This window comes from Prauserella endophytica (assembly GCF_005146945.1).
Taxonomy (GTDB): Bacteria; Actinomycetota; Actinomycetes; order Mycobacteriales; family Pseudonocardiaceae; genus Prauserella_A; species Prauserella_A endophytica.
Genome location: NZ_SWMS01000013.1, coordinates 1 through 191956, shown reverse-complemented (window position 1 = coordinate 191956; position 191956 = coordinate 1). Strand labels below are relative to the sequence as shown.

Annotated in this window: 193 protein-coding genes and 4 tRNA genes; 70 read left to right on the top strand and 127 right to left on the bottom strand. The window is 69.7% G+C overall.

Annotated elements, in window-relative coordinates; all coding sequences use genetic code 11:
- From FCN18_RS23370 to FCN18_RS23360, 3 genes are all read right to left on the bottom strand, one after another.
- A partial coding sequence (locus FCN18_RS23370) for an ATP-grasp domain-containing protein (protein ID WP_206077971.1) occupies positions 1-328 on the bottom strand: 328 nt, incomplete at its 3' end.
- A 115-nt stretch (positions 329-443) separates the two neighbouring features.
- Positions 444-785 carry a cobalamin B12-binding domain-containing protein gene (locus FCN18_RS23365; protein WP_137096090.1) on the bottom strand — a complete coding sequence of 114 codons (342 nt, stop codon included), beginning with the start codon at positions 783-785 and terminating at the stop codon, positions 444-446.
- Positions 782-2506 carry a class-II aminoacyl-tRNA synthetase family protein gene (locus tag FCN18_RS23360; protein ID WP_228714095.1) on the bottom strand — a complete coding sequence of 575 codons (1725 nt, stop codon included), beginning with the start codon at positions 2504-2506 and terminating at the stop codon, positions 782-784. The genes FCN18_RS23365 and FCN18_RS23360 overlap by 4 nt, the downstream gene beginning before the upstream one ends.
- Before the next feature lie 621 nt (positions 2507-3127).
- Between FCN18_RS23360 and FCN18_RS23355 the strand changes: the two genes are divergently transcribed.
- Positions 3128-3817: a M23 family metallopeptidase gene (locus FCN18_RS23355; RefSeq protein ID WP_228714094.1), complete on the top strand. Its 690-nt coding sequence runs from the start codon at positions 3128-3130 to the stop codon at positions 3815-3817.
- A gap of 408 nt (positions 3818-4225) precedes the next feature.
- Here the strand turns inward: FCN18_RS23355 and pcrA are convergent, their stop codons facing one another.
- Complete coding sequence (gene pcrA, locus FCN18_RS23350) at positions 4226-6646, bottom strand: DNA helicase PcrA (protein ID WP_112276986.1); 2421 nt, start codon at positions 6644-6646, stop codon at positions 4226-4228.
- 217 nt (positions 6647-6863) lie between these two features.
- Here pcrA and FCN18_RS23345 point away from each other — a divergent pair, with 217 nt between their 5' ends.
- The 6 genes from FCN18_RS23345 (at position 6864) to FCN18_RS23320 (ending at position 12889) form a co-directional block, all read left to right on the top strand.
- A complete protein-coding gene (locus FCN18_RS23345) occupies positions 6864-7142 on the top strand; it encodes a chorismate mutase (RefSeq protein ID WP_110335042.1) in 279 nt (92 codons plus the stop codon).
- Positions 7143-7206: 64 nt separating this feature from the next.
- The gene (locus tag FCN18_RS23340) at positions 7207-7521 is read left to right on the top strand and encodes a hypothetical protein (protein ID WP_112276984.1); all 315 of its coding nucleotides are present in this window, start codon (positions 7207-7209) and stop codon (positions 7519-7521) included.
- Positions 7522-7783: 262 nt separating this feature from the next.
- Positions 7784-9016, top strand: coding sequence for a hypothetical protein (locus FCN18_RS23335; RefSeq protein ID WP_112276982.1), 1233 nt, complete (start codon positions 7784-7786; stop codon positions 9014-9016).
- A 260-nt stretch (positions 9017-9276) separates the two neighbouring features.
- Positions 9277-10107, top strand: coding sequence for a hypothetical protein (locus FCN18_RS23330; protein ID WP_137096088.1), 831 nt, complete (start codon positions 9277-9279; stop codon positions 10105-10107).
- Between the two features lie 173 nt (positions 10108-10280).
- The gene (locus FCN18_RS23325) at positions 10281-11873 is read left to right on the top strand and encodes a serine/threonine-protein kinase (RefSeq protein WP_137096087.1); all 1593 of its coding nucleotides are present in this window, start codon (positions 10281-10283) and stop codon (positions 11871-11873) included.
- 53 nt (positions 11874-11926) lie between these two features.
- Positions 11927-12889, top strand: coding sequence for a serine/threonine-protein kinase (locus tag FCN18_RS23320; RefSeq protein WP_112276976.1), 963 nt, complete (start codon positions 11927-11929; stop codon positions 12887-12889).
- Between the two features lie 32 nt (positions 12890-12921).
- On the opposite strand, the gene FCN18_RS23315 is transcribed toward FCN18_RS23320, so the two are convergent.
- Entirely contained in the window at positions 12922-13806 is an 885-nt protein-coding gene (locus FCN18_RS23315; RefSeq protein ID WP_112276973.1) for a LysR family transcriptional regulator, read from the bottom strand.
- Positions 13807-13887: 81 nt separating this feature from the next.
- Between FCN18_RS23315 and FCN18_RS23310 the strand changes: the two genes are divergently transcribed.
- Entirely contained in the window at positions 13888-14799 is a 912-nt protein-coding gene (locus tag FCN18_RS23310) for a DMT family transporter (RefSeq protein WP_113644481.1), read from the top strand.
- Between the two features lies 1 nt (position 14800).
- Here FCN18_RS23310 and FCN18_RS23305 read toward each other — a convergent pair whose 3' ends face one another.
- Entirely contained in the window at positions 14801-15475 is a 675-nt protein-coding gene (locus FCN18_RS23305) for a response regulator (protein WP_112276970.1), read from the bottom strand.
- Positions 15472-16839 (bottom strand): ATP-binding protein, encoded by a 1368-nt coding sequence (locus tag FCN18_RS23300; protein ID WP_137096086.1) that lies wholly within the window; start codon positions 16837-16839, stop codon positions 15472-15474. The genes FCN18_RS23305 and FCN18_RS23300 overlap by 4 nt, the downstream gene beginning before the upstream one ends.
- 130 nt (positions 16840-16969) lie before the next feature.
- On the opposite strand from FCN18_RS23300, the gene FCN18_RS23295 reads away from it, so the two are divergent.
- A complete protein-coding gene (locus FCN18_RS23295) occupies positions 16970-18253 on the top strand; it encodes a PspC domain-containing protein (RefSeq protein WP_137096085.1) in 1284 nt (427 codons plus the stop codon).
- A complete protein-coding gene (locus FCN18_RS23290; RefSeq protein WP_112276964.1) occupies positions 18246-18470 on the top strand; it encodes a hypothetical protein in 225 nt (74 codons plus the stop codon). Before FCN18_RS23295 ends, FCN18_RS23290 begins: the two co-directional genes overlap by 8 nt.
- Positions 18471-18534: 64 nt before the next feature.
- Here FCN18_RS23290 and FCN18_RS23285 read toward each other — a convergent pair whose 3' ends face one another.
- Positions 18535-19320 (bottom strand): E3 ubiquitin ligase family protein, encoded by a 786-nt coding sequence (locus FCN18_RS23285; RefSeq protein WP_112276962.1) that lies wholly within the window; start codon positions 19318-19320, stop codon positions 18535-18537.
- A gap of 30 nt (positions 19321-19350) precedes the next feature.
- A complete protein-coding gene (guaA, locus tag FCN18_RS23280; RefSeq protein WP_112276960.1) occupies positions 19351-20895 on the bottom strand; it encodes a glutamine-hydrolyzing GMP synthase in 1545 nt (514 codons plus the stop codon).
- A gap of 92 nt (positions 20896-20987) precedes the next feature.
- Between guaA and FCN18_RS23275 the strand changes: the two genes are divergently transcribed.
- The gene (locus tag FCN18_RS23275; RefSeq protein WP_137096084.1) at positions 20988-22286 is read left to right on the top strand and encodes an aldehyde dehydrogenase family protein; all 1299 of its coding nucleotides are present in this window, start codon (positions 20988-20990) and stop codon (positions 22284-22286) included.
- Here the strand turns inward: FCN18_RS23275 and FCN18_RS23270 are convergent.
- The 3 genes from FCN18_RS23270 to guaB all read right to left on the bottom strand — a co-directional run bounded on the left by FCN18_RS23270 (position 22267) and on the right by guaB (position 26913).
- Entirely contained in the window at positions 22267-24000 is a 1734-nt protein-coding gene (locus tag FCN18_RS23270) for an FAD-dependent oxidoreductase (RefSeq protein WP_137096083.1), read from the bottom strand. The two genes, FCN18_RS23275 and FCN18_RS23270, sit on opposite strands and share 20 nt — an antisense overlap.
- A 56-nt stretch (positions 24001-24056) precedes the next feature.
- Positions 24057-25199, bottom strand: a complete 1143-nt coding sequence (locus FCN18_RS23265; protein WP_112276954.1) for a GuaB3 family IMP dehydrogenase-related protein — start codon at positions 25197-25199, stop codon at positions 24057-24059.
- A 169-nt stretch (positions 25200-25368) separates the two neighbouring features.
- A complete protein-coding gene (gene guaB / locus FCN18_RS23260; RefSeq protein ID WP_112276952.1) occupies positions 25369-26913 on the bottom strand; it encodes an IMP dehydrogenase in 1545 nt (514 codons plus the stop codon).
- A gap of 95 nt (positions 26914-27008) precedes the next feature.
- On the opposite strand from guaB, the gene FCN18_RS23255 reads away from it, so the two are divergent.
- Entirely contained in the window at positions 27009-27404 is a 396-nt protein-coding gene (locus FCN18_RS23255; RefSeq protein WP_170200586.1) for a DUF5319 domain-containing protein, read from the top strand.
- A gap of 64 nt (positions 27405-27468) precedes the next feature.
- On the opposite strand, the gene FCN18_RS23250 is transcribed toward FCN18_RS23255, so the two are convergent.
- The 5 genes from FCN18_RS23250 to FCN18_RS23230 all read right to left on the bottom strand — a co-directional run bounded on the left by FCN18_RS23250 (position 27469) and on the right by FCN18_RS23230 (position 31879).
- Positions 27469-28407: an anti-sigma-D factor RsdA gene (locus tag FCN18_RS23250; RefSeq protein WP_112276948.1), complete on the bottom strand. Its 939-nt coding sequence runs from the start codon at positions 28405-28407 to the stop codon at positions 27469-27471.
- The gene (locus tag FCN18_RS23245) at positions 28408-28980 is read right to left on the bottom strand and encodes a sigma-70 family RNA polymerase sigma factor (RefSeq protein ID WP_110334886.1); all 573 of its coding nucleotides are present in this window, start codon (positions 28978-28980) and stop codon (positions 28408-28410) included. It lies immediately after the preceding gene.
- A 319-nt stretch (positions 28981-29299) separates the two neighbouring features.
- Positions 29300-29896 (bottom strand): response regulator transcription factor, encoded by a 597-nt coding sequence (locus FCN18_RS23240; protein WP_003073605.1) that lies wholly within the window; start codon positions 29894-29896, stop codon positions 29300-29302.
- Between the two features lie 140 nt (positions 29897-30036).
- Entirely contained in the window at positions 30037-30888 is an 852-nt protein-coding gene (locus FCN18_RS23235) for a hypothetical protein (RefSeq protein WP_112276946.1), read from the bottom strand.
- 4 nt (positions 30889-30892) lie between these two features.
- On the bottom strand, positions 30893-31879 hold the full coding sequence (locus FCN18_RS23230) for a MerR family transcriptional regulator (protein ID WP_228714093.1): 987 nt from the start codon (positions 31877-31879) through the stop codon (positions 30893-30895).
- 273 nt (positions 31880-32152) lie between these two features.
- Between FCN18_RS23230 and FCN18_RS23225 the strand changes: the two genes are divergently transcribed.
- Complete coding sequence (locus FCN18_RS23225) at positions 32153-32455, top strand: WhiB family transcriptional regulator (protein WP_110334884.1); 303 nt, start codon at positions 32153-32155, stop codon at positions 32453-32455.
- 77 nt (positions 32456-32532) lie between these two features.
- Here the strand turns inward: FCN18_RS23225 and groL are convergent, their stop codons facing one another.
- Both groL and groES read right to left on the bottom strand, forming a co-directional pair.
- Positions 32533-34152 (bottom strand): chaperonin GroEL, encoded by a 1620-nt coding sequence (gene groL / locus FCN18_RS23220; RefSeq protein WP_112276944.1) that lies wholly within the window; start codon positions 34150-34152, stop codon positions 32533-32535.
- Positions 34153-34237: 85 nt separating this feature from the next.
- Positions 34238-34531, bottom strand: coding sequence for a co-chaperone GroES (groES, locus tag FCN18_RS23215; RefSeq protein ID WP_110335040.1), 294 nt, complete (start codon positions 34529-34531; stop codon positions 34238-34240).
- Between the two features lie 302 nt (positions 34532-34833).
- Between groES and FCN18_RS23210 the strand changes: the two genes are divergently transcribed.
- A complete protein-coding gene (locus tag FCN18_RS23210) occupies positions 34834-36435 on the top strand; it encodes an alkaline phosphatase D family protein (RefSeq protein WP_228714092.1) in 1602 nt (533 codons plus the stop codon).
- A 309-nt stretch (positions 36436-36744) separates the two neighbouring features.
- Here the strand turns inward: FCN18_RS23210 and gdhA are convergent, their stop codons facing one another.
- From gdhA to tsaB, 4 genes are all read right to left on the bottom strand, one after another.
- Positions 36745-38085, bottom strand: coding sequence for an NADP-specific glutamate dehydrogenase (gene gdhA, locus FCN18_RS23205; RefSeq protein WP_456107167.1), 1341 nt, complete (start codon positions 38083-38085; stop codon positions 36745-36747).
- Between the two features lie 348 nt (positions 38086-38433).
- A complete protein-coding gene (gene tsaD / locus FCN18_RS23200) occupies positions 38434-39480 on the bottom strand; it encodes a tRNA (adenosine(37)-N6)-threonylcarbamoyltransferase complex transferase subunit TsaD (protein WP_113640973.1) in 1047 nt (348 codons plus the stop codon).
- Positions 39480-39953 carry a ribosomal protein S18-alanine N-acetyltransferase gene (rimI, locus tag FCN18_RS23195; protein ID WP_113640972.1) on the bottom strand — a complete coding sequence of 158 codons (474 nt, stop codon included), beginning with the start codon at positions 39951-39953 and terminating at the stop codon, positions 39480-39482. The genes tsaD and rimI overlap by 1 nt, the downstream gene beginning before the upstream one ends.
- Positions 39950-40567: a tRNA (adenosine(37)-N6)-threonylcarbamoyltransferase complex dimerization subunit type 1 TsaB gene (tsaB, locus tag FCN18_RS23190; RefSeq protein WP_113640971.1), complete on the bottom strand. Its 618-nt coding sequence runs from the start codon at positions 40565-40567 to the stop codon at positions 39950-39952. Before tsaB ends, rimI begins: the two co-directional genes overlap by 4 nt.
- A gap of 71 nt (positions 40568-40638) precedes the next feature.
- Here tsaB and FCN18_RS23185 point away from each other — a divergent pair, with 71 nt between their 5' ends.
- Positions 40639-41013: a hypothetical protein gene (locus tag FCN18_RS23185; protein ID WP_137096080.1), complete on the top strand. Its 375-nt coding sequence runs from the start codon at positions 40639-40641 to the stop codon at positions 41011-41013.
- 134 nt (positions 41014-41147) lie between these two features.
- Here the strand turns inward: FCN18_RS23185 and FCN18_RS23180 are convergent, their stop codons facing one another.
- Positions 41148-41858, bottom strand: coding sequence for a FadR/GntR family transcriptional regulator (locus tag FCN18_RS23180; protein ID WP_137096079.1), 711 nt, complete (start codon positions 41856-41858; stop codon positions 41148-41150).
- Between the two features lie 401 nt (positions 41859-42259).
- Here FCN18_RS23180 and FCN18_RS23175 point away from each other — a divergent pair, with 401 nt between their 5' ends.
- Together FCN18_RS23175 and FCN18_RS23170 are read left to right on the top strand one after the other, a co-directional pair.
- Positions 42260-43690 carry an acyl-CoA synthetase gene (locus tag FCN18_RS23175; RefSeq protein ID WP_112277117.1) on the top strand — a complete coding sequence of 477 codons (1431 nt, stop codon included), beginning with the start codon at positions 42260-42262 and terminating at the stop codon, positions 43688-43690.
- Positions 43683-45008, top strand: coding sequence for a carboxyl transferase domain-containing protein (locus tag FCN18_RS23170; protein WP_137096078.1), 1326 nt, complete (start codon positions 43683-43685; stop codon positions 45006-45008). The genes FCN18_RS23175 and FCN18_RS23170 overlap by 8 nt, the downstream gene beginning before the upstream one ends.
- Positions 45009-45344: 336 nt before the next feature.
- Here FCN18_RS23170 and tsaE read toward each other — a convergent pair whose 3' ends face one another.
- The 8 genes from tsaE to glmS all read right to left on the bottom strand — a co-directional run bounded on the left by tsaE (position 45345) and on the right by glmS (position 54605).
- Positions 45345-45809 carry a tRNA (adenosine(37)-N6)-threonylcarbamoyltransferase complex ATPase subunit type 1 TsaE gene (tsaE, locus tag FCN18_RS23165; protein WP_170200585.1) on the bottom strand — a complete coding sequence of 155 codons (465 nt, stop codon included), beginning with the start codon at positions 45807-45809 and terminating at the stop codon, positions 45345-45347.
- A complete protein-coding gene (locus FCN18_RS23160) occupies positions 45806-46825 on the bottom strand; it encodes an alpha/beta fold hydrolase (protein ID WP_137096077.1) in 1020 nt (339 codons plus the stop codon). Before FCN18_RS23160 ends, tsaE begins: the two co-directional genes overlap by 4 nt.
- A complete protein-coding gene (alr, locus tag FCN18_RS23155) occupies positions 46825-47955 on the bottom strand; it encodes an alanine racemase (protein ID WP_112276923.1) in 1131 nt (376 codons plus the stop codon). Before alr ends, FCN18_RS23160 begins: the two co-directional genes overlap by 1 nt.
- A 25-nt stretch (positions 47956-47980) precedes the next feature.
- Positions 47981-49396 carry a xylulokinase gene (gene xylB / locus FCN18_RS23150; protein WP_113642969.1) on the bottom strand — a complete coding sequence of 472 codons (1416 nt, stop codon included), beginning with the start codon at positions 49394-49396 and terminating at the stop codon, positions 47981-47983.
- Positions 49397-49401: 5 nt separating this feature from the next.
- Positions 49402-50205 (bottom strand): DeoR/GlpR family DNA-binding transcription regulator, encoded by an 804-nt coding sequence (locus tag FCN18_RS23145; protein WP_137096076.1) that lies wholly within the window; start codon positions 50203-50205, stop codon positions 49402-49404.
- Entirely contained in the window at positions 50198-51211 is a 1014-nt protein-coding gene (locus tag FCN18_RS23140) for an NAD(P)-dependent alcohol dehydrogenase (protein ID WP_137096095.1), read from the bottom strand. The genes FCN18_RS23145 and FCN18_RS23140 overlap by 8 nt, the downstream gene beginning before the upstream one ends.
- A 75-nt stretch (positions 51212-51286) precedes the next feature.
- Positions 51287-52732, bottom strand: coding sequence for an NAD(P)H-hydrate dehydratase (locus tag FCN18_RS23135; protein ID WP_113642970.1), 1446 nt, complete (start codon positions 52730-52732; stop codon positions 51287-51289).
- Positions 52733-52742: 10 nt separating this feature from the next.
- A complete protein-coding gene (gene glmS, locus FCN18_RS23130; RefSeq protein ID WP_137096075.1) occupies positions 52743-54605 on the bottom strand; it encodes a glutamine--fructose-6-phosphate transaminase (isomerizing) in 1863 nt (620 codons plus the stop codon).
- A 108-nt stretch (positions 54606-54713) separates the two neighbouring features.
- On the opposite strand from glmS, the gene FCN18_RS23125 reads away from it, so the two are divergent.
- Positions 54714-55529: a dienelactone hydrolase family protein gene (locus FCN18_RS23125; protein ID WP_112276913.1), complete on the top strand. Its 816-nt coding sequence runs from the start codon at positions 54714-54716 to the stop codon at positions 55527-55529.
- On the opposite strand, the gene FCN18_RS23120 is transcribed toward FCN18_RS23125, so the two are convergent.
- From FCN18_RS23120 to rplM, 9 genes are all read right to left on the bottom strand, one after another.
- Positions 55522-56508, bottom strand: coding sequence for a beta-ketoacyl synthase N-terminal-like domain-containing protein (locus tag FCN18_RS23120; RefSeq protein WP_137096074.1), 987 nt, complete (start codon positions 56506-56508; stop codon positions 55522-55524). The genes FCN18_RS23125 and FCN18_RS23120 overlap by 8 nt on opposite strands.
- A 5-nt stretch (positions 56509-56513) precedes the next feature.
- Positions 56514-57716 (bottom strand): beta-ketoacyl-[acyl-carrier-protein] synthase family protein, encoded by a 1203-nt coding sequence (locus FCN18_RS23115; RefSeq protein ID WP_112276909.1) that lies wholly within the window; start codon positions 57714-57716, stop codon positions 56514-56516.
- A gap of 3 nt (positions 57717-57719) precedes the next feature.
- Entirely contained in the window at positions 57720-57971 is a 252-nt protein-coding gene (locus tag FCN18_RS23110; RefSeq protein ID WP_112276907.1) for an acyl carrier protein, read from the bottom strand.
- Entirely contained in the window at positions 57968-58555 is a 588-nt protein-coding gene (locus tag FCN18_RS23105; RefSeq protein WP_112276905.1) for a hypothetical protein, read from the bottom strand. The genes FCN18_RS23110 and FCN18_RS23105 overlap by 4 nt, the downstream gene beginning before the upstream one ends.
- 34 nt (positions 58556-58589) lie before the next feature.
- Positions 58590-61094 (bottom strand): WXG100 family type VII secretion target, encoded by a 2505-nt coding sequence (locus FCN18_RS23100; RefSeq protein WP_137096073.1) that lies wholly within the window; start codon positions 61092-61094, stop codon positions 58590-58592.
- Positions 61091-61420, bottom strand: a complete 330-nt coding sequence (locus FCN18_RS23095) for a hypothetical protein (RefSeq protein WP_110334858.1) — start codon at positions 61418-61420, stop codon at positions 61091-61093. The genes FCN18_RS23100 and FCN18_RS23095 overlap by 4 nt, the downstream gene beginning before the upstream one ends.
- A 150-nt stretch (positions 61421-61570) precedes the next feature.
- A complete protein-coding gene (gene glmM / locus FCN18_RS23090; RefSeq protein WP_137096072.1) occupies positions 61571-62905 on the bottom strand; it encodes a phosphoglucosamine mutase in 1335 nt (444 codons plus the stop codon).
- Positions 62906-63098: 193 nt separating this feature from the next.
- Positions 63099-63569, bottom strand: a complete 471-nt coding sequence (gene rpsI, locus FCN18_RS23085) for a 30S ribosomal protein S9 (protein ID WP_112276899.1) — start codon at positions 63567-63569, stop codon at positions 63099-63101.
- A 14-nt stretch (positions 63570-63583) separates the two neighbouring features.
- Entirely contained in the window at positions 63584-64036 is a 453-nt protein-coding gene (gene rplM, locus FCN18_RS23080) for a 50S ribosomal protein L13 (protein WP_112276897.1), read from the bottom strand.
- Positions 64037-64220: 184 nt separating this feature from the next.
- Between rplM and FCN18_RS23075 the strand changes: the two genes are divergently transcribed.
- Positions 64221-65144, top strand: coding sequence for a hypothetical protein (locus FCN18_RS23075; protein ID WP_228714091.1), 924 nt, complete (start codon positions 64221-64223; stop codon positions 65142-65144).
- Positions 65145-65186: 42 nt separating this feature from the next.
- Positions 65187-65741 (top strand): DUF4333 domain-containing protein, encoded by a 555-nt coding sequence (locus tag FCN18_RS23070; RefSeq protein WP_137096071.1) that lies wholly within the window; start codon positions 65187-65189, stop codon positions 65739-65741.
- Positions 65742-65807: 66 nt separating this feature from the next.
- Here the strand turns inward: FCN18_RS23070 and FCN18_RS23065 are convergent, their stop codons facing one another.
- The 4 genes from FCN18_RS23065 to eccCa all read right to left on the bottom strand — a co-directional run bounded on the left by FCN18_RS23065 (position 65808) and on the right by eccCa (position 72941).
- Entirely contained in the window at positions 65808-66095 is a 288-nt protein-coding gene (locus tag FCN18_RS23065; RefSeq protein WP_112276891.1) for a WXG100 family type VII secretion target, read from the bottom strand.
- 54 nt (positions 66096-66149) lie between these two features.
- On the bottom strand, positions 66150-66467 hold the full coding sequence (locus FCN18_RS23060) for a WXG100 family type VII secretion target (RefSeq protein WP_110334851.1): 318 nt from the start codon (positions 66465-66467) through the stop codon (positions 66150-66152).
- 317 nt (positions 66468-66784) lie between these two features.
- The gene (locus FCN18_RS23055; protein WP_137096070.1) at positions 66785-68674 is read right to left on the bottom strand and encodes a type VII secretion-associated protein; all 1890 of its coding nucleotides are present in this window, start codon (positions 68672-68674) and stop codon (positions 66785-66787) included.
- A gap of 253 nt (positions 68675-68927) precedes the next feature.
- Positions 68928-72941, bottom strand: coding sequence for a type VII secretion protein EccCa (gene eccCa, locus FCN18_RS23050; RefSeq protein ID WP_112276887.1), 4014 nt, complete (start codon positions 72939-72941; stop codon positions 68928-68930).
- Between the two features lie 273 nt (positions 72942-73214).
- Here eccCa and eccD point away from each other — a divergent pair, with 273 nt between their 5' ends.
- Positions 73215-74609 (top strand): type VII secretion integral membrane protein EccD, encoded by a 1395-nt coding sequence (gene eccD, locus FCN18_RS23045; RefSeq protein WP_112276885.1) that lies wholly within the window; start codon positions 73215-73217, stop codon positions 74607-74609.
- Between the two features lie 41 nt (positions 74610-74650).
- Positions 74651-76219, top strand: coding sequence for a type VII secretion-associated serine protease mycosin (gene mycP, locus FCN18_RS23040; protein WP_228714090.1), 1569 nt, complete (start codon positions 74651-74653; stop codon positions 76217-76219).
- A 243-nt stretch (positions 76220-76462) separates the two neighbouring features.
- Here the strand turns inward: mycP and eccB are convergent, their stop codons facing one another.
- Positions 76463-78061 carry a type VII secretion protein EccB gene (gene eccB / locus FCN18_RS23035; RefSeq protein ID WP_137096068.1) on the bottom strand — a complete coding sequence of 533 codons (1599 nt, stop codon included), beginning with the start codon at positions 78059-78061 and terminating at the stop codon, positions 76463-76465.
- A gap of 462 nt (positions 78062-78523) precedes the next feature.
- On the opposite strand from eccB, the gene eccE reads away from it, so the two are divergent.
- Positions 78524-79765 (top strand): type VII secretion protein EccE, encoded by a 1242-nt coding sequence (eccE, locus tag FCN18_RS23030; RefSeq protein ID WP_112277113.1) that lies wholly within the window; start codon positions 78524-78526, stop codon positions 79763-79765.
- Positions 79762-80484, top strand: a complete 723-nt coding sequence (locus FCN18_RS23025; protein WP_112276879.1) for a hypothetical protein — start codon at positions 79762-79764, stop codon at positions 80482-80484. Before eccE ends, FCN18_RS23025 begins: the two co-directional genes overlap by 4 nt.
- 72 nt (positions 80485-80556) lie before the next feature.
- On the opposite strand, the gene truA is transcribed toward FCN18_RS23025, so the two are convergent.
- The 38 genes from truA to rpsL form a co-directional block, all read right to left on the bottom strand.
- Positions 80557-81456, bottom strand: a complete 900-nt coding sequence (gene truA, locus FCN18_RS23020) for a tRNA pseudouridine(38-40) synthase TruA (protein WP_112276877.1) — start codon at positions 81454-81456, stop codon at positions 80557-80559.
- Positions 81453-82052: a 50S ribosomal protein L17 gene (gene rplQ, locus FCN18_RS23015; RefSeq protein WP_112276868.1), complete on the bottom strand. Its 600-nt coding sequence runs from the start codon at positions 82050-82052 to the stop codon at positions 81453-81455. The genes truA and rplQ overlap by 4 nt, the downstream gene beginning before the upstream one ends.
- A gap of 79 nt (positions 82053-82131) precedes the next feature.
- Entirely contained in the window at positions 82132-83196 is a 1065-nt protein-coding gene (locus FCN18_RS23010; RefSeq protein WP_110334842.1) for a DNA-directed RNA polymerase subunit alpha, read from the bottom strand.
- Positions 83197-83314: 118 nt separating this feature from the next.
- Positions 83315-83920, bottom strand: a complete 606-nt coding sequence (gene rpsD, locus FCN18_RS23005) for a 30S ribosomal protein S4 (RefSeq protein WP_112276866.1) — start codon at positions 83918-83920, stop codon at positions 83315-83317.
- 23 nt (positions 83921-83943) lie between these two features.
- Positions 83944-84345 carry a 30S ribosomal protein S11 gene (gene rpsK / locus FCN18_RS23000; RefSeq protein WP_110334840.1) on the bottom strand — a complete coding sequence of 134 codons (402 nt, stop codon included), beginning with the start codon at positions 84343-84345 and terminating at the stop codon, positions 83944-83946.
- Between the two features lie 17 nt (positions 84346-84362).
- Positions 84363-84551 carry a hypothetical protein gene (locus tag FCN18_RS22995; RefSeq protein WP_110334839.1) on the bottom strand — a complete coding sequence of 63 codons (189 nt, stop codon included), beginning with the start codon at positions 84549-84551 and terminating at the stop codon, positions 84363-84365.
- Positions 84548-84928, bottom strand: a complete 381-nt coding sequence (gene rpsM, locus FCN18_RS22990; RefSeq protein ID WP_110334838.1) for a 30S ribosomal protein S13 — start codon at positions 84926-84928, stop codon at positions 84548-84550. The genes FCN18_RS22995 and rpsM overlap by 4 nt, the downstream gene beginning before the upstream one ends.
- A 202-nt stretch (positions 84929-85130) precedes the next feature.
- The gene (rpmJ, locus tag FCN18_RS22985) at positions 85131-85244 is read right to left on the bottom strand and encodes a 50S ribosomal protein L36 (RefSeq protein WP_005443306.1); all 114 of its coding nucleotides are present in this window, start codon (positions 85242-85244) and stop codon (positions 85131-85133) included.
- Between the two features lie 79 nt (positions 85245-85323).
- Positions 85324-85545, bottom strand: coding sequence for a translation initiation factor IF-1 (infA, locus tag FCN18_RS22980; protein WP_005443304.1), 222 nt, complete (start codon positions 85543-85545; stop codon positions 85324-85326).
- Between the two features lie 334 nt (positions 85546-85879).
- On the bottom strand, positions 85880-86683 hold the full coding sequence (map, locus tag FCN18_RS22975; RefSeq protein WP_137096067.1) for a type I methionyl aminopeptidase: 804 nt from the start codon (positions 86681-86683) through the stop codon (positions 85880-85882).
- Between the two features lie 17 nt (positions 86684-86700).
- The gene (locus FCN18_RS22970; RefSeq protein WP_113641393.1) at positions 86701-87255 is read right to left on the bottom strand and encodes an adenylate kinase; all 555 of its coding nucleotides are present in this window, start codon (positions 87253-87255) and stop codon (positions 86701-86703) included.
- On the bottom strand, positions 87252-88559 hold the full coding sequence (gene secY, locus FCN18_RS22965; RefSeq protein WP_112277109.1) for a preprotein translocase subunit SecY: 1308 nt from the start codon (positions 88557-88559) through the stop codon (positions 87252-87254). The genes FCN18_RS22970 and secY overlap by 4 nt, the downstream gene beginning before the upstream one ends.
- A 183-nt stretch (positions 88560-88742) precedes the next feature.
- Complete coding sequence (locus tag FCN18_RS22960) at positions 88743-89375, bottom strand: LysE family translocator (protein ID WP_206077969.1); 633 nt, start codon at positions 89373-89375, stop codon at positions 88743-88745.
- Positions 89376-89459: 84 nt separating this feature from the next.
- Positions 89460-89903, bottom strand: a complete 444-nt coding sequence (gene rplO / locus FCN18_RS22955) for a 50S ribosomal protein L15 (RefSeq protein ID WP_112276862.1) — start codon at positions 89901-89903, stop codon at positions 89460-89462.
- On the bottom strand, positions 89900-90085 hold the full coding sequence (gene rpmD, locus FCN18_RS22950) for a 50S ribosomal protein L30 (protein WP_110334834.1): 186 nt from the start codon (positions 90083-90085) through the stop codon (positions 89900-89902). Before rpmD ends, rplO begins: the two co-directional genes overlap by 4 nt.
- Position 90086: 1 nt before the next feature.
- Positions 90087-90722, bottom strand: coding sequence for a 30S ribosomal protein S5 (gene rpsE / locus FCN18_RS22945; RefSeq protein ID WP_091802171.1), 636 nt, complete (start codon positions 90720-90722; stop codon positions 90087-90089).
- 35 nt (positions 90723-90757) lie between these two features.
- On the bottom strand, positions 90758-91156 hold the full coding sequence (gene rplR / locus FCN18_RS22940; RefSeq protein WP_112277105.1) for a 50S ribosomal protein L18: 399 nt from the start codon (positions 91154-91156) through the stop codon (positions 90758-90760).
- A gap of 2 nt (positions 91157-91158) precedes the next feature.
- Positions 91159-91698 carry a 50S ribosomal protein L6 gene (gene rplF / locus FCN18_RS22935; protein ID WP_112276860.1) on the bottom strand — a complete coding sequence of 180 codons (540 nt, stop codon included), beginning with the start codon at positions 91696-91698 and terminating at the stop codon, positions 91159-91161.
- 15 nt (positions 91699-91713) lie between these two features.
- Positions 91714-92112, bottom strand: coding sequence for a 30S ribosomal protein S8 (gene rpsH, locus FCN18_RS22930; protein WP_110334831.1), 399 nt, complete (start codon positions 92110-92112; stop codon positions 91714-91716).
- 74 nt (positions 92113-92186) lie between these two features.
- A complete protein-coding gene (locus FCN18_RS22925) occupies positions 92187-92372 on the bottom strand; it encodes a type Z 30S ribosomal protein S14 (RefSeq protein WP_091802162.1) in 186 nt (61 codons plus the stop codon).
- 4 nt (positions 92373-92376) lie between these two features.
- Entirely contained in the window at positions 92377-92946 is a 570-nt protein-coding gene (gene rplE, locus FCN18_RS22920) for a 50S ribosomal protein L5 (RefSeq protein WP_110334830.1), read from the bottom strand.
- Positions 92946-93260 (bottom strand): 50S ribosomal protein L24, encoded by a 315-nt coding sequence (rplX, locus tag FCN18_RS22915; protein WP_110334829.1) that lies wholly within the window; start codon positions 93258-93260, stop codon positions 92946-92948. Before rplX ends, rplE begins: the two co-directional genes overlap by 1 nt.
- A complete protein-coding gene (gene rplN, locus FCN18_RS22910) occupies positions 93261-93629 on the bottom strand; it encodes a 50S ribosomal protein L14 (RefSeq protein WP_024876329.1) in 369 nt (122 codons plus the stop codon). It lies immediately after the preceding gene.
- A gap of 75 nt (positions 93630-93704) precedes the next feature.
- Positions 93705-93986: a 30S ribosomal protein S17 gene (rpsQ, locus tag FCN18_RS22905; protein WP_110334828.1), complete on the bottom strand. Its 282-nt coding sequence runs from the start codon at positions 93984-93986 to the stop codon at positions 93705-93707.
- Complete coding sequence (gene rpmC, locus FCN18_RS22900) at positions 93983-94237, bottom strand: 50S ribosomal protein L29 (protein ID WP_112276858.1); 255 nt, start codon at positions 94235-94237, stop codon at positions 93983-93985. Before rpmC ends, rpsQ begins: the two co-directional genes overlap by 4 nt.
- Positions 94237-94656: a 50S ribosomal protein L16 gene (rplP, locus tag FCN18_RS22895; RefSeq protein WP_009152383.1), complete on the bottom strand. Its 420-nt coding sequence runs from the start codon at positions 94654-94656 to the stop codon at positions 94237-94239. Before rplP ends, rpmC begins: the two co-directional genes overlap by 1 nt.
- A 3-nt stretch (positions 94657-94659) precedes the next feature.
- Complete coding sequence (gene rpsC, locus FCN18_RS22890) at positions 94660-95502, bottom strand: 30S ribosomal protein S3 (RefSeq protein ID WP_112276856.1); 843 nt, start codon at positions 95500-95502, stop codon at positions 94660-94662.
- Positions 95502-95921 carry a 50S ribosomal protein L22 gene (gene rplV, locus FCN18_RS22885; RefSeq protein WP_112276854.1) on the bottom strand — a complete coding sequence of 140 codons (420 nt, stop codon included), beginning with the start codon at positions 95919-95921 and terminating at the stop codon, positions 95502-95504. The genes rpsC and rplV overlap by 1 nt, the downstream gene beginning before the upstream one ends.
- A 27-nt stretch (positions 95922-95948) precedes the next feature.
- Positions 95949-96230 carry a 30S ribosomal protein S19 gene (gene rpsS, locus FCN18_RS22880; protein WP_009152380.1) on the bottom strand — a complete coding sequence of 94 codons (282 nt, stop codon included), beginning with the start codon at positions 96228-96230 and terminating at the stop codon, positions 95949-95951.
- Between the two features lie 18 nt (positions 96231-96248).
- Entirely contained in the window at positions 96249-97082 is an 834-nt protein-coding gene (rplB, locus tag FCN18_RS22875; RefSeq protein ID WP_112276852.1) for a 50S ribosomal protein L2, read from the bottom strand.
- Positions 97083-97096: 14 nt separating this feature from the next.
- Positions 97097-97408, bottom strand: coding sequence for a 50S ribosomal protein L23 (gene rplW / locus FCN18_RS22870; RefSeq protein WP_112276850.1), 312 nt, complete (start codon positions 97406-97408; stop codon positions 97097-97099).
- On the bottom strand, positions 97405-98094 hold the full coding sequence (gene rplD, locus FCN18_RS22865; protein WP_112276848.1) for a 50S ribosomal protein L4: 690 nt from the start codon (positions 98092-98094) through the stop codon (positions 97405-97407). The genes rplW and rplD overlap by 4 nt, the downstream gene beginning before the upstream one ends.
- Positions 98091-98747 carry a 50S ribosomal protein L3 gene (gene rplC, locus FCN18_RS22860; protein ID WP_112276846.1) on the bottom strand — a complete coding sequence of 219 codons (657 nt, stop codon included), beginning with the start codon at positions 98745-98747 and terminating at the stop codon, positions 98091-98093. Before rplC ends, rplD begins: the two co-directional genes overlap by 4 nt.
- Positions 98748-98815: 68 nt before the next feature.
- Positions 98816-99121 carry a 30S ribosomal protein S10 gene (gene rpsJ / locus FCN18_RS22855; protein ID WP_003883485.1) on the bottom strand — a complete coding sequence of 102 codons (306 nt, stop codon included), beginning with the start codon at positions 99119-99121 and terminating at the stop codon, positions 98816-98818.
- 337 nt (positions 99122-99458) lie between these two features.
- On the bottom strand, positions 99459-100652 hold the full coding sequence (tuf, locus tag FCN18_RS22850) for an elongation factor Tu (RefSeq protein WP_110334820.1): 1194 nt from the start codon (positions 100650-100652) through the stop codon (positions 99459-99461).
- A 207-nt stretch (positions 100653-100859) separates the two neighbouring features.
- Positions 100860-102959, bottom strand: coding sequence for an elongation factor G (gene fusA, locus FCN18_RS22845; RefSeq protein ID WP_112276844.1), 2100 nt, complete (start codon positions 102957-102959; stop codon positions 100860-100862).
- 75 nt (positions 102960-103034) lie between these two features.
- Positions 103035-103505, bottom strand: coding sequence for a 30S ribosomal protein S7 (gene rpsG, locus FCN18_RS22840; RefSeq protein ID WP_110334818.1), 471 nt, complete (start codon positions 103503-103505; stop codon positions 103035-103037).
- Positions 103505-103879, bottom strand: coding sequence for a 30S ribosomal protein S12 (rpsL, locus tag FCN18_RS22835; protein WP_003102113.1), 375 nt, complete (start codon positions 103877-103879; stop codon positions 103505-103507). The genes rpsG and rpsL overlap by 1 nt, the downstream gene beginning before the upstream one ends.
- A gap of 401 nt (positions 103880-104280) precedes the next feature.
- On the opposite strand from rpsL, the gene FCN18_RS22830 reads away from it, so the two are divergent.
- From FCN18_RS22830 to FCN18_RS22815, 4 genes are read left to right on the top strand one after another with little or no spacing between them, the layout of a single operon-like run.
- Entirely contained in the window at positions 104281-104856 is a 576-nt protein-coding gene (locus FCN18_RS22830) for a YbaB/EbfC family nucleoid-associated protein (protein ID WP_112276842.1), read from the top strand.
- Entirely contained in the window at positions 104853-105194 is a 342-nt protein-coding gene (locus FCN18_RS22825) for a type VII secretion target (RefSeq protein WP_137096066.1), read from the top strand. Before FCN18_RS22830 ends, FCN18_RS22825 begins: the two co-directional genes overlap by 4 nt.
- Positions 105187-106329: a hypothetical protein gene (locus FCN18_RS22820; RefSeq protein WP_137096065.1), complete on the top strand. Its 1143-nt coding sequence runs from the start codon at positions 105187-105189 to the stop codon at positions 106327-106329. Before FCN18_RS22825 ends, FCN18_RS22820 begins: the two co-directional genes overlap by 8 nt.
- A 20-nt stretch (positions 106330-106349) precedes the next feature.
- Positions 106350-107084: a hypothetical protein gene (locus FCN18_RS22815; RefSeq protein ID WP_113641391.1), complete on the top strand. Its 735-nt coding sequence runs from the start codon at positions 106350-106352 to the stop codon at positions 107082-107084.
- A gap of 198 nt (positions 107085-107282) precedes the next feature.
- Here the strand turns inward: FCN18_RS22815 and FCN18_RS22810 are convergent, their stop codons facing one another.
- The 15 genes from FCN18_RS22810 to rplJ form a co-directional block, all read right to left on the bottom strand.
- On the bottom strand, positions 107283-111194 hold the full coding sequence (locus FCN18_RS22810; RefSeq protein WP_112276834.1) for a DNA-directed RNA polymerase subunit beta': 3912 nt from the start codon (positions 111192-111194) through the stop codon (positions 107283-107285).
- 92 nt (positions 111195-111286) lie between these two features.
- Entirely contained in the window at positions 111287-114778 is a 3492-nt protein-coding gene (gene rpoB, locus FCN18_RS22805; RefSeq protein ID WP_112276832.1) for a DNA-directed RNA polymerase subunit beta, read from the bottom strand.
- Between the two features lie 549 nt (positions 114779-115327).
- The gene (locus FCN18_RS22800) at positions 115328-116275 is read right to left on the bottom strand and encodes a hypothetical protein (protein WP_137096064.1); all 948 of its coding nucleotides are present in this window, start codon (positions 116273-116275) and stop codon (positions 115328-115330) included.
- 32 nt (positions 116276-116307) lie between these two features.
- The gene (locus FCN18_RS22795) at positions 116308-116919 is read right to left on the bottom strand and encodes a hypothetical protein (RefSeq protein ID WP_112276828.1); all 612 of its coding nucleotides are present in this window, start codon (positions 116917-116919) and stop codon (positions 116308-116310) included.
- Positions 116920-116955: 36 nt separating this feature from the next.
- Positions 116956-118215, bottom strand: coding sequence for an MCE family protein (locus tag FCN18_RS22790; RefSeq protein ID WP_112276826.1), 1260 nt, complete (start codon positions 118213-118215; stop codon positions 116956-116958).
- Positions 118215-119423, bottom strand: a complete 1209-nt coding sequence (locus tag FCN18_RS22785; RefSeq protein WP_112276824.1) for an MCE family protein — start codon at positions 119421-119423, stop codon at positions 118215-118217. Before FCN18_RS22785 ends, FCN18_RS22790 begins: the two co-directional genes overlap by 1 nt.
- Positions 119423-120607 (bottom strand): MCE family protein, encoded by a 1185-nt coding sequence (locus FCN18_RS22780; protein ID WP_137096063.1) that lies wholly within the window; start codon positions 120605-120607, stop codon positions 119423-119425. The genes FCN18_RS22785 and FCN18_RS22780 overlap by 1 nt, the downstream gene beginning before the upstream one ends.
- Positions 120604-121590 carry an MCE family protein gene (locus tag FCN18_RS22775; RefSeq protein WP_112276822.1) on the bottom strand — a complete coding sequence of 329 codons (987 nt, stop codon included), beginning with the start codon at positions 121588-121590 and terminating at the stop codon, positions 120604-120606. The genes FCN18_RS22780 and FCN18_RS22775 overlap by 4 nt, the downstream gene beginning before the upstream one ends.
- Entirely contained in the window at positions 121590-122621 is a 1032-nt protein-coding gene (locus FCN18_RS22770) for an MCE family protein (RefSeq protein WP_112276820.1), read from the bottom strand. Before FCN18_RS22770 ends, FCN18_RS22775 begins: the two co-directional genes overlap by 1 nt.
- Before the next feature lie 96 nt (positions 122622-122717).
- A complete protein-coding gene (locus FCN18_RS22765) occupies positions 122718-124070 on the bottom strand; it encodes an MCE family protein (RefSeq protein WP_112276818.1) in 1353 nt (450 codons plus the stop codon).
- Positions 124067-124906, bottom strand: coding sequence for an MlaE family ABC transporter permease (locus tag FCN18_RS22760; protein ID WP_110334801.1), 840 nt, complete (start codon positions 124904-124906; stop codon positions 124067-124069). The genes FCN18_RS22765 and FCN18_RS22760 overlap by 4 nt, the downstream gene beginning before the upstream one ends.
- 3 nt (positions 124907-124909) lie before the next feature.
- Complete coding sequence (locus FCN18_RS22755) at positions 124910-125704, bottom strand: MlaE family ABC transporter permease (protein ID WP_112277101.1); 795 nt, start codon at positions 125702-125704, stop codon at positions 124910-124912.
- Positions 125705-125804: 100 nt separating this feature from the next.
- Positions 125805-126950, bottom strand: coding sequence for an ABC transporter ATP-binding protein (locus tag FCN18_RS22750; protein WP_137096062.1), 1146 nt, complete (start codon positions 126948-126950; stop codon positions 125805-125807).
- A gap of 231 nt (positions 126951-127181) precedes the next feature.
- Complete coding sequence (gene rplL, locus FCN18_RS22745) at positions 127182-127574, bottom strand: 50S ribosomal protein L7/L12 (RefSeq protein WP_112276814.1); 393 nt, start codon at positions 127572-127574, stop codon at positions 127182-127184.
- A gap of 50 nt (positions 127575-127624) precedes the next feature.
- Positions 127625-128176, bottom strand: coding sequence for a 50S ribosomal protein L10 (gene rplJ / locus FCN18_RS22740; RefSeq protein ID WP_112276812.1), 552 nt, complete (start codon positions 128174-128176; stop codon positions 127625-127627).
- 361 nt (positions 128177-128537) lie between these two features.
- Here rplJ and FCN18_RS22735 point away from each other — a divergent pair, with 361 nt between their 5' ends.
- A complete protein-coding gene (locus FCN18_RS22735; protein ID WP_112276810.1) occupies positions 128538-129440 on the top strand; it encodes a hypothetical protein in 903 nt (300 codons plus the stop codon).
- Between the two features lie 66 nt (positions 129441-129506).
- Here FCN18_RS22735 and rplA read toward each other — a convergent pair whose 3' ends face one another.
- The 5 genes from rplA to FCN18_RS22710 form a co-directional block, all read right to left on the bottom strand.
- A complete protein-coding gene (gene rplA, locus FCN18_RS22730; RefSeq protein ID WP_112276808.1) occupies positions 129507-130226 on the bottom strand; it encodes a 50S ribosomal protein L1 in 720 nt (239 codons plus the stop codon).
- A 79-nt stretch (positions 130227-130305) separates the two neighbouring features.
- Positions 130306-130740 carry a 50S ribosomal protein L11 gene (rplK, locus tag FCN18_RS22725; protein WP_110334795.1) on the bottom strand — a complete coding sequence of 145 codons (435 nt, stop codon included), beginning with the start codon at positions 130738-130740 and terminating at the stop codon, positions 130306-130308.
- 79 nt (positions 130741-130819) lie between these two features.
- The gene (nusG, locus tag FCN18_RS22720; protein ID WP_113641385.1) at positions 130820-131695 is read right to left on the bottom strand and encodes a transcription termination/antitermination protein NusG; all 876 of its coding nucleotides are present in this window, start codon (positions 131693-131695) and stop codon (positions 130820-130822) included.
- A gap of 84 nt (positions 131696-131779) precedes the next feature.
- The gene (gene secE / locus FCN18_RS22715; RefSeq protein WP_112276804.1) at positions 131780-132214 is read right to left on the bottom strand and encodes a preprotein translocase subunit SecE; all 435 of its coding nucleotides are present in this window, start codon (positions 132212-132214) and stop codon (positions 131780-131782) included.
- Positions 132215-132248: 34 nt separating this feature from the next.
- Positions 132249-132321: transfer RNA gene (locus FCN18_RS22710), tRNA-Trp, on the bottom strand.
- A 182-nt stretch (positions 132322-132503) separates the two neighbouring features.
- Between FCN18_RS22710 and FCN18_RS22705 the strand changes: the two genes are divergently transcribed.
- A complete protein-coding gene (locus FCN18_RS22705) occupies positions 132504-133736 on the top strand; it encodes a pyridoxal phosphate-dependent aminotransferase (protein WP_112276802.1) in 1233 nt (410 codons plus the stop codon).
- 7 nt (positions 133737-133743) lie between these two features.
- Positions 133744-134592 (top strand): SGNH/GDSL hydrolase family protein, encoded by an 849-nt coding sequence (locus tag FCN18_RS22700; RefSeq protein WP_228714089.1) that lies wholly within the window; start codon positions 133744-133746, stop codon positions 134590-134592.
- Here the strand turns inward: FCN18_RS22700 and FCN18_RS22695 are convergent.
- From FCN18_RS22695 to FCN18_RS22665, 7 genes are all read right to left on the bottom strand, one after another.
- Entirely contained in the window at positions 134582-134986 is a 405-nt protein-coding gene (locus FCN18_RS22695) for a MaoC family dehydratase (protein WP_112276800.1), read from the bottom strand. The two genes, FCN18_RS22700 and FCN18_RS22695, sit on opposite strands and share 11 nt — an antisense overlap.
- A 2-nt stretch (positions 134987-134988) precedes the next feature.
- Positions 134989-135432, bottom strand: coding sequence for a MaoC family dehydratase N-terminal domain-containing protein (locus FCN18_RS22690; RefSeq protein ID WP_112276798.1), 444 nt, complete (start codon positions 135430-135432; stop codon positions 134989-134991).
- A 236-nt stretch (positions 135433-135668) separates the two neighbouring features.
- Positions 135669-136760, bottom strand: coding sequence for a S1 family peptidase (locus FCN18_RS22685; RefSeq protein WP_113641383.1), 1092 nt, complete (start codon positions 136758-136760; stop codon positions 135669-135671).
- A 148-nt stretch (positions 136761-136908) separates the two neighbouring features.
- Complete coding sequence (gene rpmG, locus FCN18_RS22680) at positions 136909-137073, bottom strand: 50S ribosomal protein L33 (RefSeq protein WP_110334787.1); 165 nt, start codon at positions 137071-137073, stop codon at positions 136909-136911.
- A 153-nt stretch (positions 137074-137226) separates the two neighbouring features.
- Positions 137227-137299, bottom strand: a tRNA-Met gene (locus FCN18_RS22675).
- Positions 137300-137353: 54 nt separating this feature from the next.
- Positions 137354-137426, bottom strand: a tRNA-Thr gene (locus FCN18_RS22670).
- 75 nt (positions 137427-137501) lie between these two features.
- Positions 137502-140144 (bottom strand): putative bifunctional diguanylate cyclase/phosphodiesterase, encoded by a 2643-nt coding sequence (locus FCN18_RS22665; protein WP_137096061.1) that lies wholly within the window; start codon positions 140142-140144, stop codon positions 137502-137504.
- 239 nt (positions 140145-140383) lie between these two features.
- On the opposite strand from FCN18_RS22665, the gene FCN18_RS22660 reads away from it, so the two are divergent.
- Both FCN18_RS22660 and lon read left to right on the top strand, forming a co-directional pair.
- Positions 140384-141313, top strand: coding sequence for a GNAT family N-acetyltransferase (locus tag FCN18_RS22660; protein WP_112276793.1), 930 nt, complete (start codon positions 140384-140386; stop codon positions 141311-141313).
- Positions 141314-141405: 92 nt separating this feature from the next.
- Positions 141406-143841, top strand: a complete 2436-nt coding sequence (gene lon / locus FCN18_RS22655; RefSeq protein ID WP_137096060.1) for an endopeptidase La — start codon at positions 141406-141408, stop codon at positions 143839-143841.
- A gap of 73 nt (positions 143842-143914) precedes the next feature.
- Here lon and FCN18_RS22650 read toward each other — a convergent pair whose 3' ends face one another.
- Entirely contained in the window at positions 143915-144565 is a 651-nt protein-coding gene (locus FCN18_RS22650; protein ID WP_113641381.1) for a DedA family protein, read from the bottom strand.
- A 170-nt stretch (positions 144566-144735) separates the two neighbouring features.
- On the opposite strand from FCN18_RS22650, the gene FCN18_RS22645 reads away from it, so the two are divergent.
- Complete coding sequence (locus tag FCN18_RS22645; protein WP_206077968.1) at positions 144736-145893, top strand: sensor histidine kinase; 1158 nt, start codon at positions 144736-144738, stop codon at positions 145891-145893.
- Positions 145884-146528, top strand: a complete 645-nt coding sequence (locus FCN18_RS22640) for a response regulator (RefSeq protein ID WP_112276788.1) — start codon at positions 145884-145886, stop codon at positions 146526-146528. The genes FCN18_RS22645 and FCN18_RS22640 overlap by 10 nt, the downstream gene beginning before the upstream one ends.
- Positions 146529-146657: 129 nt before the next feature.
- Here the strand turns inward: FCN18_RS22640 and FCN18_RS22635 are convergent, their stop codons facing one another.
- Positions 146658-148109: an MFS transporter gene (locus FCN18_RS22635; protein ID WP_112276786.1), complete on the bottom strand. Its 1452-nt coding sequence runs from the start codon at positions 148107-148109 to the stop codon at positions 146658-146660.
- Between the two features lie 171 nt (positions 148110-148280).
- Between FCN18_RS22635 and FCN18_RS22630 the strand changes: the two genes are divergently transcribed.
- The 8 genes from FCN18_RS22630 to FCN18_RS22595 all read left to right on the top strand — a co-directional run bounded on the left by FCN18_RS22630 (position 148281) and on the right by FCN18_RS22595 (position 154302).
- On the top strand, positions 148281-149342 hold the full coding sequence (locus FCN18_RS22630; RefSeq protein WP_112276784.1) for an aromatic ring-hydroxylating dioxygenase subunit alpha: 1062 nt from the start codon (positions 148281-148283) through the stop codon (positions 149340-149342).
- Positions 149339-149557 carry a hypothetical protein gene (locus FCN18_RS22625; protein WP_112276782.1) on the top strand — a complete coding sequence of 73 codons (219 nt, stop codon included), beginning with the start codon at positions 149339-149341 and terminating at the stop codon, positions 149555-149557. Before FCN18_RS22630 ends, FCN18_RS22625 begins: the two co-directional genes overlap by 4 nt.
- Positions 149558-149570: 13 nt before the next feature.
- The gene (locus FCN18_RS22620; protein ID WP_113641379.1) at positions 149571-150515 is read left to right on the top strand and encodes a PDR/VanB family oxidoreductase; all 945 of its coding nucleotides are present in this window, start codon (positions 149571-149573) and stop codon (positions 150513-150515) included.
- 32 nt (positions 150516-150547) lie between these two features.
- The gene (locus FCN18_RS22615; RefSeq protein WP_255565662.1) at positions 150548-151306 is read left to right on the top strand and encodes an IclR family transcriptional regulator; all 759 of its coding nucleotides are present in this window, start codon (positions 150548-150550) and stop codon (positions 151304-151306) included.
- Positions 151307-151323: 17 nt separating this feature from the next.
- On the top strand, positions 151324-151554 hold the full coding sequence (locus FCN18_RS22610; RefSeq protein ID WP_137096059.1) for a hypothetical protein: 231 nt from the start codon (positions 151324-151326) through the stop codon (positions 151552-151554).
- Between the two features lie 99 nt (positions 151555-151653).
- Positions 151654-151896: a DUF2630 family protein gene (locus FCN18_RS22605; protein ID WP_112276776.1), complete on the top strand. Its 243-nt coding sequence runs from the start codon at positions 151654-151656 to the stop codon at positions 151894-151896.
- Between the two features lie 128 nt (positions 151897-152024).
- Positions 152025-153788 (top strand): aa3-type cytochrome oxidase subunit I, encoded by a 1764-nt coding sequence (gene ctaD, locus FCN18_RS22600; RefSeq protein ID WP_137096058.1) that lies wholly within the window; start codon positions 152025-152027, stop codon positions 153786-153788.
- Positions 153789-153810: 22 nt separating this feature from the next.
- On the top strand, positions 153811-154302 hold the full coding sequence (locus FCN18_RS22595; RefSeq protein ID WP_113642040.1) for a DUF309 domain-containing protein: 492 nt from the start codon (positions 153811-153813) through the stop codon (positions 154300-154302).
- Positions 154303-154318: 16 nt separating this feature from the next.
- Here FCN18_RS22595 and fdhA read toward each other — a convergent pair whose 3' ends face one another.
- Together fdhA and FCN18_RS22585 are read right to left on the bottom strand one after the other, a co-directional pair.
- Positions 154319-155533, bottom strand: a complete 1215-nt coding sequence (gene fdhA, locus FCN18_RS22590) for a formaldehyde dehydrogenase, glutathione-independent (RefSeq protein ID WP_113642039.1) — start codon at positions 155531-155533, stop codon at positions 154319-154321.
- A 98-nt stretch (positions 155534-155631) separates the two neighbouring features.
- Positions 155632-156528 (bottom strand): isocitrate lyase/PEP mutase family protein, encoded by an 897-nt coding sequence (locus tag FCN18_RS22585; protein WP_137096057.1) that lies wholly within the window; start codon positions 156526-156528, stop codon positions 155632-155634.
- Between the two features lie 102 nt (positions 156529-156630).
- Between FCN18_RS22585 and FCN18_RS22580 the strand changes: the two genes are divergently transcribed.
- From FCN18_RS22580 to FCN18_RS22565, 4 genes are read left to right on the top strand one after another with little or no spacing between them, the layout of a single operon-like run.
- Positions 156631-157305, top strand: coding sequence for a GntR family transcriptional regulator (locus FCN18_RS22580; protein WP_137096056.1), 675 nt, complete (start codon positions 156631-156633; stop codon positions 157303-157305).
- On the top strand, positions 157302-159365 hold the full coding sequence (locus FCN18_RS22575) for a hydantoinase/oxoprolinase family protein (RefSeq protein WP_112276764.1): 2064 nt from the start codon (positions 157302-157304) through the stop codon (positions 159363-159365). Before FCN18_RS22580 ends, FCN18_RS22575 begins: the two co-directional genes overlap by 4 nt.
- Before the next feature lie 3 nt (positions 159366-159368).
- Complete coding sequence (locus FCN18_RS22570; protein ID WP_112276762.1) at positions 159369-161246, top strand: hydantoinase B/oxoprolinase family protein; 1878 nt, start codon at positions 159369-159371, stop codon at positions 161244-161246.
- A complete protein-coding gene (locus tag FCN18_RS22565; protein WP_112276760.1) occupies positions 161243-161863 on the top strand; it encodes an isochorismatase family protein in 621 nt (206 codons plus the stop codon). The genes FCN18_RS22570 and FCN18_RS22565 overlap by 4 nt, the downstream gene beginning before the upstream one ends.
- Here the strand turns inward: FCN18_RS22565 and FCN18_RS22560 are convergent.
- Both FCN18_RS22560 and FCN18_RS22555 read right to left on the bottom strand, forming a co-directional pair.
- Positions 161823-163034 (bottom strand): alpha/beta hydrolase family protein, encoded by a 1212-nt coding sequence (locus FCN18_RS22560; protein ID WP_146770626.1) that lies wholly within the window; start codon positions 163032-163034, stop codon positions 161823-161825. The two genes, FCN18_RS22565 and FCN18_RS22560, sit on opposite strands and share 41 nt — an antisense overlap.
- A 99-nt stretch (positions 163035-163133) precedes the next feature.
- Positions 163134-164306 (bottom strand): MFS transporter, encoded by a 1173-nt coding sequence (locus FCN18_RS22555; protein WP_112277093.1) that lies wholly within the window; start codon positions 164304-164306, stop codon positions 163134-163136.
- Between the two features lie 205 nt (positions 164307-164511).
- On the opposite strand from FCN18_RS22555, the gene FCN18_RS22550 reads away from it, so the two are divergent.
- The gene (locus FCN18_RS22550; protein WP_112276756.1) at positions 164512-164781 is read left to right on the top strand and encodes a hypothetical protein; all 270 of its coding nucleotides are present in this window, start codon (positions 164512-164514) and stop codon (positions 164779-164781) included.
- A gap of 72 nt (positions 164782-164853) precedes the next feature.
- Entirely contained in the window at positions 164854-165453 is a 600-nt protein-coding gene (locus tag FCN18_RS22545; protein WP_112276754.1) for an HNH endonuclease family protein, read from the top strand.
- Between the two features lie 29 nt (positions 165454-165482).
- Here the strand turns inward: FCN18_RS22545 and FCN18_RS22540 are convergent, their stop codons facing one another.
- The 7 genes from FCN18_RS22540 to FCN18_RS22510 are packed head-to-tail and all read right to left on the bottom strand — an operon-like array spanning position 165483 to position 173169.
- Positions 165483-167042 (bottom strand): AMP-binding protein, encoded by a 1560-nt coding sequence (locus tag FCN18_RS22540; RefSeq protein WP_137096054.1) that lies wholly within the window; start codon positions 167040-167042, stop codon positions 165483-165485.
- Positions 167043-167051: 9 nt separating this feature from the next.
- Entirely contained in the window at positions 167052-168665 is a 1614-nt protein-coding gene (locus FCN18_RS22535; protein ID WP_137096053.1) for an FAD-binding protein, read from the bottom strand.
- A gap of 2 nt (positions 168666-168667) precedes the next feature.
- On the bottom strand, positions 168668-169090 hold the full coding sequence (locus FCN18_RS22530) for an organic hydroperoxide resistance protein (RefSeq protein ID WP_113642051.1): 423 nt from the start codon (positions 169088-169090) through the stop codon (positions 168668-168670).
- A gap of 39 nt (positions 169091-169129) precedes the next feature.
- Positions 169130-170446, bottom strand: coding sequence for an MFS transporter (locus FCN18_RS22525; RefSeq protein WP_112276746.1), 1317 nt, complete (start codon positions 170444-170446; stop codon positions 169130-169132).
- A gap of 40 nt (positions 170447-170486) precedes the next feature.
- Positions 170487-171032: a LeuD/DmdB family oxidoreductase small subunit gene (locus FCN18_RS22520; RefSeq protein ID WP_137096052.1), complete on the bottom strand. Its 546-nt coding sequence runs from the start codon at positions 171030-171032 to the stop codon at positions 170487-170489.
- Positions 171029-172297 carry a 3-isopropylmalate dehydratase large subunit gene (locus tag FCN18_RS22515; RefSeq protein WP_199542717.1) on the bottom strand — a complete coding sequence of 423 codons (1269 nt, stop codon included), beginning with the start codon at positions 172295-172297 and terminating at the stop codon, positions 171029-171031. Before FCN18_RS22515 ends, FCN18_RS22520 begins: the two co-directional genes overlap by 4 nt.
- 8 nt (positions 172298-172305) lie before the next feature.
- On the bottom strand, positions 172306-173169 hold the full coding sequence (locus tag FCN18_RS22510) for an isocitrate lyase/PEP mutase family protein (protein WP_112276742.1): 864 nt from the start codon (positions 173167-173169) through the stop codon (positions 172306-172308).
- Between the two features lie 134 nt (positions 173170-173303).
- Here FCN18_RS22510 and FCN18_RS22505 point away from each other — a divergent pair, with 134 nt between their 5' ends.
- The 5 genes from FCN18_RS22505 (at position 173304) to FCN18_RS22485 (ending at position 178819) form a co-directional block, all read left to right on the top strand.
- Complete coding sequence (locus FCN18_RS22505) at positions 173304-174095, top strand: IclR family transcriptional regulator (protein ID WP_112276740.1); 792 nt, start codon at positions 173304-173306, stop codon at positions 174093-174095.
- 278 nt (positions 174096-174373) lie between these two features.
- The gene (locus tag FCN18_RS22500) at positions 174374-176050 is read left to right on the top strand and encodes a hypothetical protein (RefSeq protein WP_137096051.1); all 1677 of its coding nucleotides are present in this window, start codon (positions 174374-174376) and stop codon (positions 176048-176050) included.
- Between the two features lie 98 nt (positions 176051-176148).
- Positions 176149-177582: a helix-turn-helix domain-containing protein gene (locus FCN18_RS22495; protein ID WP_206077967.1), complete on the top strand. Its 1434-nt coding sequence runs from the start codon at positions 176149-176151 to the stop codon at positions 177580-177582.
- Positions 177583-177584: 2 nt separating this feature from the next.
- Complete coding sequence (locus FCN18_RS22490) at positions 177585-178490, top strand: NAD-dependent epimerase/dehydratase family protein (RefSeq protein ID WP_137096050.1); 906 nt, start codon at positions 177585-177587, stop codon at positions 178488-178490.
- Between the two features lie 125 nt (positions 178491-178615).
- A complete protein-coding gene (locus tag FCN18_RS22485) occupies positions 178616-178819 on the top strand; it encodes a hypothetical protein (RefSeq protein WP_137096049.1) in 204 nt (67 codons plus the stop codon).
- Here the strand turns inward: FCN18_RS22485 and FCN18_RS22480 are convergent.
- Positions 178816-179154 (bottom strand): GntR family transcriptional regulator, encoded by a 339-nt coding sequence (locus FCN18_RS22480; protein WP_137096048.1) that lies wholly within the window; start codon positions 179152-179154, stop codon positions 178816-178818. The two genes, FCN18_RS22485 and FCN18_RS22480, sit on opposite strands and share 4 nt — an antisense overlap.
- A gap of 116 nt (positions 179155-179270) precedes the next feature.
- Here FCN18_RS22480 and FCN18_RS22475 point away from each other — a divergent pair, with 116 nt between their 5' ends.
- The 15 genes from FCN18_RS22475 to FCN18_RS22405 all read left to right on the top strand — a co-directional run bounded on the left by FCN18_RS22475 (position 179271) and on the right by FCN18_RS22405 (position 190287).
- A complete protein-coding gene (locus FCN18_RS22475) occupies positions 179271-179594 on the top strand; it encodes a hypothetical protein (protein ID WP_137096047.1) in 324 nt (107 codons plus the stop codon).
- 110 nt (positions 179595-179704) lie between these two features.
- On the top strand, positions 179705-179998 hold the full coding sequence (locus tag FCN18_RS22470; protein ID WP_137096046.1) for a hypothetical protein: 294 nt from the start codon (positions 179705-179707) through the stop codon (positions 179996-179998).
- Entirely contained in the window at positions 179995-180420 is a 426-nt protein-coding gene (locus FCN18_RS22465; protein WP_137096045.1) for an RRQRL motif-containing zinc-binding protein, read from the top strand. The genes FCN18_RS22470 and FCN18_RS22465 overlap by 4 nt, the downstream gene beginning before the upstream one ends.
- On the top strand, positions 180417-180683 hold the full coding sequence (locus tag FCN18_RS22460; RefSeq protein WP_137096044.1) for a hypothetical protein: 267 nt from the start codon (positions 180417-180419) through the stop codon (positions 180681-180683). The genes FCN18_RS22465 and FCN18_RS22460 overlap by 4 nt, the downstream gene beginning before the upstream one ends.
- Positions 180683-180934 (top strand): hypothetical protein, encoded by a 252-nt coding sequence (locus FCN18_RS22455; protein WP_137096043.1) that lies wholly within the window; start codon positions 180683-180685, stop codon positions 180932-180934. Before FCN18_RS22460 ends, FCN18_RS22455 begins: the two co-directional genes overlap by 1 nt.
- Positions 180921-181196 carry a hypothetical protein gene (locus tag FCN18_RS22450; RefSeq protein WP_137096042.1) on the top strand — a complete coding sequence of 92 codons (276 nt, stop codon included), beginning with the start codon at positions 180921-180923 and terminating at the stop codon, positions 181194-181196. The genes FCN18_RS22455 and FCN18_RS22450 overlap by 14 nt, the downstream gene beginning before the upstream one ends.
- Positions 181189-181500: a hypothetical protein gene (locus FCN18_RS22445; RefSeq protein WP_137096041.1), complete on the top strand. Its 312-nt coding sequence runs from the start codon at positions 181189-181191 to the stop codon at positions 181498-181500. The genes FCN18_RS22450 and FCN18_RS22445 overlap by 8 nt, the downstream gene beginning before the upstream one ends.
- The gene (locus tag FCN18_RS22440; protein ID WP_137096040.1) at positions 181497-182696 is read left to right on the top strand and encodes a hypothetical protein; all 1200 of its coding nucleotides are present in this window, start codon (positions 181497-181499) and stop codon (positions 182694-182696) included. Before FCN18_RS22445 ends, FCN18_RS22440 begins: the two co-directional genes overlap by 4 nt.
- The gene (locus FCN18_RS22435; protein ID WP_228714088.1) at positions 182693-184909 is read left to right on the top strand and encodes an FtsK/SpoIIIE domain-containing protein; all 2217 of its coding nucleotides are present in this window, start codon (positions 182693-182695) and stop codon (positions 184907-184909) included. The genes FCN18_RS22440 and FCN18_RS22435 overlap by 4 nt, the downstream gene beginning before the upstream one ends.
- 235 nt (positions 184910-185144) lie before the next feature.
- The gene (locus tag FCN18_RS22430) at positions 185145-185774 is read left to right on the top strand and encodes an HNH endonuclease family protein (protein ID WP_228714087.1); all 630 of its coding nucleotides are present in this window, start codon (positions 185145-185147) and stop codon (positions 185772-185774) included.
- Entirely contained in the window at positions 185774-186199 is a 426-nt protein-coding gene (locus FCN18_RS22425; RefSeq protein ID WP_137096038.1) for a hypothetical protein, read from the top strand. The genes FCN18_RS22430 and FCN18_RS22425 overlap by 1 nt, the downstream gene beginning before the upstream one ends.
- 87 nt (positions 186200-186286) lie before the next feature.
- Complete coding sequence (locus FCN18_RS22420; RefSeq protein WP_137096037.1) at positions 186287-187174, top strand: bifunctional DNA primase/polymerase; 888 nt, start codon at positions 186287-186289, stop codon at positions 187172-187174.
- Positions 187174-188556 (top strand): DUF3631 domain-containing protein, encoded by a 1383-nt coding sequence (locus FCN18_RS22415; RefSeq protein WP_137096036.1) that lies wholly within the window; start codon positions 187174-187176, stop codon positions 188554-188556. The genes FCN18_RS22420 and FCN18_RS22415 overlap by 1 nt, the downstream gene beginning before the upstream one ends.
- A gap of 178 nt (positions 188557-188734) precedes the next feature.
- Entirely contained in the window at positions 188735-188923 is a 189-nt protein-coding gene (locus FCN18_RS22410; protein ID WP_137096035.1) for a helix-turn-helix transcriptional regulator, read from the top strand.
- Entirely contained in the window at positions 188923-190287 is a 1365-nt protein-coding gene (locus FCN18_RS22405) for a tyrosine-type recombinase/integrase (RefSeq protein ID WP_137096034.1), read from the top strand. Before FCN18_RS22410 ends, FCN18_RS22405 begins: the two co-directional genes overlap by 1 nt.
- A gap of 143 nt (positions 190288-190430) precedes the next feature.
- Here FCN18_RS22405 and FCN18_RS22400 read toward each other — a convergent pair.
- A tRNA-Tyr gene (locus FCN18_RS22400) sits at positions 190431-190512 on the bottom strand.
- A gap of 118 nt (positions 190513-190630) precedes the next feature.
- Between FCN18_RS22400 and FCN18_RS22395 the strand changes: the two genes are divergently transcribed.
- Positions 190631-191122, top strand: coding sequence for a YajQ family cyclic di-GMP-binding protein (locus FCN18_RS22395; RefSeq protein WP_158303152.1), 492 nt, complete (start codon positions 190631-190633; stop codon positions 191120-191122).
- Positions 191123-191147: 25 nt separating this feature from the next.
- On the opposite strand, the gene FCN18_RS22390 is transcribed toward FCN18_RS22395, so the two are convergent.
- Positions 191148-191402 carry a tyrosine-type recombinase/integrase gene (locus FCN18_RS22390; protein ID WP_228714086.1) on the bottom strand — a complete coding sequence of 85 codons (255 nt, stop codon included), beginning with the start codon at positions 191400-191402 and terminating at the stop codon, positions 191148-191150.
- Positions 191403-191956 lie beyond the last annotated feature (554 nt).

Below are 191956 nucleotides of genomic sequence, written 5' to 3'. Positions count from 1 at the left end.
TCGCCCGGTCCAGCAGGAACGAGAAGTAATACTCCTGCGCGATGTCCGACGCCTCGGTCACCAGCACGCGCCGCGTGACATGACCCTTGATGTCCAACCCGAGGATCGCCTCGGCCTTCTCCCGCGCCTCGGCCGGATCCTTGGCCAGCTTCACACCACCGGCCTTACCCCGGCCACCGGTCTTCACCTGCGCCTTGACCACAACCTGCCCACCGATCTCCTCGGCGGCGGCCCGCGCTTCTTCCGGATTACTCGCCACAGCGCCGGGCAACACCGGCACACCATGGGCGGCGAAGAGGTCCTTCGCCTGGTACTCGTAGAGGTCCACTCTTTCAGTCTCCTGACGACACACGCCACTGTGGTTTTTACAAACCGTGCTGCCGGACGCAGACGACCCTATCGACCCGGCCGCGCGCAAAGGCCGCCGCACCTGGTGAACTCGGTCACCGAAGGGCCTCTGAGCTGGGGTCTGTGGCGCACGTCGCGTTCTCCTCCACCCATCGGGTGACATCTGTATCGGTTGCGAAGGCGACCACGCGGAGCTCGGGCAGCGCCGTCGCCAGGCCGTCGGCCAGTTCCTGGTCGGCGGCTGACCCGGCGGAGACCGCGAGGACGTCCGGATCCTCCTGTTCCGCCGTGGCCACGATCTCCTCCCGGGTGCGGAGTACCCCGGCGTGCACGACCTCAGCGCCCTCGTCGCGCAGGGCGCGGGCGAGCGGCACGGCGGTTGAGCACGCCGAGCCCGCCTCGACCAGCACGATCCGCGTCACCCTCCGCCCGGTCATGCGGCTTCGCGCCGGCCTCCGGCCACCGCGATGCCGGCGGCGGTGATCAACGCCACGACGCCGGCGAGCGCCAGCCAGACGCCGATGCCCGCGGTCGCGCCCTCGATGTCGCCGCTGCTGAGCGGCAGTGTGGCCGCGTGCAGCCCGAGCAGGCAGGCCGCTCCGCCGAGCAGTGCCACGGCCGGAGCGGGACGGCTGCGCGGAGCGAGAACGATGGCCCCGAGCACGGTCAACGTCGCGGCGAGCAGCCCCCAGGACGGTGTGCCGAAGGCCGACCACAGCCCGGCCGCCCTGTAGTCCGGCGCCACGATCACGGGCGTGCCGAACGCGGCGACGGCGAGCACGCCCGCGGCCGCCAGGGGGGTGAGCATGTTGACCCCCGCCAGTGCGGTCTCGCCGCCCTCGCTGCCGAAGCCCTCGTCGTCCTCGCGATCGACGATCCCCGCGACCACGGAACAACACGCGGTGACCACCGCCGCGACCATGGCCAGCCACGTCCACAGCACCCCGGGACCGGTCTCGAGCGTCCCGGCGACCCCGGTAGCCGTGATCGCCGTGTCGAGCACCGCGGTGCCGGCGAGCAGCACACCCGCCCAGGCCACGGACAGCGCGGGCCGCAGCAGACGAGCCATCCCGGGAACGAACATCGCCAGCCCGAGCACACCGACCAGCAGCCCGGCGACCAGCAGCACCCAGCGAGCGGGGCTTTCCGGCGCGGGAAGCGCACCGCTCGCGGTGAGCTGCGCGGTGGTGGCTCCGAGCGCGGCCGCGACGGCCGTGACCACGGCGAGCACGCCGGTCGCCGCGAGCAGCCTGCTGCGCCCCGGCACGCTCGCCTCGCCCGCCTCGTCCGGTTCCGGGCCCGTGCCGGGTCCCTCGCCCGGTCGCGTGCCCGCGACAGCGAACAAGCCGGCCGCACCGGCGAGCGCGACGATCGGGCCCGCGCCGAGGCTGGCCGCGTCGACAGCGACCCCGGCCAGGAGGTTCGGCACCGCGAGCGCGACCACGCCGATGCCCAGCCCGAGCAGACCGCCCCTCGCGAAACCGCCGTTGCCCGACGTCACGGCGAGTGCCGCGAACAGCGGCAGGGCGCAGGCGATCAAGAGGCAGCCGGTGAGCGCGACCGCGGGCCCTTCGAACGCGTTGCGCGCGAGGAGGTAGACGTCGGTGGAGCCGAACGGCGCCATCAGCAACCCGATCGCGGCCACCACAGCGGCCACGACCACGACCAGCAGCCAGCGCTGCCGCCAGCCCGCCGTCTCGTCGGCGCCGTCCGGCTCCGCGGCCCGGGCTGCCCGGAAGGCGAGCAGTCCCGCCACAGCCATGGCGACGTGCCCGGCGAGCAGCAGCCAGAGGCCGGTCGCGGCCGTATGCAGCAGCAGGTCCTTCGCCAGGTACAGCTCGGGCCGGACCGCGACGGATGCATCGACCAGGAACTGCAGGTCCAAGACCGCACGCCCCGGTGCCAGCGCGGCCACGGCCACGAGCACACCGGCCGCGACAGCCGGCCTGCCCCGCGCCGCGAAGACGCCGGCCACGGCGACGGGCAGCAACGCCAGGACGATCAGCAGGGGAGCGCTGGCGAATCCTGGCTCCGCCCCGTCGACGACGGGCACCACCGCGCCAGCGGCCAGGAACACCGCCGCCAGTCCGGCCGCGCCGAGCGCGACCAGCAATACGGCCGGACGTCGTTCTGTGTCGATGAGAACTCGCGAACTCAACGGCCGGTACCCAGTAGCGCGGGACGTGGATGGCCGTGACTGGTCATCAACTCACCTCGGGTTCGTAACGACGTGCACCCGACCGGCAGGGGTCGGTGGGTCGGTCCGTGCCGACGCTAGCAATGGCCGGCCCGGCGGAAATAACTTGACTCCGTTCCCCAGAAGCACGTCGTTTAGTCCCACGGTTGCGCAACTGTAACGCAAGTCACACCAAATGGAGCAACCCCCTTTCTACCTTGTGTCATTCCGGTGCGCGCACCCCGAGAACGCTGACTCGATCGGCCCACGCGGGCCCCGGATCTTGCTCGGAGCCGTGCCCCTTCGTTACTGTCCCGCAGTCCCCATTACGGTCAGGTCACGAATGGACATGGTGGGCAGGCCTCCCCCCGAGGCAGGCACGCCATCGAGCGGTTACCCCCGAAGCCGCTCACCGGGATCCCCCGCCCGGCGTCTGACGATCTGACTCCCCGAGTAACGGAAGGCCCTGTCTTGGCTCGACACCGCTCCCCCGGCGGCCAAGCTCCTTCCCCGGCACTCGAAGACGCACTGGACGGTGCTGTCGTTCGTGTCCGGGGTTCACATAGGCTCCCCGCGCCCTCCTCGGCCCTGCGTGGCCGCGTAGTGGTCGCGGCTGTCGCCGCCGGCGCGTTCGCCGCCGCCGCGGCTGGACAGACTCTGCAAGCCGCCACCGACTCCACTGACACGAAGACCGACGTGACGCCCCTGGCGAACGCCCGCGACGCGAGCGCCTCGTTCGGAATGGGCGGCAACGCACCGACCGGCGCCCCCGAGCTGCTTCAGGTGACCCGCTCGACCGACGCGTCCGCAGAGGTCCAGCGCCTCACCGAGAGCGCCGAGGTGACCAACGCCCGGCTCGCCGCCGAGGCCGAGGCCGCCCGCAGGGCCGCCGAGGAGGCCGCCCGCCCCAAGACCGTTCTGCCCGCCGAGGGCACGTTCACCTCGGGCTTCGGCGCCAGGTGGGGCACGACTCACTACGGCATCGACATCGCGAACAGCATCGGCACGCCGATCGTCGCCGCTGCGGACGGCACCGTGATCGAGGCCGGCTCGGCCAGCGGCTTCGGCCTGTGGGTCCGGGTCCAGATGGACGACGGCACGGTGCACGTCTACGGCCACGTCAACGACTACTACGTCAGCGTGGGCCAGCGGGTGAAGGCCGGCGAGCAGATCGCCGAGATGGGCAACCGCGGCCAGTCGACCGGCCCGCACCTGCACTTCGAGGTCTGGACCTCCGACGGCCAGAAGGTCGACCCCCGCGAATGGCTCGCCGAGCGCGGCGTCGCGGTCTGAGTCGGCCTCAGCCCCGCCTCGACGGCTGATCCTCCGGTAACCGCCGCAGGAAGTACCCCACGGCGACCTGCCACACAGTGCACATGCGCTGTGCGTGCGGCCGTCCGCAAACCCGGCATCCCCCGCGCTCCGTGCGCCCGTGCAGACGCAACAGGAGCCGCCAGGCGGCGACGAGCCTGCCGACATCCGATGCCAGCGGCCCTCCCTCCGCCAGCGCGCGAGCGGCCAGCTCGTCGAGAGAGCGGACCACGCCTTCGCCAATCGCCTGAAACCAGCGCTCCACACCGGTGACCCCCAGTTCCGGAGTCGCACAGACGACCCCGTCGTTCGAACTTGTGTTCGAAGAGAAGGTTAGCGCGGGGGTGCGACAGTTTCGGGGCCGCCGAAGCGGCTCACCCGAAAGAAGTACTAGAGCTTCACCATCGGCACACTGCCGATGAGCATCAGCCGCACCTTGCCCGACGCACCGAAGTCGATGGTCGCCGTGGCGCGCGGACCGGCGCCGTCGGTGGAGACCACCGTGCCGAGGCCGTACTTGTCGTGGCTGACCCGGTCGCCAACGTCGAGCTTCAGCGCGACCGTGTCCTTCCAGCCGTCCTTCCAGCCCTTGAACGACGTGGTCCGCATGCCACGGGCCGCGACCCCCGCCTGGGCGGAGTCGTCCCCGAAGCCCGCCCTGCGGCCCCAGGTCGTCGCCGCACGCGGCGAACCACCACCCGCACCGGCTCCGTTGGACGGCGCGAGCCGCCGCCAGTCCACGAGCTCGGCCGGGATCTCGTCGAGGAACCGCGAACCGGGGTTGGCCATCGGCTGACCCCACGCCGAACGGACGAGCGCGCGCGAGACATACAACCGCTTCCGCGCCCGCGTGATGGCCACGTAGGCCAGCCGCCGCTCCTCCGCCAGCTCCGCGGGCTCTCCGAGCGCCCGCATGTGCGGGAAGATCCCGTCCTCCCAGCCGGTGCAGAACACGACGGGGTACTCGAGGCCCTTCGCGGTGTGCACGGTCATCAGCGTGACCACGCCGGAGTCCTCCTCGCCGCCCTCGCCGTCCGGCGACGGGATCGAGTCGGCGTCGGCCACCAGTGACACGCGCTCGAGGAAAGCCGGCAGCGAGCCGGGTTCGGGCACGCCCGCGGTGTCGTCTACCTCCTGCTCGGCCTCGGTCTGCTCCTCGAGCACCGTGTCCGCGAACTCCGTGAACTCCCGCGCGACGGTGACGAGCTCGTCGAGGTTCTCCAGCCGCGAGGCGTCCTGCGGGTCGTCGGACTCCTCCAGCTCGGTGCGGTAACCGGTGCGTTCCAGCACCGCCTCCAGCACGTCGGCGACCTCGGTGCCGGAGTCGACCAGCTCGTGCAGGCCGTCCATCAGCTCGACGAACCCAGCGATGCAGCGCTGCGAGCGGGGGTTCAGCAGCGGCACGTTGCCCGCGACGGCCTCCCGCAGCGCCGCGGCGAACGACATGCGCTCCCGCTCGGCGTGTGTGGCCACCACGGCTTCCGCGCGGTCTCCGATGCCCCGCTTCGGCACGTTGAGGATGCGCCGAAGGCTCACCGTGTCCTCGGGATTGGCCAGCACCCGCAGGTAGGCAAGCGCGTCGCGCACCTCGCGGCGCTCGTAGAACCGCACGCCGCCGACCACGCGGTACGGCAGGCCGAGGCGGATGAAGATCTCCTCGAACACGCGCGACTGGTTGTTGGTGCGATAGAAGACGGCGACGTCGGAATACTTCGCCTCGCCGCCGTCGGCCAGCGTGTCGATCTCCCCCGCCACGAACGCGGCCTCGTCGTGCTCGTTGTCGGCGACGTAGCCGACGATCTTCTCGCCGTCCCCTGACGACGTCCACAGCCGCTTGTCGCGCCGGTTCGGGTTGCGCGCGATGACCGCGTTGGCAGCGGAAAGGATCGTCTGCGTCGACCGGTAGTTCTGCTCCAGCAGGATCGTCCGCGCGTTCGGGAAGTCGCGCTCGAACTCCTCGATGTTGCGGATCGTCGCGCCGCGGAACGCGTAGATCGACTGGTCGGCGTCACCGACCACGCACAACTCGGACGGCTCGACGCCCGACTCGGTCGGCTTCGTGCCCACGAGCTCGCGCACCAGCGTGTACTGGGCGTGGTTGGTGTCCTGGTACTCGTCGACGAGCACGTGGCGGAACCGGCGGCGGTAGTGCTCCACCACGTCGGGGAACGCCTGGAACAGCTCGACCGTGCGCATGATGAGGTCGTCGAAGTCCATGGCGTTGGCCTGCGTGAGCCTGCGCTGGTACTCGCCGTAGACCTCCGCGGCCCTGCGCTCGAAGTCGTTGGCCGCCTTCGAGGCCGCCGTCTCCGCGTCGAGCAGCTCGTTCTTCAGGTTCGAGATGTGCGCGGCCAGTGTGCGCGCCGGGTAACGCTTCGGATCGAGGTCGAGATCACGGGCCACCAGTGTGATCAGGCGCCTGCTGTCGTCGGCGTCGTAGATGGAGAAGTTGGACGACATCTCCAGCGTCTTGGCCTCGCGGCGCAGCAGCCGCACACACATCGAGTGGAACGTCGACACCCACATCGCGTTGGCCCTGCGCCCCACCAGCTCGCCGACGCGCTCGCGCATCTCGGCGGCGGCCTTGTTGGTGAAGGTGATCGCCATGATCTGCCCCGGATGCACGTCGCGTGCCGCGAGCAGGTAGGCGATGCGCCTTGTCAGCACCCGCGTCTTGCCCGAACCCGCTCCGGCGACCACCAGCAGCGGCGGGCCGCTGTGCTCCACGGCGGCGCGCTGGGCCGGGTTCAGGTCGTCGAGCAGATCCGCGTACTTGCCCGGTTCCGAGGGGAGATCGAAGAGGGTGCTCATTGTGATTCAACGCTACCTGGGACCCCTGACGAAGTAGCCATGTGCCATACTCTCCGCGTGCAGCGCTACGCGGTTCGATTTTTCTACGGGACCCGGACTCCGGCTCCCGTGATCGCGTAGTGCCACACAGCCATCACAGCAAGCCCCGGAGTCCACGGACCCGGGGCTTTCGTCGGCTCTGGGCCCGATGTGGATCCGGACGCGACCGGAGGTGCAGATGAACGCGCAGACTCACGACGCCGACGAGACCACGGCAGCCGACATCGACGAGCTCCGCAAGGAGATCGACTGGCTCGACGCCGAAATCCTGCGGCTCGTCAAGCGGAGGGCCGAGGTGTCCAAGACCATCGGCGCCGCGAGGATGGCCGCGGGTGGGCCCCGCATCGTCTACAACCGCGAGATGGACGTGCTCGCCCGCTACCGCGAGCTGGGGCCGGAGGGCCGCCAGCTCGCCATGGCGCTGCTGAACCTCGGCCGCGGCAGGCTGGGCCGCTGACCGCCCGCGAATCTCAGGGTGTTCCCCGAGCCGGGGCACCGCCGGGTTCGGGCACACTGGACGCATGGACACGATCGTTCACCTGATCGCTTTCGTGATCGCACTGGCGAGTGTGCTCGCGGCGCTGGGCCACGCCGGCTACCTCGCCATGCTGAACAGCGCGGCGAACAAGCGGGCGGGCGGAGCGCCGATCGCCCAGTACGTGCGGTCCAGGTGGGGGGTCGCCGGTGCCACCTCGGCCGTCTCGCTGATCGCGTTGCTGTTCACGGGTGGTGGTCCCGCGCTCGACATCATCGCGATCATCCTGGCGGTGGGCAGCGGTGCGACGGCGGCCAAGGCGCTGCAGTCGACGCAGGCGAAGTACCGCAGCGGCGGCTGATACCACACGTGTACCTCGCCGGATGGGTGCGCCCAGAGGGGTGATATCCGGCGCTGGATCGCGCCCCGGTACGCCGGTGGGGCCGAAAGGCTCCTAATGTGGGGCGAGTGAGAGTTCTCGCGAGCGGTCTGCGCGCCTCAGGGCGTTTCGCACGTGCAGCGTGCCGTGCAGCTGCTCGTGCGCTGAGCGCTCCGGCTGCTCCGATCGGTCTAACCGGCGTGGAATCTCCGTCAGGCCGGGCTCCTCGGAGGGTCCAGTCGACATGAACGGCAGGGCCGATTCCACGAAGCGCGGCGTCCCGTACTCCGATCAGCCGACCGTACCCGAGGGCAGGCGCAGGCACGCGCCGGGAGCGGGGACCTGGACTCCCTCGGTTCCCGCGAAGCCCCGCCACCACCATCGGCGCGACGGCGCCGGCCGGGTCGCACCCGCCGACCCCGTCGCCGACACGCCGTTCACCGGCTCGCTCCCCGTTCCACCGGCAGGCCCCGCCCCCGAGTTCGCGGCGTCGCACGGCGAACTGCCGATTCCCGTGCAGGCTCCGGTCGAGCAGGAGGAGACGACCGACTCCATCGACGCCGTCGTGCACACGCCTGTCGGCGAGGGCACGACCGTCCGCAGGAAGAAGATCACGCTCACCACGTGCGAGCGGCCCGCGCGCCAGCCCGACGACGAGGCACGCGTGTACGTCGCGCCGCCTCCCGACGGGCTGGGCAAGTTCGACCTCGGCTCGGTGCCCGCGTCGGTCACCCCGCCGAAGAGCTGGCGCAAGGCCGCCTGGTTCGCGAGCATCTCCTCGGGGGGCGTGGTGGTGGCCATGCTCGTGGCCGGCACCGTGCTCGTCGGCCAGCCTCCCGCCGAACGGCAGGCGATCGAGGGCTGGCCCGACCGGCACGGCGGCGTCGCGCCGCTGCTGCCGCACGAGGGCTACGCGGAGGACGACCAGAGCGTCACCGACGATGCCGCGCCAACGTCCAGTGCCGACGACTCCTCATCGTCGTCCGGCTCGGAGGAGGACTCCGGCACCCCGGCCGGGCTGCGGTCGTCGTCCGACGTCGACGAGACGAGCACGCCAGAGCAGGGCTCCGGGCAGCCAACCCAGACCACGAGCGCGGGGCCGAGCACGTCCGAGCTGAGGAAACCGCCGGTCACGCCCGCCCCGATGTCGAAGGCGAAGACGCGCTACATCCCCGCGCCGCCCTACGACGCCGACCAGATGGGCCAGACCTCCCAGGACTTCTTCAACACGGTCACCGAGGACCCGGCCGCCGCGTACGGCATGACCACCGGCGAACTCGCCGCCGAGGGCGAGGAGGGGCTGCGGCAGAAGTACGCGAGCGTCGCCTACTTCCAGGTGAAGCACGTCTACATCGACCAGAACGAGGGGTACACCATCAACACGGTCGAGGTGACCCACGCCGACGGCACCACGACCGAGGAAACGCGCAAACTCGTCTTCGGCGACGACGAGAAGATCGCGGACGACGGTCAGTAGAGGAAACGATTCCCGACCGCTTTCCCGACCCCCGAACAGGCGCTTCACCTGCGGATGCACGGTGATTTCGCACATTCTGGTGCACGTGCAGTGCGGTGAACGGTCACATATTGCTCTACGTGGGTGACACGTTTCGCCGTTCGTCGTGCCGCCACGACTGTCCACCGATCGAGTCTGGTGGCGCGGCGCGCGGCAGGGTTACCTGAGACGCGAGGGGTCCGAACTCCGAGTCCACGAGACGAAACCGACGAGGGCCAGCAGTGCACGACCGGCGCCACGCATCCGAGCCGACCATCGCGGTCGAGGACGTCATCAGCGACGAGATCCTCGCCGACGAGCTGGTCGACGACGAATACCTGCGTGAGGTCTTCCGTGAGCCACGCAGGTACCTGCCGCCGCCCGGCACCCGCGCCGAGCGGCCAGAGGACGATCCGCCACCGGAGCCCGAGAAGCCGTTCGCCCGCCGCGCCAAGCTGGCGGCCCTGCTGGTCGCCGTGGCGCTGCTCGTCGCGTCGATCGTCATCGCCGCTTCGATGGCGGGCGAGAGCGAGTCGCAAGGCGAGGACGTGGCCGGGCCGCTCGAGATCACCGGAGCCGCCGCGCTCGGCGGTTTCGCGTTGTCGGGGCAGGACCGCGAGGGCGGGCCCGCCGCGGACGCCCCGGTGGTCGACGACGCCGCCCCGATGTCGGCCGGGAACGAGGCGATCGCCCCGGCCGATGAGGTCAGGACGGTCTCGCAGCGGGACGACACCGGCGCCGGCGGCGCCGCAGGCACGCCGGCGCACGGCAACGGCAAGGTCGGCACCGTGCGGGAGTTCTACGCGCTCGTGAACAGCTCCCCCGACCGGGCGGTCCGGCTGCTCGGCCCCGCGCTGGCGGCCGAGCGCGAAACGCTCGTGCGGGCCTGGCGGTCGATGGAGTCGGTCGAGGTCGAAGAGGTCCACGAACAGCGCGACGGCTCCGTTCGCGCCGTGGTCACCATGGTTCCCCAGCGGGGCGAGGCCGTGCGCGTCACCCAGCGGCTGGACGTCGGCGGCGGACGAGATGGCCGGATCCGCGAGGTAAAGCTCCTTTCGGCGCAACCCAACTGACCTCAACGGCGTCTACCACATAGGAGCACTGGCGCCGTGTCCGAGAGTGCCGCCTTCGTGTGCGCAGAGTAAGCGGCCTAGCCTGTCACGGGTCGGTCTCGGTAATCCGGCACACAGCCGGCCGGGTTGTGCCTACGCTCCACCCCTGCTGACGGAGCCCCGAAGGAGGTCGCGTGAGCGACGAGGGTCGCCTGGTCGCCGGCCGCTACCGCGTCATCAAGCGGATCGGTACCGGTGCCATGGGCGCGGTCTGGCAGGCGCAGGACGAAGTGCTGCACCGCACGGTCGCGATCAAGCAGCTCCTGCTGCAGCCGGGCCTCGAAGACCACGAGGCGGAGGACGCGCGTGCCCGCACGATGCGTGAGGGCCGGATCGCGGCCCGCCTCCACCATCCCAACGCGATCAGCGTGTTCGACGTCGTGACCGACGACAACGGGCAGCCCTGCCTGATCATGGAGTACCTGGCGTCGACCAGCCTCGCCCAGGAGCTCCAGCAGCGGAAGACGCTGCCCCCGATCGAGGTCGCCAAGATCGGCGCCCAGGTCGCCGCCGCGCTCAAGGAGGCGCACGCGGTGGGGATCGTCCACCGCGACATCAAGCCCGGCAACATCCTGCTCGCGGGCAGCGGGCTCGTGAAGATCACGGACTTCGGCATCTCCAGGGCCAAGGACGACGTCACCGTCACGAAGACCGGCATGATCGCCGGGACGCCCGCATACCTCGCGCCCGAGGTTGCCATCGGCGGCGACCCCGGCCCCGAGTCGGACGTCTTCTCGCTCGGCTCCACTCTCTACGCCGCCACCGAGGGGCAGCCGCCGTTCGGGCTCAGCGAGAACACCCTGAGCCTGTTGCACGCGGTCGCCGCCGGCCAGATCAACCCGCCGCGCCAGTCCGGCCCGCTGACCAGCGTGCTCGCGGTGATGCTGCACCCAGACACCCGGCACCGCCCGACCGCCGACGAATGCGAGGAGCTGCTTGCCGCCGTCGCCAGGGGCGAGACGCCGCTCGGCGGGGCCACGGACGACGCGGACGCCACCGCGGTGCACCCCGCCATCGGCGGCGGCACCGCCGTGCTCGGTGCCGCGGGCGCCGGAGCAGCGCTCGGCGCGGCCTCGGCGGACGACGACTACGTGCCCGCCGGTCACTCGGGCACGCTCGGCGAGGACGTCGCCGGGTACTACGACGACCAGCCGGACGACCGGTACGAGCCCGCGAGCGGCTACCCCGACGAGGACTACGACGGCTACGGCCGCGCGCAGGGCGGGCTCGAGGCCACCCGTGCCGTGCCCGCCGGCGGGTACGGCGACGGTTACGACGACGACTACGACCAGGCCCGGCCCTACGACGACGAGCCGCCCGCCGAGGACGAGCCCAAGAAGTCGAACTGGAAGCTGCCCGCGCTGGCCGGCAGCATCGTGGTGCTGGGCCTCGCGGCCTTCGCGTTCTGGATCTTCGGCGGCTCCGGCGGCAGCGACGCCGAGCAGAACCGGGACCAGCGTCCGGTCGCCACCACCTCGCGGGTCTCGCTGACCACCACCACGCCCCCGCCCACGACCACCACGACCGAGGAGTCGACCGAGGTGGTCGAGACGGAGACGTACGGGGAGGAGTCGGAGTACGTGCCGCCGCCGGTCGAGGAGACCGAGCCGTCGTACGAGCCGGAGCCGACCTCGCAGCCCGAGCCCACGAGCGAACCGGTGATCCCGTCCTCGACGCTCGAGCCGGAGCCGACGCCTACAGCGACGGTCACTCCGACCTCGGGATGACGGTACGACCCTGTTGATGCCGGTTTGACCGGCGTTGCGGTACAAGGGGCTGCGTGAACGACACAGAAGGTGCTCTCGTCGGTGATCGGTACCGACTGGACCAACCCATCGGTCGGGGGCGGGCCGGCATCGTCTGGCTCGCCTTCGACACGATGCTGCACCGGACCGTCGCCGCGAAACGTCTCTACATCGAGCCGGACCTGCCTCCCGACCGGGCCGAGGAGGCGCGGAAAGCCGCGCTGCACGAGGGACGGCAGGCGACGCGCATCCTGCACGCCAACGCCATCACCGTGTACGACGCCTTTCGCGACGGTAATGACGTCTGGCTGGTCATGGAGTACGTCCCGTCCCGCAACATGGCCGACTTCCTCGCCGAGCACGGGCAGCTGACCCCGGAGCAGGCAGCGTTCCTCGGCGTGCAGCTCGGATCGGCGCTGGCGGTGGCGCACGCGCTGGGCGTGCCACACCGCGTCGTGGAGCCGAGCAACGTGCTGCTGGCCGACGACGGGGGCGTCAAGATCACCGACATCGGCATCGCGGGTGGGCCGCCCGACCCGGCCTACCGCGCGCCCGAGGTCGCGAAGGGCGAGCCCGCCACCGCGGGTGCCGACACCTACTCGCTCGGCGCCACGCTGTTCGCCGCGGTCGAGGGGGTTCCGCCGTTCGGCCCCGAGGGCACGAGCGAACCCGCCGTGCCCAACCGCACCGGGGCGCTCACCGGCGCGCTGCTGAAGATGCTGCGCACCGACCCCGACCTGCGCCCGACGATGGCCGACTCCGTCGCCGCGTTCAAGGCGATCACGCGGGGCCAGGACCAGGGCTTCGTCCCGCCGACCGCGCCCGCCATGCCTACCGTGCCGCTGATGCCGAGGCCGCCGAGGGTTCAGCCGCAGGCCCCGGCACCCCCGCCGCCCAAGCAGCGGAGGCCAGGCCCGCGTGTGCGCCCGTGGCAGTGGTGGATCGTTGCGGTGGTCGTGGTGACGATCATCATCGTCGGGATCATCCTCGCGCTCTAGCCGCGTGCTGGTCCTCTGCCGTGCGACACGACCTAACGCTTCATCGCGTCGATGAGCAGCCGCACCGCCGGGTTGTCGCGCGCGTGCGCGGCGACGGCCGCGTAGATCACCCGCACCGGCGAGGGCCTGCGTACCTTCCGCACCACCACGGCCGGATGTGGTGCGCCCAGCGCGAGCTCAGGAATGAGCGAGACGCCGAGCCCCGCACCCACGAAGCCCTGCGCGGTGGCGTAGTCCTCCGACTCCACCACGAAGTTCGGCGCGAAGCCCGCCGCCCCGCACGCCTGCAGCATGATGTCGCGGCACGGTCCTGGCGGCCACTCGTTGCCGACCCAGGGCTCCTCGGCGAGGTCGGCGAGATCGAGCAGGCGTTTGCGCGCGAGCCGGTGGCCCTTCGGCAGCACCGCCCGGTACGGGTCGTCGAGCAGGTGCACCAGCTCGACACTTTCCGCCGGTGGTTTCGATCGGGGGAACACGACGATCGCGACGTCGGCGTGGCCGGCCTCCACCTCGGGTAGCGGGTCGTCGGGCTCGACGAGCTTGAGGTCCACCTGGATGTCGGGCAGCTCGCGGCGCAGCGCCGTGACGGCCGGCGGCACGAGCGCGGCGCCCGCCGTGGCGAAGTAGCGGATGGCGAGCCGTCCCGTGCGACCGTTCTTCAGGTCGGCCAGCGCGGCCTCGGCCTTCGCGAGCTGCGTGCCGAGCAGCTCGGCGTGTTCGGAGAGCAGCTCGCCCGCCGGCGTGGGCCGCACGCCCCGGCCGTTGCGCTCCAGCAGCGCCGTCCCCGCCTCGCGTTCGAGGGTGGACAGCTGCTGGCTGATCGCCGAGGGCGTGTAGCCGAGGTTGCGGGCGGCCTCGCTGATCGAGCCGCTGGTGATCACCGCGCGCAGTACCTGCATCCGCCGAACGTCCAGCATCCCACCACTTTACAGTTCTGCTTAAAGCGCTTGCAGCACAATTCGCTTGTTCTTATGCCTGAGCAGGACGAATCTGGCGTCGTGGGAGAAACGAAAACCCTGCTCCGCATGGGCGCGCTGGCCCTGATGTGGGGCTCCAGCTTCCTGTGGATCAAGCTCGCGCTCGCCGCGTTCACTCCCGTCCAGCTCGTGCTGGCCCGCCTGCTGCTCGGCGCCGCGGTGCTCGTGCTGCTCTGCTACGTCGCGAAGGACCGGCTGCCCCGGTCGCGGCGCATCTGGGGATACCTCGCGGTGGCGGCACTGTTCCACAACGCGCTGCCGTTCCTGCTGTTCGCCATCGGCGAGCAGACCGTCGACTCGGGTGTCACCGGCGTGCTGAACGCGACCACTCCCCTGTGGGCGCTCGCGGTGGCGCTGGTGTGGCGGGTGGAGCGGCGGCTCTCGGCGGCCAGGACCGCCGGGCTCGGGCTCGGCCTCGCCGGGACCATCCTGATCTTCGCGCCATGGGAGTCGTCCGGGCTGCTCAGCTTGGGTGCGGTGGTGATCCTCGCCGCGGCAGCGAGCTACGGCTTCGTGATGGTCTACGAGGGCAAGTACCTCGCCGACACCGGTGTCTCGCCGGTCGCCCTGGCCGCCGCACAGATGATCACGGCGAGCGGGTTCCTGCTGCTGGCGTTGCCCGCGGGCGGGCTGAGCCCGATCCATCTCGACGGGACGGCGCTGATCGCCATCGCCGTGCTCGGTGTCTTCTCCACCGGCGTCGCGTTCGCGCTGAACTACCGGCTGATCGCGACCGAGGGCGGCGTCGCGACGTCGACCGTCGGGTACCTGCTGCCGGTGGTGTCCGTGCTGCTCGGCACCGTCTTCCTGGATGAGCAGCTCAACGCGCGGGTGATCGTCGGCATGGTCGTGGTGCTGGTCGGCGTCGCGCTGACGCGCGTGCGCAGGCGGGTCGCCGTGGTGAAGCCCCCGCTGGTGGAGACGCCCCGGTGATTCAGACGAGCCTGCGGTCGGAGGCCCAGCGGGACAGCTCGTACCGGTTCGACAGCTGGGTCTTGCGCAGCACGCTCGACACGTGGGTCTCGACCGTCTTCACCGAGATGAACAGCTCCGACGCGATCTCCTTGTACGCGTAGCCCCGCGCGAGCAGGCGCAGCACGTCCCGCTCGCGCGGGGTGAGAAGGTCCAGCTCCGGGTCGCTGATGGGCTCGGAGCCGGGGCGGTCGGCGAACGCGTCCAGCACGAAGCCGGCGAGCCTCGGCGAGAACACGGCGTCGCCGTCGGCGACCCGGACGACCGCGCGCACCAGTTCCTTCGACGAGATCGTCTTCGTGACGTAGCCGCGGGCGCCTGCGCGGATGACCGCGATGACGTCCTCGGCGGCGTCCGACACCGACAGCGCAAGGAACACCACGTCGGGCAGCTCTGTGCGCAGCCTGCGCAGCACCTCGGCACCACCGCCGTCCGGCATGTGCACGTCGAGCAGCACCACCTGCGGGCGCACGCGCGTGATCCCGGCGACCGCCTCGGCCACCGAACCGGCCTCGCCGACGACGCGCACCTCGTCGGTGATCGACTCCAGCTCGGCGCGCACCCCGGCGCGGAACAGTGCGTGGTCGTCGACCAGGAAAACCGTCACCGGCTGCCTGGTCTGCTGGTCGTCTGTCACGTTGCCCCCTGCGACGTCTTGGCGGTGATCTTGCGCGGCATCTCCAGCTGCACCTCGGTGCCCTCACCGGGGGCGGTGCGCAGCCGAACGGTGCCGCCGTTGCGCTCCATCCTGCCCCTGATGGAGTCCGCGAGGCCATGCCGGTCGGCCGGAACGGTGTCCGGGTCGAAGCCCTTGCCCCGGTCGCGGACGAACACCGTGACCGAACCCGCCTCCACCTCGGCGTAGACGCTGACCTCCTCGACACCGGCGTGCTTGGCTGCGTTGACGATCGACTCGCGGGCCGCCTGCACGAGTGCGGCCAGGCGCTCGTCGAGCTCGGTGTCGCCGACGACGACCTGCTGCACCGAGATCGCGAAGGCGTCCTCCACCTCCCCGCACGCCGAGGCCACGGCTTGTGACAGCGTCCCCAGCGACTCCGCGGCGGGCTGCTCCTTCGGCTTGCCGTAGCCGTTCGGGCCGTAGAGCCAGCCGCGCAGCTCGCGCTCCTGACCGCGCGCCAGCCGGGCGACCTCCCTCGGCGAATCGGCCTGCTTCTGGATCAGGGCCAGGGTCTGCAGCACCGAGTCGTGCAGGTGGGCGGCGATCTCCGCGCGCTCCTCGGTGCGGATGCGGGCCCGGCGCTCCTCGCCGAGGTCGCGGACCATGCGCAGCCAGAAGGGCACCGTCAGCACGGCGACGCCGATCAGCGTGGCGATCACCGCGATCAGCGCGAACTGCATCTCCGCGAGGCTGCTGTCGCGCAGGATGAGCACGCCGATGGCGGTCATCACGAGCGCGACACCGGCGAAGATGCGGATGGCCGCCGACCAGCCCCCGCCGCCGAGCACGGCACCGGCGACCCCGGAGCGGGCGCCGGTGCGCCAACGGCGGCGCTGCGACTCGTCGGCCTCGCGCCACACCACGGCGGCGCCGACGAGCGCCACGGCGATCGGCAGACCGACCCAGCCCGCGAACACGCCGGTGATCGCGCCGCCCGCGACGGTGAGCCCGACACCGAGCGCGAGCAGCCCGAACGCCTGCTGCCGTTCCCTGGTGGACTCGGCCTTGGCCGGTTCGTCGCGCGACTGCTGCGGCGCGAAGACCCAGAGCAGGCCGTAGGCGACCAGCCCGAGTCCACCGAACCCCGCCAGCACCGCGAACGTCGCGCGTACCCAGAGGACCTTGACCCCGAGGTGGTCGGCGAGCCCGCCCGCGACGCCGGCCAGCACTCGGCCTCCGCGGCGGCGGTACATCTTTGGCGGGCCGCTGGGCTCCGCAACGGCCCGCGACGGTGTGGCGGCGGTGACCTCGGCGCGCTCGCCTACGGGCGGCGCCACGGTGACCGCGCGCTCCTCGGTGGGCTGTTCCTGCACGTCATCCATGTTCACAGAGATCGGAGGCGGTTTCATCAGGGAAACCCCTGACCTGATCCCCCACCCTGATCCCGGCGGCGGCAAAGTCAGGGGTCTTCCCCGATGCGGCGAGCGGTGCACTGGCCGCATTCTCGATGTCATGAGTGGCGCGACGAACGCCTCGAAGCACATCGAGGGCTTCGAGGACACGGTGAAGGACTTCTGGGAAAGCAGGCCGAGACGGCCGCACCAGGGCCGCAAGCTGGCCGGTGTGGCCGCCGGGATCGGCTACCGCTACGGCGTGGACCCCGTGGTGATCAGGGTGGCGCTGGTCGCCATGACCATCTTCGGCGGCGTCGGCATCAGCGTGTACCTGCTCGGCTGGCTGCTCCTGCCCGGCGAGGACGACGAGGTCTCGGCCTTCGAGCACCTCATCGGCAGGGGCCAGAGCTCCGTGTCGAAGGCGTTCGCGGTGGTGCTGTGCCTCGTGCTCCTCCCGTCCTTCGGGTGGACGTTCGCGGGCAACTGGTTCGACGGCGGCGGCTTCATCGGGGCGGCGCTGCTGATCACCGCGCTGTACCTGCTGCACCGCAGCAGGGGCCACCTGAACCGGCCTGCCTCTGTCGGGCGGATGACCGCCGCCACCGGCTACGACATCCATGGCGGGCAGACCACGCCGCACGGCTACGCGGCCGCGGCGGCAGGCACGGCACAGCCGGGCACGGCCGAGGCGGGCTCGTGGGACGCGCTGGGCGCGGCGCCGCTCGGCTGGGACCTGCCCGCGCCGCCGTCCGTGCCGGAGCCACCCGCACCCGCTCCGCCGGAACCCCGGCGCCCGAGGTCGAAGGTCGGGCTCGCCACGTTCGGCGTCGCACTCGCGGTTGGCAGTGTCGGTGCCGCCATCGCGGCCAACGACGGGGGCTGGTTCACAGCCGCGCACGTGCTGGGGCTCGTCCTCGGTGTGCTGGGCACCGGACTCGTCGTGGGATCGTTCCTCGGCGGCGGCCGCGGCCTCGTCTGGCTCGCCGCGCCGCTCGCGGCGGCCGCCCTGTTCCTCACGGCGGTGCCGTTCGACAACTTCCGCGGCGGCGTGGGCAACCTCGAGGACCGGCCGACGACGGCCGCCGAGGTGGAGCCGGTCTACGAACGCACGGCCGGGCAGATCGAGCTGGACCTGCGGCAGCTCGCCGAGTCGGAGGAACCGGTGCGGACGACCGTTCGCGTGGGCACCGGTGACGTCACCGTGCTCGTGCCGCGAACCGCTGACGTCAGCTACACCTGCGACGTGGGAATGGGCAATTACGACTGCTTCGGCCGCAACCGCTCCGGCATCGGCACCGAACCACTGCGGGGATTCGACCCCGGTCCCGACGGCCCCGGTGGCCAGCGCATCACTCTGAACGTCGAGGCGGGAGCAGGAAACCTGGAGGTGTCCCGTGGCTGAGCAGGAAAACCAGAGCGTGGAGCAGCGTAGGCCGGGGGTCGACCTGTTCACCCTCCTCGCCGGGATCGCGACCCTGCTGGTGTCGGCCTATGTGCTGTCCGACGGGCACAACTGGTTCCCCACCGTGGACCTGCGGTGGGTGCTGGCAGGCGGTGCCGTGCTGGTGGGGACGCTAATGCTGATCGCGTCGATGCGTGGCGGCCGCAAGCGCGGCTGACGCGCACACGGAAACCGGCCGGGTGGCAGCAGCCGCCCGGCCCGTTTCCGTGTCCGGTGTCAGCTCAGGTGAGGACGTCGGCGACGATCAGCACGATCCCGATGAGCGTGGCGGCGATGACGCCGATCGCGAGGAACTTGTGCCGCTTCACGCGGTCCTCGCGCAGCTCCTGCTCGGTGCGGGTCGAAACGAGGAAGTGGCCGCCGTTCTCGGGCTTGCCGATCACGAGCGGGCCGATCTTGTCGTGCACCTCGCCCAGGATGTAGAGCCTCCTGCCGGGGCGGATGACCCATTCCCGGTACTGGTAGCCGATGGTGGTGCTGTTGTTACCCAGCACGAACTGCGGCAGCTTGAAGCCGAACAGCTCCACCGAGCCGCCGCCACCCCGATACGGCTCGAAGCGGTTGACGGTCTGCTCGACGCCGTCGGGCTTGGTCCCGTTGGGGTCGACACCGATGGTGCGCCGCTGCTCGTCGATGAGCGCGTAGCCCTCCCACGACGTGTGGTTGGCGACCTGCTCGGTGCGCTTCGTGCGGTGCCGCTTGCCGTCGCGGTACTCCACGGTCTCGTACTGCCGCTCGATCTGGTAGCGGTACCAGACGCACTCGGTCTTGGACAGCTCCGAGGTGAGCAGCCCCTCCGGGCGCGGGTGGGCGGCGCCGACGACCTCGGCCACCTTGCGGAACGAGCCCTTGGCGCCGAGCTCGTCGGAGATGCCGCGAAGCCGCTCCAGCTCGGGGATCGACAGCGTCTCGGTGCCGATCATCGCGTGCAGCTCGCTCTTCGTGTGCCGCATGTAGAAAAAGCCCGCGACGGCGGCCACGACGAGCAGCGCCCCTGCGATCCACATCAGCCGGTTACCCCCAGTTCAGCAGCGACGTCACTCCCACTCGATGGTGCCCGGCGGCTTGCTCGTGACGTCGAGCACCACCCGGTTCACCTCCGGCACCTCGTTCGTGATCCGTGTCGAGATGCGTTCGAGCACGTCATAGGGTAGCCGCGTCCAGTCGGCCGTCATGGCGTCCTCGCTGGAAACGGGTCGCAGCACCACGGGATGCCCGTAGGTGCGCCCGTCGCCCTGCACGCCGACACTGCGGACGTCGGCGAGCAGCACCACGGGGCACTGCCAGATGTCGCTGTCCAGCCCGGCCGCGGTGAGCTCCTCGCGGGCGATCGCGTCGGCCGCCCGCAGCGTCTCGAGCCGCTCGGCCGTGACCTCTCCGATGATCCGGATGCCGAGGCCGGGGCCTGGGAACGGCTGGCGGTGCACGATCGTCTCCGGCAGGCCAAGCTCGAGGCCGACACGGCGGACCTCGTCCTTGAACAGCAGCCGCAGCGGCTCGACGAGCTGGAACTGCAGGTCGTCGGGCAGCCCGCCGACGTTGTGGTGGCTCTTGATGTTCGAGGCGCCCGTGCCGCCGCCGGACTCGACGACGTCCGGGTAGAGCGTGCCCTGCACGAGGAACTCGGCGTCGCCCGAAGCCTTCAGGTCGCGGGCGGACTGCTCGAAGACGCGGATGAACTCGCGGCCGATGATCTTTCGTTTCTGCTCGGGGTCGGTGACACCGGCGAGCGCGGAGAGGAACCGCTCCCTCGCGTCGACGGTGACGAGCTTGACGCCCGTCGCGGCCACGAAGTCGCGCTCCACCTGCGCGCGCTCCCCGGCGCGCAGCAGGCCGTGGTCGACGAAGACGCACGTGAGCCGCTCGCCGATCGCCTGCTGCACGAGCGCGGCGGCGACGGCGGAGTCAACGCCACCGGAGAGCGCGCAGATCGCGTGCCCTTCGCCGATCTGCGCTTTGATCCTGGCCACCTGGTCGTCCACAATGGACGCGGTGGTCCACTGCGGACGGATGCCGGCGATCTCGTGCAGGAAGCGGCGGAGCACCTCCTGGCCGTGCGGCGAGTGGGCGACCTCGGGGTGGTACTGCACGCCCGCGAAGCGGCGGCCGACGTCCTCGAAACCGGCCACCGGCGCGCCCTCGCTGGACGCGGTGACCGAGAAGCCTTCGGGCGCCTTCGTGACACAGTCGCCGTGGCTCATCCACACCGGGTGCCGCGCGGGCAGTTCCTCGTGCAGCGCACCGCCGGTGACACCGAGCTCGGTGCGGCCGAACTCCCGGGTACCGGTGTGCTCGACGTCGCCGCCGAGCGCCTGCGCCATGGCCTGGAAGCCGTAGCAGATGCCGAACACGGGCACGCCCGCGTCGAACAGCGCCGGGTCGACCCTTGGCGCGCCCTCGGCGTAGACGCTGGAGGGACCGCCGGAGAGGATGATCGCCGACGGCTTGCGTTCCAGCAGCTCGTCGACGGTGGAGGTGTGCGGCACGACCTCCGAGTACACCTGTGCCTCGCGGACCCGCCTCGCGATGAGCTGCGCGTACTGGGCTCCGTAGTCCACGACGAGCACTGGACCTTCTGCCACTGCCGGACCTCCTGGCATTCACGAACGTGCGCTTCCATCGTCGCAGGTGAGCTGCCCGGCGCTGAGCCCAGGTGGCGGTTACGGTCTGCACTATGGACGCCATCACACCGCAGCCGCGAGCCGCCTGGATCGCCGGGCGCGCCGAGCACGGTGCCAGCACGTTCGCCGTCACGCACCCGTGCGACGACACCGAGGTCGCCACCGTGGCGCTGCCGGACGACGACCAGGTCGAACGCGCCGTCGCCTCCGCGGCCGACGCCGCCCCCATCCTGCGCCGCGCTCCCGCACACGCCCGCGCGACGGCGCTGGAGGACGTCGCCAGGGGCCTCGCCACGCGAGCCGACGAGCTCGCGGAACTGATCACCGCGGAGAGCGGGAAACCGTTGCGCTGGGCCGAAGTGGAGGTCGCCCACGCCGTCGCGGCGCTGCGCTCGGCGGCCAGGGAGGCGACCCGCGCCGACGGAGAGCTGCACCGGCTCGACTCCGATGTCGCGGGCGAGCAGCGAATGGAGCTGGTGCGGAAGAGGCCGAGGGGACCCGTGCTCGGCGCGGTGCCCGTCCACTGCCCGCTCGGCGTCGCGGCACACACGGTGGCCGCCGCTCTGGCCGTCGGCGCGCCCGTGGTGCTCGCCCCCGACGTACGCGCTCCGCTCGCGGCGCTCGCGCTCGGCGAGGTGCTCGCCGAGACGGACCTGCCGGAGGGCGCGTACTCGGTGCTGCCCATCGAGGCCATGAAGGTCACGGCCCGACTGGCCACCGACTCGCGTTTCGCCGCGACCTACGCGGGCGCCACGGGCACCACCACGGCGGTGGTGCTCGCCGACTGGCCCGACCTCGACGGGGCCGCGCAACGCATCGCGGCCTCGGCGACGCAGGAGGCCGGGCAGGGCGCGCACGCGGTCCGCACGGTGGCGGTGGACGCGGCCGTCGCCGACGACTTCGTCGCCGCCCTCACCGACGCGGTGCGCGCTCAGCCGACCGGCGACCCGTTCGACCCTGCGGTGTCCGTGGGCCCGATGGCGACGGCGGAGGCCGCCGCGAGGCTCGCGGAGTGGCTCGAAGAGACCACGTCGAACGGGGCCAAGCTGCTCACGGGGTCCGCGACGGAACCCACGCTGCTGCAGGGGCCCGTCGCGGCCGAGCCGGTGCCCGGTCCGGTGCTCGTCGTGTCGGTCGCCGACTCGGCGGATGCCGCGTTCGGACTCGCCGCCGGCTCCCGCACGGGCGTGTTCACCCGCGACGTGACGCTGGCGCTGCGCGCCTCGGCGGAGCTGGCCGCCGACGCCGTGGTGGTCGGCGACGTGCCCACCTACCGCCCGGACTCGGTGCGCGCCACGATGCAGGAGTTCGGCGTCGAGCGCGTCACCGTGCTCACCGGCGTCCCGCTGTGAGCGCGCCCGGCGCGTGGGCCGGCACCGCCGGGTTCTTCGGGGCGACCGGCTCCACGCGGCGGTAGGGCTCGCCCTGCGCGGGTCGAGGGTCGGCCTCGCCCTTGTTCGGCCACAGCGAGAAGGCTCGCTCGGCCTGCGCGGTGATCGTCAGCGACGGGTTCACGCCGAGGTTAGCCGTGATCGCGGCGCCGTCCACGACGTGCAGGTTCGGGTAGTTGAAGACGCGCTGGTAAGGGTCGATCACGCCTTCGTCGGCGCTCGTGCCGATCGGCGCGCCGCCGATGAAGTGCGCCGTCAGCGGGATGTCGAAGATCTCGCCCCACGTGCCGCCCGCCATGCCGCCGATGTGCTCGGCGGTGCGCAGGTTCGCCTCGTGCCCTGCCTTGATGAACGTCGGGTTCGGCTCGCCGTGCCCCTGGCGGGAGGTGTAGCGCCTGCGCCCGAACAGGCCCCGCTTGGTGTAGGTGGTGATGGAGTTGTCGAGGCTCTGCATCACCAGCAGGATCACCGTCCGCTCGCTCCACCGGTAGCCGTTGAGCAGCTTGGCGGTCTGCACGGGGTGGCGGACGACGAACCGCAACGCCTGCCGCCAGCGCGGCACCTCGGAGCTGCCGTCGGTGGCGATGGTCTGCAACAGGCTCATCGCGTTGCTGCCCTTGCCGTACCGGACCGGCTCGATGTGAGTGGACTCGTCGGGGTGGATCGACGACGTGATGGCCACCCCCCGGCTGTAGTCGTTCTCGGGATCCACGGTGGTCCGGGCGGCGCCGACGATCGCCTCGGAGTTGGTCCTGGTGAGCTCGCCCAGCCGCGGTGAGAGGCGGGGCAACGTGCCGGTGTCGCGCATGTCGTGCAGCAGCCGCTGGGTGCCCCACGTGCCCGCGGCCAGCACGACGTGGCCTGCGGTCAGGGTGTGGGTGAACCGGCGCGAGGTGGTGCCGGTCTTGCGGACGTCGACCTCGAAGGAGCCTCCCCCGCTCCCGCGCGGGCGCACGGCGGTGACGGTGGTGAGTGGCACCACCTTCGCCCCACCGTGTTCCGCGAGGTACAGGTAGTTCTTGACCAGCGTGTTCTTGGCGCCCACGCGGCAGCCGGTCATGCACGACCCGCATTCGGTGCAGCCCGTGCGCTCGGGTCCGGCGCCGCCGAAGTACGGGTCGGCGACGCGCTCGCCGGGCTTGCCGAAGTAAACGCCGACCGGGGTCGGGTGGTAGCTGTCGGCCACGCCCAGGTCGGCGGCGACCTTGCGCATGACCTCGTCGGACGGCGTCACCGAGGCGTTGGTGACCACGCCGAGCATGCGGCTCGCCTGGTCGTAGTGCGGTTCGAGCTCGGCCCGCCAGTCGGTGATGTGTGCCCACTGGCGGTCGCGGTAGAAGGGCTCCAGCGGGCGGTACAGCGTGTTGGCGTAGACGAGCGACCCGCCGCCGACCCCGGCGCCCGCGAGCACCATGACGTCCTTGAGCAGGTGGATGCGCTGGATGCCGAAGCAACCGAGCGCGGGCGCCCACAGGTACCGGCGCAGGTCCCACGACGTCTTGGCGAACTCGTCGTCGGCGAAGCGGCGACCGGCCTCGATCACCGCGACCCGGTAGCCCTTCTCGGTCAGCCGCAGGGCCGCGACGCTGCCGCCGAAACCGGAGCCGACCACGATGACGTCGTAGTCGAGATCGGTGGACCTGCCATCGTCAGTGATGGTGTTACGCGCAGTCACACGTAAAACTGTAACTCCGGGCCGCTTTTCTGACCAGGGGTAAGTTACCGTCGAGTTCAGTTACGAACGGTGAGCCCGACGCGCTGGAACTCCTTGAGGTCGGAGTATCCGGTCTTGGCCAACGCGCGGCGCAGCGCGCCGAACAGGTTCACCACGCCCTCGGCGTCGGACGACGGCCCGTGCAGCAGCGTCTTCAGGTCCACCTCGCGGCCGGGCAGCGCTGCCACGCGCGAGCGCGGCAGCGAGGGGTGCGCGGCGGCGGCCGTCCAGTACAGGCCCTTGCCCGGCGCCTCGTGTGCGGAGGCCAGCGGCGCACCGAGCATCACGGCATCGGCACCGCACGCGATCGCCTTGGCGATGTCGCCGCTGCAGCTGATGCCGCCGTCGGCGAGGACGTGCACGTAGCGGCCACCGGTCTCGTCGAGGTAGTCCCTGCGCGCGGCGGCGGCGTCGATGATCGCGGTGGCCATCGGCACGCCGATGCCGAGCACGCGGTCGGTGCTCGTGATGCCCGGTGTGTAGCCGTGCCCGACGATCACGCCGGCCGCGCCGGTGCGCATGAGGTGCATCGCGGTGCGGTAGTCGCTCACACCGCCCGCGATCACCGGAACGTCGAGGTCGGCGATGAAGTCCTTGAGATTGAGCGGGTCGTCCTCGGACGTGTCCTTCGCGACGTGCTCGGCGGACACGATCGTGCCCTGGACGACGAGGATCTCGACGCCTGCCGACAGCAGGTGCGGGGTGAGCTCGGCCGCGTGCTGCGGGCTCACGCGCGCCGCGACGGTGACGCCCGAGTCGCGCACCGTCCGGATGGCCTCGGTGAGCAGATCGGTGCGGATGGACGCCGAGTGCAGCTCCTGCAGCAGCCGCACGACCTCGCCGGTCTCCGCGCCGTCCTTCGCGGCGGTGACCAGGCGGGCGAGCACGCTCTCCGCGTCGGCGTGCCGCGCCCACAGGCCCTCGGCGTTGAGCACGCCCAGGCCCCCGAGCTTGCCGATGGACACCGCCGTGTCCGGCGACACGACCGCGTCGGTCGGGTGCGTCACGAGCGGCAGGTCGAACCGGTAGGCGTCGATCTGCCAGCCGGTGGACACCACCTTCGACGAGCGCGTCCGCCGCGACGGCACGATGTCGATGTCGTCGAGGTCATACGACCGCCGCGCGGTGCGCCCCATGCCGATCTCGACCAGATCCCGCACGTCAAGTCCCTTCTACCCGCGAAAATGCAGCGGGTTCATTGTGGACGCTGTGGTCCACGGCGCTGTGCGCGCCCCCAGGTCCCGCTCCAGCGGCGCCGGAGCCGCTCGCGTGGGCCGTCAGCCGGTTCCGCCACCCGCACGGCCACACAAGCCACGCCGGACACACTCTTCAGCGCGTCGTGTAGTTGGGCGACTCGACGGTCATCGTCACGTCGTGGGGGTGACTCTCCTTGAGACCCGCCGCGGTGATGCGCACGAGCTGCGCGCGCTGCAGCTCGGGGATCGAGTTGGCGCCCGCGTAGCCCATCCCGGAGCGGAGACCGCCCACGAGCTGGTGCACGACGTTCGCCAGCGGGCCGCGGAACGGGATCCGCCCCTCGATGCCCTCCGGAACGAGCTTGTCCTCGGACAGCACGTCGTCCTGCGCGTAGCGGTCCTTCGAGTACGAGCGCTGCTCGCCCCGCGTGCGCATCGCGCCGAGCGAGCCCATGCCGCGGTAGGTCTTGTACTGCTTGCCGTTGACCAGGATCACCTCGCCCGGCGCCTCGGCGGTGCCCGCGAGCAGGCTGCCGAGCATCACCGCGGACGCGCCGGCCGCGATGGCCTTGGCGATGTCACCGGAGTACTGGATGCCACCGTCGCCGATCACGGGAACGCCCGCGGGACGGCACGCCTTGTCGGCCTCGTAGATCGCCGAGATCTGCGGCACACCCACACCGGCCACCACCCGCGTGGTGCAGATCGAGCCAGGGCCGACGCCCACCTTCACGCCGTCCGCGCCCGCCTCGACGAGCGCCTGCGCGCCCGCGCGCGTGGCGACGTTGCCGCCGACGACGTCGACGGTGTCGCCGAGCTCCTTCTTGAGCGTCGACACCGTGTCGAGCACCGCCCGCGAGTGGCCGTGCGCGGTGTCGACCATCAGCACGTCCACGCCCGCGTCGGCCAGTGCCATCGCGCGCTGGTGCCCGTCCACACCGACACCCACGGCGGCGCCGACCAGCAGCCTGCCGTCGGGGTCCTTGGTGGCGTTGGGGTACTGCTCGGTCTTGACGAAGTCCTTGACGGTGATCAGTCCGCGCAGCTTGCCCGCGCCGTCGACGATCGGCAGCTTCTCGATCTTGTGCCTGCGCAGCAGGCCGAGCGCCGCGTCGGCCGTGACCCCGACCTGAGCGGTCACCAACGGGGCCTTGGTCATGACCTCGCTCACGGGCCTGCTGTGGTCCACCTCGAACCGCATGTCGCGGTTGGTGATGATGCCGACGAGCGTGCCGGAAGCGTCGGTGACCGGGACCCCGGAGATGCGGAACCGCGCGCACAGGGCGTCGACCTCTGCGAGCGTGTCGTCCGGCGAGCACGTCACCGGGTCGGTGACCATGCCGGCCTCGGACCGCTTGACGATCTCCACCGCCTGCGCCTGCTCCTCGATCGGCAGGTTGCGCTGGAGCACGCCCATGCCTCCCTGGCGCGCCATCGCGATGGCCATCCTCGCCTCGGTGACCGTGTCCATCGCCGCCGACAGCAGCGGCACGCGCAGCGTGACGTTGCGGGTCAGGCGCGTGCTGGTGTCCACGGCGCTGGGCACGACGTCCGATTCGGCAGGCAGCAGCAGGACGTCGTCGAAAGTCAGCCCGAGCATCGCGAACTTGTCGGGGACGGCGCCATTCGTGGCCTCCGCGGAGGGGATGAGGTCAGCGGAGGTGAACTCGCTCGTCATGAGGGCGGGAAACCTTCCTCGGCGGGTAAGCCAACAGGGGTATACGGACCTGTTAACGATGGTATCTGGGCGTACCCCGGGGCCAGCCCGGTACCGTGCAGGCCGTGCCGCACGACGTGTTGCCCCCAGACCCGTTCGCCGACGACCCGAACGACCCGGCGAAGGAGATCGCCGCCCTGGACGAGCCGGCAGGTGAGCCGATCAGTCCGGACGAGCGCTCCGAACTGCTCGCCGACCTCTCGGATCTCGCCGTCTACCAGGCACTTCTCGAGCCTCGCGGGGTCAGGGGCATCGTGGTGGACTGCGGCGAGTGCGACCAGCCTCACTACCACGACTGGCACCTGCTGAGGGCGAGCCTCGAGCAGCTGCTCTCCGACGGGCACATGCGCCCGCACGAGCCGGCCTACGACCCGAACCCGGCCGACTATGTGAGCTGGGACTACTGCCGGGGCTTCGCCGACGGGATCACGGCCACCGAGAGCGCGTACTGAATGACCCGGAAAGGGGCGTGTGACCGCATCGGTCACACGCCCCTTCTGCTCGAGTGCTCGAGTGTCAGCCCGCGGTTCCGCCGGAGACGACGGCGGGCTCCTGGCCGAACGGCCGGTCGGTGCTGCCCGACTCGCCCCCGCTGGTGTCACCCGTCGACGTGCTCGGCGGTGGCGGTTCGGTGGACGACGTCGGAGGGTTCGTGGTCGGAGACGTGGTGGTGTCCGGAGCCTCCGACGGGTCCGTGGTGGGCCCCGGCAGCGGCAGCTCGTTGGTCGGTTTCGTGCCCGTCGACGTGGACGAGCTGCTGTCCGGCGTGCCGGTGGCGGACGGCGTGGTGCTGGGGGTGTGGCCCGGCTGCGGCTTGTTGAGCTGGGCCAGCAGTTCCATGTGGCGGGCCTTGAGCTGGGCGAGCTCGTCCTCGGCGGTCACCTGGCTCAGTGCCAGCTCCGCCTGCTGGAGTGCGCGGCGCGCGTCGTCGTAGCGCTGCTGCGCCAGCGCGAGATGGGCCTCTTCGAGCTCGGTCCGCACGGAGGCGGCGGCCTCGACCGAGCGGGCGTGGTCCGCGTACAGGACCTTGGAAAGGCCCCACAGCGTGTCGCCGGGCTGTGCGTCCCTGGCGGCGAGAGCGGTGCCGGTGAACCCGATGGCGAGCACGGCGGCGGCAGCGGCGACAGGGACGAGAAGTCTGCGTCTCCGGCCCCGGCCGGCGTGGCGCTTGGCGATGGCCGCGGTCTTGATCGTGGTGACCGCGGTCGGGGTGTCGACCAGTTCAGCGAGCGGCTCGCTGTCGATGTCCCTGCGCCACGCGAGCAGCAGGGCGTTCAGCTCCTGGTCGCCGAGCCCGTCGGCGACCTGCGGGTCGGGGCCGCCGAGCGCGTCGAGCAGCGCGTCGTCGGCCTGGATGGCCGACAGCTCGAGCGTGGTCGAGGACTCGTCCGGCTCTGCCTGCGAGTAGGGAAACACCTCGCCGTTCTCCTGGTTACCGCCGTCGCGTTCCGTCACTCAGACCACCTCCTCAGCGGCCAGCACCTTGCGCAGCCGCGCGAGGGCGCGATGCTGGGCGACCCTCACGGCACCGGGGGTGGACCCCACGGCCTCGGCGGTCTCCTCGGCGGACAGCCCTACGACCACCCGCAACACCACGATCTCGCGTTGTTTGTCCGGCAGGACCTGTAGCAGCTCGGACATCCTCGCGTTCAGCTCGCCCTGCAGGGCGTGCTGCTCAGGACCAACATCGCCCTCCACTTCGTCGGGCACCTCGGCGACCGGCTCGGCACGGTTGCGTGCCGCCGCGCGATGCGCGTCGGCCACCTTGTGCTGAGCAATGCCGTAGACGAAGGCCAGGAAAGGGCGGCCTTGATCACGATACGAAGGCAACGCCGTGAGCACCGCGAGACACACCTCCTGGGCTACGTCGTCAGCCGAAGCGAACGAACGCTCTTGCCTGCCAACTCGGGCGCGGCAGTACCGCACCACAAGGGGACGGATCGCGGCGAGTAGCCGCTCAACCGCCTGTGGGTCACCCTCGACAGCGGCGGCGACTGACTCGTCCAGTCCATCCCCCACATTGGCCATCGCAGACAACAGTCCCGGTGTTACGTGTAGGCGTGCAAGAAGAACGGCGTGCGGCTCTGACATCCCTCACGCCGGTGATACCTACCGTACCTTCCGACACCCCCGGTTTTCGCTCACGGTCGTCGAAACCGCGTCACGCAGGCTGCAACCTGCGGAAACGTCAGCGTACCGTAATTTTGCAACTTTCAACGACCGACACGCTCAGGCGATACGGCGAACATCACAGTACAACGCGGCGCGCCACGTGGGTACATGCCACGTGGCGCGCCGCGACTGTCTTTTTTCAACTACCGGCTGAGGGACCCGCTGGAGCAGAGACTCAGGACACGAGGCCGCGCCGGAAGCCGTGCGCGACGGCCTGGGCGCGGTCACGCACGCCGAGCTTGCGGAAAAGCCGGCGGGCGTGGGTCTTCACGGTGTCCTCGGACAGGTACAGCTCGCGGCCGATCTGCCCGTTGCTCTTGCCCTGGCTCATGCCCCGCAGCACCTGGAGCTCCCGCTCGGTGAGCTGGACACCCGGGTCGGAGGGCTGGCGCGGAGCGGGCACCGAGGTGCTCGCGAGGGTGTGGGCCAGCGCGGCGACGAGCTCGGGACGCGAGGCGTCCCAGCGCAGGTAGCCCCGCGCCCCGCCCGCGATCGCGGCGGCGATGCTGCCGGCGTCGTCCGGGGCGCCGAACACGATCACGTTGGCCTGCGGGTTGGCGGAGACCAGCCTGCGGGTCGCCTCGACTCCCGTCGGCACCGCGCGCTGCGTGCCGACGAGCACGACGTCCACCGGCTGCCGCGAGTAGCGGGCGAGCAACTCGTCACCGTGCGCTACACAGTCGATGCGACTGACGCCGGGGACGGCAGACATCACGCGGGTGAGGCCTTCGCGGACACTGCGTCGGTCGTCGCAGATCAAGACCGTCGTCACGGGGTTTCCTTCCTGCAGCCGGGTGACATTCCACTTCCCCTATCGGACGCTTTAGGTCCCACCTTGACACGATCTGGTGGCTTTTTTTGAAAAATGCCTCGCCCAGATGTCGGTATAGGCCTTGTGACCCAGGTAACAGGCTAGATCGGGACCCACGGAGAGGAGAGCGCGAGGCGCCGGCCCTCCGGGTCCGAGGCCGGTAACAGAGCGTATAACTCGCGAGTAACTCTTGATCTGTTCCAGTCAGCCCGCTCGGGGTCGAGTTCCGCAGCCAGCAACCCGGCGGGCCACGCCAGCGAGCCGAGCCGGTACTTGCCCGTTGCCTCCAGCGCGCCGCCGACCAGCTCGGTCGCCCGTCTCCGCGCGGCGGGCTCGCCGGTGGCGGCGAGCGCGGCGCCGAGGACGAGCGCCGACTTGATCTCGTGCCGCACGGCGCCGCGTTCCCTCGCCAGCGCCTCGGCCCGCTCCGCGTGCGGAACGGCCTCCGCCGCGTCGCCCGCCGCGAGCGCGACCTCGGCGCTCACCCAGCCGAGACGGACCCGCGTCCGCCAGGAGCCGGAGTGCGCGGTCGCCGTCGCGATCAGCCTGCGCGCGGCGGTGAGCCTGCCCCGGCCGAGGTTGTCGGCGGCGAGACCGAGCAGCGCGTCGGCCAGCGCACCGGCCGGGTCGAGCCCGTCCTCGTCGGCAGGCCCGGCGGCGAGCGCGGCGTGCCGCAGCGCGGCGCCGTCGAGCGGGACCGCGGCGGCGTGCCCACCGAGTTGACGGCGGTGGGAGGCCAGTGTGGCCCCGGCCAGCGCGGCGAGCAGCGGGTCCCGGCCCCTTCTCAAGGGGTCGAGCAGCGTCATGGCGGCCGCGTAGCCGCCCCTGGCTCCCAGCACCACCGCGGCGAGCCAGCGTTCCCTCGGACTCGCCGCGGCGGCAGGCTCGCCGTCGTGGATGTCCGGCGCGTCCCCGAACGCCGCGCGGCGCAGGACGCTTTCCCTCGTCAGCACCGGCTCATCCTCGCGGCGCGTCGCCCAGCAGCACGTACTCGACCCGCTCGGCGGCGTCGCGGATGTCGCCGAGCAGCTCGACCTTGGGCGGGAGGTCGCCCGCGTGCCAGGCCGGGCCGCACGCGAAGAGCCGCCCTCTCTGCCTGCCCCGGGCGATGCGCGTGAACAGCCTCGGATTGGCCGACGGCCCGCGCTGCGCCCACAGCACGACCGCGGCAGGCGAGCTGCGGCGCACCGCGACGGCCAGCACGTCGGCGGGCAGCGGCACCCCGAACAGCTGAGTGACGATGCGGCGCTCCGCGAGCGCGGCGGCGAGCACGTACAGGGGGAGTGTGTCGCGCTCGTCGGGAACGCTGCCGAGCAGGACGGGGCGCAGGTTGCGGGGCTCGGCCAGCACGGGTGTCGCCCTGACCAGCGCGCCGAACACGCATTCGGTGAGCAGGTAGCCCACCTCGGAGCCGCCGCGCCCGTCGCGCCAGCCCGCCCCGAGAGCCGCGACCACCGGCCGGATCACGCCCTCCCACGCGTCGAGCACGCCGAGGGTGCCGATGGCCTCGGCCAGCAGGTGCTGCACGGCCCGCACGTCCATCGCCAGTGACGCCGCGCTCAACTGGCGCGCGAAGCGGGGCGGGCCCGCCGGGTCCGTCAAGTCCCGGCCGGCGCCGAGCACGACCTCGCCGTCGGTGGTCTCCAAGCGCAGTTCCGTGACGGGCGGGGAGGGCTCGTTCGAGGCCTTGGGCATGTGCGCGAGCGCGTAGCGGGCGGCCTCGGCGGTGGAGGCGCCGCGCAGCAGCGCGCGCTGCATCAGTTCGAGGCGGACGACATCGGAGGGGCCGTACCGGCGATGCCTGCCGCCGGTGTGCCTGCTGGGACCGAGCCCGTACCGGCGGTCCCACGTCCGCAGCGTGGACGGGGCGACGCCGAGCCTGCGCGCGACCGCGGCGACTGGCAGCGTCGGCTCCGCCGAAGGGGAGGGAACCGGGTCGCGCACAGCCGGCGTGTCACCGGCTGCGCGATCTGAGCCGGACCCGGACCCCACCCGGTCAAATAACCACGGACCACCGAGTGAGAGCAACAGGAGGCTTCTATTCGGTGTGTTACCTGTCACACCCTCGGGGGAGACCTAACGGCTGAAAAGATCGCAACCCCTTGAACAAGTATTGGCGCGCTTCTAACGTTACGCCCGGTTGCACCAAATGGAGTAGTCGCACAAGTACAACTGCAGAATCCGGCCGCGTGGGGCCGGATACCGGAGGCGGTCACGATGGCAGACACGCGCAGGCTCCCTGGCCCGAACGCCGACGTTTGGGACTGGCAACTCGAGGGGTCATGCAGGGGGATGGACAGCGGTTCCTTCTTCCATCCGGACGGTGAACGGGGCCCGGCGAGGGCTCGGCGGGAGGCAAGGGCGAAGGCCATTTGCCATTCCTGCCCGGTGCTGCGGATGTGCCGCGAGCACGCGCTCGCGGTGCACGAGCCATACGGCATCTGGGGCGGACTGTCCGAATCGGAACGCGAGAACATCATCAAATCGCAGAAGCGCTCACTGGCGCTCACCGGCAACTGACCGAGGCAGGGGAAGAAACGAACGGGGCGGCATTCCGATTGGAGTGCCGCCCCGTTCTGTTTCTGTTCTACGCGTGACTAGTGCGCGTGGCCGTGACCGTGGCCGGCGTTGTCGTCGGCCGGTTCCGGCTTGTCCACCACGGAGCTCTCCGTGGTGAGCACCAGGCGTGCGATCGACGCCGCGTTGGCCACCGCGGAGCGGGTGACCTTCACCGGGTCGACGATGCCGCCCGCGAGCAGGTCGGTCAGCTCGCCGGTGGCCGCGTTGAGGCCGTGGCCCCACTCGAGATCCTGGACCTTGACCACGGTGACAGCGCCCTCGTGGCCCGCGTTGCTGGCGATCCAGTACAGCGGGGCGGTCAGCGCCTCCCGCACGATCTTCACGCCAATCGCCTCGTCGCCGGAGAGCTCGGCCTCCAGGGAGGTCAGCTCCTTGGCCACGTGGGCGAGCGCCGTGCCACCGCCGGGCACGATGCCCTCCTCGACGGCCGCCTTGGTCGACGCCACGGCGTCCTCGATGCGGTGCTTGCGCTCGTTCAGCTCGGTCTCGGTGGCCGCGCCGACCTTGATCACCGCGACACCGCCGCCGAGCTTCGCGAGCCGCTCCTGCAGCTTCTCGCGGTCCCAGTCGGAGTCGGTGGTCTCGATCTCCTTGCGGATCTGCGCGATCCGCGCCTGGACGTCGTCCTTGGTGCCCGCACCGTCGACGATCGTGGTGGTGTCCTTGGTGACCTCGATGCGCCGTGCCTTGCCCAGCACGTCGAGACCGGACTCGGACAGCTTCAGGCCCACCTCGGCGGAGATCACCTTGGCGCCCGTGACGACGGCGAGGTCGTCGAGGAACGCCTTGCGGCGGTCGCCGAAGAACGGAGCCTTCACGGCCACCGCGGTGATCGTCTTGCGCAGCGAGTTCACCACGAGGGTGGACAGCGCCTCACCCTCGACGTCCTCCGCGATGATCAGCAGCGGCTTCTTGGCCTCCGCGACCTTCTCCAGCAGCGGGAGCAGGTCGGCCAGCGCCGAGATCTTCTCCCGGTGCAGCAGCACGAAGGCGTCCTCGAGGATCGCCCGCTGCTCCTCCGGGTTGGTCGCGAAGTGCGCCGAGAGGTAGCCCTTGTCGAACTGCACGCCCTCGGTGATCTGGAGCTCGGTGGCCAGCGTGGAGGACTCCTCCACGGTGATCACGCCGTCCTCGCCGACCTTCTCGACGGCCTCACCGAGCAGGGCGCCGATGTTGGCGTCCCGGGAGGTGACGGTGCCGACCTGGGCGATGTTGTCGCGGCCCTTCACGGGGGTCGCCTTGGCCTTGAGTGCCTCGATGACCTTGTCCGCGGCCGCCTCGATGCCCCTGCCGAGCGCGGTCGGGTTGGCGCCGGCGGCCACGTTGCGCAGGCCGACCTTCACCAGCGCCTGCGCCAGCACGGTTGCAGTGGTGGTGCCGTCACCGGCGACGTCGTTGGTCTTGGTGGCGACGCTCTTGGCGAGCTGTGCGCCGAGGTTCTCGAACGGGTCCTCGAGCTCGATCTCGCGGGCGACGGTGACGCCGTCCAGCGTGATCGTGGGGCCGCCGAACTTCTTGTCGAGAACGACGTGCCTGCCGCGCGGGCCGAGGGTCACCTTCACCGCGTTGGCGAGCTTGTCCACCCCGCGCTCGAGGGCGCGGCGAGCGTCCTCGTCGAAGTTGATCTGCTTAGGCATTGATGATGTACCTCTCTCCAGGCACGCGAAACGCCCCGGCCCCCGGCTTGCGCGGGGCCCGGGGCGTTATCGCATACGCGGGTCGTCAGTTGATGACGGCCAGCACATCGCGGGCGGACAGGATCAAGTAGTCCTCGCCGTTGTACTTGACCTCGGTGCCGCCGTACTTGGAGTAGATGACGACGTCGCCTTCCTTGACATCCACAGGGATGCGGTTGCCCTTGTCGTCCACGCGGCCCGGGCCCACGGCCAGAACCTTGCCCTCCTGGGGCTTTTCCTTAGCGGTGTCGGGGATGACGAGACCGGAGGCAGTCGTCTCCTCGGCCTCGCTCGTCTGGACAACGATCTTGTCCTCGAGCGGCTTGATGTTCACGCTCACCGGGTTGACCTCCACGGGTCGTCGAAAGCGTTGGCAGGTACCTAGTTGGGTACGGCTCCTACCACCCCCGCCGTCGCGGGTGCCGGGGCGTGTTTGGTGCCGTGCGATTAGCACTCTAGCTAGCGGAGTGCTAGCCGCGCAACCAGGGTCCCAGGTGGTGGCGCACCCGGTCGGCCAGAACGGGTCACACCGCCGCGCACCGAACATTCACCGGATGATCACCCGATCGGTGAAATCCGGCCATACCCGGAATGCAGGCTGTGCTGGCTCTGACCGTCCGGCCACCACGTTGGGAGTGCCCCGTGCCTTTTTCCGGTGAGAACAGCCCGCTCACGCCGTCCCGCCGAACCGTGCTCGCCTCGGGTGCCGCGCTCGGCGCGGCCGCCGCGGTCGGAACGGCGCTGCCGCTGACCGCGTCGGCGGCGCAGGGAGCGGGCAACCCGAGCACCGGCGAGGTGTTCACCCTCGGCGTCGCCTCGGGCGACCCCGACCCGTACAGCGTGGTCCTGTGGACCCGGCTCGCCCCGAACCCGCTGGCCGAGGACGGCCTGGGCGGCATGCGCGGCACCGTCGAGGTCGAGTGGGAGATCGCGCGGGACGAGCGCTTCAGCCGGATCGTGCGGCGCGGCCGCGAGCGGACCGACGCCGACGCGGGGTACGCCGTACACGCGGAGGTCGCGGGGCTCGCGCCCGGCACGGAGTACTTCTACCGCTTCCGCACGGGCAGGCACCTCTCCCCCGCCGGACGCACCCGCACCGCCCCGGCGTTCGGCGTGGTCGGCTCCGGGCTCGCGATGAGCTTCGCGTCGTGCTCGCAGTACGAGCACGGCTACTTCACTGCCTATCACCACCTCGCCGCCGACGAGCCGGACCTCGTGCTGCACCTCGGCGACTACATCTACGAGTACAAGGCCGACAGCTACGTCTCCCCCACCGGCAACGTGCGGGACCACTCCGGCCCGGAGACCGAGACGCTCGCCAACTACCGGCAGCGGCACGCGCAGTACCGCACCGACGCCGACCTCCAGGCCGCGCACGCCGTCGCGCCGTGGCTCGTGGTGCCCGACGACCACGAGGTGGACAACAACTGGGCAGGCGACGTCTACGAGAAGCCGGAGATCCCCCAGCCGAACTTCATCGAGCGCCGCGCCAACGCGTTCCGCGCCCTCTACGAGAACATGCCGCTGCGCAGGCGGAGCAAGCCCAGCGGCTCGCACATGCGGCTCTACCGGACGGTCCGCTGGGGCGCGCTCGCGAACTTCCACATGCTCGACACCCGCCAGTACCGCGACGACCAGGCGTGCGACGACGGCTGGAAGGTGTGCGCGGACGCCGCCGACCCGGCCCGCACGCTGACGGGCGACGAGCAGGAGGCCTGGCTGATCGAGCAGTTCCGCCGCTCGCGGGCGCGCTGGGACGTGCTGGGCCAGCAGGTGTTCTTCGCCCGCCGCGTCAACGCGTCCGGCGCGACGAGCATGGACTCGTGGGACGGCTACCGGGGTTCACAGGAGCGGATCACCGAGGGCTGGCTCGACGCGGGAGTGCGCAACCCGGTGGTGCTCACGGGCGACGTGCACACCCACTGGGCGAACGAGCTCAAGGCGAACTACGCCGACCCGGACAGCGAGGTGGTGGGCACCGAACTGGTGACCACGTCGATCACCTCGGGCGGCAACGGGGCCGACTCGGACCCGAACGACGACAACAACCTCAAGCTCAACCCGCACATCAAGTTCCGCAACAACCAGCGCGGCTACGTGCGCACGAAGATCACCCGCGACGAGTTCAGGGCCGACTTCCGCGTGCTCGACAAGGTCACCGAGCCCGGGCATCCCGCGCGCACGCGGGCGTCGTTCGTGATCGCCGACCGCAACCCCGGACTGACCGAGGTCACGCCCCGTTAGGCCGCGTCTGACAATCCCGTTGCCGGCTGCGCGGGGCCAGCGCGGCGCTCGGTTCGTGCGGGACACCCGCGCCCGGGGCAGGCGTCGGCGGAAGGCGGTCCGCCTGCGAGGGCCTTCCTCCGCCTGGCGAGGCACCACGCTGGTCCCCGCTCGCACGGCAGCGGATCGTCAGACACGGCCTGGATCAGCTGGACGTTGGTTGCGGATGGGCATCGACGATGGTCGGGCCGGGTCGGGCACCGACTCGGCCTGACTCTCGCCCGGCGTCGAGGGAGGATGCGCCTGGCCCTCGGATGTCCTCAGCTGCCCTCAGATGATGCCGAGGGCGAGCATCGCGTCCGCTACCTGGGTGAAGCCGGCGATGTTGGCGCCGGTGACGTAGTTGCCAGGGGCGCCGTACTCCTCGGCGGTGGCGAGGCAGCGGTCGTGGATGCCGTGAATGATGTCCGCCAGGCGTTGTTCGGTGTGGTCGAAGGTCCAGGTGTCGCGGGAGGCGTTCTGCTGCATCTCCAGTGCGCTGGTCGCCACGCCACCGGCGTTGGCGGCCTTGCCGGGGGCGAAGATCACGCCCGCCTCGGTGAACAGCCGGACGGCCTCGGGCGTGCAGGGCATGTTCGCGCCCTCGGCGACGATGGTGCATCCGTTCGCGACGAGCGTGGCGGCGTCGGCACCGTTCAGCTCGTTCTGCGTGGCGCACGGGAGGGCGATGCCGCAGGGAACCTCCCAGACGGGGCGGCCGGCGACGTACCGGGCGACGCCGCCGCGTTCCTCCGGGTAGGTGTGGATCCGTGCGCGGCGCACCTGCTTGATCTCCTTGAGCAGGTCGAGGTCGATGCCCTTCTCGTCGACCACGTACCCCCCGGAGTCCGAGCAGGCGACGACGGTGCCACCGAGCTGCTGGACCTTCTCGATGGCGTAGATGGCCACGTTGCCCGATCCGGATACGACGACCTGCTTGCCCTCGAAGGAGTCGCCGCGGGCCTTGAGGATCTCATCGACGAAGAACACGGTGCCGTAGCCAGTGGCCTCGGTACGCACCTGTGAACCGCCCCAGGCCAGGCCCTTGCCGGTCAGTACGCCGGACTCGTACCGGTTGGTGATCCGTTTGTACTGGCCGAACAGGTAGCCGATCTCCCGGCCACCGACCCCGATGTCGCCCGCAGGCACGTCGGTGTATTCGCCGATGTGCCGGTACAGCTCGGTCATGAGTGCCTGACAGAACCGCATGATCTCACCGTCGGAGCGGCCCTTCGGATCGAAGTCCGAACCGCCCTTGCCGCCACCGATCGGCAGCCCGGTGAGCGCGTTCTTGAAGATCTGCTCGAAACCGAGGAACTTCACGATGCCCAGGTAGACACTCGGGTGGAAACGCAGGCCACCCTTGTACGGGCCGAGCGCGGAGTTGAACTCCACCCGGAACCCGCGGTTGATCTGCACGGCGCCGTTGTCGTCGACCCACGGCACACGGAAGATGACCTGCCGCTCCGGCTCACACAACCGCCGGATCACCGCGCTGTCCGCGTACTCCGGATGCTTGGCGACCACCGGTCCGAGGGAGTCGAGTACTTCGTGCACGGCCTGGTGGAACTCGGCCTCGCCCGGGTTGCGCCGCACGACCTCGGCGTAGATCTCACCCAGCTTCTCGTCCAGACCCGGCACGCGGTGCTCCTCTTCTCGCGAACAGCGACAACCTCCCAAAACGGTCTCATAAGGACCAGGATCGGAGGACGCGAAGACCGTGTGACAACTGCCACCGCGTGCGGATACCGGGCCGGCGATAGGAGCGCGCTGAACAACCGCTGCCCTGCTGCGCGACGTCCAGACGGCGCCTCGCCGCGTTGCCGGAAAGCCCGAGTACGACCCGGTACGAGGGCTTCCCTCCGCCTTGCCGAGCTCGGGTGGCGGGTGTCCCGCAAGGACCTCGGGTTTGCGGGTGTCCCGCAAGGACACCGCAGCCTGGATCGCCGCTCGCTGCGGGCGGGGTTGTTCAGCACACTCCTAGATCGAGACGGTGCTGACGGGCAGCGCCGGGTTGGCCGAGAAATCGAGCGAGCTCGGCGTGCACCCGGCGGCCACGACGTGGGCGCCGAGCGCCGCGATCATCGCACCGTTGTCGGTGCACAGCCGTGGCCTCGGCACTCGCAGCTCGATACCCGCCGCCTCGCACCGCTCGGCGGCCAGCGAGGACAGCCGGGAGTTGGCGGCCACCCCGCCGGAGATCACGAGCGTGCCGATGCCCGACTCGGTGGCCGCGCGCACGGCCTTGGCGGTCAGCACGTCGGCAACGGCCTCCTGGAACGACGCCGCGACATCGTCGACCGGGATGGGCTCGCCGCGCCGTTCGGCCGCCTCGACCCACCGCGCGACAGCGGTTTTGAGGCCGGAGAACGAGAAGTCGAACGGGGCGTCGCGCGGGCCCGTCATGCCGCGGGGGAACGCGATCGCCTGCGGGTTCCCGTTCTTGGCGGCCTTGTCGATCGGCGGCCCGCCGGGGTAGGGCAGGTCGAGCAGCCGGGCGACCTTGTCGTACGCCTCTCCCGCCGCATCGTCCACTGTGGAGCCGATCTCGGTGATCTTGCCCGCGATGTCGTCGACGCGCAGCAGCTGTGTGTGCCCGCCGGAGACGAGCAGCGCGAGGCACGGCGCTGGCAGCGGCCCGTGCTGGAGGGTGTCGACGGCGATGTGTCCCGCGAGGTGGTTGACGCCGTAGAGGGGCACGTCGAGCGCGGCGGCGTAGGCCTTGGCCGCCGAGACGCCGACGAGCAGGGCACCGGCAAGGCCCGGCCCCGCGGTGACGGCAATGGCGTCCACATCGGACAGCTCGAGGCCCGCGGTCTCGAACGCGCGCTTGGCGGTGGGCACCATGGCTTCCAGGTGCGCCCTGCTGGCGACCTCGGGCACGACTCCCCCGAAGCGCGCGTGCTGCTCGACGCTGGAGGCGACCTCGTCGGCGAGGAGCTCCACTGTGCCGTCGTCGTGCAGGCGAACCAGTCCGACGCCGGTCTCGTCGCACGAACTCTCGATGCCCATGACGATGCGGGACATCAGCGGGCCACCTCCTGTGCTCGCCGGGCCGGACGCGTCATCGTGTAGGCGTCGGCTCCGGATGGCTGGTAGTAGCGCTTGCGCAGGCCGACGCGGCTGAAGCCGTGCTTCTCGTAGAGCCTGATGGCGCTGTCGTTGTCGGTTCGGACCTCGAGGAAAACGGGCGCGGCCAGCTCGTCGGCGCGGGTGAGCAGCGCTTCGAGCAGGGCTGTGCCGATGCCCCTGCTCTGGTGGCTCGGCAGCACGCCGATGGTGTGCACGCTGGTCTCCCAGTCGCCCGGCCTGCCGAGGAGCGCCAGGCCGGCGTACCCGGCCACCTCGCCGTCGTCGTCGAGCGCGACGAGGTAGTAGCCGCCCGCGTCCAACTCGGCGTGGAAGGCTCCGGCACTCCACGGGCTGTCGCCGGAGAAGAGGATCTTCTCGATCTCGACGCAGCGGCGGATGTGCCTGCGGCGCATCGGTTCCAGTCTCACGACGTGGTCACCCGTTTCCGCGTGCCCGGCTCGGCGGCGTCCGGCCTGCGCAGGTAGAGCGGCGTGAGCGGGCCCGGGGTCTGCCCGCTCAGCAGGGCGGCCTTCGCGGCGCCGACGAGGCCGAGCGGAGTGGGCCGCGGGTGGTCGAGCACGCGCCCCGCGGGGTGGAGGTCGGCGGGCTTGTCGACGTGCGGGCCGTCGACCCGGTGACCCTCGGCGTCGTAGTCGGCCCAGTAGACCTCCTTGCGCCGCGCGTCGGTCAGCACGCGGAAGGGTTCGCCGCGCTCCGCGTCCTCGGCGATGGCGTCGAGGGTGCACACCGGGTAGGCCGGGATGCCGAGGCTGTGGGCGAGCGCGGCCGCGGTGACCATGCCGGCGCGCAGGCCCGTGTAGGGGCCGGGGCCGACTCCACAGGCGATGGCGTCGAGGTCACGCAGGGTGTGGCGGGCCTCGGCGACGGCGTCGCGGACGTGCGGGGTGAGCAGCTCGCCGTGGGCGCGGGCGTCGAGGGTGACGCGCTCGGCGAGCAGGCGGGTGGCCCCGCTCTCGCGGTCCACGGAGACGACACCGGCGGTGACGGCGGGCGTGGCGGTGTCGATGGCGAGTACTAGCACCCTTCGAGCGTACGACCAGCCGATCGGGTCACGAGCACAACCTGGGCCGTGGCCACGCGTCTGGGGTGGCGATGAAGATCCTCCGTCTCGCGCTGAGCGTGCCCGTGGCCGCGCTCGCCTGCACGCTGGTCACCGCGCCCGCTGCCGCCAGCTCCGTGTTGTTTGTCGACAAATCGACCGTATCCCCTGGTGAGGTCGTCCACGTGACCGCGAGATGCCCTCTCGCGGAGGGCATCAACCACGTCGGCTCCCCCGCCTTCACCGCGACCGGCCACGACGGCCCGTACACGGGCAATGGCGGGGTCGCCGTGCTCACGGAGCACGTGGGCGGCGTGGGCTCCGGTCACGCTCGGATCCGCACCGATGCCGCGCCGGGCACGTATCCCGTGGTGCTGCGCTGCGGCGGCGGTCACGCGGCCGATGTACAGCTGACGGTCACGGGCTGACGCCCGGACGCACCGCGGCGAAGGCCACCTTCACCGCGCCCACCCGTCGCCCCAACAGCCACACGGAGGCGTTCCGCGCCGCTGTGCCCCGATTCCACGCAGGCAGGCTGGCCTTCACCCGCACTGCGCTGACCTCACTCCGCGTCGTCGTCGGGGTTCCAGGCCAGCAGGCGAACCTTGGCGACGGTGCGCAGGTGCCTGCGCATGGCGGTCGCGGCCTTACTGGCGTCGCCCCTGCTGATGGCGTCGAAGATGGCCAGATGCTGGCTCAGCGAGCGGGACGGCCTGCCGGGCTGCCGGAGCGACTCGGTACGGCTCTCGGTGATCTGGTCGGCGATGGAGCGCATGAACTCGGCGAGCATCGAGCTGTGGGCGGCGGCTGTGACGGCGGCGTGGAACCGGCGGTCACCCTCCACGCCGTGCCCGCCCTCGGCGATCTCCCCGCGCATGTAGTCGAGCGCGGCCTCGAGCGCGTCGAGGTCGGCCTTGGTGCGCCGCTCGGCCGCGAGCTCGGCGAGCTTCGTCTCGAGTGCCTCCCTGGCCTCGAGCACATCCGGCAGGCGCTTGCGGCGCTCGACGAGCTGCTCGACCGGCTCCACGTCGAGTGTGTCCCTGACCAGGTACGTGCCTCCGCCGTGGCGAGCCTCGACGAGTCCCTGCACCTCCAGCACCACGATCGCCTGCTTGACCGACGCCCGGCTCACGCCCAGCCGCTGGGCCAGCTCGCGCTCGGCGGGCAGCTTGTCGCCCGCGCTGAGCCCGGCGCTCACCACGTACTCACGCAGCCGCTCCAGCACCTGCTCATACAGCCGGGTGCGGGCCATGGGCCGCAGGGCATCAGGCACGCGGGCCCCCTTCGATCGCGCTGACCAGCCGTGCTCGGGAGCGTAACAGCCCGGGAGCCGTTCGGAGTGGCTCAGCCACTATGCCACTCTGCCACTGATCCACTGAGCCACGATCACTTCGGGCCTTGACATCGACCGCCAGCCCGCCGCAAAGTGGTCTAGCCACTTGTCCACTAGGCCACTGAGCCATTAGACCACCGAGCCACTAGCCCACTGAGCGACCAGCGCACGAGCCACCAATGCCGGCGAAGCGAGCGAGGACCTGGACCAGGATGGATTCTCCCGGCAGCTCCTGGTGTACGGAGGCATCATTGTCGCGGTGGCACCGCTCGCCGGGTGGCTTGTGCTGATCGCGCCCGGCTCCGGGTGACCCAGTGATCGAAGAAGGAGATCGCGTGACTGTGCTCTTTCCCTCGCTGCACACGACACCGGACAAGGCGGCGCTTCGCTTCGGAGAGAAGTCGCTCACCTACGCCGAGCTGGCCGGCGTGGCCGGTTCGCTCGCGCAGCGGTTGCGTGGCCTTTCCAGGATCGCGGTGTGGGCCACGTCCAGCATGGAGACGAGCGTCGCCGTGGTCGCCGCGCTCGCCGCCGGTGTGCCCGCGGTGCCGCTCAATCCCAAGCTCGGGGAGCGAGAGCTCGCGCACATCGTGTCCGACAGCGAGCCCGCGCTCGTGCTCGCGGAGCCGGGCGTCGAGTTGCCCGAGGGGCTGCGCGACGTGCCCCGCGAGGATGTCACGCTCACCGGCTCCGCCGGCGAGCTGCCGCCGGAGCCGGACGACGAGGCTCCCGCGCTGATCGTCTACACCTCCGGCACCACCGGCCCACCGAAGGGCGTCGTGCTGCCGCGAAGGGCCATCGCCAGCACGCTCGACGCGCTGGAAGACGCCTGGCAGTGGAGTGCCGACGACGTGCTCGTGCACGCGTTGCCGCTGTTCCACGTGCACGGGCTCATCCTCGGCATTCTCGGGCCGCTGCGGCGCGGCGGCTCGGTGCGGCACCTCGGCAAGTTCTCAACCGACGGGATCGCGGCGGCACTGGCCGAGGACGGCACGATGATGTTCGGCGTTCCCACGATGTACCACCGGATCGCCACGGAGGTCGGCGGCAACCCGCGCCTCGCCGAGGCGCTGCGCGGCGCCCGCCTGCTGGTATCGGGGTCGGCCGCGTTACCGGTGCACGACCACCAGCAGATCACGGCGGCCACCGGCCAGCAGGTGGTTGAGCGCTACGGGATGTCCGAGACGCTCATGAACACCAGCGTCCGCGCGGACGGCGAACGCAAACCCGGCACGGTGGGCGTCCCGCTGCGGGGCGTCGAGCTGCGGCTGGTCGACGAGGCCGGTGCGCCGATCGAGACCAGCGACGGCGAGACGGTCGGCGAGATCCAGGTGCGTGGCCCGAACCTGTTCACCGAGTACCTGAACCGGCCGGATGCGACGGCGGAGGCGTTCACCGGCGGGGGAGGCTGGTTCCGCACGGGCGACATGGCGACACGCGACGCCGACGGCTACATCCGCATCGTCGGCCGCAAGGCCACTGACATCATCAAGAGCGGCGGCTACAAGATCGGCGCAGGGGAGATCGAGAATGCGCTGCTGGAGCACCCCGCCGTGTCCGAGGTGGCGGTGACAGGAGAGCCGGATGACGACCTCGGCGAGCGCATCGTGGCGTGGGTCGTGCCCAGCGGCGAGCCGCCGTCGGAGCAGCAGCTCGCCGATCATGTGGCGCGGTTGCTCACGCCCCACAAGCGCCCGCGCGCGGTGCGGTTCCTGACCGCGTTGCCGCGCAATGACATGGGCAAGGTGATGAAGCGGGCCCTCAATGCCTGACTCCGCGCGCGCGACGATCGACGCCGTGGCCTCGGCATTCACCGAGCTGCCCGCCGACGAGGTGACCGACACCGGTGTCGACGGCCCCATCGGCTGGCGCGGGTACGACGGCGCGCGGGCGAGCGCGGCGGAACGCACCGGCGAGCGCGAATCGGTGGTGTGCGGGGTCGGCAAGGTCGGCGACACCGAGGCGATGCTGATCGCGTTCGAGTTCGGCTACCTGGGAGGTTCGCTCGGCGGGCGCACGGGTCTGCGGCTGGAGCGCGCGTTCGGGCGGGCGCGGGAGCTTGGCGTTCCGGTGGTGTCGCTGATCGCGACCGGCGGCAGCCGGATGCAGGAGGGCATGCGGGCGCTTTCGCAGCTGCAGCGCATCGCGCGGGAATCGGCGTTGACGCGGGCGGCCGGGTTGCCGCAAGTCGCGGTGCTGCGCGATCCGACGACGGGTGGTGGCTGGGCGACGCTCGGCGCCGGCGCGGACGTGACGCTCGCGCTGCCGGGCGCGCAGGTCGGGTTCGCCGGGTCGCGGGTGCGCCCGCCCGGTGACCCGGCCGCGTACACGGCGGAGGGGCAGTTCGCGTCGGGCCACGTCGACCAGATCATCGACCCGGCGCGGCTGCGGACGAAGCTCGAACGGTGGCTGCGGCTGCTGACCACCCCGGCGACCGAGGCCGCGCCCCCAGGCGCCCTCGGTGACGCGGACCTGCCGGACACGGGCTGGGCCGCGGTGGAGCAGGCGCGTGCGGCGAGCCGCCCCCGCGCGGAGTCCTATGTGGACGACTACTTCGAGTGGCGGGAGGACATCAGCGGCGACCGCTGCGGCGGGGTGGACTCCGGGGTCCTGTGCGGGTTCGGGCACCGCGACGGCGCGACGATCGCGTACGCGGCGCAGTGCGGGACGGCGACGCGCCCGGCGGGCTTCCGCACCGCGGCCCGGCTCGTGCGGCTCGCGGACCGGCTGGGCATTCCGGTGCTGACCCTCGTGGACACGCCGGGCGCGGCGAACGATGCCGATGCCGAGCGGGCGGGGATCGGTCCGGCGATCGCGGAGATGTTCGAGGCTCTCGCGTCGGCCAGGGTGCCGGTGACCACACTGGTGATCGGCGAGGGTGGCTCGGGTGGAGCTCTCGCGTTCGCCGCGGAGGGCCGGACATGGGTCACGCCGGACAGCTACTTCTCGGTGACCTCGCCGGAGGCGGCCGCCAGGATCCTCAAGCGCGCGGAGCCGGAGGTGCCGACGACCGCCGACCAGCTCCGCCTGCGTCCCCAGGACCTCGTCGAGCTGGGCATCGCCCGCGGCATCGTCGGCCCCGCGCGGTAGCGAGGTTGACCGGGGACGCGAATGGAACCCGCGCATCAACGGCGGGACCAACGGCCGAGACCCCGCCGACACGAACGGAACCGTGGCGCCGCACGCGAGGCCGTTCAGCCCCGGACTGTCACCCCCACGCGGTAACGTGAAATCAGGGGCGCCCCTGTGCGTCGCCAACGGAGCCCTCACGTCGTGTAGGCGGCGTGGCACCGGGTCCGGCCGGTCGCCCATGCAGTGAAGGTGGCCTTCACTGCGTTCAACGCAGGCATGGTGGCCTTCACTGCGGGCAGGCCGCCGCCCCAACCGCACACCGGCGACACCGGCGCCGCGGCAGGCACGCCCGGGTTACGCCGCGAAGGCCAGCTCATCAGTGCGGTCCGCCCAGGCGCCGTGTGGTTCCAGCGTTACCGTCCGCACGTCGTCGGGGCGACGGTCGAGCCGCACCACAAGGTAGTCCTCCGAGAGCCGCTCCGCGAAGCCCTCACCCCATTCGACCACCACCGCGGCGTCCTCGAGGTCTGTGTCCAGGTCCAGGTCGTCCAGCTGCGAGAGGTCGCCGCCGAGCCGGTAGGCGTCGACGTGCACGAGCGGCACCCCGCCCGGACCCGCCGGATGCACCCTCGCCAGGACGAACGTCGGCGAGCTGACCCGCCCCGACACCCGCATGCCCTCCGCGATGCCCCTCGTCATGGTCGTCTTGCCCGCCCCGAGCGGGCCCGCGAGCAGCACGAGATCGCCCGCCCGCAACACGCGACCCAGAGAACGTCCGAAGTGGATCGTCTCGTCGGCCGTGGGGAGTTCCATGCTCATCTGCGCCACCATCGGATCCTACGCACGAGCCGCTGCCGGTCCGCACCGGAACAGACCCTCAGCAACTCGATGATGTGATCGTTCACCAGGTCCGGTTGCTCCAGGTGAACCATGTGCCCCGCGCCGCGGGCCCGCACCAGCCGCGCGTCCGGCAGTTCCGCCGCCATCCGTTCCGCGTGCGAGTACGGCGTCAGCCGGTCCGCGTCCCCGCCGACCACCAGCACGTGCACGTGCTTGAGTCCCGCCAGCGCGGCGTAACGGTTGTGACTGCCCAGCGTGTCGACGAAGTTCACCAGCTGGCGCACGGACGACACGCCGAGCATCTCCAGCATGAAGTCGACCAGCCGCGAGTCGACGTCACGCCTGCCGAACGCGAGCCTGCGCACCGCGTGCCGCGTGAGCTGACCACCGGCAGCCCGCACGAACTCCACGAGCCCCGGCTGCCAGCCCGCCAGCTCGCCGACACCCCGAGTCAGCGGGTTGTACTTCGACAGCAGCGAGCGCGGCAGACCACGGCTGCCCACCTCCCCCGCGGCGGTCGCGATCAGCACCACGCCCCGCACTCGCTCGGCGAACAGCTCCGGGGCCTGCTGGGCCAGCTCCATGATCACCATGCCGCCCATCGAGTGTCCCATCAGGACGGTCGGCTCGGCTGGCGCCACCGCACGCAGCACGGCGTGCAGGTCGGCGGCGAGCTGCTCGATGGTGCTGTGCTCGGCCTCGGCGGCGGCCGACTGCCCGTGGCCGCGGTGGTCGTAGTAGACCTGCCGCACCCTCGGCACGCGCAGGGCCGTGAACGCGCGCCGCTGGAAGTGCCAGCTCTGCCGCGAGAGCGCGAAGCCGTGTACGCCGACCACGGTCAGCTTCGGCCTGCCGCCGTCCTCCGGCTCGATCTCCTCCACCGAGATCGGTGAGCCGTCGTCCGCGGCCACCGTGGACACCCGTCCGGGCGCGAGGCGACCGAACGGTTCCTCGGCCTCCTCCTCGTTGTCCGCCCGCAACGGCCGCGACGACATCAGCCGTGGTCCTCACCGAGGTAGCGTCGCCGCACCCTCGGCCGGTACATGCCGGTGACGATCTCGTAGTCGATCGTGCCGATCGTGTCGGCCCACTCCGTGGCCGTCGGCTCGCCATGAGCGCCCGAACCGAACAGCACCACCTCGGCGCCGAGCGCGGGCTCGTGGTCGCCGCAGTCCACCACCAGCTGGTCCATGCACACCCGGCCAGCGACCGGATGCCGACGGCCGTCCAGCCACACGCTCATCCGGCCCGACAGCGTGCGCGGCACACCATCCGCGTAGCCGACGGGCACGAGCGCGAGCGTCGTGTCCCTCGACGCCGTCCACGTGTGTCCATAGGAGACGGACTCGCCGGCCTGGATCCGTTTGGTCAGCACGACACTCGACCGCAGCGTCATCGCGGGCGTGAGCTTCTCGCCCTGCGGCACCGGGTTCAGCCCGTACATCGCGATGCCGGGCCGCACCAGGTCGAAGTGCAGGTCCGGGCGAGTGAGCGTCGCGGCCGAGTTCGCCAGGTGCCGCAACGGGTCCAGGCCCACACCGCGGGTGATCGCGTGGGCGTCGGCGAACCGCTCGGCCTGCGCGTCGATCGAAGGGTGCCCCGGCTCGTCGGCACACGCCAGGTGTGACCACATCGCCACGACCTCGATACCGGGGTCGTCGGCCGCGGCCTTCACGAGGTCCGGCCACGCGTAGGGCGGGCACCCGTTGCGAGAGAGCCCCGTGTCGATCTTCAGGTGCACGCGTGCGGGCTTGCCGGCGCGTGCGGCGGCCGCCGCGACCCGTTCCAGCTCGGCGAGCGAGCTCACCGAGAGGTCGACGTCCCGCTCGACACCGGGCGTGAAGTCGACGTCCGGGGTGTCGAGCCAGCTGAACAGCCGCGTCGTGATCCCGGCGTCGCGCAGGTCCAGCGCCTCGGCCAGCGAGCACGTGCCGAGCCACGTCGCCCCCGCCCGCACGGCCGCCTTCGCCACCGGCAGCGCGCCGTGGCCGTAGCCGTCGGCCTTCACGATCGCCATCGTCTCAGCACCGGAGGCGGCGGCCCGCGCGGCGAGCAGTCCGAGGTTGTCGCGGATGGCGCCGAGGTCGATCACGACCTCGGCGCGGGGCGAATGGTCAACGTTCATGGCACGAGAATTTTCCCACAGGGCCTCAAAGATCGTGCACGCGAGCGCGCGCGGCCCGGTGCTCCTCGCGGATCCGCTGCCCCGCCTCGGCCTCGGCAGCGGACGGCTCGTCGAGCCGCAGTACCTGGTCAGCGCCCTCCCACGCGGGCGGTTCCGGCGTACCGGCCAGCGCCCACGCGGCCTGCCTCGCGGCGCCGAGAGCCACGTGCTCGGCCGGTTCGGGCACCACGACGGGCACTCCGAACACGATCGGCGCGACCGCGCGCACACTCGCCGACTGCGCGGCTCCACCGGTCAGCAGCACCCGGCGCACGGTGATTCCGTGCTCACGCACCGCTTCCAGCCCGGCGGCGAGCCCGCACAGCATGCCCTCGACGGCGGCGCGCGCCAGGTTCTCCGGCGTCATGTTGGCCCTGCGCAGGCCCAGGAGCGATCCGGCGGCCTCGGGCAGGTTCGGCGTGCGTTCACCGTCCAGGTAGGGCAGCAACGCGAGCCCGTCCGCGCCCGGTGCGGCGGCGAGCGCCAGCCGGTCCAGCTCCGCGAGGTCCACATCGAGCAGCCGGGCCGTCGCGGTCAGTACCCGCGCGGCGTTCAGTGTGCAGGCGAGCGGCAGGAACCGCCCGGTCGCGTCGGCGAAGCCGGCGACGGTTCCGCTCGCGTCGGCCGGGGGCGTCTCGCTCACCCCGAAGACCGTGCCGCTCGTCCCGAGCGACACCACGACGTCGCCCTCGCCGACCTCCAGGGCGAGCGCGGCGGCCATGTTGTCGCCCGTGCCCGCCGACACGAGCACACCATCCGGCGTGTGGCCCGCGGGCTGCGCGGGGCCGAGCACCGTCGGCAGCCCGGGCGTCCGGCCGCCGAACGCCTTCGCCAGCAGGTCGGTGCGGTAGGCGTTCTCGGCTGGCGAGAAGTAGCCCGTGCCCGACGCGTCCCCACGGTCGGTCACCGGGTCGCCGCCAACGAGCCGCCAGGTGAGCCAGTCGTGCGGCAGCAGCACGCGCGCGACGCGGTCGGCCAGCTCCGGCTCGTGCTCGGCCATCCAGCGCAGCTTCGTCACCGTGAAGCTCGCCACGGGCACCGAGCCGACAGCCTCCGCCCACGCCTGCGGGCCGCCGAGCTCGGTGGTGAGGTCGGCGGCGGCCTTGCCGGAGCGCGTGTCGTTCCACAGCAGCGCCGGCCGCACGACCTCGCCCGCGTCGTCGAGCGTCACCATGCCGTGCTGCTGGCCGGCCACACCGATCGCCGACACGCCGTCGAGCAGCCCGTCCGTGGCCGAGGTGAACGCGGACCACCACTCGGCGGGGTCGACCTCGGTGGTCTCCGGGTGCTCCGCCCTGCCCGAGCGCACGACCGCGCCGGTCCGCGCGTCGCAGACCATCACCTTGGTCGACTGCGTCGAGGAGTCGACCCCGGCGACCAGAACTTCCCTTTCGCTGTTCATGTCCGTCAGCTTCCCTGGTCGGTGCGCACGCGGGCGACCGCCACCCGGTTGCCGAACGCGCGCAGTGCCTCGATCTCGTCCGCCGGTGTCTCGTCGTCGACGAGCACCACGTCGTAGGCGCCGGCGTCGCCGTACGCGTACGTGGCCGTTCTGCCGAACTTCGAATGGTCGACCACCAGCACGTTGCGCTGGGCCACCTCGAGCGCCACCTCCTTCAGCTCGGCGTACTCCCGCACCGGGTGGTACAGCCGCCCGCAGGCCACCGCTGTCGCCGACACGAAGCCGACATCCGCGCGCAGGCGGCGCAGCGCCGCGAGCGTGTCAGGGCCGATGCACGAGTCGAACTCTGTGTAGCGCCCGCCGAGCAGTAGCACCTCGCCTCCCCCGGCCTCGCCGACGATGCGGGCCACCTCGAGCGAGTTGGTGACCACCACGAGCCGCTCCAGCCGCGCGAGCACGCGGGCGAGCGGGAACAGCGTGGTCGAGTCGTCGAGGAACACCGTCTGCCCTTCGGCCACCTCGGCGGCCGCGAGCGCACACAGCGCCTCCTTGTGCGCGACGTGCAGCCCCTCGCGAAAGCGTTTGGCGGTCTCCATCGTCAGCGCCGGGTATGCCGCGACCCGCCCGCGCAGCTTGCGCAGCAGCTTGCGCTCGGCGAGATCGTCGAGGTCGCGGTGCATGGTCATGAGGCTCACGTCGAAGCGGGCGGTGAGGTCGTCGATGCGCACCTCGCCGAGCTCGATCACCGTGCGCAGGATCGACTGCCTGCGCTGCTCCACGGCGGCGTCCGGCGGACGCGTCCTAGGCATGCGGCAGCACCACGGCCTTGATCACGCTGTCGTCCCTGGTCGCGACGGTCAGCGCCCGCTCAGCCTCGGCGAGGCCGAAACGGTGGGTGACGAGCCGGTCGAGGTCCACCTCGCCGCCCGCGGCGAGCGCGAGCGCCGTCGGCCACGTGTTGGCGTAGCGGAACGTGCCCGTCACCTCGATCTCGAAGCCCTGGACGTGCGCGAGCGGCAGCGGGATCTCGTCACCGCCCATGCCGACCAGCACGACCCGGCCGGCGCGCCCGACCAGCCGGATGGCCTGGCCGATCGCCGAGGGCACGCCCGAGCACTCCAGCAGCACGTCCGGCTCGTAGCCGGACTCGGCGAGCGAGGACGCCGAGACGTCCACGGTCGCGGTGGCGCCGAGTTCTCCGGCCAGGCGCAAGCGTTTGCCATTGACGTCGGTGACCACCACCTCCGTGGCTCCGAAGGCCCGCGCGGTCTGCGTCGCGACCAGGCCGACCGGACCCGCGCCCGTGATGAGCACCCGCGAGCCGGGGCCGACACGCGCCTTGCGGCAGGCCCACACGCCCACCGACAGCGGTTCGAGCAGCCCGGCGGCCTCGTCGCTCAGCGCGTCGGGCACCGGGTAGGCGAACTCCTCGCGCAGCACGACGTACTCGCGGAACGCGCCGTCGACGGGCGGTGTGCCGAAGAACCGCATGTGCGGGCACAGGTTGTAGCGGCCCAGGCGGCACTCGGCGCACCGCGAACACGGAACCCCCGGTTCGAGCGATACGCGCGTGCCCGGCTCGTGCAGCGTCGCGCCCGGCCCGTTCGCCACCACGACGCCGCTGGGCTCGTGACCGAGCACGAGTGGGCGTTCCACCACGAAGTCGCCGATCCGGCCGTGCTCGTAGTAGTGCACGTCGGAGCCGCACGTGCCCACCGCGAGTACCCGGACCAGGACCTCCCCTGTACCGGGAACGGGCACCGGGCGCCGCTCGGTGCTCACGTCGTGGACACCGTTCAGCACGGACACCGTCATGGTCTCGGGGAGATCGCTCACCGGCCCTTCCTACCAGAAGATCGGCGCGTTTTTAACACATAACTCGGTAATAACTCACGGCGCCAGGGAGCGAGCCTGCCGGATCGCGTCCGGGATCGCGGCGAGCACACCCGACGCCGACGCCGGTACCCCGCGGGCCGCCAGCTCGCCGGCCCGCGCGTGGACGTCGGCCGCGACCCCCGCCGCGAGCCACGGCTCGACGCCCGAGGCCAGCAACGCGCCCGTCAGCCCCGACAGCACGTCGCCCGAGCCCGCCGTCGCGAGCCACGACCCCCGCGCCTTGTTGACCAGCACCCGGCCCGCCGGGTCGGCGACCAGCGTGCTGTGCCCCTTGAGCAGCACGACGGCGTCGAACCGGCGCGCGGCCTCGCACACGGCCCCCACGCGGTCCGGGCCGGGCGCGTTTCCGGTCAACCGCTCGAACTCGCCGTCGTGCGGGGTCAGCAGCAGCGGTGTGTCCGGGTCACGGGCGTCGAGCACCTCGGGACGCTCGGCGATGATCGTGATGGCGTCGGCGTCAGCGCACACCGGCACGCCCTGGCCGAGCGCGTGCACCAGCACGTCCCGGCCCGCGCTCCCGGTTCCGATGCCGGGCCCGACCACCCACGCCTGCACTCGCCCCGCGTCGAAGATCGAGCCGGTGGCCACCACCTCGGGCCAGTGCCAGCGCACCACGTCCGCGGCGTGCCCGGCGTAGCGCACCATGCCCGACGTCGCCCGCACGGCGGCAGCCGCCGCGAGCACGGCCGCACCCGGGTAGGCCGACGAACCGGCCGCGACCCCCGTGACGCCCTGCGAGTACTTGTTGTCCGAAGGCCCCGGCATCGGCCACGCCGCCGCCACGTCGGCCGCGTCGAGCCCGCGCAGGTCCGGCTCCCCCAGCTCATCGCCGAGGCCGATGTCGACGAACACCACCTCGCCGCAGCGCTCAGGGTTGAGCACGTGCACCGGCTTGTACGCGCCGAACGTCACCGTCGCCGTCGCCCGCACGGCCGGTCCGTCGACGGCGCCGCTGTCGGGTTCCACCCCGCTCGGCAGGTCCACCGCGAGCACGGGCGCGGCGACGCGCTCCACGAGCGCGGCGGCGTCGGGGCGCAGCGGACCCTTCGCCGAGATGCCCACGATGCCGTCGACCACCAGGTCGGCGCTCTCGATCCACTGTGGACCGTCGGCGAGCGGGACCACCCGGCCGCCGGCCCTCCGCAGCGCCGCGAGCCCCTCCGGGTGCGCCTTCCCCGGCTGGAGCAACACCGCCGCGACGCCGGCCCCGCGCTTGCGCAGGAACGCGCCGGCCCACAGCGCGTCGCCGCCGTTGTTGCCCGCTCCGACCAGCAACACCACCCGCCTGCCGGAGACCGACCCGGTGTGCTCGGCCAGCATCCGGGCCGCGTGCACGGACACCCCGTGCGCGGCGCGCCGCATGAGCGCGCCCTCCGGCGTCACCGCGAGGAGCCGCTCCTCGGCCTGCCGGATGTGATCAGTGGTCCAGATTCCGCGCACAGGCCACTGTCTACTCCACCGTCACCGACTTCGCCAGGTTGCGCGGCTTGTCCACGTCGTAGCCCCGGGTGCGGGCGATCTCGGCGGCGAGCACCTGCAGCGGCACCGTGGAGACGAGCGGCTGCAACAGGGTCGGCACCGCGGGCACCTCCACCAGCTCGTCGGCGAACGGGCGCACCGTGTCGTCGCCCTCCTCGGCGATCACGATCGTGCGGGCGCCACGCGCCTGGATCTCACTGATGTTCGACACGAGCTTCGCGTGCAGCACCGCGCGCCCCTTCGGCGAGGGCATCACCACGACCACCGGCAGGCCCTCCTCGATCAGCGCGATCGGGCCGTGCTTCAGCTCGCCCGCCGCGAAGCCCTCGGCGTGCATGTAGGCGAGCTCCTTGAGTTTGAGCGCACCCTCCAGCGCCACCGGGAACCCGACGTGCCTGCCGAGGAACAGCACGGCCTTCGAGTCGGCCATCCTCCGGCCGAGGTCCCGCACCTGCTCTACTGTGGACAGTACCTTGTGGACAGCGGCGGGCATTGCCTCCAGCTCGCTGAACTCGCGCGCGACCTCGTCGGGGTACTTCGTGCCCCGCGCTTGGGCCAGCGCGAGGCCCACCAGGTAGTTGGCGGCGATCTGCGCGAGAAAAGCCTTGGTTGAGGCGACGCCGATCTCCGGCCCGGCGTGCGTGTAGAGCACGGCGTCGGACTCGCGCGGAATCTGCGCGCCGTTCGTGTTGCAGACGGCGAGCACGCGGGCCTTCTGCGTGCGGGCGTGCCGGACGGCCTCCAGCGTGTCGGCCGTCTCCCCCGACTGCGAAACCGCGACCACGAGCGTGTCGCGGTCGAGCACCGGGTCGCGGTAGCGGAACTCGCTGGCCAGCTCCACCTCCACGGGCAGGCGGCACCAGTGCTCGATGGCGTACTTGGCGACCAGCCCGGAGTGGTAGGCCGAACCGCAGGCGACGACGAAGACCTTGTCGACATCACGGAGGTCCTGGTCGGCGATCCGCTGCTCGTCGAGCACGATCCGGCCGGACTCGAAGTGCCCGCGCAGCGTGTTGGCGAGCGCGTCGGGCTGCTCCTCGATCTCCTTGAGCATGAAGTACTCGTGGCCGCCCTTCTCCGCGGCCGAGAGGTCCCAGTCGACGGTGAACGGCTTGCCCTGCGCGGGCTCGCCGTCGAAGTCGGTGACCACGTAGCCGTCGCGGTCGATCACCACGAGCTGGTCCTGGCCGAGTTCCACGGCCTCGCGCGTGTGCTCGATGAACGCGGCGACGTCGGACGCGACGAACGTCTCACCCTCGCCGACGCCGACCACCAGCGGTGACGAGCGCCGAGCCGCGACGATCAGGTCCGGCTGGTCGGCGTGGGTGACCACGAGCGTGAACGCGCCCTCAAGGCGGCGGCACACCGTGCGCACACTCGCGGCGAGGTCACCCTTCGTGTCGCCCTCGTCGAAGGCGCGGGCGATGAGGTGCGCCGTGGTCTCGGTGTCGGTGTCGCTGGTCAGCTCGACCCCGGCGGCTTCCAGCTCGGCGCGCAGGGCCGCGAAGTTCTCGATGATGCCGTTGTGGACCACGGCGACGCGGTCACTGGAGTCCCGGTGCGGGTGGGAGTTGCGGTCCACCGGCGCGCCGTGCGTCGCCCACCGGGTGTGACCCATGCCCGCGGTGCCGGTGAAGGCGTCCCTGCCGGTGGTGTCCAGCGCCGACTCCAGGTTGGCGAGACGACCCGCCTTCCGTTCCACGGTCAGGGATCCGGCCCCGTCGAGCACCGCGACACCCGCCGAGTCGTAACCCCGGTACTCCATCCGGCGCAAGCCGCCGAGCACGACGTCGAGCGCCTGCCGGTGTCCGACGTATCCCACGATTCCACACACGTGCCCCAGCGTAACGACACAGCGCGAGCACCCCGGCCGGGTAGGGCGGCAGCACCTTCCGCCCGTGGCACGCCTGCCGCCACCTGATCGTTCGGCTACCCTCCAGCCATGGCCAGCAAGCCGAAGCAGTTGCTCGAGGAGCTCTCCCACCCGGGTCCGCACGAGGTGCTGCGCGGCGACCTCGCGCTCGTCGGTCTCCCCGGCGTCGTGTTCACTCCGCGTGAGGGGCTGAACCTGCCCGCCGTCGCGTTCGGACACGGCTGGCTCCAGCCGCCGGGCCGCTACCGCGAGCTGCTGCGCCACCTCGCCAGCTGGGGCATCGTCGCCGCCGCGCCCGCGACGCACCGCGGTCCGCTGCCCTCGCACCGGCTCTTCGCCGCCGACCTGCGCTCCACGCTCGACGTCGTGCGCGGTGTGCGGCTCGGCCCCGACGGCATCAGCGTCGACCCGCGCAAACTCGGTCTCGCCGGGCACTCCATCGGCGGCGGCGCCGCCGTGCTCGCGGCCGCCGCCGGGGGCGAGCCCGAGATCAAGGCCGTCGCCACCGTCGCGGCGGCGCAGACCATGCCCACCGCCACCGCCGCGGCCGGGAGCGTCACCGTGCCCGGGCTGCACCTCGCCGCCGACAACGACCTGGTGGCGCCCGCGGGCGGCAACGCGGAGGCGATCGCGAGGGCGTGGGCGGGCCCCGTGCAGCTGCGCACGCTGCCGAAGTCGTCGCATCTCGGCGTCACCGAGGGCGCGCACTGGAGCCAGGCCCTGCTGCACGGCAAGCCCCACCGTGCCACGCAACGCACCGTCCGCGCGCTGTTCACCGCGTTCTTTCTGACCCACCTGACCGGCTCGAACGCCTACCGGTCGCTGCTGGAGGCCGAGCTCAAGGCGGCGCCGATCGCGTACGAGCCGGAACCGGCCGTCAGCTGAGCACGCGCAGCAGCACGCAGCCCACGGTGCCGTCGGGGTCGAGCGCAGTCGCCACAGCGAGGCCCGGCGAGCGCAGCAACGTCACGACCTGGAACGGGCCCGTCGCGGCGCCGACGTCGCCGATCACCTCCGCCGGGTCCACCACCGACGCCCGCAACCTCGCGAGGGCTGTGCGCTCCGCGTCGGCGAGCTCCCCCTCCTGGGCCGAGACGGCCACCGTTCGCACGTCCTCCGCCTCGGCGCCCGCCCGCTCCAGCACGCGGCACAGGCATGCCGCGAGCGCTCCGGCGGCGCCGCCGTCCACGGCGACCCGCGTCGCGACGCCGAGCACCTCGGCCAGCGGCGGCCTCGCCGTGCCCGCCGGTTCGAGGAACACCACCGCGGCGCCCTCGCCCAGCACGGTCGTAGCGCCCCGGTGGTGCTCCAGCCACGCCCGCGTGGGGCTGTACTCCTCAACGGCGCCGCACACGACCCCGCTCGAGCGACCGGTGGCGAGCAGGCGAGCGCCGTAGCGCAGCACACTGAGCCCGGACATCCGCCCGCCTGCGATCGTCGTGTTCGGACCCGTGAGCTTGTGCCAGATCGCCGCCTGGCCCGCGGCGCTGTTCATCAGCGCGAACGGCATCGAAGCCGGGTTGACGAAGTACGGCTTGCGGCGCGTCAGGGAGTCGCGCGTGAACTCCAGCTGCGTCTGGGAGCTGCCCGAGGTGGTGCCCAGCACCACGCCCGTGCGCGCGTCCACGTCGACGGCGGGCAGCAGCTCTCCGACCACGCCGACCGCGAGCGCGCTGGAGCGGTCCATCGAGCCGGTGCCCTTGGTGCCCAGCGCCTCCCGCACCACGAAATCCGAGGCGAGAAACGCCTTCGCTCCTGGGCTCTCGTCGTCGAGCGGGCTCGGCCGCACGAGGCCGGCCTCGAACGCCGCGCTCCCGACCCCGCACGACGAGATCGCCGACCACGCCGTGATCACCGGTCCCATGCGCCTCACCGCTTCCCGAGCACCACTACGGCGTTGTTGCCGCCGAAGGCGAGCGCGTTGTTCTGCACCACCCGCAGCTCGGCCTCGACCGCCGTGTTCGGCACGCAGTCGATGCCGCAGTCGGGGTCCTTTTCCGTGTGGTTGATGGTGGGCGGGATGAAGCCGTGCTCGATGCCGAGCGCGCACGCCGCGGCGCCGAGCGCGCTCGCCGCGCCCATCGTGTGCCCCAGCATCGACTTCACCGACACCGTGCGCGGAGGCCGGTCGCCGAACGCCCCACGGATCGCCCCGCACTCGGTGACGTCGTTCGCCTTCGTTCCCGTCCCATGCGCCGAGATCAGATCCACCTCGCCGGGCCCCACCCCGGCGTCGGCGAGCGCGAGCTCCATGCACCGGCGCACGCTGTCGCCGTCGGGTGCGACCTGGTGGTGGGCGTCGCAGTTGAGGCCGTAGCCGAGGATCTCCGCGTAGACCCTTGCCCCGCGCTCCAGCGCCGACTCCAGCGGCTCCAGCAGCAGCACCGCGCCGCCCTCACCGGTCAGGATGCCGCGCCGGTTCACGTCGAACGGCCTGCAGCCGTCCGGATCCACCGCGCCGAGCCGGTAGAACCCGGTGAAGGTCATGCGGCACATCGCGTCCGCGCCGCCGCACAGGGCGAAGTCGGCCTCGCCCGTGCGCACCGCGTCGAAACCGTTGCCGATCGCGTAGTTGCCCGCCGCGCACGCGGTCGCGATCGTCGAGACATCCACATCGGACAGCCCGAGCTCACGGGCGACCCCGGTGGCGAGCGTGCTCGCCGGAAGCCTGCGCGCCGCAACGGGATCCATCGACTCCGGTCCGGAGTGGACATACGAGGCGGCCAGCCGCTCACCGTCGTCCGAGCCGCCGTCGGTGGTGCCGATCGACACCAGACCGGGCCGGCGCCGCAGCTCCTCCTCGGTGAGCGCGGCGTCGTCCAGCGCCATCCTGGCCGACGCGATCGCGAACCGGGCGGCCCTGCCGACCTCGTCGAGCGGAACGTTGCGCACCCAGCGCTCCGGCTCGAACCCGACCACCTCACAGCCCGTGGCGTGCGCGAACCCCGTGGTGTCGAACGCCCCGATCGGCCGCGCCCCGCTGCGTCCCTCCCGCAGGGCCCGAGCGAAGGCGGCGGCGCCGGTGCCGATGCTGGACACGACACCGATGCCGGTGATCACCACTCTGCGCACGGCTCAGGCGTCCAGCGCCGCACTGAGCACGTCGTACACCCCACGCAGGTTGACGAGCCGCTCGATCTCGTCCTCGTCGATCTCCACGTCGAACTCGATCTCGAGGTTGGCGAGCAGCTCGATCAGCTTCATCGAGTCGGCGCCGAGATCCTCGGTGAACAGGTCGGTGTCGCTGACCTTCTCCGGCTCGATCTCCAGCACCCGGCAGACGAGCTCCTTGATCTCGTCGGCCCGTTCGGCCACCGCTGCGTTCATTTCAGCCAACTGTTGTTCGAGAAGTCGTCGTCGTCGAACCGCTCTTCCTCCCTGGCGTGCCGGGGAGCACGCCGAGGCGGTGGCGGCGGGGTCTCCGGCTCCGGCTCCTGGGCAGGCGCGACCGACCGCGAGTACTTGCGCTGCTCCGGTTGCTCCGCCTGCGCGGGCGGGGCGATCGCGCGCGAGTACTTGCGTTGCTGCTGCGGCGGTTCCGGCTGCGGCGCGGGGGCCCCCGCGGGTGCCGGGGACGCAGCGGCCGTCGGGCCGACCGGCGCACCGCCCGCGTAGCGCGAGTAGTCGTCGGCGGGCTGTTCCTCGTCCTCCACCTGGCCGAAACCCATGACCTTGTCGCGGTCGGCGAGCGCCTTCTCGGTGGCCCAGCCGCCGGCCTCCCGCTGCCTGCGGCCCAGCTCGCCCAGGTGCTTGGCGGTCTTGTCGGCCACCTGCCCCTGCCGCTGGAAGGTCTCCTTCGCCTGCTGCTTCGCCGCCGCGGACCGGCGCTCCCGCAACGCGCGGCGCTCGCTCATCTCGCGGTTGATCTGTCCCAACCGGGTGATGACCGCCGCGGCCTTTCCCTCAGCCATCAGGACTCCTCACCTCTGCCGTCGGCCATGCCGCTCACCGGTCGAACCGGATCGAGCGCTCGGCGCCGTCGTTCAGCGAACCACTGATCCGGCTGCCGCCGCCACTGCCGCCGCTCTCGAAGATGCCACCGTCGATGCGGTACGGGTTCGAGCTGCGCTCCTGGTCGCCGCCCTGGCCGCCACCGGCGCCGCCCATGGCACCCATGCCGCCCATCATGCCCATGCCTCCGGCCATGCCACCTGCGCCGCCCGACATGCCGTTGCCCTGCGCGGCCGCGGCCGGCATCGCCTCGCCCATGCCACCGGGAGCGACACCGAGGCCTGCCCCGGCCGGCGCGGACTGTGTGCTCGCGCCCGACTGGGCACCGGCGTCGAGCGCGTCGCCCTCGCCACCGCCACCGACGGCAGCCGGAGCACCGGCAGCGCCGCCGAAGTCGCCCCCGCCGCCACCGCCGCCGCTACCTCCGCCACCGGCGGACGGCTCGGTCTGCTGGCCACCACCGGCGCCGTCACCGCCACCCGGCACGCCCTCGCCGCCGACAGCCCCGCCGATACTCGCGCCGTCGCCACCGGCCACGCCGGCGGGCGCTCCAGCCGCTTCGCCCTCCACCGGCGTGCCACCGCCACCGGCGAACGACCCGCCTTCGGAACCACCCGAGGTGAACGGGTTCTCACCTGGCGCGGGCATCGTCCGGATGCCTTCCCGCGGCGTGCCGCCCTGGGCGCCCGCGCCACCGCCCTCCTGCTTGGCCTCACCGAGGGTGTAGGTGGTGGGCGGCGGGTTGCCGTCGTCGACGGTGACCTTGGTCGGCCCGTCCGGGCCCTCCGGCTGCTCGGCCGTGATCTTGAGGTTGCCGTCCTCGATGTGGATCTTGCCGTCGGGGCCGGGCCGGTACACCTGTTCACCGTCCGCGCCCTCGGACCCCTGCGGGCCGAAGCCCTCCTGCCGGCCCTCGGCGCCCCCGGCGCCCTCTTCGCCCGTACCGAAGTCGAGCTTGTAGTCCTTGAGCTCGCCGGAGCCGTCGTCGACGGAGATCTCCATCTTCCCGTCTTCGTCGGGCTCGGTCATCTCGAAGGTGTGGTCACCCTTCTCCACGGTCAGGGTGTCCTGGTCGCTGCCGGTGTCCTTGATGGCCTCACCGGTCTCGGGGTCGATCGGGTAGGGCTCGCCCGTCTCCGGGTTGACCTCCAGGTCCTCGCCGGTGACCGGGTTCTTGCCAGGGGCCTGCGCCCCCGGAGTCTCCATCTCGGGCGGGGTGGGCGCGCTGGGGACACCGCCGCCGCCACCGGTCCCACCACCGGTCCCGCCGCCACCGGTCCCGCCGCCGCCCGTGCCTCCGCCGCCACCGGTGTCGCCGGGGTTCGGCTGGGGCTGCGGTTGCGGCTGGGGCTGGGGCTGCGCGGACTCCTCCGGGAACTCGCTCTTGTACTCCTTGAGGTAGGAGTTCATCTCCTCGAAGGCCGTGTCCACGGCCTCCTTGGTGTCATCGCACAGCTGTGTGAAGCGCTGGTGCAGGTTGTCGTAGAGGTCCGGGTTCCACGAGTCCCGGACCCACTGCTTGCACTGGTCGATGACGTAGTTCTTGTTGCCCTCGTTGAGACCGCAGTCGTCGGACCGGATGCGGGACTCGATGTCGCTGCCGGTCTCCGCGTCGACCCACGCCGCCACCGGCAGGATCTCGTCCTGCGAGGAGAAGTCGCCGTTCGCCAGCTTCATGACGTCCCTGGCGGTCTGTTCGGTGGCCGCGCCGACCGTGGACTGGTACATGGCGATGACCTCGTCGGCCTTGTACTTCACCGCCTCGTAGACCGTCTGCACCGTGGCCTCGATGACGTCCGCGCCACCGCTCAGGTACTCCAGCAGCGTCTGCGTGTTGGGCGCGATGTCCTCGCTGTACTTCTGGTACGAGGCGTTGGCTCCGTCGCCGGTCCAGTCCTTGTAGAGGGAGTTGAGGCTCGACTCCGTGGTGCTGTGCAGATCGGACAGCACGGTGTGCGCGTCGCGCAGCCGCTTGGCCTCGTCGAGCAGCTTCTGGAAGTCGATGCCCTTCTGCTCGTCGAATCGCTTGACGATGTCCTCGTCGTAGTTCAACGGCGAATCGATGTGCTTCTGGTCGCCGGGGGCCTCCGCGTCGATCGGGATGAAGGTCTCGAAGACCCTGAGCCCGTCGCGCGCCAGGTCCAGCAGCTCGTCCGCCTTCGCGATGGCCGACGAGCCCGAGCCCGGCGCCTGCGCGTTGTCCAGCTCGCCCTGGTTCTCCTCGAGCCGGTCCCGCACCTGGCGGTCCTGGTAGCCGTTCTCCTCCGACTCCTGCTCGGCCTGCTCGTAGGCCGCGTCGTCGAGGTAGTCGACCAGGCCACCGCCGCTGCCGAACGTGTACCGGGGGACGTTGTACTGCTCGAAGTACGGTGCCGCGTCCTCGTTGAAGCCGCCGCCGTCGCGGGAGTACGCGCCCAGCACCGCCTGCTTGGTGTCCGCCGAGACGTAAGGATCGTCCAGGATCGCCTTCGTCTCTTCCCAGCTGCGTTGCTCGCTCACATCCCGCTCCCCGACTGGTTGGCGGCCGCGGCCTGCTCGGACTCGGCCGTGGCGTACTGCTTGCCCGCGCTGCCGATGCCCTGGGCCAGCGAGATCAGCGCGCCGCACATCGCGTCGGAGCCCGTGCCGAGCGCCTCGATCGCCGCCGTGAAGTCGGCGCCGTACTGCGTGTGGGCGGTGCCGAAGTCGGCTTCCGTGACCTTCGCGGGCTTGACGTCCTTGACGGCGTCCTTGGCTTCCTCGGCGGCATCGTTGATCGTCTGCGCCTGGCTCGCCATGGAGCCCGTGTCTGCGGTATAGCCGCTCGGTGCGTTGACCCCGGTCACGACCGCTCCCCCTCCCGGTTGACTGTGCGATCGCCTCTACGACGCACACGGTTCCGCCCCGGTGCCGTCGCTAATGCACAGAATGTACCGAGGCGCAGGTCAGCGCGCACCGAGATCGGAAATTTGCAAGCCGAAACGCCGAACGCCTGCTCAGGAGACCGAGGCGACGACCCCGGCCAGCCGGTCGGCCGCGGCCTGGGCGGTGTCCTCCGCCGGCGCCTCGACCATCACGCGCACGAGCTGCTCGGTGCCCGACGGGCGCAGCAGCACGCGGCCCTCGTCGCCCAGTTCCGCGCTCACCGCGTCCACGGCCTCCCGCACGGCGGGCGAGGCGGCCACGGCGGCCTTGTCGGCGACGCGCACGTTGACGAGCACCTGCGGCAGCCTGCGCATCACCCCGGCCAGCTCGGCGAGCGGCTTCCCGGTGGCAGCCATCCTGCCCATCAGCCGCATCGCCGTGAGCAGCCCGTCACCCGTTGTCGCGTGTCCGGGCAGCACGACGTGCCCCGACTGCTCGCCGCCGAGGGAGAAGCCGCCCGCCCGCAGCTCCTCCAGCACGTAGCGGTCGCCGACGGCCGTGGTCCGCAGCACGATCTCGTGCTCACGCATCGCGAGGTGCAGGCCGAGGTTGCTCATCACCGTGGCGACGAGCGTCGTCTCGGCCAGCTCACCGGCCTCCGCCATCGCGAGGGCGAGGACGGCCATGATCTGGTCGCCGTCCACGAGGTTGCCCCGAGCGTCGACGGCGAGGCAGCGGTCGGCGTCACCGTCGTGGGCGATGCCGAGGTCGGCGCCGTGCTCGACGACGGCGGCACACAGGTCCTCGGGGTGGGTGGAGCCACAGCCGTCGTTGATGTTGACGCCGTCCGGGTCCGCGTGCAGCGCGACCACCTCGGCGCCCGCCTTGCGGTACGCCTCCGGGGCGGCCTGCGAGGCGGCGCCGTTCGCGCAGTCGACCACCACGCGCAGGCCCGCGAGTGAGTGCGGCGTGGCCGCGAGCAGATGGGCGACGTAGCGGTCGAGTGCGTCGTCGACATCGGAGACGCGGCCGATCTGCGCGCCGGTCGGCCGGGCGCCGTGGGCCGTGAGCCCGGCCTCGATCTCGTCCTCGATACCGTCGGGCAGCTTGTGCCCACCCTCGCCGAAGAGCTTGATGCCGTTGTCGGGCATCGGGTTGTGCGACGCGGAGATCATCACGCCAAGATCCGCGGAGAGGTCGCCCACCAGGAACGCGACCGCCGGCGTCGGCAGCACGCCGACCCGCAGTACGTCCGCGCCCGCCGACGCGAGCCCGGCGACAACGGCCGCCTCCAGCATCTCCCCGCTGGCCCTCGGATCCCTGCCGACGATGGCGACGGGCCGGTGCGAGCGGTCGTGTGCGGCGAGCACGCGGGCGGCGCTTGCCGCGACCGACATCGCGAGCTCGGGCGTGAGTTCGGCGTTGGCGAGGCCGCGCACCCCGTCGGTGCCGAAAAGGCGAGCCATGTCCTCGACCTCCGTGTGAGGGTCCTGCTGTGAGCGTCCGCCCCGGGAGCGGCCCGATCAAACCTAGCGACCGCGGGGAAGCGGCCCCAGGCGGGTACGCACGCGGCGCGTTCCACCGCGGGACGCACCCCGAAACGCGAGAGAGCGCCCATCCAGGTATCGGATGGGCGCTCCCGTGCGTTGCTGTGGCGCGTCAGCGCTTGCTGTACTGCGGAGCCTTGCGGGCCTTCTTGAGGCCGTACTTCTTCCGCTCCGTGGAACGCGCGTCCCGGGTCAGGAAGCCGGCCTTCTTCAGCGCCGGGCGGTCGTCGGCGTCGATCTCGGCGAGCGCACGCGCGATGGCGAGACGCAGCGCCCCGGCCTGGCCGGAGATGCCGCCGCCGTCGAGGTTGGCGAACACGTCGAACGACTCGGGCTTCTCCACCGTCACCAGCGGCTCACGGATGAGCTGCTGGTGCACCTTGTTGGGGAAGTACGTCTCGAGCGTCTTGCCGTTGAGCTTGAACTGGCCGGAACCGGGCACGAGCCGCACCCGGACGACGGCCTCCTTGCGGCGGCCGACCGTCTGCGCGGTGCCACCGGCGGCGCGGGACGGCCTCGGCGCGGCCGGCGTCTCGCTGGTCACAGCCGCGTCGGTGGCGGCCTCGGTCTCGGTGCTGGTCACTACCTGTTCCTCACTCACTGGGTAACCTGAGCGATCTTGGAGATCTCGCGCGGCTGCGGCTGCTGCGCGGCGTGCGGGTGCTCGGGCCCTGCGTAGACCTTCAGCTTCTTGGCCTGGGCGCGGCCGAGCTTGTTCTTCGGCAGCATGCCCTTGACGACCTTCTCGACCAGCCGCTCAGGGCGGGTCTCGAGCAGCTCACCGAAGGAGCGCTTGCGCAGACCGCCGGGGTAGCCGCTGTGCCGGTAGGCGAACTTCTGCTCGCGCTTGTTACCGGTGAGGGCCACCTTGTCGGCGTTGACGATGATGACGAAGTCACCGGTGTCCACGTGCGGGGCATAGGTCGGCTTGTGCTTGCCGCGCAGCAGCGTGGCGACCTCGGTCGCGAGCCGGCCGAGCACGACATCCTCGGCGTCGATCACGTGCCAGGCACGGGTGACATCGCCGGGCTTGGGGCTGTACGTGGGCAAGGGTCTACCTCGTCGTCAACATTGCGTGTGGGTTCAGTGCGGGCTGAGCGCAGACGCTCGTACGCACAACAGCTTATGAAGATACCCGGTCGCCTCGAAGAGGGTGAAGGCGGGGTACGAGAGCACCCACATACTAATGTCTCCGGCAGCGCGCCGCGACGAGACATTCCCGGGGGTTCGGCAAATGACGGCAATGACACAGTGCCCGAAGCCGTCGAGACGGCGGCGGCTGAGGACACTCGCGGCGCTCGGCGTGGTGCTCGCGCTGACCACGTCCTGCGCGAGCGGTGGCCGGTCCGGCACCCCCATCCCCGACGGCGACGCCGCGGCCGAGTACGTCAGCGCCAAGTTCGCGGCCACGCTGGAACACCTCGACGACGACCTGGCGGGCAACGAGCCGAGGCAGAGCACCCACCGCTCCTACACGCGGATCGGCGACAAGAAGGCCGACGCGACGATCACGGCGATCCAGGTGGGCAGCCCGCCGTCGCGGTTCTACAAGAACCACTCCAACCGGGACTCCGCCGACTATCGCGACTATTACCGCCCCGCGGGCAGCGACGTGGAGTACGCGATCCTCGGCCCCGTCTACGAGAGCCTCGCCCCCACCGCGTGGGTCTCCCTGCCGTACGAGGACGTCGGCTACGACGTCTGCTTCTGGGGCGGCTACGCCATCGTGTGCCGCATGCTCAGCACCGTGCAGTCGTCGCTGGAGAACGGTCACGCGGCGAAGCAGGCGAAGAGCCTGCAGGACGGCAGCGTCGAGCTGACCGCCGAGGTGACCCTGCGCGACATCCTCGAGGAGCGGGTGGTGATCCTGCCAGAGTGGGCGCTGCAGCAGATCAGCGAGGAAGCGCGCGACGGGATCGTCGAGACACGGATCGCGCTCGACCCGCAGGGCGGGCTCAAGGAGATCGAGATGAACGGGCTCATCACCGCGGGCGGGACCGAGATCGAGATCAAGGAGCACTACCAGGTGCTCGAGCCGCCGACCGAGGAGTCGCTGCCCAAGATCCCGCCGCCCGACCAGATCACGGCGCTCAAGACCGACGCCGAGGTCGACGAGTTCTACGACCGGATGAGCCAGATCACCAGCTCGGGCGGCTGACCCGTCGGCGGTCAGCAGTCCACGAGCGCACGAGGGGAACCGATGACACAGCCGCCCGGCCAGCCGCAGGGCTGGTGGCAGCCGCAGACGCCGGGCCACGGCCACCCGGCCCCCGGTCAGTACCCGGGCTCGCCTCCTCAACCACACCAGCCACATCAGCGGCACCAGTCACAGCAACCACCACAGCCGCACCAGCAGCAGGCGCCGGGCAACTTCGGCGGGAACTTCCAGTCGCAGTACGGCGGACTCGGCGCCTTCGGCGACACCTCGCGGCCCAAGCCCAAGCGGTCGAAGAAGCCGCTCGTGATCGGGCTCGTGGCCGTGGTGGTGCTCGCGGGCGGCGGGGTCGCGGCGTGGCTGCTCGGCGTGTTCCGGGGCGACGTGCTCGACAAGCAGTCGCTGCAGGAGGGCGTGGCGACCACGCTGCGGGACAGCTACGGCGAGCACGACGTCTCCGGCGTGGAGTGCCCGGCGAACCAGCGGATCGAGACCGGCCACACCTTCGAGTGCTCGGCGGAGGTGGCCGGGCAGAAGCGGTCCGTCACGATCCGCGTGCTCAACGACAAGCCCGAGTACGAGGTCGGCGCTCCCAAGTAGACAGACGCGGACAGAAAAACCGGGCCCGGCCGAATCGGCCGGGCCCGGTTTCGTGGCGCTGGAGGATCAGAACATCCCCTGGATGCCCTTGTCCGTCGACTGGTAGCCGTCGGCGATCTGCGGCAGCGCGGTGGCGATCTGAGCGAGCACCTGCTTCATCTCGTCGAGCGAGGTGTTCCACTCGTTCTGCACGTTCTGCCACGCCTCCATGGCCTCACCGGACCAGCTGTCGACCAGCGGGGCGAGGCGGGCCTTGAGGTCCTCGAACAGAGCGTCGAGCTCGCCACCGGTCTTGTTGCAGTCGTCGGCAGCCTGGTGGATGGTCGCGTAATCAACAACGATGCCGTTCGGCATTTTTGCCTCCGTTGAGTGGTAGGTCTGGAAGTTCGAGTGGGCGCGCTACGCGGCTCAGAGGCCGCCGAGGGTGTTGCCGATGCTGCTGATGGCGGAGTTCTGCTCCTCTTCCGCCTGCTGGTACTTGACACCGGACTGCTGGAGCAGCTCACCGATGTTGCCGAGCGCCTCGTTCAGCTTCCGGGTCTTCTCGTCGAAGGCCGCCATCACGTTGTTGAAGGCCTTCGCGGCCTCGCCCTGCCAGCCGGCCTGCGTGGCCTCGATGTTGTTGCGGAGCGTGTTCAGGTTCTGGTCCATCGACGCCTTGATCTGGTCGACGTCCTGGTACGCCTGCTGGAACTGCTCCGGTGTCCCGGTGAAACCGCCTGCCATCGGAGGTGACCCCCTTCGTTCGTGGTTCGCCTGTACTCGTTTGTTCGTACTGGCTCTACGACGGAGACATTGCCATGTTCGGTTCCCCGTTGTCGCGGCAAGTCCCCAAGTAGTTGCTAGCGTGAACGCTCCACTTCGGAACCGGAGTGGAACCAGGAGGTGAACACCGGGTCCGACCTGCGCGAACGGTCCCGGAAATACCCTGTGCCCCAACGGTTTCGCCGAACGCCCGACAGCCGGGAATCGCGCCTCTCGCATTCGCTTGCGCTAATTCGGGGCGCCGTTAATCACTCGCCCGAGCTAACGGGAACGCGGCCTCAGTTGGTGATCTCGAGGGTGCGCACGATCTGCTCGCACGCGACGCGCACACGCTCCGGGTCGTCCGCCTCCTGGCAGCCGACACTGACCTGCGCGGTGCCCTGTGCCAGCACGTACCAGTTGACCTTGGCCGCGGGCTTGGTCTCCACGTAGTGGATGGTGTCGCGGCCGGCGAACTCGTGGTGGTCCTGGAAACCGCCGTAGCGGTCGGACTCGCTGTTCGCCGCGTCGCGCAGCACACCGGCCAGGCGGTCGCGTTCGGCTCCGCCGTCGTAGGACAGCACGAACTCCTGCACCACCACGAGGTCGTCGCGCTGCTGCGCGTCGCTTGGTTTCACGACCACCTGCCGGTCGGCGACGTTGTCGCCGGTCTGCGTCCAGCCCGGCGGCGCGGTGAACGTGTAGGAGTACTGCGCGAAGGTGCGCCCCTCGGGCTCGTCCTCGCCGCTGAGCGCGGTCAGCAGCACCGCGACCGTGGCGGCCACCAGCGCGAGGGCACCACCGAGCAGCCACGGCAGCCGTTTGCGGCCGCGGGGAGCCGCCTGCGCGGGCGTGGCCGGCGGCACGAGCCCCTGGTGTCCCCTCGGCGGAGACGGTCGTCCGGCCGGGTTCGCCGAAGGCGGCCGCGGCAGGCGGGGCACGCCGGCCACGGGCCGGGCCTGCCGCCCACCGAAGCCGGGTGTGGCCACGACCTTGGTGCGCTGCTCGTGCTCGGGAACCGGCGCGCCCTGCCGGGCCTGCGCCGACCCGGGCAGCGCGCCGGTGCGGTCGGGGATCACCTGCACGGCCCGCAGCGCGCCACGGGCGACGACTGTCTCCGGCTGGTCCAGGGTGGTCGGAACCACCCCGGTGCGCTCGTGCACGAGCCGCGACACCATCGGGATCCGGCTCGACCCCCCGACGAGGAAGATCGCGGTGAGCTGCTTGGGCCGCAGTCCCGCCGCCTCGATCGTCGCGCTGGTCAGCTCCACGGCCCTGCCGAGCGGCGCGGCCACGAGCCGTTCGAGGTCCTCGCGCGTCACGTGCGCGTCGGCGAACGGCGGCGGCATCGGCACGTCGGTGTAGGCGTGCCGGGACAGCGTCTCCTTCGCTCCCCGGATGTCCTGGCGGAGCACGCGACGGCGGCGGCGGTCGACGAGTTCGCGGCCCTGGACGAGCTGCTCCCACGCCTTCGGGTCGGCTCCCGACACCAATGAGCCGACGTGTTCGAGCAGCGACTGGTCGATGTCGGCGCCGCCGAAGCTCGGGTCACCGCGGGTGGCCAGCACCTCGAAGCCACCGCGCCTGCTGCCCTGCGGCGCCCTGCGCACCACGCTGGCGTCGATGGTGCCGCCGCCGAGGTCCAGCACCGCGAGCGCGTCGCCGGGCTTGCCGCTGAACTCGACGGTTCGTTCCTGGCTCGCGGTGGACGGCGTGAACGTGGCCGCGTGGAACACCGCCGCCGCGACCGGCTCCGGCACCAGCGCGACCTCGCGCGCGAGCTGACCCGCCGCCTGCCGCAGCAGCCGCGTGCGCACGGCGCCCCAGTCGGCGGGATGGGTGAGCACCAGCAGGTTCACCTCGGCGCCGCCCGCGAGCCTGCGGGCCTCGCCGACCGCGCGCGCGAGCACCGCGTGAACCACATCGGTGACGCGCAGCACCGAGTCGCCGAGCAGCAGCTCACCCTCGTCGATGCGGCGTTTGGGGTTGGGCTCGAAGCGGGAGGGGTCGACGGCGGCCTGCCGTTCGGCCTCCTGTCCCACGAACAGCGTGCCGTCCTGTGCGGCGTAGACGGCCGACGACATGAGCGGCTGCCCGTCCACCACGACGACCTGCGGCTCGCGACCGTTCACCGAGGCGACGACACAGGTGCTCGATGTCCCGAAGTCCACCGCCACCCGTAAGGTCACCAGCCGCTCCCGCCCGTCGCCGACACTACGGGCGCCACTCTGTCAGACCGGCGAGAACGGCGCCCGCGCAGTGTCACTCGTGTCAACGCCCGCAGCGTCAATCGCGACGGCAGCCACCGAGTGGCGCCGAGGTGGACGCTTCGCGTGGCGGCGGGCGGCGCGTACGGGGGCGCGGTTCTCGCTGGACGCGAGGCCGCACGCCCGTACGCGGGTGTCCCGCGCCGGCAGCGCGCGGCGACGCGCCGCCTCGGCGTCACTCCGGCTGGATCCATGACACGTGCATGAGCTGCTTGCCGACCTTGCGGCTGACGAACACACCGCGGCCCGGCGGCATCTGGCTCGGCTTGACGTTGCCGAGGAGCTGGCCCTCGTCCTTGGACCCGTTCATCACGATGCCCGGCATCGCCAGCTCCTTGAGCTTGCCGATGATCGGGTCCATACCGGTGCGCGCCGCGCCACCCGTGCGCCGGGCGACGACCATGTGCAGGCCGACGTCCTTGGCCTGTGCCAGGTACTCCGACAGCGGTCGAAGCGGGTTGTTGGTCGACGTGGCCACCAGGTCGTAGTCGTCGACGACGACGAACAGCTCCGGGCCGGTCCACCAGGAGCGGTCCTTCAGCTGCTGCGGGGTGACGTCCGGTCCGGGCAGGCGCTTGGCCATCGAACCGGCGACCTCCTTGACCATGCCCTCCAGCTGGTTGCCGGAGACCGCGTAGCCGAGCAGCTGGTCGCCCTCGACGAAACCGAGCATGGTGCGCCGGTAGTCGACGAGGATGATGACCGCTTCCTTCTTGGTGTAGCGATCTGTGATGCCGCGCACGATCTGCCGCAGCAGGTTCGTCTTGCCCGACTCGCCGTCCGCGTAGGCCAGGAAGTGCGGGTCGGCGTTGAAGTCCAGGTAGACCGGCGCGAGCTCGTCCTCGTTGACACCGATCGGGATGAGCTTGGAGTCGCGGTGCTTGTCCTGGAGCAGCAACTCGTCGTAGCCGATCATCTCGGGCAGCAGGCGGACCTGCGGCGCGAGCCTGCCCGTCCACGCCGACCGGATCTTGGCGACGGCATCGTTCACCCCGGCACCCATGTCCTGGTCGTCGCTGGAGCCGTCGATGCGCGGCAGGCCACCGAGGAAGTGCAGTTTGTCCCTCGTGAGACCACGGCCCGGCCGGCCCGCCGGGACGTTCACCGCGACGCGCCGGTCGATGTCCGACTCGCTCGGGTCACCGAGCCGCAGCTCGAAACGGGTGCCCAGCATGTCCTTGATGGCGGGCCGGATGTCCGCCCAGCGGTTGGACGAGATCACCACGTGGATGCCGTAGGTGAGGCCCTGCACGGCGAGCTTGGTGATCTGCGGCTCCAGCTCGTCGAAGTCGTCCCGCAGCGCGCGCCAGCCGTCGACGATCAGGAACGCGTCACCGAACGGGTCCTGCTCGGCCGTGATCTCCCCGCGCCGCTTGCGGTTGCGGAAGTCGTTCATCGAGTCGACGCCCAGCGCACCGAACCGCGCCTCGCGCTCGTTCGCCAGCGTGGTCAGCTCGGCGACGATACGACGGGCCTTGTCCGGCTCCCTGCGCGCGACCGCTACACCACCGACGTGGGGCAGGCCGGCGAGCCCGGCCAGGGTGCCACCACCGAGGTCGATGCAGTAGAACTGCGCCTCCTCCGGCGTGTGCGTGAGCGCCATCGACATGATCAGCGTGCGCAGCATCGTCGACTTGCCCGACTGCGGACCGCCCACGATCACACCATGTCCCGCGCCACCGGAGAAGTCCGCCCACAGCGGGTCACGCCGCTGTTCGTAGGGACGGTCCACAATGCCCAGTGGCACCTGGAGCCTGCCGTTGCCGAAGAACCCGACCGGGGAGAGCCCCCTGTCGTCGGTGGGGTTGAGGTTCGGCAGGAGCGTGTCGAGCGAGTTCGGCTCCTTCAGCGGCGGCAGCCACACCTCGTGCGCGGGCGGGCCCTGGCCCACCAGCCGCGAGATGATCACGTCGAGTTCGCTGGGCTCGACGGCCTCCTCCGACTCCGGCTGCTTCGGCTGCTCGACGACCTCGGGAACGGGTTCCGGCTCCTTCGGCAGCTCCACGAAGTCGGGCACGAACAGCTGCGGTCGCTTGTCGGCGCGCACGACCTTGGCGCCAGGCGCCGCGGCCTTGATGCCTGCCGGCCGGTACGGACCGGACACATAGGAGGCCTTGAAGCGCACGAGCGTTGACGTGTCGTACTTGAGGTAGCCACCACCGGGCACGGACGGCAGCTCGAACGCGTCGGGCACACCGATCGCGGCGCGGGATTCCGCGGCCGAGAAGGTCTTCAGACCGATCCGGTACGACAGGTGGGAGTCCAGACCGCGCAGCTTGCCCTCCTCCAGTCGCTGGGAGGCGAGCAGCATGTGCATCTGCAGCGAACGGCCGAGACGGCCGATCGCGACGAACAGGTCGATGAAGTCCGGCTTCGCCGACAGCAGCTCGGAGAACTCGTCGACGACGATGAACAGCGCGGGCAGCGGGTCGAGGTCGGCGCCGTTCTCGCGTGCCTTCTCGTACTCCCACACGTTCTTGAAGTTGCCGCCGTTCTTGAGCGCCTCCTGTCGCCGGTTCATCTCACCGGCGAGCGCGTCCTTCATGCGGTCGACCAGCGTGACCTCGTCGGCGAGGTTCGTGATCACCGCGGAGACGTGCGGCGCCTTGTCCAGACCGAGGAACGTCGCACCACCCTTGAAGTCGACGAGGACGAAGTTGAGCGTCGTCGACGAGTGGGTGGCGAGCATGCCGAGCACGAGCGTGCGCAGGAACTCCGACTTGCCGGAACCGGTCGCGCCGATGCACAGGCCGTGCGGGCCCATGCCCTCCATCGCCGCTTCCTTGATGTCCAGCTCGACCGGCTGGCCGTACTCGCCGACGCCGAACGGCACGCGGTAGCGGTCGCGCACGGGCCTCGGCCGCCACGCCTGCTGCACGTCGAACGTCATCGGGTCGCCGGGGATGCCGAGCAGTTCGAGCAGCGACGGGTTGGACAGCAGCGGCTGTTCCTCGCTGTCGTCGGCGGCGGCGGAGCCCATCCGGTACGGCGAGATCTTGCGGGCCAGCGCCTCGACCTCGACGAGGCTGAGCGTGTCGGGGCGGCCGAACCACTCGACACCGCCCGCGCTGCGCGCACCGAGGCGCTCCTCCTCCACCACCAGGCGCAGCCCGCGGCGGGCGGCGAGGTTGCCGATCGAGTCGGAGAGGTCGATGAGCGTGACGCCGACCAGACCCTCCTCGAGCAGGATCTGCTCCTCGCCGGTGACGTCGGCGTCGTCGATGATGATCACGACGTGCGGCTGGTCGGGCGGCGGCGTCGCGTTGCGGGAGAACCGCTGGCGCTCGCGCAGCTCCTCGTCGAGCCACTGTTCGATCTGCGCGAGCGAGCCCGCCATCATGCGCATCTGGCCGATGCCGTCGGACAGGGTGGGGTGCTGCACGTGGGGCAGCCACTTGGCCCACTCCCACTCTTCCTTCGCCCTGCCGGCGGTCGCGACGCCGATCAGCACGTCGTCGGGGCTGTGGAACGTGACCAGCTGGGCGAGCATCGCGCGGGTGAGACCACGCGTGAGCTCCTTGTCGCCCTGCATGCCGACGGCGGCGAAGCCGCGAAGGGTGATCTGGGTGGGCAGGTCGGGGACGATCGAGTGCGCACGCACGAACCGGCGCAGCGCCAGCGTCGCGATCGGCTCCAGCTCGTCGACGGGCCCGGTCTGCGGCGGCACCAGTCTCGTCGCAAGGCGGTGCGAGCTGCGGCCGACGCGCAGGTGCAGGAAGTCCTGGTCGCTCTGCCTGCGCTCCCACATGCGGCGGCTCGACGCCATCGACCACAGGCTCTGCGGGTCGGGGTGCACCCATTCCAGAGATGCGCGCTGGTCGATCATCGCCTCGCGGGCGCGGTCGCGCATCTGGCCGAGGTACCGCAGGTAGTCCTTGCGGTCCTCGTTCATCTCGGCCTTCTTCTGCTGACCGCCGCGGCCGCCACCGGCGAACATGCCGACCATCGACATCATCATCATGAGCGGCATCATCAGGAAGAACGGGCTGCGCGCGGCCGCGCCGCCCGCCGTGAACATGAAGACGACCATGCCGAGCATGGCCACGACCATCACCACCGGCAGGATCTTCATGATGATGTTGCCGGGGATGGTCCTCGGGACCTCGGGCGGCGGCTCCAGATGGACCTCGCCGCCCGGCGGGCGGGGAGCAGCAAGCCGTGGCGACCGCTTGAACTGCAGCGTGCTCACCGAAAGACCCCTCTTCAACTCGGCGACAGCGGCCCGTGAGGTGCCAGGCCGAATCCACACGGTAGCGAACAGCACGCCGCTCGCTGGTGCAGACCGCCTGACCCGGCGCATTCGCCCGAAGTGACCCCACGCTTGACCCAGGTGCGCTAATACTAGGGCGGCACGACGACGCCGTGGGGCCGGTTTGCCTGACGTTACGGCCCTCCGGCGGGTATTTTCCGCGGCGCGGTATAAGTACCGTGCAGCGATATCTCCAGGTAGGGGGCAAAAGACGTGGCAACGGGCACGACCGTATTCAGCCGGGTCACGGTGGTGGCACCGCGGACCCGCATCGACGTGGCGCTGCCCGCCGATGTGGCGGTGGCCGACCTCCTGCCCATGCTGCTGGAGATGGCCAAGGAGGTCACCCCGGACGGCGGTGCGCGGCACGGCGGCTGGGCACTGGCCAAGCTCGGCGACGCCCCGCTGGACCCGAGCCGCACGCTCGCCTCGCTCGGCATCATCGATGGCGAGCTCCTGCAGCTGCGCAAGCGCAACGAGAACCCGCCGCCTCCGCTCTACGACGACGTCGTCGACGCCATCGCCGAGGCCGAGCCCGACAGCTTCCGGCCGTGGACCAAGGAGACCGCACAGCGCATCGGTCACATCGCGGGCGGCATCGCGCTCGTGCTGGCGGCGCTGGCCCTCTTCTTCGGGGGCCCGCTCTACGGCGGCAACGGCATCGCCGTCGCCATCACCGCCGGCGTCACCGCCATCGCGTGCGTCGCGGTCGGCGCCACGCTGGCCAAGGCGTACCAGGCCGAGTCCACGGGCGTGCTGATCGCCGCGGCCGGTGGTCTGCCACTGGCGTTCGTCAGCGGCTTCTACATCGTCCCCGACGTGTCGGTGCGCGCGAACCTGTTGCTGGCGAGCGCGCTGGTCGTGGTGGTCGCCGCGGTCTGCATCCTCATCATGGGCACAGGCATCACCACGTTCATCGCCGCCGCCACCGCGGGTGTGTTCGGGCTGATCGCGTTCCTCGTCGGCACGCTGATCGCCCACCCGGCACCGGGCATCGCGGCAGGCACCGCGGCCGTCGCGCTGGCGGGCATCTCGATGCTGCCGAGGGCGACGATCTGGCTCGCGAAGCTCCCGCTGCCGCACGTGCCGGGCACCGCGGAGGAGCTCAAGGAGGACAGCGGCTACCCGGACTACTCCTCGATCGAGCGCCGCACCAGCGTCGCCCACAACTACATGACCGGCCTGCTGGTGGGCTGCGGGGCAGTCACCGCGATCTCGGCGATGATCACCGCGTCCGCTCCCGAGATCTGGGGAGTCATCACGGCGGTGGTGGCCACGCTCGTGCTGCTGCTGCGGGCCCGCACCTACGCCAACGGAAGCCAGGCGGTCGCGCTGCTCACCACCGGCCTGTTCTCGGCGGGCGGCATCCTCCTCGCCTGGATGTGGTCGGAGGACGCGACCGGCCGCCTGCTGTGGGTGTTCGGCACGCTGTTCCTGCTCGCCGCGGCGGCACTCGTGCTCGGCGTCGTGTTCCCGAACCAGCGCTTCTCGCCGCCGATGCGGCGCACGGTGGAGATCATCGAGGCCATCTGCATCGCCTCGGTGCTGCCGCTCGCGCTGGCCGTCATGGGCCTCTACTCGACGCTGCGTCACCTCGACATCGGATGAGACGGCCGGACCGGTCCGTCATGAGTTCTAGGGGGTCACGCGTGCGTTCGTCCGGGCTGGTCAAGCGGACGTCGGCGCTGCTGCTCACCGCGACGATCGGAGCGGTGGGACCGGGACTGGTGCCACTGCCCGCGTCGGCACAGGAGTCGCAGGACACCACGGGCTACGCCACGCCGCCCAACGTCGACCCGAGCCGGCGGCCTGCCGACACCGCGGCGCCGGACGAGAACTACGCGCAGGAGGTCGGCTGCGTCGAACGCGACGTCAGCAACAACGTCCCGCTCCGCAACGCGCCATGGGGTCAGCAGTACCTGCGCGTCGACGAAGTGCACCAGCTGATGCAGAACACGGTCGGCTCGGTCGGCCGGTTCCGCGACGGCAGGCCCGTGCAGGTCGCGGTGATCGACACGGGTGTCACGGCCCACCCCTTCTTCCAGGGCAGGGTGCAGCCGGGCGCCGACTACGTGGCCAACAAGGGCCAGCCCGGAATGGAGGACTGCGACGGGCACGGCACCGAGGTGGCCGGGATCATCGGTGCCAACACACCGCCCGAGATCGGGTTCAAGGGCATGGCGCCGGACGTGCAGATCGTCTCCATCCGGCAGTCGAGCCAGAACTACGCGCCGGACGACAGCCCCGAGCCACCACCACCGCCACCGGGGCAGGAAGAGCAGCCCGGCGGTGAGCAACAGCCCGGTGGCGAGGGAGAGAACGGTGGCGGCACCGGCGCCGGGCAGCCGTCGACGGGACCCTCACAGGACGGCGGCGGCCGCACCCAGGAGGACGAGGGAGCGGCGGGCACGCTGCACACCCTCGCGCAGGCCGTGGTGAACGCCACCGACAAGGGCGTCGACGTCATCAACATCTCGATCAACAACTGCCGGCCCGCCGACGGCAACATCACCACCGGCGAGCAGGAGTTGCAGGCCGCCGTGAACTACGCGGCGAACAACGACATCGTGGTGGTCTCGGCCGCGGGCAACCTCAGCGACAGGTGCGCGCAGAACACGGGCGACCCGAACCGGCCGAACACGATCGTGACGCCGCCGTGGTTCAGCGAGGACGTGCTGTCGGTGGCGGCGATCGACGAGACCGGCGGTGTCGCCGACTTCAGCATCCACGGGCCGTGGGTCAGCGTCGCGGCCCCGGGCACGGACATCATCTCGCTCGACCCGGCAGAGGGCTCGGACGGCCTGGCGAACCTGACCATCGAGAACGGGGAGACCAGGGCGATCCAGGGCACGAGCTTCGCGGCACCGTACGTGTCCGGGCTCGCCGCGCTCGTCAGGGCGAAGTACCCGCACCTCTCGGCCCGAGAGGTGATCAACCGCATCACCAGCACGGCACAGCACCCCGCGGCTCCGGGCGGCAGGGACAACTTCGTCGGCTACGGCGTGATCGACCCGATGGCCGCGCTGACGGCGATCGTTCCCGAGGAGGAGGGCATCCAGCCGGCGTCGCCGGTCGCGCTGCCGTCGGACATGCCGCCGCCGGACAACCGCAACTGGACGCCGGTGATCGTCGCCCTCGCCGGCTCCGGCGGTGCGCTCATGGCGCTGCTCATCACGCTCTTCGTGGTGCACACCATCCGCCGCAACCGCACCACGTAGCGCTCAGCCGTCACCGTCACTCCACAGCCGGGGCCCATTCCCAAGGGCCCCGGCTGTGTCACCTCAGCTCGGCAGGACTCCAGCTCTGCAGTGAAGGCCACCTTGCCTGCGTCGAATCAACACAGCGGCGCGTCAGCGCCTCCGCTTGGGTGGTGGGGGGAGACGTGCAGGCAAGGTGGCCTTCACTGCAGTCGGTGTGGCTCGAGGGCTTCCCGCGGGTTCAGCTCGGCTTGTGCGGACGGCTCAGTTGCCGCCGGCGGCCGCCGCGGTGTCGTCGGGGAACGAGCCCACGCTCGGGTCGAACCGCACCCCGTCGAACGTCCGCTTGGCGTCCTGGGTGTTCAGCGAGGCGCCGGTCGGCAGCAGCTTGATGATCGCCTCGGGAGCGGGCTGCAGGTCCTGCACCGACAGCCCGAGCCCCGTCGCAGTGGCGGCGTTCGGGATGGAGTACCGCACGCCTCGGTCGGAGATCAGCTGGATGCTGCCCTTGTCGAAGGTCTCCCTCGTGGTCGCCGAGCGCGCCGCCGCCGCGAAGCCCGGCCGCATGTAGAAGTGCTCGACCTTCCAGCCGTCCGGGCTCGGCTCCCCGATCCCGACGAGCTGCGCGTCCTTCGGCCCCGGCAGCTGGGGGTTCACGTAGACGGCGGTCCTCGCGTCGCGCTCGGCCCCCTCGCCCTGCACGCTCCACCCGAGGCAGCTCACCGGCCGTGTGTCGGCGGTGAGGACGGTCGGCACGACCTCGGGGTACTGGCTGACGTCCACGGCGCCCGGCTGACCCGGATGGAGGATCGTGACGTTGTTCAGATGCTTCGGGGCGATGGGCGGGAGCTCGTCCGTCGACGCCTCCGTGAAGCGGATCATCTGCGCGAGCGACTGCGGGATCCGCTGGACGCCGTTGTCGAGCACGACGTAGTAGCCCGTGTCCCCCGCGCCCTCCACCTGGAACACCGAGCCGACGGTCAGCTCGTTGAGGTTGTAGCTCGGTGACTCACCCAGGTTCGCGATGTCGGGCACGCTCAGCTCACCCACCGCGGGGATGGCGTTGAGCAGGCCCATGGAGATCTTGCGCACCTTCGTGTCCTGAAGGTCCAGCGCCGTCGTGACCGCGGAGTCGTTCATGTCCACCTGGGCGCGCACGGCGTTGCCCTGCCCGGCCTGCCGGTAGATCAGGTAGGTCTGGCCGTCGTCGGCGGTGACGAGCAGCGCCTCGTTCGCCGCGAGCTGCCTGCCGAGGTGGTCCACACCGGCGAACACCGTGGTCTCCCGAATCGACGCCGCCTGTTGCTGCGACTCCGGAAGGGTGCTGTCGATCTTGACCTCGTCACACACCGCCCAGCGCGGAGGGATCATCTGGTCCTTGGACGGGATGAGGTCGGGACCGTCCGGAATGCCCTGGAGCCGCCCGCGCGGGATGTCCTTGAGCTGGTCGTCCGGCACGACCGTGGTGGGCGGGACCTGTGCCTGCTGAGCCGCCTGCTGGCCGCCCTGTCCGCCCTCGGCGTTCTCCTGCTGTTGCGCCATGAGGATCAGGCGGGCCGAGGCCAGGTTGAAGGTGGGGATCAGCTTCCTCGGGTTGCCTGCGACGACGTAGATCGAACCGGACTGCTCCCCGATGACGATCCCCGAGTCGGGCGCCTTGGGAGCGGGCTTGAAGAACCCGAAGATGATGAAGCCGAGCATCGCGATCGCGCTGAGCACCACACCGACGATCGTCGCGCGGGAGTGCGTTCGCATCGGGTCGTGCAACATCACCGCGTCCTTGCGCACCAGCGCGGACTGCATGCGCCGCAGCACGAACTGATACGCCTGGACTTGTGACTTTGTTGTCGGTGTTGACGGCATTCTCGACCTACAGCTCTCCCAGTCGCGGTACGGTTCCGCAGGATAGCCGTGCGGGGACCGTCTGGTGTTGGTTTCTACCAACTCCGGCTAGTGTTCGGCTCCTCGGGACCGGCTGTCAGCTCAAGTGCACCAAAACGAGGGGAAGAGAACGCGCGGATGTCCGTCACCACTCCTCCACGTCCGCCGGGTCCGCCGCCTGGCTCCCAGCCGCCTTCCGGGCGGCCGCCGGGGCCACCCCAGCCTCCGAGAGGACCTGGCGGTGCGGGCGGTGGCCCAGGGGGGCCGAGGAACCCTCGCGGACCGGGTGGGCCGGGTGGACCCGGGGGTCCGGGAGGCCCAGGCGGACCTGGGGGACCAGGCGGACCTGGGGGACCAGGCGGACCTGGCGGTCCAGGGGGCCCGCCGGGACCTCCGCCCGGTCAGGGACCCCGGCCGGGCGGCGCCGCGCAGGCGCCGCCCCGCATCGCGCCGCCCGCGCGTAAGCGGACGTTCGGCGCGAGCCTCGGCCCGCTGCCGGTCGTCAACGTCGTCGTGCTGGAGATCGGACTCGCGATCGGCCTGATCCTGCTCGCGATCAACGACGGTCTGCTCTACGTCTCGATCGGCATCGTCGCGCTCGCGCTCGTGCTGGCGTTCCTGCGCTGGGGCGGTCAGTGGTTCACCCAGTGGGCTGGACTTACCGCTCGCTACACCCTCCGCTCCCACGACCGCGTCGCCACTCCCCTCGCCCCGACCACCATCGAGACGATCGCGGACGAGGACGACAACGGCGGCGTCGTCGGCCCCGAGGACGCCAGGGTCAACCTGCTGCGCCTCGCGCTGCCCGATCTGGTCGTGGCGCAGGGCAAGGACCACGAGCATCAGGAGGTCGGCCTCGCCTGGCACGACGGCACCTGGACCGCGGTGCTGCTGGTCGAACCCACTCCGGCGCTGATCACGCAGGCGGGCGGCGCGCCGAGCCTCCCGCTGTCGGCGCTGGCGCCGTGCCTCGAGGACCGCGGCGTGGTGCTCGACTCCATCCAGATCACCTGGCACTGCTACCCGGGCAGCGCGGCGCTGCCTGCGGACTCACCCGCGCTCAGCTCGTACCTGGAGGTGCTCGGCCCGCTCACCGCCGCGGCGCGGCGGACGACGTGGGTCTCGATCCGGCTCGACCCGAAACGCTGCCCCTCGGCGGTGCGGGAGCGCGGCGGCGGCGTCGTCGGCGCGCACCGGGCGCTCATGGGCGCACTCTCTCGGGTTCGCAACGCGCTGGAGTCGCGGGGAGTGCCCACCCGCCCCCTCGATCCGGACGAGCTGCTGCGCGCGGGCATCTCCGCCGCCGAGCTGACGGGGGTCGCGGGGTCGGGCAGCAAGGTCGCACTGCACGAGCGCTGGACCGGCGTCACGGCTGCGGGCATCGGGCACGCCAGCTACGCGATCACCGGCTGGCCGAAGGGCAAGATCACCAACAGCCTCAACGCGCTGACGAGCGTGCGCGCACTGTCGGCCACCGTGGCGATGTCGATCTCCCCCTCGCAGGAGGAGGGCAAGATCGGCCTGCGGGGTGTGGTGCGGGTCAGCGCCCGCAACCCGCGTGAACTCGACGCGGCGGACCAGCGGCTGAACAGCACGTCCGAGCGCCTCGGCGTCTCACTGACCCCGCTGCGGGGCAAGCAGGCCGCCGGATTCGCCTCGACCCTGCCGATGGGAGGCGCGGCATGAGCTCGCGTGTGCACGACGCGAACCAGGACCTCGGCGTCGCTCCGGAGTTCATCGTGGACCCCGAGCTGCTGGACGCGATCAGCCCGTCCGGCGACCGCGGCGGCATCGTGCTGGGCTCCGGTCTGCAGGGCGAGCCGCTGACGATCTCTGCACTGCGATCCGCCCCGACGAGAATCGTGCTCGTCGGCGGCCTCTACCTCGCACGGCAGGTGGCGCTGCGCGCGATGGCGGTCGGCGCGTGGGTCGTCGTGGCGACCGGCCGTCCGACGGCCTGGCACCTGCTGTCGCAGGCCGCGGGCACCCAGCCGAACGGCCAGCCCTCGCCGCTGGTGCAGATCCGGCGACTGTCCCCTGTGGAGCTGCCGAGGCCGTCGGAGGACGCGCCGCTGCTCGTCGTCCACGATGGCGGTCCGACGCCGCAGGACCTCTTCCCGCCGCGCTCGCCGTGGCAGACGACGGTCTACGTGCTGCCGTACCTGCACCCGCAGGCCGGCGCGATGGCCAACGCGGCGGACCTGGTGCTCATGCAGCGCCTGCCCGCCGGGCAGGCCGAGCTGGCCGCGCGCATCTGGCGCCTGCCGCCGCAGATGATGCGACAGCTGACGACGTTGAAGGACGATCAGGTGGTGGCGCTGGGCCGCAACCTCTGGCGCCCGCTCCGGCTCGTCACCACGGCCAAGGAAAAGCAGATCCTCGGCCCGGTCCGCCGAGGCGACTGAGCCTTTCCGACTGCAGTGAAGGCCACCTTCACTGCGTTGAACGCAGGCATGGTGGCCTTCACTGCAGTCGGGTCACACCGTGCGCAGGTTGCGGGTCTGCTGGGCACGGGCGGCGAGCTCCGCGTCCGGCGGGTAGTCGATGCCCACCAGGGTGAGGCCGTGGGCGGGCGCGACCGCGCTCGCCCGCTCCTGGCTCTCCAGCACCGTTCCCGGCCACGCGACCTCGCGGCGACCGTCGCCGACCAGCAACAGTGCGCCGACGAGGCTGCGCACCATGGAGTGGCAGAACGCGTCGGCCGACACGTCCACGTGCACGTCGTGCTCCGCGACCCGGCGCCAGACGAGACGCTGCAGCTCCCTGATCGTCGTGGCGCCCTCCCGCTGCTTGCAGTAGGCCGCGAAATCGTGCAGGCCCAGCAGGGCCTCGGAAGCCTCGTTCATCGCGTCCACATCGAGCGGACGGCCCCACGCGAGGGTGTCGTGGCGGCGCAGTGGGTCGACGCCGTACGGCGCGTCGGAGACCTGGTAGCGGTAGTGCCGCCGCGTCGCGGAGAACCGGGCGTCGAACCCCTCGGGGGCGACACGCACGCCGAGCACGCGTACGTCGGCCGGCAGGATCCGGTTCCAGCGGTGCCGCATGCGGTCGAGGTCAGGGACGCCACGCTCGTCGACGGTCAGGCGCCGCGACGTCGGTTCGCCCGAGAACGGCACCACGTCCGCGTGGACGACCTGACCGGTCGCGTGGACCCCGGCGTCCGTCCGGCCCGCGACGACCACGGAGCGGGCCAATGCGGCCCCGGGAGGCTGCTTGGCGAGTGCGTCCTCAAGCACGCCCTGCACGGTGCGCCGCTGCGGCTGACGCGCCCAGCCCGAGAAGTCGGTGCCGTCGTAGGAGACGTCGAGGCGCAGACGAACGAGCCCGCCCTCCCCAGCGGGAGTGGCGGGCTCGTTCGTGACGTTCTGTGCCGTCAGGACTCGTCCTTCTTGTCGGCCTTGTCGGCCGGCTCGTCGGTCTTGTCCTCGGCGCCCTCGGCGGGCGCGGCCGTCGCCTCGTCGGTCGCGGAGGCGGGAGCCTCGGCGTCCTGGTCGTCGGCCTTCGCGTCGGCAGCCTCGGTGGCCTCGGCCTCAGGGGCCTCGGTGGTCTCCTCGGCGGGCTTCTCGTCCTTGGCGAACTTGGTCTTGCGCGCCGCCTCGGCCTCCGCCGCGACCGTCTTCTCCGCCACCAGTTCGATGACCGCCATCGGGGCGTTGTCGCCCTTGCGCGGCAGCGTCTTGGTGATGCGGACGTAACCGCCGTTGCGGTCCACGAAGAACGGTCCGATCTCGGCGATCAGCTTGTGCACGACGTCCTTGTCGCGGATGATCCGCATGATCTGACGCCGGTTGTGCAGGTCACCGCGCTTTGCCTTGGTGATCAGCTTCTCGGCAAGCGGCCGGACGCGCTTGGCCTTGGCCTCGGTGGTGGTGATCTTGCCGTGCTCGAACAGCGACGTGGCCAGGTTCGCCAGCATCAGCCGTTCGTGCGACGGCGAGCCACCGAGACGGGGTCCCTTGGTGGGGGTGGGCATCGGTTCTCCTCGTTAACTTCTCAGCGGCAAGACCAGGCGGTCCACAGTGGATGGTCCACTGCGGACCGCCCCGCCGGTCTTACAGCTGCTCCGTCTCTGCGTAGTCCTGGCCATCGTCGTGGCCACTGTCGGAAAGGCCGTCGGCGACATCGCCACCCCAGCCCTCGCCGTCGTAGCTGGACGCGGCGGCCGTCGGGTCGAACCCGGGCGGGCTGTCCTTCAGCGTGAGGCCGAGACCGACGAGCTTCATCTTGACCTCGTCGATCGACTTCGCGCCGAAGTTGCGGATGTCGAGCAGGTCGGCCTCGCTGCGCGAGACCAGTTCGCCGACGGTGTGGATTCCCTCGCGCTTGAGGCAGTTGTAGGACCGCACCGTGAGGTCCAGGTCCTCGATCGGCATCGCGTAGGCGGCGATGGTGTCCGCCTCCTGCGGCGACGGGCCGATCTCGATGCCCTCGGCGTCGACGTTGAGCTCCCTGGCCAGACCGAAGAGCTCCACGAGCGTCTTACCGGCCGACGCGACCGCGTCCCGGGGCGTGATCGACGGCTTGGTCTCCACGTCCAGGATCAGCTTGTCGAAGTCGGTCCGCTGCTCGACACGGGTGGCCTCGACCTTGTAGGTCACCTTCAGCACCGGCGAGTAGATCGAGTCGACCGGGATCCGGCCGATCTCCGCGCCCGCCTGCTTGTTCTGCAGCGCAGGCACGTAGCCGCGGCCCCGCTCGACGACGAGCTCGATCTCGAGCTTGCCCTTGCCGTTCAGGGAGGCGATGTGCAGGTCCGGGTTGTGCACGGTGACACCGGCCGGGGGCACGATGTCGGCCGCGGTGACCTCACCGGGGCCCTGCTTGCGCAGGTACATGGTGACCGGCTCGTCCTCCTCGGAGGACACCACGAGCTCCTTGAGGTTCAGGATGATCTCGGTGACGTCTTCCTTCACCCCGGGAACGGTGGTGAACTCGTGCAGGACGCCGTCGATGCGGATGCTCGTGACCGCGGCACCCGGGATCGACGACAGCAGCGTGCGCCGCAGCGAGTTGCCGAGCGTGTAGCCGAAGCCCGGCTCGAGCGGCTCGATGGTGAACCGGGAGCGGGTCTCGTTGACCGTCTCTTCGCCGAGAGTCGGCCGCTGGGAAATCAGCACTTTCCTTCTTCCTTTCCTGCCGGCGCCCGCCATATGACGCCGAAAGGTGTGGCGTAGGCGGCGGCGCACTCCACGGCGCCGCCGCCGGATCCGCCCCCGGCCGGAGCCGGGTGGTGGATCACTTCGAGTAGAACTCGACGATCAGCTGTTCCTGCACCGGAACCTCGATCTGCGCGCGCTCAGGCAGCTGGTGCACGAGGATGCGCAGGGTCGAGGGCACCACCTGCAGCCAAGCCGGGATGGGGCGCTCGCCCATCGCCTCCTTGGCGGCCACGAACGGCAGCATCTGCAGCGACTTGGGCCGCACGTCGATGATGTCGAACTTGGACACGCGGAAGCTGGGGATGTTCACCTTCTGGCCGTTGACCAGGAAGTGACCGTGGCTGACCAGCTGACGGGCCTGCCGACGGGTGCGGGCGAGGCCGGCGCGGTAGACCACGTTGTCCAGCCGGGACTCCAGGATCTGCAGCAGGTTCTCACCGGTCTTGCCGGTGCGCCGCGCGGCCTCCTCGTAGTAGCGCTTGAACTGGCGCTCGAGGATGCCGTAGGTGTGGCGAGCCTTCTGCTTCTCCTGCAGCTGGAGCAGGTACTCGCTCTCCTTGATCCGGCCGCGGCCGTGCTGGCCGGGCGGGTAGGGGCGACGCTCGAAAGCCTGGTCACCGCCGATGAGGTCGACCTTGAGGCGACGCGAGATGCGCGTCGCGGGGCCGGTGTAACGAGCCATGTGTGCTTACTCCTCCCCGTTCCTCAGACCCGGCGCCGCTTCGGCGGGCGGCAGCCGTTGTGAGGCTGCGGGGTCACGTCCTGGATGGTGCCGACCTCGAGGCCGGCGGCCTGCAGCGAGCGGATCGCGGTCTCCCGGCCGGAGCCGGGTCCCTTCACGAACACGTCGACCTTCTTCATCCCGTGCTCGGCGGCCTTGCGCGCGGCGTTCTCGGCAGCCATCTGAGCGGCGAACGGGGTGGACTTCCGCGAGCCCTTGAACCCGACGTGGCCGGACGAGGCCCACGAGATCACCGCGCCGTTCGGGTCGGTGATCGAGATGATCGTGTTGTTGAACGTGCTCTTGATGTGGGCGTGCCCGTGAGCGACGTTTTTCTTTTCCTTGCGCCTGACCTTCTTGGCGCCGGTACGAGCCTTGGGGGGCATGTCTGGGTGCTTCTCCTCTACCGCGAGTTCTCTTGGTGGGCGGCCGCGGCCTCACGCTGCCCGCGCCGGATCACGGAACCGGCGTCGGTGTACAGCTGGCGCAGCGCCATCGGACGGGCGTAAAGGGCCTTCGGCGAGACGCACGAGGCCGATCCGCGGCGCTGGTTCGCGCCGACCTGCACGACCCTCCTGCCGCGGACGCTCACTTCTTGCCCGCCTTCTTCTTGCCTGCCACCGTCTTCTTCGGGCCCTTGCGGGTACGGGCGTTCGTCTTCGTGCGCTGCCCGCGGACGGGCAGACCACGGCGCCACCGCAGACCCTCGTAACACCCGATCTCGATCTTGCGACGGATGTCGGCATTCACCTCGCGGCGGAGGTCACCCTCGACCTTGAAGTTCTCTTCGATGTAGTCCCGCAGCTTCACCAGGTCGTCGTCGCTGAGGTCCTTCACGCGGGTGTCCGCGTTCAGCTCGGTAGCGGCGATCAGTTCCCTGGAGCGGGTACGGCCAACGCCGTAGATGTAGGTAAGCGCGATCTCCAACCGCTTTTCGCGGGGGAGGTCGACGCCAGCGAGTCGTGCCATTGGCGCTCGTGCTCCTTATGTTCGTCGTGTCTTCAGGTCTGCTCCCCGGCCATCCCGGGACGACTCGCTGTCGCCCACTCGCTCTCGCGGGTGGTGTCCCGGCCCCGGCCTGAAGCCCGGGGGTGAACCAGGTCGCCGTGGCGACCCGGCAGGTACGGGGAGGTATTGATGTGTCAAGCCACTCCGGAACGAGTGCTTGCGATCAGCCCTGCCGCTGCTTGTGCCGCAGGTTGTCGCAGATCACCATGATCCGGCCGTGCCGGCGGACGATCTGGCACTTGTCGCAGATCTTCTTGACGCTCGGTTTGACCTTCACGTCTCCTGCTTTCCTGCTCGTGCTGAGTTGCTGCGCGCCCCTTGGCCGAGGTCGTCGACCTCAGCCACGCTCTCCGTGATCACTTGTAGCGGTAGACGATGCGACCACGGGACAAGTCGTAGGGCGAAAGCTCGACGACAACCCTGTCCTCAGGCAGGATGCGGATGTAGTGCTGCCGCATCTTGCCGCTGATGTGGGCTAGGACCTTGTGGCCGTTCTCCAACTCGACGCGAAACATCGCGTTGGGAAGCGGCTCGATCACGCGGCCTTCGACCTCGATGGCCCCGTCTTTCTTCGCCATGTCCTCCGCGTTTCGTGATTGGTTGAGCGGTGAGTGCTTACTGTCAGTGGCACGCACGTCACACCGACTCCAATGCCCCAGGAACTCGAGTGCATTTCACAAGCGCGATGGAATCGACGTGATGGGCACGCCAGCTAGACAGTGTACGCACCCTGTGTCAAGCACCCCAAACGGGGGCCGCCTGTGCTAGAGGCACGACGACGTTCCGTCGCACCCACTCAATGATAACACCGTAACGGAATCACCACGACGGGCGAAGAGCCACGCTGAGCAGGCCGAACGCCGTCCGCTCACTCCACCGGCGATGGATCCGGTCCGGACCGCCGTCGCCCGGTCAGGTGGATTCCGGGGCCGTCAGCACCCAGGGGCCGTCCTCGGTCACCGCGACGGTGTGCTCCCAGTGCGACGAGCGGGAGCCGTCCGCGGTCACGACCGTCCAGCCGTCCTCCAGCTCCACCGTCTCACCCGAGCCGCCGGTCAGCATCGGCTCCACCGCGAGGGCCATCCCGGCCTCGAGCACCGGCCCCTTGCCGGGCTTGCCGACGTTCGGCAGGAACGGGTCCATGTGCATTTCGCGACCGATGCCGTGGCCGCCGTACTCCACCACCATGCCGTAGTCGAGGCCGTCAGCCTCGCCGGCCCGCAGCGCCGCCGACTCGACCGCGAAGGAGATGTCGGTGAGCCGGGCACCTGGCCTGACGGCGTCGACACCCGCCCACATCGCGGTCTCGGTAGCCGCCGAGAGCTTACGGTCCGCGTCCGTGACGTCACCGACGGCGATCGTCACGGCCGAGTCGCCGTGCCAGCCGTTCAGGATCGCACCACAGTCCACGGACAGCAGGTCCCCGTCGGCCAGCGTCCGCGCCGCCGACGGGATCCCGTGCACGATCTGCTCGTTCACCGACGCGCAGATCGAAGCCGGGAAGCCGTGGTAGCCCAGGAACGACGGCACGGCGCCCGCCTCGCGGATGGTCTGCTCGGCGAGCTCGTCCAGCTCGATCATGGTCACACCCGGCTTGGCGGCCTCGGTCACCAGGGCGAGGGTGCGCGCGACGACCAGGCCGGCCTCCCGCATCGCCTCGAGCTCGCCCCTGGTCTTGATCTCGATGGAGCTGCCGCGGCGCAACCACCTCGGCATGCGAAGACCGCGCAGGTTCACGACTTCTTGTCGAGCGCGTCCAGCACGCGCGAGGAGACCTCGTCGATGTCGCCGACGCCGTCAACGGTGACCAGGATGTCGGCGTAGAACTCGAGCAGCGGAGCCGTCTCCGAGCGGTACACCTGCTGGCGGCGGCGGATGACCTCTTCGGTGTCGTCCGCGCGACCGCGGCCGAGCAGCCGCTCGACCAGCACGTCCTCGGGCACCTGGAGCTCGATCACGGCGTCCAGCGCGGTGTCGGACTCGGCGAGCATCTCGCCGAGCACCTCGGCCTGCTTGGTGTTGCGGGGGAAGCCGTCGAGCAGGAAGCCCGCCTTCGTGTCCGGATCGGCCAGCCGCTCCCGCACCATCTCGTTCGTCACCGAGTCGGGCACGAGGTCACCCGAGTCGAGGTAGCGCTTCGCCTCCTGACCCAGCGGCGTCTGCTCCCCCACGTGAGCCCGGAACAGGTCACCCGTCGAGATGTGCGGCACCCGCAGCCGCTCGGAGAGAGCGACCGCCTGCGTGCCCTTACCCGCACCTGGCGGACCAACGAGAACCACACGCGTCATCGGAGGAACCCTTCGTAGTTGCGCTGCATGAGCTGGCTTTCGATCTGCTTCACGGTGTCGAGTCCGACACCGACCATGATCAGCACAGCCGTGCCGCCGAACGGGAAGTTCTGGTTCTGTCCCTGGCCGGTGATGGACAAGAAGAAGTTGGGCAGGATCGCCACGATGCCGAGGTAGATCGAGCCCGGCAGCGTGATGCGGCCGAGTACGAAGCTCAGGTACTCGGCGGTGGGCCTGCCGGGCCGGATGCCCGGGATGAACCCACCGAACTTCTTCATCTCCTCAGCACGTTCGTCAACGTTGAAGGTAATCGTGATGTAGAAGTACGTGAAGAAGATGATCAGCGCGAAGTACGAGAGGATGTGCAACCAGCTCGACTGGTCCACCAGGTAGGTCTGGAGGAACCGCTGCCAGCCGGAAGCCTGGTTCGGGTCGCCCACCAGCCTGCCGATGAGATCGGGCAGGTACAGCAGCGACGACGCGAAGATGACCGGGATGACACCGGCCTGGTTGACCTTGATCGGCAGGTACGTCGAGGTGCCGCCGTACATCCGGCGGCCGATCATGCGCTTGGCGTACTGCACCGGGATCCGGCGCTGGCCCTGCTCCACGAAGATGACGCTCGCGATGATCGCCAGCGCGAGGAGACAGACGAAGAAGAAGACCAGTCCGCCCTGGCTGCTCAGGATGTTGGCGCCCTCGGCGGGAATCTGCGCCGCGATGTTCAGGAAGATCAGCAGCGACATGCCGTTGCCGACGCCGCGCTCGGTGATGAGCTCGCCGAGCCACATCATCACGGCCGTGCCCGCGGTCATCGTGAGGACCGTGATCGCCAGCGTGGCGACGCTGTTGTCCGGGAGAACCGGCTGGTCGCAGTCGCCGAAGAGCTGACCGCGGTCCGCGAGAGCGATGACACCCGTCGCCTGCAGGATCGCCAGCGCGATCGTCAGGTAGCGCGTGTACTGCGTGAGCTTGCCCTGGCCGGACTGCCCCTCCTTCTTCAGCTCCTCGAAGCGCGGAATCACCACGGTGAGCAGCTGCACGATGATGCTCGCCGTGATGTAGGGCATGATGCCCGTCGCGAAGATCGACAGCTGCAGGAGCGCACCACCGCTGAACAGGTTCAGCAGGGAGAAGATGTTCTGGTTCTCGACTTGCGCCTGACAGGCCTGAACATTGGGGTACGAAACCCCGGGCGCTGGGATGACCGCACCGATCCGGTACACGGCCACGATCATCAGCGTGAACAGGATCTTCTTGCGCAGGTCCGGCGTCGCGAGAGCCGAGCGGAATGCGCTGAGCACGCGGGGGACCTCCTCGGCGTCGCCGGTGATCAACCGACGATCGGCTTGGCCGGTACGGGGTACCGGCAGGACACAGTCGCTGGCGGGCAAGCCAGGAGCGCTCCGGGGCACAAGTGTCCCGCAGCGTGTCGTCGACTCTAACAGCCCCTGTGGTAGTGCCCGCAGGTAGTACGGGCTAATGCGTCATCTGGCCGAGGTCGCCAGTGCGCCCGCCATCCCGAGCAGCACGATCCCGGTGCCGCGGTCGACATTGCGTCGCGCCCGCGCTGAGAGAGCGGCCACCCTCGCCACGGCGCCGACGCCAACGTAGACCGTGCCCGCGAGGAACTCCGCCAGCAGGTACACCGCGCCGAGCACCGCCACCTGCCAGCCCATCGGGCCGTGACCGGCGTCGACGAACTGCGGCACGAACGCCGTGAACACGAGCACCGCCTTGGGATTGGTGATCGCGACCAGGAACTCCTTGCGCACCACCGGCCACACCGGCAGCGGATCGGCCGTTTCCCCTTCGGGCAGCCGGGGACGCGTGCCGTGGCGGAAGGTGCTCACGAGCAGGCTGCCGCCGAGCCACGCGAGGTAGGCGACACCGACCCACTTGATGACGGTGAACGCCAGCTCCGACGCCGCCAGCACCTGCCCGAGGCCGGCCGCGACGGCGGCGATCATGAGCACGAACGCGGCGAGCCTGCCCGCGAGCCCGGCGAGCGCCTTGCCGAGGCCGTGGCGCATGCCGTGGTGCAGGCCGAGCAGGTTGTTCGCACCGGGTGTCAGCGCGATGAGCAGCGCGGCACCGAAGAACACCAGCAGCCAGGTCACGTCTCGAACATAACCGGCCAGGCAAACGGAAAACGGCCCACCCGGTCACGTGGACCGGGCGGGCCGTTTCAGCCTCTGGGTGGCTCAGAGCGTGGTGGCGCTGCCACCAGCGGCTTCGAGCTTCTCCTTGGCGCTGGCCGAGAAGGCGTCGGCGGTGACGTCGAGCTTGACGCCCTCGACGTCACCGTTGCCGAGAACCTTCACCAGCTGGTTCTTGCGGACGAGGCCGCGGGCCACGAGCTCCTCCTTGCCGACCTTGCCACCGTCGGCGAACACGCGGGCGATGTCGCCCACGTTCACCGGCTGGTACTCGGTGCGGAAGCGGTTCTTGAAGCCACGCAGCTTCGGCAGCCGCATGTGGATGGGCATCTGCCCACCCTCGAAACCGGCGGGCACGTTCTTCCGGGCCTTGGTGCCCTTCGTGCCGCGACCGGCGGTCTTGCCCTTCGAGCCCTCGCCGCGGCCGACGCGGATCTTGTCGCGCTTGGCCCCGGGGGCGGGCCGCAGGTGGTGGATCTTGATGGTCATGCCTTGACCTCCTCCACAGTCACCAGGTGCCGGACCGTGTGGATGAGCCCGCGGGTCTCAGGGGTGTCATCCCGCACGACAGACTGCCGGATCTTGCGCAGCCCGAGGGTGCGCAGCGACGCCCGGTGGTTCTGCTTCGTGCCGATCGTGCTCTTGATCTGGGTGACCTTCAGCTGCGCCATGTCAGACCCCCTGGCCCGCACGCTGCCGCAGCATCCTGGCCGGAGCCACGTCCTCGAGCGGCAGGCCACGGCGAGCCGCGACCTCCTCGGGACGCTGCAGGTCCTTTAGGGCCCGCACGGTCGCGTGCACGATGTTGATCGCGTTGTCGCTGCCGAGCGACTTCGACAGCACGTCGTGCACACCGGCGCACTCCAGCACCGCACGCACCGGGCCACCGGCGATGACACCGGTACCGGCGCTGGCCGGACGGAGGAGCACCACACCGGCGGCCTCCTCACCCTGCACGGGGTGCGGGATGGTGCCGGCGATCCGAGGCACGCGGAAGAAGTTCTTCTTCGCCTCCTCGACACCCTTGGCGATGGCCGCGGGAACTTCCTTGGCCTTGCCGTAGCCGACGCCGACCTGACCGTCGCCGTCACCGACGACGACCAGCGCGGTGAAGCTGAAGCGACGACCACCCTTGACCACCTTGGCCACGCGGTTGATCGCTACGACGCGCTCGAGGTGCGGGGTCTTGTCCTGGGCCGCCCCGCCACGGCCACCGTCACGACGGTCCCTGCGGTCCCGGCCGCCACCGCGCTCGCGGTCGCCGCCGGGTCCGCCCTGGCCGCCGGATTGCCGCGTACGTCCCGGCATCAGGCGTTCCTTCCGTTCTCGAACTTGTTCACTGTCTAAAACTCCAACCCCGCCTCGCGGGCGGCGTCGGCCAGTGCGGCGATCCGGCCGTGGTAGGCGTTGCCACCCCGGTCGAACACCGCCTTGGAGATCCCGGCCTCCTTGGCACGGGCCGCGACCAGCTCGCCGACCTTGGCGGCCTTGGCCTTCTTGTCGCCCTCCACCGCGCGCACGTCCGCCTCGAGGGTGGACGCCGACGCCAGGGTGTGGCCCGCGACGTCGTCGATCAGCTGAACGACGATGTGCCGCGAGGACCGCTTCACCGACATCCGCGGCCGGGCCGCCGTGCCGCTGATCTTCTTGCGCAGCCGGGCGTGCCGACGAACCTTGCCAGCGCGACGGCGGGTCGAGATGTCCTTGCCGACCGGCTTGCGCTTGGTCACCGTTTCGCTCATGATCACTTACCCGTCTTTCCGACCTTGCGACGGATGCGCTCGCCCTCGTAGCGCAGGCCCTTGCCCTTGTAGGGGTCGGGGCGACGCAGCTTACGGATGACCGCCGCGGTCTGGCCGACCTTCTGCTTGTCGATGCCGGAGACCGAGAACCGAGTGGGGGACTCCACCTTGAAGGTGATGCCCTCCGGGGCCTTGATCAGCACCGGGTGGCTGTAGCCGAGGGCGAACTCGAGGTCCGAGCCCTTGGCCTGCACACGGTAACCGACCCCGTGGATCTCCATCTTCTTCTCGTAACCGTCGGTGACACCCACGACGAGGTTGTTCACCAGCGTGCGGGTCAGGCCGTGCAGCGCCCGGCTCTCCCGCTCGTCGTCCGGCCGCTTCACCGAGAGCACGCCGTCCTCGTCGCGCTCGACCGTGATCGGCTCGGGAACCGTGTGCTCGAGGGTGCCCTTCGGACCCTTGACCTTGACGTGCTGCCCGTCGATGGTCACCTCGACCCCGGAGGGGACGGTGATCGGCAGCTTTCCGATGCGTGACATGCCAGTCCCCCTCCCTTACCAGACGTAGGCGAGGACTTCGCCGCCCACGCCGTTGCGCTTGCACTGCCGGTCGGTCTGCAGGCCGGACGACGTCGAGATGATCGCAACGCCGAGGCCGCCCAGAACGTTGGGCAGGTTGGTCGATTTCGCGTACACCCGCAGACCGGGCTTGGACACCCGCCGGAGACCGGCGATGCTGCGCTCCCGGTTCGGGCCGTACTTCAGCTCGACGATCAGGTTCTTGTGCTTCTCGCCGGGCTCGACCCGGTGGTCCGAGATGTAGCCCTCGCGCTTGAGGATCTCGGCGATGTTCGCCTTGATCTTCGAGTGAGGGAGCACGACCTCGTCGTGGTACGCCGAGTTCGCGTTACGCAGACGTGTCAGGAAGTCTGCGATCGGGTCGGTCATCGTCATGGTGACCTGTCAACCTTTCTCGCCCTGGTTCCCCGTGCGGGGCCTGTGGCGAAGTGGGAGTTGGTGGGAAGCCTTCACCAGCTGGACTTGCTGACGCCGGGGAGCTGGCCCGCGTGGGCCATCTCCCGCAGGCAGATGCGGCAGAGTCCGAACTTGCGGTAGACCGAGTGCGGCCTGCCGCAGCGCTGGCAGCGGGTGTAGGCACGCACCTTGAACTTCGGCTTGCGGGCGGCCTTGGCGATCAGAGCTTTCTTGGCCATCGGCTCAGTTCTCCTTGAACGGGAAGCCGAGCTTGCGCAGCAGCGCCCGGCCCTCGTCGTCGGTGGTGGCGGTGGTGACGACCGTGACGTCCATGCCGCGCGGGCGGTCGATGGAGTCCGGGTTGATCTCGTGGAACATCGACTGCTCGGACAGGCCGAACGTGTAGTTGCCGTTGCCGTCGAACTGCTTGCCCGAGAGGCCGCGGAAGTCGCGGATACGGGGCAGTGCGATGGTCAGCAGCCGGTCCAGGAACTCCCACATGCGGTCGCCGCGCAGCGTCACGCGCGCACCGATCGGCTGGCCTTCGCGCAGCTTGAACTGGGCGATGGACTTGCGGGCCCTGCGCACCTCGGGCTTCTGGCCGGTGATGGTGGCCAGGTCGCGGATGGCGCCCTCGATCAGCTTGCTGTCGCGAGCGGCGTCACCAACGCCCATGTTCACCACGACCTTGACCACGCCGGGGATCTGGTGCGGGTTCGCGTAGGAGAACTCCTCCTGCAGCTGGCCCTTGATCTCCTCGCGGTAGCGGGTCTTCAACCGCGGCGTCGGGTATGTCGTCTCTGCGGTGGTCATCAGATGTCCTTGCCCGTCCTGCGCGAGATACGCACCTTCTTGCCGTCCTCGCCAATCCGGTAGCCCACCCTGGTCGGCTTGCCGTCGGAGTCCACGACCATCACGTTCGAGACGTGGATGGGGGCCTCCTGGGTGATGATGCCGCCGGACTGGGCACCGCGCTGCGTCTGGGTGATCCGGGTGTGCTTCTTGATCCGGTTCACGCCCTCGACCAGCACCCGCTGCCGCTCGGGGTAGGCCTGGATGACCTTGCCCTTCGCGCCCTTGTCCTTGCCGGCGATGACGAGGACGGTGTCGCCCTTCTTCACCTTCATCTAGAGCACCTCCGGCGCCAGCGAGATGATCTTCATGAACTTGCGGTCGCGCAGCTCGCGGCCGACCGGCCCGAAGATGCGGGTGCCCCGCGGCTCGTTGTCGTTCTTGATGAGCACGGCCGCGTTCTCGTCGAAACGGATGTAGGAGCCGTCAGGGCGACGCTTCTCCTTCACCGTGCGGACGATGACGGCCTTGACCACGTCACCACGCTTCACGTTGGCGCCCGGGATGGCGTCCTTGACGGTGGCGACGATGATGTCGCCGATGCCCGCGTAGCGCCGCCCCGAGCCACCGAGCACGCGGATGGTCAGGATCTCCTTGGCACCCGTGTTGTCGGCGACTCGCAGTCGCGACTCCTGCTGGATCACGTCAACTCCTGTATGTCGCGCCGGTTCTCGGTAGGCCCGAGCCTGGCGGAACGAATGGGGCTGGCAGCCCCCTGATTACTTGGCCTTCTCGCGGATCTCGACCAGTCGCCACCGCTTGGTGGCCGACATCGGCCGGGTCTCCATCAGCAGCACGCGGTCACCCACGCCGGCGGTGTTCTGCTCGTCGTGCGCCTTCACCTTCTTGGTGGAGCGCATGACCTTGCCGTACAGCGGGTGCTTCTTGCGGTCCTCGAGCTCGACCACGATCGTCTTGTCCATCTTGTCGGACACGACGAGGCCCTCACGGACCTTCCGGTAGTTGCGGCCGGAGTCCTTCTTCTGCACCGGCTCGGTCATGCGGCACCTTCACTCTCGTCAGTCTCGTCAGGCGCGACGGAGAGGCCGAGCTCGCGCTCACGCATCACCGTGTAGATGCGCGCGATGTCCGCGCGGACCGTGCGCAGCCTGCGGTTGTTGTCGAGCTGTCCGGTCGCCATCTGGAACCGGAGGTTGAACAGCTCCTCCTTGGCTTCCTTCAGACGGAGCACGAGCTCTTCCGCAGTGAGCTCACGAAGTTCTGACGCCGCAACTCCTGCTGCACTCGCCATCAGAACTCACCACCTTCGCGGGTCACGATCCTGCACTTCATCGGCAGCTTGTGGATCGCGCGGCGCAGAGCCTCACGAGCCACCGCCTCGTTCGGGAAGCTCATCTCGAACATCACGCGGCCGGGCTTGACGTTGGCGACCCACCACTCGGGCGAGCCCTTACCGGAACCCATGCGGGTCTCCGCGGGCTTCTTGGTGAGCGGGCGGTCCGGGAAGATGTTGATCCAGATCTTCCCGCCACGCTTGATGTGACGAGTCATGGCGATACGAGCGGACTCGATCTGCCGGTTGGTCACGTAGCTGTGCTCAAGCGCCTGGATGCCGTACTCACCGAAGTTGACCTTCGTGCCGCCCTTGGCGGCGCCGGACCGCTTCGGCGAGTGCTGCTTGCGGTGCTTGACCTTGCGTGGGATGAGCACGCGTCAGCCCTCCGTCTTCTCTGCTGCGTCCGGCGAGGCCACTTCGGGGGCCTGGCTGGTCGCGACGTCTGTGTCGGCCTTCGCGGCAGCCGCGCGGCCAGCCTCGGTCGACGTCGGCGTGGTGCCCGACGAGCCCGAACGGCGACGCGAGGGACGCTCCCTGCGCGGGGCGCGCTCGGCCGCCGCGGCGGCGTCCCGCTCGGCCTTGCCCTTGAGGCCGCCGATGACGTCACCCTTGTAGATCCACACCTTCACGCCGATGCGGCCGAACGTCGTACGGGCCTCGAAGAAGCCGTAGTCGATGTCGGCGCGCAGCGTGTGCAGCGGAACCCGGCCGTCGCGGTAGTGCTCGGAGCGGGACATCTCGGCACCGCCGAGACGGCCGCTGCACTGCACGCGGATGCCCTTGACCTGCGGCGAGCGCATGGACGTCTGGAGCGCCTTGCGCATCGCGCGCCGGAAGGCGACGCGGTTGGACAGCTGCTCGGCGACACCCTGCGCGACGAGCTGGGCGTCGGCCTCGGTGTTCTTCACCTCGAGGATGTTCAGCTGCACCTGCTTGCCGGTGAGCTTCTCCAGCGCGCCACGGATCCGGTCGGCCTCCGCGCCGCGGCGGCCGATGACGATGCCCGGCCGGGCGGTGTGGATGTCGACGCGGACGCGGTCGCGGGTGCGCTCGATCTCGACCTTCGAGATGCCGGCCCGCTCCATGCCGGTGGACAGGAGCTTGCGGATCTTCACGTCCTCGGCGACGTACTCCGAGTACTGCTTGTCGGCGTACCAGCGCGACTTCCAGTCAGTGGTGATCCCGAGCCGGAAGCCGTGCGGGTTGATCTTCTGGCCCACTACCGGCCACCTGCCTTCTTCTTGCTCTTGGTCTTGGCTTCCGGCCGCGACTCGACCTCGACCGTGATGTGGCTGGTCCGCTTGCGGATCCGGTAGGCGCGGCCCTGGGCACGCGGCCGGATGCGCTTGAGCGTCGGGCCCTCGTCGGCGTAGGCGTTCTTGATCCAGAGCGTGTCCGGGTCAAGGTCGAGGTTGTTCTCGGCGTTGGCCATGGCGCTGGCGAGCACCTTCGCCACCGGCTCGCTGGCCGCCTGCGGGGCGAACCGGAGCACGGCCAGGGCCTCGTTGGCGTTGCGGCCCTTGATCAGCTCGATCACCCGGCGCACCTTGGTCGGCGAGTCCCGGACGAACCGAGCGCGAGCGAAAGCCGTCGGCAGTGCTTCCGCTGCCTCGGCCTCCGCACCATTACGCGCGTTCATCGTTACTTCCTTCTCTCAGGTGCGCGCTCAGCGGCGACGCGACTTGCGGTCATCCTTGACGTGGCCCTTGAAGGTCCGCGTCGGGGCGAACTCGCCCAGCTTGTGCCCCACCATGGCCTCGGTGACGAACACCGGGACGTGCTTGCGGCCGTCGTGGACCGCGATGGTGTGACCGAGCATGTCCGGGATGATCGTGGACCTGCGGGACCAGGTCTTGATCACGGTCTTCTTGCCCGACTCGTTGAGCGCGTCCACCTTCTTGAGCAGGTGGTCGTCCACGAACGGGCCCTTTTTCAGGCTACGCGGCATGTTCTTCTACCTCCCTGCTCAGCGCTTCTTGCCGGTACGCCGGCGGCGGACGATCAGCTTGTCGCTTTCCTTGCGACGGCGGGTGCGGCCCTCCGGCTTACCGTTCGGGTTCACCGGGTGACGACCACCGGACGTCTTGCCCTCACCACCACCGTGCGGGTGGTCCACCGGGTTCATGACGACACCGCGGACGGTGGGGCGCTTGCCCCGCCAGCGGTTGCGGCCCGCCTTGCCCCAGTTGATGTTCGAGTGGTCGGAGTTGCCGACCTCGCCCACGGTGGCCCGGTTGCGCACGTCCACGTTGCGGATCTCGCCCGAGGGCATCCGCAGCTGGGCGTACGGCCCGTCCTTGGCGACGAGCTGCACGCGGGCACCCGCCGACCGGGCGATCTTGGCGCCGCCGCCGGGGCGGAGCTCGATCGCGTGGATCACGGTGCCGACCGGGATGTTGCGCAGCGGCAGGTTGTTGCCGGGCTTGATGTCGGCGCGAGGGCCGCTCTCCACCCGGTCACCCTGCTTGAGCTTGTCCGGCGCGATGATGTAGCGCTTCTCGCCGTCGGCGAAGTGCAGCAGCGCGATGCGGGCCGAGCGGTTGGGGTCGTACTCGATGTGCGCGACCTTGGCGGGAACGCCGTCCTTGTCGTTGCGCCGGAAGTCGATGATCCGGTACGCACGCTTGTGGCCGCCGCCCTTGTGCCGGGTGGTGATCTTGCCCGACGAGTTGCGGCCACCGGACTTGCTCAGCGGGGCCAGGAGCGACTTCTCCGGCGTCGACCGGGTGATCTCGGCGAAGTCGGAGACGCTCGAGCCACGCCGTCCCGGCGTAGTCGGCTTGTACTTGCGGATGCCCATGTCTTCTCAGTCCCTTACGCGGCTGGTCCGCCGAAGATCTCGATCGGCTTGCTCTCGGCCGACAGCGTCACGATGGCGCGCTTGGTGTCCTTGCGCTTGCCGAAGCCGTACCGGGTGCGCTTGCGCTTGCCGGGGCGGTTGATCGTGTTCACGCTGATGACCTTCACGCCGAACACCTTCTCGACCGCGACCTTGATCTGGGTCTTGTTGGCGTCCGGGCGAACCAGGAACGTGTACTTGTGGTCCTCGAGCAGCCCGTAGGACTTCTCGGAGATCACCGGCGCGATGAGGATGTCGCGGGGGTCGGGGATCGCCACGGAACTCACTGCTCGTCACTCCCTTCGGCCTCGCTCGACGTCGCGGAAGCCTTGGCGCTCCTGCCCTTGGCCGGGCCCGCAAGGAAGGCGTCGAACGCCGCCTTGGTGAACACCACGTCGTCGTTGACCAGCACGTCGTAGGTGTTGAGCTGGTCCGGCGTGATCAGGTGGACGTGCGAGAGGTTGCGGGCCGAAAGCCAGCTCAGCTCGTCGTCACGGTGCAGCACCACGAGAACGCGCTTCGCCTGCGACAACGACGAGAGAACCTTCTTGGCGTCCTTCGTGGACGGCTTCTCGCCGGTGACCAGCTCGGTCACCACGTGCACCTGGCCGGCCCGCGCCCGGTCCGAGAGGGCGCCACGCAGTGCGGCGGCCTTCATCTTCTTCGGGGTGCGCTGCGTGTAGTCACGCGGCGTGGGGCCGTGCACCGTGCCACCGCCGGTGAACTGCGGCGCGCGAACCGAACCCTGACGAGCCCGGCCGGTGCCCTTCTGCCGGTACGGCTTGCGGCCACCGCCGCGGACCTCGCCGCGGGTCTTCGTGTCGTGCGTGCCCTGGCGAGCGGCGGCCAGCTGAGCCACCACGACCTGGTGCATCAGCGGGATGTTCGCCTGCACGTCGAAGATCTCGTCGGGGAGCTCGACCGTGCCGTCGGCCGTGCCCGCCGGGGTCTTCACCTCGACCGTCGCGGTCATGCCGTCACACCACCCTTCGCGGCGCTGCGGACGAAGATCAGGCCGCCCTTGGGGCCGGGAACGGCACCCTTGATCAGCAGCAGGCCGTCCTCAGCGCGCACCGAGTGCACGGTGAGGCCCTGCGTGGTGACCCTCGCGTTACCCATCCGGCCCGCCATGCGGAGGCCCTTGAACACGCGACCCGGCGTGGCGCAGCCGCCGATCGAACCGGGAGCGCGGTGCTTGGCCTGGTTACCGTGGCTGGCGCCCTGGCCCTTGAAGCCATGGCGCTTCATCACACCGGCGTAGCCCTTGCCCTTGCTGGTGCCGGTCACGTCGACCACCGCACCGGTCTCGAACACCTCGGCCGTGATCTCCTGGCCGACCTCGTACGAGTCCGCGTCGGTGGTGCGCAGCTCGGCAACGTAGCGCCGGGGCGTCACGCCCGCCTTCTCGAAGTGACCGGTCTTCGGCTTGCTGACCCGGCGCGGGTCGATCGCGCCGAAAGCCAGCTGCACGGCCGAGTAGCCGTCCTTCTCCTGGTTGCGCACCTGGGTCACCACGTTCGGCCCGGCCTGCACGACGGTCACCGGAATGATCCGGTTGTTCTCGTCGAAGACCTGCGTCATGCCGAGCTTGGTGCCCAGAATGCCCTTCACTTGCCTGTCAGACATAATCCGTCTCTTATCTCCGCCGCTGCGCGTGCCCGATGGTCGGACCCTGCAAGCAGGTCCTCCGACGCTTACTGGATGTTCACGTCGACACTCGCCGGCAGGTCGATGCGCATGAGCGCGTCGACCGTCTTCGGCGTCGGGTCGAGGATGTCGATCAGCCGCTTGTGCGTGCGCATCTCGAAGTGCTCGCGCGAGTCCTTGTACTTGTGCGGCGAGCGGATGACGCAGTAAACGTTCTTTTCGGTGGGCAGCGGCACCGGCCCAACCACGGAAGCGCCGGTGCGCGTGACCGTCTCGACGATCTTGCGTGCGCTGGCGTCGATCGCCTCGTGGTCGTAGGCCTTGAGCCGGATGCGGATCTTCTGTCCCGCCATGGTGGCAGCTCGTTCCTTCGTCTCGTGCCGCTATCTCAAACCAACGCTCGGCGCCGGTTCTCGCACGTCAACGACCTGGTCTCCGGTCCACGCGGTCGGGCGTGTCGCGCCCACTGCGCAGACCGATCCCTCAGGATCGTTGTTCGTGCCTAGGTCTTTACCTCGTGAAGCACCGGCCAAGCCGGATGCTCCTGACTCGCGGAAGCCGCAAGCCCAGGACACTCACGGCAGGGCGGCCGATTCATATTGGGTTTGATTCCTCAGAATCGGCCGCCCCGCGTCGAGCAACCTTAATAGGATGCCATATCGAAATCAGGCATCCGCACCCGGGGGTGCGTTACTTGATGATCTTGGTGACCTGGCCGGCGCCGACGGTACGGCCACCCTCGCGGATGGCGAACCGCAGACCCTCGTCCATGGCGATCGGCTGGATCAGCTTCACCGAGATGTTGGTGTTGTCGCCCGGCATGACCATCTCGGTGCCCTCCTCGAGGGTCACCACGCCGGTCACGTCCGTGGTACGGAAGTAGAACTGCGGGCGGTAGTTGTTGAAGAACGGCGTGTGACGGCCACCCTCGTCCTTGGAGAGGATGTAGACCGAACCCTCGAACTCCGTGTGCGGAGTCGTGGTGCCGGGCTTCACGACGACCTGGCCGCGCTCGACGTCCTCGCGCTTGATACCACGGAGCAGCAGGGCGGCGTTGTCACCGGCCTGGCCGTAGTCGAGCATCTTGTTGAACATCTCGATGCTCGTCACGGTGGTCTTGCGAGCCTCGGGGCGGATGCCGACGATCTCGACCTCTTCGTTCAGCTTGATCTCGCCGCGCTCGATACGGCCGGTGACGACCGTACCGCGACCGGTGATCGTGAAGACGTCCTCGACCGGCATGAGGAACGGCTTGTCGACCTCACGCTCCGGCTCCGGAACGTTGTCGTCCACGGCCTCCATCAGGTCGAGCACGCTCTGCGCCCACTGCTCGTCGCCCTCGAGGGCCTTGAGGCCGGAGACGCGGACCACCGGAGCGTCGTCGCCGGGGAACTCCTGCGAGCTGAGCAGCTCACGGACCTCCATCTCGACGAGCTCGAGGATCTCCTCGTCGTCGACCATGTCGGCCTTGTTCAGGGCCACCACGATGTAGGGCACACCGACCTGACGCGCGAGCAGCACGTGCTCACGGGTCTGCGGCATCGGGCCGTCGGTCGCCGCGACCACGAGGATCGCGCCGTCCATCTGGGCCGCACCGGTGATCATGTTCTTGATGTAGTCGGCGTGACCCGGGGCGTCGACGTGCGCGTAGTGACGCTTGTCGGTCTGGTACTCGACGTGCGAGATGTTGATCGTGATACCGCGCTGCTTCTCCTCAGGCGCGTTGTCGATCTGGTCGAACGCACGCGACTGGTTCAGCTCCGGGAACTTGTCGTGCAGAACCTTGGTGATCGCCGCGGTCAGGGTGGTCTTCCCGTGGTCGACGTGACCGATGGTTCCGATGTTGACGTGCGGCTTGCTCCGCTCGAACTTCGCCTTCGCCACTGGAATGTCCTCCTGGACTTACTTACTCGCTGGCCAGCGTGGCTGCCGGCCTGCGACTCGATCTGGTCGGTTGTGCGGACCTTAGGGGGAGGCCCCTTTCGCGCCCGCGTTGGGTGCTGGTGGAGAGTTACTCCCCCGTCGCCACTGGGTCTGATGGAAGGCTCCGGGCTCGCTCCGCTCCTCGCTCGCCGGGGCTCGCTACGATGCTCACTCCCCCGTCGCCTTCGCGATGATCTCCTTCGCCACGTTCGCCGGAACCTCGGCGTAGGAGTCGAACTGCATGGAGTAGTTCGCACGACCCTGGGTGCGCGACCGCAGGTCGCCCACGTAGCCGAACATCTCCGACAGCGGCACGAGCGCCTTCACGACGCGCGTGCCAGACCGCTCCTCCATGGCCTGAATCTGGCCACGGCGGGAGTTCAGGTCACCGATGACGTCACCCATGTAGTCCTCAGGGGTGGTGACCTCGACGGCCATCATCGGCTCGAGCAGTACCGGGTTCGCCTTCCTCGCGGCTTCCTTCATCGCCATCGAACCGGCGATCTTGAAGGCCATTTCCGAGGAGTCGACCTCGTGGTACGCACCGTCCAACAGGGTGAACTTCAACCCGACGAGCGGGTAGCCGGCCAGCACGCCGTACTGCATCGCGTCCTGGGCGCCCGCGTCGACCGACGGGATGTACTCCCTCGGCACGCGGCCACCGGTCACCTTGTTGTCGAACTCGTAGAGCGCGCCGTCCGTGGTCTGCAGCGGCTCGAGCTTGACGATCACCTTCGCGAACTGACCGGAGCCACCGGTCTGCTTCTTGTGGGTGAACTCGAGCTTCTCGACCGTGTTGCGGACGGTCTCGCGGTAGGCGACCTGCGGCTTACCGATGTTCGCCTCGACCTTGTAGTCCGACTTCATCCGGTTGACGAGCACCTCGAGGTGCAGTTCGCCCATACCCTCGATGATCGTCTGACCGGTCTCCTCGTCCTGGCTGACCCGGAAGGTCGGGTCCTCCTCGGCGAGCTTCTGGATCGCCGTGGAGAGCTTCTCCTGGTCGGCCTTGGTCTTCGGCTCGATGGCGACCTTGATGACCGGCTCGGGGAAGGTCATCGACTCCAGCACGATCGGGTTCTGCGGATCGCACAGGGTCTCACCGGTCGTGGTGTCCTTCAGGCCGATCACGGCGTAGATGTGACCGACCTGGGCCTCGTCGACCGGGTTCTCCTTGTTGGAGTGCATCTGGAAGATCTTGCCGATGCGCTCCTTGCGCTCCTTGGTCGAGTTCATGACCTGAGCGCCGGAGGCGACCTTGCCCGAGTAGACCCGGATGTAGGTCAGCTTGCCGAAGAACGGGTGCGCGGCGATCTTGAACGCCAGCGCCGAGAACGGCTCGTCGACCGAAGCCTTGCGCGAGGCCGGGGTCTCGCCGTCGGTCAGGGTGCCCTCGACCGCGGGGACGTCCAGCGGCGAAGGCAGGTAGTCGATGACGGCGTCGAGCATGGGCTGCACGCCCTTGTTCTTGAACGCCGAACCGGCCAGCACCGGGAAGGCGGAGCGCTCGATCACCATCTTGCGGATGGCGGCCTTGATCTCGGCCTCGGACAGCTCCTCGCCGCCGAAGAACTTCTCCATCAGGGAGTCGTCGGTCTCCGCGACGGCCTCGACGAGCTTCTCGCGGTACTCGGCGGCCTTGTCGGCGAGCTCGGCCGGGATGTCCTCGACCTCGTAGTCCTCGCCCTTCTTGACATCGCCGCGCCAGGTCAGCGCCTTCATGCGGACCAGGTCGATGACGCCCTGGAAGTCGCTCTCGGCGCCGATCGGCAGCTGGATGACCAGCGGGCGCGCACCGAGGCGCTCCTCGATGGTGCGCACGGTGAAGTAGAAGTCCGCGCCCAGCTTGTCCATCTTGTTGACGAAGCAGATCCGGGGGACGTCGTACTTGTCGGCCTGGCGCCACACCTGCTCGGACTGGGGCTCGACGCCCTCCTTGCCGTCGAAGACGGCGACCGCGCCGTCGAGCACCCGCAGGTTGCGCTCCACCTCGACGGTGAAGTCGACGTGCCCCGGGGTGTCGATCAGGTTGATCTGGTGGTCGGCCCAGAAGGTGGTGGTGGCAGCCGAGGTGATGGTGATACCCCGCTTCTGCTCCTCCTCCATCCAGTCCATCGTCGCGGCGCCGTCGTGCACCTCGCCGATCTTGTAGTTGATCCCGGTGTAGAACAGGATCCGCTCGGTGGTGGTGGTCTTACCGGCGTCGATGTGGGCCATGATGCCGATGTTGCGGACCTTGTTCAGGTCTGTCAGCACGTCACGTGCCACTTCAGTGTTCCCCTGTCTCAAGCGTGGGGCCCGGCATTGGCTCGATCAGTCGGACCGGGCGGCGGTGTTCGTTGCTCACCAGCGGTAGTGGGCGAAAGCCTTGTTGGACTCGGCCATCTTGTGGGTGTCCTCGCGGCGCTTCACGCTGGCCCCGAGGCCGTTGCTCGCGTCGAGCAACTCGTTCTGCAGGCGCTCGATCATGGTCTTCTCGCGGCGGGCCCGCGCGAAGGTGACGATCCAGCGCAGCGCAAGGGTGGTCGACCGGCCGGGCTTGACCTCGATCGGCACCTGGTAGGTGGCACCACCGACCCGGCGGCTCTTCACCTCGAGGGTGGGCTTCACGTTGTCCAGCGCGCGCTTCAGCGTGACGACCGGATCCGTGCCGGTCTTCTCGCGAGCGCCTTCCAGTGCGCCGTAGACGATGCGCTCGGCCAGCGAACGCTTGCCGTCCGTCAGCACCTTGTTCACCAGCTGCGTGACGAGCGGCGAGGCGTAGACCGGGTCAGCGATCAGCGGCCGCTTCGGGGCCGGACCCTTGCGGGGCATTAGCTCTTCTCCTTCTTCGCGCCGTACCGGCTGCGCGCCTGCTTGCGGTTCTTCACGCCCTGCGTGTCGAGCGAACCGCGGATGATCTTGTAGCGAACACCCGGCAGGTCCTTCACACGGCCGCCACGCACGAGCACCATCGAGTGCTCCTGCAGGTTGTGGCCTTCACCGGGAATGTAGGCGGTGACCTCGATGCCGCTGGTCAGCTTCACACGCGCGACCTTGCGCAGCGCCGAGTTCGGCTTCTTGGGCGTGGTGGTGTACACGCGGGTGCACACGCCGCGCCGCTGCGGGCTCCCCTTGAGCGCCGCGGTCTTCTGCTTGGCAGCCTTGTCCTGGCGGCCCTTGCGGACCAGCTGCTGGATCGTGGGCAATGGACCAGCTTTCTGTCGCGTCCTGTAGCTCTACGTTGTCTCCCCGGTCCCCGAGGTCGGGCGTGTCGGCCCGCGTCAGGATCTCTCGATCCGCTAACTTCCCATCGGGATTGCCGTGGATCTCCGTCTGGCCCTGGTCGCGAACCGGGCACGAGGCACCGGCTCATGAGCCGACAGGCACACGGAGTGGCCCGACAGCCTGCCGGGCACGGTCGTCAAAGATACCCGCCTGTGTTCATGGCGACCACATCGGGGGTCGGTTTCGACCGACGACGCGGCACGGACGGGTGGCTTACGTCCACCAGTTTACCGGATACGCACCCGGAAACGAGGTCCGATGGTCCATGATGGGGCCGCATCGCGCTGGTCAGTGCCAGCAACCATAGTCCGGGAGGCCCCTCGTGTCAGCGGAGTTCGAGCAACTCGTCGCGGAGTTCGAAAAATTCCAGTCGAAGATCAAGAATGTCGACGACCAGCTCGCCAACCTCGGCCAGATGCAGAGTGAGATCTCCGAGCTCCAGGGAGTCGCCACCTCGGCCGACCGCTCCGTCACCGTCGTGGCCGGCCCCGGCGGGGCCATCAAGGACATCCAGCTCACTGACAAGGCGATGGCCCAGCCCCCACAGGCCCTCTCGGCCACGCTGCTCTCGACCGTGCAGCAGGCGGTCGCCGAGTCGGCCCGCAAGCAGGCCGCGATCGTCGAGGAGCACATGGGCGGCGGACTGAACCTCACCGACCAGGTGCTGGACTCGCAGGCGCGGTTGTTCGGCAAGGACCCGGAGGAGCTGCGAGCCGCCATGGCGGAGGAGCGCCCCCGCCACCGGTCGGCCGAGGAGGAGCGCCACGACGACTACTCGCAGCGGAGCGTGCTGAGCTCCGGCGACGACCGGGGCAGGCAGACTCCCCCACCGCCCAGCTCTGGCGGCTCCTCCGCTGGCGACACGTTCCTCAAGAACCTGTTCGACGACCAGCGATGAGCGGCGGCTACCACGTCGACGTCCCGGCGTTGCACGAGTACAAGGACAACCTGGGCAGCTACCAGGAGCAGGCGGGCAGGTTCACCGAGCTGGTCGCCAGTGCCGACGTCGGCGACGAGTCCTGGGGGATCATCGGGCTCTTCACCAAGAGCCAGTACACGGAGACGCTCGGTCAGCTCCAGGAGCACCTGAGGAGCATGCAGGACGGGCTGAAGTCCGCTTCGGACAAGATCACCAGCGCCGCCGAGCGGTACCAGGCCATGGACGACGAGGTGGCGCGGCTCATGAACGAGATCCTGAACCGGATCGAGGCCGCCAAGGAGTCACGTCATGGCTGAGGTGAAGGACGCCACCGAGGGCGTCGACGTCCAGGTCTCCGACGACTCCGGCTTCATCAACACCGGCAACATCGTCGGTGCGCTGCCCGGACCGATCAGCGGCGGCGTCGGCCTGGTCAGCAGTTTCGTCGAGGGGCCAGGCAAGGACCCCGACGTCGGCGACGTCGCCCACCACGCCGCGTCACTGCTCACCGACAGTGTCGGGTTCGTGCAGTCGCTCGCGAGCACGGCGATGGAAATCGCCTCCGATCCGCTCGGCTGGCTGATCGGGCAGGGCCTCGACTTCCTCATCAGCGTGATCCAGCCCCTGCAGGACGCCCTGCACTTCGTGAGCGGGGACGGTCCGGCGCTGGAGGAGGCCGCCGGCAACTTCGGCAGTATCGGCGAGGGCTTCCAGGCGATGAGCGAGGACTTCGTCCGCGTAGCCGACGAGGCGCTCGCCGGGTGGAGCGGCGAGGCGTCGGAGGCCGCGAAGGCCGCGCTGGCCGACTTCGCCGACGGGGTCAGCGGCGTCGCCGCCAAGTCCGGCAACGTCGCTGAGATCCTGCAGGCCTCCAGCATGCTGATGACCGTCGTGGAGGAGGTCATCAAGGCGATCATCACCGAGTTCGTCAAGTGGCTGATCATGATCTGGGTTCCGGCGCTCGCCGCCGCGATCCCCACCGCGGGCGCGTCGACGGCCGCCGCGGGCACGGCCACCACCGCTCAGGCGACCACCACGGTCACCAGCACCACGCAGAAGGTCAACAAGCTGACCCAGCTGCTCAACAAGATCAAGGCCTGGTTCGCCAAGCTCAAGTCCACGTTCACCAAGACGTTCACGAAGGGCGGCATCATGGACGCCGCCCGCGACGGCGTCGCGGACGCGGCACGGGACGCCGGGATCGACGCGAGTCAGAGCATGGGCCGCAAGCTCGCCAACGCCGGTCTCGCGAGCCTCGACAAGGGCGCCGAGGCCGCGATCAAGCAGGTGACCGGCATCGACCCCGGCAAGACCGACGACCCGGGCGGGCTCGCCCAGGGCTTCGTCAAGCACCAGCTCGACCAGTCCGAGAAGGAAGGCAAGCGCGCCGACTACGACGCCATCGGCACCGAGCAGTCCGACAGGGAAACCTCGAGCGACCTCGATGTCTGAGATGCCTGAGAGGAACCGGCTTGGGTAGCAGCGAGATCGTCGGCGGCGCCATCGGTGCCGTCATCCTCCTGGCGGTGATCGCCGTGGGGCTGCACCGCGTGTTCGTGGCCGGGCCGCGCAGGCGGGCGACCGAAACCGACCGCGTGGCAGGCATGACAGGGCTCGTGCAGCGTCTCAACGCGACAGTCCACACGGCACAGAGCGGGACGCGGCCCTCCTTCGGCGTCCTGCCCGAACCCCGCTACAACCACGCCAGCGACGCGCTCCGCCCGATCGAGCAGTTCGACCAGGCGGTCGAGTTCGCCCACCGCAACCACCAGGTGCTGGGCGTCGACTACACGTACAACGTCAGGGCCATCGAGGCAGGCCGGAGCGTGGTCCGGTGGCTGCAGAACAACATCGTCCAGGTGCGCACCCCGCCGACCCCGCGCCTGCGGATCTCGGCGCGCAAGCCGGCGGGGCTCACCTACCGAGGTGACGAACTGACCGTGTTCCAGCTCGGCAACGCGCGCTTCGACGACGTCTTCGAGGTGGCGGCCGCGGACGAGCGTTTCGCCAGGACGGTGCTCACCGGGCCGGTGCTCGACCTCCTGCTGTACGGAAGCCGGTACCGGGACAAGTTCCTCGAGTTCGACGAAGGCGTGGTGCGCTCCGAGTTCGCTGGGCGGCTGGACGCGGACGTGCTGCTCGCCAACGCCGACCTGCTCATCGACTTCGTCGAACGCCTCCCCGCGCAGGCGTGGCAGTTCCGCTAGGCGGCGAGGCCTCCGGTGGCGAGGGCAGCCCTCCAACCGCAGTGAAGGCCACCTTCACTGCGTTCAACGCAGTCAAGGTGGCCTTCACTGCGGTTGGGGCGAGGGCGGAGGTCGCCCCTCCCCCGCTCCCAGCAGTAGGCACGGAAAACGAAGAGCCCCCGCAGCACCTGGCTGCGGGGGCTCCGTCGTTCGTGCCTTCTAGCGGAAGTCGCGACCGAAGTCGTAGTCGTCCAGCGGCACGGCGGCACCGGTGCCCGTACCGAACACGTCCGGGGTGTAGTAGCCGTCGTCGTAGGACGGGATCGCGTACGCCGCGACCCGCGCCTCCTCGGTCGGCTGCACCTGGATGTTGCGGTACCGGTTGATGCCCGTACCGGCCGGGATCAACTTACCGATGATCACGTTCTCCTTGAGGCCCACGAGCTTGTCGCTGCGGCCGTTGATCGCCGCGTCGGTCAGGACACGCGTGGTCTCCTGGAACGACGCCGCCGACAGCCACGAGTCCGTGGTCAGCGAGGCCTTCGTGATACCCATCAGCACCGGGCGACCCGAGGCAGGCTCGCCGCCCTCGGCCACCGCCTGCCGGTTGACCTGCTCGAAGCGCGTGCGCTCGGGCAGCTCGCCGGGCAGGAACTCGGTGGCGCCGGAATCGATGATCGTCACGCGGCGCAGCATCTGCCGCACGATGACCTCGATGTGCTTGTCGTGGATCGACACACCCTGCGCCCGGTACACCTTCTGGACCTCGTCCACCAGGTGCATCTGAGCCTCGCGCGGACCCATCACACGCAGCACCTCGTGCGGGTCCGGCGTGCCCTCGAGCAGCAGCTGACCGACGTTGACGTGGTCGCCGTCCGCCAGCGGGCCGTTCGGGCCGACCGCGAGCCGCTGCCGCTTCGACAGCTTGTCGAAGACGATCTCCTCGCTGCCGTCGTCCGGGATCAGCGTGATCTTCCAGAACCGCTCGCTCTCCTCGATGCGCACACGGCCATCGACGTCGGCGATCGGCGCCTTGCCCTTCGGGACCCGGGCCTCGAACAGCTCGGTCACACGCGGCAGACCCGTGGTGATGTCGTCACCGGCGACACCACCCTGGTGGAAGGTACGCATGGTCAGCTGCGTGCCGGGCTCACCGATCGACTGGGCGGCGACGATACCCACGGCCTCACCGACGTCGACCAGCTTGCCGGTCGCCATCGAGCGGCCGTAGCAGGTCGCACACACACCCTGAGCCGACTCGCAGGTGAGCACGCTGCGCACCTTGACCTTGGTGATGCCGCTCGAGATCAGCGTCTCGATGGCCGGGTCACCGAGGTCGTCACCGGCGTTGAGCACCACGTTGCCCTGAGCGTCGACCGCGTCGACCGCGAGGCAGCGCGCGTAGGCGCTGGTCTCGACGTGCTGGGTGCGCACGACCCTGCCGTCGCCGAGGTCCTCACCGATGACCATGTTGATGCCGCGACCGGTGCCACAGTTGATCTCGCGGACGATGACGTCCTGCGACACGTCCACCAGACGACGGGTCAGGTAACCCGAGTCGGCGGTCCGCAGCGCGGTGTCGGCAAGACCCTTCCGGGCACCGTGGGTGGCGATGAAGTACTCCGCCACCGAGAGACCCTCACGGAAGTTGGACTTGATCGGACGCGGGATGTACTCACCCTTCGGGTTCGACACCAGACCACGCATACCGGCCAGCGACCGGACCTGGGTCATGTTGCCCGCCGCGCCGGACTTCACGATCATCGCGATCGGGTTGTCCTCGGGGAAGTGCTCCTCCATGACCTTGGCGACGTCCTCCGTCGCCTGGCCCCACACCTTGACGAGCTCGTTGTTGCGCTCGGCGTGCGAGAGCTGGCCACGCTGGTAGCGCTTCTCCACCTGCGACGCCCTGGCCTCGTACTGGTCCAGGATCTCCTTCTTCTCCGGCGGCACGAGCACGTCGGAGATGGCGACCGTGACACCGGAGCGCGTGGCCCAGTGGAAGCCGGCGTCCTTGAGCCGGTCCAGGGTCTGCGCGACCTGCGTCATCGAGTACCGCTCGGCGAGGTCGTTCACGATGACCGCCTGCCGCTTCTTCGGCAGGGGCTCGTTGACGAACGGGTAGTCGGCGGGCAGCAGCTCGTTGAACAGCACCCGGCCCAGCGTCGTCTCGGCCAGCCAGGTCTGGCCCGGCTCCCAGCCGTTCTCGCGGAGCTTGGCCTCCTCGGCCTTCGGCGGCTGGCGGTCCTTGACGCGGATCTTAACCGGCGCGTGCAGACCGACCTGCTTCATGTCGAACGCCATGATGGCCTCGGCCACCGAGGAGAACGCCTGACCGGCGCCCTTGGCCTTCTCGTCCAGCCTGGTCAGGTGGAACAGACCGGTGACCATGTCCAGACGCGGCATGGCGAGCGGACGACCCGAAGCCGGCGACAGGATGTTGTTCGCCGACAGCATCAGGATGCGGGCCTCGGCCTGCGCCTCCGCCGACAGCGGGAGGTGCACGGCCATCTGGTCACCGTCGAAGTCCGCGTTGAACGCCTCGCAGACCAGCGGGTGCAGCTGGATGGCCTTGCCTTCCACCAGCTGCGGCTCGAAGGCCTGGATGCCGAGGCGGTGCAGCGTCGGAGCACGGTTGAGCAGCACCGGGTGGCCGTTGATGACCTCTTCCAGCACGTCCCAGACCTGCGGGCGAGCCCGCTCCACCATGCGCTTGGCGGACTTGATGTTCTGCGCGTGGTTGAGGTCGACCAGCCGCTTCATGACGAACGGCTTGAACAGCTCCAGCGCCATGTCCTTCGGCAGACCGCACTGGTGCAGCTTCAGCTGCGGACCGACGATGATGACCGAACGGCCGGAGTAGTCGACACGCTTGCCGAGCAGGTTCTGGCGGAACCGGCCCTGCTTGCCCTTGAGCAGGTCGGACAGGGACTTCAGCGGACGGTTGCCGGGGCCGGTCACCGGGCGCCCGCGGCGGCCGTTGTCGAACAGCGCGTCGACGGCCTCCTGCAGCATCCGCTTCTCGTTGTTGACGATGATCTCGGGCGCGCCGAGGTCGATCAGTCGCTTGAGGCGGTTGTTGCGGTTGATCACGCGGCGGTACAGGTCGTTGAGGTCCGACGTGGCGAAGCGGCCACCGTCGAGCTGCACCATCGGCCGCAGCTCCGGCGGGATCACCGGGACGGCGTCGAGCACCATGCCGCGCGGGTCGTTGCCGGTGGCCTGGAAGGCCGCGACGACCTTGAGCCGCTTGAGGGCACGGAGCTTCTTCTGCCCCTTGCCGCTGCGGATGGTCTCGCGCAGCGACTCGGCCTCGGCGTCCACGTCGAACTCGGTGGCCAGCTTCTGGATGGCCTCAGCGCCCATGCCGCCGGTGAAGTACTCGCCGTAGCGGTCGACCAGCTCGCGGTAGAGCAGCTCGTCGACGATCAGCTGCCGCGGCTCGAGCTTGGTGAACGTGGACCAGACCTCCTCGAGGCGGTCCAGCTCACGCTGGGCCCGGTCGCGGAGCTGGCGCATCTCACGCTCGCCGCCCTCCTTGACCTTGCGGCGCACGTCGGCCTTGGCGCCCTCGGCCTCGAGCTCGGCGAGGTCGGCCTCGAGCTTCTGCGCCCGCGCCTCGATGTCGGCGTCGCGCTTCGCCTCGATGTTCTTGCGCTCGACGCTGATCTCGTTCTCCAGCGTCGGCTGGTCGTTGTGCCGCAGCTCGGTGTTGACGCCGGTGATGACGTAGGCCGCGAAGTAGATGATCTTCTCGAGGTCCTTCGGCGCCAGGTCGAGCAGGTAGCCCAGGCGCGAGGGAACACCCTTGAAGTACCAGATGTGCGTGACCGGGGCGGCCAGCTCGATGTGGCCCATCCGCTCACGGCGCACCTTGGCACGGGTCACCTCGACACCACAGCGCTCGCAGATGATGCCCTTGAAGCGAACTCGCTTGTACTTGCCGCAGTAGCATTCCCAGTCGCGGGTCGGACCGAAGATCTTCTCGCAGAAGAGCCCGTCCTTCTCCGGCTTCAGGGTGCGGTAGTTGATGGTCTCCGGCTTCTTGACCTCACCGAAGGACCACTGACGGATGTCGTCGGCGGTGGCCAGCCCGATCCGGAGCTCATCGAAGAAGTTGACGTCCAGCAAGATGCTGCATCCCCTTGGGGTTGATTCGACTGGAGGGGTCGGCTACCTGGTGGCGGGCGTGCGGGAGACTCGCCCGCCACCAGGTGGCTGGGTCATTGCACGACGTCGTCCACCGAGGGCGACTCGTTGCGGGACAGGTTGATGCCGAGGTTCGCAGCCGCACGCTCGAGGTCCTCGTCGTCGGAGTCGCGCATCTCGATGGCGGCCCCGTCGCTGGAGAGCACCTCGACGTTGAGGCAGAGCGACTGCAGCTCCTTCAAGAGGACCTTGAAGGACTCCGGGATACCCGGCGACGGCATGTTCTCGCCCTTGACGATGGCCTCGTAGACCTTCACGCGGCCGAGCACGTCGTCGGACTTGATGGTCAGCAGCTCCTGCAGCGTGTACGCCGCGCCGTAGGCCTGCATCGCCCAGCACTCCATCTCACCGAAGCGCTGGCCACCGAACTGCGCCTTACCACCCAGCGGCTGCTGCGTGATCATGGAGTACGGACCCGTCGAACGGGCGTGGATCTTGTCGTCCACCATGTGGTGCAGCTTCAGGATGTACATGTAGCCGACCGACACCGGGTACGGGAACGGCTCGCCGGAGCGGCCGTCCAGCAGGGTCGCCTTGCCCTCCGGGCCGACCATGCGGTCGCCGTCGCGGTTCGGCTTGGTGCAGGAGAGCAGCCCCATGAGCTCCTCCTCCTTGGCGCCGTCGAACACCGGGGTGGCGGTGTTCGTGCCGGGCTCGACGTCCCGCAGCTCGTCGGAGAGGTTCTTCGCCCACTCCGGAGCCCCATCGACCTTCCAACCCTGCGAGGCCAGCCAGCCGAGGTGCAGCTCGAGGATCTGCCCGATGTTCATCCGGCGCGGCACACCGTGGGTGTTCAGCACGACGTCGACCGGGGTGCCGTCCTCGAGGAACGGCATGTCCTCGACCGGGAGGATCTTGCCGATGACGCCCTTGTTGCCGTGCCGGCCCGCGAGCTTGTCGCCGTCCTGCACCTTGCTCTTCTTCGCCACGTAGACGCGGACGAGCTCGTTGACGCCCGGGGGCAGCTCGTCGTCGTCCTCGCGGGAGAACACGCGGATGCCGATGACCTTGCCGGTCTCGCCGTGCGGCACCTTCAGCGAGGTGTCGCGGACCTCGCGCGCCTTCTCGCCGAAGATCGCGCGGAGCAGGCGCTCCTCCGGGGTCAGCTCGGTCTCGCCCTTCGGCGTGACCTTGCCGACCAGGATGTCGCCGTCGCGGACCTCGGCACCGATGCGGATGATGCCGCGCTCGTCGAGGTCGGCGAGCACGTCCTCGGAGACGTTCGGGATGTCCCGCGTGATCTCCTCGGCACCCAGCTTGGTGTCGCGCGCGTCGATCTCGTGCTCCTCGATGTGAATCGAGGTGAGCACGTCGTCCTGGACGAGCCGCTGCGAGATGACGATGGCGTCCTCGTAGTTGTGGCCCTCCCACGGCATGACCGCCACGAGCAGGTTCTTGCCGAGCGCCATCTCACCCTTGTCGGTGGACGGTCCGTCGGCGATGACCTGGCCCTTCTCGACCCGGTCACCCTCGTCGACCACCGGGCGGTGGTTGAAGCACGTGCCCGCGTTGGTGCGACGGAACTTGTACAGTCCGTAGCTCTTCCGCGTGCCGTCGTCGTGCATGATCGTGACCATGTCGGCCGAGAGCTCCTCGACCACGCCGGCCTGCTCGGCCACGAGCACGTCACCGGCGTCGACGGCGGCGGTCAGCTCGACACCCGTGCCCACCAGCGGCGACTCGTTGCGCAGCAGCGGCACAGCCTGACGCTGCATGTTCGCGCCCATCAGCGCGCGGTTGGCGTCGTCGTGCTCGAGGAACGGGATCATGCCGGTGGCCACCGACACCATCTGCCGCGGCGAGACGTCCATGTAGTCGATCTCGAGCGGGTCGATCAGCTCGACCTCGCCGCCCTTGCGGCGACCCAGCACCGACTCCTCGACGAAGTGGCCGTCCTCGGTCAGCGGCGCGTTGGCCTGCGCCTTGACGAAGCGGTCCTCCTCGTCGGCGGTCAGGTAGTCGACCTGGTCGGTGACCCGGCCCTCGACGACCTTCCGGTACGGCGTCTCGATGAAGCCAAACGGGTTCACCCGCGCGTAGGAGCACAGCGAGCCGATCAGACCGATGTTCGGGCCTTCAGGCGTCTCGATCGGGCACATCCGGCCGTAGTGGCTGGGGTGCACGTCGCGGACGTCCATGCCGGCGCGCTCACGGGACAGACCACCGGGGCCCAGCGCCGAGAGGCGGCGCTTGTGGGTCAGGCCCGACAGCGGGTTGTTCTGGTCCATGAACTGCGACAGCTGGGAGGTTCCGAAGAACTCCTTGATCGCCGCGACGACCGGGCGGATGTTGATCAGGGTCTGCGGCGTGATCGCCTCGACGTCCTGGGTGGTCATCCGCTCGCGGACCACGCGCTCCATGCGGGAGAGACCGACCCGGATCTGGTTCTGGATCAGCTCGCCGACGGTGCGAAGGCGACGGTTGCCGAAGTGGTCGATGTCGTCGGTCTCGACGGGGACCTCGGTCTCACCGGGCTTCATCGTCTCCTCGCCCGCGTGCAGGCGGACGAGGTACTCGATGGTGGTGACGATGTCCTCTTCGGTGAGCGTGCCGCTGTCGTACGGCAGGTCGAGGCCGAGCTTCTTGTTGATCTTGTACCGGCCGACCTTGGCGAGGTCGTAGCGCTTGTCCTTGAAGAACAGGTTCTCCAGGAGCGTCTGCGCGCTCTCCTTCGTCGGCGGCTCGCCCGGACGCAGCTTGCGGTAGATGTCGAGCAGCGCCTCGTCGGTGCCGGCCGTGTGGTCCTTCTCCAGCGTCGCGAGCAGCGTCTCGGAGAAAGAGAACCGCTCCCGGATCGCCTCGGTGGTCCAGCCGAGGGCCTTCAGCAGGACGGTGACCGGCTGGCGGCGCTTGCGGTCGATGCGCACCCCGACCGTGTCGCGCTTGTCGACGTCGAACTCGAGCCACGCACCACGGCTCGGGATGATCTTGACGCTGAAGACGTCCTTGTCGGTCGTCTTGTCGATGGTCTGGTCGAAATACACACCCGGCGAACGGACGAGCTGCGAGACCACGACGCGCTCGGTGCCGTTGATGATGAAGGTGCCCTTGTCGGTCATCACGGGGAAGTCGCCCATGAAGACCGTCTGGCTCTTGATCTCGCCGGTGTTGTTGTTGACGAACTCGGCGGTGACGAACAACGGCGCCGCGTAGGTCATGTCCTTGTCCTTGCACTCCTCGACCGAGGCCTTGACCTCGTCGAAGCGCGGATCGGAGAAGGACAGGGACATCGAACCCGAGAAATCCTCGATCGGGGAGATCTCGTTGAGGACCTCCTCGAGACCACCGACCGGGTGCTCGTCACCCTCGTTGACGGCGCGTTCGAACCACGCCTCCGAGCCGGTGAACCATTCGAAAGACCGAATCTGCACGTCAAGCAGGTTGGGAGTACTCAGCGGTTCACGGATCTTCGCGAAAGAGACCCGCTTCGGTGCTCCTGGAATTCCCGTTGACTCTCGAGTCGAGTTGGTCGCAGCAGTGGCCTGGTTCGCGGGAGAGACTGCCAAGATGCGTCCTTCCGGGGACATAGCGGTTGAGCAGCCGCGTTAGCAACTAGCAACACGTACTGTCAAGGGTGCGGTGTTGCCGACCATCCTAGCTACCGCATATGGGCAGCCTGAAAGTGGGCAGCGCAAAGAAGCAGTCTAGCCCTGAAGACGCTACTTGTCGAGGGGGCACGCCCGACGGGGCCCAGCCTCATTCGCCGTCCTCCTGGCTCGCCTCCCGCAAGGCTCGCCGTTGCCTGTAAGCGTGAACCCCCGTGGACGCTGAGTCAAGCGCCCACGCGCTCTTGCCGTCGGTTGGCGCAGTGGCGCCGGGGCGCACAAGTGCTTGCCACCTCGGCACACGCCGAATCCGCTCAGCGCTCTGTTCAGTTCTCGGCGGGCGGCGGAGGACGAGCCGACCGGAGCGCGGCCTCGCGAGACGTGCACGTCGGCGGGCCCTGTGCCCCTCCGGCCGGCCGGTCATGGCCAGGAGCTTCCGTCAGGGGAGCTCCTCCGGCCCGAACGTGGGGCCTGCCGCCCTCGCGGTCCGCACCACGGCAGCGGCGCGATTCAGTTCTCCGCGGGCGGCTGGTTCTGCTGGCCCGACGGCGGCACCGGAGTGGGCTGGCCCGCGGCGTAGGTGTCCATGTCGGTCACCTTCCACTTGCCGTCGCGCTTCTCCGTCGTGAACCACAGTGCCGCGCCTCCCGAGGAGTTCTGGTTGTCCGACGCCCGCGTGGCGGTCTGGTCGATGTACACCATGACCTTGGCCCGGTCGTCGTCCAGCATCACCACGGCGCTGCGCGTCGCCTTCACGGTGACGACCATCTGCTGCTCGGGAGCCAGCCGCTTGAGCTCGCCCATGAACTGCTCGTACTGCTGCCGTACCTGGTCGTTGACCAGCAGCTCGTCCGCCGCCTGCTCGTTCTTCGGGATGTCGTTGTAGTCGATCGAGAACAGCCGCTCGGCCGCCGAGCTCATCTCCTGCTTGACCTGCGCCGTGCCGGCCACGTCGAGCAGAGCCGTGTTCTCCGTCCGCGCCGAGGCGTCACTGCCCTTGAGCTGAAAAAAGACCGCCAGCCCCGCGAAGAGCAGGCCGACCACGAGCAGCACGCCGACCAGCGCGAACGAGTTCCGGAAACCACGCTTCGGCAGGGGCTCGCCGTCGGGTTCGGCGACCTCGACCTCGACCTCGTCCTCGGAGGCGGGCTTGGCCGTGCCCGAGTCCCGGACTTTGCGGCGCGGGGCGGGTCGTTTCGGGGCCTCGGTCTCGCTCTCCGCCGGTTCCGGCGGCGTCAGCGCCTCGGGTTCCGGTCCCGGCGGCTCGACGGCCTCAGCGGCCTCCTGAGCCTCAGCAGGCTCAAGAGCCTCGGGCTCCTCCGGCTCGGTGCTCTCGGGAGTCTCCGGACGCGGGCGGGGCGAGGGCGCCGCCGGCTTGCGCAGACCGGCGACGCGCGGGCGCCGGGCGGGCGGCGGCGTCGCCCCGGTCGCTCGGGGAAGGCGGCGGGAAGCTGACACGACTGACTCCGATCCGATGCTGCTCGTTGCGCTTACTGCGTCGTCGCCGCGACCGGCACGTCGCCGATCTGCGAGACCTTCCAGACCTGCTCGCCGTTGTCGTCGACGCGCTTGAGCTGGACCTCCAGGCGCAGCGTCTTGGTGCCCTGCTCCTGCCCGCGCGTGACCTTGGTGCTCACGGTGGCGAGCGCGCTCGCCACGCCCTCACGCTCGTTGAGCTCCTCGACGGCGACGTCCTGCACCGTCGACACCACCTTGGTCTTGGCGTCCGAGATCGCCTTTCGATAGGTCTGCTCGGCGCTGCTGATCTGGGTCTTCAGGTCCTCGGTGACCAGCGACTTCTGGCGGTTGAAGTACTCGTCGAGGTTCTCGTGGTCGACCTCGGTGAACGCGGTGACGGCCTGTCCGGCCACACGCACGACGTCCTCGCGCGCCGCCGCGACGTCGGCGTTGTCGTCGGCGGCCGCGACCCACCACATCGCCCCGAACACCGCGGCCACGACGACGGCCGCGATCGCGAACGCCGCGCTGCCGAACAGGAGCCACCTCGGCGGCCCCGAACTCGCCCGCGGCTCCGGTCCGCCCGGCTCCCGCTCGGGAGCCTCGGCGTCGACCCGCGTCTCTTCCGGCTCCTCCGAACTCATAACGCTCCAGGGTAGGTCGGGGGTGTGTGGTCTGGATCAGCCCGGCAGGCCGATCAGCTGCCCAAGGCTCGTGATGCTCAAGCCGGGGCTGCCCGCGACGCCGGGGACGCCGCGCAGGGACGCGAGCTCCTCCTCGTCACGGGTGGAGTTGGCCTGCACCTGCTCCTGGCTCGGCGCGACCGGCACGCCGTTGAACGGCGCGTTCTGCGATCCGCGCACGCTGATCGGGCTGCCCGCAGGCTCGGCGCAGTACGCGTCCTCCTTCGGCGCGCGCTCGCTCATGTCGTTGCCGGGCCGGTACTCCTCGGGCGGCAGGTAGCCCTTCGTGCACGACGGCGGGTTGAACAGGTTCAACGCGAGCCCGAGGTGGGCGGTGCCGTCGCCCGGCGCCACGCTGAACGCGCCCGCGGACACCATCGGGTAGGTCACCATCGCCTGCTCGAGCCCGTCGAGCCTGGTCACGAAGATGTTCGACGTGGTCAGCAGGTTCGCCACCAGCGAGCTGAGCCCGGGGCCCGTTTCCGCGAGCACCTCGCTGACCTGAGTGGACACCTGCGGCGTGATGTCGATCAGCCTGCGGATGTCGCCGTCGGAGTTCTTCAGCGTCTCCGACAGCGAGGCCAGGTCGCTGCTGAAGGAACGCATCGACCCGGACAGGTCGTTCTGCGTGTCGAGCACGATGTTGCCCTGCTCCAGCAGTTGAACGGTCTGCGGGAGGTACTGCTGCGCGACCCTCGTGAAGTCGCGCGTGGTGTCCATCAGCACCTGAAGGTCGTCGCCGGTGCCCCGGAAGGCGTCGTAGGACTCGTCCACCACCGTGCGCAGCGCGTCGGTGGGAACGGACGTGGCGAGGCTGTCCAGGTCGCCGATCACCTTCTCGGTCGGGATCGGCGTCTTGGTGCGTTCGGCCGGGATCACGGCGCCGTCCTCGAGGTACGGACCGTGCTCGGTCACCGGCTGCAGGTCCACGTACTGCTCGCCGACCGCCGAGCGGTTGGCGACCAGCGCATGCAGGTCGCGCGGCACCTGCGGGGCGTCCGGCTCGATCTCGAGGTTCGCCTGCAGGCCGGTCTCGGTGAGGCTGAGCTGGCCGACCTTGCCGATGTTGTAGCCGCGGTAGGTCACCTCGGCACCGGTGAAGATGCCGCCCGACTCGTCGAGCTGGAGCCGGACCGTGTAGCCGCCCTCGCCGAAGACCTTCTCGACGTCGGTGAAGCGCACCAGCGCGTACACGATCGCGAGCACCGAGATGATCGCGAATGCGACGAGCTGGATCTTCGTCCTGCGCACGAGCATCAGCCGGCACCCCCTGACAACACGTCGAAGATCCCCTGGACGCCCGTGTTCCGCGGCTGCTGCGGCTGTCCCGTCGGCGCCTGCTGGGTGGCCTGCGGCTGCGAGCCCGGCAGGGGCAGCGGCGGCGGCGCGTTGTCCGGCGTGCCCTGCTGCCCGCTGGTCAGCTGGCCGAGGATCGGGACGTCCTGCAGCGGGTTCTGCCTGCTGCGGCCCATGTTGGCCAGCACCTCGCCGAGGTTGAGGTCGATCTTCGCGTAGAGGTTGAAGTAGTCACCCTTCGCGCCCTCGACGGCCGCGTCGCTGAACGGGTAGGTCAGCAGGATCTCGAGCGCCTTCGGCAGGTCGGAGCCCGCCTCGCCGAGCTTCTGCAGCGTCGGCAGGAGCGCCCGGAGGTTGGCCACCAGGTCCTCCTGGCTGGCGTTGACGGTGTCCACCGCGACGCCGGAGAGGCCCTCCAGCGCCTGGAGCATCGTCACGAGCTGTCCGCGCTGCTGTTCGAGCACCTGCAGGCCGGGGCCGAGGTCCTCGATCGCGCCCGCGATCTGGTCCTTCTGCGCGTTGAGCGTGCCGGAGAGCCGGTTGAGCCCGTCGAGTGCGCGGGTGATGTCGCCCGACTGCGCGTCGAGGGTGCTCACCAGCCGCTCCGCGTTGTGCAGCAGGGCGCGGACGTCGGGCTCGTTGCCCTCAAGGGTGTTGTTGAGCTCCTTGGTGATGACGTTGAGCTGCTCGACCCCGCCGCCGTTGAGCAGCATCGACAGCGCGCCGAGCACCTCCTCGACCTCGACGTTGCGGTTGGTGCGCGACACCGGGATGAGGTCCCCGTCCGCGAGCTTCGCCTGGGCGGGCGCCTCGGGCGGGGTGGTCAGCTCGACGTACTTCTCGCCGAGCAGGCTCGACTGGCGCAGGTTCGCGATGGCGTTGGCGGGCAGCTGGACGTCTCCGTTGACCACCACGGTCACCTCGGCGGTCCAGCCGTCCTCGGCGAGGCCGATGCTCTCCACCTGGCCCACCGGGACCTCGTTGACGCGAACACCCGACTGCGGCACCAGGTCCAGCACGTCGCGGAACTGCACCTTGACGCGGTACGGGTCGTCGCCGAGGTCCGCGCCGCCCGGGAGCGGCACGTCGTAGATGCCCGTGAAACCGCAGCCGGACACGGCGAGCAGCGCCGAGGCGGACACGGCGACCAGGGTCTTCCGGAATCGCATCACTGCCCACCTCCCGAGCTCAGCAGCTGGTCGGTCAGCGGCACCGGCAGCGGCGGCAGCTTGCCCTGGTTCAGCGCGTTCACCGACTGGGCCAGCGACGGCAGCTGGAGTGTGCCGTCGAGCAGCGGCGCCACCTGCCCGCACAGGTCGCCGAGCGCGTCGAGCGCATCCGGCGTCTGCTTGAGGAAGCCGCAGATCATCGCGATGGGCGGCTGGGTCAGCTCGTTGAGGTTGGCGCGGGCGTCGAGCGTGCCCGACGACGCGTTGTAGGTGTTGGCGAGGTTGCCCAGCGCCAGCGGGGCGATGTCGAGCGTCTCCGCGAGCGCGGCGCGCTGGTCGACGAGCACCCTGGTGACGCTGGCGAGCTTGTCCACGTTGGACTTCACTCGGCCGCGGTTGTCCTCGATGAAGTCCCGCACGGAGTACAGGGTGGTGCTCAGTTGCTGGACCGTGGCGGCCAGGTTGTCCTTTTCGCCCTCCAGGAAGGAGCTGACGTCGGCGAGCTGGGTCTCGAACTGGCGCACCTGGTCGTCGCTGTTCGCGAGCGTCGTCGACAGCTTGGCGAGGTTCTCGACGGTCTTGAACAGGTCACCCGAGTTGCCCGACAACGTGCCAGCGGCCTGGCTGAGCCGGTTGATCGTGTCGTTCAGCGCCTTGCCGTTGCCCTCCATGTTGTCGGAGAGCGTGTTCAGCAGGTCCGACAGCGACCCGTCACGGTTGGCGCCGCCCGGGCCGAGCGACTCCGAAACGCGGCTGAGACTCTCGTTGAGCTCGTCGACCTCCAGCGGCACGGCCGTGCGGTTCATCGGAATGGTGGCGCCCTCCTCCAGCGTGGGCCCGCCGGTGTAGGCGGGGCCGAACTGGACGTAACGGTCGGACACCAGCGACGGCGCGACGATCACGGCCTGCGCGTCGGCGGGGATCGCGACCTCGCGGTCGTAGGTCATCTCGACCTTGACCCGCTCCCCCTGCGGCTCGACCTTGGTGACCTCGCCCATCTCGACGCCGAGCACGCGCACGCTGTTGCCGACGTAGAGGCCGACCGCGCTGGGAAAGTACGCCGTCACGTGCTTCTGGCCGGCGTCCTTCAGGGTCCACCACAGGCCGCCCGCGACCACGAGCCCGAGCACGCACGCGATCGTGATGGCCCGCACGAGGCTCTGACCGAAGCGGGTGTCACTCATCGCGCGTTGCACCCCTCTTCGTTGAGCGGGCCGACCGAGGGCAGCAGCAGGCCGCAGATGTAGTTGTCGAACCAGCGGCCGTTGCCGATCGTGTTGTTGAAGACCCGGATGAACGGCGCGAACCGGCGGATGCCCTCCGACAGCGACTCCTGGTTGCGCTGCAGCATGCTCGTGAGCTGGTCGAGCTGGGTCAGCACGGGATCGAGTTGCCCCTGGTTGTCGTCCACCAGGCCCTGGAGTTCGGTGGCCAGCGCCTGGCTGCCCTGCAGCAGGGCCGAGATGGCCTGTTCGCGCCTGGTCAGCTCGGCCAGCAGCAGGTTGCCGTCCTCGATGAGCTTCGTCAGCTCGGCGTCGCGGTCGGCGAGGGTCTGGCTGACCTGCCGCGTGTTGGCCAGCAGCGTCGAGAGCTGCTGGTCGCGCGAGGCGATCGTGTTGGACAGCTGTGAGAGCCCGTCGAGCGCGCCACGCACGTCGTCAGGGGTGTCGGCGAAGGTCTCCGAGAGCACGTCGAAGCTCTGCGCGAGCTGCTCGGTGTCGATCTCGTCGACGGTCTGGGACAGCCCACGGAAGGCCTCCAGCACGTCGTAGGGCGCGACCGTCCGCTCCCTCGGGATGGTGTCGCCGGGGTCAAGCGCCCGCTCGCCGACCGGGTCGAGGGCCACGTACTTCTGCCCGAGCAACGTCTTAATCTTGATGGCCGCGCTGGTGCGGTCGCCCAGCCACGCGTCCTTGACCTTGAACGACACGCGCACCCGGTCGCCCGCGAGCTCGACGTCGGTCACCTTGCCGACCTTGACCCCCGCGATGCGGACCTCGTCGTCGGACTGCAGGCCGGCCGCCTCGCTGAACTCGGCGGTGTAGGTGGTGCCGCCGCCGATGATCGGCAGGTCGTCGGAGTTCAGCGCCGCGACCGTGCCCAGCACCATGAGCACGATGCCGACGACGGCGATCGGGATCGGGTTGCGTTTCTGGAAGCTCGTCATCAGCCCATGCACCGTTCCCTGCCGACCGGGGCGATCGGCACCTCGACCGGCTTGCTCATCAGGCCGGGGATCTGCACGCTGCCCTCGGTGGAGCACAGGTAGAAGTTGAACCACGAGCCGTAGTCGGCGGTCGCGGTCATCCTGGTGACCTTCTCGGGCAGGAACCGGATGAAGTGCTCCACGAGCGGCTCACTGTCGTTCAGGTTCTTCGCCAGTACGCCCAGTGCCTCGATGTCCTGCTTCAGCGGCTCCCTCGCCTCGTCGAGCAGGCCCGCCGTGGTGGTGGTGAGTTCGCCGAGCGACTCGATCGCGTCGCCGATCGGCTCGCGGTCGCTGGAGAGGCCGGACACGAACTGCTGGAGCCGCACGATGAGGTCGGACAGCTGGGGCGTGCGTTCGTTGACGGTGGCCAGCACGCTGTTGAGGTTGTCGATCACCTGGCCGATGACCTGGTCCTTCTCGGCGATGGTCGTGGTAAGCGACGCCGTGTGCGCCAGCAGGCTCTCCACGGTGCCGCCCTCGCCCTGCAGAACCTGGATGATCTCGAAGGACAGCTTGTTCACGTCCTCGGGAGCCAGCGCGCGGAAGAGCGGCTTGAAACCGTTGAACAGCTCGTTGAGGTCGAGGGCGGGCCTCGTGCGCTCGACCGGGATGTTCCCGCCGGGTTCGAGCTGTCCCGCGGGCTGGCCAGTGCCCTGGTCGAGCGAGACGTAACGCTGGCCGACGAGGTTGCGGAACTTGATCGTGGCGGTGACCCCGGCAGGCAACCTGCGGCCCGAGTCCACCTCGAACTCCACCTCGGCCTGCCTGCGATCGACGATCCGCACATCGCTCACCTGGCCGACGCGTACACCCGCGATCCGCACGTCGTCGCCGGGCAGCAACATCGCGGCGTCGGTGAACCGGGCCGTGTAGGCGTTGGTCTTGGTCAGGTTCACGTTGGCGATGCTGATGCCGAGGATCGCGGTGAACACGACGGTGACCACGATGAAGATCGTCAGCTTGGTGAGCGGAGCTGCCAAACCCCTCATGCCCGGCCCCCCGTCTGAACGCGCGACTGCGAACGTGCCTTCGGCGAGAGCGCGTTCGTGGCACTCAGCTCAGGCGACGGGGCACATCCACCCTTTCTATTCACGCACGTTCACCTCCGCTCCCCGATACAGCGGTCCGACCAGCAGCGCGCCCCAGCCGGGCACGTCGGCGGCGTCCATGCCCACCTGCGGGCCGAGGAGCTGCGACAGCAGCGCGTACTCGGCCGGGGTGTTGGCGGGGTTGCCGCCCGCCGTGGTGCCGCTGCCGTTGTAGCCGCCCGCGTTGGCCGCGTTGTTCGCCGGGTTCAGCCCGTCGTTCTGCGAACGCGCGGGCTCCGGCGGCTCGCTGCCGTCCTTGACGGGGCCGTCCGGCGGGTACTGCGGGAAGGGGTCCGGGTACTCGTCCATGGCGTAGCAGCGCGGACCGCGCTTGTCCGCGTACTCCGGCTCGTCCTGGCCGGGGATGTAGGGCCCGCGGTTGGTGGTGATCTCGATCGTCGCGTGCAGGCCGGGCCTGTCGGTGCCCTTGCCGAACGCCTCGTCGATGCGCGGCAGCAGATCGGCCATCTGCCCGATGAAGCAGGGGTACTCGGGCGAGTACTTCGCGAGCAGCTCGGCGGTGGGTCTCGCCGTCTCGCCGAGGCTGATGATGTTGGCCGAGTTGGCCTCGAGGAACGACCGCAGGTCGGTGGACGCCGTGGTGAGGTTGCCGTAGAGAGTCTGCAGGTTCTGCCGCTGCTCCACCACGGTGCGGCTCGTGGTCCTGAGGTTGTCGAGGGTGCGCACCAGGTCCGGGGCGGCGACCGACAGGTTGTCGGAGAACTCCGCCAGCTCACGCAGGTTCTGCTGCAGCGCAGGCAGGTGCGGGTTCAGCTCGCCGACGTACGCGCCGAGCTCGGAAAGCGTCGCGCCCAGCTCGTCACCCCGGCCCTGCAGTGCCGTGGAGATGGCGGTGAGCGTGCTGGAGAGCTTCTGCGGCTGGACGGCCTGCAGCACCGGCATCAGGTTTTCGAGCGCCTGTTCCAGCTCGATCGCGCTGGACGTGCGGTCCTGCGGGATCACGTCACCATCGCGCAGGGCCTGCGGCGAGGCCTGCTCAGGAATCTCCAGTGACACGAACCGCTCGCCGAACAGCGTCTTCGGCAGGAACCGGGCGGACACGTTGCTCGGCACGAGCGGCGCCTGCCCGGGATCGAGGTGCAGGGTCAGCTTCGACCCGGTCTCGGTCGGCGAGATGTCCGCGACGCTGCCGACGATCAGCCCGCGCACCTTCACGTCGGAGTTCTCGGTGAGCTGGTTGCCGATCGTGTCGGCCTCGAGCGTGACGCTGACGAACTTCGAGAAGCTCTTGTTGTACAACGCGATGCTCAGGTACACGCCGCCCACGAGCACCACGATGAGCAGCAGGCCCAGCAGCCTGCGGCGCAGTGTGACCATCGCCTGGCTCATCCCGCGATCCTCACCGTCGTGTCGGTGCCCCAGATTGCGAAGCCGATGAAGAAGTTGACCACGGCCACCGTCACGATCGACAGCCGCACCGCGCGACCGACGGCGACGCCGACGCCCGCGGGACCACCGGAGGCCCGGTAGCCGTAGTAGCAGTGCGTCAGGATGATCAGCACACTGAAGATCAGCACTTTGAGGAACGAGTAGAAGACGTCCTGCGGTGGCAGGAACATGTCGAAGTAGTGGTCGTAGGTCCCCGCCGACTGGTCGTAGATGTAGATGACCACCAGCCGCGAGGCGAGGTAGGAGCTGAGCAGGCCGATCACGTACAGCGGGATCACCGCGACGAACCCGGCGATGATCCGCGTGGTCACCAGGTACGGCAGGCTCGGCACGCCCATCACCTCGAGCGCGTCGATCTCCTCGGAGATCCGCATCGCGCCGAGCTGAGCGGTGAACCCGGCGCCGACGGTCGCCGACAGCGCGAGCCCGGCCACGAGCGGCGCGATCTCACGGGTGTTGAAGAACGACGTGAGGAAGCCGGTGAACGCCGAGGTGCCGATGGAGTTGAGCGCCGAGAATCCCTGCAGACCCACGAGCACACCGGTGAACAGCGTGAGGCCGACCATGACGCCGACCGTGCCGCCGATGACGGCCAGCGATCCCGAGCCGAAACTGACCTCGGCGAGCAGGCGCAGCACCTCCTTGGTGTAGCGCCGGATCGTTCGCGGTGCCCACGCGAGCGCGCGCAGGTAGAACGACATCTGGTCGCCGAGGACGTCGAGCGTCTCGAGTGGACGGTTCGCGAGCTTCTTCGCGTTCTGGGAGAACGTGGCCATCGTCTAGTCCAACTTCGCAGGAACGACCTGCAGGTAGATCAGCGTGATCACGAAGTTGACCACGAACAACAACAGGAACGTGATGACGACGGACTGGTTGACCGCGTCGCCGACGCCCTTCGGTCCCGGTGGCGGATTCAGCCCCCGGTAGGCGGCCACGACCGCGGCGATGAAGCCGAATATCAGGGCCTTCAGCTCACCGACCCACAGGTCGGGCAGCTGCGCCAGCGCGGAGAAGCTCGCCAGGTAGGCCCCCGGCGTGCCGTCCTGGAGCACGACATTGAAGAAGTAGCCGCCGAGCACACCGATGACGCTGACCATGCCGTTGAGCAGCACCGCGACGAGCATGCACGCGAGCACTCTCGGCACGATGAGCCGCTGCACGGCCGAGACGCCGAGCACCTCCATCGCGTCGATCTCCTCGCGGATCGTGCGCGCGCCGATGTCGGCGCAGATCGCCGAGCCGCCCGCGCCCGCCACGAGCAACGCGGTGACCAGCGGGCTCGCCTGCTGCACCGTGGCGAGCACGCTGCCCGCACCCGTGTAGGACTGCGCGCCGAGCTGCCGGGCCAGCGAGCCGAACTGCAGGGAGATGACAGCGCCGAACGGGATAGCGACCAACGCCGTCGGCAGGATCGTGACGCTGGCGATGAACCAGGACTGCTGGATGAACTCCCGCAACTGGAACGGCCGCTGGAAGATGCCACGTAGGACGTCGAGCCCGAGCGCGAAGAGCTTCCCGGTTTCCCGCAGCATCCCCATGCCGGGAACCCTGGCCGTGGAGGCCCGAGAGCTCATGAACATCCTCGCCGTGCTCGTTCCTCGCGGGCCGAGACCGTCCATGAGGCACGACCGCGCTGTGTCATCTGGAGCGATTCCTCGCTGCGCTCGCCACCGCTCATGGACGTCCCTGCTGCGGGTAGGGAGGTGGAACGCGGTCGGTGTCGGTCACCGGTCTCGGCTCCCGCCAGCCGGATCCGGGCAGGGCGGCGACGTCCTCGGTGGGCAACTGGCCCCGCTGGGAGGTGATGCCGTGGTGGGGCTGGACGCCGTAGTGCCGCTGCTCTTCGGGGCTCAGCGACTCGATGATCCCCTCCTGCGCGGCCGGCGGGAGCGTGTGCAGGATCCGCATCACGCGGTCCTTGCGGCGGCGCGCGCCTCCCCGCTCCGGCACCCCGGGGGTCGGCTGCATCTGCTCGGGGATCCCGGTCACGTCCTCGACGCCGCCCGCGTGGTGGCCGGCCTCGAACATGGCCTTCTCAGCGGCCATCGTGGCGGAGTCCTTCTCCTCGCTCATGCCGATCGGGCCGTCCATCCGACCGTTGAGGAACTGCTTGACGACCGGCTCATCGCTGGTCAGCAGCACCTCGCGCGGCCCGAACATCACCAGCTCCTTGCGGAAGAGCATGCCCAGGTTGTCCGGCACGGTTCGGGCGAGGTTGATGTTGTGCGTGACGATCAGGAACGTCGCGTCGATCTGCGCGTTCACGTCGAGGAACAGCTGGCTGATGTAGGTGGTGCGGACCGGGTCCAGACCGGAGTCCGGCTCGTCGACGAGGATGATCTCGGGGTCCAGCACGAGCGCGCGCGACAGACCTGCCCGCTTGCGCATACCACCGGAGATCTCGCCGGGAAGCTTTTTCTCCGCGCCGGAGAGACCGGTCATCTCCAGCTTCTCCAGCACGATCCGCCGGATCTCGGTCTCCGACTTCTTCGTGTGCTCCCGCAGGGGGAACGCCACGTTGTCGTAGAGGTTCATCGACCCGAACAGCGCGCCGTCCTGGAACAGCACACCGAACAGCTTGCGCACGTCGTAGAGCTTGCGCTCGGAACACGTGACCACGTCGACGCCGTTGATCACGCACTTGCCGCGGTCCGGTTTGAGCAGGCCGATCATGGACTTGAGGAAGACCGACTTACCGGTGCCGGAGGGGCCCAGCATCACCGACACCTCGCCCGGCGGCAGTGTCAGCGTCACGTCACGCCAGATGGTCTGCTTGCCGAAGGACTTCGTCAAGCCCTCGATGACCACCTCGACACCCATCGCACCTCCCGGAGCCCATTCGCGGCAGCACGCCCCGAAGCTTGCGTCACCCACATGCAACGAGCCGGGCGCGCACAGGTTACTCACCAGTTCTGATCAGCGGAACGCGGCCGCGACCGTCAAAGGTGGGAGCAAGGTAACGCACCGAGGTACCGGATGCACGAAAAGGGCGGGCATCCCGTGATCGGATGCCCGCCCTTCGCGGTGCTCTGTGCAGCCAGGTCTACCAGGTCACTTGACGGAGACCTTGGCGCCGGCGGCCTCGAGCTTCTCCTTGGCGGCGTCGGCGGCGTCCTTGTCGACCTTCTCGAGGATCGGCTTCGGGGCGCCCTCGACGAGCTCCTTGGCCTCCTTCAGGCCAAGGCCCGAGACGACCTCGCGGACGACCTTGATGACCTGGATCTTCTTGTCGCCGGCGCCCTCGAGGATGACGTCGAACTCGTCCTTCTCCTCCTCGGCCGGGGCGGCAGCGCCCGCGGCACCCGGGGCGGCGGCCACGACGGCGGCCGGGGCGGCCGCGGTGACGTCGAAGGTCTCCTCGAACTGCTTCACGAACTCCGAGAGCTCCAGGAGCGTCAGCTCCTTGAAAGCGTCGAGCAGTTCCTCGGTGCTCAGCTTCGCCATGATGGCGTTCCTTCCTTGTTACGACTCGCTGGTCGGGGGTGGTGTTTCGGTCAGCTCTCGGCAGTGTCGGCAGCGCCGTCGCCGGACTCGGACTTGCGCTTCTCCTCGAGCGCGGCGGCCAGGCGGGCGACCTGGGACGCCGGCGCCTGGAACAGCGCGGCGGCCTGGGACAGCTTCGCCTTGAACGCGCCCGCCGCCTTGGCGAGGAGCACCTCACGGCTCTCGAGGTCGGCGATCCGCTCGATCTCGGAAACCGTGAGCGGGCGGCCATCCATGTAGCCGCCCTTGATAACGAGGGCGCTGTGGTCCTTCGCGAAGTTCTTCAGCGCCTTCGCGGCCTCGACCGGCTCGCCCTCGATGAAGGCGATCGCGGTCGGACCCACGAAGAGATCGTTGAGGCCCTCGATGCCAGCGTCCTCAGCGGCACGCTTGACGAGGGTGTTCTTCGCGACCCGGTACTTGGCGGTGTCGCCGAGAGCGCGGCGCAGCTCACTGAGCTGGGACACGGAGAGGCCGGTGTACTCGGTGACAACGGTTGCCGAGCTGTTGCGGAACTTGTCCGCGATCTCGGCGACGGCCGCCACCTTGTCGGGCTTCGCCATGGTCGCCTCCTCTCTTGGCTGGTGACCACTGGCTGCGCCCGGACCCCCAACACGACAAACGCCCCGGCGCAGCAGGCGCGGGGCGTCGATACACACTGAGTCAGTGTGGCGATCCTCGTCCTCCTGCGCGGGCCGCCCGCCGTACTGCGGACCTTCGTTCCCCGGGCGCGGTGCCCGGAGAAGACCAGCGGTCTTCGGTAGAACCGCTGACCAGCATACGTGACCCGCGGAGCCCCCTCACCGCCGCCCCTCCCGCCGGCCGCAGTGAAGGCCACCTTCACTGCGTTGAACGCTGTGAAGGTGGCCTTCACTGCGGCCGGCCGGGCGACCTGGAGCCACATACCGTGCGCGAGCGGGCATCATGGGTCACGTGGTTGAGCAGCGACCTGACGGACAGCCCGGCCCCGAGCAGGGACCGGCGTCCGAGCACGCGCCCGGATCGGACATCCAACCCGCCCGGCAGGCGCAACCCGCCCAGTCGCCGCCCCCCGATCTCGACCAGGAGCAGCTGCGCCAGTTCCAGCAGTTCCAGCAGTTCCAGGACTTCCTGAGGTTCCAGGAGGCGCAGCGACAGGGCGGAGCCGAGGTCGTACCCGGCCAGCAGCCGCAGTACCACCCCGCGCCCGCGGCGACCCAGCAGCTCATCCACCAGCCGCCCGCTCCCCCGCGCCGCAGGGTGCCCGGCTGGCTGCGGTGGCTCGGCAAGAAGATCCTCGGCTGGCTGATCTTCTTCCTGCTCCTCGCGCTGGCCCTGACCTGGGCCTACAACTACTTCTTCGGCTCCGACGAGGGGGACAGCACCAAGTCGGCTGCCCAGATGGGCGGTGGGAAGTACCACACCAACGAGGTCCTCTCCACGCGACCACACGTAGCCGTGCAGAAGATCTACCAGTTGGTCGCCGAGGGCAGTTACGAGCGCGCGTGTGTCCGCTTCGACAACGACCGCGGTATCGAGCAGAAGTTCGCCCGGGATCTTGGCTATCCAGACTGTCGTCAAGCTGTGCTCGGTCTCCAAACCGAAGTGTCACATGTCACCGACTATTCCCGGTCGATCTATCCTCAGTACTACGATCCCAATGCAACGACATTGCGGATCGATTCGTGTGACTTCGAAATCAGCGGAGGCCCGGCGCTCGGCATCTTCACACTCACCAAGGTCGAGCGCGACCAGTGGCTTATCACCGGACATGAGCCCGGCCCGAAGGTTTGTCCAGACCCCGCTCCCGACGCCGGCGAAACCACAAGCCCCGGTCCCAGCAACTAGCACACAGCGAAAGGGGCGGTCACCCGTTCGTTCCGGGTGACCGCCCCCTTCGTCGCTCCTGGAGCCCTACGCGTTCGCGTCCTCGGCGAGGAGGTCACGCGTGCGCGCCGGGTCGACCGGGATGCCCGGGCCCATCGTGGTGCTGAACGTGACCTTCTTGAGGTAGCGGCCCTTCGCGGCGGAGGGCTTCGACCGCAGCACCTCGTCGAGCGCGGCGGCGTAGTTCTCCACCAGCTTGTCGGCGTCGAACGAGGCCTTGCCGATCACCATGTGCAGGTTGGCCTGCTTGTCGACGCGGAAGCTGACCTTGCCGCCCTTGATGTCGGCGACGGCCTTGCCGACCGCAGGGGTCACGGTGCCGGTCTTGGGGTTCGGCATCAGGCCACGCGGGCCGAGGATGCGGGCCACCCGGCCGACCTTCGCCATCTGGTCCGGTGTCGCGATCGCGGCATCGAAGTCGAGCCAGCCACCCTGGATGCGCTCGATCAAGTCGTCGGAGCCGACCGCGTCAGCACCGGCGGCCTCGGCCTCAGCGGCCTTGTCGCCGATGGCGAAAACGATGACGCGGACGGTCTTACCCGTTCCGTGCGGCAGGTTCACGGTGCCGCGGACCATCTGGTCGGCCTTGCGGGGGTCGACGCCGAGTCGCATGGCGACCTCGACGGTGGCGTCCATCTTGACCTTGGAGGTCTCCTTGGCGAGCCGAGCGGCCTCGAGCGGCGCGTACAGCCTGCTCTTGTCGATCAGCTCGGAGGCCTGACGGTAGGCCTTGCTGCGCTTGGTCATGCTCTGTCCTTCGAATCTGTGAGTGGATCAGTCGTGGTACGGGCCAGCGCCTGGCCCTTCCACACGGGAGCGCTGTGGCTCAGTCGACGACCGTGAGGCCCATCGACCGGGCGGTGCCGGCGATGATCTTGGCGGCCTGGTCGGTGTCGTGGGCGTTGAGGTCGCTCTTCTTCGTCTCGGCGATCTCGCGCACCTGGGCCATGGTCACCTTGCCGACCTTGGTCTTGTGCGGCTCGCCGCTGCCCTTCTCGATCCCGGCGGCCTTCAGCAGCAGCTTCGCGGCCGGCGGGGTCTTGAGCTTGAAGTCGAACGAGCGGTCCTCGTACACGGAGATCTCGACCGGCACGACGTTGCCGCGCTGCGACTCGGTGGCCGCGTTGTAGGCCTTGCAGAACTCCATGATGTTGACGCCGTGCTGGCCCAGCGCGGGACCAACGGGCGGAGCCGGGTTCGCGGCACCCGCCTGGATCTGCAGCTTGATGATCGCTGCAAGCTTCTTCTTCTTGGGTGGCATTCCTGTTTCCTGTTCAGCGTTTCTCTCCCCACGCACCTGCCGTGGCGCGGGGACCTTCCGGCCGCCAGGTAGGCGACCGTCAGATCTTGGAGACCTGGTTGAACGACAGCTCGACCGGCGTCTCCCGGCCGAAGATCGAAACCAGGACCTTCAGCTTCTGGGCGTCCGCGTTGACCTCGCTGATCGTCGCGGGCAGCGTCGCGAACGGGCCGTCCATGACGGTGACCGACTCGCCGACCTCGAAGTCGACCTCGACCGAACGGGCGGCCGAAGGGGCCTCGGCCGCGGCGGCCTCGCCCTTGCCCGCCTTCGCGGGGGCGGCCTTCTCGGCCTGCGGCGCGAGGAACTTCAGCACGTCGTCCAGCGTAAGCGGCGACGGGCGCGACGTGGCGCCCACGAAGCCCGTGACGCCGGGGGTGTTACGCACCGCACTCCACGAGGCGTCGTTGAGCTCCATCCGGACCAGGATGTAGCCGGGCAGCACCTTCCGCTGGACCTGCTTGCGCTGGCCGTTCTTGATCTCGGTGACCTCTTCGGTCGGCACCTCGATCTGGAAGATGAAGTCCTCGACGTCGAGCGTCTGTCGCCGGGTCTCGAGGTTGTTCTTGACCTTGTTCTCGTAGCCGGCGTAGGAGTGCACCACGTACCACTCGCCGGGCAGCGACCGGAGCTCGGCGCGGAGCTTCTCGACCGGGTCCTCGTCCTCTTCGGGCGCGTCGGCGGCTTCGGTCTGCTCCGCGACGGCGGAGTCGGCCGCGTCGTCGGTGTCGTCGGTGTCGTCGGTGCTGTCCGCGGCGGCGTCGGCGGCGTCGGCCTCCGTGTTCTCGGCGGCCTCGACCGGCGTCGCGTCGGCCTCGGTGGGGTCCGAGTCCGCCTCACCGGTGGCCGCGAGCACCTGCTCGTCGGAAAGGCCGGTCAGGTCCTGACCGGCTCCTGAGCCGTTCTCGGAGGTCACTTTCCGTCCTCTCAGTTGATCGCGTGTGGTGGTCGCGGGTGTCGCGTGCGACCCCGGGGCCACTCGCCAGGCCTGGTAGGCCGCTCAGTTGCCGAATACGAAATCCACGCCCTTGAGGAAGACGAAGTCGAGTCCGTACACCAGCGCAATCATGAACGCCACGAACACCAACACCACACTGGTGTAGGTGACCATCTGCTTGCGCGTCGGCCAGATGACCTTGCGCAGCTCCGCCCAGACCTCACGGATGAACCGCACGAGCCGCGAGACCAGCGAGCCCCGCTTGCCGTCCTTGCGGTCACGCCTCGGCGTCGGCCGGTCCTTGCCGGCTGGCTTGACGGGCTTGTCCGAAGTCTTCCCCTTCGGAGCGGGACGCTTCTTCGCCTCGGCGCTCTCGGCCTCGGAGCCCGTGCCGGCAGGGCGCGCGGAGGCGCGGCGCTCACGCCGAGCCGCGGCGGTGACCGGACGGGACGAGCGCTTCGACGCCCGGTCCTTGTCCTTCTCCCCGTCCTCGCTCACGAGCTACTCCTCCGCTCCACCTGACACGTCAACGCAGGGGTGACAGGACTTGAACCTGCAACCTGCGGTTTTGGAGACCGCTGCTCTGCCATTTGAGCTACACCCCTTCGAGCGGCGAAACCGCTCGCGCGGACGCACTCAACCCACCCCGCTGCGCTCGCAGGGCCGAGTGTCGGGCGTTCCAAGTTCGGAAGTCTACGGCAAGCCCGGAAGCCCCTCGCAACCGCGCCCGGTTGTGGGCTCCGGGGCGGCTGTCCACCGGCCGCGACGCGCGTGAAAAAATGTCGGCATGGCCACACCTGCAAGCACTGTCACCAGCCCTCGTTCCCGCGTATCCGCAAGGATCGCGGGCATCACGCCGTCCGCGACGCTCGCCGTCGACGCGAAGGCGAAGGCACTCAAGGCGGAGGGTCGCCCGGTGATCGGCTTCGGCGCCGGCCAGCCCGACTTCCCCACCCCCGACTACATCGTCGAGGCCGCAGCGGCCGCGGTGCACGAGCGCGCCAACCACGGCTACACCGCCGCGGGCGGGCTGCCCGAGCTGCGCGAGGCGCTCGCCGCCAAGACGCTGCGCGACTCCGCGTTCGAGTGCGACGCCTCGCAGATCCTCGTGACCAACGGCGGCAAGCAGGCTGTTTATTCCGCGTTCGCCACGCTGCTCGACCCGGGCGACGAGGTGCTGCTGCTCGCCCCGTACTGGACCACCTATCCGGAGTCGATCACGCTCGCGGGTGGCGTGCCGGTGCAGGTGACCGCCGACGAGTCCACCGGCTACCTCGTGACCGTCGAACAGCTCGAGGCGGCCCGCACCGACAAGACGAAGGTGCTGCTGTTCAACTCGCCGTCCAACCCGACCGGCGCGGTCTACCCGCGTGAGCAGGTCGAGGCGATCGGCCGCTGGGCCCTCGAGCACGGCATCTGGGTGGTCACCGACGAGATCTACGAGCACCTGGTCTACGACGGGGTCACCGCCGCGTCGATGCCGGCCGTGGTGCCCGAGCTGGCCGACCAGACGCTGATCCTCAACGGCGTCGCCAAGACCTACTCGATGACCGGCTGGCGGGTCGGCTGGATCATCGGCCCGCAGGACGTGATCAAGGCGGCGTCGAGCTTCCAGTCGCACCTGTGCGGCAACGTCGCCAACGTCTCGCAGCGCGCCGCGCTCGCCGCCGTGTCCGGGCCGCTGGACGCCGTGTACGAGATGCGCAAGGCGTTCGACGTGCGCCGCAAGCGGATCGTCTCGCTGCTCTCGGACATCCCCGGGGTGGAATGCCCGACGCCGGAGGGCGCGTTCTACGCCTACCCGTCGGTGAAGGCGCTGCTGGGCAAGGAGATCCGCGGCCAGCGCCCGGAGAACACGGTCGAGCTCGCCGACCTGATCCTGCGCGAGGTCGAGGTCGCCGTGGTGCCCGGCGAGGCGTTCGGCACCCCCGGCTACTTCCGGTTCTCCTACGCGCTCGCCGAGGCCGACCTCGTCGAGGGCGTCAACCGCGTCGGCTCGCTGCTCTCCGAGGCGAAGTAGGCACACCGTGCGCAGGGCGCTGGCGACCGCGCTGCTCGCCGTGGTCGTCAGCGCATGCGCACCGGGTCCGGACGCGGTCGACGAGACCGCGCCGCACGCCGGGCACTACGTCGCGCTCGGCGACTCCTACGTCTCCGGTCCGGGCACCGGCACGCCCACGGGTGTGCCGAGCGGGTGCGGGCGCTCGGACAACAACTACCCGCGCCTGATCGCCGCCGCGCTGGGAGTGGAGAAGCTCTCCGACGTCAGTTGCGGCGGTGCGCGCACCGAGCACCTGACCGCCCCGCAGCCGACCCCGCAGGGCACCAACCCGCCGCAGCTCGACGCGCTGAGGCCAGGTACAAGCCTGGTGACGCTGGGTATCGGCGGCAACGACGTGAACCTCATCGAGCGCGCGGCCGAGTGCGCGCGCGGCTCCTCGTGCCTGGACCTGAACGCCGCCGGGGTGCCGGAATGGCTGGCCTCCGTGCTCGCGGAGGTCGGCACACGCGTCGGCTCGGCGCTGGCCGAGATCGCCAGGCGGGCACCGTCGGCCAGGGTGATCGTGGTGGGCTACCCGACGATCCTGCCCACCGACGCCGGCGAGTGCGCCCTCGAGTACCCCGAGTCCGTCGACCGGCTCCCTTCGCTGCGGCGGGGCCTGGAGGCCCTCAACGCGATGCTCGCCGAACAGGCGGCGAAGCACGGCGCCGAGTACGCCGACACGGTGACGCCCACCAGGGGCCACGGCGTGTGCGCGCCGCCGGAGTCCCGCTGGGTGGAGGGCCTTGAGTCGGTGACCGGCGCACACCCGCTGCACCCGACGGCGCGCGGCGAACGGGCGCTCGCCGACGCCGTGCTCGGCGTCATCCGCTGACGCGCACCACGGCCTGCGCCTTGCCCAACACGGTCTTGCCGTCGAACTTCGCCGTGATGTCGACGCGGGCGGTGCCGTCGTCGCGGACCTCGCCGACCTTGCCGGTGAACTCAACGAGCGCACCCTCGGCGTCGTCGGGCACCACGACGGGCCTGGTGAACCGCACGCCGTACTCGACGACGCGGCCGGGGTCGCCCACCCAGTCGGTGACCATGCGGGCGCCGAGCGCCATCGTCAGCATCCCGTGCGCGATCACGTCCGGTAGGCCGACCTCCTTGGCGAAGCGCTCGTTCCAGTGGATCGGGTTGAAGTCCAGCGACGCGCCCGCGTAGCGCACCAGCTGGTCCCGGGTGACCTGTACGGAAAGGCCGGGCAGCTCGGCTCCGACGTTCATGCTCATTCCCCCCTTACCACGAGCTGGGCGTGCGTGGTGCAGACCGGCTCACCTTCGACAGTCTCGATGTCGGCGTGGACGCTCAGGAAGTCGTTGCCCGCGCGGACGAAGATGTCGTCGATGTGCGTGGTCAGCCGCAGCTCGTCGCCCGCTCGCACCGGGCGGTGGTGGATGAACCGCTGGTCGCCGTGGACCATGCGCGAGTAGTCGAGGCCAAGCTCGGGGTCGGCGACGATCGCGTTGATCGAGGCGAGGTTGATGATCGTCAGGAACGTAGGCGGCGCGATGACGTCGGGATAGCCCGCCGCCTCGGCCGCGGCCGGGTCGCGGTACAGGGGGCTGTCGTCACCGATCGCGTCGGCGAACTCGGCGATCTTCGCCCGGCTGACCTCGTAGGTGCTGGTTGGCGGGTACGTCCGGCCGATGAAAGAGGGATCCAGGGGCACCCGTGCAGGTTACCGGGGGCCGTGCGGGCCCTGGCCCGCCCTCACGGCCCCCGGTGTCCGTGTCCGCTGCCGCTAGTGCCCCCCGCCGGAAGTTCGCCACATAATTCGGCGGCCCAGCTTCCCGCTGGCTGCGTTGCCGGTCCGCCCAAGTACGGCTCAGTACGAGGACGAACCGGCGCCTTGCCAGCGGAAACCTGGATCCACCGACTCAAGCAACAGACTTCCGACGGAGGGCACTAGTTCAGCGCCACGCCGTAGGCGTTCAGGGCCTCGACGACGGGCTGGAAGAACGAGCTTCCGCCGCCCATGCCCGAGGTGATGCCGAGCCCGACGCTGCCCGCGAACATGCAGCCGCCGGAGTCACCCGAGTTCACCGCGGCCGAGGTCTGCACCAGCTGGTGGACCGAGCCCTCGGCGTAGTTCACGGTCACGTCCACTGCCTGCACGGTGCCGCAGGTCAGGTTGGTCGTGGAGCCGCTCTTGCAGATCTCCTGGCCGACGGTGGCGTCGGCGGCCGAGGTGATGGGCTGCGTGGAGCCGTCCCACAGGGTGACCTCGCCGGGGGCGCTGCCGGTGGTGTTCTCGATCAGGCCGTAGTCGTTCTCGGGGAAGCTTGCGTCCACCGAAGGGCCGACGTTCCACTCGGCGACGGCGCCCGTGCAGTGACCGGCGTCGACGATGTAGTTCTGGCCGTCGCGGTTGGTGTTGAAGCCGGCCGAGCAGCGGCTGCCGCCCCCGGTGATGGCCTCGCCGTTGTAGATGGCCTTGTGCATGCCGCCCGCGACGTGCTCGACGCGCACGGCACCGCCGAGGCCCTCGGCGGCCGAGACGAGCTCGGCGGCCGCGCTGTCGTCCGCCGCGTCGGCGACGGTCAGCACGAGCTGGTTGGCGGTCGGGTCGAGCCCCAGGGAGGTGTGCGCGACGGTTGGCAGGGCATCGAGGGTGCCGCGCGCCTCGGCGAGCTCGGCGGCCGAGCGGGTGACGACCTTGGCGACCGCGCCCACCTGCTCCACCTTCGCGGCGGCGACGTCGCTCGTGACGTTGACGACCGGGCGGCCTTCCGCGTCCAGGTAGCTCCCGGCCTGCTGTGCGCCGAGCGCGGAGGTGATCTCGCTGATGGTCTCGGCGCCGGCCTGCTGCGCCTGGAGTAGCCGCTCGGCGGCGGCATCGGTGATGCCCCGTTCGGAGGTGATGCTGGCGATGGCCGCACCGGCCACGTCGCTCGAGTAGCCCCCGACACTCGCCGCGGACGCCACCGAGGGGGCCAGGAGACCCAGCGTGAAGGCGCTGGCTGCCAGGGTGATCGCGGTTCTGGACCTGGTGTTCATACCGGTTCTCACTTTCGCAGGGTTGTCACCCGGTAGAGTGAGTCCGGTCACCCGTGAACCGCTAGCGTCTTTCGTTGGCTTCTTTCCAACCAGCTGGACACACAACAAGGCCGCCCCCAGATCGGGGGCGGCCTTGTTGATCAGGAGCTCAGCGGGTCTCCTTGTGGTTGCGGTGCGTGCCGCAGTTCGGGCAGAACTTCTTCATCTCCAGGCGATCCGGATCGTTACGCCGGTTCTTCCTGGTGATGTAGTTGCGGTGCTTGCACTCCTCGCACGCCAGCGTGATCTTCGGTCGCACGTCGGTGGCAGCCACTTCGGCTCCTCTACTAGCTACTCGTACCCACCATTCCGGGGGGTCCGGGGGGCGGAGCCCCTCCGGGCGGGGGTTTGGGGGGTCGCACCCCCCAAGGTAATGGCGGAGCCAGACCGGTTTGCGCTCTCCGCAAACACAGCCCGCCCACTGGCGTAGCGGTGGCCGGACTTGAACCGGCGACACAGCGATTATGAGCCGCTTGCTCTACCGACTGAGCTACACCGCCTCACACGATCTTGGCCGCGATACACCAGCTTACGCATCGCGGCCCAGATCTCCGAGCCCCTTTACGGAATCGAACCGTAGACCTTCTCCTTACCATGGAGACGCTCTGCCGACTGAGCTAAAGGGGCGTGCTCAACGAGCCTCGAAAAGAGTACCTGAGGCCCCGATCGGCCGGGAAACCGGGGGTCCGCAACGGGAAATCATCAGGTCAGCAGGGTCAGGACGATCTCGGAGTGGTGCCCGAGCGAGCGCGCCGTGCGGGCCTGCAGCCAGGCCTCCAACCGCTCCTCCGACAGCGGCCGCGAGATCAGGTAGCCCTGCGCCACGTCGCAGCCCATGGCCTCCAGCTGGTCGCGCGCGACGTCCTCCTCGACGCCCTCCGCCACCACGGTCAGGCCCAGCGAGTGGCCGAGCTCGACGATCGAGCGCACGACGGCGAGGTCGCCGAGGTCGGTGCCCATGCCGAGGACGAAGCTCTTGTCGATCTTGACCTGGTCGACCGGCAGCTGGCGCAGATAGGCCAGCGACGAGTAGCCGGTGCCGAAGTCGTCGACGGCGAGCACGATGCCGAGGCTGTGCAGCTCCCGCAGGATCGGCAACGCTCGCTGCGGGTCGGCCATCACGCCCGACTCCGTCAGCTCGAACGTCAGCAGCTCCGCGGGTACTCCGAAGCGGTCGAGTGCGGCCGCCACCTTGACCGGGAACTCCTCGTCGGCGAGGTTGCGCACCGAGAGGTTCACGGCGACCGAGATGCGCAGGCCCTCGTCGAGCCAGCGGCGCACGCGGTCGAGCGCCTTGTCGAGCACGAACGACGTCAGCGCCCCCACCAGCCCCGCGGCCTCGACCGCGGGCACGAACTCGTCCGGGTCGACCCGGCCGAACTCGGGGTGCTGCCAGCGCACGAGTGCCTCGACGCCCAGCACGTGCTTGCCGGGCAGGGAGACCTTCGGCTGGTAGTGGACGGTGACCTGGCCCTCCTCCAGTGCCTGCCGGAACTGGGTGACCATCTGGAACCGGCGCAGGAAGATCTGACCCATGCTCGGCACGTAGCCACGCACCTCCTCGCCGCCGCGGGTGGCCCGCACGGCCATGTCGGCACGCTGCAGGAGCGTGTCGACGTCGACGAGGTGTCCGTTCTCCTCTGAGCTCGTGGAGGCGTAGCCGACCATGGCGTTGGCCTCCACGGTTAGCCGGTCGACGGGGTACGGGGCGGACAGCTGGGCCCGCAGCCGCTCGGCGATGCGGTGCGCGTCGTCGGGGAGGCAGCCGACGAGCAGGGCCGCGAAGGACGCGCCCTCGAGCCGCGCGAGCGAGACCTCGGGGCCGAGCACGTCGCGGATGCGCCGGCCCGCCGCCATCACCATCCGGTCGGCCCACGCGTAACCGAGGGCGTCGCTGACCTGAGAGAACACGTCGAGATCCACCCGCAGCACGACGGACTGCACGCGCTCGCGCAGCGGTTCGCGGGCCACCTGCCGGAAGCCGGGCCGGTTGAGCAGGCCGGTGAGCGGGTCGTGGTAGGCGTCGTGCCGCAGGGTCGCTAGCAGCCTGCGGTTGTCCAGCGCCGTCGCCAGGTGGCTTGCCATGGTGCCGAGCAGCTGCACGTCGTACTTGCCGAAGCCGCGCCAGCGGGAGAGGCGATCGTGCGCCTCGACCACGCCGAGCAGCTGGTTGGCGCTGCGCAACGGCACCACGAGCGACTCCTGCGCGCCGCGGTCGAGCAGTGCGGCACGGACCTCGGGGTTGGCCTCGGTGACCCGGAAGTGCCGCACGTGGGCGCCGGGCAGGCGCAGCAGCGGGTCGTCGGGGCGGACGAAGCTCACCGGGAGCTCGTCACCCGCGACGACGGAGCGCATCGGCTCGTCGGGCTCCAGCCGCAACCGCAGCACGACCCTGGCCGCGGCGAGCTGGTCCTTGATCCGCTCGGCGATCGTGGACCACTCGCCGAAGTCGACTTCCTGGCCGAGCTCGTCGCCGAGGCTGGCGGGGCGCGCGGCCGCCTGCTGACCGGAGCGGGCGACCATGAGGCTCACGTCGGAGAGGGCCTCCATGTCGCGCTGCTCGCGCAGCAGGTCGGAGTAGGCCCAGTACAGCGCGGCGAGGCCGAGGCTCACGGCGAGCACGATCGGCCACGCCTCGGGAGTCTTGGAAATGACGAGATAGCCCGTGAGGCCCACCGACGCGTTGACGAAGCCGACCACGAGGATGCGGCCCGCGAGCCGCAGCGCGGTGCCGACCCGCATGCGGCGGCGCAGCACGCGCACGGCGGCCATCGCGAGCAGCGTGCTGGCGAGCGGCGCGGTGAGGGTGCCGGCGAGTGCCGCGAGCCACGGCATCTCGCCCTGGCCGCTGCCGAGGGCCTGCTTGACCAGACCGGCCACGGCGAACGCGCTGGTGACCTCGAAGATGAACGCGCCTGCGTTGTAGAGGACGCGCCCGGTGACCTTTCTCGCGAGCAGGGTGGTGACGCCGGCGACGACGTGTGCGGCGAGCACAACTTCGAAGGGCGCCACGAAGAAACCGATGACGAGTGGGATCTCGGTGAAGGAGATGGTCCAGGAGATCCCGCTGCGGACGTCGACGTTGACCCCGAGCTGTTCCGCCCCGAGGAACGCGAGTGCGAGCAGTGGTCCGATCCACCACAGGTGGACCGAACCCTCGAACGGCTCCCAGAGCGACACCGCGGCCGCCGCGAGCAAGCTCAGCGGCAACACGGCTACTGTGTAGTAACGGAATCTCCGCTCATCGGTCCTGGCCTCGGCGGACGCGGGACCGCTCGGACGAGAGGCAGGTGCCTCGGCTACAGCCGCACTGGATCCGACAGACTCGTCGTGCGCGTCCGGCATGCAACCTCCCTTCCGTCCCGCTGTGCCCGCGGGGGCCAGCTCGCGAACGAGGCATCACTGTACCCCGGAGGGCGTATCAAGGCCTCGATTCGAACGCCATGAGATCACCTCAGGGTTAACGCGCCACCAACGAAGTGACATGTCAGCCTCAGTGAGGGTGATCTCACCGTCCTCATGGTCGCCGCCCGTAGTCGATCCCTGAGTGACATACCTCATACCATGTCCGCTTGGATAAGGCCATGGAGATCGATGCCATCGCCGCCGAGCACGCCAAGCGGCTGGCCGCGGCGGACGCACTGTTGCCGAAGCCCTTGCCATGGGACGCCGAAAGCGGGACCCGGCTGACCACTCGCGACGGGATCGCGCTCGCGACCCGGTCGCGCGTCGAGCCGGGAACGCCGGAGGCGCTGTGGCGACCCCTCACCGAGTACCGCCTCGATGTCCGGCTCGGGGGAACCGATCCTGGTGCGGCCTTCGGTTCGCTGCTCACGGAGTGGGACCTGCTGCTGGAGGAGACGGGGTCCACCGACTGGGACAGCGCCGCCGTGGTGACACGGCCGAGCAGGGACACGGTCGGGACCGGTGAGCTGCTGCGCCGGGGGTTCGCCCCCACGCGGGTGCTCGCCGTGCGGCCCGCCGACCGGCACGCGAGCGGCCCGCCCGCGGTGCCCGGTGTGCGCATCCGGCACGCGGAACCGTCCGAACTGGCCACACTGGTGCGGTTGCAGTTGGAGCTCCGGCAATACGACGCGCAGTTCGGCCTCGTGACGCGGCGCGACGGTGAGGAACGCGCGATCACCGCAGCCACCAGCGCGATGCTCGCCGACGCGGGCGCGGTCGTGCCGTCACTGTGGATCGCGGAACTCTACGGCAAGCCGCTCGGTTTCGTACACGTCGAGCTGCCGCCGGCCGCCGACTGGATCGGCGGGTACGTCGCGGTGGAGCGGGCCGGTTACCTGGCCTCGATGCACGTCGCGGAGGAGGCCCGCAGCACCGGTGTCGGCTCGGCGCTCGCCGCGCACGTGCACCAGCTGTTCGACGAGGCGGGCATGGAAGCCGTGCTGTTGCACCACGCGCTGGCCAGCCCGCGCTCGACGCCGTTCTGGTACGCGCAGGGCTACCGGCCACTGTGGACCTCCTGGTACCGCAGGCCCGCGGCGCGGGGCTGAGGCGCTGATCGCTCCCGGCGAACACCAGCGGGGAATCTGGAGGCGCTCCAGAAAGTTGAGCGAGATGTACTCAACAAGACGGGAGCGTATTGATGACCCAGACACAGCTCCTCCCCGTACTCCCACTCGACGACGACGTCGTGCTGCCGGGCATGGTCGTGCCCTTCGACCTCGCGGAGCGGGACACCCGCGACGCGGTCGAGTCGGCGCAGGCGAAGGCGCCGGGTGTCGCGTCGCTGCCAGGAATCCGGTCGGCGGGCGCGGGCAAGGCCGAGGTGCTGATCGTGCCCAGGATCGACGGCGAGCTCGCCGAGGTCGGCACGGTCGCGACGGTCGAACGCATCGGCCGCGTCCCCGGCGGCTCCTCGGCCGCGCTGGTGCGCGGCACGCGCCGCGCGCTCGTCGGCTCCCCTGCCGACGGTCCCGGCGAGGCCCGGTGGGTGCACGCAGACCCCGCCGTCGAGCTGCCCGCCGACGAGCGCACCCGCGAGCTGGCGGCGGAGTTCAAGTCCGTCGTGATCTCACTGCTGCAACAGCGCGGCGTGTGGCAGATGCTCGACGCGGTGCAGCAGCTCGACGACCCGTCCGCGATCGCGGACCTCGCCGGCAACGCGCCGTACCTGGACACCGAGCAGAAACTCGAGCTGCTGCGCACGCTCGACATCACCGCCCGGCTGGAGACCGCGCTGGAGACCGGCAGGGCGTACCTGGCCGAGCTGAAGGTGAACGACACCATCCGCAAGGACGTCGAGCAGGACATGGAGAAGCAGCAGAAGGAGTTCCTGCTGCGCCGCCAGCTCGAGGCGATCCGCAAGGAGCTCGGTGAGCTGGACGGCAGCGCCAAGGACGACGACTACCGCGCCCGCGTGGAGTCGGCCGACCTGCCCGAGCACGTCCGCAAGGCCGCGCTCGCCGAGGTCGACAAGCTGGAGCGGACCTCCGACCAGTCCCCGGAGGGGGGCTGGATCCGCACGTGGCTCGACACGGTGCTGGACATCCCGTGGCAGGTCAGGACCACCGACGTGCACGACATCGCGGGCGCGCGCGAGGTGCTCGACGCCGACCACGCCGGGCTCGACGACGTGAAGGAACGCATCATCGAGTACCTGGCCGTGCGGCAGCGGCGCGCCGAGGCACTCCTTACCGCCGAGGCGCCGTCGGGCACAGCGGAGTCCACTGTGGGCGGTCGGCACGGCGGGGCCGTGCTGGCGCTGGCGGGCCCTCCCGGCGTCGGCAAGACGTCGCTGGGTGAGTCGATCGCCAAGGCGATGGGACGCAAGTTCGTGCGCGTGGCGCTGGGCGGCATCCGCGACGAGGCCGAGATCAGGGGTCACCGGCGGACCTACGTCGGCGCGCTGCCCGGCCGGATCGTGCGCGCGATCAAGGAGGCCGGGTCGATGAACCCGGTGGTGCTGCTCGACGAGGTGGACAAGGTCGGCGCCGACTACCGCGGCGACCCGACGGCGGCGCTGCTGGAGGTGCTCGACCCCGAGCAGAACCACACGTTCCGCGACCACTACCTCGAGGTGGAGCTGGACCTCTCCGACGTCGTGTTCCTGGCCACGGCCAACGCGCTGGAGACCATTCCGGGGCCCCTGCTCGACCGCATGGAGCTGGTGACACTCGACGGCTACACCGAGCACGAGAAGGTGACCATCGGGCGCGATCACCTGCTGCCCCGCGAGCTGGAGCGCGCGGGTCTCGCCGAGGGCGACGTGACGTTCACCGACGCGGCGCTGAGCCGGATCGCGGCGGAGTACACACGCGAGGCGGGGGTGCGGAACCTGAACCGCACGATCGCGAAGGTGCTGCGCAAGGTGGCGACCAAGGTGGCGTTGGAAGAGGTCACGCTGCCGCTGACGGTCGGCGAACCCGAGTTGGAGGGCTACCTCGGGCGGCCGCGGCACGTGCCGGAGTCGTCGCTGCCGGCCGGTGAGCAGCGCACGGCGACGCCGGGTGTCGCGACCGGGCTCGCGGTGACGGGTGCCGGCGGCGACGTGCTGTACGTCGAGGCGTCACTGGCCGACGCGGAGACCGGCGGCACGGGGCTGACCCTGACCGGTCAGCTCGGCGACGTGATGAAGGAGTCGGCGCAGATCGCGCTGTCGTACCTGCGCTCGCGGGGAGCCGAGCTGGAACTGCCGGTCGGCGACCTCAAGGAGCGCGGCGTGCACGTCCACGTGCCTGCGGGCGCGGTGCCGAAGGACGGCCCCTCGGCGGGCGTGACGATGACGACGGCGCTGGCGTCGCTGCTGTCCGGCAGGCTCGTGCGCGCCGACGTGGCGATGACGGGCGAGGTGTCGCTGACGGGCCGCGTGCTGCCGATCGGCGGCGTGAAGCAGAAGCTGCTCGCCGCGCACCGGGCCGGCCTGCGGACGGTGATCATCCCGCAGCGCAACGAGCCGGACCTGGACGACGTGCCAGAGGAGATCCTCGCCCAGCTCGACGTCCACCTGGTGAGCAGCGTCCGTGAGGTGCTGGCCCTGGCGCTGGAGCCCGCCTCGACGCCCCTCGCCCACGCGGCGTGACAAAAGCCCCCAAGGCCACCTTTGTTGCGTTGAGCGCAACAAAGGTGGCCTTGGGGGCAGTCGGGCAGGCCTCTCAGGCGGGGGTGCGGGAGCGGTCGCGGAGGCGCTTGACCACGAAGAGGGTCACCGCGGCGACGCCGAGAACGATCACGATGATCTGGAACACGCCCGCGTACTCCTCCACCACGTGCCAGTTGGCTCCGAGGGCGTAACCGGCGATCACGAAGATCGAGTTCCAGATGAGGCTGCCCAGCGTGGTCAGCAACAGGAAGGTCCAGAACTGCATCCTCTGGATGCCTGCCGGGAGCGAGATGAAACTCCGCACCAGCGGCACCATCCGCCCCAGGAACACCGCCTTGGTGCCGTGCTTGGCGAACCACTCCTCGGCCTTGTCGAAGTCCTCGGGCTTCACCAGCGGCAACTTGCAGATGAGCCACCGGGTGCGCTCACGGCCGAGCAGCTGCCCGAGGTAGAAGACGATGATCGCGCCGAGCACCGACCCCGCCGTAGTCCAGATCAGGGCCTCGACCAGCGAGAACGTGCCGTTGGCGGCGCTGAACCCCGCCAGCGGCAGCACCAGCTCGCTCGGGATCGGCGGGAACAGGTTGTCGAGGCCGACCGTGATGGCGGCACCCGGGCCCCCGAGTACGTCCATCAGGTCGACGGCCCATCCGGCGATACCTCCGAGTTCGCCTGAGTTGTCCTGGGCCAGCTGCGCGGTCATGTAGGGCCTTTCGGGTCATTTGTTCTATTTGGGCAACTACCCTCGAAGCTACGGACACGCGCGTGCTGTCGCCATGAAGTCCGGCACCGACTTCCGGGGGCGTCCACCACAGGGCGATCTTGTGGAAAACCTCAGTACCGCTCTGTGACCACGCGGCTAGCCTCGGGGCTGTGCCCCGAGCAGCCGACGGACTCCTGCGCCGAGGGTGCCGGACCACGATCGGGCTGGCCCTCGGCGCCGTGCTCGCCTTCGTGGAGGCGGCCTACGTGCTGCTGAGCCTGCCCGCGCTCGTCGTGCCTTCGGCGCGCCGTCATGTGCTCGCCGGGGCCCGCCGGCTCGCCGAGATGGAACGCGCTCGCCTCGCGCGGTACCTGCGTAGCGAGAACTCCGCCGACTACGGCGGCAGGCGCGCGCTGGAGTATCTCGCCGTGCGCTGCGTCGTCGGCGGCCTCGGCGCGGGGGTCTTCGTGCTCATCCTCTGGGGCGCGGTGTCCGGGCTGGTGATGGCCAGCCAGTTCTTCTCCGGCGCGCCCATCGGCGGCGGGGATCCGATCGGCGACGACCACGACTGGTACGACCTTCCCGCTGTGGTGCTGCTCGGGCTCCTGCTGGTCTTCATCGCCGTGCAGGGGCTCATCGGCGTCGCGACGCTGGATCGCCGGGTGGCTCACCGGTTCCTCGGGCCGAGCGAGCAGGATTTGTTGCGCCGCAGGGTGTCGCAGCTCGCCACGAGCCGGGCCGAGGTGATCGAGGCCGTCAACGACGAGCGCAAGCGAATCGAGCGGGACCTGCACGACGGCGTCCAGCAGCGGCTCGTCGCGCTCGGCATGGTGCTCGGCAGGGCCTTGCGCAGCAAGGATCCCGAGCACGCGAACGAGCTGGTTCGGCAGGCACACGACGAGTCGCAGCAGGCGCTGCAGGACCTGCGCGAGGTCACCTGGCGCGTGTACCCGATCGCGCTCGACTCCGGCGGGCTCGAAGTGGCGCTCGAATCGCTGGCCGAACGCTCCAGCGTGCCCGTGACGCTCGACTACGCACTCCCGGAGCGGCCGGGCGCGGCCACCGAGACGGTGGCCTACTTCGTGGCGTCGGAGGCGGTGACCAACGCGATCAAGCACGCGGGCGCATCGCGGATCGGCATCAGCGTCGCCGGGGACGGGACGATGGTGAGCGTGCGGATCACCGACGACGGCGCGGGCGGCGCGCAGGCTTCCGGCGGCGGACTCTCCGGGCTGGCCCGGCGGGTCGCCGCCGTGGACGGCGTGTTCACTGTGGACAGTCCGGCCGGAGGGCCGACCACGATCGAGGCGGAGCTGCCGTGCGCGTGATCCTTGCCGAGGACTCGACCCTGCTGCGCGAGGGGCTGGTCCGCCTGCTCGCAGAGGAGGGGCACGAGGTGGTGGCCGCGGTCGACGACGGCGCCGCCCTGCTGGAGGCCACCGAGCGGCACCGGCCGGACGTGATCGTCACCGACGTCCGCATGCCGCCCGCCCACAGCGACGAGGGTCTGCGCGCGGCGCTGGAGATCCGCAGGCGCTGGCCGGAGATCGGCGTGCTCGTGCTCTCCCAGTACGTCGAGAAGCGCTACGCCACCGAGCTGATCACCGATGACGCGGGCAAGGTCGGCTACCTGCTCAAGGACCGCGTCGCGCAGGTCGGCGAGTTCCTCGACGCGCTGGAGCGCGTGGCCGCGGGCGGGGCGGCGTTCGACCCCGAGGTGGTGCGCAGGCTGCTGGCCCGCACCACGCACGTCGACCCGCTCACCCGGCTGACCACCCGCGAACGGGAGGTGCTGGAGAAGATGGCGCAGGGCCACACCAACGCCGGCATCGCCGAGCAGCTGCACGTCTCGCAGAGCGCTGTCGAGAAGCACGTCAACGCGATCTTCGACAAGCTCGACCTCGCCCACACCACGGGCTTCAGCCGCCGCGTGCTCGCGGTGCTGCGCTTCCTCGGCTCCTGACCCATCCAGCCGCAGTACCCATCCAGCCGCAGTGAAGGCCACCATGCCTGCGTTCAACCAGGCACAGCGGCGCGCAGCGCCTCCGTTTGGGTGGTGGTGGGAGACGGGCGCGCGCAGTGAAGGTGGCCTTCACTGCAGTTGGGGCCGCTTCTCCTTGACCAGGGCGTACAGGCCGGCCGAGGCGAGCATGATGCCGCCCGCGACCCAGGTGCCGACGGCCCAGCTGCCCGTGGCGTCGCGCAGCACGCCGCTCACCACGGGGCTCGCGACGGCGCCGATCTCGGAGATCAGGTTCAGCAGCCCGAACGCCGACCCGCGCTGCTTCTCCGGCACCAGATCACCCGTGATGCCCTGCGCTATCGGCTGCAGCGCGTTGAAGAAGAGCCCCGAGCAGAACAGGATCAGCCCGAGCAGTAGCAGCGACGGCTGTCCGTCACCGCTGATCGACAGCGCGAACGCGAACACCAGCAGCGAGTAGACGATGCTGAACGAGATGAGCAGCGGCTTGCGGCCGTAGCCCTTCCGCAGCGCGCGGTCGGCGAGCCAGCCGCCCGCGGGGAAGCCGAGGATGCCTGCCCCCGCGTTGAACGCCGCCGTGAGCGCCGCGGCGAGCAGCGAGCTCTCCGTTGCCTCGCGGACGATCTCCACCGACCAGAAGCTGAAGAACCACAGGTTCCACAGGATCGCGATGTAGGCGACGTAGACGATCACGATGTCCCTGCTGAGCAGGGTCGACGCCTCGGGTGTGCGGCGCAGGCGTCCCACGATGACGGCGATGACGATCGCGGCGAGCAGCCCGGAGCCGAGCGCGGTGCCCCACGTGGGCCAGCGCAGCTCGTCGGCGACGATGAACAGCCCGAGCACGGCCACGAGCAGCGGCGCGGAGACGCCGACGAGCCGCAGCATCGGCGGGCCGAGCCGGAGCGGGCCGCCGAGCCGGGCGCGGAAGAAGTACCAGCACAGCCCGGCCACGACCAGCGACACGACGGCGAAGACCACGAACGGCATCCGCCACGCCTCGACGCCCATGCCGAGCGCGGAGCCCCAGTCGATCAGCAGCGGTGTGCAGACGATACCGATGGTGAGTCCGATCGACAGCCCGGAGATCACCACACCGAGGCCGAGCGTGCGCCGTTTCGGCGGGGTGTGGTTGAGGATCAATGTCCGGTCGTTGGAGTAGAAGACGCCCTCGCCGAGACCGGTCAGCACGCGGGCGCCGACGAACGCGATGAGCCCGACCACGACACCGGACACGAGCGTCAGCACACCCGCCCACAACAGCGAGAGCACGATCATCTCGCGGTGGCCGAAGCGGTCGCCGAGCCTGCCGCCGGGGTACTGCGTGAGCATGTAGCCGGTGAAGAACAGCGAGCCGACGAGACCGCCGAGTGCGCGCGGATCGCTGGACTCCCCGATGAAGCCGACCTCGTTGGCGATCATCCAGCTCACGACGGGACCGGTGAGCGTGCGGTCCGCGTAACTGACCACCCAGCCGAGCAGCAGTACCGCCCACAGCGCCTTGTACGGCTTGCGGGTCTGCTGCTCGCCCGGCAGGAACGACGTCGACTCTGACCGTGTCATGGGGCAGCACGGTCGCAACAAACGTCCGGATCCGCCCGCCCCCCGTTTCGGTGAACGGAATGCGCGGAAAACCGCAAAAGCCTTTCAGTGGGTGAAAACCGACGTGGCCGCGGGCGCGCCCTTGACCGCACAGTCGGGGCGTCTTCCACCACCGCGCAAGGAGCGACGTCAATGCCGACAACGCCGACATTCGCCCGCAACCAGTGGTACGTGGCCGCGTACAGCCGCGAGCTCGGGCGCGAACTGTTCCCGCGAACGATCCTCGGCGAGCCGATCGTCTTCTACCGCACGGAGAACGGCGACGCGGTCGCGCTCGCCGACCGCTGCGTGCACCGCCGCTACCCGCTCTCGGAGAGCAGGCTCGAGGGCGACACCATCGTGTGCGGCTACCACGGGTTCACCTACGACCGGGCCGGTTCGTGCGTGTTCGTGCCCGGCCAGTCCCGCATCCCGCGCACCGCGCGCGTCGCGAGCTACCCGCTCGTGGAGCAGGACTCCTTCGTGTGGGTGTGGATCGGTGACCGGGACAGGGCCGACCCCGGGCTGATCCCACGGGCGCCGTGGCTGGCCGACCCCGCGTACACGACGGTGTCGGGCATGGAGCCGCTGCGGGCGCGCTACGAGCTGCTCGTGGACAACCTCATGGATCTCTCCCACGAGACCTACCTGCACGGCGGCTACATCGGCACGCCGGAGGTGGCGAACACGCCGATCACCACCGAGGTCGACGAGGAGAACGAGGTCATCTACGTCTCGAGGCACATGGCCGACGCCGAGTGCCCGTCGTTCTACGCGAAGTCGACCGGGATCGAGGGCCGCATCACGCGATGGCAGGACATCGAGTACCACCCGCCGTGCCTGTACCTGCTGCACAGCCGCATCGCTCCGGTCGGCGTGCTGCCGAACGACGACGGCACCGATCCGGACGCGTTCCACGTCGAGGTGGTCTACGCGATCACGCCCGAGACCGAGCACAGCACGCACGACTTCTGGGCCGTGGCGCGGGACTTCGCGCTCGACGACCAGGAGGTCTCCGACTTCCTCGCCGAGAGCAACCGCACCGTGGTGCTCCAGGACGTGCGGGCGCTCGACGTGCTGGAGCAGGTGATTCAGTCCGAACCGGACGGTTACCAGGAGCTGAGCGTCAACATCGACACCGGCGGACTCGCGGCACGGCGGTTCCTCCGGCGCATGGTCGAGCGGGCGGAGCCGAAGGCGGTGGCGCGGTCATGACACCGCGGACCGCCATGCTGCACGGCGACACCGTGTTCCGCATCCACTGGGTGCTGAACACCGACCGGCTGCTCGGCGTGTGCCACTGCGGCGCCGAGCACGAGGCGGAGGATCCAGTCGAGCTGTGGGACTGGCTGCTCGCCCACCCCGAAGGCCACGAACCGCGCGCCGAGAGCGCGACGCCGCCCCCGGTGCGGCGGCTGGCCGGCGTCTGAGGAGGACCTTTCCATGGACGAACTCGAACTGGTGGTCGCCCGTAAGGAGACCGTCGCCGAGGGCGTGGTGTGCCTGACCCTGCGCCATCCCGACGGCGAGCCGTTGCCGTCGTGGGAGCCCGGTGCGCACGTGGACCTGCTGCTCGCCGACGGGCTCGAACGGCAGTACTCGCTGTGCGGCGACCCCGGCGACAGCTCGGCGCTGACCGTCGCGGTGCTGCGTGAGCCAGAGAGCAGGGGCGGGTCGGCGTTCGTGCACGAGCGGCTCGCCGAGGGCGCGACGACGCGGGTTCGCGGGCCGCGCAACAACTTCGCCCTCACCGACTCGCCGCGGTACCTCTTCCTCGCGGGCGGCATCGGCATCACCCCGATCGCGCCGATGGTGGCCGAGGCCGACGCACGGGGCGCCGACTGGCGGCTCGTCTACGGAGGGCGCAGCAGGGCGTCGATGGCGTTCGCCGACGCGCTCACCGCGAAGTACGGACACCGCGTGCGCGTGCTGCCCGAGGACGAGACGGGGCTGTTGCCGCTCGACGAGCTGCTGGGGACGCCGGAACCGGAGACGGCGGTGTACTGCTGCGGGCCTGAGCCGTTGCTCGCGGCCGTTGAGCAGCGGTGCGCGGCGTGGGGACCGGGCGTGCTGCACGTCGAGCGGTTCGCGCCGAGGGACGACGCCGACGCGGGGCCGCGCGAGTCGTTCGAGGTGGAGCTGGCCGTGTCCGGCAGGACCCTCACCGTGCCCGCGGATAAGTCGATCTTGGAGACGCTGGAGGACGCCGGGGTGCCGGTGTTGTCGTCGTGTCAGGAGGGCACGTGCGGCACCTGCGAGACCGATGTCCGCGAGGGCGTTCCCGACCACCGCGACTCGCTGCTGACCGACGAGGAGCGCGCGGCGGGCGAGACGATGTTGATCTGCGTGTCCCGTTCGCGCGGGCCGCGGCTGGTGCTGGAGCTGTAGCCTTTACCGGCTGGCTCGGCGAAGGAGTTGAGGTGGGCGAGGGTGCCCGGTCGGTGACCGCCAAGGTGCTCGCCATGCTGGAGGCGTTCACCCCGGCGACGCCGGACCTCTCCCTCAGCGAGCTGGCGCGGCGCGCGGGTGTCTCGCTGCCGACCGCGCACCGGCGGGCGGCCGAGCTGGTGGCGTGGGGAGCGCTGGAACGCGGCGCCGACGGGCGGTACCGGATCGGGCTGCGGCTGTGGGAGGTCGCGGCGCTGGCTCCGCGCGGGCTCGGCCTGCGGGACGTGGCGATGCCGTTCCTTGAGGACCTGTACGAGGTCACGCACGAGAACGTCCAGCTGGCGGTGCGCGAGGGGCTCGAGCTGGTGTTCGTGGAGCGGATCGCGGGCAGGCACGCCGTGCCGGTGCTGACCCGCGTCGGCGGGCGGTTCGCCCTGCACGCGACCGGTGTGGGCCTGGTACTTCTGGCGCACGCGCCCGTGGAGGTGCAGGAGCAAGCGCTTGCGGCCCCGCTGCACGCCTACACACCGAAGACGATCACCGACCCCGATCGGCTGCGCGAGCTGCTGGCCGCGGTCCGCCGCAACGGCTACGCCGTGAGCGACGGCCAGGTGACCCTCGACGCGCTGTCGGTGGCCGCGCCGATCCGCGGCGCCGACGCGGCCGTGGTGGCGGCGGTATCGCTGGTCGTGCGCGCCGACACGGCGGAACCCATCGCGCTGGCCCCGCTGGTGCAGGCCGCCGCACGCGGCATCTCGCGGATGCTGGCCCCCCGACCCGGTGGCTGGTGACCCGTTAGCGTGGTGCGGTGCTCCGGCGAACGGTCAAGTTCCGGGCGGATCCCGACGCGGGTCTGCTCTCGGCCGAGCTGCTGGACGAGGACGGCAACCTGCTGCAGGCGCGTGTGCTCGACGCCCGAGACGGGGCACTGCTCGGCGAGTGGCTGGAGGCCGAGGCGGACGAGGCCGTGGCCAACGGCAGCCGCTGGGTCCGTTCGAGAGCCTGGCACCACCTCTTCCCCACAGACCCATCCGAGTGAACCCCAGCTGCAGTGAAGGCCACCTTCACTGCGTTGAACGCAGGCATGGTGGCCTTCACTGCAAGCGGGGTGCGTGGGCTGCGGCGTACCGTGGCCTGCATGGCTGACGAGGACACGATCGCCAGGATCGACGCGCTGATCGCCGAGGAGCGGGAGCTGCGCTCCCACGCCACCGGCAACGGGCTCGACGACGCGGGCAAGCGGCGCCTTCGGGAGCTGGAGCAGCAGCTCGACCAGTGCTGGGACCTGCTGCGGCAGCGGCGTGCCCGCGCCGAGTTCGGCGACGACCCCGACGAGGCCCAGCCGCGGCCGATCAGCGAGGTCGAGTCCTACCAGCAGTAACAGGCCGGGCATCGAGGCGGTTCGAACTGATGCGCCCGGCGCTGCCGGGGGCTACCGTTTAGCAAGACCGCCTCGAGCCGGCCAGCACGAGGGCTCGAGGATGCACCACTGGTGGTGGAGGTGCAGCCTTGGACACTCAGATCGGCCTGCGGCCGACGCGAATCCGCCAGCCCGCTACCCGCACGGGGAAGCGAGGTCAGCAGGTACTGGCCTGGATCCGCACCACCGATCACAAGAAGATCGGGATGCTCTATCTCGTCACCTCGATGGTCTTCTTCATGATCGGCGGCCTCATGGCCCTGCTGATCCGGGGTGAGCTCGCCTGGCCCGGACTGCAGTTCCTGTCGCAGGAGCAGTACAACCAGCTGTTCACGATGCACGGCACGATCATGCTGCTGCTCTACGCGACCCCGATCTTGTTCGCCTTCGCCAACCTCGTGCTGCCGTTGCAGATCGGCTCCCCCGACGTCGCCTTTCCCCGGTTGAACGCCTTCTCGTACTGGCTGTTCCTGTTCGGCGGCACGATCGTGCTCAGCTCGCTGCTCACCCCCGGTGGCGGCGCGGACTTCGGCTGGACCGCGTATACGCCGCTGTCGCGCGCCGAGTACTCCGTGGGCCCCGGAGGTGACCTCTGGATCATGGGCCTGATCGTGTCCGGTCTCGGCACGATCCTCGGCGCCGTCAACATGATCACCACGGTCGTGTGCCTGCGCGGGCCGGGCATGACCATGTGGCGGATGCCGATCTTCACCTGGAACATCCTTTTCACCAGCGTGCTGATCCTCGCCGCGTTCCCGATCCTCACGGCGGCGCTGTTCGCACTCGCGGCCGACCGGCATCTCGGCGCGCACGTGTTCGACCCCGCCAACGGCGGCGCGATCCTCTGGCAGCACCTGTTCTGGTTCTTCGGCCATCCCGAGGTCTACATCGTCGCGTTGCCGTTCTTCGGGATCATCACCGAGATCATCCCGGTGTTCAGCCGCAAACCGCTGTTCGGCTACCGGCTGATGGTGTTCGCGACGATGGGCATCACGGCGCTGTCGTTCGCCGTGTGGGCGCACCACATGTTCGCCACCGGCGCGGTGCTGCTGCCGTTCTTCTCGTTCCTGACGTTCCTGATCGCCGTGCCAACCGGCATCAAGTTCTTCAACTGGATCGGGACGATGTGGAAGGGGCAGCTGAGCTTCGAGACGCCGATGCTGTGGTCGATCGGGTTCCTCGTGACGTTCCTGCTCGGCGGGCTCACCGGCATCATCCTCGCCGCCCCGCCGCTGGACTTCCACATCCACGACAGCTACTTCGTGGTGGCGCACTTCCACTACGTGCTGTTCGGCACCATCGTGTTCGCGACGTTCGCCGGCATCTACTTCTGGTTCCCGAAGTTCACCGGGCGCATGCTCAACGAACCGCTGGGCAAGCTGCACTTCTGGCTCACGTTCGTGGGCTTCCACCTGACGTTCCTCGTGCAGCACTGGCTCGGTGACGCGGGCATGCCCCGCCGCTACGCCGACTACCTGCCCTCGGACGGCTTCACCGAGATGCACGTGGTGTCGACGATCGGCGCGTTCGTGCTGGGTCTTTCGATGTTGCCGTTCCTGTGGAACGTGGTGCGCAGCTACCGCTTCGGCGAGCCGGTGAACGTGGACGACCCGTGGGGCTTCGGCAACTCGCTCGAATGGGCAACGAGCTCGCCGCCCCCGCGGCACAACTTCACCGAGCTGCCCAAGATCCGTTCGGAGCGGCCCGCGTTCGAGCTGCACTACCCGCACATGGTCGAGCGCATCCATTCCGAAGGTCACATCACGCTCACCGGCAAGGTCAAGCCACACGACTCCTCACCGAAGCCGCCGGAGAAGACGGCCTCCGAAGCCACCGAGCGCAACGACCAGTGACCGCGGTGCGACACTGACGAGCGTGAGTGACCGAGACCGGGACGAGGAAGGCCGCGCCCGCAACGCCCGCCCGAGGGATGGCCTCGGCAGGCCGCTGCCCTACGGCGCGGAGGGCGTCGAGCGGCAGCCGGAGGGCGTCGTCCGCGCACCGGAGGAGTCGCTGGCGGAGGCGCAGCGGCTGCTCGACGAGGGCAAACCCTTCCACGCCCACGAGGTGTTCGAGGACGCGTGGAAGTCGGGGCCAGAGGAAGAGCGGGAGCTGTGGCGGGGGCTCGCGCAGCTCGCCGTCGGCGTGACCCATGCGGCCCGCGGCAACCTGACGGGCGCGGCCTCGCTGCTCGACCGGGGCGCGGGCAACATCGAGCCGTTCGCGGCGCGGCGGCCACACGGTATCGACGTCGAGGGCCTTGGCGCGTGGGCGCGCACGCTCGCCGCGAGCCTTCGTGAGCAGGTGGCGCCGCCGGACGCGAGCACGATCGTGCCCCGGCTGCGCGAGCCGGGGCACGACCGCTGATTCCCTGGTACTACACCTAGGCGGGAACCATCCCATGCGGGTCGAGCACGAACTTCTTGGCCGCGCCGTGGTCGAAGTCCTCGTAGCCCTGCGGAGCGTCGGTGAGCGGGATGACCGTGGCGTTGACTGCCTTGGCGATCTCCGCCCTGCCGTTGAGGATCATGTTCATCAGCAGGCGGTTGTACTTCTTGACGGGGCACTGGCCGGTGGTGAACGAGTGCGATTTCGCCCAGCCGAGGCCGATTCGCACGCCGAGCTGGCCGATCTGCGCGTTCTCGTCGACCCCGCCGGGGTCGCCCGTGACGTACAGGCCGGGAATGCCGAGCGAGGCGCCCGCCCTGGCGATGGTCATGATGTCGTTGAGCACCGTTGCGGGCTGCTCACCCGCGTCCCGGCCGTGGGCGCGTGCCTCGAAGCCGACCGCGTCCACCGCCGCGTCGACCTCCGGCTCGCCGGTGATTTCCTTGATCATGTCGGCGAGCTCGGCCGACTCGCGGAGATCCACTGTCTCGCAACCGAAACTGCGGGCCTGCTGGAGCCGCTCCGGGATCATGTCGCCGACGATCACCACCGACGCGCCGAGCAGCTGCGCGGCGTGTGCCGCCGCGAGACCGACCGGTCCCGCTCCGGCGACGTACACCGTGGATCCCGTGGTCACGCCCGCCGTGAAGGCGCCGTGGTAGCCGGTCGGGAAGATGTCCGACAGCATCGTCAGGTCGAGGATCTTCTCCAGCGCCTGGTCGCGGTCGGGGAACGGCAGCAGGTTGAAGTCGGCGTACGGCACCATCACGTACTCGGCCTGGCCGCCGATCCAGCCGCCCATGTCGACGTAGCCGTACGCCGCGCCGGGCCGTGCGGGGTTGACGTTCAGGCAGATTCCGGTCTTGCCCTCGAAGCACATGCGGCAGCGGCCGCACGCGATGTTGAAGGGCACCGAACAGATGTCACCGGGTTTGACGAACAGCACGTCGTCACCGGCTTCGACCACCTCCCCGGTGATCTCGTGCCCGAGGGTCTGACCGACGGGCGCGGTGGTGCGGCCGCGGACCATGTGCTGGTCGCTGCCGCAGATGTTGGTGGTGACGATCTTCAGAATCGCCGCGTGCGGAGCCTTCTTCGGCAGGCCCAGTCCTTCGACGACGTCAGTAGGTAGTTCGAGCTTCGGATAGTCGATCGACTCGACGGAGACTCGTCCCGGCCCTTGATACACGACAACATGGTTATCCGGCATGTCCAAACCCCTTTGTCTGATCGCCGGTTCTGAGTTCGTGGGCGTATCGCGAACGTAGCTCCTACCAGTTGGTATTTCCAGGTATCAGCAGGTGTAACTCATTCACTCGCGAAGCGCTGCTCCAGTTTCTGGATCTCGGGCAGCCCGATGAGATCGGTGAACTCACCGAACGACGGCAGCCCGTCGAGTGCCGACTGGGGGGTGCCCTCCGCGCGCAGCACCTCCAGCAGCGAGCGGATCCCCGCGGTCGCGGCGAGCAGCGTGCCGATGGGGAAAAGCACGAGCGAGAAGCCGAGCTCCCCGATGCGGCGCAAGGAGATCGGTGGGGTGCGGCCACCTTCGGCCCAGTTGAACACGAGCGGCGCAACACCGCGTAGCTCCTTCGCTACGCGCTCGATGCTCTCCTCGCTCGTTGGCGCCTCCACGAAGAGCACGTCGGCGCCAGCGTCGGCGTACGCCTTGGCGCGGTCGATCGCGTCGTCCAGCCCGTGCACCGCGGCGGCGTCGGTGCGGGCGATGAGCACGAAGTCGGGGTCCTGCCGGGCGGCGACGGCGGCGCGGAGCTTGCCGGTCATCTCCTCGCGCGAGATCACCGCCTTGCCGCTCATGTGCCCGCATTTCTTCGGCATGACCTGGTCCTCGAGGTGAATGCCGGACACCCCGGCCTGCTCGTAGGCCCGCACGGTGCGCACGACGTTGATCGCGTTGCCGTAGCCGGTGTCGGCGTCGGCGATCACCGGCAGGTCGACGGCGGCGACGATGCGGCTCGCGTTGTCGACCATCTCGGAGCCGGAGAGCAGGCCGACGTCGGGCCTGCCGATGAGCGAGGCGCTGGTGCCGAAGCCGGTCAGGTAGACGACGTGGAAGCCGGCCTGCTCGACGAGCCTGGCCGAGAGGGCGTCGTACGAGCCGGGCGCGACGAGCGGCTCCCCTGCCGTGAGCAGTTCCCGCAACCGGGCGCGCGGCCGTCGGGCGGTACCGAGCAGATCTCCCACGGCAGCCTCCTTGCATACAGAAGCCTCGAACTTGTGCGTCACCCTTTGCGGTGGAATGTCCGCCGTCCTAGATTGCACACAAATCTGGGTTTGAGGTGATTCATGACACAGACTTCCCCCTCCGTGACGGGCCGCGAGAAGGCCGTCGACGCGCTGCGCGAGCTGATCCTGCGCGGCGACTTCCCGGCGGGCGCCCGGCTGGGCGAGGTGGAGCTGGCCACTCGGCTCGGGGTCAGCCGGACGCCGGTGCGGGAGGCGCTCACGCGCCTGGCCGCCGAGGGCCTCGTCGAGCTGGTGCCCAACCGCGGCGCCCGCGTCAGCAAGTGGAGCGTCGAGGAGCTCAAAGGCGTGTTCGACCTGCGGACCGCGCTCGAACCGGAGCTCACGGCGCTGGCCGTGCCGAAGGCGGGCCCCGACGACGTCGAGGAGCTCGACCGGCTCGCGCGGCGGATGGTCGAGGTCGGCAGCCCGGGAGCGGGGCAGGACCTCGACGCGCTCGTGCCGCTCAACCGCGAGTTCCACGGCAGGCTCGTCACTCTCGCCGGTCACCCCGCGCTCGCGGGCGCGCTCGCCAGCGCGGTGCACGCCCCGATCGTGCTCCGGAACTTCCACACCTACGACGAGACGTCCCTGCGGCGCAGCCTCGCGCACCACGCCGAGATCGTCGCCGCCGTGCGGGCGGGCGACCCCGAGTGGGCCCGTGCCGTGATGACCGCCCATATCCGCAACGCGCGGGCCGTGATGGTCCGCGCGGCGAGGGAGCAGGAGAACGCATGAGTTACCGGCTCGGAGTCGACGTCGGCGGCACCTTCACCGATGTGCTGCTGGTCGAGGAGGCCACCGGCGCCACCTGGCGCGCGAAGACCCCGTCCACGCCGGCCGACCAGTCGGTCGGCGTGCGCAGCGGCATCGGCAAGGTGTGTGCCGATGCCGGGATCGGCCTGCACGAGGTGGCCCAGGTGCTGCACGGCACCACCGTGGCGACCAACGCGATTCTGGAGGGCAAGGGCGCGAAGGTCGGTCTGGTCACCACCAGGGGCTTTCGGCAGGTGCTGCAGATCGCGCGGTCGTACGTGCCTGGCGGGCTCGCCGGGTGGATCATCTGGCCGAAGCCGGAGCCGCTCGCGGCGTTGGAGAACACCGTGGAGGTCGACGAGCGGATCGCCAGCGACGGCACGGTGATCCGCGAGCTCGACGAGGCCGACGTCCGCGCCCAGCTCGGCAGGCTGCGAGGCCGGGGCATCCGAGCGCTGGCCGTCTCGCTCATCAACTCCTTCGCCGGTGCCGCCCACGAGCGCCGGATCGCCGAGCTCGCCGCCGAGGAGCTGCCCGGCGTCCCGGTGTCGCTGTCCTCCGACGTGCTGCCCGAGCTGCGCGAGTATGAGCGCACGGTGACCACCGTCGCCAACGGCTACGTCCAGCCACAGGTCAAGCACTACATCGAGACGCTGGCGGGCGAGCTCGGCAAGAGCGGCGTCGCCGGTGAGCTGGCGATCCTGCGCAGCGACGGCGGGCTCTCGACCGCCGACGCCGCCGTCGCCTCGCCGGTGACGATGCTGCTGTCCGGCCCCGCGGGCGGGGTGACCGGTGCGGTGTGGGTGGCCGAGCAGTGCGGCTACCGCGACCTGATCACGTTCGACATGGGCGGCACCTCCACCGACGTCGCGCTCGTGCAGGACCTCTCGCCGCGCATCGGCAGGGAGACCAAGGTCGGCGACCTGACCGTGCGGGCGTCCAGCGTGGACGTTCGAACGGTCGGCGCCGGTGGTGGCTCGATCGCGCACGTTCCCGAGCTCACCAGGGCGCTGCGCGTGGGTCCGCAGTCGGCGGGCGCCGACCCCGGCCCCGCCGCATACGGCCGGGGTGGTACCGAGCCGACCGTCACCGACGCGAACGTGGTGCTCGGCAACCTGCCGCCCGCACTGGCAGGCGGGGAGATCACGCTCGACGTCGCCGCCGCGAGGGACGCGGTGGAGAAGATCGCCGAGGCGATGGGCCTGCCCGATGCCGAGACCGCCGCGGCCGGCATCGTCGACATCGTCAACGAGAACATGCTCGGCGGGCTGCGGCTGGTCTCGGTGCAACAGGGCTTCGACCCCCGAGACTTCGCGCTCGTCGCCTTCGGCGGCGCGGGACCGCTGCACGCCAACGCGCTCGGCAGGCTCACCGGCGCGTGGCCCGTGATCGTGCCGCCGTCGCCCGGCGTGCTGTGCGCACTCGGTGACGCCACCACCAGCCTGCGTGACGTCGCGGCCCGCACCGTCCTGCGCCGCTTCGCCGACCTGACCGGCGACGAGCTGGGCGCGATCCTGCGGGAGCTGGCGGACGAGGCGGGCGAGCGGCTCGCCGCGCAGGGCCTGGCGAAGGACGCACAGGAGGTCGGCTTCGAGGTCGACGTGCGCTACCACGGGCAGGGCTTCGAGATCCCCGTCGAGGTCGACAGGGCGTGGCTCGACGGACCCGGCACCGCGCTGGAGGCGCTAGCGAGCCGCTTCGACGCAGAGCACGACCGGCTGTTCTCGTTCCTGCTCTCGGTGGACCACGAGCTGGTCAACGCCCGCGCCACGGTGACAGGCCCGAGGCCGGAGGTCGCGCCGCTCACCCTGCCCGAGGGCACGGGCGACCCGGCCGACGCGCTCGTGGACACCCACCCGATCCACGTCTCCGGCGCGCGGCACGACGCCCGCGTGTACGACAGGGCCAAGCTGCGGGCCGGCGATGTGGTGACCGGCCCCGCGATCGTGACGGAGATGGACTCGACGACCCTCGTGCTGCCCGGCCACGCGGCCACGGTGCACCCGTCCGGCAGCCTGCTCATCAACCCGTTGGAGGCGTGAGGCATGGCCCGCATCATCGAGACCGCGACTGGCGAGCTCACCAAGGGCACCGTGGACCCGGTGACCCTCGACCTCATCGAGAACGGCCTGCGCAATGCCCGCTACGAGATGGACGAAGTGCTGTTCCGCACCGCGCTTTCGCCGGGAATCCGGGAGCAGCACGACGAGTTCCCGCTCATCGGCGACCCGAGCGGGAAGATGGTGGTCGGCCAGTTCGGACTGTCCATTCCAGACTTCCTGGAGAACTTCGACGACACGATCGAAGAGGGCGACGTGCTGATGACGTCGGACCCCTACGCGTGCGGTGCCGCGATCAGCCACGCCAACGACTGGCTGCTCGTGATGCCGATCTTCCACGAGGGCAGGCTCGTCGGCTGGGCGTCGATGTTCGGGCACATGTCCGACGTCGGCGGCAAGACGCCGTGCTCGATGCCCACCGACGCGCGCACGATCTACGAGGAGGGCGTGGTCGTGCCGCCGTTCAAGCTGTACCGCAAGGGAGAGCTGAACGCCGACGCGCTGCGCATCATCCTCAACCAGGTGCGCATGCCGGACTGGAACCGCGCCGACCTCAACGGGCTCGTCGCCGCGTGCCGCACGGCGGGCCGCCGCGTGGTGGAGATGTGCGAGCGGTTCGGCACGGCGACCTACCTCTCGGCGCTCGACGCGCTGCTCCAGCGCAACTACGACGCGATGAAGGTGCTGCTGGAGACCGTCTTCGAGGACGGCAGGACCATCAGCTTCACCGACTACATCTGCGACGACGGCGTCGGCAACGGGCCCTACGAGCTGAAGCTTTCGCTCACCAGGCACGGCGAGAAGGTGCACCTGGACTTCACGGGCAGCTCGCCGCAGGCGGCCGGGCCGGTGAACTACTACATCAACGAGAACCTGACCCGGATGTTCTTCGGGATCTACATGATCACCGTGGCCGACCCGCAGATCCTGTGGAACGACGGCTTCTACCCGCTCGTAGACGTGACGATCCCGGACGGCTCGTACTGGAAGCCGAAGCACCCGGCTTCACTCAACGGCCGCAACCACGGCATCGGGCGCGTGTTCGACCTCTTCGGCGGGCTGCTCGGGCAGACAAACCCGGCGCTGCTGAACGCGGCCGGGTTCTCCTCCAGCCCGCACTTCATGTACTCCGGCTACTACACCTCGGGCGACCGCGAGGGCGAGTGGTTCCAGCTCTACTCCATCGGCTTCGGCGGCATTCCCGGCAGGCCGCTCGGCGACGGGCCCGACGGGCACTCGCTATGGCCGAGCTTCGTCAACATCCCGTGCGAGTACCTGGAGTCGTACTACCCGCTGCGCATCGAACGCTGGGAAACCGTGTCCGACACGGGCGGCGCGGGCCTGCACCGGGGCGGCAACGGCGTGGATGTGACGTACGTGTTCTCCGAGCCGGGCACGATCGCGATCCACGACGACCGGTGGCTGACCTACCCGTGGGGCGTCAACGGCGGCGCGCCCGGCGCGCGCGGCACGAAGTGGCTGGAGCGGGCCGACGGCACGCGCGAGGTGTTGCCGAGTAAGTGCCACGACGTGCCCGTGCGGCCCGGCGATGTGCTGCACTTCGTCACGTGGGGCGGGGGCGGCTGGGGCGACCCGCTGCAACGCGACCCCGGGCTGGTGGCGCTGGAGGTGGCGCGCGGGCTGGTGACTGCGGAGGGCGCGCGGCGCTACGGCGTGGTGCTCGACGGCGAGGGCGCCGTCGACGCCGGGGCGACCGAGGCGCTGCGGGCGGAGCTGAAGGCGTCGCGGCCCGCCGACCTGCCGGTGTTCGACATGGGACCGCCGATCGAGGAGCTGCTGGAGCGCTGCGAAGCCGAGACCGGCCTGCCAGCGCCGAAACGACCGCACTGGGCGGAGTCATGAGCGCCGGGCCGCACGGGACGGCGTTCTCCGGAAGGGTCGGCTGGGGCGAGCGCCCCGCCGTGCTGGTGATCGACCTGGTGCGTGCCTACACCGAACCGGGCGGGCCGTTCCTGCTGCCGGACCCGGCGCCCGCCGTCGCGGCGACCGGCGAGCTGGTGGCCGCGGCGAGGGCGACGGGGAGACCGGTGCTGTGGACCGTGGTGCGGTACACGCGCGGGCTCGCCGACGGCGGGCTGTTCGTGCGCAAGGTGCCCGCCTTGGCGGCGTTCGCGGATGACGCCGAGGGCGGCTGGGGCGAGATCGCGCCGCCGTTGAAGCCGGAGCCCGGCGAACCGGTGATCGTGAAACAGTACGCGTCGGGCTTCTTCGGCACGTCGCTCGCGGCGACCCTGCACGCGACCGGCGTCGACACCGTGGTGATCGCCGGCGTGTCGACGTCGGGGTGCGTGCGGGCCTCGGCCACCGACGCGCTCGCGCACGGCTTCCGGCCGCAGGTGGTGCGCCAGGCGTGCGCTGACAGGTCCACGCAGCTGCACGACGCGAACCTGACCGATCTGGATGCCAAGTACGCCGATGTCACCGACCTGGCGGAGGCCCTTCGCCGGCTGCGGTCCTGAACTCCACCTCCGGGTAGCGCGCGGACGGACCGTCGAGGATCGGCTGCTCCTCGCCCTTGAGGAAGCGCAGGAAGAAGGCCGACGTGTAGTCGAGCAGGATCCGCTGCGATGGCTCGTCCCCGATGTCGTCGAAGTTCGCCGTCCAGACCTCCGGCGGCATCACCTCGCGCATGTTCCAGCGGTCGGCGCTGCCGCCCTGGTCTACGAATCGGTAGTGGCCCGCGTCGCGGACCCGCAGCCACTGGTGCCAGCCGGTGAGCGCCGGCAGGAAGTCGGCCCACGTCGGATCAGCCTTGTCGTCGTGGTAGTCGCTGCCCAGGACCAGGAACGGCTTGTCGAGGCCCTCCGTGCGAACCGGGCCCACGACGAGGCCGTCGAGGTTGACGCCCGCGCGCAGCCTCGGGTCCTCCAGCATCGCCTGCGCCGCTGTGGAACCGCCGAACGAGTGCCCGTAGATGCCGGCGCGGTCGACGTCGGCCGAGCGGGCGACGCCCGATGGCAGCGGCAGCGTCCCCGCCTCAAGCCCGTCGAGTACGAACCGGACGTCGGCGACCCTGGCCTCCTGCAGGCGGTTGAGGATCGCCTGGTTCTCCGTGCTGAAGTCACTGGCCGCGGCACAGAACGTGGGGTCGGCGGTGGAAACCGTCCGGCCGCCGGGGAACTCCACCAGGTCGGACTCGTGGGTGCTGCCGAGCGCGACGACGACGAAACCCAGGCTGGCGAGGCGTTCGTTGACGGCGGTCGTGTCGGTCCGGCTCGCGCACAGACCGTGGTAGAAGATCACCACCGGGTGGTTCCCCGGCAGCGCGGGCGCGTCCCGCCTGCTGTTGGTGACGGCGCCTTCGAGCGCGCCGTCGGGCAGCACGTAGAACTCCTCCTGCCGTGCGGCCTCCTTCGGGGACGCGTAGTCGGCGCGCTCATACCAGGGCAGTGGCAGTGCCGGGTACCAGACCTGCGCCATCAGCTCCCTCGGTCCGCCCTCGGGGTCGAGGCCGTCGATGCGGCCCTCGTCGACGAGGTGCAGCAGGCTCGTGCCCGGCGCGTGAGGCCCCTCGGGTTGGGGCAGGTGCACCTGCTGCGGCGCCGCGTTCGCGGGCGGCGCGACCAGCACGGCCGACAAGGTCACTGCGAGCGTTCCGGCCACGAGCCGGAAAAGTCCGGATTTCCCCACACCTAAGGTCTACACCACACGAGCAACCCCCGCCTGGGCGACTGCCCCCCAAGGCCACCTTTGGTGCGTTGAACGCACCAAAGGTGGCCTTGGGGACCGTCAGTCGGCCCGTTCTCGGCGCACGGCTCTCCAGGTGAGGCCGCTGGAGGTCCACAGCAGCGCGCCGGTGACCACGAAGACCGAGGCGATGCCTGCCGAGCCCGCGATGGCACCGGCGCCGAGGGGCACGAGCACCTGGCCGAGCCGGTTTCCCGTGAGCCGCAACGACAGCGCCGAGGCCCGGCTGCGTTGCGACACCAGCGTCACCACCCACGTCATCGTCAGCGGCTGCCCGATGCCCCAGAAGAAGCCGACGATCACGAGCAGGATGCCCATCAGGACCGGTTGGTGCGCAAGGGGAAGCAGAGACATCGGCAGCGCCGAGCACAGCGTCGCCGACAGCAGCAGCCAGCGGCGCGACACCACCCGCAGCAGGGCTGGCAGGAACGCGCGGGACACGATCGACGAGCCCGTGCGCAGCATGAGCAGCACGGTCACCAGCAGGACGCTGAAGCCGTACTCCTCGCCCAGCACCGGCAGGAACGCCGACAGCACGTCCATCGACGTCAGCACCACGAGGCTGCTGAACACGGCTGGGCACATGCCGGGGATGCCGAGCATCGTCACCATCGACTGCGCGGGCTCCTCGGTGGGCGGCCTGCCCATGGCCCGCCTCGGCACGGGCAGCAGGAACGACGAGGGCCCCGCCAACGCGACGAGGCCGGCGAGCGCGAGCAACGCACCCGTGGTCGCCACGCCGTCGCCGGTGCTGCTCGCCGACGACACCAGACCGGCTACCGGCAGACCCACCGTCTGTCCGATGGAGACGGCCAGCGACCAGCCCGCGAACCGCTTGTCCAGCTCGTGCGGCTCCGACAGCAGCGGGATGAACCCCTGCGCCGCCACGACCACGAGAACCTGCCCGAAGCCCAGCAGCGCGTTTCCGATGCCGAGTATCACGAGGTCGCCGCTCACCGCGATCACGAGCAGCGAGACGGCGGTGAGCAGCACACCCGCCCGCAGCATCCCGGCGGGGTGACCGTTGTCCACGGCCCTGCCGACGTGCACGGCCACCACGAGCGGCAGCAGTGAGAACAGCGCCGCGATGACGCCGAGGGCCACCCCGTCGGCGCCGAGCCCGAGTGCGCGGTAGGAGACGAGCATCCTGGCCGCGTTGAACGCCGCCTGGGACAGCGCCGTGGCGACGCACAGGTGGGGATACCAGTGCCGCATGTCCACCTCTGCCGAGAGGGGCCGCCGAGGGCGGCCTCGATGCCAAGGAGCGCATGCCCCGGCCGCTCTACGGAAAGTCTCGTTCACGAAGACGGGCGTCGGCCACCTGAGTGACTCTCTTGCCCTTGAGCTGGGAAGTCGTCCATGGTGATGCGAACGGTTTTCACCACCGGTCAAGCGCGACCGACCGATGGAGGTCTCAGGTATGAGCGGACGCGACGTGCTCGTAGGGACCCCCTCTCTCGAATCGTGGTCGGTCCCCCCGGAGGAGGACTCGATCGAGTACGGAGTCTTCTCGCTGCAGAGCGGTTGCCTGGAAGTCGGCATGTACGAGCACCAAGAAGCCAGGAGAGCGGCGGCCGAATGGCGCGCGCGAGGCGAGGTGACGGCCTACGCGGCGGAACTGTGCCCCGAACACGAGGCCCACCCGCGCGAGGACTGTGCCCTTTTCGCCCGCTTCGACGCGATCGCCTGACCACATCGAGTGTGACGTTGTCCTCCCCTGTCGCTGCCGTGGATACGGACGGCGACCGGAGATGATCATGGGGTGAAGACCCCCGCCCTCGTCGTCGCCCTTGCCGCCGCGTTCACGCTCACCGCGTGCGAACTGCCCGAAGCCCCTGCCGAGACGCCCGCCCCATCGGGAGCGCTCCCGCAGCTGCGGGTGGCGCCGGAGGACACGGGCGCCCGCTACGACCGCGACGACTGGCCGCACTGGGACTACCTCGGCGACGGCTGCGACGTACGCGACCAGATCCTGCAGGACCAGGGCCGCTCCGTCCGCGTCGGCGACAACTGCGAGGTGACGGGCGAGTGGACGAGCGTCTACGACGGCGAGATCGTGACCGACGCCGGCGATCTGGACATCGACCACATCGTGCCGCTCGCGGAGGTGGCCCGCTCGGGCTCACGTGACTGGACCGAAGCCGAGCGGGAGGCGTACGCGAACGACCCGGAGGTGCTGGTCGCCGTGACGGCCAGGAGCAACCGCCAGAAGGGCGACCAGGACCCGGCGACGTGGCTCCCGGACCAGGATCGCTGCGGCTACGTGACCCGCTGGGTCCAGACGAAGGCCAAGTACGACCTGACGGCGGACCAGGCGGAAGCGGAGGCGATCAACGCGATCCTCTCCCACTGCCCGAGCTGACGCGCCGGTGCTTCGAGGAGGGTCCGCGCTCAGGAGTCCCGGAGCTGGTTGCGCAGGATCTTCCCCGATGCCGATTTGGGGATCGCTTCGACGAACTCCACCGCACGAACGCGTTTGTGGGGCGCCACCCGGCCGGCCACGTAGGTCATGACGGCGTCCTTGGTGACGGTGCTCCCCCGGCGTCGCACGACGAAGGCCTTGGGCACTTCCTCTCCGTCGGCGTCGCGGGCCCCGACCACGGCGGCGTCGTCCACGCACGGATGGCCCAGGAGCACGTCCTCGAGCTCGGCGGGTGCGACCTGGTAGCCCTTGTACTTGATCAGCTCCTTGATCCGGTCGACGATCTTGATCTCACCGTGCGGACCGAGCGTCGCGACGTCCCCGGTGTGCAGGTAGCCGTCCTCGTCAAGGGCGGAGGCCGTGGCCGACGGGTTGTTCAGGTACCCGGACATGACGTTCGGTCCCCGCACCCACAGCTCGCCCCGCTCTCCCGGCCCGGCGTCGACGCCGGTCGCCGGGTCGACGAGCCGGAACTCGATGCCGGGCAGTGCAAGCCCGCAGCTCGCGGGGTCGATGTCGGGGCGGTCCTCGGGCGCCGCGTGCGACACGGGCGACATCTCCGTCATCCCGTAGCCCTGCATGACCGCGCACCCCAGCCGTTCCGCCAGCGTGGCACTCAGCCCACGGTCGAGCGGGGCCGCACCGGAGAACACCATTTCCAGGCTGCTCACGTCGTGCTGTTCCACCACGGGGTCCTTGGCGAGCGCACGCACGACCGGCGGCGCCACGTAGAGCTTGCGCACCCGGTGCTCGGCCACCAGGCGGAGCAGCTCGGCCAGGTCGAACCGCGACATCGTGACCAGCGGCGCGTGGGTGTACAGGCTGTGGTTCATCAGCACGGTCATGCCGTAGATGTGGAACAGCGGGAGAACGGCCAGCTGGGTGCTGCCCCGCGTCAGCGGCACCATCCGGTCGAACTGCAGGACGTTCGCGACGACGTTGCGGTGGGTGAGCACCACCCCCTTGGCCTGGCCCGTGGTGCCCGAGGAGTACGGCAGCACCGCGATGTCGTCCGGCCCGGTGGTCAGTACCGGCGCGGGCCCGGACTCCGCCGCCAGCTCGGCGAGGCAGGAATGGCCTTCGACCGGCTCCAGGGTGAACACGGCGTCCGGCCCGATCCCGGCCTTCTCCGCGGCCGCCGCGACCGACTCCAGCTGCGCCGCCGCCGCGATGGCGAAGCGGGCGCCCGAGTCGTGGAGCTGGTGAGCGAGCTCAGGCGTCGTGTACGTGGGGTTCGCGGCCGTGACGACGCCACCCGCGCGGAGTACGGCGTGGAACGCCGACACCCAGTCCGGCGAGTTCGGGCCCACCAGACCGACGACGTCACCGGTGCGCAGTCCACGCGCGCGCAACCCCGCCGCAATGCGCTCAACCCGTTGGTGCAGCTCGCCGAAGGTCGTCACCGCGCCCGTGCGGCCGTCGACGAGCGCGGTCGCGCCGGCGTGCTCGCCGGGACCGTCGCCGAACAGCAACGTGGTCAGTGAGACGTCCGGAACGGTGACGGCTGGATACGGGCTGGAAATCGGCATCGACGGTCCTCACTCGTGGGTGCCGCGCACGCGGCCGCAGGCGTGGCCCGCCGCGCGGTAGGCGTACGTGTAGTTCCGGGCGTTCGCCAGCCCGGTGACGTAGCCACGCAGTTCCCGCGTGGCCGCGGCGTTTCCGGTGGCGTACAGGCCAGGGATCGGCGTGCCGTCCCGTCGCAGCACGCGGGCGTGCCGGTCGATCCACAGACCGAGCGTGCCCATCCCGAACCCGACCACGGTCAGGTCCAGCGCGTAGAACGGCGGCGTGCGCAGGGCGCCGAGGCACGCATTCGGCTCGTGGGCTGCGTCGCCGTAGGTCCGCAGGACGAACGGCAGCGTGCCTCTGCCGAACTCCGGGTCCTCGCCGCGATCGGCCCCCTCGTTGAACGCGGTGACGGTGCGCTCGAGCCCGTCGGGGTCGATGCCGGTGAGCGCAGCCAGTTCGGCGAGGCTGTCAGCCCTCGGGATCGAGTGCGGCCATTCCTGTCCCGCCGCGTACGGCCCGAGCGGGTAGCGCTTGCGGTACTCGTCGTCGACGAGGAACCAGCACGGCAGGTTCGCCCAGCGGCGGCGACGACCGTCGAACCGGCGCAGCGCACCGATCAGTGCCCCGTAGTAGCTCTCGTCGCCGAACCGTCGCCCGTCCCGGTTGACGATCATCGAGTGCGGCAGGCCCAGGTGGGCGAGCAACGGCCGGACGAGCGGAACGTCCGTGCCGGGGTGGACCTCGCCGGGGAAGCCGTACCCGACGCTGAAGAACGGGTCGGCCCCTCGGACCAGGCCGGCTCCCGCCTGTTCCGCGAGGGTCGCCGAGTCGCCCTCGACGACCGGAGGGGCGCATTCCACGAGCTCGGGCACGTCCTCCAGCTCGGCCGCGTGCGAGGTCCAGCCGTAGCCGCCCGCCGCGATCAGCACGCCGCCACGCGCCCTGACCGCCACGCGGCCGCCTGGCCCGTCCAGCACCGCGCCGACCACCGCCCCGTCCTCGCGCAGCAGTTCCACCGCCCGGTGCCCGAGCAGGCATTCGACGCCGCGTCGCACCAGCGTCTCCCTGACGAACCCACCGGCGAGCCCCACTCCGTGGGTCAGGCGGTCCTCGGCAGGCGCGGCACCGTCCGGTGTGGCCGGTTCGGTGTACCGCTCGGCCCGGGTGACGCCGATGTCGTAGTAGGGGCCTGGCCGCAGCCGTGGCCGCCAGGCGCCCAGCTCAGCGCCGTCCAGCACGCATTCCAGCAGCCGCCCTTCGCTCGTGGAGCCGGGCGCGGGGTGGTAGAGGTCGGGAGCGTCCGGGATCACGCGCAGCGGTACGCCGGCGTCGGCGAACCAGGCCGTCGCCTCGACCGCGTCCAGCAGGTACTCCCGGCGTGCGGCGCGATCGACCGGACGCTCCCCCTGCACGTGGTCCAAATAGGACTCGACAGCCTCGATGGGGTCGGCGGCGGAGGAGGAGAGCGGATCGCCACCGACCCAGACGAACCCACCGCTGTAGGCGGCGACACCACCGACCAGCGACGACCTTTCGGCCACGAGCACCTCGGCGCCGAGCTCGTGCGCCCGCAACGCCGCGGCGAGCCCACCCAGCCCGCCGCCGACGCAGAGGAGGTCGACCTCCCGAACGCCTGACATCGTCAGGAGTCCTTCACGTCGATGCTCACGTTGATGTTGCCCCGCGTGGCGCGGCTGTAGGGGCACGTCTTCTCCGCCTCGGCGAGCAGCGGCCGCACCTGGCCGACGGAATCCGAGGGCACCGTGACGACGATGTCGACCGCCAGCTCGAAGCCACCGTCGTCGGCCCGATGCAGGTGCACCTGCGACGTGGCGGACACCTCGGGCAGCTTCGTGCGGGCCCGGCGAGCCACGGCGCCGAGCGCGCTGAGGTAGCAGGCGGCGAAACCGGCGGCGAAGAGCTGCTCCGGATTCGTTCCTGCGCCGTCTCCGCCGAGTGCGGCGGGTGGCGCGAGTGCCACGTCGAGTTTTCCGTCGTCGCTGCGTGCCGCACCGCCCCTGCCGTTGGTGACGTGCACCGACGCGGTGTAGAGGGGTTGGGACAAGGCTGCTCTCCTCGGGTCGTGTTGCGGTGGCCGGCTCGGTCACACCGGCAGGCGTTCCCTGCCGGTCTCGCGGAACGTCAGCACCGTCACGATGCCCACGAGCGCGACACCCATGACCCAGAAGGCGGGCGCCATCGGGTCGCCGGTGCTCTCCACGAGCTGAGCGGCGATGTACGGGGCCGAGCCACCGGCGATGATGGTGCCGATGTTGAAGCCGAGCGCGACACCGGTGTACCGCATGCGCCGCGGGAACAGCTCGGTGAACTGCGGGAACGCCGGAACCTGCGCGAGTCCGTTGAACGACATGTAGACGATGTAGACCAGCGCCACCACGACGATGCTCGACGTCGCGCCGAGGATCGCGAATGCGGGCCACGCGATCACCAGGTACCCGATGTACGCGGTGAGCAGCACGGGACGCCGCCCGAACCGGTCCGCGAGCGCACCCGCCAGCGGGAACGTGGCACAGGCGAGCGCGATGCCGATCGCGGAGGTCCAGTAGACGTCCTGTTTGTCGAACCCGAGATCGATGAGGTAGACGTTGAAGTAGGTCAGTCCAATGTAGCCACTGCCGTTCATGGCGATCGCGATGCCGACGACCCGCGCGACACTGCCCGGCCGTTCCTTGATCACCTGACGCAGGGGGCTGCGCACGATCTCCCGCTTGCTGGCCATCTCCGCGAACTCGTCGGTGTCCTCCAGCCGCACCCGCACCCACAGGCAGAGCAGCGCGAGCGGAAGCGAGATGAGGAACGGGATGCGCCAGCCCCAGGACGTCATCTGCTCGGCCGTCGTCAGCGTGCTCACCAGACCGACCACGGCCGCGGACGTGGCGAAACCGAGGGTCGAGCCGAGCGCGGTGACGGAACCGTAGAAACCACGGCGCTTGGTCGGCGCGGACTCGGCCACGTAGGTCGCTGCGCCACCGATCTCACCGCCCGCGGAGAACCCCTGGGCAAGGCGGAGCAGCACCAGCAGGATCGGGGCGGCGATGCCGATCGAGGCGTATGTCGGCAGCAGTCCCAGCAGGCCGCAGCAGATACCCATGGCGACGACCGTCACCACGAGCGCGCTCCGGCGGCCGCGGCGGTCGCCGAGGCGACCGAAGAACCAGCCGCCGATGGGCCGCATGACGTAGCCGGACCCGAAGACGGCCAGCGCGACGAGCACCGAGACCGCGGGCTCGCCGCTGGGGAAGAACAGCGGACCGATCGTCACCGCGAGGAACGCGTACACGCTGAAGTCGTAGTACTCGATCAGGGTGCCGACTCCACCGGCCAGCGCGGCGCGCTTGGCCGTGGCCGGCGAGGGCACGGTGGGGCTTTCGGTCGACGGGTGTGAGGTCGTCTCGGACATGGTGCTCCTGGTCCGTCGTCGTTGACTTGGCGGAGGGATATCAGGCTTGGTCTGCTGGTTGGTGGGCGTGCTCGGCGAGCAGCAGCTTCAGCGAGCCGCCCGCCTCGATGACGCGGCGGACGCGGTCGCTGGGCGGGGTGCCCCGCAGCTCGGTGCCGTCGTCGAGCCGCACGGTGGCGGCGCGCCAGTCCACTGCCACGTTGTCGCCCTTGGTGACCCCGGTGCTGATGCCGGGCACGGTCAGCAGCGGCATCCCGTTGTAGGTCTCCCCTCGCCAGAAGCCGGGGGAGAACGATTCGGCCAGCACCGCGGCGATGCCGAGGTCCCGCAGTGCCACCATCGGCGGATAGTGCGGGTGGCCGTAGCCGAAGTTGCGGCCGCCGACGATCACGTCACCGGGCCTGACGCGGTCGGCGAACGTGGGGTCGAACTCCCGCATCACCTTGCTGCGCAGGAAATCCGCGTCGTAGGACTTGATGTTCTCGACCCCGATCACGAGGTCGATGTCGAAGTCGTCACCGAAGATCCACGCCACGCGGCCGCGGATCAGATCCGGCGGCGGCGGGTAGTCGCGGAGTGCGCTCACGACCTGGCCACCCCCTCGGCCGACGAGATCGTTCCGGCGACGGCGCTGGCCGCGACCGTGTAGGCCGAGCCCATGTAGATGTTCGCCTCGGTGCTGCCCATCCGGCCCGAGATGTTCAGCACGCCGGTGGAGATGCAGTTCTCGCCGGGCTGCAACGGCTTCTGGTAGCCGAAGCAGAAGTCGCAGCTGGAGCGCGCGATCTGCGCGCCCGCGGCGCGCAGCACGTCCAGCAGGCCCTCCCGCTCCGCCTGCTGGTGCACCGAATCGGAGGTCGGGACGACGTTCAGTTCGACGCCGGGAGCGACCTTGCGTCCATCCAGGATCAGCGCGGCGGCGCGGATGTCCTCGATACGGCCGCTGGCACACGAGCCGATGAACGCCTTGGTCACCGGAGTGCCCGCGAGTTCGTCGACCCCTCGGGTGTTGTCCGACCGCGCCGATCCGGGCAGCACCACCCTCGGGCGCAGTTCGGACAGGTCGATCGTGTGCACGGCGGCGTAGTCGGCGCCCTCGTCCGGCAGCTGCGGCGTGAAGCCGGTGCTGGCGACCCGGCGGGCGTAGGACAGCGCGGCCTCGTCGGGCTCGAAGACCGCGGAGACCGCGCCGGTGAACATGGCCATGCCACAGAGCCCCTGCCGCCGGTCGATCGACATACCACGCGCGCCGGGGCCCGAGAACTCCATGACCTGGTGCGCACAGCCGTCGGCACCGTACTCACCGATGATGTGGTGCACCAGATCACGGCTGTCCACGCCGTCGGCCAGCTCACCGACCAGCTCGAACCGCGTCGTCGCCGGGACGTCGAGGTAGATCTGCCCGGAAACCCACGCCTCCAGCAGGTCGCGGCGCACACCCCAGCCGAGCGCACCGAACGCGCCCGCGCCGGAGATGTGCCCGTCGAAGTGGATCAGGAAGTTGCCAGGGAGCGCGTAGCCCAGTTCGGCCATCACCTGGTGACCGATGCCGCGAGCTTCGTGCAGCTCGATGCCGTAGAACTCGCACCAGTCCCGCGTGACCTGGTGGACCTCGCGTTCCTGTTCCGTGCCCTTGGTGAGCATGTGGTCGATGAACACGACGTACCGGTGCGGCTCGGCGAGCGTCCGGATGCCGAAGTCGTCGTGCATCTGCTTGAACATCACGTCCGTGTAGCCGGGAAAGTCGTAGGCGATCATGTAGTCCGGGCGCACGGGGAGGTTGTCGCCTGCCTTGACGACGTCGACGCCCGCGGCCCTGGCCAGTATCTTCTCGGCGATTGTGCTCGGCATGCCGCTCCTTACACCGGCTCCGCGGCGGGCAGGTACGCCTGCTGGAGCCGCTCGATCTCGGGCATTCCGATGAGGTCCACGAAGTCGTGGTGCGAGGTCGCGTCCGCGCTGACGTCGGCCGGGTTCTCGCCGGATGCGAGCCTGCGCAGGCAGTCACCGGCGGCGCGGGTCACGGCCATCAGCACCTGCGTGGGCAGCAAGGCGATGCGGACACCGATCTGCCGCATCACCTCGGGCGTGAACTCGCGTTCCGTCCACGCCGACGCGGTGAGCGTAGCCATCAACGGAACACCGGTGACCTCGTGGCAGCGCCGCCACTCCTCGACGGTGCTGAACGTCTTGGTCACCGGCATGATCAGGTCCGCGCCCGCCTCGACGTACGCGTCGGCGCGGCGGAGTGCCTCGTCGCCGCTGGCGTCGGTCCTGGCGATCACGAGCATGCCCGAGTCCTTCGCCGCGTCGACAACGGCGCGGATCTTGCCGGTCGCCTCCGGCACGTCGAGCAGCTCGGGTGCGGAGCCAGGGATCAGCGGGCACCGCTTCGGCGAGCGCTGGTCCTCCATGAACACGGCGGCCACTCCGGCGTCCGCGAACAGGCGCGCCGTGCGGTGTGCGTTGACGGCGTTGCCGTAGCCCGTGTCGATGTCGGCGATGAGGGGCAGCCCGCTCGCCTCGCGGATCGTCCGCACGGCCTGCAGGTTCTCCGACATCGAGTAGAGCTCGGCGTCCGGATAGCCAAGCGCCGCCGAGATCGCGAAGCCCGACGCGCACAGCGCGGGGAAGCCCGCCTGCTCGGCCAGCCGGGCGGTCAGACCGTCCCAGACACCGGGTGCGTAGACGAGTCGCTCGCTGATCAAGTCGCGCAAATCCACTGATCACTCCCTTGTGTATCGTGATGCGATACGCGTTCCGAAACTTTGCGGGAAGGACACCGAGCATGTCAAGGAACCGGCGCGAACTCATCGCTAACCTGAGTCCAGCAAGCACGCGGCAGGTGAGGTGAGCGGTGACGCAAGAGGCACTCCAGGACGGCTCCGCGGGGCGGGAGACGGTCACCTCGGTGCTGCGCGCGTGCCAGCTGCTCAGCCACTTCAGCGCCGACCGGCCGGTGATCACCCTGGCCGAGTTGACGGCCACCACCGGGCTCAACAAACCCACCGTGCACCGGCTCATGAGCTCGTTCGTCGAAGCGGGCTGGGTGCACCGGGAGCACACGGGCGCGTACCGGATCCGGATGCCCGTGTTCACGATCGGCGCCGCGGCGCTCGCGGGGTTCGACCTGCGCACCGAGGCCAGGCCCGAACTCGAGGCGCTGGCGCAGCGGTTCGGCGACACCGCGTTCCTGATGGTCCCCTCCGACGCCGGCGCGGTGTGCATCGACCGGGTCGAGGGCGGGAAACCGATGGCATTGGCGGCCATCAGCGTCGGCTCGGTGCTGCCGTTCCACGCGGCCGCCGCGCCGGTGGCGATGGCCGCGTTCGATCCGGAGATCCGCCGCCGGGTCCTGAAGGGCCGGCTCGAGGCCTTCACCGAGGAAACGCACATCGACCCGGCCGCGCTGGCGAGTCACCTGGAGCGGGTACGGACCGAGGGCATCTCCCGCAGCCAGGACGACTACCTGCGCGGCGTGTCCGCCGTCGCCGCGCCCGTCCTCGGCCAGTACGGGGCGCTCGTGGGAACGATCAGCCTCGGCGGGCACAGCGAGGACTTCGCGGGAGCCGAGGGCGAGGCCCGCGCGGAAGCCGTACGCGCCGCCGCGGACCGGCTGAGCACCACGGTGCGCGCCTCACGTCTCTGAGTGGGCCGATCCGGCCCGATATCCGAAAAACGCCCCGAGACCTGATCGAGCAGGTCATCGGGGCGTATCGGCTGGTGTGGCGGGTGAGGGATTCGAACCCCCGAAGGCAGTGCCGTCTGATTTACAGTACGACGCACAGACTGGCCACGACCTGCACAAAGGCAGTCATAGCGCCGATTCGCTGGGACGTATCTGGGACAGGCGCTGAGAGAATGCTGACCCGTTGAGGCGGCTAGAGCCACTGCAACATCGACTAGCGGCTATGCGACACCAATGGCATGACGATCACGTGGGCGAAGCGGGTCATCGGCGCCAGTCTTGCGCTCATCGCGTTGGCACTGTACGGCCTGCTCCAGGACCTTGACACCTACCTCGTTTGCGTTGGACTCGTCCTCACCCTGGCAGGCACAAGCTGTGGTGCACTGGCTCTGTATCGAAATCACCAGAAGTACGGAAGCGGCCTTCTCTTCCCCAAGCTCGCGCGCCTGAAATCAGACCTTTCGAGGGTTATTCGGCGCCGAGGCCCCAATGTAAGAGCTGGGGCCGGAACAGCTACCTTGAGGCTTGAGACGAGCGGTGCGACCGGGGTAGCAGAAAAGGCGATTTCAGCGACGGCTCCCTTTGACCAACAAGTCGCATTGATACTTGAACGAATTCGAGAAGTGGAGGGTCGCCTCACGGAGCGCCATCGACGGGACATTAAGGAAATGAAGGAATCCATCCACACACTCAAAGCATCTTCCGAGGCGGCCGATCAATCGATAACGAGACTAGCAAAGGATGTCGCCGCCGGAAGCGTCCAGCTCCAACTTTGGGGCCTAATTCTCGTCGGAATAGGGACGATTCTACTCGCAATACCTTCGTTATCGATGGCCACTGTTCGCATGATCGGAAACACGATGACATACGACGATCCCGTGCGCAAGGCTCTAACTCAGAGCAAAGAACTAGCCGATCTGCTCGAGTCCGACTTTGACATCGAGAACGGCGGATTCACGTGGTGGATCCATTACAATATCGATTCACTCATTTCGGCCGGACTTATGGATTACCTCTATGGTCTCATCAGCTCTTTGCGTGAGAACCTGAGCAGCGCCGCAGTTCATCTTGCAGACCTGACAGAGTGCCGCTACGCAGACGATCACTGGACGATCTCACAGCTTCGAAAGAGCGGAGGCACCGCGAACCTGCATCGTGACGCCAGTGGTCAACGTCGAGCGGCCAGGATCGACGCTCACACGGCCGGATTTCTCCGCGCATCCGGGACCATCCTCGACATAGTCGCGGGTGTTGTCGTAGGTATCGGCGGATTCAACAAAAACATATTCAAGTCGGATCTCAAGCTGCTGCAACCACTTGAGGAAGGCCCCAATTACCCAGGCCCACTCGTTCGGAAAGCTCTAAACCTTCCAAACTCGGTCCTTCACGACTCCGACCCACAGGGCACGCTACTTAGATCGACCAGGTCCGCCTTAATACATGCAGGCCCCACGGGCTGGCTTGATTGGACACGTCAGATGAGAAACGATCGAGTGCACCGTGCGTCGCGAATGTCAATGAATATCTTCAGTCGGGATGGAAAGATCGTCCAGCCCCTGCCGAGAAACCCGGAGAACCCGGAAGTTCACGAGTTTCGCAGCGCCAACCAGGTTGACAAAATGCTCTTGTCAGAAGACTCCCTCGTAACGCTTCGAGGAGTGCTGGACTCGATAAACTATGCCGTGGTGGGAATATCAATGGCATGTGCGGAACTCTGGATCAAGCGCAAGGAAAACCCGCAACTAATTAAGCAACCCTCCTCGCAATGGCCGAAGGTCAAATCGACGAGCTCTGCTCGATTCGAAGGCTACGAGCCCCGTGAAATAGAGATGCCCGCAGGGGCATCCGCAGTGGTCCATCCGACAACGGGGCGCCGACTGCAAGCCGCGAAGGTGATGAAGCCTGGGACCGACTAGACCGCACACCGCGGACTGAGAGACTGTGCCTTGGCAGTTCACCGCAATTGGAGGGCACCGGTTTGGGCGGCACGACGAACTCTGGAGGTTGGCTGCACGTGGCGCGCGCTGTGGACGCTCCACCTGACGGTTCCGACGTTGGCGACGTCATCCGCTGGTACAGGAAGCACCACAACCTGACTCAGCAGGACGCAGCCGACCTGCTCAACACCACTCAATCGCGGCTCTCGAAGATCGAGAAAGGCTCGCTGACGCTGGGCCTTGACGAGTTGCGCCTGGTCGCGAGCAGGTTCGGCATCCCTCCCGAGCGGTTGGGTGTCCTGCCCGACCGGTCCGCCGACGCCGTGCCCAACCCGCGCACCGTCAGCGACTCCCCCGGCGCGCCGCTGGAGAGCCAGGAGCGCTGGCGAGCCGTTCGTGCCGCGCTCAATAGCAACCGTGCCGCACTCGGCGACCTTGCCGCCGAGCTGTACCCGCAGGCTCACTGCATCCCGAACACAACGGTCCTGACCAAACCAGCCTGGCTACCCGATGCGCCTGTCGAGCTGGCGGACGTGCAGCTCCACTGGCGTACTGACGAGGTCCCGAAGCCTTCAATCACCGGGCAGATCCCGGAGAGCGAGTCGGCCCGGCCTCTGGCTGCGGACGGCGAGAGGTACCGCCGCTACTCGAGTGCGCTGCGCGACCTGGCACGGCCACGGCTGCTCGACAACCGCATCAGCTACCGGCTACTCGATGTCGACTGGGCGGACGGACGCGGGCGACTCGACTTCAACTACACGAGCTACTTCGAAGTTCTCGACATCGGCGAAGCGGTCGGCCACGAGTTCGCCGAAGCGTGGGTCAACGCTGGTCGCAAGCGACCGAGCATGGCTGGCCTGCGTCTGCGTCGACACATCGCCGACCCGTTCGATCTGCTCGCCCGACCGATGTTGCCCAGCATCAACACGCTCACCATCCGCCGAGACCCGATCGACGGACACCGCATGTACCTGCATCAGCGCGACTCGAAGGCGGTCGCAGCGGCGGGCGGCATGTTCCACGTCATCCCCGCCGGGGTCTTCCAACCAGCCGCCCTGGCGCCACAGCACCAGGCCAACGACTTCTCGATCTGGCGCAACATTCAACGCGAGTTCTCGGAAGAGTTCCTTGGCAACCCTGAGCATGACGGCAACTCTGTCGAGCCCATCGACTACGACGAGGACGAACCCTTCCGCTCGTTCACAGAGGCCAGGAAGTCCGGTGACTTCCGCGTGTACGCAACTGCCACGGTGCTGGAACCACTCACGCTGTGGGTCGAACTGTTGACCGTCGCGGTGATCGAAGCTCCTGCCTTCGACCGTCTCTTCGCGGGGATGGTCGAAGTCAACGACGAGGGCTCTGCCGTCAGCACGGAGTCCGGCCAACCAGCCGTTGGTATCCCGTTCACATCGGATGCTCGCGAACGACTGAAGGCGGAACCGCTCTCCCCCATCTCGCGCGCCTGTATCGAACTGGCGTGGCAGCACCGGCACACCCTCTTGGCAGGCTGAGCATGCGTGTACTCGTCACAGGCAGCTCCGGATTCCTGGGCAGGGCCGTGGTCGCCGCGCTACGCCTCCACGGGCACGACGTGAGCACGATGCACCGCGGAGTCGACGCAACGCACCGGGGCGATATTCGCGATCGGGACGTCGTTGGGCAAGCGGTCTCGGGGGTCGAGGCGGTGTGCCATCTGGCAGCGCTGGCCAAGGTTCGCGACTCGTTCAACCGGCCCGCCGAGTATTGGTCGACCAACGTCGTCGGCACGCTCAACGTCCTTGAGGCGCTTGCAGCCGCGTCCGATAGCGGCAGCCCGAAGAGCCTCGTCCTGGCATCGACCTCAGCCGTCTACGGCACGCCTGAGCGGCAACCGATGGACGAAGAGACTCCCACCGTGCCGAGCAACCCATATGGGCGGAGCAAGCTTGCGGCAGACCAAGCAGCCGCCGACGTTGCGCAGCTCGGCGCGATCGGTGTCACCACGCTGAGAGCGTTCAACATCGCGGGCTCATCGGGTGGCCAGCCGGACCCCGACCTCACCCGTCTCATCCCCAAGGTTCTCGCCGTGCAGGCTGGCACGGAACCCAAGCTCACAGTTAACGGCAACGGTTCCGCCGTGCGTGACTTCGTGCATGTCGAGGACGCGGCAGAAGCATTCGCCCTCGCCCTACCCGCGTGCACGCCGGGCCAGTGGCGGGCCTACAACCTGGGTGCGACGCGCGCGAGCGTCGCTGAGGTGATCCAGGAAGCCGAGAAGGTCACGGGCAGGCCGGCTCCCCTCTTGCACCGCCCGCCAGCCAACGAACCGCCCACGTTGGTCGCCGACTCGACGCGCGCACGCCAAGAACTCGGCTGGCAACCAAAAAAGTCTGAGCTTCCGCAGATCCTTCGCGATGCCTGGGACGCTCTGAACTGCTGATATGCCGTCCCGGAATAGTCCGGTTCGGAATACCCCCACAGCGACTAGAGATCCACTACCCGACCGCCTTCGTGAGTTGTTTCCTGGACTCATCACGGAAACAACCCACGAAGGAGATGGTCGGAATGGCCAAGCAACAGTTGCCACTGATGCCCAAGACGGGCAGCGGAGTCCTCACGAAGCTCATCGGCACGGTTGCCGTGCTCGCGCTAGTCGTGGTGATCGTCAGGCACCCCGGCGACGCAGCCGCGTGGGCCAAGGGCATGGGCGGCGTCATCACGGGCATCGTTGACGGCGTCGCAGCGTTCTTCCGCCAGCTCGCTGGCTAGTCCTTCACGTTCTCGATCTCGTCGACGCGGTCACTCAGCTCAGCGAGAGCGGCCCGAAGCTCCTCCACCTGCCGGGCGAGTGCTTCCACAGTTACGGGTTCGTCGGGCGTTCCTTTGACGAACACCCCAACGGCGGGAGTGGCCGTCAGCCAGCCCCCGTCCTGTAGGACCCGCAAGGCTTTCTGAGCAGTCCCGAGCGCGACGTCGTACCTCTCGGCGAGCGCACGGTTGCCAGGGAGTTTGTCGCCAGGCTGAAGAACGCCACGGCGGATGTCGGCTCGGATCAGCTCTGCGACTCGCTCATAGGCGGCCATGCCCGCCGTGTTGACGTCCATCCGCTCAGTCTAGCCAACCGATACACCCCGATATAGATCACCCGAATGCACGAGTTCCAACTGATACACACTGATATAGATTGCTCTGTATCAGATCCCAAACGCGAAGGAGAACGATGAGGTCCGCACACATCAGCCGCCGCCAGGCAGAGGCGAGTTTCGACGGCATGGACGCTGATCTTGACGACGTTTTCGCTGTTCAGGCCGATGTAGCTCGGCTTGCTGACGCGGACGAGCTGGCCGACGCGTACGAGCTGTTGGACCGGCTGGATCGGGAACTGGCAGCGGCCAGCCATGCAGCACTGGTGAGGGCACCGCGCTTTACCGACCCGCGTCGAGCAGGCCGGTCGCGCCGCCGAGCCAATCGGGTGGTGCTGCGGTCCCTACCGACGCGGCTGGACATCGCCGAGCTGTCCGACGTCGAGGGCGAGGCCGCGTAATGACCCGACTCCTGATCACTGACCCCGGCGCGGCGGCCCGAACCGCCAAGAACGCGCACGCCGCACCGGGGCTCCCAAGCCAGCCGCGTGACGACTCGAAGGGAAACAACATGTTAGGCACAACCGCCCGATGCCCGGTCTATCTGCGGGAGTGGGTTCGTCGGCACGGTTCGGACCCGGCCCGCGCGTACGGCTTCCTGGCTGCGGCGGTGCATGGTCACCTGCGCGGGGAGCGGCACCCGGAGTGGCTGGGCGTCGTGGTGGCCGAGCTGGACGCCGCGATGGCCGGGTCCGACGCGGTGGTCTACACCCCGCCGGAGCTGAACGCGCTGATCGATCAGGCCACGGCCCCGCTGCGCGCGGAGCTGGCTGAGCTGCGCACTGGGGCGGGTGAGGTCGCATGAATCCGCGTAATCGCAGGCAGCGGCCGGTGACGGTGTTCGACGGGCGCACGCATCAGGTGGCGTTGTGCCGGGGCTGGCGGGATGGGCTGCCGGTGTTCGGGTGGGGCGAGGCCCCGTCGACGCTGCTGACGGTCTCGCAGCTGCGGGCGGTGGGGTTGCGGCGCAATGGGCAGGACCCGGTGGCGCTGCTGGTGTTCCGTCACCACCGCCCGTATCGGCGGGAGGAGACCACGGAGCTGTTCTCGGTGGAGCGGGCCGCCCCGGTGCGCGGCACCACCGCACAGCGCCGGGCCAAGGTACGCAACGCGCTGCGCGCCCGCCGAATCTGCGCCGAGTGCCGCCAGGACGTGGGCTACTACGTACCGACCTCCACTCGGGTGTGCTGGCAGTGCGAGTCCGGCACCTGGGAGGTGGCGGCATGAACGCGCACCGAGCCCACACGGTCCGGGTGACACTGCCCAGGCCGCACGAGCAGACCGGGCAGGTGGCGCGCTGGCGGTTCGCCTCACTGGGCGACCTGGTGACGCTGGACGCCCCGCGCGCGGACCGGGAGATCACCCTGTCGGTGCGCCACGGCCTCGCCCCGCGCACCGAGGCGGTGGTGTTCCTCGCCCCGTCGCTGGCCCGCGAGGTCGGGGCCGCGTTCCTCGCCGCCGCCGTGCACGCCGAGGGAGGCGAGCGGTGATGTCCACGTTCGATGTTCTGCGCCAGTACGGCACCGCGGCGCTGCTGCGTTTCGCCGGGGCGGTGGTGCTGTTTCTGCTGCTGCATCTGGTCCGTATCCCGCTGGTGCTCACCGCGCGGGTGCTGGAGGTGGCGATGCGCCGGGTGGACGGGTTCGCCACGCGGCAGGCCAGCACCCCACCACGCAAGCCCGTGAACGACTTCTTCGCTGATTCTGCGTCCACAAGGGAGGGTGCACGTGTCCACGCCTGAACTGCTGACCGCCGATGAGCAGGCCCGTATAGCGGATGAGCGGCGGCTGATCGTGTGGGAGAGCACGCAAGCGCTGGTCGGCGCCGGTGCGGCCGCGCTGGGCCTGTGGTGGGTCACCGAGGCCGTCTCCGGCGGCTGGGTGGTCTGGTCCCTGCTGCTGCTCGGCGCCGTGGCCACCGAAGCCCTGTACGCGGTGGCCGATCTGCTCGGCCTGCTGTTGGCCCGTCTGTTCTCCCGTGAGGAGGTGTCCGGCCATGACTGAGTTGCAGCGCCTGGAGTTGGAGCGGCGCGCGGTGGCGAACGAGTACACCCGCACCGATGACGCGGTGTCGTGGGTGGGCTACCACCTGATCGAACTGCTCGCCGTGGGATTGCCGCTGCTGCTCGCGGTCACGATCACCGTGTGGCTGCTGCCGCTCTCGGTGCTCGCCGCGGGCCTGTGGGCCGGGCACGCCGTGCAGGCCCGCCGTGCCCGCCGCCGCCAGGCCAGCGCGCCCGTGCAGCGGGCCGAGACCGCCGCGCCGGGCGGCGAGTCCGCCGACGAGAGTGAGGAGGCCAGCGCGTGAGTAGCTACCGCGAGGAACGTCGTAAGGACCGGGCCGCGGAGGCGGAGCAGAAGCGCGCCGACGCGCTGGCCGCGGCCGAAGTCGAGGCCGTGCGCGCCGCGTCGCTGGCGCAGGCCCGCCGGGCGGCCATCGAGCAGGCCCACGCCCACGAGCAGCAGCGGGCCGAGGCCAAGCGGCAGGCCCAGGCCGAGCGCCGCCAGGCGCGGGCCGCCCGGCTGGCTGGGCTGCGGGCGTGGGCTGGTGCGCATGTGGTGGATCTGCTGATCTACCCGCTGGCCCTGGTTAGCGCGGTGATGGCGGTTCCGGCGATGGCCGCCTACGGCCACGCGCTCTACGGCGGGGTGACCGGGCTGGTGCTGCCGGTGCTCTCCGAGCTGGGCATGTGGGCCTTCGCCCTGGCGGTGCAGGTGTCCCGTGTGCGGACCCCGGAGCGGCCGGTGTGGGCGCTGCAGGCCGGGGTGTGGCTGTTCGCCGGGGTGAACTTCACCCTGAACCTGCTGCACGGTCTCGCCTCCGGGCTCTCAGCTGGGGTGGCGATGGGGCTGGTGTCGGTCGCGGGGGTGGTGGCGCACCAGCTCACCGTGGCCGGTGCCCGCCGTACCCGCCACGAGCGCGCCGAGACTCGGTTGGCGCGGGTGGCGGCCCGCAAGACCACGCGGATACGGCGGGCCGCGATCCGCCAGGCCGTCGCCGAGATCGACACCAACGGGACCGCGCGGTTGGTGTTCGCGCCGGGCCGCTACGTGCTCACCCCGCGCACCGCGGGCGGGGTGCTGCGTGGCCGGCGCCGCTCGCTCGTGGCCGCCGTCGTGCCCGGCCTGCCCGTCGAGGCGACCCCGGTCGAGGTGACCGACTGGGACGCCGGTCTGGCCGCCCTGCTCGCCAACACCACGCCGCCTGCCGTCGAGTCGACCGGACTCGACGGGGCCGACTCCACAGACGTCGACGGGGGTGGGGTCGACACCCTCGACCGGCCGTCTGAGCTGCGGGAGTCGACCCCCGACCAGCCGACGCGGCGGAGCCGGATTCCGGGGCCGTCGACCCGTTCGATCGAGCAGTTGCGCGCCGAGTTCCGGGCCGCGGTTGAGGCCGGTCGCCTCGATCCGTCCTCGGCGGAGTCGATCCGCAAGACGCTGCGCTGCGCGGCCAAGACCGCCCGCCAGCTCCGCGACGAGCACAAGGGGGACCACCGGTGACCACCGACCACACCGGCCAGTCCGGCACCACCGGAGAGGAGTGGGGCACCGTGCACTACCTACCGCACAGCACCGAGCCCGGCGAGGTTGAGGTGATCGAGGGCGAGCTGGTGACCACCGAGCCCCGGCAGACGTGGGGGACCCGGCTGCTGCACGGTCCCTCGGAGGAGACCCGGCAGAAGATGGCCCACAGCGCGGTGGTGCTCTCGCACCGCACGGCCCCGCAGGTCAAGCGTGGGAGCAAGGCGCTGGCGCGGGAGGCGTACTACCTGGGCAAGGGCACCGTGGTCGCGGTGCACCGGCTGTGGCAGGCCAAGACCGACTCCGGCTACCAGCGGGACCTGCGGGAGGCCCGCGCCGCGGGGAACACGGAGTTGTATCTGGAGATCGAGGCCCGCGCCGAGCAGGCCCGCGAGCACCGGCACCGCCGCCGCATGGACCTGATCACCACCGGCCCGATCGCGCTGGTCAAGGCCGCCGTGATCGGCACCGCCGGGGTCGCCGGGATGCTCCTGGCCCTGGGCATGGTCCTGGCCGTGGCGCAGAAGGACGCCGGGATGATCCTCGCCCCGATCTCCGGGGTGATCGAGGCGATCACCTGGACCTACTGGTTCGCCGTGACCTGGGGATTCCTGTTCCTCATCGGCGGCTCCGTGGCCGCGGTGGCGGCACTGCGGTGGCTGGGCAAGACCCACGGCACCGTCCCGACCTGGGCCACCCCCACCAACGTCCCGGTCGACCCGGACCGCGACGTCGTCCCGGACGAGGGCGCGATCGTGGCCGCGCTGCGCACCCTCGGCTACGGGCCCCTGAACACCGCGTTCAAGGAAGGCTGGCAGCCCCGGTGGGTCTCGCCCACCACCCGCGTCGGCCGCGGCTACCACACCCAACTCCTGCTGCCCCGGCAAGTGCCGGTGGAGGAGATCGCCAAACGCAAGAACGTGCTGGCCCACAACCTGCTCCGTAAGCCGATCGAGGTGTGGCCCACCGAACCCAAGGACCAGCCCGGCGTGCTCGATCTCTGGGTCGCCGACCAGGGCATCTTGACTGAGCCGGTCGCGGCGTGGCCGCTGCTGCATGACGGGGAGTGCGACTACTTCAAAGGCGTCCCGGTCGCGGTGGACGCCCGCGGGGATCAGATCGTGGGCCGGTTGATGGCCGCGAACTACCTCATCGCCGGGATCATGGGCTCCGGCAAATCCTCCCTGGTGATCTGCCTGCTCCTCGGGGCCATGTTGGACCCGCTGGTGCAGATCGACGTGCACGTGCTGGCCTACAACGTCGACTACGACCCCATGCGCCCCCGGCTGAACACCCTGATCAAGGGCGACGACGAAGAGCACGTCGAGGCCGCCATGAACACCCTGCGCGCCCTCGTCGGCGAAGTCTCCGAGCGGGGCCGGATCCTCGAGGAACTCGGCGGGGAGGAGGCCAAGCTGACCCGCGAGATCGCGCAGCGCGACCCGCGCATGCGGCCCCGCGTGGTCGTGTTCGATGAGGTGCACGAGCTGTTCACGCACAAAAAGCACGGCCCGGAGGCCAAAGAACTCGCCCTCAAGGTGACCAAGAAGGCCCGCAAGACCGGGATCACGCTGCTGTGGATCACCCCCGACGCCGACGCCGCCAGCCTGCCCCGGGGGATCTCCAAGACCGCCTCCCACCGGGTGGCGTTCGCGATCAACGATCACCAGGGCAACGACGCCATCCTCGGCACCGGCATGCACAAGCGCGGCTACTCAGCCACGACGCTGGTCGCGGGTGAGGACGTGGGGACCGCGATGGCCGCCGGGTTCGCCAAGGTCCCCGGCCTGATCCGCTCGCACTACGTCCGCAAAGAGAAGGGCGTAGACGAGATCACCCCCGTCGTGCAACGCGCCCTGGCCCTGCGCGACAAGCACGGCATCACCACCGACCCGGCCCCGCAGGTGATCGAGCGAGCCGAAGCCGACCCCCTCACCGACATCGCCCACGTGCTCGGTGGTGCGGAGCGGATGAAGACCCGCGAGGTCCTGCAACGCCTCGCCGAGCACGACCGCGCCACCTACGGCGAGTGGACCTACCAGCGACTGCGCGAGTACCTGACCGAGCACGACGCCGCCCCCTACAAGACCGAAGGCGCCATGCAGGTCTCCGCCGCCCGCATCACCGAAGCCATCACAGCCCGTAACGAAGACCACGACGACGACACCGACCACGACGACGGGGACGAGTGAGGGAGGCACCGAATCCGAGGGAGTTTTCCCTCACCGCCTCCCTGACCCCGACTCCCTCACCCTGACCAGCCACGACAACCGCTGAGGGAGGCAAGGGAGCCACCCTCGCCGACCAGCCGAAACACATAACAACCACACCCCAACCGCCCTAGGCGGGGCTCCCTCCCCGAGTCACCGCCACGGCACCCCAATGCCAAAAACGATCACCCAACGTAGCCACGAAAGGGCATTCGCCTTGAACACCCACACCACCCTCCGCACCCTGGCCGCCACCGTTCTCGCCGGGCTCGCGGTCACCGCCTGCCAACTCCCGACCGCACCCGCCCACACCACCACACCCGCCACGCTCGCGGGCGAACTGCCCGCACTGCAGGTCACGCCGGAAGACACCGGCACGCACTACGACCGCGACGCCTGGCCGCACTGGACCTACCACGGCGACGGCTGCGACACCCGCGACCTGATCTTGCGCGAGCAGGGCCACGGCGTGCGCGTCGGCGACGACTGCGCGATCACCGCCGGCCAGTGGATCTCCGCCTACGACGGCACAACCGTCACCGATCCGTCCGAACTGGACATCGACCACATCGTGCCGCTGGCCGAGGCCGCCCGCTCCGGCGCCCGCCACTGGACCGAGCGCGAGCGCGAGCGCTACGCCAACGACCCCGCCGGGCTGGTCGCGGTCACCGCGACCAGCAACCGCGCCAAAGGCGACCAGGACCCCGCCACGTGGCTGCCCGACCGGGACCGGTGCGGCTACGTCGCCCGCTGGGTTGAGGTCAAGCACCGCTACGGCCTGACCGCCGACCCGGCCGAGGCCGCCGCGATCCGGGGCGTGCTCGCGCACTGCGGGGGTGGTCGGTGATGGGACTGTTCGGACCGCGCCGGAACCCGGAAGACCCGCGCCAGCTCCAGATCGCCGTGCACGAACTGGGCCACGCCTACGCCTGGAAAACCGCCGGATTCACCGTCAAGCAAATCGTCCACGAGGGCAACAGCGGCTACGTCGACGTCGAATGGGACCCCGACAACCTCACCGGCTACGTCGTCGGCTGCTGGGGCGGGTTCGAAGCCGAGGACAAGTGGATGCGCGCCCACGGCCGCCGCGCCAGCCGCGGCAACTCCAGCCACGACATCAGCAACTTCCGCCACGTCAACCGCGCCCTGGGCAAAGACCGCCTGTCCGAGTCCAAGGCCCGATCCCTAGCCCGCAAGTACGTCAACCGGCACTACACCGCGATCGTGGCCGCCGCCCCACGGCTGATCACCAAAGGCCGCCTTTCCCTCTAGGCCGCTGCCGGGCCGGTGACCGGCCGCGAACCTCACCGGCCCGGCAGCCACCAACCAACCGCGTCAGCCTCCGTTGAAGGGTGTTCGATGACCACCGCCACCACCACCGTGACCGCGAATCCGATGCTGGAGTGGGCGCTGTACCTGGCCGGGATGGGCTGGCCCGTCTTCCCCCTACGGCCGCGCACCAAACGGCAGCCTGCGGTGAAGGACTGGGAGAACCGGGCCACCACCGATGCCGCCCGTATCCGCCGCTGCTGGGCCGCCGACCGGTTCAACATCGCCGTAGCTACCGGCCCCGCACGGTTGGTGGTCATCGACTGCGACATGCCCAAGGACGACGAGCCCGGCCCGGACGGGGCGAACGCGCTCGCCGCCCTGGCCGCCGAACGCGGCGGGCCGCTCCCGGACACGTTCACCGTCACCACCCCCTCGGGTGGGCGGCACCTGTACTACCGCTGCCCACCCGGAGTACGGCTACGCAACACCCAGCGCGTGCTGTGCGCCAATGTGGACACCCGCGCCGGGGGCGGATACGTGGTGGCGCCCGGCTCGGTCACCGACGAGGGCGGCTACGAACTCGCCGACGAACGCGAGCCCGCCGAGCTCCCGGCCTGGTTGGTCCAGGCCTGTGCCGTTCGGCCCGCAGCGGCCAACTCAGCGCCCGTTCAGATCCGCTCCACCGACCCGACCGCCTACGGGTCGGCCGCACTCCGGGGCGAGACCGAACGCGTCCGCACGGCGCAACCAGGGCGGCACAACGAAGTCCTCTCCTCCGCCGCCTACACCATCGGCCGCAAGGTCGGCGCCGGACTGATCGACCACTACACCGCCCGCGCCGAGCTGATCGCCGCCGGACGCACCCTGATCGGCACCGACCACTGGCCACCCACCCTCACCGAGGTCGCCCGCGTCGTGGACGCCGGACTCACCAAAGGCGCCAGCAACCCCGTCCGCAGGAAGGACGCCGCCTGATGAGCACACCCACCCAACCCGAAGCCGTGGATGCGGTGGCCGCGATCGACGACGTGATCGGCGCCGCCGACACCGAACGCGGCACGTGCGCCCAGTGCGGCCGACCGCTCGGGGAGTCGCCCTCGCAGGACTTCTGCTCGGAGAACTGCCAGCAGGTCTGGCGCACCCACCACGCCACTATCGTGCCCGGCTACGAGGTGCTCGACCGGGTGCGGGAATTCGTGGCCCGCTACAACGTCTTCCCCTCCGAGCACTGCGCACCGATGCTCGCGCTCTGGTACGCCCACACCCACGCCGCCGACCACTTCTACGTCACACCCCGCCTGATCCTCTCCAGCGTCGAACCGGGCTCAGGCAAGACACGCGTCTTGGAGGTCGCGCAGTTCCTGGTGAAGGCCCCCGAGATGACGTTCTCGGCGACCACCGCGGCACTGTTCCGCATGGTCAACGACGGGCCGATCACCATCCTGTTCGATGAGGTCGACACGATCTTCGGAGCCAAAACCGGCGGCAACAACGAAGACCTACGCGGCCTGCTCAACGCCGGATACAAGCGTGGCGCCACCGTCGCGCGCTGCGTCGGCGACGCCAAGGCCATGAAGGTGCAGCGCTTCCCCGTGTTCGCCCCCGCCGCCCTGGCCGGGATCGCCGGGAACATGCCCGACACCATCACCACCCGCGCCATCACCGTGCACATGAAGCGACGCCGCGAGGACGAGGAGGTCGCCGAGTTCTGGGAAGAGGAAGTCGAGACCGAAGCCGCCCCCCTGCGCGACATGCTCGCCGCGTGGGTCGAATCGGTCACCGACAAGATCAGCCGCGGCAGGCCCACCATGCCCCCAGGCGTGCGGGACCGCTCCGCCGAGATCTGGCGCCCCCTCATCGCCATCGCCGACGCCGCCGGCGGCCACTGGCCCGACACCGCCCGCGCCGCCTGCACCCACTTCGTGGAGATCGCCAACACCGACCGCAACGGCGGCGGCCAGCGCCTGCAACTCCTGGCCGACCTCCGCGACCTGTACACCACCCGCGACACCGACAAGCTGACCACCGACGACATCCTCGCCGCCCTGCACGCGCTCGATGAGTCTCCGTGGGGCGACCTCGACGGCAAGCCGCTCGACTCGCGGCGGCTCGCCGCGCTCCTCAAGCCCTACGGCGCCCGCGCCAAGGACATCAAGCTCCCCGGTGGCGGAGTGCGCAAGGGCTACCGCGCCACCGGAGAAGGCGGGCTCGCCGACGCCTGGCAGCGCTACCTGCCCACTAGCGCTACCTCCGCTACCTCCGCTACCTCGCAGGTCAGCCCGGTAGCGGATACGGGGGAGGTAGCGGACACAAGCGCTACCTCCGGAGCGTCACCGCCGATCACAGACAGTAGGTAGCGGATACAAGCGCTACCCCCTCCGTATCCGCTACCCCTCTGACCAGGCACGTAGCGCAGGTAGCGCAGGTAGCGGATACACCCAGCCACCCCGCAAGCGCTACCCCTGCCGAACGAAAGGAGCCGCACATGTTCGTCACCGGCCACCACGACAGCTTCAACCGGGGAGACACCGCCACATGGGCACCCAGCGCCAGTACCTCACGCTCAAGGCCTTCTGCGAAGAACTCGCGGTAGCCAAGTCCACCTTCTACGACTGGTGCGCCAAGGGACGCGCACCGCGACACTTCAAGCTTCCGAACGGAGAGATCCGCATCCGCCGCACCGACCTTGAAAGTTGGCTCGAATCACGCGAGGTGGCTGCCTAATGGAAACCAGCCACAACGTCAGGATATTCAAGATCGAGACTTTCCGAGGAAAGAAGAAGAACACCTATCGTGTCCGCTGGCGAGTGAAGAAGCAAAGATTTGGTCAGCAGTTCACGACCGACGCACTCGCGGACAGCTTCCGATCCCAGCTCATTACGGCTGCCCGGAACGGGGAGGCTTTTGATACCGCCACGGGGTTGCCAACCTCGATGACGCGAGAGAAGGAGCGGATGCCGTGGTTTGATTTCGCCTGCGCCTACATGGACATGAAATGGCCCGACTCATCGCCGAAGTACCGCAAGTCACTGGCGGAGTCGCTGACCCGCATAACCATCGCCATGCTCGACGAGCACTCACCACTGCCGGAAGGTAAGACACTGCGGAAAGCGCTCATGACTGCGTTCAATCCGAAGCAACGGGCAACGGACCTTCACACTGACGCGAAGACCGCTATACAAACCGTGTCGCGCGCCAGTCGTGACGTGTCCGAACTCGCAAACCCTGACGTACTTCGCTCTGTCCTGCATTCACTTGACCACAACATCGACGGTTCACGATCCGCCGCCAACACCGTTCGGATCAAGCGCGTCGCATTAGGAAACGCGATCGACTACGCGATTGAGAAAAAGTTGCTGGAGTCCAACCCGCTATCGGAGATCAAGACGAGAAAGCGGAGCTATACCTTGAAGGAGATAGACCCGGAATGCGCAGTTAACCCGATGCAGGCACGGATGCTGCTGGATGCTGTCGGAACCGTCGGCAAACAAGGGCCTCCGCTCGTCGCGTTCTTCGCAGTGATGTACTACTCGGGTCTCCGACCCGAAGAAGCCGCCAGCCTCAAGAAGCAGAACCTTTCACTGCCTGATAAGGGCTGGGGCGAACTGAATCTTGACGGAGCGCGCCCGGAGATCGGCGGAGAATGGACAGATTCCGGTGAATCCAGCGACGAGGGGCCGCTCAAGCATCGAGAGGACGGCGTCGGGCGTCCAGTCCCCTGCCCACCGGCGCTGACCGAGCTGCTGCACAACCACCTCACCCGATTCGGCACCGCATCTGACGGCCGCCTCTTCCGTGGTGCTCGCGACGGCGGACGCGTTGGCAGCAGTGTCTACGGCCGAGTATGGGCAACTGCCCGCGAGCGAGTGTTCACGGCCGACGTGCTCGCCGGACCGCTCGGGCGGCGTCCCTACGATCTCCGGCACGCCTGTGTGTCGACTTGGCTCAACGGCGGAGTCGAACCGACCCGTGTGGCGAAGTGGGCCGGGCACAGCCTCTCCGTGCTGCTCAAGGTCTACGCGAAGTGCCTCGACGGCGGAGAAGCCACCGCCCGCGACCGCGTCGAGCGAGCCCTACGGGGCTGGTAGCTGGCCCACAGATAGCCCACGGCCGTTGGGACGCATTTGGGACGACCAGCCGGATCGGCACGGTCTGGGCCGGACTCAGCCGGACAACACAAGATCGGCCCCGCGACCTGTTCTTGCTGGTCACGGGGCCGATCTGGCTGGTGTGGCGGGTGAGGGATTCGAACCCCCGAAGGCAGTGCCGTCTGATTTACAGTCAGATCCCTTTGGCCGCTCGGGCAACCCGCCGGGGCCGGGCTCGCCCGGCCGAGAAACAGAGTACCCAATGCCACTGGCCTGCCCACGCCGGGGGTTCGCGGTCACTAAGGTGGACCCATTCCAACCAGCAGACTACGAGGTGTATGACGTGGCCGATCCATCGTTCGACGTGGTGAGCAAGGTCGATCACCAGGAGGTGGACAACGCGCTGAACCAGGCGGGCAAGGAGCTGTCCACCCGGTTCGACTTCCGCGGCACCGGCGCCAAGATCGAGTGGTCCGGCTCCGACGGCGTGGTGCTCGAGGCCGAGACCGAGGAGCGGGTGCTCGCCGCGGTCGAGGTGTTCAAGGAGAAGCTGATCAAGCGGGGCATCTCGCTCAAGGCGTTCGACGCGGGTGAGCCCGCTGTCTCCGGCAAGGTCTACAAGGTCCAGGGCAAGATCATCGAGGGCATCGCCTCCGACAAGGCCAAGCAGATCGCCAAGTTCATCCGCGACGAGGGCCCCAAGGGTGTTCAGGCGCAGATCCAGGGCGACCAGCTCCGCGTCTCCGGCAAGAAGAAGGATCACCTGCAGGAGGTGATCTCGCTGTTGAAGAACAAGGACTTCGAGATCGCCCTGCAGTTCACCAACTACCGCTGACGCGGCAGCGCTGACCTGCGAAAACTCACTCCGAGTCGGTCTCGGGTACAACCCCGGTACAACCGAGTGCGGAGTCCACGAGCGAGCGGGTCTGGTCGACGGGGTCGGGCCAGTAGCCGACGTAGGTGTTGAGCGTGACGGTCGGGGTCGTGTGCCCCATCGCGAGCTGGACCGTCTTCACGTTTGCGCCGCCGAAGATCAGCACGGTCGCGAAGTAGTGCCGCAGGTCGCGCAGGCCGAAGCCACTCGGCAGGCCCGTGACCTCCCGGAGGGCTATCACGCCGCGTCCAGGGGCAAGCTTTGGGAAGGCCTGCACAACTTCCGATACAGGTTGGCCCCTGGACCCAGCGTGATTGGGCTGCGCCAGGTCGACGGCATGGAACAAAGGCGGCCCACTCGGAGGGGTCGGACGAGTGACATAAGCGAAGCCCGACATCCGCAAAGGACTGTCGGGCTTCGCCGTAGCTCATAACCGGGAGACTTGCACAAGCAGAGGCCGCACCGGTCTTCGATGAAGAGTGTAGCTTAGAGTAGCCGACGTGCCAAACTCGGACGTCTTTGCCACCTTCGAGCTCCGGGCGCAACGGCTGTCGCCACCCCGGATGGCCTCCTATCTTCACGCTGCTCAGAACGACCGGAAACGGGCGTTGCAACTGTATGAGTGGAACGTGGCTGCGTCTGGTGCAGTGTACGAAGCTCTCGCGATCGTTGAGGTGGTAGTTCGTAACGCGATTCACGATGAGCTCACAGCATGGCATGAACGCGGGCACTGTCATGATTTCCGTGTAAGCCACGGATGATGTGTTTCTTATCTTAGTGGAGTGGTATGCGGTT

What these genes read in the sequence shown, in the direction of transcription:
- FCN18_RS23365 (WP_137096090.1), bottom strand. Translation starts at nt 785, where the DNA reads ATGACCGGGCGGAGGGTGACGCGGATCGTGCTGGTCGAGGCGGGCTCG.
- pcrA (WP_112276986.1), bottom strand. Translation starts at nt 6,646, where the DNA reads ATGAGCACCCTCTTCGATCTCCCCTCGGAACCGGGCAAGTACGCGGAT.
- FCN18_RS23345 (WP_110335042.1), top strand. Translation starts at nt 6,864, where the DNA reads ATGAACGCGCAGACTCACGACGCCGACGAGACCACGGCAGCCGACATC.
- FCN18_RS23340 (WP_112276984.1), top strand. Translation starts at nt 7,207, where the DNA reads ATGGACACGATCGTTCACCTGATCGCTTTCGTGATCGCACTGGCGAGT.
- FCN18_RS23335 (WP_112276982.1), top strand. Translation starts at nt 7,784, where the DNA reads ATGAACGGCAGGGCCGATTCCACGAAGCGCGGCGTCCCGTACTCCGAT.
- FCN18_RS23315 (WP_112276973.1), bottom strand. Translation starts at nt 13,806, where the DNA reads ATGCTGGACGTTCGGCGGATGCAGGTACTGCGCGCGGTGATCACCAGC.
- FCN18_RS23300 (WP_137096086.1), bottom strand. Translation starts at nt 16,839, where the DNA reads ATGGATGACGTGCAGGAACAGCCCACCGAGGAGCGCGCGGTCACCGTG.
- FCN18_RS23295 (WP_137096085.1), top strand. Translation starts at nt 16,970, where the DNA reads ATGAGTGGCGCGACGAACGCCTCGAAGCACATCGAGGGCTTCGAGGAC.
- FCN18_RS23285 (WP_112276962.1), bottom strand. Translation starts at nt 19,320, where the DNA reads ATGTGGATCGCAGGGGCGCTGCTCGTCGTGGCCGCCGTCGCGGGCTTT.
- FCN18_RS23275 (WP_137096084.1), top strand. Translation starts at nt 20,988, where the DNA reads ATGGACGCCATCACACCGCAGCCGCGAGCCGCCTGGATCGCCGGGCGC.
- guaB (WP_112276952.1), bottom strand. Translation starts at nt 26,913, where the DNA reads ATGACGAGCGAGTTCACCTCCGCTGACCTCATCCCCTCCGCGGAGGCC.
- FCN18_RS23245 (WP_110334886.1), bottom strand. Translation starts at nt 28,980, where the DNA reads ATGGCCAATGTGGGGGATGGACTGGACGAGTCAGTCGCCGCCGCTGTC.
- FCN18_RS23225 (WP_110334884.1), top strand. Translation starts at nt 32,153, where the DNA reads ATGGCAGACACGCGCAGGCTCCCTGGCCCGAACGCCGACGTTTGGGAC.
- groL (WP_112276944.1), bottom strand. Translation starts at nt 34,152, where the DNA reads ATGCCTAAGCAGATCAACTTCGACGAGGACGCTCGCCGCGCCCTCGAG.
- tsaD (WP_113640973.1), bottom strand. Translation starts at nt 39,480, where the DNA reads ATGTCCCGCATCGTCATGGGCATCGAGAGTTCGTGCGACGAGACCGGC.
- FCN18_RS23185 (WP_137096080.1), top strand. Translation starts at nt 40,639, where the DNA reads ATGAAGATCCTCCGTCTCGCGCTGAGCGTGCCCGTGGCCGCGCTCGCC.
- FCN18_RS23170 (WP_137096078.1), top strand. Translation starts at nt 43,683, where the DNA reads ATGCCTGACTCCGCGCGCGCGACGATCGACGCCGTGGCCTCGGCATTC.
- tsaE (WP_170200585.1), bottom strand. Translation starts at nt 45,809, where the DNA reads ATGAGCATGGAACTCCCCACGGCCGACGAGACGATCCACTTCGGACGT.
- FCN18_RS23160 (WP_137096077.1), bottom strand. Translation starts at nt 46,825, where the DNA reads ATGTCGTCGCGGCCGTTGCGGGCGGACAACGAGGAGGAGGCCGAGGAA.
- alr (WP_112276923.1), bottom strand. Translation starts at nt 47,955, where the DNA reads ATGAACGTTGACCATTCGCCCCGCGCCGAGGTCGTGATCGACCTCGGC.
- xylB (WP_113642969.1), bottom strand. Translation starts at nt 49,396, where the DNA reads ATGAACAGCGAAAGGGAAGTTCTGGTCGCCGGGGTCGACTCCTCGACG.
- FCN18_RS23145 (WP_137096076.1), bottom strand. Translation starts at nt 50,205, where the DNA reads ATGCCTAGGACGCGTCCGCCGGACGCCGCCGTGGAGCAGCGCAGGCAG.
- FCN18_RS23140 (WP_137096095.1), bottom strand. Translation starts at nt 51,211, where the DNA reads ATGACGGTGTCCGTGCTGAACGGTGTCCACGACGTGAGCACCGAGCGG.
- FCN18_RS23125 (WP_112276913.1), top strand. Translation starts at nt 54,714, where the DNA reads ATGGCCAGCAAGCCGAAGCAGTTGCTCGAGGAGCTCTCCCACCCGGGT.
- FCN18_RS23120 (WP_137096074.1), bottom strand. Translation starts at nt 56,508, where the DNA reads ATGGGACCGGTGATCACGGCGTGGTCGGCGATCTCGTCGTGCGGGGTC.
- FCN18_RS23110 (WP_112276907.1), bottom strand. Translation starts at nt 57,971, where the DNA reads ATGAACGCAGCGGTGGCCGAACGGGCCGACGAGATCAAGGAGCTCGTC.
- FCN18_RS23105 (WP_112276905.1), bottom strand. Translation starts at nt 58,555, where the DNA reads ATGGCTGAGGGAAAGGCCGCGGCGGTCATCACCCGGTTGGGACAGATC.
- glmM (WP_137096072.1), bottom strand. Translation starts at nt 62,905, where the DNA reads ATGGCTCGCCTTTTCGGCACCGACGGGGTGCGCGGCCTCGCCAACGCC.
- FCN18_RS23075 (WP_228714091.1), top strand. Translation starts at nt 64,221, where the DNA reads ATGACGGCAATGACACAGTGCCCGAAGCCGTCGAGACGGCGGCGGCTG.
- FCN18_RS23070 (WP_137096071.1), top strand. Translation starts at nt 65,187, where the DNA reads ATGACACAGCCGCCCGGCCAGCCGCAGGGCTGGTGGCAGCCGCAGACG.
- FCN18_RS23065 (WP_112276891.1), bottom strand. Translation starts at nt 66,095, where the DNA reads ATGCCGAACGGCATCGTTGTTGATTACGCGACCATCCACCAGGCTGCC.
- FCN18_RS23060 (WP_110334851.1), bottom strand. Translation starts at nt 66,467, where the DNA reads ATGGCAGGCGGTTTCACCGGGACACCGGAGCAGTTCCAGCAGGCGTAC.
- eccB (WP_137096068.1), bottom strand. Translation starts at nt 78,061, where the DNA reads ATGCCGTCAACACCGACAACAAAGTCACAAGTCCAGGCGTATCAGTTC.
- FCN18_RS23025 (WP_112276879.1), top strand. Translation starts at nt 79,762, where the DNA reads ATGAGCTCGCGTGTGCACGACGCGAACCAGGACCTCGGCGTCGCTCCG.
- rplQ (WP_112276868.1), bottom strand. Translation starts at nt 82,052, where the DNA reads ATGCCCACCCCCACCAAGGGACCCCGTCTCGGTGGCTCGCCGTCGCAC.
- rpsD (WP_112276866.1), bottom strand. Translation starts at nt 83,920, where the DNA reads ATGGCTCGTTACACCGGCCCCGCGACGCGCATCTCGCGTCGCCTCAAG.
- rpsK (WP_110334840.1), bottom strand. Translation starts at nt 84,345, where the DNA reads ATGCCCCCCAAGGCTCGTACCGGCGCCAAGAAGGTCAGGCGCAAGGAA.
- rpsM (WP_110334838.1), bottom strand. Translation starts at nt 84,928, where the DNA reads ATGGCACGACTCGCTGGCGTCGACCTCCCCCGCGAAAAGCGGTTGGAG.
- infA (WP_005443304.1), bottom strand. Translation starts at nt 85,545, where the DNA reads ATGGCGAAGAAAGACGGGGCCATCGAGGTCGAAGGCCGCGTGATCGAG.
- map (WP_137096067.1), bottom strand. Translation starts at nt 86,683, where the DNA reads ATGCCGAGGTGGTTGCGCCGCGGCAGCTCCATCGAGATCAAGACCAGG.
- FCN18_RS22970 (WP_113641393.1), bottom strand. Translation starts at nt 87,255, where the DNA reads ATGACGCGTGTGGTTCTCGTTGGTCCGCCAGGTGCGGGTAAGGGCACG.
- rplO (WP_112276862.1), bottom strand. Translation starts at nt 89,903, where the DNA reads ATGACCATCAAGATCCACCACCTGCGGCCCGCCCCCGGGGCCAAGCGC.
- rpmD (WP_110334834.1), bottom strand. Translation starts at nt 90,085, where the DNA reads ATGGCGCAGCTGAAGGTCACCCAGATCAAGAGCACGATCGGCACGAAG.
- rpsE (WP_091802171.1), bottom strand. Translation starts at nt 90,722, where the DNA reads ATGCCGGGACGTACGCGGCAATCCGGCGGCCAGGGCGGACCCGGCGGC.
- rplR (WP_112277105.1), bottom strand. Translation starts at nt 91,156, where the DNA reads ATGAGCGAAACGGTGACCAAGCGCAAGCCGGTCGGCAAGGACATCTCG.
- rplF (WP_112276860.1), bottom strand. Translation starts at nt 91,698, where the DNA reads ATGTCACGCATCGGAAAGCTGCCGATCACCGTCCCCTCCGGGGTCGAG.
- rpsH (WP_110334831.1), bottom strand. Translation starts at nt 92,112, where the DNA reads ATGACGATGACCGACCCGATCGCAGACTTCCTGACACGTCTGCGTAAC.
- FCN18_RS22925 (WP_091802162.1), bottom strand. Translation starts at nt 92,372, where the DNA reads ATGGCCAAGAAAGCTCTGATCGCCAAGGCCGCCCGCAAGCCGAAGTTC.
- rplE (WP_110334830.1), bottom strand. Translation starts at nt 92,946, where the DNA reads ATGACCACCGCAGAGACGACATACCCGACGCCGCGGTTGAAGACCCGC.
- rplX (WP_110334829.1), bottom strand. Translation starts at nt 93,260, where the DNA reads ATGAAGGTGAAGAAGGGCGACACCGTCCTCGTCATCGCCGGCAAGGAC.
- rpsQ (WP_110334828.1), bottom strand. Translation starts at nt 93,986, where the DNA reads ATGACCGAGCCGGTGCAGAAGAAGGACTCCGGCCGCAACTACCGGAAG.
- rpmC (WP_112276858.1), bottom strand. Translation starts at nt 94,237, where the DNA reads ATGGCGAGTGCAGCAGGAGTTGCGGCGTCAGAACTTCGTGAGCTCACT.
- rplV (WP_112276854.1), bottom strand. Translation starts at nt 95,921, where the DNA reads ATGAACGCGCGTAATGGTGCGGAGGCCGAGGCAGCGGAAGCACTGCCG.
- rpsS (WP_009152380.1), bottom strand. Translation starts at nt 96,230, where the DNA reads ATGCCGCGTAGCCTGAAAAAGGGCCCGTTCGTGGACGACCACCTGCTC.
- rplB (WP_112276852.1), bottom strand. Translation starts at nt 97,082, where the DNA reads ATGGGCATCCGCAAGTACAAGCCGACTACGCCGGGACGGCGTGGCTCG.
- rplD (WP_112276848.1), bottom strand. Translation starts at nt 98,094, where the DNA reads ATGACCGCGACGGTCGAGGTGAAGACCCCGGCGGGCACGGCCGACGGC.
- rplC (WP_112276846.1), bottom strand. Translation starts at nt 98,747, where the DNA reads ATGTCTGACAGGCAAGTGAAGGGCATTCTGGGCACCAAGCTCGGCATG.
- rpsJ (WP_003883485.1), bottom strand. Translation starts at nt 99,121, where the DNA reads ATGGCGGGACAGAAGATCCGCATCCGGCTCAAGGCCTACGACCACGAG.
- rpsG (WP_110334818.1), bottom strand. Translation starts at nt 103,505, where the DNA reads ATGCCCCGCAAGGGTCCGGCCCCGAAGCGGCCGCTGATCGCTGACCCG.
- FCN18_RS22825 (WP_137096066.1), top strand. Translation starts at nt 104,853, where the DNA reads ATGAGCGGCGGCTACCACGTCGACGTCCCGGCGTTGCACGAGTACAAG.
- FCN18_RS22820 (WP_137096065.1), top strand. Translation starts at nt 105,187, where the DNA reads ATGGCTGAGGTGAAGGACGCCACCGAGGGCGTCGACGTCCAGGTCTCC.
- FCN18_RS22795 (WP_112276828.1), bottom strand. Translation starts at nt 116,919, where the DNA reads ATGAGTTCGGAGGAGCCGGAAGAGACGCGGGTCGACGCCGAGGCTCCC.
- FCN18_RS22790 (WP_112276826.1), bottom strand. Translation starts at nt 118,215, where the DNA reads ATGCTCGTGCGCAGGACGAAGATCCAGCTCGTCGCATTCGCGATCATC.
- FCN18_RS22785 (WP_112276824.1), bottom strand. Translation starts at nt 119,423, where the DNA reads ATGCGATTCCGGAAGACCCTGGTCGCCGTGTCCGCCTCGGCGCTGCTC.
- FCN18_RS22780 (WP_137096063.1), bottom strand. Translation starts at nt 120,607, where the DNA reads ATGAGTGACACCCGCTTCGGTCAGAGCCTCGTGCGGGCCATCACGATC.
- FCN18_RS22775 (WP_112276822.1), bottom strand. Translation starts at nt 121,590, where the DNA reads ATGACGAGCTTCCAGAAACGCAACCCGATCCCGATCGCCGTCGTCGGC.
- FCN18_RS22770 (WP_112276820.1), bottom strand. Translation starts at nt 122,621, where the DNA reads ATGAGGGGTTTGGCAGCTCCGCTCACCAAGCTGACGATCTTCATCGTG.
- FCN18_RS22765 (WP_112276818.1), bottom strand. Translation starts at nt 124,070, where the DNA reads ATGAGCCAGGCGATGGTCACACTGCGCCGCAGGCTGCTGGGCCTGCTG.
- FCN18_RS22760 (WP_110334801.1), bottom strand. Translation starts at nt 124,906, where the DNA reads ATGGCCACGTTCTCCCAGAACGCGAAGAAGCTCGCGAACCGTCCACTC.
- FCN18_RS22755 (WP_112277101.1), bottom strand. Translation starts at nt 125,704, where the DNA reads ATGAGCTCTCGGGCCTCCACGGCCAGGGTTCCCGGCATGGGGATGCTG.
- FCN18_RS22750 (WP_137096062.1), bottom strand. Translation starts at nt 126,950, where the DNA reads ATGGGTGTCGAGGTGGTCATCGAGGGCTTGACGAAGTCCTTCGGCAAG.
- rplL (WP_112276814.1), bottom strand. Translation starts at nt 127,574, where the DNA reads ATGGCGAAGCTGAGCACCGAGGAACTGCTCGACGCTTTCAAGGAGCTG.
- rplJ (WP_112276812.1), bottom strand. Translation starts at nt 128,176, where the DNA reads ATGGCGAAGCCCGACAAGGTGGCGGCCGTCGCCGAGATCGCGGACAAG.
- FCN18_RS22735 (WP_112276810.1), top strand. Translation starts at nt 128,538, where the DNA reads ATGGGTCACGTGGTTGAGCAGCGACCTGACGGACAGCCCGGCCCCGAG.
- rplA (WP_112276808.1), bottom strand. Translation starts at nt 130,226, where the DNA reads ATGACCAAGCGCAGCAAGGCCTACCGTCAGGCCTCCGAGCTGATCGAC.
- rplK (WP_110334795.1), bottom strand. Translation starts at nt 130,740, where the DNA reads ATGCCACCCAAGAAGAAGAAGCTTGCAGCGATCATCAAGCTGCAGATC.
- FCN18_RS22705 (WP_112276802.1), top strand. Translation starts at nt 132,504, where the DNA reads ATGGCCACACCTGCAAGCACTGTCACCAGCCCTCGTTCCCGCGTATCC.
- FCN18_RS22695 (WP_112276800.1), bottom strand. Translation starts at nt 134,986, where the DNA reads ATGAACGTCGGAGCCGAGCTGCCCGGCCTTTCCGTACAGGTCACCCGG.
- FCN18_RS22685 (WP_113641383.1), bottom strand. Translation starts at nt 136,760, where the DNA reads ATGAACACCAGGTCCAGAACCGCGATCACCCTGGCAGCCAGCGCCTTC.
- FCN18_RS22665 (WP_137096061.1), bottom strand. Translation starts at nt 140,144, where the DNA reads ATGCCGGACGCGCACGACGAGTCTGTCGGATCCAGTGCGGCTGTAGCC.
- FCN18_RS22660 (WP_112276793.1), top strand. Translation starts at nt 140,384, where the DNA reads ATGGAGATCGATGCCATCGCCGCCGAGCACGCCAAGCGGCTGGCCGCG.
- lon (WP_137096060.1), top strand. Translation starts at nt 141,406, where the DNA reads ATGACCCAGACACAGCTCCTCCCCGTACTCCCACTCGACGACGACGTC.
- FCN18_RS22650 (WP_113641381.1), bottom strand. Translation starts at nt 144,565, where the DNA reads ATGACCGCGCAGCTGGCCCAGGACAACTCAGGCGAACTCGGAGGTATC.
- FCN18_RS22635 (WP_112276786.1), bottom strand. Translation starts at nt 148,109, where the DNA reads ATGACACGGTCAGAGTCGACGTCGTTCCTGCCGGGCGAGCAGCAGACC.
- FCN18_RS22630 (WP_112276784.1), top strand. Translation starts at nt 148,281, where the DNA reads ATGCCGACAACGCCGACATTCGCCCGCAACCAGTGGTACGTGGCCGCG.
- FCN18_RS22625 (WP_112276782.1), top strand. Translation starts at nt 149,339, where the DNA reads ATGACACCGCGGACCGCCATGCTGCACGGCGACACCGTGTTCCGCATC.
- FCN18_RS22620 (WP_113641379.1), top strand. Translation starts at nt 149,571, where the DNA reads ATGGACGAACTCGAACTGGTGGTCGCCCGTAAGGAGACCGTCGCCGAG.
- FCN18_RS22605 (WP_112276776.1), top strand. Translation starts at nt 151,654, where the DNA reads ATGGCTGACGAGGACACGATCGCCAGGATCGACGCGCTGATCGCCGAG.
- fdhA (WP_113642039.1), bottom strand. Translation starts at nt 155,533, where the DNA reads ATGCCGGATAACCATGTTGTCGTGTATCAAGGGCCGGGACGAGTCTCC.
- FCN18_RS22580 (WP_137096056.1), top strand. Translation starts at nt 156,631, where the DNA reads ATGACACAGACTTCCCCCTCCGTGACGGGCCGCGAGAAGGCCGTCGAC.
- FCN18_RS22575 (WP_112276764.1), top strand. Translation starts at nt 157,302, where the DNA reads ATGAGTTACCGGCTCGGAGTCGACGTCGGCGGCACCTTCACCGATGTG.
- FCN18_RS22570 (WP_112276762.1), top strand. Translation starts at nt 159,369, where the DNA reads ATGGCCCGCATCATCGAGACCGCGACTGGCGAGCTCACCAAGGGCACC.
- FCN18_RS22565 (WP_112276760.1), top strand. Translation starts at nt 161,243, where the DNA reads ATGAGCGCCGGGCCGCACGGGACGGCGTTCTCCGGAAGGGTCGGCTGG.
- FCN18_RS22555 (WP_112277093.1), bottom strand. Translation starts at nt 164,306, where the DNA reads ATGCGGCACTGGTATCCCCACCTGTGCGTCGCCACGGCGCTGTCCCAG.
- FCN18_RS22550 (WP_112276756.1), top strand. Translation starts at nt 164,512, where the DNA reads ATGAGCGGACGCGACGTGCTCGTAGGGACCCCCTCTCTCGAATCGTGG.
- FCN18_RS22540 (WP_137096054.1), bottom strand. Translation starts at nt 167,042, where the DNA reads ATGCCGATTTCCAGCCCGTATCCAGCCGTCACCGTTCCGGACGTCTCA.
- FCN18_RS22535 (WP_137096053.1), bottom strand. Translation starts at nt 168,665, where the DNA reads ATGTCAGGCGTTCGGGAGGTCGACCTCCTCTGCGTCGGCGGCGGGCTG.
- FCN18_RS22525 (WP_112276746.1), bottom strand. Translation starts at nt 170,446, where the DNA reads ATGTCCGAGACGACCTCACACCCGTCGACCGAAAGCCCCACCGTGCCC.
- FCN18_RS22515 (WP_199542717.1), bottom strand. Translation starts at nt 172,297, where the DNA reads ATGCCGAGCACAATCGCCGAGAAGATACTGGCCAGGGCCGCGGGCGTC.
- FCN18_RS22500 (WP_137096051.1), top strand. Translation starts at nt 174,374, where the DNA reads ATGACGATCACGTGGGCGAAGCGGGTCATCGGCGCCAGTCTTGCGCTC.
- FCN18_RS22490 (WP_137096050.1), top strand. Translation starts at nt 177,585, where the DNA reads ATGCGTGTACTCGTCACAGGCAGCTCCGGATTCCTGGGCAGGGCCGTG.
- FCN18_RS22485 (WP_137096049.1), top strand. Translation starts at nt 178,616, where the DNA reads ATGGCCAAGCAACAGTTGCCACTGATGCCCAAGACGGGCAGCGGAGTC.
- FCN18_RS22480 (WP_137096048.1), bottom strand. Translation starts at nt 179,154, where the DNA reads ATGGACGTCAACACGGCGGGCATGGCCGCCTATGAGCGAGTCGCAGAG.
- FCN18_RS22475 (WP_137096047.1), top strand. Translation starts at nt 179,271, where the DNA reads ATGAGGTCCGCACACATCAGCCGCCGCCAGGCAGAGGCGAGTTTCGAC.
- FCN18_RS22470 (WP_137096046.1), top strand. Translation starts at nt 179,705, where the DNA reads ATGTTAGGCACAACCGCCCGATGCCCGGTCTATCTGCGGGAGTGGGTT.
- FCN18_RS22465 (WP_137096045.1), top strand. Translation starts at nt 179,995, where the DNA reads ATGAATCCGCGTAATCGCAGGCAGCGGCCGGTGACGGTGTTCGACGGG.
- FCN18_RS22460 (WP_137096044.1), top strand. Translation starts at nt 180,417, where the DNA reads ATGAACGCGCACCGAGCCCACACGGTCCGGGTGACACTGCCCAGGCCG.
- FCN18_RS22455 (WP_137096043.1), top strand. Translation starts at nt 180,683, where the DNA reads ATGTCCACGTTCGATGTTCTGCGCCAGTACGGCACCGCGGCGCTGCTG.
- FCN18_RS22445 (WP_137096041.1), top strand. Translation starts at nt 181,189, where the DNA reads ATGACTGAGTTGCAGCGCCTGGAGTTGGAGCGGCGCGCGGTGGCGAAC.
- FCN18_RS22425 (WP_137096038.1), top strand. Translation starts at nt 185,774, where the DNA reads ATGGGACTGTTCGGACCGCGCCGGAACCCGGAAGACCCGCGCCAGCTC.
- FCN18_RS22420 (WP_137096037.1), top strand. Translation starts at nt 186,287, where the DNA reads ATGACCACCGCCACCACCACCGTGACCGCGAATCCGATGCTGGAGTGG.
- FCN18_RS22415 (WP_137096036.1), top strand. Translation starts at nt 187,174, where the DNA reads ATGAGCACACCCACCCAACCCGAAGCCGTGGATGCGGTGGCCGCGATC.
- FCN18_RS22410 (WP_137096035.1), top strand. Translation starts at nt 188,735, where the DNA reads ATGGGCACCCAGCGCCAGTACCTCACGCTCAAGGCCTTCTGCGAAGAA.
- FCN18_RS22405 (WP_137096034.1), top strand. Translation starts at nt 188,923, where the DNA reads ATGGAAACCAGCCACAACGTCAGGATATTCAAGATCGAGACTTTCCGA.